The sequence below is a fragment of the Azospirillum sp. Sh1 genome (assembly GCF_008365135.1).
In the GTDB taxonomy this organism is placed as follows: Bacteria; Pseudomonadota; Alphaproteobacteria; order Azospirillales; family Azospirillaceae; genus Azospirillum; species Azospirillum oryzae.
Genome location: NZ_VTTK01000003.1, coordinates 1 through 222,637 on the forward strand (window position 1 = coordinate 1; position 222,637 = coordinate 222,637).

General features: G+C 67.4%; 220 protein-coding genes and 1 pseudogene. 125 read left to right on the forward strand and 96 right to left on the reverse strand.

The annotated features are described in order from the left end of the window. The 24 genes from tuf to FZ029_RS04565 all read left to right on the forward strand — a co-directional run. Window positions 1-879: elongation factor Tu (gene tuf, locus FZ029_RS04450; protein WP_149268177.1), on the forward strand; the 879-nt coding region annotated here is incomplete at its 5' end. A 537-nt stretch (window positions 880-1,416) separates the two neighbouring features. Then, window positions 1,417-1,725: a 30S ribosomal protein S10 gene (gene rpsJ / locus FZ029_RS04455; protein ID WP_012973204.1), complete on the forward strand. Its 309-nt coding sequence runs from the start codon at window positions 1,417-1,419 to the stop codon at window positions 1,723-1,725. Window positions 1,726-1,785: 60 nt separating this feature from the next. Next, the gene (gene rplC, locus FZ029_RS04460) at window positions 1,786-2,496 is read left to right on the forward strand and encodes a 50S ribosomal protein L3 (RefSeq protein ID WP_063633867.1); all 711 of its coding nucleotides are present in this window, start codon (window positions 1,786-1,788) and stop codon (window positions 2,494-2,496) included. A 5-nt stretch (window positions 2,497-2,501) separates the two neighbouring features. After that, the gene (gene rplD / locus FZ029_RS04465) at window positions 2,502-3,122 is read left to right on the forward strand and encodes a 50S ribosomal protein L4 (protein ID WP_044549482.1); all 621 of its coding nucleotides are present in this window, start codon (window positions 2,502-2,504) and stop codon (window positions 3,120-3,122) included. Next, on the forward strand, window positions 3,119-3,436 hold the full coding sequence (locus tag FZ029_RS04470; RefSeq protein WP_012973207.1) for a 50S ribosomal protein L23: 318 nt from the start codon (window positions 3,119-3,121) through the stop codon (window positions 3,434-3,436). Before rplD ends, FZ029_RS04470 begins: the two co-directional genes overlap by 4 nt. A gap of 16 nt (window positions 3,437-3,452) precedes the next feature. Then, window positions 3,453-4,280 carry a 50S ribosomal protein L2 gene (rplB, locus tag FZ029_RS04475; RefSeq protein WP_012973208.1) on the forward strand — a complete coding sequence of 276 codons (828 nt, stop codon included), beginning with the start codon at window positions 3,453-3,455 and terminating at the stop codon, window positions 4,278-4,280. A 12-nt stretch (window positions 4,281-4,292) separates the two neighbouring features. Next, entirely contained in the window at window positions 4,293-4,571 is a 279-nt protein-coding gene (gene rpsS / locus FZ029_RS04480) for a 30S ribosomal protein S19 (RefSeq protein ID WP_012973209.1), read from the forward strand. A gap of 3 nt (window positions 4,572-4,574) precedes the next feature. Beyond that, window positions 4,575-4,970, forward strand: coding sequence for a 50S ribosomal protein L22 (rplV, locus tag FZ029_RS04485; protein ID WP_014246892.1), 396 nt, complete (start codon window positions 4,575-4,577; stop codon window positions 4,968-4,970). Beyond that, a complete protein-coding gene (gene rpsC / locus FZ029_RS04490; RefSeq protein WP_085088119.1) occupies window positions 4,970-5,719 on the forward strand; it encodes a 30S ribosomal protein S3 in 750 nt (249 codons plus the stop codon). The genes rplV and rpsC overlap by 1 nt, the downstream gene beginning before the upstream one ends. Window positions 5,720-5,731: 12 nt before the next feature. Next, window positions 5,732-6,163, forward strand: coding sequence for a 50S ribosomal protein L16 (rplP, locus tag FZ029_RS04495; protein WP_014246894.1), 432 nt, complete (start codon window positions 5,732-5,734; stop codon window positions 6,161-6,163). Continuing rightward, window positions 6,160-6,366: a 50S ribosomal protein L29 gene (gene rpmC / locus FZ029_RS04500; protein ID WP_012973213.1), complete on the forward strand. Its 207-nt coding sequence runs from the start codon at window positions 6,160-6,162 to the stop codon at window positions 6,364-6,366. The genes rplP and rpmC overlap by 4 nt, the downstream gene beginning before the upstream one ends. A gap of 12 nt (window positions 6,367-6,378) precedes the next feature. Then, the gene (rpsQ, locus tag FZ029_RS04505) at window positions 6,379-6,633 is read left to right on the forward strand and encodes a 30S ribosomal protein S17 (RefSeq protein ID WP_014246895.1); all 255 of its coding nucleotides are present in this window, start codon (window positions 6,379-6,381) and stop codon (window positions 6,631-6,633) included. Between the two features lie 19 nt (window positions 6,634-6,652). Then, window positions 6,653-7,021, forward strand: a complete 369-nt coding sequence (rplN, locus tag FZ029_RS04510; protein ID WP_012973215.1) for a 50S ribosomal protein L14 — start codon at window positions 6,653-6,655, stop codon at window positions 7,019-7,021. Beyond that, window positions 7,021-7,338, forward strand: a complete 318-nt coding sequence (gene rplX / locus FZ029_RS04515; RefSeq protein ID WP_014246896.1) for a 50S ribosomal protein L24 — start codon at window positions 7,021-7,023, stop codon at window positions 7,336-7,338. The genes rplN and rplX overlap by 1 nt, the downstream gene beginning before the upstream one ends. Before the next feature lie 10 nt (window positions 7,339-7,348). Continuing rightward, a complete protein-coding gene (gene rplE, locus FZ029_RS04520; RefSeq protein WP_012973217.1) occupies window positions 7,349-7,891 on the forward strand; it encodes a 50S ribosomal protein L5 in 543 nt (180 codons plus the stop codon). 15 nt (window positions 7,892-7,906) lie between these two features. Then, the gene (gene rpsN / locus FZ029_RS04525; RefSeq protein WP_149197556.1) at window positions 7,907-8,212 is read left to right on the forward strand and encodes a 30S ribosomal protein S14; all 306 of its coding nucleotides are present in this window, start codon (window positions 7,907-7,909) and stop codon (window positions 8,210-8,212) included. A 13-nt stretch (window positions 8,213-8,225) separates the two neighbouring features. Continuing rightward, the gene (rpsH, locus tag FZ029_RS04530; RefSeq protein WP_085088120.1) at window positions 8,226-8,624 is read left to right on the forward strand and encodes a 30S ribosomal protein S8; all 399 of its coding nucleotides are present in this window, start codon (window positions 8,226-8,228) and stop codon (window positions 8,622-8,624) included. A gap of 13 nt (window positions 8,625-8,637) precedes the next feature. Continuing rightward, window positions 8,638-9,171: a 50S ribosomal protein L6 gene (gene rplF, locus FZ029_RS04535; RefSeq protein WP_149268178.1), complete on the forward strand. Its 534-nt coding sequence runs from the start codon at window positions 8,638-8,640 to the stop codon at window positions 9,169-9,171. Window positions 9,172-9,176: 5 nt separating this feature from the next. After that, the gene (gene rplR / locus FZ029_RS04540) at window positions 9,177-9,539 is read left to right on the forward strand and encodes a 50S ribosomal protein L18 (protein WP_014246901.1); all 363 of its coding nucleotides are present in this window, start codon (window positions 9,177-9,179) and stop codon (window positions 9,537-9,539) included. A gap of 12 nt (window positions 9,540-9,551) precedes the next feature. After that, entirely contained in the window at window positions 9,552-10,121 is a 570-nt protein-coding gene (rpsE, locus tag FZ029_RS04545) for a 30S ribosomal protein S5 (protein ID WP_014246902.1), read from the forward strand. A 2-nt stretch (window positions 10,122-10,123) separates the two neighbouring features. Further along, window positions 10,124-10,315 carry a 50S ribosomal protein L30 gene (gene rpmD, locus FZ029_RS04550; RefSeq protein WP_014246903.1) on the forward strand — a complete coding sequence of 64 codons (192 nt, stop codon included), beginning with the start codon at window positions 10,124-10,126 and terminating at the stop codon, window positions 10,313-10,315. A gap of 4 nt (window positions 10,316-10,319) precedes the next feature. Further along, complete coding sequence (rplO, locus tag FZ029_RS04555) at window positions 10,320-10,805, forward strand: 50S ribosomal protein L15 (RefSeq protein WP_149197554.1); 486 nt, start codon at window positions 10,320-10,322, stop codon at window positions 10,803-10,805. A 123-nt stretch (window positions 10,806-10,928) separates the two neighbouring features. Beyond that, window positions 10,929-12,269, forward strand: a complete 1,341-nt coding sequence (gene secY, locus FZ029_RS04560) for a preprotein translocase subunit SecY (protein WP_136705169.1) — start codon at window positions 10,929-10,931, stop codon at window positions 12,267-12,269. Beyond that, window positions 12,269-12,916 carry an adenylate kinase gene (locus tag FZ029_RS04565; protein ID WP_149268179.1) on the forward strand — a complete coding sequence of 216 codons (648 nt, stop codon included), beginning with the start codon at window positions 12,269-12,271 and terminating at the stop codon, window positions 12,914-12,916. Before secY ends, FZ029_RS04565 begins: the two co-directional genes overlap by 1 nt. A gap of 86 nt (window positions 12,917-13,002) precedes the next feature. On the opposite strand, the gene FZ029_RS04570 is transcribed toward FZ029_RS04565, so the two are convergent. The 3 genes from FZ029_RS04570 to FZ029_RS04580 form a co-directional block, all read right to left on the reverse strand. After that, complete coding sequence (locus tag FZ029_RS04570; protein ID WP_149268180.1) at window positions 13,003-13,770, reverse strand: FadR/GntR family transcriptional regulator; 768 nt, start codon at window positions 13,768-13,770, stop codon at window positions 13,003-13,005. 151 nt (window positions 13,771-13,921) lie between these two features. Further along, window positions 13,922-14,839: a DMT family transporter gene (locus FZ029_RS04575; protein WP_149268181.1), complete on the reverse strand. Its 918-nt coding sequence runs from the start codon at window positions 14,837-14,839 to the stop codon at window positions 13,922-13,924. A gap of 129 nt (window positions 14,840-14,968) precedes the next feature. Next, window positions 14,969-15,658: a hypothetical protein gene (locus tag FZ029_RS04580; RefSeq protein ID WP_149268182.1), complete on the reverse strand. Its 690-nt coding sequence runs from the start codon at window positions 15,656-15,658 to the stop codon at window positions 14,969-14,971. Window positions 15,659-15,777: 119 nt separating this feature from the next. On the opposite strand from FZ029_RS04580, the gene FZ029_RS04585 reads away from it, so the two are divergent. The 7 genes from FZ029_RS04585 (at window position 15,778) to FZ029_RS04615 (ending at window position 23,407) form a co-directional block, all read left to right on the forward strand. Then, window positions 15,778-16,635 (forward strand): N-formylglutamate amidohydrolase, encoded by an 858-nt coding sequence (locus FZ029_RS04585; protein WP_247892145.1) that lies wholly within the window; start codon window positions 15,778-15,780, stop codon window positions 16,633-16,635. 25 nt (window positions 16,636-16,660) lie between these two features. Beyond that, the gene (locus FZ029_RS04590; RefSeq protein WP_149268184.1) at window positions 16,661-17,809 is read left to right on the forward strand and encodes a carboxylate-amine ligase; all 1,149 of its coding nucleotides are present in this window, start codon (window positions 16,661-16,663) and stop codon (window positions 17,807-17,809) included. Between the two features lie 211 nt (window positions 17,810-18,020). Beyond that, on the forward strand, window positions 18,021-19,343 hold the full coding sequence (locus FZ029_RS04595; RefSeq protein WP_149268185.1) for an O-acetylhomoserine aminocarboxypropyltransferase: 1,323 nt from the start codon (window positions 18,021-18,023) through the stop codon (window positions 19,341-19,343). A 10-nt stretch (window positions 19,344-19,353) separates the two neighbouring features. Then, complete coding sequence (locus FZ029_RS04600) at window positions 19,354-20,181, forward strand: alpha/beta hydrolase (RefSeq protein WP_149268186.1); 828 nt, start codon at window positions 19,354-19,356, stop codon at window positions 20,179-20,181. 145 nt (window positions 20,182-20,326) lie between these two features. Then, window positions 20,327-22,249 (forward strand): PAS domain S-box protein, encoded by a 1,923-nt coding sequence (locus FZ029_RS04605; RefSeq protein ID WP_247892146.1) that lies wholly within the window; start codon window positions 20,327-20,329, stop codon window positions 22,247-22,249. Between the two features lie 85 nt (window positions 22,250-22,334). Next, complete coding sequence (queC, locus tag FZ029_RS04610) at window positions 22,335-23,063, forward strand: 7-cyano-7-deazaguanine synthase QueC (RefSeq protein ID WP_149268187.1); 729 nt, start codon at window positions 22,335-22,337, stop codon at window positions 23,061-23,063. A gap of 110 nt (window positions 23,064-23,173) precedes the next feature. Then, on the forward strand, window positions 23,174-23,407 hold the full coding sequence (locus FZ029_RS04615; protein ID WP_149268188.1) for a hypothetical protein: 234 nt from the start codon (window positions 23,174-23,176) through the stop codon (window positions 23,405-23,407). A gap of 23 nt (window positions 23,408-23,430) precedes the next feature. On the opposite strand, the gene FZ029_RS04620 is transcribed toward FZ029_RS04615, so the two are convergent. Both FZ029_RS04620 and FZ029_RS04625 read right to left on the reverse strand, forming a co-directional pair. Continuing rightward, complete coding sequence (locus FZ029_RS04620) at window positions 23,431-23,781, reverse strand: cupin domain-containing protein (RefSeq protein ID WP_149268189.1); 351 nt, start codon at window positions 23,779-23,781, stop codon at window positions 23,431-23,433. A gap of 12 nt (window positions 23,782-23,793) precedes the next feature. Continuing rightward, a complete protein-coding gene (locus tag FZ029_RS04625; RefSeq protein WP_149268190.1) occupies window positions 23,794-24,507 on the reverse strand; it encodes an HAD family hydrolase in 714 nt (237 codons plus the stop codon). Between the two features lie 313 nt (window positions 24,508-24,820). Between FZ029_RS04625 and FZ029_RS04630 the strand changes: the two genes are divergently transcribed. Further along, window positions 24,821-25,033 (forward strand): DUF1127 domain-containing protein, encoded by a 213-nt coding sequence (locus tag FZ029_RS04630; RefSeq protein ID WP_136705180.1) that lies wholly within the window; start codon window positions 24,821-24,823, stop codon window positions 25,031-25,033. 215 nt (window positions 25,034-25,248) lie between these two features. On the opposite strand, the gene FZ029_RS04635 is transcribed toward FZ029_RS04630, so the two are convergent. Further along, the gene (locus FZ029_RS04635) at window positions 25,249-26,385 is read right to left on the reverse strand and encodes a type III PLP-dependent enzyme (protein WP_109076327.1); all 1,137 of its coding nucleotides are present in this window, start codon (window positions 26,383-26,385) and stop codon (window positions 25,249-25,251) included. 438 nt (window positions 26,386-26,823) lie between these two features. Between FZ029_RS04635 and FZ029_RS04640 the strand changes: the two genes are divergently transcribed. Further along, complete coding sequence (locus tag FZ029_RS04640; RefSeq protein WP_149268191.1) at window positions 26,824-27,396, forward strand: MgtC/SapB family protein; 573 nt, start codon at window positions 26,824-26,826, stop codon at window positions 27,394-27,396. Here the strand turns inward: FZ029_RS04640 and FZ029_RS04645 are convergent. The 5 genes from FZ029_RS04645 to FZ029_RS04660 form a co-directional block, all read right to left on the reverse strand. Continuing rightward, window positions 27,362-28,564 (reverse strand): multidrug effflux MFS transporter, encoded by a 1,203-nt coding sequence (locus tag FZ029_RS04645; protein ID WP_149268192.1) that lies wholly within the window; start codon window positions 28,562-28,564, stop codon window positions 27,362-27,364. The genes FZ029_RS04640 and FZ029_RS04645 overlap by 35 nt on opposite strands. 85 nt (window positions 28,565-28,649) lie before the next feature. Further along, complete coding sequence (locus tag FZ029_RS32885; RefSeq protein ID WP_174757336.1) at window positions 28,650-28,826, reverse strand: hypothetical protein; 177 nt, start codon at window positions 28,824-28,826, stop codon at window positions 28,650-28,652. 14 nt (window positions 28,827-28,840) lie between these two features. Beyond that, window positions 28,841-29,782 carry a bifunctional riboflavin kinase/FAD synthetase gene (locus tag FZ029_RS04650; RefSeq protein WP_149197539.1) on the reverse strand — a complete coding sequence of 314 codons (942 nt, stop codon included), beginning with the start codon at window positions 29,780-29,782 and terminating at the stop codon, window positions 28,841-28,843. A 144-nt stretch (window positions 29,783-29,926) separates the two neighbouring features. Next, window positions 29,927-30,376, reverse strand: a complete 450-nt coding sequence (locus tag FZ029_RS04655; RefSeq protein WP_109076331.1) for a MaoC family dehydratase — start codon at window positions 30,374-30,376, stop codon at window positions 29,927-29,929. 465 nt (window positions 30,377-30,841) lie between these two features. Beyond that, on the reverse strand, window positions 30,842-31,417 hold the full coding sequence (locus FZ029_RS04660; protein WP_149268193.1) for a septal ring lytic transglycosylase RlpA family protein: 576 nt from the start codon (window positions 31,415-31,417) through the stop codon (window positions 30,842-30,844). 169 nt (window positions 31,418-31,586) lie between these two features. Between FZ029_RS04660 and FZ029_RS04665 the strand changes: the two genes are divergently transcribed. Further along, complete coding sequence (locus tag FZ029_RS04665) at window positions 31,587-32,621, forward strand: alpha/beta hydrolase (RefSeq protein ID WP_247892147.1); 1,035 nt, start codon at window positions 31,587-31,589, stop codon at window positions 32,619-32,621. A 30-nt stretch (window positions 32,622-32,651) separates the two neighbouring features. After that, on the forward strand, window positions 32,652-33,665 hold the full coding sequence (locus FZ029_RS04670; RefSeq protein ID WP_149268194.1) for a DUF6352 family protein: 1,014 nt from the start codon (window positions 32,652-32,654) through the stop codon (window positions 33,663-33,665). Between the two features lie 144 nt (window positions 33,666-33,809). Here FZ029_RS04670 and FZ029_RS04675 read toward each other — a convergent pair whose 3' ends face one another. Continuing rightward, the gene (locus tag FZ029_RS04675; RefSeq protein WP_149197536.1) at window positions 33,810-34,955 is read right to left on the reverse strand and encodes an AI-2E family transporter; all 1,146 of its coding nucleotides are present in this window, start codon (window positions 34,953-34,955) and stop codon (window positions 33,810-33,812) included. Between the two features lie 124 nt (window positions 34,956-35,079). On the opposite strand from FZ029_RS04675, the gene FZ029_RS04680 reads away from it, so the two are divergent. Further along, window positions 35,080-35,604 (forward strand): CreA family protein, encoded by a 525-nt coding sequence (locus FZ029_RS04680; RefSeq protein ID WP_149268195.1) that lies wholly within the window; start codon window positions 35,080-35,082, stop codon window positions 35,602-35,604. 49 nt (window positions 35,605-35,653) lie between these two features. Here the strand turns inward: FZ029_RS04680 and FZ029_RS04685 are convergent, their stop codons facing one another. After that, the gene (locus tag FZ029_RS04685) at window positions 35,654-36,607 is read right to left on the reverse strand and encodes a succinylglutamate desuccinylase/aspartoacylase family protein (RefSeq protein ID WP_149268196.1); all 954 of its coding nucleotides are present in this window, start codon (window positions 36,605-36,607) and stop codon (window positions 35,654-35,656) included. A gap of 283 nt (window positions 36,608-36,890) precedes the next feature. Here FZ029_RS04685 and FZ029_RS04690 point away from each other — a divergent pair, with 283 nt between their 5' ends. After that, complete coding sequence (locus tag FZ029_RS04690) at window positions 36,891-37,757, forward strand: N-formylglutamate amidohydrolase (protein WP_149268197.1); 867 nt, start codon at window positions 36,891-36,893, stop codon at window positions 37,755-37,757. Window positions 37,758-37,822: 65 nt separating this feature from the next. Here the strand turns inward: FZ029_RS04690 and FZ029_RS04695 are convergent, their stop codons facing one another. Next, the gene (locus FZ029_RS04695; RefSeq protein ID WP_149197532.1) at window positions 37,823-38,143 is read right to left on the reverse strand and encodes a DUF1476 domain-containing protein; all 321 of its coding nucleotides are present in this window, start codon (window positions 38,141-38,143) and stop codon (window positions 37,823-37,825) included. Window positions 38,144-38,303: 160 nt separating this feature from the next. Between FZ029_RS04695 and FZ029_RS04700 the strand changes: the two genes are divergently transcribed. From FZ029_RS04700 to FZ029_RS04715, 4 genes are all read left to right on the forward strand, one after another. Further along, window positions 38,304-39,077 (forward strand): NRDE family protein, encoded by a 774-nt coding sequence (locus FZ029_RS04700; RefSeq protein WP_149197531.1) that lies wholly within the window; start codon window positions 38,304-38,306, stop codon window positions 39,075-39,077. A gap of 133 nt (window positions 39,078-39,210) precedes the next feature. Beyond that, entirely contained in the window at window positions 39,211-39,975 is a 765-nt protein-coding gene (purC, locus tag FZ029_RS04705; RefSeq protein WP_149268198.1) for a phosphoribosylaminoimidazolesuccinocarboxamide synthase, read from the forward strand. Window positions 39,976-40,030: 55 nt separating this feature from the next. Then, window positions 40,031-40,273 (forward strand): phosphoribosylformylglycinamidine synthase subunit PurS, encoded by a 243-nt coding sequence (gene purS / locus FZ029_RS04710; RefSeq protein WP_014246942.1) that lies wholly within the window; start codon window positions 40,031-40,033, stop codon window positions 40,271-40,273. Window positions 40,274-40,320: 47 nt separating this feature from the next. Then, entirely contained in the window at window positions 40,321-40,971 is a 651-nt protein-coding gene (locus FZ029_RS04715) for a DNA-3-methyladenine glycosylase (RefSeq protein ID WP_149268199.1), read from the forward strand. Between the two features lie 155 nt (window positions 40,972-41,126). Here the strand turns inward: FZ029_RS04715 and FZ029_RS04720 are convergent, their stop codons facing one another. Continuing rightward, the gene (locus FZ029_RS04720; protein ID WP_149268200.1) at window positions 41,127-42,110 is read right to left on the reverse strand and encodes a diacylglycerol kinase family protein; all 984 of its coding nucleotides are present in this window, start codon (window positions 42,108-42,110) and stop codon (window positions 41,127-41,129) included. A 220-nt stretch (window positions 42,111-42,330) separates the two neighbouring features. Here FZ029_RS04720 and FZ029_RS04725 point away from each other — a divergent pair, with 220 nt between their 5' ends. From FZ029_RS04725 to FZ029_RS04765, 9 genes are all read left to right on the forward strand, one after another. Then, window positions 42,331-43,152: a UDP-2,3-diacylglucosamine diphosphatase gene (locus FZ029_RS04725; RefSeq protein ID WP_149197528.1), complete on the forward strand. Its 822-nt coding sequence runs from the start codon at window positions 42,331-42,333 to the stop codon at window positions 43,150-43,152. Then, the gene (locus tag FZ029_RS04730) at window positions 43,149-44,147 is read left to right on the forward strand and encodes a glycosyltransferase family 1 protein (protein WP_149197527.1); all 999 of its coding nucleotides are present in this window, start codon (window positions 43,149-43,151) and stop codon (window positions 44,145-44,147) included. Before FZ029_RS04725 ends, FZ029_RS04730 begins: the two co-directional genes overlap by 4 nt. A 96-nt stretch (window positions 44,148-44,243) precedes the next feature. After that, a complete protein-coding gene (locus FZ029_RS04735) occupies window positions 44,244-44,867 on the forward strand; it encodes a LysE family translocator (RefSeq protein ID WP_149268201.1) in 624 nt (207 codons plus the stop codon). A gap of 67 nt (window positions 44,868-44,934) precedes the next feature. Continuing rightward, window positions 44,935-45,177, forward strand: a complete 243-nt coding sequence (locus tag FZ029_RS04740) for a type II toxin-antitoxin system prevent-host-death family antitoxin (protein WP_149268202.1) — start codon at window positions 44,935-44,937, stop codon at window positions 45,175-45,177. Beyond that, window positions 45,174-45,599 carry a type II toxin-antitoxin system VapC family toxin gene (locus tag FZ029_RS04745; protein WP_149268203.1) on the forward strand — a complete coding sequence of 142 codons (426 nt, stop codon included), beginning with the start codon at window positions 45,174-45,176 and terminating at the stop codon, window positions 45,597-45,599. The genes FZ029_RS04740 and FZ029_RS04745 overlap by 4 nt, the downstream gene beginning before the upstream one ends. A 168-nt stretch (window positions 45,600-45,767) precedes the next feature. Next, a complete protein-coding gene (locus FZ029_RS04750) occupies window positions 45,768-47,054 on the forward strand; it encodes a 3-deoxy-D-manno-octulosonic acid transferase (protein ID WP_149268385.1) in 1,287 nt (428 codons plus the stop codon). A gap of 14 nt (window positions 47,055-47,068) precedes the next feature. Beyond that, window positions 47,069-48,067: a tetraacyldisaccharide 4'-kinase gene (gene lpxK, locus FZ029_RS04755; RefSeq protein WP_149268204.1), complete on the forward strand. Its 999-nt coding sequence runs from the start codon at window positions 47,069-47,071 to the stop codon at window positions 48,065-48,067. Beyond that, on the forward strand, window positions 48,051-48,947 hold the full coding sequence (locus FZ029_RS04760) for a lauroyl acyltransferase (protein ID WP_149268205.1): 897 nt from the start codon (window positions 48,051-48,053) through the stop codon (window positions 48,945-48,947). The genes lpxK and FZ029_RS04760 overlap by 17 nt, the downstream gene beginning before the upstream one ends. Window positions 48,948-48,981: 34 nt before the next feature. Next, window positions 48,982-49,644, forward strand: coding sequence for a LysE family translocator (locus FZ029_RS04765; protein WP_149268206.1), 663 nt, complete (start codon window positions 48,982-48,984; stop codon window positions 49,642-49,644). Window positions 49,645-49,668: 24 nt separating this feature from the next. Here the strand turns inward: FZ029_RS04765 and FZ029_RS04770 are convergent, their stop codons facing one another. Then, entirely contained in the window at window positions 49,669-50,514 is an 846-nt protein-coding gene (locus tag FZ029_RS04770) for a BglII/BstYI family type II restriction endonuclease (RefSeq protein ID WP_149197522.1), read from the reverse strand. 189 nt (window positions 50,515-50,703) lie between these two features. On the opposite strand from FZ029_RS04770, the gene FZ029_RS04775 reads away from it, so the two are divergent. From FZ029_RS04775 to FZ029_RS04800, 5 genes are all read left to right on the forward strand, one after another. Further along, on the forward strand, window positions 50,704-53,784 hold the full coding sequence (locus FZ029_RS04775) for a DUF3369 domain-containing protein (protein WP_149268207.1): 3,081 nt from the start codon (window positions 50,704-50,706) through the stop codon (window positions 53,782-53,784). 422 nt (window positions 53,785-54,206) lie between these two features. Next, window positions 54,207-55,058: an electron transfer flavoprotein subunit beta/FixA family protein gene (locus FZ029_RS04785; protein ID WP_149268209.1), complete on the forward strand. Its 852-nt coding sequence runs from the start codon at window positions 54,207-54,209 to the stop codon at window positions 55,056-55,058. Window positions 55,059-55,083: 25 nt separating this feature from the next. Next, window positions 55,084-56,163, forward strand: coding sequence for an electron transfer flavoprotein subunit alpha/FixB family protein (locus FZ029_RS04790; protein WP_149197519.1), 1,080 nt, complete (start codon window positions 55,084-55,086; stop codon window positions 56,161-56,163). Window positions 56,164-56,191: 28 nt separating this feature from the next. Beyond that, on the forward strand, window positions 56,192-57,493 hold the full coding sequence (locus FZ029_RS04795) for an FAD-dependent monooxygenase (protein WP_149268210.1): 1,302 nt from the start codon (window positions 56,192-56,194) through the stop codon (window positions 57,491-57,493). Further along, window positions 57,490-57,783, forward strand: a complete 294-nt coding sequence (locus FZ029_RS04800) for a ferredoxin family protein (protein ID WP_149268211.1) — start codon at window positions 57,490-57,492, stop codon at window positions 57,781-57,783. Before FZ029_RS04795 ends, FZ029_RS04800 begins: the two co-directional genes overlap by 4 nt. Before the next feature lie 84 nt (window positions 57,784-57,867). Here the strand turns inward: FZ029_RS04800 and FZ029_RS04805 are convergent, their stop codons facing one another. Continuing rightward, window positions 57,868-58,272, reverse strand: coding sequence for a response regulator (locus FZ029_RS04805; protein ID WP_149268212.1), 405 nt, complete (start codon window positions 58,270-58,272; stop codon window positions 57,868-57,870). Between the two features lie 272 nt (window positions 58,273-58,544). Here FZ029_RS04805 and FZ029_RS04810 point away from each other — a divergent pair, with 272 nt between their 5' ends. Beyond that, entirely contained in the window at window positions 58,545-58,847 is a 303-nt protein-coding gene (locus FZ029_RS04810) for a hypothetical protein (protein ID WP_149268213.1), read from the forward strand. 55 nt (window positions 58,848-58,902) lie between these two features. On the opposite strand, the gene FZ029_RS04815 is transcribed toward FZ029_RS04810, so the two are convergent. The 6 genes from FZ029_RS04815 to FZ029_RS04840 form a co-directional block, all read right to left on the reverse strand. After that, a complete protein-coding gene (locus FZ029_RS04815) occupies window positions 58,903-59,238 on the reverse strand; it encodes a nitrogenase-stabilizing/protective protein NifW (protein WP_085088230.1) in 336 nt (111 codons plus the stop codon). A 13-nt stretch (window positions 59,239-59,251) separates the two neighbouring features. Beyond that, window positions 59,252-60,076, reverse strand: a complete 825-nt coding sequence (cysE, locus tag FZ029_RS04820; RefSeq protein ID WP_348771128.1) for a serine O-acetyltransferase — start codon at window positions 60,074-60,076, stop codon at window positions 59,252-59,254. A 23-nt stretch (window positions 60,077-60,099) separates the two neighbouring features. Continuing rightward, on the reverse strand, window positions 60,100-61,221 hold the full coding sequence (nifV, locus tag FZ029_RS04825) for a homocitrate synthase (RefSeq protein WP_149268215.1): 1,122 nt from the start codon (window positions 61,219-61,221) through the stop codon (window positions 60,100-60,102). Window positions 61,222-61,355: 134 nt separating this feature from the next. Next, on the reverse strand, window positions 61,356-62,561 hold the full coding sequence (gene nifS / locus FZ029_RS04830) for a cysteine desulfurase NifS (protein ID WP_149197512.1): 1,206 nt from the start codon (window positions 62,559-62,561) through the stop codon (window positions 61,356-61,358). Window positions 62,562-62,565: 4 nt separating this feature from the next. Then, window positions 62,566-63,486, reverse strand: coding sequence for a Fe-S cluster assembly protein NifU (gene nifU, locus FZ029_RS04835; RefSeq protein WP_149268216.1), 921 nt, complete (start codon window positions 63,484-63,486; stop codon window positions 62,566-62,568). Window positions 63,487-63,556: 70 nt separating this feature from the next. Continuing rightward, window positions 63,557-63,952 carry an iron-sulfur cluster assembly accessory protein gene (locus FZ029_RS04840; protein ID WP_149197510.1) on the reverse strand — a complete coding sequence of 132 codons (396 nt, stop codon included), beginning with the start codon at window positions 63,950-63,952 and terminating at the stop codon, window positions 63,557-63,559. A gap of 311 nt (window positions 63,953-64,263) precedes the next feature. On the opposite strand from FZ029_RS04840, the gene FZ029_RS04845 reads away from it, so the two are divergent. Then, the gene (locus FZ029_RS04845; RefSeq protein ID WP_149268217.1) at window positions 64,264-64,788 is read left to right on the forward strand and encodes a hypothetical protein; all 525 of its coding nucleotides are present in this window, start codon (window positions 64,264-64,266) and stop codon (window positions 64,786-64,788) included. Window positions 64,789-64,949: 161 nt separating this feature from the next. On the opposite strand, the gene FZ029_RS04850 is transcribed toward FZ029_RS04845, so the two are convergent. Beyond that, window positions 64,950-66,065 carry an alkene reductase gene (locus tag FZ029_RS04850; RefSeq protein WP_149268218.1) on the reverse strand — a complete coding sequence of 372 codons (1,116 nt, stop codon included), beginning with the start codon at window positions 66,063-66,065 and terminating at the stop codon, window positions 64,950-64,952. A gap of 146 nt (window positions 66,066-66,211) precedes the next feature. Between FZ029_RS04850 and FZ029_RS04855 the strand changes: the two genes are divergently transcribed. Beyond that, the gene (locus FZ029_RS04855) at window positions 66,212-66,874 is read left to right on the forward strand and encodes a TetR/AcrR family transcriptional regulator (protein WP_149268219.1); all 663 of its coding nucleotides are present in this window, start codon (window positions 66,212-66,214) and stop codon (window positions 66,872-66,874) included. A gap of 7 nt (window positions 66,875-66,881) precedes the next feature. Here FZ029_RS04855 and rarD read toward each other — a convergent pair whose 3' ends face one another. From rarD to purB, 4 genes are all read right to left on the reverse strand, one after another. Then, window positions 66,882-67,805, reverse strand: coding sequence for an EamA family transporter RarD (rarD, locus tag FZ029_RS04860; RefSeq protein ID WP_149268220.1), 924 nt, complete (start codon window positions 67,803-67,805; stop codon window positions 66,882-66,884). A 160-nt stretch (window positions 67,806-67,965) separates the two neighbouring features. Beyond that, complete coding sequence (gene grxD, locus FZ029_RS04865; RefSeq protein ID WP_085088255.1) at window positions 67,966-68,301, reverse strand: Grx4 family monothiol glutaredoxin; 336 nt, start codon at window positions 68,299-68,301, stop codon at window positions 67,966-67,968. Between the two features lie 62 nt (window positions 68,302-68,363). Beyond that, window positions 68,364-68,603 (reverse strand): BolA family transcriptional regulator, encoded by a 240-nt coding sequence (locus FZ029_RS04870; protein WP_012973287.1) that lies wholly within the window; start codon window positions 68,601-68,603, stop codon window positions 68,364-68,366. 146 nt (window positions 68,604-68,749) lie between these two features. Continuing rightward, the gene (gene purB, locus FZ029_RS04875; protein WP_149268221.1) at window positions 68,750-70,045 is read right to left on the reverse strand and encodes an adenylosuccinate lyase; all 1,296 of its coding nucleotides are present in this window, start codon (window positions 70,043-70,045) and stop codon (window positions 68,750-68,752) included. A 450-nt stretch (window positions 70,046-70,495) separates the two neighbouring features. Between purB and FZ029_RS04880 the strand changes: the two genes are divergently transcribed. Beyond that, complete coding sequence (locus tag FZ029_RS04880) at window positions 70,496-73,768, forward strand: EAL domain-containing protein (RefSeq protein WP_149268222.1); 3,273 nt, start codon at window positions 70,496-70,498, stop codon at window positions 73,766-73,768. A gap of 25 nt (window positions 73,769-73,793) precedes the next feature. Here FZ029_RS04880 and FZ029_RS04885 read toward each other — a convergent pair whose 3' ends face one another. Next, window positions 73,794-74,552 (reverse strand): SprT family zinc-dependent metalloprotease, encoded by a 759-nt coding sequence (locus FZ029_RS04885; protein ID WP_149268223.1) that lies wholly within the window; start codon window positions 74,550-74,552, stop codon window positions 73,794-73,796. Between the two features lie 270 nt (window positions 74,553-74,822). Between FZ029_RS04885 and FZ029_RS04890 the strand changes: the two genes are divergently transcribed. The 5 genes from FZ029_RS04890 to FZ029_RS04910 all read left to right on the forward strand — a co-directional run bounded on the left by FZ029_RS04890 (window position 74,823) and on the right by FZ029_RS04910 (window position 81,132). Then, window positions 74,823-76,469, forward strand: a complete 1,647-nt coding sequence (locus FZ029_RS04890; protein WP_149268224.1) for an ATP-binding protein — start codon at window positions 74,823-74,825, stop codon at window positions 76,467-76,469. Window positions 76,470-76,753: 284 nt separating this feature from the next. Then, window positions 76,754-78,109, forward strand: coding sequence for a sn-glycerol-3-phosphate ABC transporter substrate-binding protein UgpB (gene ugpB / locus FZ029_RS04895; protein ID WP_149268225.1), 1,356 nt, complete (start codon window positions 76,754-76,756; stop codon window positions 78,107-78,109). 189 nt (window positions 78,110-78,298) lie between these two features. Further along, entirely contained in the window at window positions 78,299-79,183 is an 885-nt protein-coding gene (ugpA, locus tag FZ029_RS04900) for a sn-glycerol-3-phosphate ABC transporter permease UgpA (protein WP_149268226.1), read from the forward strand. Further along, complete coding sequence (gene ugpE, locus FZ029_RS04905) at window positions 79,180-80,028, forward strand: sn-glycerol-3-phosphate ABC transporter permease UgpE (protein ID WP_149268227.1); 849 nt, start codon at window positions 79,180-79,182, stop codon at window positions 80,026-80,028. The genes ugpA and ugpE overlap by 4 nt, the downstream gene beginning before the upstream one ends. Before the next feature lie 39 nt (window positions 80,029-80,067). Further along, the gene (locus FZ029_RS04910) at window positions 80,068-81,132 is read left to right on the forward strand and encodes a sn-glycerol-3-phosphate import ATP-binding protein UgpC (RefSeq protein ID WP_149268228.1); all 1,065 of its coding nucleotides are present in this window, start codon (window positions 80,068-80,070) and stop codon (window positions 81,130-81,132) included. 9 nt (window positions 81,133-81,141) lie between these two features. Here FZ029_RS04910 and FZ029_RS04915 read toward each other — a convergent pair whose 3' ends face one another. After that, on the reverse strand, window positions 81,142-81,330 hold the full coding sequence (locus tag FZ029_RS04915) for a succinate dehydrogenase assembly factor 4 (RefSeq protein ID WP_149268229.1): 189 nt from the start codon (window positions 81,328-81,330) through the stop codon (window positions 81,142-81,144). Between the two features lie 93 nt (window positions 81,331-81,423). Between FZ029_RS04915 and htpX the strand changes: the two genes are divergently transcribed. From htpX to FZ029_RS04930, 3 genes are all read left to right on the forward strand, one after another. Beyond that, entirely contained in the window at window positions 81,424-82,428 is a 1,005-nt protein-coding gene (gene htpX, locus FZ029_RS04920; protein WP_149268230.1) for a zinc metalloprotease HtpX, read from the forward strand. A 111-nt stretch (window positions 82,429-82,539) separates the two neighbouring features. Then, window positions 82,540-83,472: an exopolyphosphatase gene (locus FZ029_RS04925; RefSeq protein ID WP_149268231.1), complete on the forward strand. Its 933-nt coding sequence runs from the start codon at window positions 82,540-82,542 to the stop codon at window positions 83,470-83,472. Window positions 83,473-83,498: 26 nt separating this feature from the next. Beyond that, entirely contained in the window at window positions 83,499-84,221 is a 723-nt protein-coding gene (locus FZ029_RS04930; RefSeq protein WP_149268232.1) for a hypothetical protein, read from the forward strand. An 8-nt stretch (window positions 84,222-84,229) separates the two neighbouring features. Here the strand turns inward: FZ029_RS04930 and FZ029_RS04935 are convergent, their stop codons facing one another. Further along, window positions 84,230-85,213, reverse strand: coding sequence for a CobD/CbiB family cobalamin biosynthesis protein (locus FZ029_RS04935; RefSeq protein ID WP_149268233.1), 984 nt, complete (start codon window positions 85,211-85,213; stop codon window positions 84,230-84,232). 42 nt (window positions 85,214-85,255) lie between these two features. Then, window positions 85,256-85,819 carry an ankyrin repeat domain-containing protein gene (locus FZ029_RS04940; RefSeq protein WP_136705234.1) on the reverse strand — a complete coding sequence of 188 codons (564 nt, stop codon included), beginning with the start codon at window positions 85,817-85,819 and terminating at the stop codon, window positions 85,256-85,258. A 110-nt stretch (window positions 85,820-85,929) separates the two neighbouring features. Here FZ029_RS04940 and FZ029_RS32890 point away from each other — a divergent pair, with 110 nt between their 5' ends. Continuing rightward, complete coding sequence (locus FZ029_RS32890) at window positions 85,930-86,076, forward strand: hypothetical protein (RefSeq protein WP_188051818.1); 147 nt, start codon at window positions 85,930-85,932, stop codon at window positions 86,074-86,076. 72 nt (window positions 86,077-86,148) lie between these two features. Continuing rightward, window positions 86,149-86,775, forward strand: coding sequence for a general stress protein (locus FZ029_RS04945; protein WP_149268234.1), 627 nt, complete (start codon window positions 86,149-86,151; stop codon window positions 86,773-86,775). Between the two features lie 30 nt (window positions 86,776-86,805). Here the strand turns inward: FZ029_RS04945 and FZ029_RS04950 are convergent, their stop codons facing one another. Genes FZ029_RS04950 through FZ029_RS04960 form a run of 3 tightly spaced genes read right to left on the reverse strand, consistent with a single transcriptional unit; the run spans window position 86,806 to window position 93,355 of the window. Continuing rightward, window positions 86,806-88,203, reverse strand: coding sequence for a DUF1329 domain-containing protein (locus FZ029_RS04950; RefSeq protein WP_149268235.1), 1,398 nt, complete (start codon window positions 88,201-88,203; stop codon window positions 86,806-86,808). Then, on the reverse strand, window positions 88,200-90,926 hold the full coding sequence (locus tag FZ029_RS04955) for an ATP-binding protein (RefSeq protein WP_149268236.1): 2,727 nt from the start codon (window positions 90,924-90,926) through the stop codon (window positions 88,200-88,202). The genes FZ029_RS04950 and FZ029_RS04955 overlap by 4 nt, the downstream gene beginning before the upstream one ends. Then, entirely contained in the window at window positions 90,923-93,355 is a 2,433-nt protein-coding gene (locus tag FZ029_RS04960) for an ATP-binding protein (RefSeq protein ID WP_149268237.1), read from the reverse strand. Before FZ029_RS04960 ends, FZ029_RS04955 begins: the two co-directional genes overlap by 4 nt. A gap of 355 nt (window positions 93,356-93,710) precedes the next feature. Here FZ029_RS04960 and FZ029_RS04965 point away from each other — a divergent pair, with 355 nt between their 5' ends. The 3 genes from FZ029_RS04965 (at window position 93,711) to FZ029_RS04975 (ending at window position 96,141) form a co-directional block, all read left to right on the forward strand. Beyond that, window positions 93,711-94,025: an STAS domain-containing protein gene (locus FZ029_RS04965; protein WP_149197487.1), complete on the forward strand. Its 315-nt coding sequence runs from the start codon at window positions 93,711-93,713 to the stop codon at window positions 94,023-94,025. A 78-nt stretch (window positions 94,026-94,103) separates the two neighbouring features. Beyond that, the gene (locus FZ029_RS04970; RefSeq protein WP_247892148.1) at window positions 94,104-94,943 is read left to right on the forward strand and encodes an ATP-binding protein; all 840 of its coding nucleotides are present in this window, start codon (window positions 94,104-94,106) and stop codon (window positions 94,941-94,943) included. A gap of 10 nt (window positions 94,944-94,953) precedes the next feature. Beyond that, on the forward strand, window positions 94,954-96,141 hold the full coding sequence (locus FZ029_RS04975; RefSeq protein WP_149268239.1) for a fused response regulator/phosphatase: 1,188 nt from the start codon (window positions 94,954-94,956) through the stop codon (window positions 96,139-96,141). Window positions 96,142-96,160: 19 nt separating this feature from the next. Here FZ029_RS04975 and FZ029_RS04980 read toward each other — a convergent pair whose 3' ends face one another. The 6 genes from FZ029_RS04980 to phaP form a co-directional block, all read right to left on the reverse strand. After that, window positions 96,161-96,949, reverse strand: a complete 789-nt coding sequence (locus FZ029_RS04980) for an NAD kinase (protein ID WP_149197703.1) — start codon at window positions 96,947-96,949, stop codon at window positions 96,161-96,163. 221 nt (window positions 96,950-97,170) lie between these two features. Continuing rightward, window positions 97,171-99,486 (reverse strand): ATP-dependent Clp protease ATP-binding subunit ClpA, encoded by a 2,316-nt coding sequence (gene clpA, locus FZ029_RS04985; RefSeq protein WP_109075459.1) that lies wholly within the window; start codon window positions 99,484-99,486, stop codon window positions 97,171-97,173. An 8-nt stretch (window positions 99,487-99,494) separates the two neighbouring features. Then, entirely contained in the window at window positions 99,495-99,821 is a 327-nt protein-coding gene (gene clpS / locus FZ029_RS04990; protein WP_063633957.1) for an ATP-dependent Clp protease adapter ClpS, read from the reverse strand. A gap of 319 nt (window positions 99,822-100,140) precedes the next feature. After that, a complete protein-coding gene (locus tag FZ029_RS32895; RefSeq protein ID WP_188051819.1) occupies window positions 100,141-101,163 on the reverse strand; it encodes a tectonin domain-containing protein in 1,023 nt (340 codons plus the stop codon). A gap of 501 nt (window positions 101,164-101,664) precedes the next feature. Then, window positions 101,665-102,144, reverse strand: coding sequence for a phasin family protein (locus tag FZ029_RS05000; protein WP_149268240.1), 480 nt, complete (start codon window positions 102,142-102,144; stop codon window positions 101,665-101,667). A 315-nt stretch (window positions 102,145-102,459) separates the two neighbouring features. Next, window positions 102,460-102,972, reverse strand: coding sequence for a TIGR01841 family phasin (phaP, locus tag FZ029_RS05005; protein ID WP_149197483.1), 513 nt, complete (start codon window positions 102,970-102,972; stop codon window positions 102,460-102,462). Between the two features lie 497 nt (window positions 102,973-103,469). Here phaP and FZ029_RS05010 point away from each other — a divergent pair, with 497 nt between their 5' ends. Continuing rightward, the gene (locus FZ029_RS05010; protein ID WP_149197482.1) at window positions 103,470-104,231 is read left to right on the forward strand and encodes a peptidase; all 762 of its coding nucleotides are present in this window, start codon (window positions 103,470-103,472) and stop codon (window positions 104,229-104,231) included. Between the two features lie 22 nt (window positions 104,232-104,253). Here the strand turns inward: FZ029_RS05010 and FZ029_RS05015 are convergent, their stop codons facing one another. Beyond that, complete coding sequence (locus FZ029_RS05015; protein ID WP_149268241.1) at window positions 104,254-104,961, reverse strand: hypothetical protein; 708 nt, start codon at window positions 104,959-104,961, stop codon at window positions 104,254-104,256. A gap of 478 nt (window positions 104,962-105,439) precedes the next feature. Between FZ029_RS05015 and FZ029_RS05020 the strand changes: the two genes are divergently transcribed. Further along, window positions 105,440-106,690 (forward strand): D-alanyl-D-alanine carboxypeptidase family protein, encoded by a 1,251-nt coding sequence (locus tag FZ029_RS05020; RefSeq protein WP_149268242.1) that lies wholly within the window; start codon window positions 105,440-105,442, stop codon window positions 106,688-106,690. Window positions 106,691-106,715: 25 nt separating this feature from the next. Here the strand turns inward: FZ029_RS05020 and FZ029_RS05025 are convergent, their stop codons facing one another. The 3 genes from FZ029_RS05025 to FZ029_RS05035 form a co-directional block, all read right to left on the reverse strand. Next, window positions 106,716-107,471: a response regulator gene (locus FZ029_RS05025; RefSeq protein ID WP_149268243.1), complete on the reverse strand. Its 756-nt coding sequence runs from the start codon at window positions 107,469-107,471 to the stop codon at window positions 106,716-106,718. Window positions 107,472-107,558: 87 nt separating this feature from the next. Further along, window positions 107,559-108,050 (reverse strand): MmcB family DNA repair protein, encoded by a 492-nt coding sequence (locus FZ029_RS05030; protein ID WP_149268244.1) that lies wholly within the window; start codon window positions 108,048-108,050, stop codon window positions 107,559-107,561. 143 nt (window positions 108,051-108,193) lie between these two features. Next, on the reverse strand, window positions 108,194-109,804 hold the full coding sequence (locus FZ029_RS05035; protein WP_247892149.1) for a PAS domain-containing sensor histidine kinase: 1,611 nt from the start codon (window positions 109,802-109,804) through the stop codon (window positions 108,194-108,196). A gap of 260 nt (window positions 109,805-110,064) precedes the next feature. Here FZ029_RS05035 and FZ029_RS05040 point away from each other — a divergent pair, with 260 nt between their 5' ends. The 5 genes from FZ029_RS05040 to FZ029_RS05060 all read left to right on the forward strand — a co-directional run bounded on the left by FZ029_RS05040 (window position 110,065) and on the right by FZ029_RS05060 (window position 118,241). Further along, window positions 110,065-111,519, forward strand: a complete 1,455-nt coding sequence (locus FZ029_RS05040) for a hybrid sensor histidine kinase/response regulator (protein WP_149268245.1) — start codon at window positions 110,065-110,067, stop codon at window positions 111,517-111,519. A 304-nt stretch (window positions 111,520-111,823) separates the two neighbouring features. Continuing rightward, a complete protein-coding gene (locus FZ029_RS05045; RefSeq protein WP_149268246.1) occupies window positions 111,824-114,082 on the forward strand; it encodes an ATP-binding protein in 2,259 nt (752 codons plus the stop codon). A gap of 574 nt (window positions 114,083-114,656) precedes the next feature. Then, a complete protein-coding gene (locus FZ029_RS05050; RefSeq protein WP_149197700.1) occupies window positions 114,657-116,045 on the forward strand; it encodes a bifunctional enoyl-CoA hydratase/phosphate acetyltransferase in 1,389 nt (462 codons plus the stop codon). A 14-nt stretch (window positions 116,046-116,059) separates the two neighbouring features. After that, complete coding sequence (locus FZ029_RS05055; protein ID WP_149268247.1) at window positions 116,060-117,244, forward strand: acetate/propionate family kinase; 1,185 nt, start codon at window positions 116,060-116,062, stop codon at window positions 117,242-117,244. Window positions 117,245-117,350: 106 nt separating this feature from the next. Beyond that, window positions 117,351-118,241: a LysR family transcriptional regulator gene (locus FZ029_RS05060; RefSeq protein ID WP_149268248.1), complete on the forward strand. Its 891-nt coding sequence runs from the start codon at window positions 117,351-117,353 to the stop codon at window positions 118,239-118,241. Between the two features lie 60 nt (window positions 118,242-118,301). On the opposite strand, the gene FZ029_RS05065 is transcribed toward FZ029_RS05060, so the two are convergent. The 3 genes from FZ029_RS05065 to pgi all read right to left on the reverse strand — a co-directional run bounded on the left by FZ029_RS05065 (window position 118,302) and on the right by pgi (window position 121,477). Next, entirely contained in the window at window positions 118,302-119,120 is an 819-nt protein-coding gene (locus FZ029_RS05065) for a hypothetical protein (protein WP_149268249.1), read from the reverse strand. A 298-nt stretch (window positions 119,121-119,418) separates the two neighbouring features. Further along, window positions 119,419-119,673: a hypothetical protein gene (locus FZ029_RS05070; protein WP_109073404.1), complete on the reverse strand. Its 255-nt coding sequence runs from the start codon at window positions 119,671-119,673 to the stop codon at window positions 119,419-119,421. A gap of 151 nt (window positions 119,674-119,824) precedes the next feature. After that, window positions 119,825-121,477 (reverse strand): glucose-6-phosphate isomerase, encoded by a 1,653-nt coding sequence (pgi, locus tag FZ029_RS05075; RefSeq protein WP_149268250.1) that lies wholly within the window; start codon window positions 121,475-121,477, stop codon window positions 119,825-119,827. Window positions 121,478-121,681: 204 nt separating this feature from the next. Between pgi and FZ029_RS32900 the strand changes: the two genes are divergently transcribed. Then, window positions 121,682-121,849 (forward strand): hypothetical protein, encoded by a 168-nt coding sequence (locus tag FZ029_RS32900; protein ID WP_188051820.1) that lies wholly within the window; start codon window positions 121,682-121,684, stop codon window positions 121,847-121,849. A 158-nt stretch (window positions 121,850-122,007) separates the two neighbouring features. Here the strand turns inward: FZ029_RS32900 and FZ029_RS05080 are convergent, their stop codons facing one another. The 5 genes from FZ029_RS05080 to ileS all read right to left on the reverse strand — a co-directional run bounded on the left by FZ029_RS05080 (window position 122,008) and on the right by ileS (window position 129,106). Beyond that, window positions 122,008-123,375: a pitrilysin family protein gene (locus tag FZ029_RS05080; RefSeq protein WP_149268251.1), complete on the reverse strand. Its 1,368-nt coding sequence runs from the start codon at window positions 123,373-123,375 to the stop codon at window positions 122,008-122,010. A 2-nt stretch (window positions 123,376-123,377) separates the two neighbouring features. Beyond that, a complete protein-coding gene (locus FZ029_RS05085) occupies window positions 123,378-124,775 on the reverse strand; it encodes a pitrilysin family protein (RefSeq protein ID WP_149268252.1) in 1,398 nt (465 codons plus the stop codon). Window positions 124,776-124,898: 123 nt separating this feature from the next. Next, window positions 124,899-125,504: a DUF3035 domain-containing protein gene (locus FZ029_RS05090; RefSeq protein ID WP_136705252.1), complete on the reverse strand. Its 606-nt coding sequence runs from the start codon at window positions 125,502-125,504 to the stop codon at window positions 124,899-124,901. A 106-nt stretch (window positions 125,505-125,610) separates the two neighbouring features. Next, the gene (gene lspA, locus FZ029_RS05095; RefSeq protein ID WP_149268253.1) at window positions 125,611-126,114 is read right to left on the reverse strand and encodes a signal peptidase II; all 504 of its coding nucleotides are present in this window, start codon (window positions 126,112-126,114) and stop codon (window positions 125,611-125,613) included. 148 nt (window positions 126,115-126,262) lie between these two features. Beyond that, window positions 126,263-129,106: an isoleucine--tRNA ligase gene (gene ileS, locus FZ029_RS05100; protein WP_149268254.1), complete on the reverse strand. Its 2,844-nt coding sequence runs from the start codon at window positions 129,104-129,106 to the stop codon at window positions 126,263-126,265. A gap of 375 nt (window positions 129,107-129,481) precedes the next feature. Between ileS and FZ029_RS05105 the strand changes: the two genes are divergently transcribed. From FZ029_RS05105 to FZ029_RS05125, 5 genes are all read left to right on the forward strand, one after another. Further along, window positions 129,482-130,459: a glycosyltransferase family 10 gene (locus FZ029_RS05105; RefSeq protein ID WP_149268255.1), complete on the forward strand. Its 978-nt coding sequence runs from the start codon at window positions 129,482-129,484 to the stop codon at window positions 130,457-130,459. Window positions 130,460-130,477: 18 nt separating this feature from the next. Continuing rightward, window positions 130,478-131,200, forward strand: coding sequence for a hypothetical protein (locus FZ029_RS05110; protein ID WP_149268256.1), 723 nt, complete (start codon window positions 130,478-130,480; stop codon window positions 131,198-131,200). An 8-nt stretch (window positions 131,201-131,208) separates the two neighbouring features. Next, entirely contained in the window at window positions 131,209-133,863 is a 2,655-nt protein-coding gene (locus FZ029_RS05115; RefSeq protein WP_149268257.1) for a tetratricopeptide repeat protein, read from the forward strand. Next, window positions 133,856-134,659 carry a galactosyltransferase-related protein gene (locus tag FZ029_RS05120; RefSeq protein ID WP_247892150.1) on the forward strand — a complete coding sequence of 268 codons (804 nt, stop codon included), beginning with the start codon at window positions 133,856-133,858 and terminating at the stop codon, window positions 134,657-134,659. Before FZ029_RS05115 ends, FZ029_RS05120 begins: the two co-directional genes overlap by 8 nt. 134 nt (window positions 134,660-134,793) lie before the next feature. Next, window positions 134,794-135,897, forward strand: a complete 1,104-nt coding sequence (locus tag FZ029_RS05125; RefSeq protein WP_149268258.1) for an FkbM family methyltransferase — start codon at window positions 134,794-134,796, stop codon at window positions 135,895-135,897. Between the two features lie 44 nt (window positions 135,898-135,941). Here the strand turns inward: FZ029_RS05125 and FZ029_RS05130 are convergent, their stop codons facing one another. The 3 genes from FZ029_RS05130 to FZ029_RS05140 form a co-directional block, all read right to left on the reverse strand. Further along, complete coding sequence (locus FZ029_RS05130; RefSeq protein WP_014247028.1) at window positions 135,942-136,625, reverse strand: orotate phosphoribosyltransferase; 684 nt, start codon at window positions 136,623-136,625, stop codon at window positions 135,942-135,944. A gap of 111 nt (window positions 136,626-136,736) precedes the next feature. Then, window positions 136,737-137,270 (reverse strand): hemerythrin family protein, encoded by a 534-nt coding sequence (locus tag FZ029_RS05135; protein ID WP_149268259.1) that lies wholly within the window; start codon window positions 137,268-137,270, stop codon window positions 136,737-136,739. Between the two features lie 174 nt (window positions 137,271-137,444). Next, a complete protein-coding gene (locus tag FZ029_RS05140; protein WP_149268260.1) occupies window positions 137,445-139,151 on the reverse strand; it encodes a methyl-accepting chemotaxis protein in 1,707 nt (568 codons plus the stop codon). 246 nt (window positions 139,152-139,397) lie between these two features. On the opposite strand from FZ029_RS05140, the gene FZ029_RS05145 reads away from it, so the two are divergent. Beyond that, window positions 139,398-141,035, forward strand: a complete 1,638-nt coding sequence (locus tag FZ029_RS05145; RefSeq protein ID WP_149268261.1) for a septum formation initiator — start codon at window positions 139,398-139,400, stop codon at window positions 141,033-141,035. A 104-nt stretch (window positions 141,036-141,139) separates the two neighbouring features. Here the strand turns inward: FZ029_RS05145 and FZ029_RS05150 are convergent, their stop codons facing one another. After that, a complete protein-coding gene (locus FZ029_RS05150; RefSeq protein WP_149268262.1) occupies window positions 141,140-143,002 on the reverse strand; it encodes a flagellin in 1,863 nt (620 codons plus the stop codon). A 366-nt stretch (window positions 143,003-143,368) separates the two neighbouring features. Between FZ029_RS05150 and FZ029_RS05155 the strand changes: the two genes are divergently transcribed. After that, window positions 143,369-143,836: a RidA family protein gene (locus tag FZ029_RS05155; RefSeq protein WP_085088381.1), complete on the forward strand. Its 468-nt coding sequence runs from the start codon at window positions 143,369-143,371 to the stop codon at window positions 143,834-143,836. Window positions 143,837-143,930: 94 nt separating this feature from the next. Beyond that, window positions 143,931-145,094 (forward strand): GNAT family N-acetyltransferase, encoded by a 1,164-nt coding sequence (locus tag FZ029_RS05160; protein WP_149268263.1) that lies wholly within the window; start codon window positions 143,931-143,933, stop codon window positions 145,092-145,094. A 3-nt stretch (window positions 145,095-145,097) separates the two neighbouring features. Here the strand turns inward: FZ029_RS05160 and FZ029_RS05165 are convergent, their stop codons facing one another. The 3 genes from FZ029_RS05165 to FZ029_RS05175 form a co-directional block, all read right to left on the reverse strand. Beyond that, window positions 145,098-146,210, reverse strand: a complete 1,113-nt coding sequence (locus tag FZ029_RS05165) for a CoA transferase (protein WP_149268264.1) — start codon at window positions 146,208-146,210, stop codon at window positions 145,098-145,100. 205 nt (window positions 146,211-146,415) lie between these two features. After that, window positions 146,416-147,456, reverse strand: coding sequence for a GTP 3',8-cyclase MoaA (moaA, locus tag FZ029_RS05170; RefSeq protein ID WP_149268265.1), 1,041 nt, complete (start codon window positions 147,454-147,456; stop codon window positions 146,416-146,418). Between the two features lie 148 nt (window positions 147,457-147,604). After that, window positions 147,605-149,674 carry a 4Fe-4S dicluster domain-containing protein gene (locus FZ029_RS05175; protein WP_149268266.1) on the reverse strand — a complete coding sequence of 690 codons (2,070 nt, stop codon included), beginning with the start codon at window positions 149,672-149,674 and terminating at the stop codon, window positions 147,605-147,607. A 160-nt stretch (window positions 149,675-149,834) separates the two neighbouring features. Between FZ029_RS05175 and FZ029_RS05180 the strand changes: the two genes are divergently transcribed. Both FZ029_RS05180 and FZ029_RS05185 read left to right on the forward strand, forming a co-directional pair. Then, window positions 149,835-150,116 (forward strand): type II toxin-antitoxin system ParD family antitoxin, encoded by a 282-nt coding sequence (locus FZ029_RS05180; protein WP_149268267.1) that lies wholly within the window; start codon window positions 149,835-149,837, stop codon window positions 150,114-150,116. Beyond that, window positions 150,113-150,433: a type II toxin-antitoxin system RelE/ParE family toxin gene (locus FZ029_RS05185; protein ID WP_149268268.1), complete on the forward strand. Its 321-nt coding sequence runs from the start codon at window positions 150,113-150,115 to the stop codon at window positions 150,431-150,433. Before FZ029_RS05180 ends, FZ029_RS05185 begins: the two co-directional genes overlap by 4 nt. 22 nt (window positions 150,434-150,455) lie before the next feature. On the opposite strand, the gene FZ029_RS05190 is transcribed toward FZ029_RS05185, so the two are convergent. Together FZ029_RS05190 and FZ029_RS05195 are read right to left on the reverse strand one after the other, a co-directional pair. Then, window positions 150,456-151,307, reverse strand: coding sequence for a substrate-binding domain-containing protein (locus FZ029_RS05190; RefSeq protein ID WP_149268269.1), 852 nt, complete (start codon window positions 151,305-151,307; stop codon window positions 150,456-150,458). Between the two features lie 106 nt (window positions 151,308-151,413). Further along, a complete protein-coding gene (locus tag FZ029_RS05195) occupies window positions 151,414-152,115 on the reverse strand; it encodes an ABC transporter permease (protein WP_149268270.1) in 702 nt (233 codons plus the stop codon). Between the two features lie 86 nt (window positions 152,116-152,201). On the opposite strand from FZ029_RS05195, the gene fdhD reads away from it, so the two are divergent. The 11 genes from fdhD to FZ029_RS05250 all read left to right on the forward strand — a co-directional run bounded on the left by fdhD (window position 152,202) and on the right by FZ029_RS05250 (window position 161,698). Then, on the forward strand, window positions 152,202-153,083 hold the full coding sequence (fdhD, locus tag FZ029_RS05200) for a formate dehydrogenase accessory sulfurtransferase FdhD (RefSeq protein ID WP_149268271.1): 882 nt from the start codon (window positions 152,202-152,204) through the stop codon (window positions 153,081-153,083). Then, window positions 153,073-153,726 (forward strand): molybdenum cofactor guanylyltransferase MobA, encoded by a 654-nt coding sequence (mobA, locus tag FZ029_RS05205; protein ID WP_149268272.1) that lies wholly within the window; start codon window positions 153,073-153,075, stop codon window positions 153,724-153,726. The genes fdhD and mobA overlap by 11 nt, the downstream gene beginning before the upstream one ends. Beyond that, the gene (locus FZ029_RS05210; RefSeq protein WP_149268273.1) at window positions 153,723-154,244 is read left to right on the forward strand and encodes a DUF3305 domain-containing protein; all 522 of its coding nucleotides are present in this window, start codon (window positions 153,723-153,725) and stop codon (window positions 154,242-154,244) included. The genes mobA and FZ029_RS05210 overlap by 4 nt, the downstream gene beginning before the upstream one ends. Continuing rightward, a complete protein-coding gene (locus FZ029_RS05215) occupies window positions 154,241-154,762 on the forward strand; it encodes a DUF3306 domain-containing protein (protein WP_149268274.1) in 522 nt (173 codons plus the stop codon). The genes FZ029_RS05210 and FZ029_RS05215 overlap by 4 nt, the downstream gene beginning before the upstream one ends. A 397-nt stretch (window positions 154,763-155,159) precedes the next feature. After that, window positions 155,160-155,786, forward strand: a complete 627-nt coding sequence (locus FZ029_RS05220; RefSeq protein ID WP_149268275.1) for a molecular chaperone TorD family protein — start codon at window positions 155,160-155,162, stop codon at window positions 155,784-155,786. A 17-nt stretch (window positions 155,787-155,803) separates the two neighbouring features. After that, window positions 155,804-156,055, forward strand: coding sequence for a formate dehydrogenase (locus FZ029_RS05225; RefSeq protein WP_247892151.1), 252 nt, complete (start codon window positions 155,804-155,806; stop codon window positions 156,053-156,055). Window positions 156,056-156,068: 13 nt separating this feature from the next. Then, window positions 156,069-158,969: a formate dehydrogenase subunit alpha gene (locus tag FZ029_RS05230; protein WP_149268276.1), complete on the forward strand. Its 2,901-nt coding sequence runs from the start codon at window positions 156,069-156,071 to the stop codon at window positions 158,967-158,969. Window positions 158,970-158,987: 18 nt separating this feature from the next. Continuing rightward, window positions 158,988-159,665: a formate dehydrogenase FDH3 subunit beta gene (gene fdh3B / locus FZ029_RS05235; RefSeq protein WP_149268277.1), complete on the forward strand. Its 678-nt coding sequence runs from the start codon at window positions 158,988-158,990 to the stop codon at window positions 159,663-159,665. A gap of 2 nt (window positions 159,666-159,667) precedes the next feature. Next, window positions 159,668-159,850, forward strand: a complete 183-nt coding sequence (locus FZ029_RS05240) for a hypothetical protein (RefSeq protein WP_149268278.1) — start codon at window positions 159,668-159,670, stop codon at window positions 159,848-159,850. A 25-nt stretch (window positions 159,851-159,875) separates the two neighbouring features. Then, the gene (locus FZ029_RS05245; RefSeq protein ID WP_247892152.1) at window positions 159,876-160,916 is read left to right on the forward strand and encodes a formate dehydrogenase subunit gamma; all 1,041 of its coding nucleotides are present in this window, start codon (window positions 159,876-159,878) and stop codon (window positions 160,914-160,916) included. Between the two features lie 92 nt (window positions 160,917-161,008). After that, window positions 161,009-161,698, forward strand: a complete 690-nt coding sequence (locus tag FZ029_RS05250; RefSeq protein WP_149268280.1) for a class II aldolase/adducin family protein — start codon at window positions 161,009-161,011, stop codon at window positions 161,696-161,698. A gap of 10 nt (window positions 161,699-161,708) precedes the next feature. On the opposite strand, the gene FZ029_RS05255 is transcribed toward FZ029_RS05250, so the two are convergent. From FZ029_RS05255 to FZ029_RS05305, 10 genes are all read right to left on the reverse strand, one after another. Then, window positions 161,709-163,712: a HAMP domain-containing sensor histidine kinase gene (locus tag FZ029_RS05255; protein ID WP_247892153.1), complete on the reverse strand. Its 2,004-nt coding sequence runs from the start codon at window positions 163,710-163,712 to the stop codon at window positions 161,709-161,711. A 199-nt stretch (window positions 163,713-163,911) separates the two neighbouring features. Then, window positions 163,912-164,733 carry a class III extradiol ring-cleavage dioxygenase gene (locus FZ029_RS05260; protein ID WP_149268282.1) on the reverse strand — a complete coding sequence of 274 codons (822 nt, stop codon included), beginning with the start codon at window positions 164,731-164,733 and terminating at the stop codon, window positions 163,912-163,914. A 169-nt stretch (window positions 164,734-164,902) separates the two neighbouring features. Next, window positions 164,903-165,382 carry a F0F1 ATP synthase subunit B gene (locus FZ029_RS05265; RefSeq protein ID WP_149197441.1) on the reverse strand — a complete coding sequence of 160 codons (480 nt, stop codon included), beginning with the start codon at window positions 165,380-165,382 and terminating at the stop codon, window positions 164,903-164,905. Next, entirely contained in the window at window positions 165,379-166,029 is a 651-nt protein-coding gene (locus FZ029_RS05270; RefSeq protein WP_109156034.1) for an ATPase, read from the reverse strand. The genes FZ029_RS05265 and FZ029_RS05270 overlap by 4 nt, the downstream gene beginning before the upstream one ends. Window positions 166,030-166,123: 94 nt before the next feature. Further along, window positions 166,124-166,348 carry an ATP synthase subunit C family protein gene (locus FZ029_RS05275; RefSeq protein ID WP_012973363.1) on the reverse strand — a complete coding sequence of 75 codons (225 nt, stop codon included), beginning with the start codon at window positions 166,346-166,348 and terminating at the stop codon, window positions 166,124-166,126. Between the two features lie 78 nt (window positions 166,349-166,426). Beyond that, window positions 166,427-167,170: a F0F1 ATP synthase subunit A gene (locus FZ029_RS05280; protein WP_109154072.1), complete on the reverse strand. Its 744-nt coding sequence runs from the start codon at window positions 167,168-167,170 to the stop codon at window positions 166,427-166,429. A gap of 12 nt (window positions 167,171-167,182) precedes the next feature. Then, window positions 167,183-167,551: an AtpZ/AtpI family protein gene (locus FZ029_RS05285; RefSeq protein ID WP_109154071.1), complete on the reverse strand. Its 369-nt coding sequence runs from the start codon at window positions 167,549-167,551 to the stop codon at window positions 167,183-167,185. A gap of 252 nt (window positions 167,552-167,803) precedes the next feature. Next, window positions 167,804-168,418, reverse strand: a complete 615-nt coding sequence (locus tag FZ029_RS05295; protein ID WP_149197440.1) for an SCO family protein — start codon at window positions 168,416-168,418, stop codon at window positions 167,804-167,806. Between the two features lie 99 nt (window positions 168,419-168,517). Beyond that, window positions 168,518-170,731, reverse strand: coding sequence for a bacteriohemerythrin (locus FZ029_RS05300; RefSeq protein ID WP_149268284.1), 2,214 nt, complete (start codon window positions 170,729-170,731; stop codon window positions 168,518-168,520). A gap of 228 nt (window positions 170,732-170,959) precedes the next feature. After that, complete coding sequence (locus tag FZ029_RS05305; protein ID WP_149197438.1) at window positions 170,960-171,715, reverse strand: PhoH family protein; 756 nt, start codon at window positions 171,713-171,715, stop codon at window positions 170,960-170,962. Window positions 171,716-172,480: 765 nt separating this feature from the next. Between FZ029_RS05305 and minC the strand changes: the two genes are divergently transcribed. From minC to dgcA, 8 genes and pseudogenes are all read left to right on the forward strand, one after another. Further along, window positions 172,481-173,260, forward strand: coding sequence for a septum site-determining protein MinC (minC, locus tag FZ029_RS05310; protein WP_149268285.1), 780 nt, complete (start codon window positions 172,481-172,483; stop codon window positions 173,258-173,260). Between the two features lie 94 nt (window positions 173,261-173,354). Continuing rightward, window positions 173,355-174,170, forward strand: coding sequence for a septum site-determining protein MinD (gene minD, locus FZ029_RS05315; protein WP_085088446.1), 816 nt, complete (start codon window positions 173,355-173,357; stop codon window positions 174,168-174,170). Beyond that, a pseudogene (minE, locus tag FZ029_RS05320) lies at window positions 174,167-174,415 on the forward strand (cell division topological specificity factor MinE); the annotation flags it as partial. The gene minD and the pseudogene minE, both read left to right, overlap by 4 nt. A 379-nt stretch (window positions 174,416-174,794) precedes the next feature. Further along, a complete protein-coding gene (locus tag FZ029_RS05325; protein ID WP_149268287.1) occupies window positions 174,795-176,180 on the forward strand; it encodes a CRTAC1 family protein in 1,386 nt (461 codons plus the stop codon). A 232-nt stretch (window positions 176,181-176,412) separates the two neighbouring features. After that, window positions 176,413-176,937 (forward strand): PAS domain-containing protein, encoded by a 525-nt coding sequence (locus FZ029_RS05330; protein WP_149197434.1) that lies wholly within the window; start codon window positions 176,413-176,415, stop codon window positions 176,935-176,937. Further along, the gene (locus tag FZ029_RS33895; protein ID WP_149268288.1) at window positions 176,912-178,255 is read left to right on the forward strand and encodes a methyl-accepting chemotaxis protein; all 1,344 of its coding nucleotides are present in this window, start codon (window positions 176,912-176,914) and stop codon (window positions 178,253-178,255) included. The genes FZ029_RS05330 and FZ029_RS33895 overlap by 26 nt, the downstream gene beginning before the upstream one ends. 391 nt (window positions 178,256-178,646) lie before the next feature. After that, the gene (locus tag FZ029_RS05340; protein ID WP_149197432.1) at window positions 178,647-179,693 is read left to right on the forward strand and encodes a methyl-accepting chemotaxis protein; all 1,047 of its coding nucleotides are present in this window, start codon (window positions 178,647-178,649) and stop codon (window positions 179,691-179,693) included. Between the two features lie 79 nt (window positions 179,694-179,772). Next, complete coding sequence (gene dgcA / locus FZ029_RS05345; protein ID WP_149268289.1) at window positions 179,773-180,765, forward strand: N-acetyl-D-Glu racemase DgcA; 993 nt, start codon at window positions 179,773-179,775, stop codon at window positions 180,763-180,765. A 156-nt stretch (window positions 180,766-180,921) separates the two neighbouring features. Here dgcA and FZ029_RS05355 read toward each other — a convergent pair whose 3' ends face one another. Continuing rightward, window positions 180,922-181,332, reverse strand: a complete 411-nt coding sequence (locus FZ029_RS05355) for a 4a-hydroxytetrahydrobiopterin dehydratase (protein ID WP_149268291.1) — start codon at window positions 181,330-181,332, stop codon at window positions 180,922-180,924. Window positions 181,333-181,482: 150 nt separating this feature from the next. Here FZ029_RS05355 and FZ029_RS05360 point away from each other — a divergent pair, with 150 nt between their 5' ends. Continuing rightward, on the forward strand, window positions 181,483-182,088 hold the full coding sequence (locus FZ029_RS05360) for a uracil-DNA glycosylase (protein WP_149268292.1): 606 nt from the start codon (window positions 181,483-181,485) through the stop codon (window positions 182,086-182,088). On the opposite strand, the gene FZ029_RS05365 is transcribed toward FZ029_RS05360, so the two are convergent. Beyond that, window positions 182,078-182,737, reverse strand: coding sequence for a 50S ribosomal protein L11 methyltransferase (locus tag FZ029_RS05365; protein ID WP_149268293.1), 660 nt, complete (start codon window positions 182,735-182,737; stop codon window positions 182,078-182,080). The genes FZ029_RS05360 and FZ029_RS05365 overlap by 11 nt on opposite strands. A gap of 241 nt (window positions 182,738-182,978) precedes the next feature. On the opposite strand from FZ029_RS05365, the gene FZ029_RS05370 reads away from it, so the two are divergent. Continuing rightward, complete coding sequence (locus FZ029_RS05370; protein WP_247892154.1) at window positions 182,979-183,713, forward strand: CHAP domain-containing protein; 735 nt, start codon at window positions 182,979-182,981, stop codon at window positions 183,711-183,713. Window positions 183,714-183,992: 279 nt separating this feature from the next. Here the strand turns inward: FZ029_RS05370 and ubiA are convergent, their stop codons facing one another. After that, entirely contained in the window at window positions 183,993-184,940 is a 948-nt protein-coding gene (gene ubiA, locus FZ029_RS05375; protein ID WP_149268295.1) for a 4-hydroxybenzoate octaprenyltransferase, read from the reverse strand. Window positions 184,941-185,183: 243 nt separating this feature from the next. Here ubiA and FZ029_RS05380 point away from each other — a divergent pair, with 243 nt between their 5' ends. From FZ029_RS05380 to FZ029_RS05390, 3 genes are all read left to right on the forward strand, one after another. Beyond that, a complete protein-coding gene (locus tag FZ029_RS05380; RefSeq protein WP_246457516.1) occupies window positions 185,184-185,567 on the forward strand; it encodes a response regulator in 384 nt (127 codons plus the stop codon). A 108-nt stretch (window positions 185,568-185,675) separates the two neighbouring features. After that, window positions 185,676-186,455 (forward strand): 16S rRNA (uracil(1498)-N(3))-methyltransferase, encoded by a 780-nt coding sequence (locus FZ029_RS05385; RefSeq protein WP_149197424.1) that lies wholly within the window; start codon window positions 185,676-185,678, stop codon window positions 186,453-186,455. A 48-nt stretch (window positions 186,456-186,503) separates the two neighbouring features. After that, a complete protein-coding gene (locus FZ029_RS05390) occupies window positions 186,504-187,868 on the forward strand; it encodes a glutamate--cysteine ligase (RefSeq protein ID WP_149197423.1) in 1,365 nt (454 codons plus the stop codon). A 221-nt stretch (window positions 187,869-188,089) separates the two neighbouring features. On the opposite strand, the gene fdxB is transcribed toward FZ029_RS05390, so the two are convergent. The 6 genes from fdxB to nifE are packed head-to-tail and all read right to left on the reverse strand — an operon-like array spanning window position 188,090 to window position 192,380. Further along, window positions 188,090-188,383 (reverse strand): ferredoxin III, nif-specific, encoded by a 294-nt coding sequence (gene fdxB / locus FZ029_RS05395; protein WP_012973385.1) that lies wholly within the window; start codon window positions 188,381-188,383, stop codon window positions 188,090-188,092. A 57-nt stretch (window positions 188,384-188,440) separates the two neighbouring features. After that, window positions 188,441-188,641: a CCE_0567 family metalloprotein gene (locus FZ029_RS05400; protein ID WP_149197422.1), complete on the reverse strand. Its 201-nt coding sequence runs from the start codon at window positions 188,639-188,641 to the stop codon at window positions 188,441-188,443. Between the two features lie 19 nt (window positions 188,642-188,660). Next, window positions 188,661-189,128: a NifX-associated nitrogen fixation protein gene (locus FZ029_RS05405; protein WP_149268296.1), complete on the reverse strand. Its 468-nt coding sequence runs from the start codon at window positions 189,126-189,128 to the stop codon at window positions 188,661-188,663. A 2-nt stretch (window positions 189,129-189,130) separates the two neighbouring features. After that, complete coding sequence (nifX, locus tag FZ029_RS05410) at window positions 189,131-189,529, reverse strand: nitrogen fixation protein NifX (RefSeq protein ID WP_149268297.1); 399 nt, start codon at window positions 189,527-189,529, stop codon at window positions 189,131-189,133. Between the two features lie 50 nt (window positions 189,530-189,579). Continuing rightward, window positions 189,580-190,968, reverse strand: a complete 1,389-nt coding sequence (gene nifN / locus FZ029_RS05415) for a nitrogenase iron-molybdenum cofactor biosynthesis protein NifN (RefSeq protein ID WP_149268298.1) — start codon at window positions 190,966-190,968, stop codon at window positions 189,580-189,582. A 5-nt stretch (window positions 190,969-190,973) separates the two neighbouring features. Further along, window positions 190,974-192,380 carry a nitrogenase iron-molybdenum cofactor biosynthesis protein NifE gene (nifE, locus tag FZ029_RS05420; protein ID WP_149268299.1) on the reverse strand — a complete coding sequence of 469 codons (1,407 nt, stop codon included), beginning with the start codon at window positions 192,378-192,380 and terminating at the stop codon, window positions 190,974-190,976. Between the two features lie 237 nt (window positions 192,381-192,617). On the opposite strand from nifE, the gene FZ029_RS05425 reads away from it, so the two are divergent. Next, window positions 192,618-193,157: a hypothetical protein gene (locus FZ029_RS05425; RefSeq protein ID WP_149268300.1), complete on the forward strand. Its 540-nt coding sequence runs from the start codon at window positions 192,618-192,620 to the stop codon at window positions 193,155-193,157. Between the two features lie 30 nt (window positions 193,158-193,187). Here the strand turns inward: FZ029_RS05425 and FZ029_RS05430 are convergent, their stop codons facing one another. The 5 genes from FZ029_RS05430 to FZ029_RS05450 form a co-directional block, all read right to left on the reverse strand. Beyond that, a complete protein-coding gene (locus tag FZ029_RS05430) occupies window positions 193,188-194,678 on the reverse strand; it encodes a PAS domain-containing methyl-accepting chemotaxis protein (RefSeq protein ID WP_149268301.1) in 1,491 nt (496 codons plus the stop codon). A gap of 496 nt (window positions 194,679-195,174) precedes the next feature. Continuing rightward, window positions 195,175-196,734, reverse strand: a complete 1,560-nt coding sequence (gene nifK, locus FZ029_RS05435; protein WP_149268302.1) for a nitrogenase molybdenum-iron protein subunit beta — start codon at window positions 196,732-196,734, stop codon at window positions 195,175-195,177. Window positions 196,735-196,765: 31 nt separating this feature from the next. Further along, a complete protein-coding gene (nifD, locus tag FZ029_RS05440) occupies window positions 196,766-198,205 on the reverse strand; it encodes a nitrogenase molybdenum-iron protein alpha chain (RefSeq protein ID WP_149197414.1) in 1,440 nt (479 codons plus the stop codon). Between the two features lie 201 nt (window positions 198,206-198,406). Further along, window positions 198,407-199,303, reverse strand: coding sequence for a nitrogenase iron protein (gene nifH, locus FZ029_RS05445; protein WP_098740339.1), 897 nt, complete (start codon window positions 199,301-199,303; stop codon window positions 198,407-198,409). Window positions 199,304-199,698: 395 nt separating this feature from the next. Beyond that, window positions 199,699-201,009 carry a hypothetical protein gene (locus FZ029_RS05450; protein WP_149268303.1) on the reverse strand — a complete coding sequence of 437 codons (1,311 nt, stop codon included), beginning with the start codon at window positions 201,007-201,009 and terminating at the stop codon, window positions 199,699-199,701. Between the two features lie 203 nt (window positions 201,010-201,212). Here FZ029_RS05450 and FZ029_RS05455 point away from each other — a divergent pair, with 203 nt between their 5' ends. The 5 genes from FZ029_RS05455 (at window position 201,213) to FZ029_RS05475 (ending at window position 205,174) form a co-directional block, all read left to right on the forward strand. After that, on the forward strand, window positions 201,213-202,085 hold the full coding sequence (locus FZ029_RS05455) for an NAD(+)--dinitrogen-reductase ADP-D-ribosyltransferase (protein ID WP_247892155.1): 873 nt from the start codon (window positions 201,213-201,215) through the stop codon (window positions 202,083-202,085). A gap of 75 nt (window positions 202,086-202,160) precedes the next feature. Next, entirely contained in the window at window positions 202,161-203,099 is a 939-nt protein-coding gene (draG, locus tag FZ029_RS05460) for an ADP-ribosyl-[dinitrogen reductase] hydrolase (protein ID WP_149268305.1), read from the forward strand. 2 nt (window positions 203,100-203,101) lie between these two features. Further along, window positions 203,102-203,524 (forward strand): ArsC/Spx/MgsR family protein, encoded by a 423-nt coding sequence (locus FZ029_RS05465; protein WP_149268306.1) that lies wholly within the window; start codon window positions 203,102-203,104, stop codon window positions 203,522-203,524. Window positions 203,525-203,633: 109 nt separating this feature from the next. Further along, window positions 203,634-204,404, forward strand: a complete 771-nt coding sequence (locus tag FZ029_RS05470) for a class II glutamine amidotransferase (protein WP_149268307.1) — start codon at window positions 203,634-203,636, stop codon at window positions 204,402-204,404. Window positions 204,405-204,550: 146 nt separating this feature from the next. After that, window positions 204,551-205,174: an FMN-dependent NADH-azoreductase gene (locus tag FZ029_RS05475; RefSeq protein WP_149268308.1), complete on the forward strand. Its 624-nt coding sequence runs from the start codon at window positions 204,551-204,553 to the stop codon at window positions 205,172-205,174. A gap of 169 nt (window positions 205,175-205,343) precedes the next feature. Here the strand turns inward: FZ029_RS05475 and FZ029_RS05480 are convergent, their stop codons facing one another. The 7 genes from FZ029_RS05480 to FZ029_RS05510 all read right to left on the reverse strand — a co-directional run bounded on the left by FZ029_RS05480 (window position 205,344) and on the right by FZ029_RS05510 (window position 213,745). Then, entirely contained in the window at window positions 205,344-206,852 is a 1,509-nt protein-coding gene (locus tag FZ029_RS05480) for an AMP nucleosidase (RefSeq protein ID WP_149197407.1), read from the reverse strand. Between the two features lie 111 nt (window positions 206,853-206,963). Continuing rightward, on the reverse strand, window positions 206,964-208,295 hold the full coding sequence (gene ftsY / locus FZ029_RS05485; protein ID WP_149268309.1) for a signal recognition particle-docking protein FtsY: 1,332 nt from the start codon (window positions 208,293-208,295) through the stop codon (window positions 206,964-206,966). 22 nt (window positions 208,296-208,317) lie between these two features. Next, window positions 208,318-209,589 carry a tRNA (N(6)-L-threonylcarbamoyladenosine(37)-C(2))-methylthiotransferase MtaB gene (mtaB, locus tag FZ029_RS05490; RefSeq protein ID WP_149268310.1) on the reverse strand — a complete coding sequence of 424 codons (1,272 nt, stop codon included), beginning with the start codon at window positions 209,587-209,589 and terminating at the stop codon, window positions 208,318-208,320. Further along, window positions 209,586-210,437, reverse strand: a complete 852-nt coding sequence (gene dapF / locus FZ029_RS05495) for a diaminopimelate epimerase (RefSeq protein ID WP_149268311.1) — start codon at window positions 210,435-210,437, stop codon at window positions 209,586-209,588. The genes mtaB and dapF overlap by 4 nt, the downstream gene beginning before the upstream one ends. A 68-nt stretch (window positions 210,438-210,505) precedes the next feature. Further along, on the reverse strand, window positions 210,506-210,934 hold the full coding sequence (locus FZ029_RS05500; protein ID WP_149268312.1) for a GtrA family protein: 429 nt from the start codon (window positions 210,932-210,934) through the stop codon (window positions 210,506-210,508). Further along, window positions 210,934-211,992: a glycosyltransferase family 2 protein gene (locus FZ029_RS05505; protein WP_149268313.1), complete on the reverse strand. Its 1,059-nt coding sequence runs from the start codon at window positions 211,990-211,992 to the stop codon at window positions 210,934-210,936. The genes FZ029_RS05500 and FZ029_RS05505 overlap by 1 nt, the downstream gene beginning before the upstream one ends. 70 nt (window positions 211,993-212,062) lie before the next feature. Then, the gene (locus FZ029_RS05510) at window positions 212,063-213,745 is read right to left on the reverse strand and encodes a hypothetical protein (protein WP_247892156.1); all 1,683 of its coding nucleotides are present in this window, start codon (window positions 213,743-213,745) and stop codon (window positions 212,063-212,065) included. Window positions 213,746-214,040: 295 nt separating this feature from the next. Between FZ029_RS05510 and leuD the strand changes: the two genes are divergently transcribed. Continuing rightward, entirely contained in the window at window positions 214,041-214,652 is a 612-nt protein-coding gene (gene leuD / locus FZ029_RS05515; protein WP_109075248.1) for a 3-isopropylmalate dehydratase small subunit, read from the forward strand. A gap of 71 nt (window positions 214,653-214,723) precedes the next feature. After that, complete coding sequence (leuB, locus tag FZ029_RS05520) at window positions 214,724-215,839, forward strand: 3-isopropylmalate dehydrogenase (protein ID WP_149268314.1); 1,116 nt, start codon at window positions 214,724-214,726, stop codon at window positions 215,837-215,839. A 105-nt stretch (window positions 215,840-215,944) separates the two neighbouring features. Here the strand turns inward: leuB and FZ029_RS05525 are convergent, their stop codons facing one another. Beyond that, the gene (locus FZ029_RS05525; RefSeq protein ID WP_149268315.1) at window positions 215,945-216,235 is read right to left on the reverse strand and encodes a KGG domain-containing protein; all 291 of its coding nucleotides are present in this window, start codon (window positions 216,233-216,235) and stop codon (window positions 215,945-215,947) included. Window positions 216,236-216,492: 257 nt separating this feature from the next. Beyond that, the gene (locus tag FZ029_RS05530) at window positions 216,493-217,365 is read right to left on the reverse strand and encodes a CoA ester lyase (RefSeq protein ID WP_149268316.1); all 873 of its coding nucleotides are present in this window, start codon (window positions 217,363-217,365) and stop codon (window positions 216,493-216,495) included. Between the two features lie 203 nt (window positions 217,366-217,568). Here FZ029_RS05530 and pdxY point away from each other — a divergent pair, with 203 nt between their 5' ends. Continuing rightward, a complete protein-coding gene (gene pdxY / locus FZ029_RS05535) occupies window positions 217,569-218,429 on the forward strand; it encodes a pyridoxal kinase PdxY (protein ID WP_149268317.1) in 861 nt (286 codons plus the stop codon). 81 nt (window positions 218,430-218,510) lie between these two features. On the opposite strand, the gene FZ029_RS05540 is transcribed toward pdxY, so the two are convergent. Beyond that, the gene (locus tag FZ029_RS05540; protein ID WP_149268318.1) at window positions 218,511-220,718 is read right to left on the reverse strand and encodes an ATP-binding protein; all 2,208 of its coding nucleotides are present in this window, start codon (window positions 220,716-220,718) and stop codon (window positions 218,511-218,513) included. 279 nt (window positions 220,719-220,997) lie between these two features. On the opposite strand from FZ029_RS05540, the gene zapE reads away from it, so the two are divergent. Together zapE and FZ029_RS32905 are read left to right on the forward strand one after the other, a co-directional pair. Further along, window positions 220,998-222,170, forward strand: a complete 1,173-nt coding sequence (gene zapE / locus FZ029_RS05545; RefSeq protein WP_149268319.1) for a cell division protein ZapE — start codon at window positions 220,998-221,000, stop codon at window positions 222,168-222,170. Between the two features lie 304 nt (window positions 222,171-222,474). Further along, window positions 222,475-222,627 carry a hypothetical protein gene (locus tag FZ029_RS32905; protein ID WP_188051821.1) on the forward strand — a complete coding sequence of 51 codons (153 nt, stop codon included), beginning with the start codon at window positions 222,475-222,477 and terminating at the stop codon, window positions 222,625-222,627. Window positions 222,628-222,637 lie beyond the last annotated feature (10 nt).

Consider the following 222,637-nt stretch of genomic DNA (forward strand, 5'->3'; position numbering starts at 1 on the left):
GTCGTGTCGGCCGCCGACGGCCCGATGCCGCAGACCCGCGAGCACATCCTGCTGGCCCGCCAGGTTGGCGTTCCGGCGCTGGTCGTGTTCCTGAACAAGGTCGACATGGTCGACGATCCGGAACTGCTGGAGCTGGTCGAGTTGGAAGTTCGCGAGCTGCTGTCCTCCTACCAGTTCCCGGGCGACGACATTCCGATCACCAAGGGCTCGGCTCTGTGCGCCCTGGAAGACCGTCAGCCGGAGATCGGCCGTGACGCCGTTCTGGCTCTGATGAAGACGGTGGACGAGTACATCCCGCAGCCGGAGCGTCCGAAGGACCGTCCGTTCCTGATGCCGATCGAAGACGTGTTCTCGATCTCGGGTCGCGGCACCGTTGTGACCGGCCGTGTCGAGCGCGGCATCGTGAAGGTCGGTGACGAAGTCGAGATCGTCGGCCTGAAGGCGACGGTGAAGACCACGGTGACCGGCGTCGAGATGTTCCGCAAGCTGCTCGATTCGGGTGAGGCCGGCGACAACATCGGCGCGCTGCTGCGCGGCACCAAGCGCGAGGACGTCGAGCGCGGCCAGGTTCTGGCCAAGCCGGGTTCGATCACCCCGCACACCAAGTTCAAGGCCGAAGCCTACATCCTGACGAAGGAAGAGGGCGGCCGTCACACCCCGTTCTTCACCAACTACCGTCCGCAGTTCTACTTCCGTACGACGGACGTGACGGGCATGGTCTCGCTGCCGGAAGGCGTCGAGATGGTGATGCCGGGCGACAACGTCGCCATGGACGTGGCTCTGATCGCCCCGATCGCCATGGACGAAGGCCTGCGCTTCGCCATCCGCGAGGGCGGCCGCACCGTCGGCGCCGGCGTCGTTGCCAAGATCGTCGAGTGATGACCGTCCGGCGTCCACCGCAACGTGGTCGCCGGAGGGAAGGGTAGGGCGACGGGAGACAATCCCGCCGCCGGTTGTAAGAGACGGGCCGTCTTCTCCGCGCAAGCAGGGTGGGCGGTCCGCCCGGTTCTAGCCATCGGGCGTCGGCATTCGGGTCCGTCCGCCTGTCGATCCAGCTTCCTCCGACTGGGGGGAGATTCAGGATTGACACGCGGGCGCTGAACGCCTAGAGATTACGCCCTCTGGATTTTGGGTTGGTGGTAGGCAGCTTCGGCCTAGACGCAGCCCGAGACGAACGGCACGGCGCGCCTCCACGGAGGCGCGCCGTCTGCTGAACGGAACATCCCCTTCGCGCATCCGCCGCGGGGGATGTTCTTTTTTCGTATCGGCCCGTCGCATCGGTCACAGTGTCGCCCGTCGACCCCGCTTCGGTGGTTCGGCGCGCGGCCTTGCGCTGTCGGCGAAGCCCCAAAGCAGCTCGTGGAGTTCCGGTGACGCGTCCGCGTCATCGCTAGAAGGTGCAAGGGACGTTTGGACATGGACAGCCAGAACATCCGCATCCGTCTGAAGGCGTTCGATCATCGCGTGCTCGACCAGTCGACCAGCGAGATCGTCAACACCGCCAAGCGGACCGGCGCGCGCGTGCGGGGCCCGATCCCCCTGCCGACGCACATCGAAAAGTTCACCGTGAACCGCTCGCCGCACATCGACAAGAAGTCGCGCGAGCAGTTCGAGATCCGCACCCACAAGCGCCTGCTCGACATCGTCGATCCGACGCCGCAGACCGTGGATGCTCTGATGAAGCTCGACCTCGCCGCCGGCGTCGACGTCGAGATCAAGCTCTGATTTTGGTTGGTAAGGGACCTCTCCGGTAAGCGGATGTCCCTGGTCAGGAGATAAAGAACAATGCGATCCGGTTTGATCGCGCAGAAGGTCGGCATGACCCGCGTCTTCACGGACGACGGCCAGCATGTTCCGGTCACTGTGCTGAAAGTCGACAGCTGCCAGGTCGTCGCCGTTCGCACCGAGGACAAGGATGGCTACACCGCCGTCCAGCTCGGCGCGGGCGCCATCAAGGTCAAGAACGTCAACAAGCCTGAGCGCGGGCATTTCGCCAAGGCGCGCGTGGAGCCGAAGCGCAAGCTGGTCGAGTTCCGCGTCGATGCCGATGCCCTGATCGAGGTTGGTGCCGAGCTTTCGGCCGCCCACTTCGTCGCCGGCCAGTACGTCGACGTCACCGGCACCTCCATCGGCAAGGGCTTTGCCGGTGCGATGAAGCGCTGGAACTTCGGTGGTCTGCGCGCCACGCACGGCGTGTCGGTGTCGCACCGTTCGCACGGTTCGACGGGTAACCGTCAGGACCCCGGCAAGGTCTTCAAGAACAAGAAGATGGCCGGTCATCTCGGTGACGAGCGGGTCACGGTTCTGAACCTGCAGGTCGTCGCCGTCGACGAAGCCCGTGGTCTGATCATGCTCAAGGGTGCCGTCCCCGGCGCCGAGGGCGGTTGGCTGCGCATCCGTGACGCCGTCAAGAAGAAGGCTCCGGAAGGCCTGCCCTTCCCGGCCGGCATCAAGTCTGCTCCGGCGGCGGAAGCCCCGGCCGAGACGCAGGAGTGAGCGCCATGAAGGCCACGATCAAGAACCTGAACAACGAAGCCGTCGGCGAGATCGAGCTGTCGGACGCCGTGTTCGGCCTGCCGACCCGCACCGACCTGCTGGCCCGCATGGTGAACTGGCAGCTGGCCAAGCGCCGCTCCGGTAACCACAAGACCAAGGGCATCAGCGAGATCAGCGGCACGACCAAGAAGCCCTACTCGCAGAAGGGCACCGGTCGCGCTCGTCAGGGCTCCATCCGTTCGCCGCAGTTCCGCGGCGGTGCGACCATCTTCGGGCCGGTGGTGCGTTCGCACGCCCACGACCTGACGAAGAAGGTCCGCAAGCTGGCGCTCAAGACCGCCCTGTCGGCCAAGGCCGCCGAGGGCAAGCTGATCGTCCTGGAGGCTGCGGCCGCCGAGACGCACAAGACCAAGGAACTGGCGGCTCGTCTCGCCACCCTCGGCCTGACTTCGGCGCTGATCATCGATGGCTCGAACCTGGACGAGAACTTCGCCAAGGCTTCGCGCAACATCCCGCTGATCGACGTGCTGCCGGAGCAGGGTGCGAACGTCTACGACATTCTCCGCCGCGATACGCTGGTCCTGACCCGCAACGCGGTCGAGCAACTGGAGGCTCGCCTGAAATGAGCAAGCAGTCGAAACCTGCGGTGAGCCAGGAGCGGATGTACGACCTGATCCTCGCTCCCGTCATCACCGAGAAGTCGACGTTGGTGTCGGAGCATAACCAGGTCACGTTCCGCGTGCCGCTCACGGCCTCCAAGCCGGAGATCAAGGCCGCCGTTGAAGGTCTCTTCAACGTCAAGGTGACCGCGGTCAACACCCTGGTTTCCAAGGGCAAGACCAAGCGGTTCCGCGGCACCATCGGCCGTCGCTCGGACTTCAAGAAGGCCGTCGTCACCCTCGCCGAGGGTAACAAGATCGACGTGACCACGGGCATCTGAGCGGGAGTGTGATCCGATGGCTCTGAAGCAATACCGCCCGATTACGCCGTCGCTCCGCCAGCTGGTCATCGTTGACCGCTCGGAGCTGTGGAAGGGCAAGCCGGTCAAGACCCTCACCGAGGGTCTGACCAAGTCTGGTGGACGCAACAACACCGGCCGCATCACCGCGCGCCGGATGGGTGGCGGTCACAAGCGCACCTACCGTCTGGTGGACTTCAAGCGTCGCAAGTTCGACGTTCCGGCCACCGTCGAGCGGCTGGAATATGATCCGAACCGCACGGCGTTCATCGCGCTGATCAAGTACCAGGATGGGACCCTGTCCTACATCCTGGCGCCGCAGCGCCTGAAGGTCGGCGACACGGTCATCTCGGGCGAACGCGTCGACGTGAAGCCCGGCAACGCCATGCCGCTGAAGAACATCCCCGTCGGTTCGATCGTGCACAACGTCGAGCTGAAGGCCGGCAAGGGTGGTCAGGTGGCTCGTTCCGCCGGCACCTACCTGCAGCTGGTCGGCCGCGACGGCGGCTACGCCCAGCTGAAGCTGCCGTCCGGCGAGCTGCGCATGGTTCGTGGCGAGTGCATGGCCACCCTGGGTGCCGTGTCCAACCCGGACCAGATGAACACCAACCTGGGCAAGGCCGGTCGCAACCGCTGGCTGGGCAAGCGTCCGTCGGTCCGTGGCGTCGCCATGAACCCGATCGACCACCCGCACGGTGGTGGTGAGGGTCGCACCTCGGGCGGCCGTCATCCGGTCACGCCGTGGGGCAAGCCGACCAAGGGCAAGAAGACTCGTCACAACAAGAAGACGGATGGCCTGATCCTGCGCCGCCGTCATTCGAAGTAAGGAGGTCGAACGATGGCACGCTCCGTTTGGAAGGGCCCGTTCGTCGACGGCTATCTGCTGAAGAAGGCGGACAAGAGCCGGGCTTCGGGCCGCAACGAGATCATCAAGATCTGGTCGCGTCGTTCGACCATCCTGCCGCAGTTCGTCGGTCTGACGTTCGGCGTCTACAACGGCCACAAGTTCCTGCCGGTTCTGGTTACCGAGCACATGATCGGTCACAAGTTCGGCGAGTTCGCTCCGACGCGGACCTTCTATGGCCACGCGGCGGACAAGAAGGCGAAGAGGAAGTAAGCCATGGGCAAGTCTGCCAATCCCAGCCGGATCGCGGAGAACGAGGCTCTGGCCCGCAATCCGATGATCCGCACCAGCCCGCGGAAGCTCAACCTCGTCGCCCAGCTGATCCGGAACATGGATGCCAGCCGCGCCGTGGCCGAGCTGACCTTCTCCAAGCGCCGCATCGCCGGCGAGGTGAAGAAGGTCCTGCAGGCCGCGATCGCGAACGCCGAGAACAACCACCAGCTCGACGTCGACCGTCTGTACGTGTCGTCGGCGACGGTCGGTCGCGCTCTGGTGATGAAGCGCTTCCACGCCCGTGCCCGCGGTCGCGGCGCCCGGGTCGAGAAGCTGTTCAGCAACCTGACGATCATCGTTCGCGAGCGTGACGCCGCCGTTGCCGAGGGGGCCGAGTAATGGGTCAGAAAATCAATCCGATCGGGCTGCGCCTCGGCATCAACCGGACCTGGGACAGCCGTTGGTTCGCCAAGCGCGACTACGCCAATCTGCTGCACCAGGACCTGAAGCTGCGCGGCTATCTGCAGGGTCGCCTGCAGCAGGCCGGTTGCTCGCGCGTCGTCATCGAACGTCCGGCCAAGAAGGCCCGCATCACCATCCACTCGGCCCGTCCGGGCGTGGTGATCGGCAAGAAGGGCGCGGACATCGAGAAGCTGCGTCTTGAGCTGTCGAAGATGACCGGCAGCGAGGTGAGCCTGAACATCGTCGAAATCCGCAAGCCGGAAATCGACGCCCGCCTCATCGCCGAGAACATCGCCAGCCAGCTCGAGCGCCGTGTGGCATTTCGTCGCGCCATGAAGCGCGCCGTGCAGTCCGCCATGCGTCTGGGCGCCCAGGGCATCCGGATCAACTGCTCCGGCCGTCTCGGCGGTGCGGAAATCGCCCGCATGGAGTGGTACCGCGAGGGCCGCGTTCCGCTGCACACCCTGCGCGCCGACATCGACTACGGTGTGGGCACCGCCAAGACCACCTACGGCACCTGCGGTGTCAAGGTGTGGGTGTTCAAGGGCGAGGTCATGGCTCACGACCCGATGGCGCAGGACAAGCGCATGGGTTCCGAGCCGGTGTCGACCGACGGCGAACCGCGCCGCGATCGGCATGATCGTCGCGACCGTCGCGAGCGCTCCGAGCGCTCCGAACGCGAGTAAAGGGGCCGAGCGATGCTTTCTCCCAAGCGCACGAAATTCCGTAAGGCCCACAAGGGCCGCATCCACGGCAACGCCAAGGGCGGCACCGCCCTGAACTTCGGCTCCTTCGGCCTCAAGGCCCTGGAGCCGGAGCGCATCACCGCCCGGCAGATCGAAGCGGCCCGCCGCGCGATCACCCGTGCGATGAAGCGACAGGGCCGCGTCTGGATCCGCATTTTCCCGGATCTCCCCGTCTCCACCAAGCCCGCCGAAGTCCGCATGGGTTCCGGTAAGGGTTCGCCGGAGTACTGGGCGGCCCGCGTGAAGCCCGGCCGCATCCTGTTTGAACTGGACGGCGTGCCGGCAGATGTGGCAAAAACCGCCTTCGCTCTGGCGGCCGCGAAGCTGCCGATCAAGGTGAAGCTGGTGACCCGCCTGGGCGGTGTCGAGGAGACCGCGGCATGAAGGCCGTAGACATTCGTACGAAGAGCGCGGATGAGCTGAACGATCAGCTCCTCCAGCTCAAGAAGGAACAGTTCAACCTGCGTTTCCAGAAGGCCTCCGGCCAGCTGGAGAACACCGCGCGGGTGAACACGGTGCGCCGCGACATCGCCCGCATCAAGACCATCCTCGGCGAGCGTGCCCGCTCCGCCGACGCCGGCAAGTAAGGGGGATCATCCATGCCTCGCCGCGTTCTGCAGGGCACGGTGGTCAGCGACAAGTGCGACAAGACCGTTACGGTTCTTGTCGAGCGCCGTGTCATGCACCCCGTGTACAAGAAGTTCATTCGTCAGTCGAAGAAGTACGCCGCCCACGACGAGGGCAACCTGTTCAAGGTCGGCGATACCGTTTCGATCATCGAATGCCGCCCGATCTCGAAGTCCAAGCGTTGGACGGTCGTGACGGAGTCCGCCGCCGACAGCGGCGCCGCGTGATAACGAAAGGTCGTAAACAATGATCCAGATGCAAACCAACCTGGAAGTCGCCGATAACAGCGGGGCGCGCCGGGTGCAGTGCATCAAGGTGCTTGGCGGGTCCAAGCGGAAGGTCGCGACCGTGGGCGACGTCATCGTCGTCTCGGTCAAGGAGGCCATTCCGAAGGGCCGCGTCAAGAAGGGCGACGTGCATCGCGCCGTCATCGTCCGCACCGCGAAGGAACTGCGTCGGGAGGACGGGTCGGCGATCCGTTTCGACCGGAACGCCGCCGTGCTCATCAACAAGCAGGGCGAGCCGATCGGCACCCGTATCTTCGGGCCGGTCACTCGCGAGCTGCGCGGCAAGAAGTTCATGAAGATCATCTCGCTGGCGCCGGAGGTGCTGTAATGGCCGCCAAGATCAAGACCAAGGACAAGGTCGTTGTCCTGACCGGCCGTGACAAGGGCAAGACCGGCGAGGTGTTGAAGGTTTTCCCCAAGGAGAACCGTGCCGTTGTGCAGGGCGTGAACGTGGTGAAGAAGCACCAGCGTGCCAGCGCCCGCTCGCAGGGTGGCATCATCGAGATGGAGGCGCCGATCAACGTCTCCAACCTCGCTCACGTCGATCCCAAGGATGGCAAGCCGACCCGCGTCGGTTTCAAGATCCTTGAGGATGGCCGCAAGGTGCGTGTCGCCAAGCGGTCCGGCGAAGTCATTGACCTGTGAGGACCCGGGCATGACCGCACGTCTGAAAGAAGTTTACGATTCCAAGATCCGCGCCGCTCTGAAGTCGGAATTCGGCTATAAGAACGACCTGGAAGTTCCGCGGATCGAGAAGATCGTGGTCAACATGGGTGTCGGCGAGGCTGTCGCCGACTCCAAGAAGATCCAGCTCGCCGTGGCCGAGATGGCCGCCATCACCGGTCAGAAGCCGGTGGTGACCAAGTCGCGCAAGTCGATCGCCCAGTTTAAGCTGCGCGAAGGCATGGCGATCGGCTGCAAGGTCACGCTCCGTCGCGACCGCATGTACGAGTTCCTGGATCGCCTGGTGACGATTGCGTTGCCGCGCGTCCGTGACTTCCGCGGTATCCCGGGTGACAGCTTTGACGGCCGTGGCAACTACGCCATGGGCGTCAAGGAGCAGATCATTTTCCCGGAGATCGATTACGACAAGATCGATCAGATCCGCGGCATGGACATCATCATCGTCACTTCGGCGAAGACCGACCAGGAAGCCAAGGCTCTCCTGAAGGGCTTCGACATGCCGTTCGTGAGCTGAGGCTGGAGCACGACCATGGCTAAGACCAGTGCCATCGAAAAGAACAAGCGTCGCGCCAAGCTGGCCAAGCAGTACGCGAACAAGCGTGCGCGCCTGAAGGCAATCGCGAACGACAAGACCCTCCCGCCGGAAGAGCAATTCGCTGCCCGCCTCAAGCTGGCCGAACTGCCGCGCAACTCCTCGAAGGTGCGCGTCCGGAACCGCTGCGAAATGACCGGGCGTCCGCGCGCGTTCTATCGCAAGTTCAAGCTGTCCCGCGTCACGCTCCGCGAACTGGCCTCGACCGGCCAGATTCCGGGCATGACGAAGTCGAGCTGGTAAGGAGGGTCCGAGAATGTCTTTGAGCGATCCGCTCGGCGATATGCTGACCCGCATCCGCAACGGTCAGCACGCCCGCATGTCCGTTGTGGTTTCCCCGGCGTCTAAGCTGCGCGTCAACGTCCTGGAAGTTCTGAAGCGTGAAGGCTTCATCCGCGGCTGGTCCGAGGAAGAACTGCGTCCGGGCGTCAAGAACCTGAAGATCGAGCTGAAGTACCACGAAGGCGAGCCTGTCATTAAGCAGATCGCCCGTGTGTCGAAGCCCGGCCGTCGCGTCTACTCGAAGATCGCCGACCTGCCCCGTGTCTACAACGGGCTGGGTCTGTCGATCCTGTCGACCCCGCGCGGCGTGATGTCGGACAACGAGGCCCGCTCCGCCAACGTCGGCGGCGAAGTCCTCTGCCGCGTGTTCTAAGGGGGATTGGCAGATGTCGCGCATTGGCAAGCATCCCGTGCCGGTTCCGGCTGGCGTCGACGTGAAGGTCGACGGTCAGCAGGTCACGGCCAAGGGCAAGCTGGGGCAACTCAGCATGACCCTGATCGACGACATCACCGCCTCGCTGGAAGACGGCAAGGTGGTGGTGAAGCCGGCAAACGACAGCAAGCGCGCCCGCGTCATGTGGGCGACCTCGCGCACCCTGATCAACAACATGGTCACCGGTGTCAGCCAGGGCTTCACGATCAACCTGGAAATCAACGGCGTCGGTTACCGCGCGGCCGTGCAGGGCAAGGAGCTGGTCATGCAGCTCGGCTTCTCGCACGACGTGAAGTACCCGATCCCGGAAGGCATCACGATCAAGTGCGACAAGCCGACGGCCATCTCGGTCAGCGGCTACGACAAGCACATGGTCGGCCAGGTTGCCGCCGAGATCCGCGGTTGGAAGAAGCCGGAGCCCTATAAGGGCAAGGGCATCAAGTACGAGACCGAAACCGTCCTGCGCAAGGAAGGTAAGAAGAAGTAACCGCCATGCTGAAGCCAAAGCAACTCCACGAGCGCCGCAAGCAGCGCGTGCGCGCGCAGATTGCCAAGAAGGCCGGCGGGCGCGTTCGCCTCTCGGTCTTCCGGTCCAATCTGCACATCTACGCCCAGATCATCGACGACGAAAACGGCAAGACGCTCGCGTCCGCCTCGTCGCTCGAGAAGGAGCTGCGCGAGCAGCTCAAGCACGGCGGCAACGTCGATGCTGCCAAGCGCATCGGCGAGCTGATTGCCGAGCGCGCCAAGGCCGCTGGGATTACCGAGGTCGTGTTCGACCGCGGTGGTTACATTTACCATGGCCGGGTCAAGGCCCTGGCCGACGCCGCCCGTGAGGGCGGGCTGTCGTTCTAAGGAGGCCCGGATATGGCACGTGAACGTGGGGAGCGGGACAACCGCGACCGGCAGCCGCGCGAGCGGGAAGAAAGCGAGCTGATCGAAAAGCTCGTCGGCATCAACCGCGTCGCCAAGGTCGTCAAGGGTGGTCGTCGCTTCGGCTTCGCCGCTCTGGTCGTCGTTGGTGACGGCAAGGGTCGCGTCGGCGTCGGCTCGGGCAAGGCCCGTGAGGTCCCGGAAGCCATTCGCAAGGCGACCGATCAGGCCAAGCGCGGCATGATCCGTGTTCCGCTGCGCGAAGGCCGCACGCTGCATCATGACACCAACGGCCACTTCGGTGCCGGCAAGGTCGTGCTGCGGGCCGCTCCGGCCGGTACCGGCATCATCGCCGGTGGTCCGATGCGCGCGATCTTCGAGGCTCTCGGCGTCGCTGACGTCGTGACCAAGTCGATCGGCACGTCGAACCCGCACAACATGATCAAGGCGACCTTCGACGCCCTGACCCAGGTCACCAGCCCGCGGTCCGTCGCGGCGCGTCGCGGTCGTCGCGTGAGCGACATCCTCGGCCGTCGTGAGGCCGGCGCCGGACAGGAGGCCTGATCATGGCGGAGAAGAAGACCGTCGTCGTGACCCAGATCGGCAGCCCGATCGGCCGCAAGCACGACCAGCGCGAGACGCTGGTCGGTCTGGGTCTCAACAAGCTGCACCGGACCCGCGAGCTGGAGGACACTCCGGCCGTGCGGGGCATGATCGCCAAGGTCGCGCACCTGGTCCGCGTCGAGAACGAGGGCTGAGATCATGACCAAGCTTAATGACCTGCGTGACAACGCCGGTGCCCGCAAGGCGCGCATGCGCGTCGGTCGTGGTATCGGTTCGGGCAAGGGCAAGACCGCTGGCCGCGGCGTGAAGGGTCAGACCTCGCGCACCGGCGTGGCGATCAACGGCTTCGAAGGCGGGCAGATGCCTCTGCACCGCCGCCTGCCGAAGCGTGGTTTCCGGAACATCTTCGCCAAGGAATACTCGGTGGTTAACCTGGGCATGATCCAGAAGGCCATCGACCTGGGCAAGCTGAACGCCGCCGAGACCATCGATGCCGCGGCGCTCAACGCCGCCGGTGTCACCGGCAAGCTGAAGAAGGACGGCGTCCGTCTCCTGGCCAAGGGCGAGCTGACCGCGAAGGTTTCCTTCACGGTCGCCGGTGCGTCCAAGTCGGCCATCGAGGCGGTCGAGAAGGCTGGCGGCAGCGTCACGCTGACCGCTCCCGCCGCCGAAGCCGCCGAGTAAAGTTCCGCGACAAGCCCGTGCTTGCGTGCGGGCTTTCGTGGCACTACAAAAAGCGAAGTCGCGAGGGGCGGCCTGCGTCATGCAGTGCCGCCCCGTTCGCGCTTACGGGACAGGGATTGGACCATGGCATCAGCGGCCGAGCAGCTTGCCGCCAACATCAATTTCGGGGCTTTCTCCAAGGCGACCGAGCTGAAAAAGCGGATTTGGTTCACCTTGGCGGCCCTGATCGTCTATCGGTTGGGCACATACATCCCGATTCCGGGCATTGATCCGCACATTCTGCAGGACGTGTTCAAGCAGCAGGGCAGCGGCATCCTGGGCATGTTCGACATGCTGGCCGGCGGCGCGCTGCACCGCATGACCATCTTCGCGCTCAACATCATGCCGTACATCTCGGCGTCCATCATCGTGCAGCTGCTGACCGCCGTGTCGCCGCAGATGGAGGCGATGAAGAAGGAAGGCGAGGCCGGGCGCAAGAAGCTGAACCAGTACACCCGATTCGGCACGGTGGCGCTCGCCACGGTGCAGGCCTACGGCCTTGCGGTCGGTCTCGAGTCGATGCGCGGCTCCACGGGAGCGGCGGTGCTCGATCCGGGCCTGTTCTTCCGCGTCGCCACGGTCATCACGCTGGTCGGCGGCACCATGTTCCTGATGTGGCTGGGTGAGCAGATCACCGCCCGCGGCATCGGCAACGGCACCTCGCTGATCATCTTCGCCGGCATCGTCGCGGAACTGCCGCGCGCGCTGGTCAACACGCTGGAACTCGGCCGTCAGGGCGCTCTGTCCACCGTCTTCATCATCCTGATGCTGCTGATGGCCGTGGGCGTGGTGTTCTTCATCGTCTTCATGGAGCGCGCCCAGCGTCGTCTGCTGGTGCAGTACCCGAAGCGACAGGTCGGCAACCGGGTGTTCGGCGGCGAAGCGTCGCACCTGCCGCTGAAGATGAACACGGCCGGCGTCATTCCGCCGATCTTCGCGTCGTCGCTGCTGCTGCTTCCGCTGACTGCGGTGGGCTTCGCCGGCGGCGAGGGGCCGGAGTGGCTGCAGGCGGTGTCGCGCTACGTCGCGCACGGTACGCCGCTCTATATGCTGCTGTATGCCTCTCTGATCGTGTTCTTCTGCTTCTTCTACACCGCCATCGTCTTCAATCCGACGGAGACGGCCGACAACCTGCGCAAGTATGGCGGCTTCATCCCGGGCATCCGTCCGGGCAAGAACACCGCCGACCACATCGACTATGTGCTGACGCGGCTGACGGTCATCGGCTCCGCCTACCTTGTGGCGGTTTGTCTCCTCCCCGAAATCCTGATATCCCAGCACTCGGTTCCGTTTTATTTTGGCGGCACCAGCCTGCTGATCGTGGTCACCGTCACGATGGACACGGTCGCGCAGATTCATTCCCACCTGCTGGCTCACCAGTATGAGGGATTGATCAAGAAATCTAAGCTTCGGGGGAGAAAGTAATGAACCTCATACTGCTCGGTCCGCCGGGCGCCGGGAAGGGGACCCAGGCGCGCCGTCTGGAAGACACTCGTGGTCTGGTGCAGTTGTCGACCGGCGACATGCTCCGCGCCATGGTGGCGGAAGGTGGGCCGCTCGGGCAGCAGGCGAAGGAGATCATGGCCGCCGGCAAGCTGATGCCGGACGAGCTGATGGTCAGCATGATCGCCGAGCGCATTTCGAAGCCGGACGTGAAGAACGGCTTCATCCTCGACGGCTTCCCGCGCACCGTGGCCCAGGCCGAGGCGCTCGACAAGATGCTCGACGAGAAGGGCCTTAAGCTCGACCATGTGATCGAGATGCGGGTGGTCGACGACGTGCTGGTGGAACGCATCACCGGCCGTTACACCTGCGCCAAGTGTGGCAAGGGCTATCACGACAGCTTCGAGAAGCCGAAGGTCGAGGGCGTCTGCGATGTCTGCGGCAGCACCGAGTTCAAGCGGCGCGCCGACGACAATGCGGAGACGGTGACCACCCGTCTGGCCCAGTACCATCAGCAGACGGCGCCGATCCTGCCCTATTACCAGGGCCGCGGCGTGCTCAAGGTGGTGGACGGCATGGCCGACATCGATGAGGTGACCAAGGAGATCGGGACGATCCTCGCCAGTTGAGGATCGTCGCCGGTCGGTTGTAAAAAGGCCGCAGTCTCCTTCGGGAGGCTGCGGCCTTTTTCGTTATCAGGGGCGGATTTCGGAGATCAGGCGCCGGTGGCGTCGGGGGAGGGCGTGGCGTTCGACCGGACGGCCGGTTCATCGGTCATGGTGCGGTAGCGCGCCAGAATCCAGCCGAGATGGGCGGTGACGGCGTTGGCAGCGCCATCCGGATCGCGCCGGGCGATGGCCTGATGGATGGCACGATGGTGGTCGATCATCAGCGCTTCATGGTTCTCCATGAAGGGTTCGGTGTGTTTCATTTCGACCATGTTGCCGAGGATGTCGCGGATGGTCGACAGCAGGTGGAGATAGACCGGACTGCCGGACGCCTGGGCGACGGCAACGTGGAAATCCATGTCGTCCGCCGCGCGTCCGCCATCGCGGTTGGTCTCGCTCATCGCCGCCAGGATGCGGCCGATGGTGTCGATCTGCTCCTGCGTCGCGCGTTCGGCTGCGCGGCGGGCCGCCCAACTTTCCAGCGCCATGCGGATCTCGACGAGATCGCAAAGGTTCTGATGGGTGCTGCGCACCATGGTGGTCAGGGCGCCGTCCATCACACCGGCCGAGGACACCACGCGCGTGCCGCCGCCCTGGACCGCGGTGAGGAATCCCTGGGTCTTCAACTTTTGCAAGGCGGCGCGGACGGATACCCGGCTGACGTGCAGCTGTTCGGCCAACTGGCGTTCGCCCGGCAGGCGCTCCCCCGGCACCAGCTCGCCACGCGCGATGCGGTCGAGAAGCTGTTGGGCCACCCACTCCGATATGCGTTGCGAGGAGGAGGGGACGTGAGCGCTGTCGTCGGTGCCGGGCACGGTTTGTTCCCCTTTGATCGGAAGGCGGTTCATCGATGGTTGGTCATACCGGTAACGGTCCCTGCGGGCGCGGTCAATGGGGCACAGCCACGCTGCGGCGCCTTGCCCGCGGGACGGAAAAACAGAGCGGCGATCACGCGAAGACGGTGTCTCAGCGGCTGCCGCGGCGAGCCATCAGGATGCCCAACAGGATCACCGCGGCGCCGACCGCCTGCAAGGGTCCCAAAGGTTCGTTCAGCAGGATCCAGGCGAGGATCGCGGCCGCCGCCGGCTGCAGCAGCAGGCTCACCGACGAGAAGGACGCCGGCAGGTGTGCGAGGGCATAGGCGATCAGGCTCTGGCCGCCGGCATGGCTGAACAGGGCGAGGCCGGCCAGAACGGCCCAACCGGCGGCGCTCCCCGGCAGCATCGCCTCGCCGTCGGACAGTCCCAGCGGCAGCAGCACGACAGCGGTGATGGCCCCGCTCCAGGTCATGATGGTCGCGGTGGAGAATTCGGCGCGCAGGCGCCCGACCGACAGGATATAGCCGGCATAGAAGGCGGCGGTCAGCAGGCCCAGCGCGTCGCCGAACAGGTGATCGGCGCCGAGTTGGAAACTCTGGCCCATCAGCACGACGGCGCCGGCCAGCGCCAGCAGCATGCCCAGGACGAACCGGCCGGTGATCCGCTCCTTGAACAGGAACCATGCGGCCGGCGCCACGAACAGCGGGGCGAAGTTCGCGAGCAATGTGGAGTTTGCGACCGAGGTGTAGCGGATCGACGTGTGCCAGATCGCAAGATCGCCGGCGAAGAACAGCCCTGCCAGCGACAGCCTGCCATAGTCGGAGAGTGAGGACGGGCGGCGGCTGGCCCGTCCGCCCCGCTGCCACGATTCGCTGCCCATCCACAGCGCCAGGACCGGGGTCGCCAACGCCGTGCGCCAGAAGCCGGTGGCGACCGGACCGACCTCCGACAGGCGGACGAAGATGGGCGCGAAGGCGATGCCCAAGGCGCCGATCAGCAGCGCGATCAGGGCGATGCGCTGCGTCCGGTACAGATGGTCGGCGGTGAAGGCACTGGCGTCTGGCATGGACCGCTTATATCCGCGGTCCAGCCACCGGGCCAGCGGGATGCAAGTCATGGCTGCCGTGCGCCTCCGCGGTTCCCCCGGAAGCTGCCGGATGGGCGGCCAAGCCGGCCTTTTCGGCCGGGATGCGGATCAGCGCGGCCGGATGCGGCGAAGCGACACCGCCTCGTCGTCTTCGGTGCTGTACTCATCGTAATGCACCGGGCAGCGGCCGTCCTTGCGCGGCTTGTCCTTCACCGTCGCCGGATACCAGTCGCCTTTCCACTGGACCTCCACCCGCATGCCGGGCTGGCACAGCGACGCTCCGGCCTGATAGCCGGCAGCGGGGGCGGTCGCCATCGGGCTTGGGGAAGCGCCCGGCGGGATGGGGCTCAGCATCGGCGCCGCCGCGGGTGCGGGGGCCGGCTTCTCCTGGTCGCAGAAGGCGGTGCAGACGCGCTTGGCGATCACCTGCCCGCCGCAGCTTCCACCGAAACAGTCGCGATAATCGGCCTCGCACCGCGCTTCGCAGCTGCTGTTGCCGCAGGAATAGGAGCGGTCGAAATCGCTCACCGACTTCTTGATCGGCTTCTTCTCCGCCTGCTGGCGGTTGACATAGGACTGATACTCGTAGAGGGCCCGCGACCGCGCCTCGTTCACGCAGGCCTGCTGCGACATGCCGCAATTCTGACGGCAGTAATTGCGGTTCTGCTGGCACTGGTTGACGCAGAGCCGGCCTTCGGCCGAGCTTGGCGGGACGAGGCTGTATTGCGTCTCGTAAACGGGTCCGCAAGCGCTGAGCAGCGCCATCACGGCAAAGCAGAGGGTGAGCAGGCGGAGCATGCGGGGTGTCTTCCGGGTGGGTTCGCGCGGAGAGGGAGTCGGAGCGTATCAGCTTGCCGTTCGGGCTACCACCATCGGCCGCGCTTCCGCCCGGCGCTGCGGTTGCGCTAGTGTGGCATATGGCCTCATCACCTTCCGAACATCGCCAGCCCGTCACCGCTCCCGCACCGGCGCCCCGTGCGGCAACGCCGCTGTTGGGTCCGAACGATCCGCCGCCGACGACCACGCTGAACCCGGATGCCGGCGGGCCGCTGCTGCTGGTGTGCGACCATGCGTCGCGTGCGATTCCCGCCCTTCTCGGCGACCTGGGTTTGCCGGAGGAGCAGCTCTGCCGCCACATCGCCTACGACATCGGGGCGGCGGAGGTGACGCGGCGGCTGGCCGACCGCTTTGGCGCCACCGCGGTGCTGTCCGGTTTCTCCCGTCTGGTGATCGACCCGAATCGCGCGATCGAGGATCCCACGGCGATTCCGGTGGTCAGCGATGACGTGGTGATCCCCGGCAATCGCGCGCTGGATGCCGAGGCCCAGGCCCAGCGGGTGGAGGCGCTGTTCAAGCCCTATCACGCCGCGGTGGCGGCGGCCGTCTCGACGATCCGCGCCCGCGGACAGGTGCCGGTGATGGTGTCGGTCCACAGCTTCACCCCGGCGATGCGCGGTGTGGCGCGGCCCTGGCACATCGGCGTGCTGTGGGACAACGATCCGCGCCTGCCGGTGCCGCTGATCGAGGCGCTGAAGGCCGATGGCCGCTGGTGCGTCGGCGACAACCAGCCCTATTCCGGCCGCGGCACGCTGGGCGGTACGGTGGAGACCCACGCGACGCCCGCCGGATATCCCAACGTCCTGCTGGAGGTTCGGCAGGACCTGATCGCAACGCCCGAGGGTGCCGAACTGTGGGCGCAGGTGATCGGCGATGCGCTGGAACCGCTGCTGTCCCTGCCGTCGCTGGCGACCATCCACCATTATCCGCGGGCCTGAACATCGAATGGAAAGCGCCGTGCCAATGGAAAGCGCCGTAAGCGAACCGTCCTTCACCCTCGGCCTGGAAGAGGAATATCTGCTGGTCGACCGCGGCACGCGCGACATCGTGCCCAGCCCGCCCGACGAGATGCTGGAAGCCTGTCAGGAACAGGCGCCGGGCCGCATCCACCCGGAATTCCTGCGCTGCCAGATCGAGGTGGGGACGCCGGTCTGCAGAACGCTGGACGAGGCGCGGACCGAGTTGGCGGCGTTGCGCGCCACAGTGGCCGGGGTGGCCGACCGCTATGGGCTGGCGCCGATCGCGGCCTCCACCCATCCCTTTGCCGCGTGGGAGCCGCAGAAGCACACCAACCGCGACCGCTACAACATGCTGGCCCGCGATCTGGGCGCGCCGGCCCGCCGGCTGATGATCTGCGGCATGCATGTCCATGTCGGGATCGAGGACGACGACCTGCGCATCGACCTGATGAACCAGGTCCGCTATTTCCTGCCGCATCTGCTGGCGCTGTCGACCTCCTCGCCCTTCTGGCGCGGGCGCGACATGGAGCGCCGGTCCTACCGGCTCAGCGTCTGGCACGAGCTGCCGCGCACCGGCATGCCCGCCGGCTTCCAGAGCTTCGGCGAGTATCAGAGCCACGTCGCCGTGCTGGTGAATGCCGGGGTTATCGAGGACGCCAGCAAGCTGTGGTGGGATATCCGCCCGTCCTCGCGCTTCCCGACGCTGGAGATGCGCATCACCGACATCTGCACCCGGCTGGACGACGCGGTGACGGTGGCGGCGCTGTATCGCTGCCTGCTGCGCATGCTGTGGCGGCTGAAGGCGCGCAACGTCACCTGGCGGCCCTACAAGAACCTGCTGATCGAGGAAAACCGCTGGCGCGCCCAGCGCTATGGGCTGGACAGCGGGCTGGTCGATTTCGGGCAGGGGCGCATCGTGCCCTATGCCGACCTGCTGGACGAGATCATCGACCTGACCCGCGAGGATGCCGAGCATTTCGGCTGCACCGCCGAGGTCGAACGGGCGCGTGAGATCGTCGCCCGCGGCACCAGCGCCCATCGGCAGATCGCGATCTTCCAGGCGGCGCTCGCCGACGGCGCCGACGAGGACGAGGCGCTGCGCCGGGTGGTGGACTGGCTGGCGGAGGAGACGATGGTGGGGGTGGCGCCCTGAGGGATACGCTTCGGCGCAGCGCCTCCCAACCGCCCCCTCCCAACCGCCCCCTCCCAACCGCCTTGACGCGCGCGTCAGGTCTCCATACGCTTCCGCACCGTCGATGCCGCTGGAATGCGGGTTGAACAGGGCTGGCAAATAAAAAGCTGACAAGCAGAGAGGGCCGCTCGTCGTTGGCGGCCCTCTTCCAACATCAAGGGGAGGGAGGAGCATGGCCGGCGCCAAGTTCCTGAAGTTCGATACGCAGAGCCTGCATGCAGGCCAAAGGCCCGATCCGGCGACCGGATCGCGGGCGGTTCCGATCCACCTGACCTCCTCCTACGTCTTCAGCGACGTCGATCAGGCGGCGGCCCTGTTCAATCTGGAACGGCCCGGCCACATCTATTCGCGCATCTCCAACCCCACCGTCGCGGTGCTGGAGGAGCGGCTGGCGACGTTGGAAGGCGGGGTGGGTGCGGTCTGCACCGCCAGCGGACAGGCGGCGCTGACGCTCGCCATCATGACGCTGATGGGGGCGGGCGGGCACATCGTCGCGTCCTCCTCCATCTATGGCGGCAGCCGCAACCTGCTGGCCTATACGCTGCCGCGTTTCGGCATCACCACGACCTTCGTCCATCCGCGCGACCTTGACGGCATCCGCGCGGCGATCCGGCCGGAAACCCGGCTGGTCTTCGGCGAGGTGCTGGGCAATCCGGGGCTGGAGGTGCTGGACGTGCCGAAGGTCGCGGCCATCGCCCATGAGGCCGGCATCCCGCTGCTGATCGACTCGACCTTCACCACGCCCTATCTCTGCCGCCCGTTCGAGCATGGCGCCGATCTGGTCATGCATTCCTGCACCAAGTGGCTGGGCGGGCACGGCACCGCCATCGGCGGCGTGGTGATCGACGGCGGCCGCTTCGACTGGGAGGCGTCCGGCAAGTTCCCGACCCTGACCGAGCCCTATGCCGGCTATCACGGCATCGATTTCGCCGAGGAATACGGCCCGGCCGCCTTCATCGCCCGCGCCCGCGCCGAGGGGCTGCGCGATTTCGGCGCCTGCATGAGCCCGATGAACGCCTTCCAGATCCTGCAGGGGGTGGAAACGCTGCCGCTGCGGATGAAGGCGCACATCCACAACACCCGCAAAGTCATCTGCTTCCTGGAAGGGGAGCTGAATGCGGAGAAGGGCGCCGTCGCCTGGGTCTCCTATCCGGAGCTGGTGGACCATCCCGACCACGCCCTGGCCGCCCGGCTGCTGCCGCACGGCGCCGGCTCCATCATTTCCTTCGGCATCCGGGCCGGTGCGCATGGCGGCCGCGAGGCCGGTCGCCGTTTTATCGAGTTGCTGTCCCTGTTCTCGCACCTCGCCAACGTCGGCGACGCCAAGTCGCTGGTCATCCATCCCGCCAGCACCACCCACGCCCAGCTCGATGCCGAAGCGCTCGCCGCCGCCGGGGTGGGGGAGGACATGATCCGCCTGTCCATCGGGCTGGAGGATTGCGAAGATCTGATCGACGACCTGAAGCAGGCGCTGCGCGCCGCCACCAAGGGCTGAGGGCCGCGCCATGCAGTTGACCGTCAACGGAACCCCCGTCTTCGTCCACACCGGTGGCCGGGACATCGATCCCGCCCGTCCTGCCGTCGTGCTGATCCACGGCGCCGGCATGGACCACAGCGTGTGGAGCCTGCAAAGCCGCTTTCTCGCCCACCATGGCCGCTCGGTGCTGGCGGTCGACCTGCCGGGGCATGGCCGCTCCGGCGGGGAGCCGCTGGGCAGCATCGCCGCCATCGCCGATTGGGTGATCGCCCTGCTGGATGCCGCCGGGCTGGAACGGGCGGCGCTGATCGGCCATTCCATGGGGGCGTTGGTGGCGCTGGACGCCGCCGCCCGCCATGGCGCCCATCATGGTGGGCGGGTGGAGGCAATCGCGCTGCTGGGCATCGCGGAGCGGATGCCGGTCCACCCCGACCTGCTGGCCGCCGCCCATGCCGGCGAGCAGTCGGCCATCGACATGGTGGTCGGCTGGGGCCACGGCCCGCGCGGCCATGGCGGCGCCCAGGGCGGCGGTTGCCCGACGCCGGGGCTGGCGCTGATCCCCGGCGGGCGCCGGCTGATGGCGTCGGTCCGTCCGGGCGTGCTGGGTGTCGATCTGGCAGCATGCAACGATTATGGACAAGGGGCCGATGCCGCGGCGGCGGTCGACTGTCCGGCGCTTTTCCTGCTGGGCACGCTCGACAAGATGACACCGGCGAAGGCCGGGCGATCGCTGGCGGCCCGCGTCAAGACTTCGCAGGTCGTCGTCCTGCCGCAGACCGGACACATGGTGATGACCGAAGCCCCCGACGCAGTGCTGGAGGCGCTGACTTCCTTCCTGTCCTTGCGCCGGGGATAAGGACGGCGGGATAAGTGTTTCAGTGCCGAAATCAATGGCCCGGAGTCGGGTTAGTCCTGACATGAACCATTGATGACCCCTCATTACTCTGCAAGGCGGGATCGAAGCCATCCCGCCGTTCGCAGCAGGTTCGGGGGGTATCATCTTGCAGGATGGCGAGCATCGCGCGACCGCACTGGCTGTCGGTGCCCTGTTCCGCGATTGCCGGGAGGTCGTCGCGCTGTTGTCGGCCGACGGGCGCGTGCTCCGCATCAGCGACGCCGTCGCAGATCTGCTGGGCCACACTTCGGATAGGCTGACCGGCGCGTCGTTCGACGGCCACATCCATCCCGATGATGTGGAGGAGGCGCGGCGCCGGTTCCAACGGCGCGCGGCGGCCCCGGCCGGCAGCAGCGGCCGTATCGTTTTCCGCTTCCGCCATGCCGATGGCGGCTGGCGTTGGCTGGAGGTCACAACCCGCAACGAGCTGGCCGATCCGTCCATCGGCGGACTGGTGCTGACCTTCCGCGACATCAGCGACCACATCGCCCTGTCGGAACGCCTGCGGGCCAGCGAAGCGCGCTACCGCACATTGGCGGAGGCGGTGCCGGTCGGTATCCTGCAGGCAGATGCCGACGGCCAGGTGCTGTTCGCCAATGCCCGGCTTGCCGGCATCACCGGGCTGGAGCCCGACCGGCTGCTCGGCGGCGGCTGGCTCGATGCCGTCCATCCCGACGACCGGGCGCGGGTCGCGGCGGACTGGCGGCTGGACGCGGCCGGCGATCCGGCGCCGACCGATTTCCGCTTCCACGACCCCGACGGGTCCGGCGCCGACCGGCGGGTGCTGTGCCAACGCATGCCCCTGGAGGATGGCGGCACCATCGCCACCATCACCGACGTCAGCGAATATGTGCACACCGCCAATGCCCTGCGCCTGTCGGAGGCGCGCAACAAGGCGATCCTCGACACCGCGGCCGACGCGATCCTGACCATCGACGAGGCCGGTGTGCTGCACAGCTTCAACCGGGCGGCGGAGGCGATGTTCGGCGTTTCCGCCGGGGACCTGCTGTGGCGCCCGCTCGACCGCCTGATCCCGCTGGCGGACCTGCGGGAGGAGGGCGGCGTCCGGCTGGAGTTCGCGCCCGGCCAGACCACGGCGTTGATCGCCCGCGACCGGGGGGCTGAGGCTGAGCGCGCCGACGGTACCCGCTTCCCCGTGGAGCTGTCGGTCGGCGCCAGCGAGGTGGAGGGGCGCAGGCTCTACACCGCCATTCTCCGCGACGTCACCGAACGCCGCCGGGCGGAGGCCGAGTTGCTGGCGGCCAAGGCCGCGGCGGAGGCGGCCGACCGCGCCAAATCCATCTTCATTGCGGCGATGAGCCACGAACTTCGCACCCCGCTGAACGCGGTGATCGGCTTCTCCCAGCTTCTGGAGGTGCAGGCCGGACGAACGGTTGGCGACGCGCAGCGGACCGATCAGATGCGCGATTGCGTCGGCGCGATCCGTCAGGCCGGCGAGCAGCTGTTGGCGATCATCGACGACATCATCGACATGGCGCGCGTCGATGCCGGCGGGCTGTCCTTGACCGAAGGACCCGTCGATTTGTCGGCGGTCGCCGAACGGGCCGTGGCGAACCTGCACTTTCACGCCACCCGCCGGAGTGTGACGGTCGAAGTGACGGCCGATGGCGAACTGCCGCCGATGCGGGGCGACGAACGGCGCCTGGTCCAGGCGCTGGGCAACCTGCTGTCCAACGCCATCAAATTCAGCCATCCGGGGGACGTCGTCACCCTGACGGCGGCATTGGCTGCCGACGGCTGGCTCGCGCTTTCGGTGCGGGACCGTGGCGTCGGCATGCGGACGGAGGACATCGCCAAGGCGATGACCCCCTTCGGCCAGATCGACCAGAGCGCCACCCGCCATCACGAGGGCGTCGGGCTTGGCCTGCCGCTGGCGCTGCGTCTGGCGCAGGCCCATGGCGGCACGCTGACGCTGGACAGTGCACCGGGGCAGGGCTGTACCGCCACCATCCGACTGCCGCCCTCGCGGATCATGACCATCGAAGAGATGTTGGTGACCATGTCCTGATCTGGCCTGCGCCGGCCGGATGTGTCAGAAGCTGTCGCAGAGGGTCCGCCCGGCGGGCGGTCGGCTTTTGAAAGGCAGGTGTGCGATGGCGGCTCGGGACGAGTCCAGGCAGGCGGTGGTTCTGGTCAGCGGCGGTCTCGACTCGACGACGGTGCTCGCCATCGCCAAGGCCGAGGGCTACCGGGTCAACGCCCTGAGCTTCCGCTATGGCCAGCGCCATTCGGTGGAACTGGAGGCGGCACGGCGGGTGGTCGCGGCGATGGGGGTGGAGCGGCATGTGATCGCCGATATCGACCTGCGCGCCTTCGGCGGCTCCGCCCTGACCGATTCCATCGACGTGCCGAAGCACGAAAGCGCCGCCGATCTGGCGGCCGGGCTGGGGGAGGGCATCCCCGTCACCTATGTGCCGGCGCGCAACACCGTCTTCCTGTCCTTCGCGCTGGCCTGGGCGGAGACGCTGGGGGCGTCCGACCTGTTCATCGGCGTCAACGCGCTGGATTATTCCGGTTATCCCGACTGCCGCCCCGAATACATCGCCGCCTTCGAGACGCTGGCGAACCTCGCCACCAAGGCGGGGGTGGAGGGCACCAGCCGGTTCAAGATCCATGCGCCGCTGATGCGGATGGACAAGGCCGCCATCGTCCGCCGCGGGCTCGAGCTGGGGGTCGACTACAGCCTCACCCACTCCTGCTACGACCCGACGCCGGAGGGGCTGTCCTGCGGCGCCTGCGACAGCTGCCTGTTGCGCCTGAAGGGCTTTTCCGAAGCCGGAACGACCGATCCGATCCGTTACGCCAGCGGAATGAACAAGTAATCCCTTACGGCTGCTTCCGGTACGCCGCAGCGGAAATCTCGACTTGCCGAACAAGATAAAATTTTATATAAAAGCGTATCGATTTGTTCGGGAAGCCGAGGGAGCGCATCATGGCTGCCACCTCCTGGATGGGACCGCGCCTGAGCGGCCGGGCAGCGCGGGCGGTGCTGAGCGAGCATCGCCGCGCCAACGCCCGCAAGCGCGGCTGGTCTCGTGACATCGCCCGCTTGATTCTGGTCGCCTCCGTCCTGGTGCTGGGCGTGCTGGCGGTGGAGATCGGCCGCAAGGCGGTCACCATCCTCGGCCACAGCGCCGCCCAGCATTCGATCGAGATCGTCGGCTGAGGGCTTGGGCTGAGGGCTTGGGCTCAGGGCAGGACCACCACATAGCGTTTGGTGGTGGCCACGACCACCGTCCAGCTTCCCGTGAAACCCGGTTCGATCACGAAACGGTCCCCGGCCTTCAAGGTCCAGGAGCGCCCGTCGTCATGGGTGACGACGCTCTCGCCCTCCAGAATCTCGCAATATTCCCACTCGTCATAGACGATGCGCCAGGATCCGGGCGTCGACCGCCAAGTGCCGGCGAACCGCTTGCCGTCATCCGATTCGTAGCCGTTCCAGGTGGTGAAGACCGGTGACCCGGCCAGGATGCGGTCGGCGGCCGGCGCGCCGGTTTCCGGCGTGATGCCGTCGGGAGTGGGCAGCATGGACAGGGTCATCGATGGTCCTTCTCACCAGTCGGCCAGCAGCGCCGGCAGGTCGCGGATCGAGTCCAGCCGGCGGTAGTGATCGTCGGGCACCTCCGCCTCCTCATGCGCCCAGGTGATGGCATAGGGGATGTGGACGGCGTGGGCACCGGTGGCCAGCACCGGCAGGATGTCCGAGCGTACCGAATTGCCGACCATCAGGAAACGGGCCGGATCGATGCCGTGGCGGTCCATCACCCGCCGGTAGGTGGCGGGGTCCTTCTCGCTGACGATCTCCACCGCATGGAACAGCTCCGACAGGCCGGAGCGCGCGATCTTGCTCTCCTGGTCGAACAGGTCGCCCTTGGTGATCAGAACCAGCCGGTGGCGGCCGGCCAGCGTCTCCACCACCTCCGACACGCCGGGCAGCAGTTCCACCGGATGCTCCAGCATCGCCTTGCCGAAGTCGATCAGGCTCTGCAGGTCGCGGGCCGGGACATGGCCGTCGGTGACGGCGATCGCCGTCTCGATCATCGACAGCACGAAGCCCTTGATGCCGTAGCCATAGACGCGGAGGTTCGCCCGTTCCGCCTCCAGCAGGCGGCGGTCGAGGTCGGTGGGATCGGCGGCATGGGCCAGCAGGGCGCGGAAGCGGTCCTGCGTCATCGAAAACAGCGATTCATTGTGCCAGAGCGTATCGTCGCCATCGAAGCCGATGCTGTCGAAGGTCTGGCCGGCGGGGGTGAGGGGGCTGTTCATGAACCTGTCCACTGGTCCGCTGAATTGATCCGTAAGTAAAACAATACATCGCCCAAGTGGGGCGGCCTTGTCCAGGGGCTGTCGTTGCAGGGGTCCATTATTGTCAGTATAGCGAACCGTAAGTATCCGCAATGACGTTTTTGCCACAGACCGGTGACATTCCATGGCGAGTTCTTCGCTGCCTGCAAAGCGGGCATGTTGCCGTCGGGGGTGGCAACATGGCTCGAAGAAGCATAATTATATTTCCACACAAGGAGGACGTGATCGCCGACCGGCGGACCCTCCATAACAAGACATCTCAGGAATCTCCATCATGGCAACCCTTCTTCATTCGGCCGAGACCGGCCACAGCACTTCCACCTTCGCCCATGTCGTCGAAGTCGCGTCGAACCTGCTGGGCCTGTGGCGCCAGCGCATCGTGACCCGCCGCGAACTGGGCTATCTGGACGACCGTATGCTCCAGGACATCGGCTTCAGCCGCCTGGACGCCGAGCGCGAGATGTCGAAGCCGTTCTGGCGCGAATGAGCGCCTGCACGCCGGCCGGCGAACGCACCGGAAAAGGCCGCTTCCGTTGATCGGAGGCGGCCTTTTTCTTTGTCCGATGCTTGGCGTGCCCAAAAGTTAGGCTGCACAGAAATGCGGCAGTCGGAAAAAGAAAAGCCCGCCGCCGGAAGAACCGGCAGGCGGGCTTTTTCTTGGGCGGACCGAGAAGACGGGCAGGACGTCGCCCCACCGCCTCCTCAGATGCAGTAGTGGTGCAGCGGCGCGAAGCCGTTGAAGCAGACGGCCGAGTAGGTCGTGGTGTAGGCGCCGGTGGCATGGATGCGCACGCGGTCGCCGGCCTTCAGACCCATCGGCATCTTGTAGTCGGCACGCTCGTACAGCACGTCGGCGCTGTCGCAGGTCGGGCCGGCCAGGATCACCGCCTCACGGTCGTCTTCCTGCTCGTCGCCCAGCACCTCGATCGGGTACTGGATCGCCTCGTCCATCGTCTCGGCTAGACCGCCGAACTTGCCGATGTCCAGATAGACCCAGCGCTTGGGATCCTCGGCCGACTTGCGCGACACCAGGACCACTTCGCTCTCGATGATGCCGGCGCTGCCGACCATGCCGCGGCCCGGCTCCACGATGGTCTCCGGCAGGTGGTTGCCGAAGTGGGTGCGCAGCGAGTCGAAGATCGCCTGGCCGTAGGCGGTGCATTCCGGCACGTCGGTGCGGTAGCGGGTGGGGAAGCCGCCGCCCAGATTGATCATGCCCAGATCGACGCCCAGCACCTCAAGCTCGCGGAACAGCTGCGCCACCTGGAAGATGGCGTGGTCCCACTGCATCAGGTCCTTCTGCTGCGAGCCGACATGGAAGGACACGCCATAGGGCTGCACGTCCATGTCGCGGGCCTTCAGCAGCAGGTCGCGGGCCATCGGCAGGTCGCAGCCGAACTTGCGCGACAGCGGCCATTCGGCGCCCTCGCCCGAGGTCAGGATGCGGCAGAACACGCGGGCGCCGGGGGCGGCGCGCTCGATCTTCTCCAGTTCCGGCTCGCTGTCGAAGGCGAACAGGCGCACGCCCAGCTCATAGGCGCGGCGGATGTCGCTTTCTTTCTTGATGGTGTTGCCGAAGGAGATGCGCTCCGGGGTGGCGCCGGCGGCCAGCGCCATCTGGATTTCCGGGACGGAGGCGCAGTCGAAGGCGGAGCCGAGACGGGCCAGCAGGCTGAGGATTTCCGCAGCCGGGTTCGCCTTCACCGCATAGAAGATGCGGGCGTCGGGCAGGGCGTCGTGCAGATCGTTGTAGTTCTGCTCGACCACGTCCAGATCGATGACGAGGCAAGGGGTCTGCGGGCGCTGCTCTTCGAAAAAGCGCGCAATCTTCTGGGTCATCTCAGTCTCCTGGGACGCAAGATGATGGAACGGAAAGGGCGAAGTCGGGGGAACGGAGCGGCCGGGCGGGCCGATCAGCAACTGAAAAAGCTGATCAGGCGCTCAGGCCGCCAATACTGGATTGCCCCGTACAGAACCCTGTTCTGTCCGTATGGTCCAGGAGCGGCAAATTTCGGAGACGGGTGAGCACGCGCCCACCCACAACAACATCAACCATCGTAACCTCCAAGTCGCCGCCTTGTTTAAGGGACGGTCGGGGATCACGCGTTACGTCGTTGCATAACCACATCTCGGAGACGCCGAGGGGCGGGCCAGCGGCACGTGCGCTTGCGAGTTCGCGTTACATAGATCCAACGCGATCGAATGCAAAGTGAAAAATGCGGTGCGTCCCAAAAAAGTGGCAGACCGTTTGGCAGGCTGAAAAACCGGAGTGATTTCATGGGCTTGACCGAGGCTCTGACAACGCAGGAGATGGGATTGCGGCTGCTGGCGGCAGCCTTTTGCGGTGCGTTGCTTGGACTCGACCGTGAGATGCGGGGCAAGGCGGCGGGCCTGCGCACGCATACGCTGATCTCCATCAGCTGCGCCCTGACCACCTTGGTCGCGCTGGAGCTGGTCACCGGCCTGCAGACCAGCGGCGACGAGCGGCCGAGCGACCCGGTGCGCGTCATCCAGGGCGTGGCGCAGGCGGTCGGCTTCATCAGCGCCGGCGTGATGTTCCGCTCCGGCGACAGCGTGCGTGGGGCGACGACCGCCGCGATCATCTGGGTGGCGGGCGGGCTGGGCATCGCCTGCGGCGCCGGCTATTACGCGCTTGCCGGCATGACGCTGGCCCTGTGCCTGATGGTGACCATCCTGTTCACCGTCCTGATGGACCGCTTCCCGCAGTTGGAAGCGGCGGAGGCCGGGGCGGACGCGGAGGATGGCGACGGCAAGGCGCGGGAGCGGCGTCGCTCCACCTCCCGTCAGGGCCGGATCAGGCGGATCGCCCGCCACGCGCCGCGGGGATGACCAGCAGCCGGTGCGCCAGCAGCGCGCCCAGCCCGACCAGTCCGATGGCTCCCATCATCGGCAGGGTGGTGCCGTCGTTCAGATGGCCGACGACGATGCCGACGACCGCGGCGATGGCCATCTGCGTGAAGCCCAGCAGCGAGGACGCCAGCCCGGCCATGGTGGGGTAGGGCCCCACCGCGTTGGCGCTGGCGTTCGGCAGGGTCAGCCCGGCGCCCAGGATGAACAGGAAGACCGGCACCACGATGGCCAGCAGGTGCAGCACCCCGGTCAGCGCCAGCACCCCGCCCACCAGCCCGCCGCCCAGCGACAGCAGCGTGCCGATGCGGATCATCCGCGCGCCGCCCAGCCGCGGCGTCAGCCGCCCGGCCAGGAAGGTGCCCAGCATATATCCCAGGACCACGGCGCCGAAGCTGGCGCCATATTGCGCCGGGGTCAGGTGCAATTGCCCGATCAGCACGAAGGACGAGCCGGAGATGAAGGAGAAGATGCCGCTGTAGGAAAAGGCCACCACCAGCACATAGCCGACGAAGCCGCGGTTGCGCATCAGCAGCAGGTAGTTGGCGGCGAGCCGGCCCGGCCGCAACGCCTCCTCGTCGCGATGGGCGTTGGTCTCGCCCAGCATCGACCACACCGCGGCCAGGATGCCGCAGGCGAACAGGGTCAGCAGCATGAAGTTGGCGCGCCAGCCGAACCACTCCGTCAGGACGCCGCCCAGCATCGGCCCCACCGCCGGGGCCAGCGCCATCGCCATCGACATATAGGCCAGCACCGTCGCCGCCCGGTCGCGCCCGAACACGTCGCGCACCACCGCGCGCGCCACCACCGGCCCGCAGCAGGCGCCCAGAGCCTGGAAGAAGCGGGCGGCGATCAGCGCGTCGATGCTGCTGGTCATGGCGCAGACGGCGCTGGCCGCCAGATAGATCGTCACCCCCACCAGCAGGGTCGGGCGCCGGCCGAAGCGGTCGGACATCGGGCCATAGACCAGCTGCGACACCGCGAAGCCGACCAGGAAGATCGACAGCGTCAGCTGCACCGTGGCGACATCGGTGTCGAACACCCGCACCAGCGTCGGCAGCGACGGCAGGTACAGGTCGGTGGACAGCGGGCCGAAGGCGACCAATGCCGTCAGCAGGACGCGGATGGACAGGGAATCGGGACGGGGCATGGAACGGCTTTGACGCGAAGCGGAGACGGGGCGGCACTGTATCAGATGAAACCACCACCGCCAGCGCGGATCGCTTACTACCCTGTCACTTGGCCGGCAGCACCATGCGGATGCAGCGCGCCAGCACGGTGTTGCCGGTCATCTCGCGGTAATTCTGGATGATGATCGGCTCGGCCGCCTTGCATTGCTCCAGGCTGGCGAACTCCAGCGTGGTCGGGCCGCCCTGGTTCAGCATGAACAGCAGCATCAACACCCGTTCCATTCCAGCCCCTCCGGTCAGCCGGCCGCCAGCACGGCGCGGGCGGCGGCGGCGTCCTTCACGATCTGGTCCTTCAGCACGTCGAAGCTGGGGAACTTCATCTCCGGCCGCAGGAAGTCGATCATCTGGACCCGCAGATGCAGATCGTACAGATCAAGGTCGACGTCGAACAGGTGGGCCTCAAGCCGGGCGACCGTGCCGTCGACGGTGGGGCGGGCGCCCAGATTGGCCACGCCGGGCAGCCAGACGGTCTCGCCGGCGCGGTCGATGCCGGCGCGCACCGCATAGACGCCGAAGGCCGGGCGCAGATACTCGCCCAGCTCGATGTTGGCGGTGGGGAAACCGATGGTGCGGCCGCGCTGGTCGCCATGGACGACGCGCCCCTCGATCTCCCACGGATGACCCAGAACGAAGGCGGCCTCGCGCGGCCGGCCGGCGGTCAGCGCATCGCGCACGCGGGTGGAGGAGTAGACGCCGCCCTGTTCGTCGGACACCGGCCCGACCTCCGTCACGCCGAAGCCCTGGGCCCGGCCGGCCTTCAGCAGAAAGGCGGGATCGCCCGACCGCTTGTGTCCGAACAGGAAGTCATAGCCGCAGACGACGTGCCGCACGCCCAGCCCGGCGACCAGAATTTCGTCGACGAAGGCCTGCGCCGTCTTGTGGCGGAAGCTGTCGTCGAAATGGCAGACGATCAGCTGATCGACGCCCAGCGCCTCGATATGGCGGGTCTTGACGCGAAAGGGCGTCAGGCGGAAGGGCGGGTCGTCGGGGCGGAAGACGCTGCGCGGATGCGGTTCGAAGGTGACGACGGCCGACGGCACGCCCATTTCCGCCGCAAGGCGCTGGGCGGTGCCGATGACAGTCTGATGTCCGCGGTGCACGCCGTCGAAATTGCCGAGCGCAACGACGGCGCCCCGCTCTTCGGCCGGCAGGTCGGCGGTGTGTCTGTACAGTCGCATGCGCGCCCCGGTGCTGTGGGCGGACCCTGGCGGGTCCGCTTGCTCGGGCGTCTATATAGACCGACGCCGGCGCGGGGTAAACGCGCCGGCGTGTTTTACGCTCGCAAGCAGGCCGATCGACCGCGGCCAATCAACCGCGGCCATTCAACCGCGAGAGGGGACCATCAGCAGCGCCTCGCCCTCGACCACCACGGTCTCGCCGACGGTGCAGACCGTCTTGATGACGCAGCGGCGCTTTTCCGGGATCAGTTCGGTGATGGTGGCGCGGGCGGTGACGGTGTCGCCGGCGCGGACCGGCGCCTTGAACTTCAGCGTCTGGCTCATGTAGATGCAGCCCGGCCCCGGCAGCTTGGTGCCCAGCACGGCGGAAATGAAGCCGACCGTCAGCATGCCGTGGGCGATGCGGCCCTGGAACATGGTGGTGGCGGCGTATTCCTGGTTGATGTGGACCGGGTTGGTGTCGCCGGAAATGCCTGCGAACAGGACGATGTCGGCTTCCGTCACCGTCTTGGCGAAGCTGGCCGTCATGCCGACGGACAGGTCTTCGATGCAGTAGCCTTCGATATCCTTGCGGACCTGACGCACGTCGTCCATCGCAGCAATTCCTCTTTCTCTCGGTGCCTGTTCCGGCGTCTGACGCCTGGGCGCCGCGCCGTTCGCTGCAATGCGTCGTGTGCGCCGCAGCGATGGGAATGGCACCACGTCTCCTCCAAAAATGCAAAAAAATCTCTAACGTTCCGAACAAGTCCGCAGGAAAGACGGCTGTCCCCTTCGGCAGGCTACGGCGCAATGGAAGCCGTTGTGGTGCCGGTGGATTACTTCGGTCCGAAGGTATAGCGATGGGAATGGTGCCGGATCAGTGGCTTAACGGTAAAAGTCACGGCCCTGGGCCGGCTGCGGCGGCGTTGGTGCGACTTTGGCGTCGCCCTGTCGTGTCCTGCCGGCAAAGTCCGTTTCTTTTCAGAGGCCTGACCATACGGTGACTGTTGGTTGGGCGATTGAACGGAAATCCGGCGGCGGATGCGGCGAATCGGAAGCCGTCTTCGCCGCATCGCAGCATTACTTGCCGGACCCGGAGTGCGACATTGTGTCGCTTTTGCCTCCCCCGCTGCTGCCGTTTCGCCGGGTGTCCCCCTGGGCGACCTGGCTGTCGGGGGTAAGCTGGTCCACCTTGTCCTCCACCTTTTCGCGCGCGGCCTCGGACGGCTGCTCCGACGGCTTGACCTCAACCGTCACCGGCGCGGTGCCGTCGTCGATCATGTCCAGCTTCTTGGCGGCAGACCGCGACAGGTCGATTACGCGACCATCGACATAAGGACCGCGGTCGTTGACGATGACGTCGACGCTCTTGCCGTTCTCCTCATTCGTGACGGTCGCCTTGGCGCCCAGCGGCAGGGTGCGCGAGGCGGCGGTCGCCTTGTTCTGGTTCATCGTTTCGCCGCTCGCTGTGGTGCGGCCATGGAATTTCTGGCTGTAGAAGGACGCTTCCCCCTTGTGGACGAGGATCTCCTCGCCATCCTCATGCTCGACATGCACGGGCGGAACCTTGGCCTTTCCATTCGCCAGCGCGGGGACGGCAGTCCCACTCAGGGTAGCGGCGGCAAGCGCCAGGACGATCATGCGTGTTGTCTTCATCGGTTCACCTCCAACGGCGGACCAACGGTATTCAAGGAAAAGAGTTCCCTCTCGCGGCCGATGCAAGATGTCGTTACTATTTCTGGTTTCCAATATCTTGACGAATTCGAAGTGGGTGGCACCTCCGGGCGCGCTTCCAGTCTGCAACACAACGGTCAGGGGAGAAAGCATGGCCGACGATGCCGCTTGGACTGCATCCGAGTACGCGGCGAATCCTGCCAGTGAAACCGCGGCCGGCCCGGCCACCGGTTCGGTGGAGATGCGCTTCGTCGCGATGCCCGACGGGGCCAGGCTGCGCGTCGCCGTCTGGCCGGTGCCGGAGCAGGTTCGCGGCACGGCGCTGGTGCTGACCGGCCGGGCGGAGTTCATCGAGAAATATGCCGAAACAGCGGAGGCGCTGGCCGCCCGCGGCTTCCGCGTGGTGGCGCTCGACTGGCGCAACCAGGGACTGTCCGACCGGCCCTTGCCCAACCGGCAGATCCATCATCTGGCCGACTTCGCGACGCTGGTGGACGATCTCGACGAGATTCATCGGCAGGTGGTGGCGCCGGTCGCCGCGGAGACGGGCGGGCCGGTGATCCTGCTGGCCCACTCCATGGGCGGGCTGGTGGCGACGCTGGCGCTGGCACGCCATGCCGACGATGATCCCGACCGCTATGCCGCCGTCCTGCTGTCGGCGCCGATGTACGCCATCCACAGCGGGCCGCTGCCACGCTGGCTGGTGCGGGGGCTGGCCGGTCTCGGGCTCGCCTGCGGATTGGATGCCCGCTATGCGCTGGGGCAGGGCGACTACGACCCGGCGGAGGGGCGCTTCAGCCTGGACAACAAGATCACCGCCGATCCCAAACGCTACGCCGCCTTCCACACCCCCTATGCCGAGCGGCCGGAATTGCGCGTCGGCGGCGTCAGCTTCGCCTGGGTCGCCGCCGCCCTGGATGCGGAGGATGCGCTGCGCCACACCCTGCCGCTGGAGCGGGTGCGGACGCCGGTGCTGCTCTTGAGCGCGCCGGACGACCGGGTGGTGCGTGCGGCGGCGCATCGCGCGGTGGTTGCCCGCCTCGGCAACGCCCGGCTTGTCGACTATTCCGGGGCACGGCACGAACTGCTGATGGAATGCGACGCCATCCGCGACCGGGTGTGGGCGGACATCGACGCCTTTCTCGACAAGACTCTTGCGCCGGGCGGCGGCTCTGTCGTCGGATAGGCGCCTTCAGGACCAAAGGTGCCCAGCAGCATGACCGATTTCTGGACGGCGTCCGGTTTCCACCTGTTGACCCGCGATGCCGACAACCATCTGGCGGTGACGCCCGATTTCCTGCGCGCCTACCTTCTCCGGCCCGAAATGCGCCCGCCGGAAGAGGCCTGCGATGCCGAGCGCATGCTGCACGCGGCGTTGCTGGACGATCCGGCGCGGACGGTGCCCGCACCGCTGCTCGACGCCATCGCCGACCCGGATGCGCGGGAGAATTTCCAGGTCTGGCTGGCCTTCCGCGACCGTCTGCTCGCGGCCGGAACACTGGAAGGCTGCTACATCCGCCTGTTCCGCGAGGGTGCCCGCGGGGTGCCCGCCCTGTTCATCGACCAGTTGGTCCACGCCATCCTGCGCGGCATCCTGGATGAGACACCGTCCGGCCTGCGCGCGCGGGCGGGGGAGCTGTTCTTCCGTGAACAGACGGTGTCGGTGGAGGAGGGCCGCGTCCGCGTCGCCGATGCCGAGACGGTGGAGACGATGGCGGCGTCGGGCGGCTTCGGTTCGCTCGGACGACTGGTGGTGGAGGCCGGCACCGCGCCCCGCAGCGTCGAGCTGGACATCCTCGACGAGACCAACCATCCGCTCTATTGGGGCCGTGACGCCCGGCACGACACCGTGCTGGACATCACCTTCGCCGCCGCCGGTCTGGACGCGCTGGCGCGCGTGCTGGAGGCCTGGGTCGGGCATTTCCTGGGCGTGACGGTCAACATCCAGCCGGTGCAGAACATCCGCGACGACCGTTGGGTCTGGCATGTCGGGCTCGACAGCGCAGCATCCGCGATCCTCAACGACCTGTATAACGGCGTGGAGGTGGGGGAGGACCGGCTGGCCCGCATCCTCGCCCTGTTCCGCTTGGACTTCGCCGACTCCGCCGCCATGCGTCCCGACCTCGCCGGCCGGCCGGTTTATCTGGGGCTGGCGATGACGGAAGGGCGGCGGCTGAAGCTGAAGCCGCAGAACCTGCTGGTCAATCTGCCGCTGGCTTCGGTGGCGTGAGGGTGTTGCTGCGGGCGCCCCCTCCCTAACCCTCCCCCTCTTCGAGGGAGAGGGGACTGCCGCCGCTTTGCAAACTCACCCTCTCCCGCCGAAGGCGGGGGAGGGAGGGACCCGCGAAGCGGGAGGGAGGGGGCAATCTCACCCTCAATCCCCCAGCAGCGCCCCCACCGGCTTCAGCGGCTCGTGCGCGTCGAACAGGATCTTCAGGATCGCCAGGATCGGCACGGCCAGCAGCGCGCCGGGAATGCCCCACAGCCAGCCCCAGAACAGGATCGACACGAACACCGCGATGGGGTTCAGCGACAGCCGGCGGCCGACGATCATGGGGGTGAGGAAATTGCCCTCGATCGTCGTCAGCGCCACGAAGGACAGGGGCGGCAGGATGATGGTGCCGAGGCTGTCGAAGGTCAGGACCGACACCAGGAAGAACACGCCGGTCATCACCGCCGGGCCGATGAAGGGGATGTAGTTGGCCAGCGCCACCATCACTCCCCACAGCGCCGGGTTCGGCAGCCCCCACATCCACATCACCAGCCCGGTCGCCAGCCCCAGCACCGCGTTGATGACGGTGATGGTCAGCAGATAGGCGGCGATGTTCTGCTGAAGCGTCGCCGCGACCATGGCGTAATGCACGCGGTCATCGACGTTGCGCATGGTGCCGATCAGCGCCTCCAGCGAATGGCGGCCACGGGCGAGGAAGAAATAGAGCAGCACCAGCAGGATCACGACGTTGGCGAGAACCGATTCGACCTGGCTGACCGCCTGTTCCATCAGGGTCGGACCGCGCACCACCACTTCGCGCACCGGCCCGTCGCTGCCGGTCTCCTTGGTGATCTGCTCGATCTGTCGGGAGGCTTCGCGGGCGCGGTCGATGCCGGCGCGGATGTCGCCCAGCTTGAACTCCAGCTCATGCAGGACCCGCGGCATGCGGTTCACCCACTCCGCCGCCGGGGCGGACAGGGTATAGACCGCCAGCAGCACGCCGCCGAACAGCATGACGACCATGACGGCGGCGCCGATCCCCTCGGGCATACCGACGCGATAGAGCGCGCGGACCAGCGGGCGCAGCAGGAAGCTCAGGATCAGCGCCAGCATGATCGGCAGCAGGACGTCGCGCCCGAAATAGAGCGTGAACAGCACGGCGATGACGAACAGGCCGACGGCGGCGATGGTCAGCGGATCGCGGCGGTGGCCGGGTCCGGGCAACGGTTCGGTCGCCGGTTCCGGCGTGCCGGCAAGCGGGGCCTCGGGGGCGGGGGGAAGCGAGGCGAGCGGGCTGCGGTCTGTCATCGCGGTGGCCGGACCTCCGGAGGGAGGCGCTTGACGGCGGCGCCCGACCCTCCGATCTAGGGGAGTGTCTTTCGGGCCGCGCATCCTGCGGTCCCCGCCCGTCCTTGCCGGAGACCCGATCGAGATGCGCAGCCCGTTTCCCCTGATGAACGCTTCCGCCGGCCTTTTGGTTCTGGGCCTGGTGACCGCCGCGCTCCCGCTGCGCACGGCTGCGGCCGACGAGGTGGTCGGCCGCTTCTCCAACGACTGGACCGGCAACGGGTTGGAGATCCAGGCGATCGAGGATCCCAAGGTGAAGGGTATCACCTGCCATCTGGTCGATTTCGACCGCAGCCTGATCGACCGGCTGAGCAAGGGCAACTGGTTCGAGGACCCGTCCAACGCCTCCATCGCCTGCCGTCAGACCGGCCCGGTGACCGTCGGCGACATCGAGTTGTCGCAGAAGGGGGAGGAGGTCTTCTCCGAACGGAAGAGCCTGATTTTCAAGTCGATCGCCATTCGCCGCATCTACGACCGGCCGAACGACACGCTGGTTTATGTGGTGTACAGCCGACAGGTGAAGGACGCCTCGGCCAAGACCTCGATCTCCACCGTGCCGCTGTTCAGCGCGAATGCGACCTGGACGAAGGGCAAGCCGGCAACGAAGTGAGGGCGCGGGCGCTCACCCCGTCCGCACTCCCATTCGTTAGCCACACCGCTTAGCCGACGATCCGCCCCAGCCGCACCGCCGTCTGGCCGGCTTTCACCCGCCGGGCGGGCATGATGAGGACGCAGTCGTCATGGGGCGTCAGGATCGCGCGCCCGTCGTCCCAGCCGATGACGGTGCCGGCGCGGCCGATCACCTCCATGCCGACGAAGGGGGCGGTGAAGCGGAACCGCTCGCTGGACGCGGTGACGGCGTCGGTGACCTCGACCACCCGCTGCGGATCGGCGCGCGGGCGCAGGCGGGGGCCGTTCAGTGGCGGATCGATCATCTCCAGGCCGAGAAGCAGGCGCAGGCAGCTTTCCAGCGCGACCGTCGCGGTCTCGGTCCGCCAATGCTGGCCGCATTCGACCAGGATGGCGGTGTGCGACCCCTCCGGCTCGGCGAAATTGCCGTAATCGATCAGCCGCTTGCCCCCGGCATGGCCGCCGTCCGCCACCACCCAGGCCGGATAGCCGAGGCCGAGCGCAAGGTCGCGCCCGCGCGTGGTCCGGCCGCACAGGGTCAGCGGCGCGGTGTCCGCCGTCATCGAATGCAGGTCGAGCAGCAGGTCCGCCGACTCGTAGACCGGTCGCAGGACACGGGCGCGCCGCAGTTCCACGCTGTCGCGCCGGCCGTCCAGATGCTCCGGCGACCACAACCGGTTGAAATCCTCGTCCAGATAGCGCGAGGCATAGGGGTTCTGGCGGTCGAAGGTGGCGTAGGCGGCGGTGTTGGCGAAGACGAAGGTCAGCCGTCCGCGCGTCGGCCGCAGACCCATCCGCAGCAGCGCATCCAGGGCGATGGCGCCGCACAGCTCGTTGCCGTGGACGAGCGCGTTCAGCACCACGTGCGGCCCCGGCTCTTCCGCCGACAGGCTGGTGACGTGGTCGATGCCGGTGTTGCCGCGCCGGTGGGGCGCGATGTCCGGCGCGGAGAGTTCGACGGGGGCGAAGAGCGGGTCGGTCAAGCGGCAAGCTCGCCAGCGGTGGGCGCTCCAATCAGTATGACGAACCAAGCGAGTCCGCGCCAGTGCGGGCCAGTTGGGTAGGGCGGTTTTTTTGGCTGATGCGCGTGGTGCGATGTTGCGGCGGCATGGCAGGATCATGACGAATTGCCGTCGACTGAGGCTTGACGCATGGGTTATAGGATTGTCTGGATTGATAAGGTCGGCGGTTGAACTTGCGGCAATTTAACTGGCGGGAATCGAACTTGCCGATGTCTCCATCGGGGCGTCTGGCCGGGGCCGGCCGATGAGCTTCGTGATCGATGACGTTCTTGTCCGCAACGACCCGGTCGGCCGGCGCCTTCCGGTGCTGTTCGATTCGCCGCACAGCGGCAGCGTCTATCCCGCCGATTTCCGGGTGATCTGTCCGCATCCCCTGCTGCGCCAGGGTGAGGACACCCATGTGGAGGAGCTGTTCGCCACGGCGCCCGATCATGGCGCCACCCTGCTGTGCGCGCTGTTTCCCCGCACCTGCATCGACGTGAACCGCGCCGTCGACGACATCGACCCGGCGCTGATCGACGGCGATTGGCCGGCGCCGCTACGGCCGACGCCGCGCAGCACGCTGGGCATGGGGCTGATCCGCAGCATGCTGCGGCCGGGCGTGCCGCTCTATGACGGGAAGCTGCCGGCGTCGGTGGTTGCCGACCGCATCGACCGCTATTATCGGCCCTACCACGCCCAGATGCGGCTCGCGCTGGATGGTCTGGCGGAGCGGTTTGGCGCGGTGTGGCACGTCAACTGCCATTCCATGCCGTCGTCGCTGCGGCCGGACGGGCGCGACCCGCTGGCGGTGGATTTCGTCATCGGCGACCGCGACGGCACCACCAGCGAGCCGGGATTCGTCCGGCTGGTGGCGGAGACCCTGCGCGGCTTCGGCCATCCGGTGGCGATCAACGATCCCTATAAGGGGGTGGAACTGCTGGCGCGCTACGGCGATCCGGCGCGCGGCCGTCATTCGATCCAATTGGAGATCAACCGCCGCCTCTACATGAACGAGGAGACGCTGGAACGCCACGACGGCTTCGCCCGGCTGAAGGGCGAGATCGACACGCTGATCCGCCGCATCGCCGATTATGCCGGCCAGCGTGTCCTGCACCGCGCGGCGGAGTAGGCGGCCCGCCGCAACGGCGTGTGGCGGCGGGTCCGCGAGGACCGCGACAAGGGCGGCCTTGCTATTCAGGCCCGATGGATCTGCTCGCGCGCGACGTCCAGGAAATGCGCCATCTGCTTTTCCACCCGGTGATCGGAGATGTCGACTCCGCGGGCGTGCAGGTCGGAGCACAGCTTGTCCCGGATGTCGTGCGGTCCGAGGGTGGCGATGTCGGTGTCCACGATCTGGCGGGCATAGGCCTCGGCCTCCGCCCCGGACAGCCCCATCAGGTCGGCGGCCCACTCGCCGGCCAGCCGATCGCGCCGGGCGCGGATGCGGAAGAGCAGGTCCTCGTCGTGCTGAAACTTGTTCTCGAAGGCCTTTTCGCGGTCGTCGAAGGTCGTCATGGGGACCCAGGCTCCTTATTGGTTTCGCTCCCGTTTACAATGATTATATAGCCCGGAAGCGGTTGTCGTCACTGCCCCGCCGCATCGCAGCCGCGGATATTCTGCAGAGTTTCCTCGGGCGGCGGGATACCCTTGGGCACCACAAAAGACAAGGCATCGCATGTGCAGCGTGATCCTCCTGCGGCGACCCGACGCAACCTGGCCACTGGTCGTCGCCGGAAACCGTGACGAGATGACGGGACGCCCCTGGCTTCCGCCCGCCCGCCATTGGCCCGATCGGCCGAATGTGGTCGCCGGACTGGACGAGCTGGCCGGCGGATCCTGGATGGGTCTGAACGACGAGGGGGTGGTGGCGGTCATCCTCAACCGCTTCGGCACGCTGGGGCCGGAGGCCGGCAAGCGGTCGCGCGGCGAACTGGTGCTGGACGCGCTGGACCATGCCGACGCCGCCGATGCCGCGCGCAGCTTCGCCGATCTCGACATCCGTGCCTATCGCCCCTTCAATCTGGTGATCGCCGACAACCGCGACGCCTATCTGGTCGTCCATCGCGGCGCCAACCCGCGCCACCGGCCGGAGGTGTCGTCGATCCCCGCCGGCGTCCACATGCTGACCGCCTTCGAACTGGACGACCCGCAGGACCCGCGCACCGCCTTCTACCGCCCGCTGTTCGAGCATGCGGTGCCCCCGACAACCGACACCCCCGACGCGGAGTCCTTCGCCTGGGGCGGCTGGCCGGAGTTGATGGGCAGCCGGATCTGGGAGGGCACGCCGGACGAGCGCGGCGCCATGGACTTCCTGCTGCCAAGCGGCTTCGGCACCTCGTCCAGTTCCCTGCTGGCGGTGCCGCGGGTGGAAAGGCCCGACCTGAACCCGATCTGGCACTTCGCCCCCGGCCGCCCGCATGCGGTGGACTATGCGCCGGTGGAGCTGTGAGGAGGCGAGCGCACAATCCTGCCCTCCCGCCCCCGTCGTTGTGTTCGTGCACCCGGCTTGCTATATCACTCTGGCACATTCCTGGGCCGGCAAGCTCGCTTGACCGGTCCTTACGTATTTGGACGATCACGCGATGACACGACGCCGGCGCATCTACGAAGGCAAGGCCAAGGTACTCTTCGAAGGGCCGGAGCCGGGCACCCTGGTGCAATACTTCAAGGACGACGCCACGGCCTTCAACAACCAGAAGAAGGGCGTCATCACCGGCAAGGGGGTGCTGAACAACCGCATCTCCGAGTATCTGATGAGCCGGCTGTCCGAGATCGGCGTGCCCACGCACTTCATGCGCCGCCTGAACATGCGGGAGCAGCTGGTGCGCGAGGTCGAGATCATCCCGATCGAGGTCGTCGTCCGCAACGTCGCCGCCGGCAGCCTGTCGAGCCGCTTCGGCATTCCCGAAGGCACGCCGCTGCCGCGGTCGATCATCGAATATTACTACAAGTCGGACGAGCTGAACGACCCGATGGTCTCGGAGGAGCACATCACCGCCTTCGGCTGGGCGGCTCCGCAGGATCTCGACGACATGGTCGCGCTGTCCCTCCGCGTGAACGACTATCTGTCCGGCCTCTTCCTCGGCATCGGGCTCAAGCTGGTGGATTTCAAGCTGGAATTCGGCCGGCTGTGGGAGAACGAGGAGATGCGGATCGTCCTGGCGGACGAGATCAGCCCCGACAATTGCCGCCTGTGGGACGTCAAGACCAACGAGAAGCTGGACAAGGACCGGTTCCGTCAGGACCTGGGCCGTGTCGAGGAAGCCTATCAGGAGGTCGCGCGGCGCCTCGGCATCCTGCCGGAAGGCGGGCCGAGCGACGTCAAGGGTCCCAAGACCATCCAGTGACTCCCCTACAGCAACCACCCCCTCCACCCAACACCGTAAAGCGAGCGGACATCCGATGAAGGCCAAGGTTCACGTCACCCTCAAGCGCGGCGTTCTCGACCCCCAGGGCAAGGCCATCGCGCACGCGCTGCACACGCTGGGCTTCGACGGCGTCGAGGACGTCCGCGCCGGCAAGGTGATCGAGCTGCAGCTCAAGAGCACCGACGAGGCGACCGCCCGCAAGGAGGTCGAGGCGATGTGCAGCAAGCTGCTCGCCAACACCGTGATCGAGGACTACGCCATCGAGCTGGTGGCCTGATCCACCGGCAGCCTTGATTGAGCGTTTTCTGGAGTGGAGCGCGGCCGATGAGCGTTGAACATCTGGCTGCGCTCGACCCCATCTTTGCCGAATGCCTGCGCGTCGGCGGCCCGGTGATCCGCGATTTCACCCGGCCGATCGGCTTCGTCGGCCTGCTGCGCATGGTGATGGAGCAGCAGCTCTCCACCAAGGTGGCGCTGGCCTTGTGGGCCAAGCTGCAGGACCGGCTGGGCGGCGAGGTTACGCCCGACACCATCCTGGCGCTGGACGACGAAAGCTTGCGCGCCTGCGGCTTCTCCCGCCAGAAGATCGGCTATGCCCGCGGCCTCGCCGAGGCGGTGGCGAGCGGCCGGCTCGATTTCGACATCATCCATGACCTGCCCGACGAGGAGGCGATTGCCCAGCTCGTCGCGCTGAAGGGCATCGGCCGCTGGAGTGCCGAGGTCTATCTGATGACCACGCTCGACCGGCCGGACATCTGGCCGATCGGCGATCTGGCGATCCAGCTTGGCGTTCAGCGGCTGAAGGGCTGGGCCGACAAGCCGACGGCGAAGCAGCTGATCGAGGTGGCGGAGCCGTGGCGGCCCCACCGCTCGCTGGCGGCGCGGCTGGTCTGGCACCATTACGTCGCGTTGCAGGAGCAGGCGAGGGCGGCGAAGTTGTCGAAGAATGCCCCCTCCCTAACCCTCCCCCGCTAACGCGGGAGAGGGAACTGCCGCGGCACTCCCGCAAAGCTCCCGCCCCCTCCACCGCGAAGCTCTCGCACAAAGCTCCGCTTTGTGCTGACGCGGCAGGCGGACCCTAGGTCCGCTGAGAGCGGGGAGGGATGGGGAGGGGCGCCCGAAGCAACCACTCACCCCGCCAGCACCGGCAACCGCCACCCCGCCAGCGTGATCTCGACAGGCAGCCGCGCCAGCACGTCGCCGTCGCCCTGCACCGCGTCGGCGAACAGCCCGTCGCCCGCCGGTCCTTCGATCCGCACCCGCTTCGCCGTCACCACGCGATACTCCGGAAAACTGGCCAGCCGTCCGGCGGTGACGCCCCAGACATAGCGCAGCGCGTTCAGCCGCCCGCCGCGCGGGAACAGGCAGACATGCAGTTCCGGGTCCGTCAGCCGCGCATCCGGCGCGCAGATGAACCGGCCGCCGTAGAAATGCCCCTTGGCGACGATCACAGACGCCACCTCCTGCGGATCGCCCCAGCCGTCGCCCTCGTCCAGCGTCACGCGATAGCGGTGGTCCGGCCGCGTCGCCAGCTGCACCAGCGTTTCCGCCACATAGGCGCCTTTGCCGATCAGCCGCTTCACCCGTGGGTCGACCCGCTCCACCACCCGCGCGTCCAGCCCGACCCCGGCCATCAGCGAGAACACCCGCCCGTTCGCCAGCGCCGGCCAGATCATCGTCCGCCGCCCGCCGGCGATCGCCGCGGCGATGCGCTCCGGGTCCATGGTCAGGCCCAACTCGGCGGCCAGCACGTTGGCGGTGCCCATCGGCACGATGCCGAGCGGGAGCGGCCGGCCCGCGTCGGCATGGACCGCCAGCCCGTTGATGACCTCGTTGATGGTGCCGTCGCCGCCGGCCGCCACCACCGCATCGATGTCGGCGGGATCGGCCTCGCGGGCGAAGGCCTCGGCATCGCCGCGCTTGCCCGTCGGCCTGACGGCGACGCTCACCCCGCGCGCCTCCAGCCGGGCGACCACCGCGCGCAGCCGCCGCGCCCGCCGCCCGCCGGCCGTCGGGTTGTGGATCACCAGCAGCCGCCGCATCTCGATCGCCGCGCCCTCGCCATCGCCGGCGCCAGCCGCCAGGCTCTCGTCCATCAGCACCGTGTCGCGCACCGATTCGCTCTCCTTGACCGGCGCGTGAGGCGCCTTCTGTTGCAGAACCGTGAAGAACTCACGGCGGTTCCGTTTCAGTAAAAATGCAAAATGATGACGGCAGGAAAAATATCTGTGACGAATAGGTGCGGGTGTTCCAAATCATTGTCAAGGTATGCTGCTTTCCTTTATACGGCAGTTGTCTTGATGGCCACCGGCCATGGCGACGACGGAGCGGAAGATGGACGCCGTCCCAGCGGTCAAGCGCTACCGCAGCATTTGGATATCCGACGTTCACCTTGGAACGCGCGGCTGTCAGGCGGAGCTGCTTCTCGATTTCCTGAAACACACCGAATCGGATCACCTGTTCCTGGTCGGCGACATCGTCGACGGTTGGCGGCTGAAGAAAAGCTGGTACTGGCCGCAGGCGCACAATGACGTGGTGCAGAAGATCATGCGCCGCGCCCGCAAGGGTGTGGAGGTCTATTACATCCCCGGCAACCATGACGAGGCGGCGCGCGACTATGTCGGGCTGCAGTTCGGCGGGGTGCATGTAGTGGACGAATGGGTCCACACCACCGCCGACGGCCGGCGACTGCTGATCACCCACGGCGACAAGTTCGACGCGGTGGTGCGCTACGCCAAGTGGCTGGCCCTGCTGGGCGACCACGCCTATGTCACGCTGCTGCACGTCAACACGCTGTTCAACTGGGTCCGGCGCAAGCTGGGCTTCAGCTACTGGTCGCTGTCGGCCTATCTGAAGCACAAGGCCAAGACCGCGGTCGAGTTCATCGGCAAATACGAAGAGGCCCTGGGCGAGGAAGCCCGCCGCCGCAAGGTCGACGGGGTCGTCTGCGGCCACATCCACACCGCCGAGATGCGCGATATCGAAGGAATCCTCTATTGCAACGACGGCGATTGGGTCGAGTCCTGTACCGCCTTGGTCGAGCACGACAGCGGCGCGCTGGAGATCATCCACTGGACGGAGGTCATGGCGCAGCGGCTGCCGGCCCCTGGTCCCAGTGCGGGCAAGGTCACGGCGAAGGAACGGGAAGCGGCGTGAACATCCTGATCGTCAGCGACGCCTGGCACCCGCAGGTGAACGGCGTCGTGCGCACCATCGGCACCGTGCGCGATGAGCTGGAGGCGATGGGGCACAGCGTCGAGGTGATCGGCCCCGACCGTTTCCGCACCCTGCCGATGCCGACCTACCCGGAAATCCGGCTGGCGTTGGGGGCGAAGCGGCGGCTGTGGGCGATGATCGAGGGCATGCGGCCCGACTGCATCCACATCGCCACCGAAGGGCCGCTGGGCTTCGCCGCGCGGTCCTATTGCCTGAAGCATGGCAAGCCCTTCACCACCGCCTACCACACGCGCTTTCCCGAATATGTGCGCGACCGCGCGCCGATCCCGCTGGCCTTGTCCTATGCGGTGGTCCGCCGCTTCCACAAGCCGTCCTCGGCGGTGATGGTGGCAACCCAGACCATCGAGGACGCGCTGACGCACCGCGGCTTCGCCAACATCCGCCGCTGGACCCGCGGAGTCGATACCGAGCTGTTCCGGCCCCGCGACAAGGGCTTCCTCGATCTGCCGCGCCCGGTGTCGATGTATGTCGGCCGCGTCGCGGTGGAAAAGAACCTGGAGGATTTCCTGCGCCTTGACCTGCCCGGCACCAAGGTGGTGGTCGGCGACGGCCCGGCGCGGGAGGAGTTGCAGCGCAAATACCCCGGCGTCCACTGGGTCGGCGCCAAGCATGGCGAGGATCTGGCCAAGCATTACGCGGCGGCCGACGTCTTCGTCTTCCCGTCGCGCACCGACACCTTCGGTCTTGTTCTGCTGGAGGCGCTGGCCTCCGGCGTGCCGGTGGCGGCCTATCCGGTGCCGGGACCGCTGGACGTGGTCGACGGCTCCGGCGCCGGCTGCCTGGACGAAGATCTGAAGCGGGCGGTGGAAGGGGCGCTGGCGATCCCGGCGCAGACCTGCCGGGACTATGCGCTGGGCTATTCCTGGCGCCGGTCGGCCGAACAGTTTTTGTCGAACCTGCGGCCGTTTACGTAAAGGGGGGCGGCACTCACTTACTCATTCCGCTTGGCGAAGGACGGGTGCCATGGTTCCATTTCGCCGGATCGCCACTCCGACGCGAGGTTCCCGGCCATGACTCCCGAATTCCTCATCACCTCCCTGATCGTCGTCGCCTCGCCCGGAACCGGCGTGCTGCTCACGCTGGCGGCGGGGTTGTCACAGGGGGCGCGGGCCAGCGCGGTGACGGCCTTCGGCTGCACGTTGGGGATCGTACCGCACATGGCGGCGGCGGTGCTGGGGTTGGCCGCCCTGCTGCACACCAGCGCGGTGGCGTTCCAGGGGCTGAAGATCCTGGGCGTGCTCTATCTGCTCTACATGGCCTGGGCGACGCTGAAGGAGCAAGGGGCGCTGAGCGTCGAGACGGACGGGACGGCGGACAGGACGCAGCGTTCGGCCGGGCGGATGATCCTGCGGGCGGTGCTGGTCAATGTGCTGAACCCGAAGCTGTCGATCTTCTTCCTGGCCTTCCTGCCGCAGTTCGTCAGCGACGCCGACCCGCAGCCGCTCGCCCGCATGCTGGAACTCAGCGGCGTGTTCATGGCGCTGACCTTCGCGGTCTTCGTCGTCTACGGCCTGTTCGCCGCCGCGGTGCGCGATCAGGTGGTCTCCCGCCCGCGGGTGATGGCCTGGATGCGCCGCAGCTTCGCCGCCGCCTTCGCGGCGCTGGGCGCCAAGCTGGCGCTGGCGGAGCGGTGAGACGGGGTTTGGCGAAAAGGACAGGGCGGATTATATCTGACCAATCATCTGGTCAGGATGCTCCGACATGAACATGATCCCCCTTGCCGATGCGAAGGCCCATCTCAGCGAACTGGTTGCGCAGGCGGAAGCGGGAGAGACCGTCTGCATCACGAAACGGGGCAAGCCGGTCGCGCAACTGACCGCCGTGCAGTCCGGCCGCCGCCCGATATCCCTGGCTGAACTTCAGGCGGTGACCAACGCCATGCCGATGCAGTCGGAGAGCGCCGAGGAGCTTATCCGCAACATGCGCGATGGCGAGCGTTATTGAGCCGCTATCTCGACACGTCGCTGGTGGTTGCCGCACTGACGAACGAGGCGTCGACCGTGCGCGTGCAATCCTGGCTGCATCGTCAGGAACCCGCCGACCTTCTGATCAGCCCATGGGTGGTGACGGAAGTCTCGTCGGCCCTGGCGATCAAGTTGCGGACGGGGCAACTCGCCCCCTCCCATCGCGCGGCGGCGCTGGCGCTCTTCACCCGCCTCTGCGCGGAAACCTTCACGACGCTTGCCGTCGATGCGGCGCATTTCCGAACGGCGGCGCGGTTTGCCGACCAGCACATGCTTGGCCTGCGCGCCGGGGATGCCCTGCATCTCGCCATCGCCGCGGAAGCCGGAGCGTGCCTTTGCACTCTGGATCGCCGTTTGGCGGAAGCTGGACTTGCGTTGGGGATCGAGACCTTCCTGCCTTGAGGGCTGACTGTCCGCACAGGGCAGTGGGCCACGCGTCTCTCCACCGCACCGGCCCCTGTTACGGAACGGTTGCCGCGTGCTAAGGTGCCGCCGGGCGCGTCGCCGGTGTTCCGTATCAGGGGGACCGGCAACGCGCCCGTTGTCGTACGTCTCCTGTTCCGGGCCTTGATGCTGCAATCCCTCTACCGTGGCCTGACGACCGTCGCCGGGCCGGCGGTGCGCCTCTATCTCGACCGCCGCCGCGCTGCCGGCAAGGAGGACCCCGCCCGTCAGGCGGAGCGGTTCGGCATGGCCTCGCGCGCCCGGCCGGCCGGTCCGCTGGTCTGGATCCACGCGGCCAGCGTGGGGGAGGCGAATTCGGTCCTGGTGCTGGTCGGCCGGCTGCTGGACAGCGCGCCCGACCTGACCGTGCTGATGACCACCGGCACCGTCACCTCGGCCGAGCTGATGGGGCGGCGGCTGCCGGAGCGCGCCATCCACCAATATGTGCCGGTCGATCTGCCAGGCGCGGTCGACAGCTTCCTCGACCATTGGCGGCCCGACGCGGTGCTGTGGACGGAATCGGAGATCTGGCCGAACCTGCTGGCCGGCATCCGTGCCCGCTCGATCCCGGCCGCGCTGGTCAACGCCCGTATGTCCGAACGCAGCTTCTCGCGCTGGCGCAACGCCCCCGGCCTGATCGGCGGCCTGCTGTCCACCTTCCAGGTCACGCTGGCACAGACGGAGGGCGATGCGGAGCGGCTGCGCCGGCTGGGGGCCTCCGGCGTCGCCAGCGTCGGCAACCTGAAATTCTCCGCCGAGCCGCCTCCCGCCGCGTCCGACGCGATGGAGCCGCTGCGGGCATCCCTGGCCGGCCGCCCCGTCTGGCTGCTCGCCAGCTCCCACCCGGGGGAGGACGAGATCGCCGCGGCGGTCCATGCCGCGCTGGCGCCGGCTCTGCCTGGCCTGCTGACCGTCATCGCGCCGCGCCATGCCCATCGCGGCGACGCCATCGCCGAGCTGATGCGGGCGCGCGGATTGGCGGTTCTGCAGCGCACGGCCGGGCATCGGCTGCCGGGACCGGAGCATGCCGTCTACATCGCCGACACCATGGGCGAATTGGGGCTGTTCTACCGTGCCGCGCCGGTGGTGTGCATGGGCGGCTCCTTCATTCCCCATGGCGGGCAGAACCCGGTGGAGCCGGCGCAGCTGGGCTGCGCGGTGCTCTACGGCCCGCACATGTTCAATTTCGGCGAGATCACCCACATGCTGGAGGCCGCCGGCGGCGCCCTGCCGGTCGCGGACGGCGATGCGCTGACCCGCGAGACCCGGCGGCTGCTGACCGACGACCGGGCGCGCGAACGCATCGTCGCGGGGGCAGCGCGGGTGACGGCGGACAACCGGCGGATCATCGACCGGGCGTTGGGGGCGCTGTCCCCGGTGTTGGGCGCCGCCGGCATCCGGACGGCGGCCTGAAGGGACGCGGAGCCGTGAAGACCCCCGCCTTCTGGTATCGGCCGCCCGGCCTTGCCTCCACCCTGCTGGCGCCGCTGGGGGCGCTCTATGGGATGGCCGGCCGGCGGCGCATCGCCGGAACGGTTCCGCGCCGGGTCGGCGTACCGGTGGCCTGTGTCGGCAATCTGGTGGCGGGCGGCGCCGGCAAGACGCCGGTCGGGCTGGCGCTGATCACGGCGCTGCAGGCCCGGGGGATCGCCGTCCATGCGCTGACCCGCGGCCATGGCGGGCGGGAGGCCGGTCCGCTGGCGGTCGACCCCGGCCGCCACGGTGCCGCCGATGTCGGCGACGAGGCTCTGCTGCTGGCGGGGGCAGCGCCCTGCTGGGTGGCGCGCGACCGGCTGGCGGGGGCGGAGTGCGCGGTCGCTGCCGGGGCAGGGGCCATCGTCATGGATGACGGGTTCCAGAACCCGGCCCTGCACAAGGATCTGGCTCTGATCGTCGCCGACGGCGCGGTCGGATTCGGCAACGGCCGGCTGGTGCCGGCCGGTCCGCTGCGCGAGCGGGTGGCCGATGGCCTCGCCCGCGCCGACGCGCTGGTGATCCTGGGCGAGGACCGCCACGGTCTGGCGGCGCTGGCCGGCGGGCGGCCGGTGCTGGCGGCGCGGCTGGAGCCCGAACCCGAGGCCGCCGCCCGGCTGGCCGGACGCGACGTCCTGGCCTTCGCCGGCATCGGCCGGCCGGAGAAGTTCTTCGCCACGCTGGAGGCGCTCGGCGCCCGCGTGGTCGGGCGGGTGTCCTTCGCCGACCACCACCCCTACCGTCCGGCCGAGGTGGCGGCCCTGATCGACCGCGCCGCGGCGCTGGGCGCCTTGCCCGTCACCACCGCCAAGGATGCCGTGCGCCTGCCGCAGGAATTGCGGGCGAAGGTCGCCGTCCTGCCGGTTTCGGTGCGCTGGGCGGACGAGCGGGCGCTCTCCACGCTGCTGACGCATCTGTTGCAGAAAGGAAGCCCCGATGGCCAAGCCGCGTAGCCCATTGCAGCGATGGCTGACGCGCCGCATCGGCTATCCGCTGGAGGCGGTGCTGGTCTACGGCGTCTGCGGGCTGTTCCGCGCGCTGTCGCTGGACCGCGCGTCGGCGCTCGGCGGCTGGATCGGGCGGACGGTGGGCCCGTGGCTGCCCAACAGCGCCCGCGCGCGGCGCAACCTGACGCGGGCCTTCCCGGACAAGGGCAGGGCGGAAATCGACGCGATCCTGCGCGGCATGTGGGACAATCTGGGACGCACCATCGCCGAATACCCGCATCTGGAACAGATCGGCCGCGAGCGGGTGGAACTGGTCGGGATCGAGCATGTCGTCGCGCTGCGCGAGGACGGCAAGGCCGGCATCCTGGTCTCCGGCCATCTGGCGAACTGGGAGGTGCAGTCGGTCGTTGCCCGGCTGCTCGGGCTGGAGGTGGGCGTGGTCTATCGTGCGCCCAACAACCCGATCGTCGGCGACCTGCTGGTGAAGTTGCGCGGGGCGGCGACCGGCATGCAGATCCCCAAGGGGCCGGACGGTGCCAGGATCCTGCTGCGTCACCTGACCAAGGGCGGCCATGTCGGCATGCTGATCGACCAGAAGATGAATGACGGCATTCCCGTCCCCTTCTTCGGCCGCGACGCCATGACCGCGCCGGCCGCCGCCGTGCTGGGCATGAAGATGCAGTTGCCGCTGTGCCCGGCACGGACGGAACGGCTGGAGGGCGCGCATTTCCGCGTCACCGTCCTGCCACCGGAGGAATACCCGACCAGCGGCGATCGCAATGCGGATGCGCGAATTCTGATGGAACGGCTGAACCGTCTGTTGGAGGATTGGATCCGCGACAAGCCGGCGCAATGGCTGTGGATCCACCGCCGCTGGCCGGATTGAACGCCCGCTCCACGTCCTTCAAGGTTCGCCCGCGATGGCCCTGCCGCTCGACCTCCATCTGCTGCAACTCTATATGGTCGCCGTCTGCGTCCTGGTTCTGGCGCCGGGACCGGATTCGCTTCTGGTGCTGACCCGCAGCATCGCCGACGGCCGGCAGGCCGGGGTGGTGGCGACGGTGGGCATCTGCGTCGGCAACACCGTCCATTCGCTGCTGGCCGCCGCCGGGATCTCCGCCCTCATCGCGGCGTCGGCATCGCTGTTCGACCTGTTGCGCTATGCCGGCGGTGCCTATCTGGCCTGGATTGGCTTGCGGTCGCTGTGGAGCGTCTGGACCAGCCGCGGCGCCGAGCCCGCGGTCGTGGTCGAGGCTCCGGCCCCGGCGCCTGCGGCCCGCGTCTTCGTCCAGGCGTTGCTGACCAACCTGCTGAACCCGAAGATCATCCTGTTCCAACTGGCCTTCGTGCCGCAGTTCATCGCCCCGCACTTGGGCCATGTGGCGCTGCAGACCTTCATCCTCGGCAACATCATCTCGGTGCTGGGCGGCGCCTATCTGGTCGGCATCGCCGCACTCAGCGCCGGGGCCGCGCGGCGGGTGCTGTCCAGCCCGCGGGTGCGGACGGTGATGGACGGCATCGCCGGCGTGCTGTTCCTCGGCTTCGCGGTGCGCCTGCTGCTGACCGACCGGAAGTTCGCCTGAGGGGTGAGGGCAGCCGCAGCGCCCTCACCACAGATCGTCCTCGTCCTCCGCCCCGGTGTCGACGTCGAAGGTGGCCGTCTGGCGGACGACCGGGTGACTGTCCTTCCAGTCCTCGAAATCCGACACCACCGCCGGGCGGATGCCGAGCGCCAGCACCGGGCAGCCGCCGCCGCGGCCGGCGTCCAGACGGTAGAGCAGCTTCTTCATCCAGGTGGTGCTGGCGCCGTATTTGTTCTGGAAGTTCTTCATCTCCACCCGCCGCGCCACCTCGGTGAACAGTGGGATCAGCTCGGCGCTGCGGGTCAGCAGCACGCCGGCATTGATGATGCCGCATTCATAGAAGGTGCGGGCGGCGTAGAGGTCGCGGTCGAAGGTCTGGTCCTTGCTGTTCCATTCCAGGTCGAAGGACACGCGCTCCTTCACGAAGTCGATCTTGTGCCCGTCGATGAAGCCGTTGACCTTGTACAGCTCCTCGCGCTGGCGCTGTTCGGTCACCGTCTGGCCGCGGTTCTTGCCGGCGACGCGGCGTTTCTCCTCGTGCGTCACGATCATCTTGGTGATGAACAGGTCGCCACGGATGCGCGTCTCGTTCCAGCCCAGCGGGTTCAGCATCCGCTCCATCGTCTTGGCGATCTGCGACTTGTTGCCGCCCGACGCCACGATGTCCTCGGTGCGGATGCGGAACTCCATCAGCCGTTCGGTGATCTCGCGGAACTCGGCCGTGCAGGCATGGGCGAGGATGCGCGCCGCATTGCGGTAGCTGTGCACCTCGTACAGGTCGAGGAAGCCCGGCGGGAACAGGTCGCCCAGGTCGGGATCCCGCGCTTCGATCAGCGGGGCCTTGTCGTGGATGCAGGCAAGCAGGTTCATGACGGCACATGCGCGATGGAAAACGGCGCCACCATGGCGGCTGCCGCCCGGCAAATCCACCCTTTCCACCTGTAGGCATCACCTGATGGTGCCTGCCGGGGGCCGAACTGGCGGCCATTCCCCGACATATGGTAAGGTCGCCCGCGCGCCGGGGTGGAAAAAGCGCGGTTGTTTCGCCGGGGGACCGTGATGAGCGACGAATTCCTGTTCGCGGAGGAGGAACCCGCCGTCGAGACGGCGGCCGAGGCTGCCGAACCGGTCGAACCCTGGCTGATCCTGATCGTCGACGACGACCCCGCCATCCACGCCACCACCAAGATGGTGCTGCGCGGCTTCGCCTTCGAAGGACGCCCTGCGCAGTTCCTGTCGGCCGCCACCGCGGCGGAGGCGCGCGGGGTTCTGCGCGACAACCCGGCCATCGCGGTGATCCTGCTGGACGTCGTGATGGAATCCGACGACGCCGGCCTGCGCCTGGTCCGCTACATCCGCAATGAACTGAGCAACCGCCGTGTGCGCATCATCCTGCGCACCGGCCAGCCGGGGCAGGCGCCGGAACGCGACGTCATCCTCAGCTACGACATCAACGACTACAAATCGAAGACGGAGCTGACGGCGCAGAAGCTGTTCACCTCCGTCGTCGCCGCGCTCCGCGGCTACCAGGACATCACCGCCATCGAGGACCACCGAGAGGGGCTGGAGCGCATCCTCGATTCCTCGTCCACCCTGCTGGGCAAGCGGACGATGGCGGAGTTCGTGCGCCATGCCGTGGCGCAAATCGTCGGCGTCTGCCCGCCCGGCGATGGTGTGGCCCTGGTCAGCCGCCTGACCGACGGGCCGCGGCCGGCGGAGCCGCTGGTGCTCGGCGGCGCCGGCTGCCATGTCGGGATGGAGGGGACGCCGCTGTTCCTCGCCCTGCCGCCCGACGCGGTGCAGGCGGTGACGGCGGCGCTGGCCGACGGACGCAACCGGTACGAACGCGGCCACAGCGTTCTGGTCTTCCGCTCCGCCACCCGGCACCACGACACCGCGGTCTATCTCGGCCATGGGCGGGCGCTGACGGCGGACGAGCGCAGGTTGCTGGAGGTGTTCTGCGCCAAGGTCGCCATCGGCTTCGACAACGTCCACCTGTACGAGGAACTGACCGAGCTGAACCGCAGCCTGGAACGGCAGGTGGCGGAACGCACGCGCGACCTCGTGGCGGCACGCGAGGCGGCGGAGGCGGCGCGGTCGGAGGCGGAGGCGGCAAACCAGGCGAAGTCGCTGTTCCTGGCGACGATGAGCCACGAGATCCGCACGCCGATGAACGGCATCCAGGGCATGCTCGAACTGCTGGAACACACCAGCCTGACTGGCGACCAGCGCGAACTGGTCAGCGTGGTGCGGGAATCGGCCGGCGCGCTGCTGACCATCATCAACGACATCCTCGACTTCTCGAAGATCGAGGCCGGGCGGCTCGACCTGGAGCGGGTGCCGGTCTCCCTCGCCAATGTGGTGGAGGGGGTGGCGGAAACGCTGGCGCCGGGCGCACGGGGCAAGGGGCTGTCGCTGGTCACCTACATCGACCCCGATCTGCCGGGGGAGGTCGTCGGCGATCCGGTCCGCATCCGGCAGGTGCTGTTCAACATCGCCGGCAACGCGGTGAAGTTCACCCAGTCCGGTTCGGTGACCATGCGGGTGGAACTGGCGCAATTCGACGGCGACCGCGTCACCATCCGCGTCGCGGTGACCGATACCGGCATCGGCATCTCCAAGGAAAATCAGGTGCGCCTGTTCCGCCCCTTCACCCAGGCGGAGGCATCGACCACCCGGCGTTTCGGCGGCACCGGGCTGGGGCTGTCGATCTGCCGGCGTCTGGCCGAACTGATGGGCGGTGACATCGGCGTCACCAGCGAGGTCAATGTCGGTTCCACCTTCTGGTTCACCTTCGCCGCCGATCTGGTCCCGGCGGCCGTCGAGCCCGCCGTGATGCAGCGGGCGCCGCTGCAGGGGGTGACCGTGCTGCTTCTGGCGGCGGATGCGCAGGAGCGCGGCTTCCTCGCCCGTTATCTGAACGCCGACGGGGCCCAGTTGGTGGAGGCGGCCGACGCCGATGCGGCCTTGCGCACCCTGCTGCCGACCGCCGCCTGCGACGTGCTGGTCTCCACGCTGGGCACCGACATTGCTGCGCTGGACAATGACCCACGCGGCCGGGTGCGCGGGCGGGTGCTGATCGGCGGCGACGCGCTGACCGCGGGCGACGCGGCGGAACTGGGCGCGTCCGGCGCCGGGACCGTGGTTCTCGGCCGGCCGGTGCGGCGGGTCGGGCTGGTCCGTGCCATCCTGGCCGCCGCCGGTCGGATGGCGGCGGGGGAGGGCGGCCGTACCGATCGCGATCGCGAACCGGAACCCGCCACCCTGGCGGCCGACCGGCGCCGCCTGCCGACGGTGGAAGAGGCGCGGGCGCAGGGCCGGCTGATCCTGGTGGCGGAGGATCATCCGACCAACCGTCAGGTCATCCAGCGTCAACTGACCCTTCTCGGCCATGTGATGGAGACCGCGGAGGATGGTGTCCAGGCGCTGGCCATGTGGCGGGCCGGTGGCCATGGCCTGCTGCTGACCGACTGCCAGATGCCGGAGATGGACGGCATGGAACTGGCCCGCAGCATCCGCGCCGCCGAGTCGGCGACCGGAACCCGCCTGCCCATCGTCGCCATCACCGCCAACGCGACGGAGAACGAGGCGCAGTTGTGTTTGGCGTCGGGCATGGACGACACGCTGGCCAAACCGGTCAGCCTCGCCGACCTGCGCCGGGTGGTCGACCATTTCCTGCCCCCGACGGATGGCGAAGTCCGGGAGGGGGAGGAGCCGTGCAAACCTTCGGAAAGCACGGAAACGGTGACCGCCGAGTTGCAGCAACCCGACCCTCGGCCGGCATCTCCGCCACCCCCCGCGGTCGCCGACCTGCCGCCGCTCGACCTGGAGGCGCTGACCGCGCTGTTCGACGGCGACGGCGAGTTCGTCCGGCATCTGCTCGGCGAGTTCGTCACCTCCAACACCGCCTCGCACCGCTGGCTGATGGACGCGCTGGCCGGCGAGATCTGGGACGAGGTGCGGCAGGCCGCCCACAAGCTGGCGGGGTCCTCGCGCACCGTCGGCGCCCGCGACCTCGCCGCCGCCGCCGATGCGGTGGAACTGGCGGTGATCGACCACCGGCTGGAGGGCATCGCCTCCCTGGTCGCCCGCGTCGGCATCGAACTTGACCGCGTCGTCGCCCATATCGAGGCGGTCTGATTTCCTGCCGACCGTCCCCGGATGCGGCTTAAGGTGCCGGGATGAACGGAAGTCGGCGTCATCCCCGCGAAGGCGGGGATCCAGGCTTCCGAAGCGAGACCTTGAAACGGCTGGATTCCCGCATTCGCGGGAATGACGGCCGAGAGATGATTGTGTCCCTCTGGAGCATTGCGGTACAGCCAAATGCGCGGGCTTTGCAGCTTCCCGCGTCGGCTGTAGCGAAACCGACATGAGCGTCCCCTTGTCGCCTTTGCGACAAGTGTGCGACGCATCACGACCTTCAGAAAAATCCTTTATTTCCCGTGGCTTGGCCGGCATTCGCCGGCTGGCACGCCGCTTGCTGTTCTGGGTGTATCCCGGCCCGGTGCCGGCCCCAAACCCACATGCGCGTCACAGCGAGAGCGGAAGCCAAGGAGAACGGGATGCACATCGTCGTCTGTATCAAACAGGTGCCCGACAGCGCCCAGATCCGCATCCATCCCGTCACCAACACCATCATGCGGCAGGGTGTGCCCGCCATCATCAACCCTTTCGACCTGTTCTCGCTGGAAGAGGCGCTGCGGCTGAAGGACAAGGTGGGCGCCCGCGTCACCGTGCTGACCATGGGGCCGCCGATGGCGGAGACCTCGCTGCGCAAGGCGCTGTCGCTGGGGGCCGACGACGCGGTGCTGCTGACCGACCGCAAGTTCGCCGGCTCCGACACGCTGGCGACCTCCTACGCCCTGACCTCGGCCATCCAGAAGCTGGCGGAGGAGGAGCCGGTCGACATCGTCTTCTGCGGCAAGCAGACGGTCGACGGCGACACCGCCCAGGTCGGTCCCGGCATCGCCACCCGCCTGGGTTTCGAGCAGCTGACCTACATCACCAAGATCGAGGACCTGAACACGGCGTCCAAGGAGATCGTGGTGCAGCGCCGTTCCGAGGGCGGCGTGCAGGTGCTGAAGACCAAGCTGCCCTGCATGATCACCATGCTGGAGGGCACCAACACCATCCGCTTCGGCAAGATGGACGACCTGTTCCGCGCCGCCCGCTACGACCTGAAGACCTGGAGCCGCGACTTCACCGGCGCCGAGGAGGGCCGCGTCGGCCTGAAGGGCTCGCCGACCGTGGTGTCGAAGGTGTTCGTGCCGAAGCCGCGGGCGGAGAAGGCCAAGATGATCGTGGCCGCATCCGACACCCCCGACGCGATGGCCGCCGCCGCCATCGACGCCATCTTCGCCGCCCAGCCCAAGCTGGCCGACGATCTGCTCGCCCGCGCCGCGGCCGGGCTTTGACGATCCATCCGCGGGAGACCCGACGATGAGCGAACCGAGCAAGCCCCAGGGCCGCAAGTTCCAGCTTCCCGAACACCTGAAGGTTTACAAGAACGTCTGGGTGATCGTGGAGCAGGAGCGCGGCATCGTCCACTCCGTGTCGCTGGAACTGCTGGGCGAAGCCCGCAAGCTGGCCGACAAGCTGGGTGTGGAGGTGGGTGCCGTGGTGCTGGGCGCCGAAAGCCCCGACCTGAACCGCATCTGCGGCGACGCCATCAGCTATGGCGCCGACATCGTCTACAAGGTGACGGACCCGGCGCTGGCCGACTACCGCACCGACCCCTATTGCCGCGTCATGACCGAGGTGGTGAACACCCACAAGCCGGAGATCGTGCTGCTGGGCGCCACCACGCTGGGCCGCGATCTGGCGGGCGCCATCGCCACCACGCTGGCGACCGGCCTGACCGCCGACTGCACCGAACTGGACATCTACGCCGACAACCGCTCGCTGGCCGCCACCCGGCCGACCTTCGGCGGCACGCTGCTCTGCACCATCCAGACGCTGGCCTACCGGCCGCAGATGGCGACGGTGCGACCGCGCGTGATGGCGATGCCGGAGCGTGACGACGCCCGCACCGGCCGCGTCGTCGAAATCCAGCCGGACCTCCGCGAAGAGGACATTGTCACCAAGGTCCTGAACTTCATCGCCGACCGCGAGCAGAACGAGGCGCAACTGGCCTTCGCCGACATCATCGTGTCGGCCGGCAAGGGGCTGGGCAAGGTCGAGAACATGAAGCTGGTCTTCGACCTCGCCCGGGTCCTGGGCGCCGAGGTCGGGGTGACCCGTCCGCTGGTCCAGGCCGGCTGGGCCACCAACGACCGTCAGGTCGGTCAGACCGGCAAGACGGTGCGGCCGAAGCTCTACATCGCCGCCGGCATCTCCGGCGCCATCCAGCATCGGGTCGGCATGGAGAAGTCCGACCTGATCCTGGCGATCAACACCGATCCGAACGCGACGATCTTCGACTTCGCCCATCTCGGGCTGGTCGGCGACGCGCTGAAGATCCTGCCGGCGCTGACCGACGCCTTCGGCCGCCGCCTGTCCGTCAACCGCATGGCCGGCTGACCGCCGGACGAGAAAGGAGCCTGTCGACATGGTCGAAAAGTTCGACGCCATCGTCATCGGTGCCGGCCCGTCCGGCAACGCCGCGACCTACACGCTGGCCAAGCAGGGACTGAAGGTCCTGCAGCTTGAGCGCGGCGAATATCCCGGCGCCAAGAATGTTCAGGGCGGCATCATGTATTCGCATGAGCTGGAAAAGATCATCCCGGATTTCCGCGATGACTGCCCGACCGAGCGCCACATCATCGAACAGCGCGTCTGGCTGCTGGGCGACGACAGCTATGTCGGCACCAACTACCGCTCGGAAGCCTTCAACAGCGACAAGCCGAACCGCTATACCATCATCCGCGCCAACATCGACAAATGGTGGGGCGAGCAGATCCGCAAGGTCGGCGGCCTGCAGATCTGCGAGACCACGGTGACGGAGCTGATCCGCGACCCGTCGGGCAAGGTGATCGGCGTGCGCACCGACCGCGAGGGCGGGGAAATCCACGCCGACGTCGTCATCATGGCCGACGGCGTCAACGCCCTGCTGGCCAAGCGCTCCGGTCTTCAGGTGGAGGCGGCGCCGGAGAACGTGGCGCTGGCGGTGAAGGAAATCCTCTTCATCGATCCGGAGCTGATCCAGCAGCGCTTCGGCATCAAGGAGGACGAAGGCGTCGTCATCGAGATCATGGGCAAGGTGACCAAGGGGATGGTCGGCACCGCCTTCCTCTACACCAACAAGGAATCGCTGACGATCGGCATCGGCTGCCTGATCTCCGACTTCAAGAACGGCGACTGCCCGCCCTACAAGATGCTGGAGGATCTGAAGAACCATCCCGTCATCAAGCCGCTGATCGAAGGGGCGGAGATGAAGGAATATGCCGCCCACATGATCCCGGAAGGCGGCTACAAGGCGGTTCCGCAGCTCTATGGCGACGGCTGGATGGTGGTCGGCGATGCCGCCCACTTCAACAACGCCGCCCACCGCGAAGGCTCCAACCTCGCCATGGCGTCCGGCCGGATGGCGGCGGAGACGGTGGTCGAGCTGAAGGCCGCCGGCAAGGGCTATAGCGCGTCGAACCTGGCCGCCTACAAGAAGAAGCTGGATGACAGCTTCATCATGAAAGACCTGAAGAAATATCGCGAGCTGCCCGGCATCATGCACGGCAACAAGCAGTTCTTCGGCGCCTATCCCGACGAAATCACCGCGGCGGCCCACAACTGGTTCACCGTGGACAGCATCGACAAGAAGTCGAAGGAAAAGCAGATCATGAAGTCCTTCATCAAGCGCCGCTCGGTGATGGGACTGGTCGGTGACGCAATCAAGCTGGTGAGGGCCGTGCGATGAGCATCATGGTCAAGGTCGAAGAGAAGCTTTATCAGAACCGCTACATCGTCGATGAAAGCCGCCCGCACATCCAGATCAAGAGCGAGGAGGCCTGCCAGAGCTGCGAACGCCAGGCCTGCACCTTCTGCTGCCCGGCGGCCTGCTACAGCAAGAACGAGACGGGCGGCGTGACGCTGGTGACCGACGGCTGCCTGGAATGCGGCACCTGCCGCGTCGTCTGCCAGGACAAGGGCAACATCGCCTGGGACTATCCGCGCGGCGGCTACGGCATCAGCTACAAGTTCGGCTGATCTGGTCTGTTCGGTGTCTTCCCCCGGAACTCGATGGCCTCCGCGCAATCTTGCGCGGGGGCCGACTTGTTTGGTGGGGGCAGGTCAGCGTCCCCTCAACGCTTCCGCCGCCTGTCCAAGCGCCCGCTGCAGTTCTGCCGGGAAGTAAGGCTTGCGGACGAAGCCGAACGGCTGGCACTCCGCGGCGCGGTGGCGGGTCTCGGGGTCGCCGAAGGCGGAGGTGAAGATGCAGCGGATGCCGGTCCGCGCGCGGATCGCCGCCGCCGCCTCGATCCCGTCGCGCGGACCGAGCAGGCGGATGTCCATCATCACGACGTCCGGCCGCAGCCGTTCGGCCGCCTCGACCGCGTCATCGGCATTGTCCTCGATCCCGACGACGGCGAATCCCAGCATCCCGAGAATCTCCTCCAATGCCATCGCGGCGAGGCTCTCGTCTTCAATGATGAGGATGCGCAGGGGAGCGTCGGAGGCAGGCGTGAGATCTGTCATCGTGATCGCATGGAGGCTGTCACAGCGATTTTACAGGAGCCGAGTGATCGGCAAACCAAAAAGCGCAGGATTATGACCAATGGCGCAGCCTGCGCCGGATGCATGGGTGACGGGGCGGAAGCGTCGCAGGATGTCGCCGCACCCTTGTTTTTTACCTGTGGGACGCACCATCTCTGTCCAAGGGCTGTTTTCACCAGCGAGCATTGCGGACCCGTGCCTGTCCATTACGGATGGTCGGCGGGGCCGCTCCCTTTTCCATGAGGAGACCGGCGATGGACCTGCGAGTCTGTTTCGAAAACATGGAAAGCGTCAACGTCAACGACGCGGCGATGATGAAGCATTACACCAAGAGCTATCTCGCGGATTTCGACCCGGAATGGGCCGGCTTCATCATGCTGCCGCATGACGAGACGGAGCGCGCGACGATGGAGCCCGCCTGGCAGGTGCTGATCCGCGACGCCACGCCACGGACGGAGCAGGAACTGCTGCGCTACATCGACGAGAACCCGATGGCGGCCTATCACGTCCATGTCTATCGGCGCGACGGCGGCCGGAACGAGAGCAAGATCCACTGACGGCAAAGGGGGCGCCGCAAGACGCCCCCTCCGTCAAAGCGCTGGCACCGGCGGTTCAGCCGACCGGCGATCCCAGCAGGCTGTCCAGCGGGACGAAGCGGTCGGCCATCTTGCGCGCCTCCTCCTTGTGGACCTTGAAGGTCTTTTCCGCGATGGCGTTGGACACCACGAAATCCTGATAGGCGCGTTCCAGATGGAAGCGGTAGCGCGACGACATGCCGTCGTCGTCCAGCCCCTCCATCCCATTGTCCGCCGACAGGTAATCGTGGAAGCGCTGCAGGATGTGCAGGCGGTTCACGTTGACCACGCGCTGGTCGTAGGTGACGTGGAAGAAGCGCAGGAAGTCTTCCGCGGTTTCCAGATCGTCGAGGTCGTCGGTGAAATCGCTCATCGTCGAAGGCTCCTCACGCATGCTGCTGGGTGGAAGGGGAGGGGCCGCAGCCCTCCTGGTCGCAGATGTTGCCACAGGCGCTGCAGGCGACGCCGTCCAGACGGACATCGCTATGCAGATCGCCCAGCCGAATTTCCGACAGGCGGATGTTCTTATCAGGAATCTGTGACGGTACGGTTGCGGTGTGAGCATCCAGCCGCGCTTCGATGCGGTTGATGTGCTCGATCAGGCAGGCGATGGCCTTGCCGACCGGGTCCGGCATCAGATGATGTTCCAGGTCGATGCCATGTCCCGAAAGACTGCGGCCGGACAGTTGCTGCTGCGTTTCCGGCCGCACCACCCGGCCGGGAATGCCGACCACGGTCATGCCATCCGGCACCGGCTTGGTCACCACCGAATTGGCGCCGACCCGCGCATTGGCGCCGACGGTGATCGGCCCCAGGATCTTGGCGCCGGCGCCGACCAGCACGCCGTCCATCAGCGTCGGATGCCGCTTGCCCTTGGTCCAGGAGGTGCCGCCCAGCGTCACCCCATGGTAGAGCGTCACGTCGTCGCCGATCTCCGCCGTCTCGCCGATCACCACGCCGGCGCCATGGTCGATGAAGAATCGGCGGCCGATGCTGGCGCCGGGATGGATGTCGATGTTTGTCACCGCGCGGGCGACATAGGACAGGAAGCGCGCCGGCCAGCGCAATTTCCGCCGCCAGGCTGCATTGGCGAAGCGGTGCATCACCAGCGCGTGGATGCCGGGATAGCAGGTCAGCACGTCGAAGACGTTGCGCGCTGCCGGGTCGCGGTCGAACACGCAGGCGACGTCCTCGCGCAGCAGGGCCAGAATGCCCGGAGAGCTTTTGGGTCGGGTCATGTCGCCGCCTCCAGGAAGGCGTGCAGCTCCTCGGGCGTCGGCGGCCGCTTGGCGCGGGTCGCCAGCGCGCGGACACGCGGCAGCACCGCTTGGGCCGTGGCGTCGTCACAGGCGATGCCGAGCCGCTCATAGGCCAGCTTCACCGCCGCGGTGCCGGAATGCTTGCCCAGCACGATGCGGTGTTCGCGCCCGACCTCGGCCGGGTCGAAATTCTGGTAGGTGGCGCGGTCGCGCAGCAGCCCGTCGACATGGATGCCGGCCTCGTGGGTGAAGACGGCGGAACCGACGATCGACTTGTTGACCGCCACCGGCCGGTTGGAGGCCCGCTCCACCAGATCGCTGATGGCACCGAGCGACCGCGTCTCCACGCCGCTGTCGATGTGGTAGAGGTGTTTCAGCGACACCACCACCTCCTCCAGCGGGGCGTTGCCGGCGCGCTCGCCCAGTCCGTTCACCGTGGTGTTGACGTGGGTGGCGCCGCCCAGCACCGCCGCCAGTGAATTGGCGTTGGCGAGGCCCAGATCATCATGGGCGTGGATCTCGATCTCCAGGTCGGTGGCCCGGCGCAGCCGTTCGATGCAGGCGCGCGTCTGGAAGGGGTCGAGCACGCCCAGCGTGTCGGCGAAGCGGAAGCGTCGGGCGCCCGCCTGTTGCGCCACCGTGGCGGCGGCGATCAGGAAATCCATGTCGGCGCGCGACGAATCCTCGCCGCCGACGCTGACCTCCAGCCCATGGTCACGCGCCTGTTTCACCCGGCGCTCGATCTCGGCCAGCGCCCAGGCGCGGCTGCGCTTCAGCTTCTTCGTGATGTGGATGTCGGACACCGGCATCGACAGGTTGACGAAGCCGACATTGCAGGACAGCGCCGCCTTCAAGTCGGTGTCGTGCATGCGGCACCACACCATCAGCCGTCCGTTCAACCCCAGCGACGCCACGGCGCGGATGCCCTCGCGCTCCTCCTCGCCCATGGCGGGGATGCCGATCTCCTGCTCCGGCACGCCGGCGGCGTCGAGTGCCTTGGCGATGGCGATCTTCTCGTCGAGCGTGAAGGCGACGCCGGCGGTCTGCTCGCCGTCGCGCAGCGTGGTGTCGTTGATGGTGGCGAAGGTGGTGGGCATGGGGGCACCTCGCGCGCGGGGGCAAGCATTGCCCCCTTCAGAAGTGTCGCAGGCCGGGCCGGGGACCCGCCCCGACGGGGTGTCGTCGGGCGGGGTGCCGGGACGGGCCATCGACCCGGCCTGCGATTCCGGTGTTACGAATAAACGGGTGCGAATTCCTTGGGCTTGCCGGCTTCCTGCTGCCAGTAGGGCGACAGGCTGCGCAGCTTGGCGATGATGCCCGGCACCACGGCGATGACCCGGTCGATTTCCTCCTCCGTCGTGTCGCGCGACAGGGAGAAGCGGGTGGCGCCATGGGCGGCGGTGTAGGGCACGCCCATGGCGCGCATGACGTGGCTCGGCTCCAGCGAGCCCGACGTGCAGGCGGAGCCGGAGGATGCGGCGATGCCGGCCTCGTTCAGCAGCAGCAGGATCGCCTCGCCCTCGATATATTCGAAGGCGATGTTGCAGGTGTTGGGCAGGCGGTTGTCCGGGTTGCCGGTGACGAAGCAGCTCGGCACCGCCGCCAGGATCGCCTGTTCCAGCTTGTCGCGCAGCGCCTTCACCCGCGTGTTCTCGTCGCCCATATGGACCAGCGCCAGTTGGGCGGCGGCGCCCAGCCCGACGATGCCCGGCGCATTCTCCGTCCCGGCGCGGCGGGAGCGTTCCTGATGGCCGCCGCGCAGCATCGGGCGGTAGCGCAGGCCGCGCTTGACGTAGAGCGCGCCGATGCCCTTGGGGGCGTGCAGCTTGTGGCCGGACAGCGACAGCATGTCGATGGCGCTGTCCGCCAGCTTCATCGGGATCTTGCCGACCGACTGCACCGCGTCGGTGTGGAAGAGGGCGCCGGCCTCCTTGGCCATGCGCGCCAGCTCCTCCACCGGGAAGATCGTCCCGGTCTCGTTGTTGGCCCACATGATGGAGACGATGGCGACCTGATCGGACAGCGCGGCGCGGTAGGCCTCCATGTCGAGGTTGCCGCGCTTGTCCACCGGGATGCGGTGGACCTTGCAGCCGCGCTTCTTCTCCAGATACTCGCAGAGCGCCAGCACGCCGGGATGTTCGACCACGCTGGTGACGATCTCGCGCTTCTTCGGATAGGCCTCCAGCGCCGACAGGATGGCGGTGTTGTCGCTTTCCGTCCCGCCGGAGGTGAAGACGATCTCGCTGTCATGGGCGGCGCCCAGCAGGGCCTGGACCTGCTTGCGCGCCCATTCGATCTTGCCGCCCACCGCGGCGCCGAAGCCGTGCATGGAGGACGGGTTGCCGAAATGCTCGGTGAAGAGCGGCAGCATCTCCTGCAGCACTTCCGGATCGACGCGGGTGGTGGCGTTGTTGTCGAGATAGATTCCCTGGCTCATGGCTTTATGCTCCGACAGGCATCAGGGACGCGGGCTTGACCCGCACGAACTCGCCGAGCTTCTCGACCAGCTTCATCTGCACGCCCATCATCGTGCCGGCCGACTGCGAACAGCCGGAGCAGGCGCCGGAGAGCCGCACATAGATGTCCTTGCCGTCGATGTCGACCAGCTCCACGTCGCCGCCGTCGCGCTGGATCTGCGGGCGCATCTCCTCGATGGCGCCCATGATGACCTGCATGCGCTGGACATTGGTCAGCTTGGGCGCCGCGGCCGGTTCGGCCTTCGGCTCCAGCGGCTTGATGGCGTCCAGCCCGACGGTGCCGGGGGCGTGCTTCTTGGCGGGCTTCAGGGCGCCGGTCTTCGCCAGCACCTCTTCCAGCACCTCCTCGATTTTCTCATGGCAGGTCTGGCAGGAGCCGCCGGCCTTGGTGTAGTGGGTGACCTCCTCCAGCGTGGTCAGGCCGTTCACGGTCACCGCGCGCTCGATCATGGCGGCGTCGATGCCGAAGCACTTGCAGACCAGCTCGCCTTCCTCATGGTCGTCTTCCCACGCCTCGCCCTTGTAGTTGGCGATGGCGGCGCGCAGTGCCTCGGCACCCATGACGGAGCAGTGCATCTTTTCCGGCGGCAGGCCGCCCAGATATTCGGCGATGTCGCGGTTGGTCAGGGTCAGCGCCTCGTCCACCGTTTTGCCGATGATCATCTCCGTCAGCGCGGAGGAAGAGGCGATGGCCGAGCCGCAGCCGAAGGTCTGGAACTTCGCGTCCTGGATGATCTGGGTGTCGGGATCGACCTTCAGCATCAGACGCAGCGCGTCGCCGCAGGTGATGGAGCCGACCTCGCCGACCGCGTTGGCGCTGTCCAGGACACCGGAGTTCTTCGGGTTGAAGAAGTGCTCCTTGACCTTGTCGGTGTAGTTCCACATGTCGCTGCTGCCTTTCCGTGGGGTGCGCGCCTAGGGGAAGAGTGTCCGGGGGCGGTGTCAGTGGCCCCAATTAATGGGTGGAGTAGGGGGCCGACGATCCGCAGCTGGAGGAGGAGGTCGAGCAGGAGCCGCCACCCCCTTCACCGGCCGAGAAGGACTTGCCGCAGCCGCAGCTGCTGGTCGCGTTCGGGTTGTCGAACTTGAAGCCGGAGCCTTCGATGCCCTCGACGAAATCGACCACCACGCCGCTCAGGAAGGGCTGGCTGTTGGCGTCGACGAAGATGGTGACCGGGCCGAAGCTGAGCACCGCATCGTCGTCGCCGGCCGCCGCCTCCAGGCCCATCTGGTATTTCAGGCCGGCGCAGCCGCCGTCGGTCACGGCGATCCGCAAGCCGGCGGCCGCACCGCCCGACTTCGCCAGGACCTGTTCCAGGGTGGAAACCGCCGCATCCGTCAGAGTCACCATGTCCCGCCTCCTCAAGCCGCGTTGCCGGGGATGCCGGCCGATCTGACGGGAAGTAGAGCAAGGACCGTGCCAAGACGGTAAATAGTTGATTTTCATGGATTGTGAGGCCGAAATGGCGTGGCGAGAGTCCGACAATGTTTCGTCTTCCAACGTTTTTGTCGGGTTTGGTGCGTGTCGCCTTTGCGACAGCCGCGACACTTCGCCGCACAAAAATAATATGGTCTTTCCCCGCGCCTGCGCGCGTACCATGGGACGTCGTCGGTGCGTCGGATGATTGATTGCGTCAGCAGGAAATACAGGCGAGGGAAGCGATGAGCGACGAACCGATCGAACTCAGGATGTCGAACGGCCGCATGGCATTCGGCGATGTGCCGGAACTGATCGACGAACTGCTGCGGGAAGCGGTGAAGGCCCGCGACGTGCCCGACACCTGCGAGGCGTTGTTGTGGGAGGCTCACCGCAAGGGGCCGCGGGTGCTGCCGGTCTTCTACGCGCTCTACAAATTCTACTTCAACCGCAAGAAACTGGGGGAGGCGGAGCGGGTGGCCCGCATCGGGCTGGATGCCGCCGCACTCCAGGGCGGCTTTCCCGCCGACTGGTCGCAGCTGACCGCCGGTTCCACCGACTGGACGGCGGCCGGGCCGGCGCGCTTCTTCCTGTTCACCATGAAGGCGCTGGCCTTCATCGAACTGCGCCGCCACAACCGCGACAGGGCGCTGGCGATCCTCGCCAAGATGGCGGAGATCGACCCGGCCGACCAGGTCGGCTACGGCACCATCGCGGCACTGGCACGCGGACTGGACAATGGGATGGATGGAGAGGGCGGGGTGGCATAGCCACCCGGTCCGATAAGGCTGCTCCCAAAAAAAAGCCCCCCGGCCCAGGGGGGAACCGGGCCGGGGGCAGCGGGGATTTGCGTCTCACGACGCACTCACGACGCGCTCTCACGTCGAGAGGAATTGCGGCCCCAATTGGGGAATTCGGGGCCGCAAACTCGTCAGGCGGCGACGGATTCCAGCGCCGGGTAATCGGTGTAGCCCTTGGCGTCGCCGCCGTAATAGGTGGTGCGGTCCGGCTCGGCCAGCGACGCACCGGCACGGAAGCGCACGGGCAGGTCCGGGTTGGAGATGAAGGCCTCGCCGAAGCTGACCGCATCGGCCTCGCCGTTGGCGAGTGCGGCATCGGCGTCACCGCGGCTGTAGCCGCCGTTCAGGATCAACGGACCCTTGAAGGCGGCGCGCAGGGCGGATGCCACATGCGGCGCGCCCTCCGGCGGGGCCATATGGTGGCCGGGCCGGCCCTCGATCACATGCAGATAGGCGAGGTTGAAGGGGTTCAGCGCCTTGGTGATCGCCAGGAAATGCGGCAGCGGTTCGCTGTCCGTCATGTCGTTGAACACGCCGGTCGGCGACAGGCGGACACCGATGCGGTCGGCGCCGACGGCATGGGCCGTGGCCTCCAGAATTTCCAGCAGGAAGCGGCAGCGGTTCTCCACCGTCCCGCCATACTGGTCGGTGCGGGTGTTGGTGCCGTCGCGCAGGAACTGGTCGATCAGATAGCCGTTGGCCGCGTGGATCTCGACGCCGTCCAGGCCGGCATCGAACACCGCGCGCTTCGCCGCATCGGCGAAGTGGCGGACCAGAGCGGGGATCTCGGCGGTTTCCAGGGCGCGCGGCACCGGGAAGGGCTCCATGCCGGCGCCGGTGTAGAGCTGGCCCTTCGCCGCGATGGCCGACGGGGCGACCGGGGCGGCGCCGTTCGGCTGGAAGCGCGGGTGGGAGATGCGGCCGACATGCCAGAGCTGGGTGACGATCCGCCCGCCGGCGTCATGCACGGCGTCCGCGACCGCGCGCCAGGCCAGCGTCTGGGCGTCGGTGTGGATGCCCGGCGTGTTGGGATAGCCCTGGGCGGTGTCGCAGACCTGCGTCGCCTCGGTGATGATCAGGCCGGCCGAGGCGCGCTGCGCATAATATTCGGCGGTGAGCGCGGTCGGGCAGTTGCCTTCGCCGGCGCGGCTGCGGGTCATCGGCGCCATGACGACGCGGTTCGGCAGCTCGATGGCGCCAAGGCGCAGCGGGGTGAACAGGTCAGGCTTTGCAGTGCTTTGCGGCATGGCGGGACTACTCCCTATTGGCCCCTGTTGGGCAAATCGGCTTGTATGTATGTGAGTACATACTTGAACCGGCGCCCGCCGCTTGTCAAGTATGTATCTGCATACTTATTATGAAGCTGACGGGACGCACGGGAGAGGGACGGGCTTTGGACGCAAGCAAGGACGATGACGGCTGTTGCCCCGGCAACGGCACCGAGGGAGCCTGCGAGGGCGGGGGGCGCAAGCGCGACCGCGCCGCGACCGAGGGCGCGCTGCTCGATGCTGCCAAGCTGGTGTTCGCGGAGCGTGGATTCGATGCGGCGACGACGCGCGAGATCGCCGGGAGGGCCGGTGTCAACGAACAGCTGATCCAGCGCTATTTCTCAGGAAAAAGCGGGCTGTTGCTGGCGGTGGTGGAGCGCTATTGGCGCGAGGAATCGGGCGGCTGCGATCTGCCGCCGCCGCACGAGGATCTGGAGACCGACCTCGCCCGCTTCCTGCATGCCCAGTTGAAGCACAGCTGGGCATGCCGCGACTTCACCCGCGTGGTGTTGGCCCGCGCCCTGGTCGATCAGGCGGTGGCGGACGAGATGGCCCGCACCCTGTCGCAGAGCCGCATCCCCTGCCTGCTGAGACGGCTGGAAGGCTTCCGTGCGCGGGGCGCCATCGCCGCAGACGCCGACCTCGCCAATGTGGCGGCCGGCATCGCGACGCTCAGCTTCGGGCTGGGCTTCCTCGATCAGGTGGTGTTTGGCCGCGACGATGCCGGCATCTGCGCGATGGTCGGCACGCTGGCCCACACCATCGCCCATGGCCTGACGCCGCGGTAAGCCGTGGTCACTCCGCGGCGGCGGCGCGGGTGCTGCTGCGGTGGCTGTGGACCGCGTCGGCGGTGAAGACGGCCAGCGCCACCCAGATGCAGGCGAAGGTGATGGCGTGGCTGCGGGTGAAAGCCTCGCCATAGACCAGCACGCCCAGCAGAAGCTGTCCGGTCGGCCCGACATATTGCAGCAGCCCGAGCGTGGTCATGGTCAGCCTCGTCGCGCCGATCATGAAGAGAACCAGCGGCACCGCCGTCATCGGCCCGGCCAGCACCAGCAGCGTGCTCTCGCCCCAGCCATGCCCGAAGGCGCCGTCGCCGCCCAGCCACAGCAGATAGCCGAGCGCGGCCGGCAGCAGCAGGGCGGTTTCCACCAGAAGCCCGATCACCGGGTCGATCGCCGCCTTCTTGCGCACCAGGGCGTAGAAGCCGAAGGACAGCGCCAGCGACAGGGCCACCCAGGGCACGGCGCCATAGCTGACGACGAGGCTGCCGACGCCGGCCGCGGCGATGGCGACCGCCAGCATCCGGCCGCGGCTGAGCCGTTCGTTCAGGAACAGCACACCCAGCAGCACATTGACCAGCGGGTTGATGAAATAGCCCAGGCTGGCCTCGACCAGCCGGCTGTTCACCACCGCCCAGATGAAGACGGTCCAATTGACGGTGACCAGCAGGGTGGTGACCACCAGGATGCCCAGCCGGCGCCAGTTGCCCACCGCGGCGACGACGGCCGCCGGCCCGCGGGTCGCCAGCACGCCGATGCCGACCAGCACCACCGTCCACACGACGCGGTGCGCAACGATCTCCACCGCCCCGACATCACCCAGCGATTTGAAGAAGACCGGGTTGACCAGCCCCCAGATCAGGTATGAGGCCAGCGCCGCGACGAACGCCGCGGTTGTGGAGGTCGGGGCCTTGGCGGGCGGCGGGGTCTGAACCATACCGTCCGTTTAGCACATTGTTTGTGCAATCCGGCAGCGGGTGGACGAACATGGCCGGGCTGCGCAACCGGCATCACTCCCGCCTCTCGCCCCTTTTGCGCAACAAAAAACCCCGCCGGAGCGGGGTTTCTCGTTTCGGTCCCTAAGGGCCGCAGCCAGATCAGGCGGCGGTAGCGACACCCTTGTCGGCCATCAGGGTCTGCAGTTCGCCCGACTCGTACATCTCGCGGACGATGTCGCAGCCGCCGACCAGCTCGCCCTTGACGTAGAGCTGCGGGAAGGTCGGCCAGTTCGAGTATTCCTTCAGACCCTGGCGCAGGCCCGGATCCTCCAGGATGTTGACGCCCTTGAACTTGACGCCGGTGTGGCTCAGCACCTGGACGACGGCGGCGGAGAAGCCGCACTGCGGGAACACCGGGGTGCCCTTCATGTAGAGCACGACATCGTTGTTCTTGATGTCCTGCTCGATGCGCTCGACGACGTTCTGATCGACCATGGCTCGATAACCCTTCCGATTCGGCCCGGCTGTGCCGGGACCCAGTCCAATGTGAGGTATAGTCAGGCGCCTTCCGGCACCGCGGTGGTCAGCGCCAGGGCGTGCAGTTCGCCGCCCATCTTGCCCTGCAGGGACGCGTAGACCATCTGGTGCTGCTGCACCCGGCTCTTGCCCTTGAAGGCGGCGGAGGTGACGAGCGCGGCATAGTGGTCGCCATCGCCCCGCAGGTCGGCGATCTCCACGACCGCGTCGGGGATGCCTTCCTTGATGAGCTTTTCGATCGTGGCGGCTTCCATCGCCATGGGTCCAGTCCTCGCTCTGTTCAGGATTGCCCCGCCCGGGCACGTGCTTCTCGAGATAGATTAGGTGCGGCCGGGCCGTTTGTCATCCACCGGCAAGTATTTGCCGCCCTGCGGAAGACGCGATAACGGCCCGGATCCTCAGCAGGTCACTCGCCGAACACGCGCTTGAACACGGTGTCGACATGCTTGGTGTGGTAGGACATGTCGAACATCGGCTCCAGCTTGTCGCGGCCGATGTGCTTGGCGATGTCGGGGTCGTTCGACAGCAGGTCCAGATAGTTGCCGCCCTTCTCCCACACCTGCATGGCGTTACGCTGCACCGCCTTGTAGCTGTCCTCGCGGCTCATGCCGGCCTGGGTCAGCGCCAGCAGGACGCGCTGCGAGAAGACCAGACCGCCCAGGTCGTCCAGGTTCTTCTGCATGCGCTCCGGATAGACCACCAGCTTTTCCATCATGCTGGTCAGGCGCACCAGGGCGAAGTCCAGCGTGACGGTGGCGTCGGGGCCGATCATCCGCTCGACCGAGCTGTGGGAGATGTCGCGTTCGTGCCACAGCGCGACGTTCTCCAGCGCCGGGACCACGGCGGAGCGCACGATGCGGGCCAGACCGGTCAGGTTTTCCGACAGGACCGGGTTGCGCTTGTGCGGCATCGCCGACGAGCCCTTCTGGCCGGGGTGGAAATACTCCTCCGCCTCGCGGACCTCGGTGCGCTGCAGGTGGCGGATTTCCGTCGCCAGATTCTCGATGCTCGACGCGATCACGCCCAGCACGGAGAAGTAGAAGGCGTGGCGGTCGCGCGGGATGACCTGGGTCGAAACCGGTTCCACCGACAGGCCCAGCTTGGCGGCGACATGCTCCTCCACCCGCGGGTCGATGTTGGCGAAGGTACCGACCGCGCCGGAGATGGCGCAGGTGGCGATGTCCTTGCGCGCCTGGACCAGACGCTCGCGCCCGCGGACGAAGGCGGCGTAATGGCCGGCCAGCTTCAGGCCGAAGGTCGTCGGCTCGGCATGGATGCCGTGGCTGCGGCCGATGGTGACGGTGTTCTTGTGCTCGTACGCCCGGCGCTTCAGCGCGGCCAGCAGGGCGTCCATGTCGGCCAGCAGCAGGTCGGCGGCCTGGGTCATCTGCACGGCGAGGCAGGTGTCCAGCACGTCCGACGAGGTCATGCCCTGGTGGACGAAGCGGGCCTCGGGGCCGACATATTCGGCGAGGTTGGTCAGGAAGGCGATGACGTCGTGCCGGGTCTCGCGCTCGATCTCGTCGATGCGGTCGATCTCCCACTTGCCGCGCTCCCACACCGCCTTGGCCGCGTCCTTCGGGATCACGCCCAGCTCGGCCTGCGCGTCGCAGGCGTGCGCCTCGATCTCGAACCAGATGCGGAAGCGGTTTTCCGGCTCCCAGATGCGGGCCATTTCGGGGCGGGTATAGCGGGGGATCATCGGCACTCTCCGGAAGATGCGGGCGCTGGGTCTCGGGCGCTGGGTCGGGGGTGGCTTGCGGGTCTCAAAGCCACGCGCGCGCGACCATAGCCGTGCCGGGGGGCGTTTTAAAGCCTCACGATGCGCCGTGCCCGACCCGGCCCCGACTTGGCCCCGGCGGCGGCCCCAAGGGCATCCGGCGGCGTCATTAATCTTCGCGGTCGAATCGTTGCCGGCCGAAGGGAATCCGCGCCTAAGGTTCAGTGGACCGACTTTCCGCCAATTCCCTGTCGGTTCGCCGAAGCGCCACCCCGTGGCGATCCAGGGGAGAGGAAAACAGTCAAAGAGTCGCGCCGCAGTGGATTTGATTCGCTTGCAGTTGAATCGGTGCGAGCATTAAGCAACACTTGCACAGCGCATCGGGGCCGGCCCAAGCCCGCATCCGGAAAGCCCATCCGAAGGGAGCCCTTCTTGTCCGACCCCGTCGTCGAACTGGTCCGTGCGCCGTCGCGCTCGTCCGACGAGGCCCGGCTCTACCGCCTGCAGTTCCTCGCGTCGATGGCGCTGGTGTCGGCGCTCGTCCTCGGGCTTGGCTTCTATTTCGTCTGGCAGCATTGGGCGGACCTGGAGCACGACCTGCGCCAGAGCGAGGCGCGCTATCTCCAGGAGCAGCGTCAGACCCTGGTGCAGGAGGTGGAGAACGCGCAGTCCTATCTGGCCTACATGCGCTCGCGCGTCGAGCCGCTGCTGAAGGACCATCTGCGCACCCAGGTGAACGAGGCCTATGCCATCGCCCGCAGCGTCCATGACCGCGAACGGAACATCCTGCCCGAAGCGGCGGTGAAGGAATCGATCAAGCAGACCCTGCGGCCGCTGCGCTTTTCCGGTGGACGCGGCTACTACTTCATCCACGACATGAACGGCAGTTCGGTGCTGATGCCGGTTGACCCGTCGAGGGAGGGGGCGCCAAAGGACGGGACGTCGCCCTCCGCCGCGCCCGACACGACGGAGGATTCGGTCGTGGGCGAGCTGATGCGGGCGGCCCATGATCCCAACCGGCGCGGCTTCGCCCGCTATCGCGTGAGCCAGTCCGACGATCAGACGCAGACCGTCGACAAGTTGGCCTTCGTCCGCCTGTTCGAACCCTATGACTGGCTGATCGGAGCCAGCGATTCGCTGAGCGCCGTGGAGACGCGGCTGCAGCATGAATCGCTGGATCGCCTGCGCTCCTTCCGGTTCGGCGAGACCGGCTTCATCGGCGTGCTGCGCCAGGACGGGCAAGTGCTGCTGTCGCCCACCGCCCCGGCGTCGGAGGGAATGAGCGCCCGCGACCTGCCGTGGAAGACGGAGCGCGACATCGTCACCCGCATGCTGGACCTCGGGCGTCAGGGCGGCGGCGAGCTGCGCTACGACTGGATCCATCCGGTCTCGGCGCGGCCGACGCCGAAGATGGCCTATGTCTCCGCCCCCAACGTCTGGGGGTGGATCCTGGTCGCCGGCTCCTACATCGACGATGTCGGCCGGGAGATGGAGGCCCGCCGGGCGGAGATCAGCCGCGGCGTCAACCAGCGGGTCTGGACCACGGTCGCCGTCCTGGGCGTGGCGCTGGCGGCATCGGTGGGCGTGTCGTGGCTGGTCACCGGCTGGATCCGGCGAATCGTCGGCAGCTACCAGCTGCGGGTCCGGCACAGCGACAGCATGCTGCGCGAACGGGCGCGCCAGCTCTATCTCGCCAACTTCTTCATCGACCATGTGTCGGAGATCGTCGTGCTGGCCGACGCCGGCCTGCGCATCGCCTATGTCAATCCCTTCGGCTGCAAGGCGCTGGGCGGCAGGCTGGACGATCTGGTGATGGGGCAGGCCGACCTGCTGAAGCGCTTCGCCGCGGAGGGGGAGGACGCGGCCAGCCATTACGAGACCGCCTATCTCACCGCCGACGGCCGCATGCTGGAGCTTGAGGTCACCGCCAGCCGTATCACCTACGAGGGCGACGTCTATTACTCCGCGATCGCCCGCGACATCAGCGAGCGCAAGCGGGCGGAATGGCAGCTGCGGCTGTCGGCCAAGGTGTTCGACAACGCGGCGGAGGGCATGTTCGTCGCCAACGAACACCGGCAGATCGTCGCCGCCAACGACGCCTTCTCCCGCATCACCGGCTATGGGCGGGACGAGGTGCTGGGCCGCGGCCCGGAATTCCTGCGCTCCGACCGCAACCCGCCGGAATTCTATGACGAGCTTTGGGCGCAGCTGCGCACCGAAGGCCATTGGGCCGGCGAGATCTGGAGCACCCGCAAGAACGGCGAGGTGTTTCCGGAATGGCTGAGCGTCAAGCTGGTGAGGAACGAGGACGGCGCCGTCGCCAACTACATCGCCGCCTTCACCGACATCACCGAGACCCGGGCGCAGGAAGAGCGCATCCGCCATCTGGCCCAGTTCGATTTCCTGACCGACCTGCCCAATCGCTTCCTGCTGCGCGACCGGCTGCAGCGCGCGATCCTCGCCGCCGGGCGCCACGACACGAAGGTGGGGCTGCTGTTCGTCGATCTCGACCGCTTCAAGACCATCAACGACAGCCTGGGCCATCAGGTCGGCGACGGCCTTCTGCGCGAGGTGGCGGTGCGGCTGACCGGCACCGTGCGGGCCAGCGACACGGTCAGCCGGCAGGGCGGCGACGAGTTCATCATCCTCATCAGCGACATGGACAGCCCCGACGCCGCCGACATCGTCGCGCGCAAGGTGCTGCACGCCCTGTCGGAACCCTATCTGATCGACGGACACGAGCTGCAGGTCACGCCGTCCATCGGCATCGCGGTCTATCCCGACGACGGCACCGGCATCGACGCGCTGCTGAAGAGCGCCGACATGGCGATGTACGCCGCCAAGGAAGCCGGGCGCGCGACCTACCGGTTCTTCACGCCGGAGCTGAACCGCCGCGCGTCGGATCGCATGTGGACCGAAAACAACCTGCGCCGCGCCTTGGCCAACAACGAGCTGGAGCTGCATTTCCAGCCGCAGTTCTCGCTGGACGACCGCCGGCTGGTCGGGGCGGAGGCGCTGGTGCGCTGGCGCCAGCCCGACGGCACGCTGATCATGCCCGGCCAGTTCATTCCGGTGGCCGAGGATACCGGCCTGATCCTGCCGCTCGGCGACTGGGTGCTGGGCGAGGCCTGCCGCCGGGTGTCGGAACTGCTGCGCCACCGCGACCTGCTGATCGCCATCAACCTGTCGGCGGTGCAGGTGCGCCGCCCCGGACTGGCGGAGCGGGTGGCGGGCTGGCTGTCGGCCTACGGCATCCCGCCATCGGCGCTGGAGCTGGAGGTGACGGAAAGCGTCCTGATGGACGAGTCCGACGTGGTGTCGGAAACCTTCTCGCAACTGCGCGAGATGGGCGTGCCGCTCGCCATCGACGATTTCGGCACCGGCTATTCCTCGCTGGCCTATCTGAAGCGCTTCCGGGTGGACAAGCTGAAGATCGACCGCAGCTTCGTCAGCGGCCTGCGCGCCGACGACCCGGACAGCGGCGCCATCGCCGAGGCGATCATCGGCATGGCCCGGTCCTTGCGCATGCAGACGCTGGCCGAAGGGGTGGAGACGGAGGAGCAGTACGACTGCCTCGCCGCGATGGGCTGCGACCAGTGCCAGGGCTATCTGCTGGGCCGCCCGATGCCCTACGAGGATTTCCTGGAGTTCGTCCGCCGCGATGTCGCCGCGTCCGAACTGCGGGTGGCGGAGGTGGTGGACTAGAGGGCGGCCTTCACCTGCATTGCCATCACCCGTACCGCAGCAGCCTTGTGCCGTTCGCCTTCAGCCATGCCCGCGGCCACTCCACGCCGGTGCCGTCGGTCAGGCTGGCGCACAGCGCCCAGAAGCGCGGGGAATGGTTCATCTCGCGCAGATGCGCCACCTCATGCCCGACGACATAGTCCAGCACCGGCTCCGGCGTCAGGATCAGGCGCCAGGAGAAGGACAGCCGGCCGGTGGATGAACAGCTGCCCCAGCGGCTCTTGGTGTCGCGGATGGTGACGGCGGCGACGCGGGCGCCGATGGTCTCCGCCTTCAGCCGGGCGCGGGTCGCCAGTTCGCGCTTGGCCTCGGCGGTCAGGAAATCGCGGATGCGGCGGGCGATATGCTCCGGCTGGCCACCGACCAGCAGGGCGCCGTCCTCGATCCTGGTCGCACCGCGCAGGGCAGGGTCGTGCCGGATGACATGCTCGACGCCGAGATAGGGGACGCTGGCGCCGTCGGCGAAGGGCAGGGAGGGCGGCATCGCCGCCAGCCGCGCCCGCAGCCAGCCGTCATGCCGGCCGACGAACTGGCGGGCGTCGGTTTCCGACACGCCGACCGGCACCACCACCTGGACCAGCCCGCGGCCGGGATCGACGCGCAGGGTCATGCGGGTCGCGCGTGCGCTCTCCCGCAGCTCCAGCGGCATCGGCAGGCCGGAAATCTCCAGCGCCCGCGGCGGCTGCGGCGGTCGGGCGGTGGATCGCTTGCGGCGACGGGACGGGGCGGGGCGGCGTTGCACCATGGGCGTCTTATAGCGCGGCCGACGCCGGATGCGGAAGCGTCCTCCGCCCTTTGTCGGAATGGCGCGGCGGCCCGGCTTCTGATCTAAGTCTTAAGGCTTTCGAACGAACTTAGGCCATGGGGTGGACTGAGGTCACATTTGACACGATCGATTGGAGCACAAGATAAAGCAGAGGTAACGCAGTGGTCTGTGGACCTCCCTTTTATCGCCGGTCCTGCCGCCCGTTTTCCTGTTGTTGGTCTTTCCCGTAGCCTTGCCGAGTACATGCCGATGCCTCTCATCCCAGAACAAATGCCGACGCGCGAGGATTGGTTGGACGCCCTGCTGTCGGCCGGCGGATCACCCCAGGCCCTGCTTGGCGAGGATGGGCGTGTGCTGGTGGCGAATCGTGCCTTCACCGACGCTCTCGGCTGCCCGCCGGACGCGGCGGAGGGGAGGACCCTGGCGGAGGCCGGTCTGCCCGCCGGCACCGCGGACGGAATCGAGCGGCTGCGGCGGCAGGTGATGACCACAGGTATGCCGGCCGGCATGGCGGCCGGCGCAGACGGCCCGTTTCCCGGCCTGCCGTCTGCGCTGGCGCTGACCCCGGTGGCGGATGCCGGCGGGCGGATTCGCGCGGTGGCGCTGAGCGCCGATGCCCCTGCTGCCGATGTCATTGCCGCCGCCTTGGCCGAAGCGCGGGCGGAGACCGCGCAGGCGCGTGCCGATGCCGAACGCGCCCGCACCGCCAAGGGCAAGTTCCTGTCCGCGGCCAGCCACGACCTGCGCCAGCCCTTCCAGGCGATGCACCTGTTCCACCATCTGCTGAGCGGCCGGCTGACCGATCCGGCCTCCATCGAGCTGGCGAACAAGCTGGAGCAGGCGATCATCGGCGGCGAGACCCTGCTGCGCGCCCTGCTGGAGGTCTCGGCGCTGGAAGCCGGGCTGGTCACCGCCAATCCGCAGACCTTCCCGGTCGACGAACTGCTCGCCAAGATGCTGGAGGAGTTCGGGCCGGAGGCGGAGGCCAAGGGGCTGCGCTTCAACGTCCACCCGCTCGATGCCCAGGTGACCAGCGATCCGGTGCTGATGGAGCGGCTGCTGCGGCCGATCATGGCCAACGCGCTGCGCTACACCCTGAAGGGCGGCATCCTGCTGGCGGCGCGGCGGCGCGGTGAGAACCTGCGCATCGAGGTGTGGGACACCGGCGTCGGCATCGATCCGTCCAACCAAACAGTGATCTTCGAGGACTTCCACCAGCTCGGCAATCCCGGACGCGACCGCAAGCAGGGGCTGGGCCTTGGTCTTGCCATCGTGCGGCGGCTGGCGCAGGTGTTGGGGCATCCGGTGACGGTGCGCTCCAAGCCCGGCAAAGGCTCCGTCTTCGCGGTGGAGGTCCCGCTGGCCGGCAATGACGGCGACCGGTCGGACGACGGGTCCGCCGACAGCGACGACCCTGACCCGGCGGTCGGCCAGTCCGCTTCCGCCGCCGCTTCCTCGGTCGCCGGCACGGTGCTGGTGATCGAGGACGACGCGATGCAGCTGGAGGGGATCGGGCTGCTGTTGCAGGGCTGGGGCTATGCCGTCATCCCCGCCCGCGGCATCGACGAGGCCTGCGCCGGGCTGGATGGGGGGGCCGCGCCCCCCGATCTCGTGCTGTCGGACCTGCGGCTGTCGGGGCCGGAGACCGGCATCGACGCCATCCAGGCCGTGCGCGCCCGCTGCGGCCGGCGGGTGCCGGGCGTCATCGTCACCGGCGATACCGATCCCGACCGGCTGCGCAGCGTCGACCGCAGCGGCTTTCCCCTGGTCCACAAGCCCTGCGACCCCGCCGCCCTGCGCCGCCTGCTGAGCCACAGCCTGAAGGCCGGACGGGGAGCCCTCCTGACCGGCGGACGGCGAGCCGACACCGCCTGCAACACCGCTTGCCCGCGTTAGGCATTCCGCGCCTGCGCATTTTCGCTCCGCAACATTTCACCGCTTAGGTTTTCACGTCATAAAACTGTAAAGCGGCGTCTTGACAGACCCTGGTATGCGTGCGCAGTGTGACGCTTAGAGCAACCAAACAATTTCGGAAGCGACCATCGGGCAGCCGGTCTTTTTCGCAATCGCACACACGGCCGAATGCGTCTGCCACCAAAACTTCACGAAAGCGTCGCGGGACGGCAACCCGTTGCCCTCATGACAACCGCGCACCATACCGGGATAGGGAGACCCACCGCATGTTGACCCGCCGCAAGCTTGCCCTCCTGACGGGCGCCGCCACCGCCACCGCGCTGCTGTTCGCCGCCGCCCTGCCGGGCACCGCGCTGGCGCAATCCAAGACGGTGATCGATTTCTGGCACGGTCTGCCGCAGCCGCTGGGCGGCCAGTTGGAGCAGATCGTCAAGGACTTCAACGACAGCCAGCAGACGGTCCAGGTCAACGCCTCCTACAAGGGCAGCTATCCGGAGACGATGCAGGCGGCGATCGCCGCCTTCCGCGCCGGCAACGCGCCGCACATCGTGCAGATGTTCGAGGTCGGGACCGCGACCATGATGGCCGCCGGCCCGGCGGTGAAGCCGGTCTATCAGCTGATGCAGGAAACGGGCGCGTCCTTCGACCCCAACGCCTATATCCCGGCGGTCAAGGGCTACTACTCGTCCAAGGACGGGAAGATGATGGCGCTGCCGTTCAACAGCTCCACCGCCATCATGTTCTACAACAAGGACGCCTTCCAGAAGGCCGGCCTCGACCCCGCCAAGCCGCCGGCGACCTGGCCGGAACTGATCGATGCGGCGAAGAAGCTGAAGGCGTCGGGGTCCAGTTGCCCCTTCACCACCTCCTGGCCGACCTGGGTGCAGCTTGAACAGCTGGGCGCAATCCACAACACGCCCTTCGCCACCCAGGCGAACGGTTATGGCGGGCTGAACGCCGAGCTGAAGATCGATGCCCCGCTCTACGTCAAGCATGTCCAGACGCTGATCGACATGCAGAAGGACGGGCTGTTCAAGTACGGCGGCCGTGACAACAAGCCGGACGCGCTGTTCCCGTCGGGCGAGTGCGCGATGATCCAGGGGTCGTCCTCGCTGCGCAGCCGCATCCTGAAGGAGGCGACCTTCGCCTGGGGCGCCGCGCCGCTGCCCTACTGGCCGGAATTCGCCAACAACGACCCGAAGAACGGCATCATCGGCGGCGCCGCCTTCTGGGTGATGACCTCGCCCAAGCGCACCCCGGCCGAATACAAGGCGGTGTCGCAGTTCTTCACCTATCTCGCCAAGCCCGAGGTCGACGCCAAGTGGCACATGGACACCGGCTATGTCCCGGTGACGCTGAAGGGTATCGAGATCGCCAAGGCGCAGGGCTATTACGAAAAGAACCCCGGTGCCGACGTGCCGGCCGCGCAGCTGACCCGCACGCCCACCACCGAGAACAGCATGGGCCTGCGTCTGGGCAACCTGCCGGAAATCCGCAACATCATCCAGGAAGAGCTTGAGAAGGCCTTCCAGGGCCAGCAGGACGCCCGCCAAGCATTGGACGCCTCGATCAAGCGCGGCAACACCGTGCTCCGCAACTTCGAGCGGGCCAACAAGGGCTGATTTCGGCTGAACGTAAATTTCCCTCTCCCGACCCGGGAGAGGGAAGGGGCCCGCGAAGCGGGAAGGGTGAGGGTTGAGGCAAGGATCAAGAATCCATGTCTGGAATGCCCCTCACCCTCCCCACCGCTTCGCGGTGGGTCCCCTCCCTCTCCCGGGGCGGGAGAGGGCATAAAATAGAAAGACCATCCTTTGCAGCGTCGCGTCACCTTCGACAGCCGGCTGTTGCCCTATCTGCTGCTTGCGCCGCAGGTGGCGGTGACGCTGGTGTTCTTCATCTGGCCGGCAGCCAATGCGATCTGGCAGTCGGTGCATCTGCAGGACGCCTTCGGCATCCGCAGCGAGTTCGTCTGGTTCGAGAATTTCACCCATGTGCTGGGCGATCCGAACTATCTCGACACGCTGAAGACCACGGTGATCTTCAGCGTCGCGGTGACGGTGCTGGCGATGGGCGTGGCGCTGCTGCTGGCGGTGCTGGCCGACTCGAAGATCAAGGGCGCCAGCGCCTACAAGACGCTGCTGATCTGGCCCTATGCGCTGGCTCCGGCAGTCGCGGCGGTGCTGTGGATGTTCATCTTCAATCCCGACATCGGGTCCTTCGGCCGTGCGCTTCGGTCGCTCGGCTATGACTGGGATTACCGGCTGAACGGCGGGCAGGCGCTGGTGATGGTGATCATGGCCGCCAGTTGGAAGCAGGTGTCCTACAACTTCATCTTCTTCCTGGCCGGGCTGCAGGCGATCCCGCGCTCGGTGATGGAGGCGGCCAGCATCGATGGCGCCGGGCCGGTGCGGCGCTTCTGGACGATCACCTTCCCGCTGCTGTCGCCGACCACCTTCTTCCTGCTGGTGGTCGACATGGTCTACGCCTTCTTCGAGACCTTCGGCACCATCCACGCCCTGACCCAGGGCGGGCCGGGCAAGGCGACGGAGACGCTGATCTTCCGTGTCTATCAGGACGGCGTGGTCAACAACGACCTCGGCGGGTCGTCGGCCCAGTCGGTGATCCTGATGGTGATCGTCATCGCGCTGACCGCGGTGCAGTTCCGCTTCGTCGAGCGCAAGGTCCATTACTCATGAAGCAGACCCGTTTCATCGATCTGGTGCCGCACATCGTCCTGATCGCCGGCGTGCTGATCTTCGCCTATCCGATCTACGTGACGCTGATCGGTTCCACCTGGGACGCCGGCACCATCGGGCGCGGCGGGCTGCCGCTGTGGCCGGGCGGGGAGGGGGCGGCCAACTACGCCCAGGCCTGGGTCGGCGAGGCGGGCGAGCGCGCCATGTACACGCCCGTCCGCAAGATGATGCTGAACAGCCTGGTGATGGCGCTGTCCATCGCGCTGGGCAAGATCGCCATTTCCATCCTGTCGGCCTATGCGGTCGCCTTTTTCCGCTTTCCGCTGCGCATGGCCTTCTTCTGGCTGATCTTCATCACGCTGATGCTGCCGGTGGAGGTGCGGATCATCCCGACCTACAAGGTCGTCGCCGATCTGGGCCTGATCAACACCTATGCCGGGCTGGCCATCCCGCTGATCGCCTCGGCCACCGCGACGCTGCTGTTCCGCCAGTTCTTCCTGACCATCCCGGACGAGTTGCTGGAAGCGGCGAAGATCGACGGCGCCGGGCCGGTGCGCTTCTTCATCGACGTTGTGCTGCCGCTGTCGCGCACCAACATCGCGGCACTGTTCGTCATCCTCTTCATCTATGGCTGGAACCAGTATCTTTGGCCGCTTCTGGTCACCAGCAGCGGCGACATGGAAACCATCGTGACCGGCATCACCAAGATGATCGGCACCGGCGAATCGGCCAACGACTGGCACATCATCATGGCGACCACGGTGCTGGCGATGCTGCCGCCGGTGGCGGTGGTGGTGTTCATGCAGCGCTGGTTCGTCAAAGGCCTAGTTGATAGTGAAAAATAATGGACAGCGAAAAGTAAGCGCGGGCGAAGGGAAAGAACAATGGCAACCGTTGAAATCCGCAACGTCCGCAAGTCCTACGGCCCGGTCGAAGCGATCAAGGGCATCGACATCGCGATCCAGGACGGCGAATTCCTCGTCCTGCTCGGCCCGTCCGGCTGCGGCAAGTCCACCCTGCTGCGCATGGTCGCCGGGCTGGAAGGCATCACCGGCGGCGAGATCGCCATCGGCGGGCGCGTGGTCAATCACCTGGACCCCAAGGACCGCGACATCGCGATGGTGTTCCAGAACTACGCGCTCTATCCGCACATGACGGTCTTCGACAACATGGCCTACGGCCTGAAGATCCGCGGCATTCCGAAGGCGGAGATCCGCGCCCGCGTCGACAAGGCGGCGAACATCCTCGAACTCGCCCGCTTCCTCGACCGCCGGCCGAGCCAGCTGTCGGGCGGCCAGCGCCAGCGCGTCGCCATGGGTCGCGCCATCGTCCGCGAACCCGCCGCCTTCCTGTTCGACGAGCCGCTGTCGAACCTGGACGCCAAGCTGCGCACCCAGATGCGGGTGGAGATCAAGCGGCTTCAGGACCGGCTCGGCATCACCAGCCTCTACGTCACCCACGATCAGGTGGAGGCGATGACTCTGGCCGACCGCATCCTGGTGATGAACCATGGCGTGGCCGAGCAGATCGGCACGCCGCTGGAGGTCTACCAGCGCCCGGCCAGCCTGTTCGTCGCAGGATTCATCGGCTCGCCGCCGATGAATGTGCTGGACGGCCGCATCGACGACCGCGGCGAGGCGGTGCTGCTGCCGGGTGGCCAGCGTCTGCCCCTGCCGCAGCCGCGCGCGACCGACGCCGGCCGTCCGGTGAAGCTCGGCATCCGGCCGGAGCATATGGCCGTCGCCGCGGAAGGCTTTTCCATCGAGATCGAGCTGGTGGAGGCGCTGGGGGCCGACACCGTGGTCTATGGCCGCCTGCCGGACGGCGAGAGCCTGCTGGTCCGCATGGCCGGCATCCCCACCGTGCGCGAGCGCGACCGTCTGACGGTCGCCCCGCAGGACGGCGCCCTGCACCTGTTCGACGCGGTGACCGGGCGCCGGATGGAGTGATGCCTCCGATCAGAAGTCCGAACAGCGTCCCTTGAACTCCCAGTCGCCGTAGCGGGTCGGTTCCGGCCCCTTCGGGCCGCCAATCTCGCCGGGCTTCTGTTCGGGACCCTTGGTCTCCGTAATCTCCGTGGTTTCGGTGGCGGTCACCGCCTCGGCGGCGTCCTGCTGCGGCTTGGTCGGTTCGGTCATCATATCCATCGCACTGCTGCGGGCATCTTGAACGGGGGCGCGGATCGGGCCCATATCTCGGATCAGGGCGGGTTACCCCGCCTCGGCTTATCCTGAACCGATATGGCGATCATGACCAGCTATCTGAAGACCACCATTCTCCTTGCCGGCCTGACGGCGATCTTCATGGCGGTCGGCTTCCTGCTGGGCGGCAAGACCGGCCTGATCATCGCCTTCGTCTTCGCGCTGGGCATGAACCTGTTCAGCTATTGGAATTCCGGCGACATGGTGCTGTCGATGTACGGCGCCCGCGAGGTCGATGGCTACTCGGCCCCCGAATTCCACGGCATCGTCGCCCGGCTGGCGGAGCGCGCCGGCCTGCCGATGCCGCGCGTCTACATCATCGAGAACGACCAGCCCAACGCCTTCGCCACCGGCCGCGATCCGGAGCATGCGGCGGTCGCCGCCACCACCGGCCTGCTGCAGCGCCTGACGCCGGAGGAGATCGCCGGCGTGATGGCGCATGAACTGGCCCATGTGAAGAACCGCGATACCCTGATCATGACCATCACCGCCACCATCGCCGGTGCGGTGTCGATGCTCGCCAACTTCGGCCTGTTCTTCGGCGGCTCCAGCAATGACGAGCGCGGCGGCAACCCGCTGGGCATGGTCGGGGCGATCCTGGCCGCCATCCTCGCCCCAATCGCGGCGACGCTGGTGCAGATGGCGATCAGCCGCACCCGCGAGTTCGAGGCCGACCGCATCGGCGCCGAGATCTGCGGCCGTCCCAACTGGCTGGCCGATGCGCTGACCAACATCCACAACAGCGCCAACCACATCCCCAATTACCAGGCGGAGGCGCATCCGGCGACCGCCCACCTGTTCATCGCCAACCCGCTCAGCGGCGCCAGCATGGCCAGCCTGTTTTCCACCCACCCCGACATGGGCGAGCGGGTGGCGCGGCTGCGCGCCATGGCGCCCCAGACCGGAGGCTTTACCGGCGGCTTCGGTGGCGGCCACACCCCGCCGCGCGACGGCCGCTCGCCCTGGGGGGCTCCGCCGCAGGGCGGCAGCCAAGGTGGGCAGGGCGGCTTCATGCCGCAGAACCACCGCGGCCCGTGGGGCTGATCCGGGGCTGATCTCGGCCCTGCGCCTCTGGTAAAGCATTGCGCGCCGAAGGGGTAGGCGACTACCCTTCCGGCACGCGCTCAACCATGACGGTCGCCAGGGGAAGTTTGCATGTCCGACGCCGCGAAATACCGCCTCGTTACCCGGTCCGACTTCGACGGGCTCGTCTGCGCCGTCCTGCTGAAGGAGTTGGGCATCCTCGACGAGATCAAGTTCGTCCATCCCAAGGACATGCAGGACGGCAAGATCGAGATCACCGGCCGCGACATCACCACCAACCTGCCTTATGTCGAAGGCGCCCATCTGGTGTTCGACCATCACCTGTCGGAGACCATGCGCGTCGGCGAGAAGCCCAACCACATCATCGACCCCAAGGCACCGTCGGCCGCCCGCGTCGTCTTTGATTACTATGGCGGGAAGGAGCGTTTCCCCACCATCTCCGACGAGATGATGCTGGCGGTCGATCAGGCCGACTCGGCGCAGTACCTGCGCGACGACATCCTGAACCCCACCGGCTGGACCCTGCTGAACTTCATCATGGACGCGCGCACCGGCCTGGGCCGTTTCCGCGAGTTCCGGGTGTCGAACTACCAGCTGATGATGGACCTGATCGACTACTGCCGCAGCCACTCCATCGCGCAGATCCTGGAACTGCCCGACGTGAAGGAGCGGGTGGAGCTTTACACCCAGCATGCCGAACTGTTCGTCGACCAGCTGAAGCGCTGCGCCACCGTGCGCGGCAACGTCGTCGTGCTCGACCTCCGCAAGGAGGAGACGATCTATGCCGGCAACCGCTTCATGATCTACGCGCTGTTCCCTGACACCAACGTGTCGATCCATGTGCTTTGGGGCCTGAAGCAGCAGAACACCGTGCTGGCCTGCGGCAAGTCGATCCTGAACCGCAGTTCGAAGTCGGACATCGGCCCGCTGATGCTGCAATATGGCGGCGGCGGCCATCAGGCAGCCGGCACCTGCCAGGTCGACAACGACCGGGCCGAAGAGGTATTGGAGGCCATCGTCGCCCGCATGCGCGCGGACGGCTGACAGGCCAACGATCGGATCCTGAGCGATTGAGCGCCTTTCCTCCCTTCCCCGACGGCACCCTGTTCGACGCCGGCTGGCTGTCCGCCCTGTCGGACGAGGTGCCGAGGGCGGAGGCGCTCGACCGCGCCCGCCCGGTGGTGGCCGACGCCATCGCCCGCACCGATGCGGCCGGCGCGGCGGCGCTGGCCCGCATCGACGCGCTGGTGAGGGAAGCGGCGCTCGACGCCATCCCGGCCCTGCTGGCGGCGGAAACGGTGGAGTTGCCCGACGCCGCCGCGACCGCCGAACGCTCGATCCACGACCTGATGAGCCGCGTCGCCTACAAGCGGCGCGAGTTGATGCCGCTGTTCCCCGACCTGATCGAGCGTGTCGCCGCCGTCCATGCCGCGGCGGTGCTGGCCTGCGGCACGGCGCGCTGGCAGCTGATGGCGGCGCGGGCGCGGCTGCAGCCGGGCCGGCCGTCCAGCCCGATCCAGGGCGCCGGCACCCGCTATGTGAAGAGCGACCGCTTCGACGCCCGCGCCGTCGAGAGCCTGCCCGCCATCGACCGCACCCGCGCCGACCGCATCCTGAAGCGGCTGGGCGAAGCGCCGGTGCCGGACGAGCTGGAGCTTCGTCCGCTGGATGAGGGCGACGATCTCTGGACCATCAAGGCCGGCGGGATCAGCCGCTTCATCCTGCGGGTCGAACGCGACCGGCGGGGGCCCTTCTATATGGTGGAGGATGTCGGGCCGCAGGCGGCCGGCTGACTCCGTTCCTAAATCCCCGCCACGCCCCACAGCAGCAGCGCCACCAATCCGACCAGCAGCAATGCTGCGACGGCCGATAGAGCGAGCGCTCGCCCGATGTCGGCGGGGGTGGCGCGGGCGCGGCCGTCGCCGATCCAGTTCTCGGTGATGACCACGCCGCCGTCGCGGTGCGGCCCGCCCAGGGCCAGACCCAGCGCGCCCGCCATTGCGGCGATGGGCCAGCCCATGTTCAGCGACGGATGCTTGCGGGCATCGCGGCCGAGCGCACGCAGGGCGGCGCCGGCCTTGGCGGTGCCGATGAAGGGCGCGGCCAGCGCCAGCAGCAGCCCGGCCAGCCGGGCGGGCAGGGCGTTCAGCGCGTCGTCCAGCGTCGCCGCGGTCGATCCGAAGCGGCCATGGCGGACGCCGGGACTGCCCAGCGCGGCGTCGGCGCCGTCCATCACGGTCCAGACGAACAGGCCGGGCACGCCGAGCAGGGCATAGCCGAAGACCGGCGCCACCAGCTTGCGGTCGAAGGCGCGGGCGGCGGCTTCCACCGCCGCGCGGGCGATGCCGTGTTCGTCCAGGCCATAGACATGGCGGCGGGTCAGCGACTGGATCGCCTCCTGGCCGGGCACCAGCCCACCGCTTTCCAGGGCGCGGCGCACCGCGCGGATGCGCGTCCAGGCGGCCCGGCCGCGCAGGCCGCAGAGCAGGGCCAGCAGTTCCACCATCCAGCCGCGGCCGATAGAGCCGATCCACTCGACCAGCAGCCCGGCCGCCACCGCGATCAGCACCAGCGCCAGCACCACCAGCGCCCCGCGGATCACCTGGGCCGACTTGCCCCGCTCCGCCCGGTTCAGCCGGGCGTCGGCGGCGTTGCAGAATCGCCGCGCCAACCCCGCCGGATCGGGCAGGATGCGGTCCAGCCAGTCGCCGAACAGCGCGTCGATCCCCAGTGCCAGCAGCAGGAGCAGCAGCGGGCCGGGACCGCCGAAGGCCGAACCGAACATGAGGTCTCCGCGAAGTAGGGTCCGACCGCCAGCGGACGGGAATCAGCGCGCGCCGGCTTGGCGCAGCAGGGTGCCGACGCGGGCGTTGCGGCTGTCCTGCGCCCAGTTCAGCGCGGTCCGGCCGGTGAAGTCGGAACGGTCGACCTGCGCCCCGGCCTTCAGCAGCCGGTCCACCACGTCGGCCCGGCCGCTGCGGGCGGCGACCATCAGCGGGGTCATGCCCTCGCGGTTCTCCATGTCGACCTTGGCGCCCTTCTTCAGCAGCAGGTCGATCAGTTCCGGATTGCCGTTCTCCGCCGCAGCCAGCAGCGGGGTGTTGCCGGCCTTGTCGGCGCGGTTGACGTTGGCGCCGCCCTCCAGCAGCAGCTTGGCGATGGCCGGGCTGGAGCGGTCGACGGCGGCCAGCAGGGCGGTCTTGCCGTGGATGTCGGCCTGATTGGGGTTCTCGCCCCGCAACAGGGCGCCCTTCGTCTTGGCGACGTCGCCGTCATTGACCGCCTGCATCAGCCCGGTGTCCTGAAACAGGCTGATCTGGGCGAGGGCCGGGGCGGCGGAACCGGCCGACAGGCCGGCGGCGAACAGGGTGGCGAGCAGGAGCCGCTTCATGGCGGGTATCCTTCCTTGACAGCAGGGGTGCCGGATACTAGCCAAAAGACAGGTGCTTTTGCCAGATCGGCATTCATCGCCGTGCCTGCTGCGTCGACAGGTTGAAGCTCATGCTCCGCAATCCGCTGGCCCGCCACATCGCGCTGTTCCTGCTGGTGAAGGCCGTGCTGATCGGGTTGGGCCTCTGGTGGTTCCTGGGCGCCATGCCGGAGCCGCGCGGCATGATGCCGCCGCCGGTCACATCGTCGCGCCCCTGAGCGGAACCTTGCGCCCGAATTCCGGTTGGATCCGGATTGTTCGGACTTCCTGCGAAGCGAAGGGGTGGAGGCATGATCGAGAGCCGCGACCAGAACCCGACCACGATCGATTCCAGTGCCTGGACGGGAGACACCGGAAGCACCGATGCCGCGGTGCGCGAGGCCGTGGCGGTCTTCGACAGCCGCGAGGCCCTGCAGAGCGCCATCGACGACCTGAGCCTGGCCGGATTCCAGCGCCACGAGTTGAGCGTGCTGGCCAATGACGAGACGATCCGCGAGCGTCTGGGCGGCGTGCCCGGCGATGTCGGCAGCCTCGCCCATGATCCCAACGCCCCGCGCCAAGCCTATATTTCGCCGGAGGATGTCGGCAGCGGCAAGGGCGCCGCGGTCGGCTTCCCCGCCTATGTCGGTGCGATCATCGCCACCGGCGCGGTGCTGGCCACCGGCGGCACGGCGCTCGCCGCCGCCGCGGCTGCCGCGGCCGCCGGGGTGGGCAGCGGCGCGGCCGGGTCCTTCCTGTCGCAATGGATCACCGACAAGCGCAACGAGCCGATGCTGCAGCAGCTCGACAAGGGCGGCATCCTGCTCTGGGTCAATGTCGGCGACGCGGCGCGCGAACGCATCGCGCTGGAGGTCCTGAACCGCCACGCCGCCCATCCGGCCGAGGTCCATCAGGTCCGCCAGACCGGATCCGAGTGATCGCTCCGCAGTGATCGCGCCGGGGATCCGTCAACCCCGCCGGCCGCGGCGGACCAGGGCGTCGGGGGTGAAATCCTGCGGCGTCAGCGGCGCGCCGAATATCGGCGGGGGCAGGCCGTTGTCCAAGCCACGGGCGGTGTAGCGGTCGGCGGTCAGATCGAAGGCGAACTCCACCGCCGGCACCAGGGCGGGGACCTGCCAATGCTGCACCGGGTGCGCCTCGGCGTAGCGCAGCAGGTTGCCCTTGCCGTCGTAATGCTCCGACGCCAGGATCTGCCAGCTGTCCTCGTCCAGGTAATAGGTGCGGTCGGGCAGGGTGTGCTGGAAATTCGACTTCAGCCGCGCATCGACCACCCAGACCCGGTGCATCTCATAGCGCAGGAACTGCGGGTTGGGATGCCCCGGCCACAGGATGTCCCGCAACGTCAGGCCGGGGTTGGACAGCCGGTAGGCGTTGTAGGGCATGTACATCTCGCGCCGCGTCACCAACGTGTAGTCGAAGCGGTCGAGCGCGCCGCTGAACATGTCCAGCATGTCGGCGGTGCAGATGCCGCCCGTCACCGGGTCCGGCGTGTCATACGCGAAGTCCGGCGCCCTCACCACGCGGCCACGCTCCCCCTCCCGCGCCCAGGCATGGGTGCGCGCGGCGATGGGGTCGAGGGTCCCCTGCAGGATCAGGCTGCTGCCGGACTGCTCCTTCGGTTCCAGGATGGTGCGGCGATAGAGCAGCGGCGGTGCCGCCATGTCGCCGTCGGCATAGGGGGAGACGAACTCCTCCCGCAGCTTCGTCATCGAACGGCTGCCGTCGCCGGACTGGACCACGGTCAGGCTGGTGCGCGACACGCTGCCGCCGCGCCAGCGCAGCTTGTGGTTCCACATCGCCTGCACGCCGTTGGCGGGGATGGGGAAGGGCACGCCGACCGACGCATCGCGCAACGCCAGCCCGTTTCCCTCCAATCCGGCGCGGTCGGCGTTCGCAAGCGTGGCGTCATAGATCCGTTGCGGTGCGGCGGCGCTGCGGTGGCAGGGGAACAGCGCCAGTTCGAAGCTTTCCGGATATTTCGTCAGCAGCGCCTGCTGGCCGGCGGTCAGCCGGACCTTGTAGCGCTCGACGTCGGCGGCGCCGACGGTGAACCAGCGGACATCCTCGATGTAGGGATCGGGCGGCGGGCGGCCGGGCACATAGCCGCGCGGCGCCCCGGTCAGGCCGCCGGTCCAGGGCGGGATCGCCCGCGTGCGGTTGCCGGCCCGCACCGCGCCGAAGGGCGTCAACTCCTCGCCCAGCCGCGGCACGCCGACATCGGGCGGAGCGACATCGGGCGGAGCGCCCTGGGCGAAGGCGCGTGGCGCGGCGGCCGTGGCGGCGGTCCCCAGCAGCAGGCCGAGGGCCTCCCGCCGGCCGGGTCGGAAATCCGTCGGATCGCTCATGCCGTCGACTGCTCCGTTCCGGCAAGTTCCTGTTCGATGGCGTCGCAGGTCGCGGCGAAGCTGTCGCGAAGCCGGTCGGCCGCCTCCGTCAGCCGGTCGGGCGGGGCGCCTTCGGTGGCGGCCTGTTCCAGAAGCCGGGCCGCCTCCGCCAGCGGCTTGGCGCCGGCGTTGCGGGAGGAGCCCTTCAGATTGTGGGCGCAGGCCCGCACCCAGTCACGGTCGCCGTTGCCGAGCGCCGTCCCCAGGTCGGCAAGCACGCCCCGGCCGATGGTGACGAAATCGTTCAGCAACTCCGCCAGCATCGCCTCATCGCCGCCGCACAGCGCGCGCAGATTGCCGAGATCGACCAAAGCGCCGCTGCCGGCCGCGGTGGCGGCGGTGGATACAGGTGGCGTCATGGCGGCGTCGGGCTTGGCGGCATCGGGCATGTCTGCATCGGCGGGGGCCGGCGGCATCCAGCGGGCGAGCGTCACCGCCAGTTGCGACAGTTCGAGCGGCTTGCTCAGCACATCGTCCATTCCGGCTGCGCGGTAGCTCTCGATGTCGGCCGGTGCGGCGTTGGCGGTGATGGCGACGATGGGCAGGCGGTTGCCCGCGCCGGCCGACACCTCGTCGCTGCGGACCTGACGGGTCAGTTCGAACCCGTCGATCTCCGGCATCTGGACGTCGGTCAGCAGCATGGCGTAGCGGCGCCGGCCCTGCCGCATGGCGTCCAGCGCCGCCAGCGCCTCCGCCCCGCCCGGCGCCATCTCCGCGGCATAGCCCAGTGCCTGCAGCTGCATCTGCAGGACCTTGCGGTTCACCGGATTGTCTTCCGCCACCAGGATCAGCCGCCCCTGGGCCATCGCCTCCTCGACGCCGGGTGCAGCCGGGCCGTTGGCGGAGCCGGCTTGGCCGCGCCCGGCTCTGTTCGAGGACTGTGCCGTCGCGGGACGGTGGGAACTGGTTTGGGCCGCCGGCTGGGAAGGGCACAGACGCCCCGCGGCGACGGCCACCGCGCGCAGCAGCACCAGCCGGCGCAGCGGCCGGCTCAGCACCATCGTGCCCGGCTCCGCTCCCCGCGTGCCGGGGAGGGAATCGGGACCGGCCTTTCCGCCGGTTTCGTGGCAGAGCAGGACCACCGGCGGCCGGGCCTCGCCGATGCGGCGGCCCAGCTCCTCCGGTGCGCAGGCGGCGGCGGGGATGTGCAGAGCCTCGTCGATGGCGACCACGCCGACGGCGCAGCCGGCCTCGCGCGCGATGCGGGCCTGGGCCGCCAGTTCGGGCGGCGAGGCGGCGGGCAGCACGCGGGCGCCGGCCTGCTCCAGATAGCGGGCGAGGAAGCCGCGCTCCATGTCGTCGGGCACGCCCAGCAGGACCGTCAGCCCGTCCAGCCCGATGGCGTCCTGGCCGTCCTCCGCCGACGCCGGACCGGCGGCGCGGTCCAACGGCAGGCGCAGCCAGAAGGTGGAGCCTTCGCCGGGCTTGCTCTCCACCCCGATCTCGCCGCCCATCAGCGCCGCCAGCCGGCGGCTGATCGACAGCCCCAGTCCGGTGCCGCCGAAACGCCGGGTGGTGGAGCTTTCGGCCTGGGTGAAGGGCTGGAACAGGCGCTGGCACGAGGCCTCGGCGATGCCGATGCCGGTGTCGGACACGGCGATGCGCAGCAGCGGCTCGGCCTCGCCCGCGTCGTTCTGGGCGCCGGCCGGCTCCAGCTCGGCACGCAGCACGACGCGGCCCGCCTCGGTGAACTTGATGGCGTTGCCGGCCAGATTGAACAGGATCTGGCGCAGCCGCACCGGATCGCCCAGCACCGACTGCGGAATTGCCGCGTCCACATAAGTCAGCAGTGTCAGTCCTTTGGCCCCGGCGGCCGGCGCCAGCGTTTCCGCCACCCCTTCGACCAGGGCCGGCACCGACAGCGCCACCCGCTCCAGATCCATCTTCCCGGCTTCGATCTTCGAGAAGTCCAGGATGTCGTCGATGATGCGCAGCAGGGCGTTGGCCGATTCGCGCATGGTGCCGACGGTATCGCGCTGCTGCTCGTCCAGGTCGGTCCGTTCCAGCAGGCCCAGCATCCCCAGCACCCCGTTCATCGGCGTGCGGATCTCGTGGCTCATCGTGGCGAGAAAGGCGGATTTGGCCCTGGTCGCCTCTTCCGCCTGTTCGCGGCTCTCGCGCAGCTCGCGCGTGCGCTCCGCCACCCGGGTTTCGATCGACTGGATCTGGTCGAAGGCGCGCAAGGCCGCGATCACCGCGGTGAACAGGCTTTCGGCCGACAGATCGGCCTTCGGCTTGTAGTCATTGATGTCGTAATCGACGATCACGTCGCGCTGCGGCGCCTGTCCCGGCTGGCCGGTGCGCAGAATGATGCGGATGTCGCGGTTGCCCAGCTCGTCACGGATCCAGCGCACCAGCTTCAGGCCGGAATCGTCCTCCTCCATCACCACGTCCAGCAGGATCACGGCGATGTCGCGCCGGTGTTCCAGCACGTTGCGGGCGTCCGCCGCGGTGAAGCTGCTGATCAGGTCCAGCCGCCGCCGCTGGAAGGAGACGTCGGCCAGCAGCAGTCCGGTCATGGAATGCACGTCCGACTCGTCGTCGACCACCAGGATCGGCCAGGGCGGTGCCGCCGGGTCGAAGATGGCCGCGCGCGCCGCCACCGCGTCATGCCCGGCCGCGGCGCCGTCCGCCTCTTCGTCGGCGAACAGAATCTCGTCGTCGTCGTAGGCGCCGCTGCTCATGCGGGTTCCTTCTCCAGCGATACGGGCGTCGTCATGGCGGTGGCGGTGGCGGTGGGGGCCGAGGCGGTGGGGGGCGCTGTGGTCGAGGCGGTTGCTGCGGTCTTCGGGATGCGCAGGGTGAAGGTAGTTCCATCGCCGGGAACGCTGTCAACCGAGATCCGCCCGCCCAGCGACTGCGTCACCAGATTGAAGACGATGTGCAACCCCAGCCCGCTGCCGCCCGACCCGCGCCGCGTGGTGAAGAAGGGCTCGAACACCTTCGGCAGGTTCTCCGCGGGGATGCCGACGCCGTCGTCGGCGAAGCGGACCTCCACCTCGCCGTCCGCCGTCTCGTCCACGTCGATGACCATGTGTCCCTTGCAGTCGGCCGGGAAGGCGTGGGTCAGCGCGTTCATCACCAGATTGGTCACCACCTGGCTCAGCGCACCGGGAAAGCTGTCCATCACGATGCCGGGCGAACAGGCGATGGCGACCCGGTGGCGGCTCTTGCGCAGGGTGGGGCCGAGCGAGGTCACCACCTCCTCCAGATAGGCCAGCAGGTCGAAGCGGCGCCGCTCCTCGCTGGTCTGATCGACGGCGACGCGCTTGAAGCTCTGGATCAGCTCGGCCGCGCGGGTCAGGTTCTGTTCGATCAGGCGGGAGGATTCGCCGGCGGTGGCGACATAGGCGGCGAGTTCGGACTTCCTCATCGTGCCGCTTTCGAACGCCTCGGCCAGCGTCGAGGTCCGCCCCGACAGGTGGGTGGCGCAGCCGAAGGCGATGCCGATGGGGGTGTTGATCTCGTGCGCGACGCCGGCGACCAGCAGGGCAAGCGAGGCCATCTTCTCCGCCTGGACCAGACTGGCCTGGGTCTCCTTCAGGTCGGCATAGGCGCGTTCCAGTTCCTGCATCGCATTGAAGATCTCCTCGGCCGAGCGCGCCTCCACCGTCACGTCGGTCAGGGTGCGGACGAAGCCGCCCTCCGGCAGCGGGTTGGTGCGCACCTCGACGATGCGGCCGTCGGGGCGGCGGCGCTTGAAGGTGAAGGGCTGGTCGATCATCCCCGCCGGCTCGCCCAGCGGGATCCCGAACTCATCGTCGGGACCCGCTCCGGCGGCGGCCATGCCGGCGCCCCCCGGGCCGGTTCCGAAACTCAGATACAGGTCGGGATCGTCGCCCATCTCGCCGAATTCGCCCTGGCGGCGCTGGATCGCCACGATGTCGGCGAAGCGCGGATTGCCGGACAGCACCTCCGGCAAGATGTTCAGCAGTTCCGCGGCCCGGCGGTTCGCCGTGACCACCCGCCCGTCGCCGTCGACCTTGATGATCCCCTGGTCGGTGTTGTCCAGCGTCACCTGCAGCACGTTGCGTTCATGCGCCAGATCCAGTTCCGCCCGCACCCGTTCGGTGACGTCGGACATGGTTCCGGTCAGGCGCAGCGCGCGGCCGTCGGCGTCGCGCTGGGCGGTGGCGCGGTCCTCGATCCAGGCCCATTGCCCGCCGCGCCGCCGCATGCGGTAGACGGCGGTGTAGGCCATGGCGTAATCGCGCAGGCGCCGCCGCGATTCGGCCATCACGCGCTCCGCCTCGTCCGGGTGCAGCAGCGAAGACCAGGTCTCCGCCGTCATCGACAATTCGTTGGAGCCATAGCCGAGCAGGGCGGGAAACTCCTTCGACCACCAATAATGCCCGGTGTGCAGGTCATAGTCCCAGACCGAGGACCGGGTCGCGGTGATCGCCAGCGCCAGCCGCTGCTCGCTCTTGCGCAGGGCGGCCTCCTCCTGTCCCAGCCGGGTGAGCATCGCGTTGTAGGCCTGGATCACCCGGCCCAGCTCGTCGGCGGCACCCCAGTCCACCTGCTTGTGGCCGCCGCCGCGCTCCGCTTCCAGGATGGAGGCGATCAGCCGCCCCAGCGGCCGCCCGACCGTCAGCCGCAACGCCGCCAGCGCCGCCGCGATGGTGCCGGCCAGCATCAGCAGAAGCAGCGCCGCTGTGTTCACCACCTCCTGCCGCAGCTGTTCGCGCACGACGTCCTGGCTGTAATGCAGCGTGAGGGTGCCGACCTGGAGGTTCTGCACCCGGATCACACGGCGCTCGACATGGGAGTCGTCGACGGACGGGCAGCTCGATCCCGGCCAGACGAACCACCCCTCCGCCAGATCGTCGCTGACCTCGACGCAGACCAGTTCGCGGTTGGCGCCGATGGCCTGGATGACGTTGCGGATCGCCGGGACGTCGAAGGTCCACAGGCTGTTGGTCAGCGCCGCCGCGTTGACGTCGGCGATGGCCGCCACCTTTTCCCGCAGCCCTGCCTGAAGATCCTTGTAGCGGTCGTAATAGAACAGGGCGGAGCACAGCGAGACGGCGACCACCAGACTCGGCACGAGGATCAGAAGGAACTTGGCCGATACCGTCGGGACACGACGCCACGCCTCAGCGATCCTGGTCATGCGTTGCCGTTCCGGAGGTTCTGGGTAAGGGCGGTTGGACGGGACGTGCGGAATGGGCGGGGCCCGGCGGTGGATGTCCGCGACCGGTGCCCATCGAGCCGGCGCCGCCGGTTCGACACGCGGCGCGCGTGCCTTCCCGGATATGTTCTACTCCGTTGCGTGCAACCCGTCCATGGGGGTGAATCCCGAGGCCGATCATGGAAGCAGCGTTGCAGTTCCGGGAAATACTGCGTAGCTGCAGCATCGGCACTTGAGACAAGGCGACGGAATGCACTACTGTGCATAAGCAATATGCCTGGGTTTCGCGCGCATTCGTATGGATGCGACCAAGGCTGCGGACCGGTTGAGAGGATTTATGGATTTCAAGACGACCAATACAGGCGATGCGACCGAGGTCAGGCTGGCCGGCCGCCTGGAGTTCACCGACCACGACAAGATACCCGGCATCATCGAGATGCTGGACCCGATGGCGCAGACCGGCAGGCGTCGCTTGGTCCTCGACATGTCGGCGCTGGAGTTCATCGACTCCGCCGGTCTCGGCATGCTGCTGATCCTCCAGGAAGAGGCCGAGAACCACGAGATCAAGATGGTGGTTCGCGGCCCGGCGGGAGACGTCAGGCGGTCGATCGAACTCGCGCGGCTGAGCGAGATCATCACCATCGAGCCCTGAACGGCCGAATTCGAACCGCGGGACCGGCCGGGCCGATCCCGCCCGCCTGCCGGTTTCCGTCCGATGGGAGTTTGCCGCATGGACGCCGCTCACCACGACCGCAGGGCCGAGCCTCCGGCCGAAGCGGCTTTGCGTGGCTTCAGCCTGCTGCGCGACCGGGTGCCCGCCGATATGGCCGCCCGCGTCCTTGCGCGCTTCTGTGGAACGGACCAGCAGCCGGGCGACGGTCCCGCGTCCCCGGACGCGCGGCCAAGCGGACGGCCGGGGGAACGGCCGGGGGAACGTGTGGTGGAAACGCTGCTGATGGAGCGGGCGGACCGCGACCGGCTGCGCGCCGCCTTCGACCGCGGTCCGTTCCTGACGGTGGAGCTGGGTGAGGGCGCCGACGAGGCAGCGGCCCTGCTGGACGACTGGTCGGGCGCACCGGCGGCGGACAATCCGGACCTGCCCGGATTCTATCTGTCGCTGACCACCGGCACCGCCTATGGCCTGCAATGCCCGGTGCTGGTCTGCGACGAACTGGCGCGGCGCGGCGCGCTCGACCCGCAACGCCGCTCCAATGTTGAACTCTGCCTGCACGAGGCGGTCGCCAACGCCATCGTCCACGGCAACCTCGGCCTTTCCAGTGCGGTGAAGGGGGAGCCCGGCGGCCACCGCCGCTTCAGCGAGATGATGCGCGACCGGCTGGGCGATCCCGCCGTGGTGCGGCGCCGGCTGGACATCTTCTGCCGCTGGAACGAGCAGGGCATCGCCATCGCGGTGGTGGACCAGGGCGGCGGCTTCGACACCGAACTGGCTCCGGCCATCAGCGGCAACAAGGCGCGTTCGGGCCGCGGCTTCGTCTTCATGCGCACGCTGGCCTCGCGGGTGACGGTGACCGATGGCGGGCGCTGCACCGTCCTGCAGTTCGACCGCTGACGGAGCGTCCATGGCCGGGCCCGCCCTGTCGTTGTCGGACTGCCGTGTCCTGATCGTCGACGACAACGAATTCAACCGCAAATCCCTTGCCCTGGTGATCCGCCGCGCCGGCATCACCGACATCGCCTTTGCCGAGAATGGCCGGGAAGGGCTGGCGGCCGTCGACCGCTTCCGTCCCGACCTCGTCCTGCTCGACGTCGACATGCCGGTGATGAACGGCTGGGAGATGTGCGAGGCGCTGCGCCGCAACGCCACCCACGAGGAGCTTCCGGTCCTGTTCCAGACCGCGCTCGACAGCGACGAGGAGCAGGTGCGCTGTTTCGAGGCCGGCGGCAGCGACTTCATCTCCAAGCCGATCAAGCCGGGCGAATGCGTGGCCCGCGTCCGCCACCAGTTGGAGAAGCGCAAGCTGTTCGGCGACCTTGCCGCCTTCCGCGAGCGGGTCCAGCGCGAGCTGTCGCATGCCCGCGCCATGCAGACCTCGCTTCTGCCGGAGAACCGCCGGCTGGCCGAGGTCGCCGACCGCTACGGCCTGACGCTGGATGCGCATTTCGAGACCTCGTCGGAACTGGGCGGCGATTTCTGGGGCCTCTATCCGCTGGGCGACCGGCGGCTGGGGCTGCTGATGGTCGATTTCGCCGGGCACGGCATCACCGCGGCGATCAACACCTTCCGCCTGCACACGCTGATCGACCGTTTCCCGATGCAGCACATGGCGCCGTCGCAATGGCTGGTGCAGTTGAACTCCGCCCTGAAGGACGTGCTGCCGACCGGTCAGTTCGCCACCGCCTTCTTCGGCATCCTCGACCTCGCCATCGACACGCTGACCTTCGCCGCGGCGGGTTCGCCCAACCCGGTTCTGGGAATGCCGTCCGCCACAAGGGGGAACGCGCCGGATATCCGCCTGCTCGATTCGGCGGGGCTCGTCCTGGGCGCCTCGCGCCGGGCGCAGTATGTCGACCAGAGCCATCGCCTGCCGCGCGGCGGCTTCCTGTTCCTCTACAGCGACGCCCTGATCGAATGCGGTGGCGAGGAGTGCGGCCCGCTGGGGCAGGACGCGGTGCCCGACTTCGTCCGCGACGGGCTGGCCCGCGACCGCCAGCATCCGCTGCGCCCGATGATGGACAGCTTCTATGCCCGCACCAACCTGCCGCTGCGCGACGACCTGACCGCCGTCTGGGTCGCCAGACGCGCGTAAGGACCGGGCGTCGGCCGCCTCAGGGCGCGAACTGCTCCTTCAGGATGCGTTCCTCGAAATTCAACTCGGGATCGAACAGCAGGGTCAGGCCGACATCGCGGCATTCCTGCACCTCGACCCGCAGGACCTCGCGCACCTCGGTGAAGTCGGCGACGGCGCTGACCGGGCGCTTGGTCTCCTCCAGCACGTCGAAGCAGATGCGGGCGGCATGGGGAAGCAGGGCGCCGCGCCAGCGCCGCGGGCGGAAGGCGCTGATCGGGGTCAGGGCCAGCACGCCGGCGTTCAGCGGCACGATCGGGCCATGGGCCGACAGATTGTAGGCGGTGCTGCCGGCCGGCGTCGCCACCAGCGCGCCGTCGCAGATCAGCTCCGGCAGCCGGACCACACCGTCGATGGTGATGCGCAGCTTTGCCGCCTGCCGCGTCTCACGCAGAAGCGACACCTCGTTGATGCCCAGCGCTTCCACCCGTTCGCCGTTGACCCGTGTGGCCACCATGCGCAGCGGGTGCAGGCGGACATGCTGGGACGCGACGATGCGCTCTGCCAGATCCTCCTCGCGGTAGACATTCAGCAGGAAGCCGACCGACCCGCGGTTCATGCCGTAGACCGGCGTCGGCCGTTGGCGGTCGCGGGTCAGCGCCCGGTGCAGCGTTTCCAGCAGGAAGCCGTCGCCGCCCAGCGCGACGATCACATCGGCCTCGTCCGCGGTGGCGTTGCCATAGCGATGGACCAGCCGGGTGCGGGCTGCCCGCGCCTCCTCCGTGTCGGCACAGGCGAAGGCGATGCGCAGCGCGTCGGGCGCGGGCATCAGGGGCGCCTGCGCGTCGGCGGAGTGGGGAAGGGCGGGCGCAGCGGAGGGCTGCATGGCGACGGGATCGGTCATGCCGCGACCATAGCGCAGTCCGGCAGTCGCGCAAAAGTTTCGCGCGGTGACGAAGCGATGCAAAAGAGCGCATCCGCCTGCCGCACAACGAAAAAGGAGGCCGCGGACGGCCTCCTTTTTTACGATATGGAACGGATCGGCCGAGGTTACTCGACCATCTCCGACACCATCTCCTCGTCATCGTCGCCGGAGGTACGCTTCGGCCGGTTGCCTTCGGCATAGTCGAAGGCCGGCTTGTCGTCCTTGACGGTGACCTTGACCAGACCGCCCTTGCTGAGCTTGCCGAACAGCAGCTCTTCCGCCAGCGGCTTCTTGATGTACTCCTGGATCACGCGGCCAAGCGGGCGGGCGCCATAGAGCGGGTCGTAGCCCTTCTTGCCCAGCCACTCGCGCGCCTCTTCGTTCAGCTCGATGGACACGCCGCGGTCTTCCAACTGCGCTTCCATCTGCATGATGAACTTGTCGACGACGCGGTTGATCACCTCCTGGGTCAGCGGCGCGAAGGGGATGATCGCGTCGAGACGGTTGCGGAACTCCGGCGTGAACATCTTCTCGACCGCTTCGATGTCCTCGCCGACCCGGCGGTCACGCTCGAAACCGATGGCGGGCTTGGCCATGTCGGCGGCCCCGGCGTTCGAGGTCATGATCAGGATGACGTTGCGGAAATCGACGATCTTGCCGTTGTGATCGGTCAGCTTGCCGTGGTCCATGATCTGCAACAGGATGTTGAACAGATCCGGGTGGGCCTTCTCGATTTCGTCCAGCAGCAGGACGCAGTGCGGGTGCTGGTCGATGGCGTCCGTCAGCATGCCGCCCTGGTCGAAGCCGACATAGCCCGGCGGGGCGCCGATCAGGCGCGACACCGTGTGCCGCTCCATGTACTCGGACATGTCGAAGCGGGTCAGCTCGATGCCCAACGTCATGGCGAGCTGGCGGGCCACCTCGGTCTTGCCGACACCGGTCGGGCCGGTGAACAGGTAGTTGCCGATGGGCTTCTCCGGCTCGCGCAGGCCGGCACGGGCCAGCTTGATCGCGGAGACCAGCGCGTCGATCGCCTTGTTCTGGCCGAAGACCATGGTCTTCAGGTCGCGCTCGAGGTTCAGCAGCGTTTCCTTGTCGTCGCGGCTGACCGACTTCGGCGGGATGCGCGCGATCTTGGCGACCACCGCCTCCACGTCCTTCACGCCGATCTTCTTGCGGCGCTTGTTCTCCGGCAGCAGCATCTGCGCCGCACCGACCTCGTCGATAATGTCGATGGCTTTGTCGGGCAGCTTGCGGTCGCCGATATACTTGGCCGACAGCTCCACCGCGACGCGGATGGCGTCGTTGGTGTAGGTGACCTTGTGATGCTTCTCGTAATAGGGCTTCAGGCCCTGGAGAATCTTGATCGCATCCTCGACCGACGGCTCGTTGACGTCGATCTTCTGGAAGCGGCGGACCAGCGCCCGGTCCTTCTCGAAATAGCTGCGGTATTCCTTGTAGGTGGTCGACCCGATGCAGCGCAGCGAACCGGAGGCCAGGGCCGGCTTCAGCAGGTTCGAGGCGTCCATCGCCCCGCCCGAGGTGGCGCCGGCGCCGATCACCGTGTGGATCTCGTCGATGAAGAGGATGGCCCCCTCCGTCGCCTCAAGCTCCGACACGACGGCCTTCAGCCGCTCCTCGAAATCGCCGCGGTAGCGGGTGCCGGCCAGCAGCGAGCCCATGTCGAGCGCGAAGATGGTGGCGTTGCGCAGCACCTCCGGCACTTCCTGCTGGACGATGCGGCGGGCGAGCCCCTCGGCGATGGCAGTCTTGCCGACACCGGGGTCGCCGACGTACAGCGGATTGTTCTTCGACCGCCGGCACAGGATCTGGATGGTCCGTTCGACCTCCTGCTCCCGGCCGATCAGCGGATCGATCTTCCCGCCGGACGCCTTCTTGTTCAGGTTGACACAATACGCCTCTAGCGCTTCGCTGCCTTTTTTCACGACCTTCTCCGCCGCCGCCTCGTCGTCAGCGCCCGAGACCCGCTTGGTTTCCGAGCGGCCCGGAGCCTTCGCGATTCCGTGAGAGATGTAGTTGACCGCATCGAACCGGGTCATCTCCTGCTCCTGCAGGAAATAGACCGCGTGGCTCTCGCGTTCAGAGAACAAGGCAACGAGCACATTTGCTCCCGTCACCTCCTCACGTCCCGACGACTGGACGTGGATGGCCGCACGCTGCAGAACCCGTTGGAAGCCAGCCGTCGGCTTGGCATCATCAGGCCTGTTCGTGATAAGGTTCGCCAGTTCGTTGTCGAGGTAATCCGACAGTTCCGCGCGCAGACGGTCGAGGTCGATCCCGCAAGCGCGCAAGACGGCAGTAGCATCGGAGTCTTCGGTCAACGCGAGCAGAAGATGTTCGAGCGTCGCGTATTCATGCCTGCGCTCGTTCGCGTGGGCCAGGGCTCGGTGCAGCGTCTGTTCCAGGTTACGCGACAGCATGTGTGGGTCTAATCCTTTTCTAACGTGCATTGCAGCGGATGCTGGTGCTGGCGCGCAAAGTCCATCACCTGCGTGACTTTCGTCTCCGCCACCTCGTAGGTGAACACGCCGCACAACCCCACACCCCGCCGGTGCACATGCAGCATGATCTGGGTCGCTTCCTCCCGCGATTTGCTGAAGAAGCGTTCGAGAACGAGAACGACGAACTCCATCGGAGTATAATCGTCGTTCAACATCAAGACCTTATACATCGACGGCTTTTTTGTCTTTGGCTTGGCCTTTACGACCACGCCGCTGTTCGTGCCGTCGTTGCCCTGCTTGTCAGAGTCGGCCATGGTCCCAGTCGAATGTCATCGCGATGCACTGTCACTGTGAATGATATGGTCATTTCGGGCGCGGTGGGAAGGGGCCGTTTTCGGTCTCCCTCCATTTGGCAGACCCTCCTTTGGTCCGGTCGGCCTTCCGATACCCCTAAATAGGAGACACCTCTTGCCTTTGGGCCGCAATCGGCGGGAATCCCTATGCAGGGTTTCGGCGGTTCGGCGCGACATGGTGCCCACAAACGAACGCGGGGACCGTTTCCGGTCCCCGCGCTGTCGCATTGCCGTCACCCTTCCCGCCGGCGCCTGCCGGGGGGCCGGATCGTAGACTGGATCAATCCTCTTCGACCTGGAAATTCATCCAGCCGCCGGTCGAGTTGACGTTGATGGTGTTGTCGCTGGAGGTCAGCGTATAGGTCCCGTTCACCCCGTAGAAGGCGTAGGGGCCGACCGTCGCGCCGTTGGTCGTGATCGTGAACTTCAGCGTGGCGGATGCGCCGGGAGCCAGGCTGGGCACGGTGAGCGGAATGCCGCTGACGGCGATCTTGTTGGCGTCGAAGAGCTTCTTGTCATAAACGGGCGTGAGCGAGATGTTTGTCGCGGTCACACCCGACGCGACATTGGTCACTGTGAAGCCATAGTCCGCCGTTTCCGTCGGCTCCAGCTTCTTTTCCAACAGGGCCGGGTTCGAGATCAGAAGCGGTTCGTCGGGCAGGAAATAGAAGATGTTGCCGGCGCTGTTGACGCCCCAGACGGTCCCGTCGGCAGCAGCCGAAATGTTGGCAAGCGTGCCGGACACCACATCCCACGTGCTGCCCGTCCAGCGAAAGATGTTGCCGGCATTGTTGACGCCCCAGATGATCGACGCCGAGCCGCAGGAGACCTGTGTCAGGGTGCCGGGCACCTGCACCCATTTGCTCCCGTCCCAGCGAAAGATGTTGCCGGAGGCGTCAACCCCCCAAACCGTCCCGTCGCTCGCAACGGACACGTTCGCCAAGCTGCCGGGGACCGGCGTCCAGCCGTTGTTGACCCATTTGAAGATGTTGCGGGCGGAGTTGACGCCCCACACATTCGTTGCCGAACCGCAGGAAATCTGGCTCAGGACACCGGGGATCTGGGTCCAGCTGCTCCCGTCCCGACGATAGATTTTGCCGGTGCTGTCGACGCCCCAGACGGTTCCGTCGGCGCCGACGGAAACGCAGGACAGCGCTCCCGCAACGTTGCTCCAGTAAGCGATGCCGCCGACAGCGTCGAAAATCTGGCTCGACCCATTGACGCCCCAGATGTACTGCCGAGAGCCGACGGAGACTTGTTTCAGTCCACCCGGGACCAGGATCCATTTGCCTTGGGTAGCCATAGATTTATCCAATCCAGTGTCAGTTATTGAAAGAACATATTCTGTCTCAGTCTTTGCTCGCTAAGAGTCAAACGGAATCTTTATAACAAACTAGCAAATTTATATAAGAATACATACGCAACATTTGGAGATAAGTACTAATGATGGTCGTTGTTGATAACAAACATCCAGAGAAATAAAATAAATACATATGAGTTCGCTATGGAAATACGGATGATTTTGTCTTTTTTGCATAGGAATGCGTGTGTAGCGACGCGGTAGTTTTGGCGTCATCATCTGGGCGGCTTGGAGTGATCGGGAAACAGGACGGAAGCCGGAGCGCCGCCGCCACTGAGGGGGGCGGTGGGAGCGTTGGCTGGGCCGGTCGCGAATCGTGAGCTCGCCGTGGCACACGTATGCCTTACGCGCGACCTTCGGCATGGCCGTACCGGCAGGCAAAAAAAATCCGGCGCCCCATAAAGGGACGCCGGACTGTTCCGGACGAAGCGTCTGTAAGTATGGTCAGGCGGCGATCGGCTTCTTCGACAGGACCTCGACCGTGGCGTTGACACGGGCGCTCAGCGGAGCCAGCGCCTCGTTGGCGACCTTGACGGTCAGTTCCTGCAGCTTGGTGCTCTCGGACATCAGGGCGTCGAGGCTGGCCTTGGTGTAGGCCTTCTGCAGCTCGACCAGCTCCTGGATCGTCTTCACCGCCAGCATGGACTTGGCGTTCGACACGCCCTTCTCCAGCGAGGACTGGGTGAAGGCGGCGACCTGCTTGCCGGCCTCTTCCGCGCCCTTGGCGACGACGGTGCCGGACTGCACGAACGCGTCGACATTCCCCTTGGTGAGGGCGGTCAGCTCCTCATAGCCCTTCATCACCTGGGCGGAGGCCTTTTCCATCTGCTCCTGCTGGGCCTTCACGAGGCCTTCCAGGTTCTGCTTGGCGGTGGCGATGGCGTCTTCGACGGACTTGGTGACGGCGGCGATCTGGTCGGACATGGCTATGCTCCTCGCGCTCTCAGGGGTCAACCGCGCGGCCCCGACGATGCGGCGACCGGGCGCGGAGTGGGTTGAAACCCTCGGACCCCGAAGAACCGGGCGCCCGAGATATGCTGCACTGCAACATGAGCAGAATGTAAGGAAATCCGGGCGCGGAGTCAATGGATATTGTGCACTGCACAAAAGTCGGCGGCGGGCAGGTGCGGAGCCCGGAACGCAAAACGGCCCGGCAACCGCGTGGAGGTTGCCGGGCCGTCTGCGGGGCCGGGGTACAGGGCTGAACCCCGGCCGTCAGGTCTCGTCCAATCGGGCCGATCAGGCGGCGATCGGCTTGGAGAAGGTCTCCACCGTCGCGGTGACGCGGGCGTTCAGCGGGGCCAGCGCCTCGTTGGTGACCTTGCTGGTCAGCTCCTGCAGGCGGCTGGTCTCGGCCAGCATCGCGTCGAAGCTCGACTTCAGGAAATCGTTCTGCAGCTCCACCACTTCCTGCAGGGTCTTGGCGGCCAGCAGGGCCTTGCCGGTGGTGATGGACTTGTCCAGCGCCGACTGGCCATAGGCGACGACCTCGCGGCCCAGATCCTCGGCGCCCTTGGCGGCGATGGTGCTGCTGGCGATCAGCGCCTCGACATTGGCCTTGCCGGTGGCCTGCAGGTCCTCATAGCTCTTCAGCAGCTGGGCGGCAGTCTTCTCGAACTGCTCCTTGGCGGCGGTCGCGGTCTGCTCGAACTGCTTGACCGTCTGCTCCTGGCCGGCCTTCACCAGACCCTCGTACTGCTCCTTGGCCTGGGCGGCGACGGTCTCGAGCGACTTCGGCGTAAACTGGTTCATGACGCGCGTTCCTTCCTGGCTGATGCCGGCGTATGGAGAGTGGACCCAGCCGCCGCAAAGCGTGGCACGGGGCCGGCCGGCAGCGGTGTATGTTGCGTTTTTACGTTGTGCAGCCGTTGTCACGGTTTTCCCGGCGGCCGTTGACCGACCCCGAAAAATGCTGCACTGCAATATAAGGGTTTTATGGGCTAAGCACTGCGCGGTGTCAACAGTCCGTTCGGCGGGTATGCGGCTTACTCCCTTGTGCCGAACGGTACCCCGAAAGCGTGAATTTCCTGTGACGTCATGGCCGCCTTCGTTGCGGTCGGGGCGGCGGCCGCGGAAGCGGCGGCAAGTCTCCGATGGAGACTGTCCTTAACGAAGACTTTACCGGCGCTGGGACAAGTGTAGCGTGGCCGTGGAGGGGATTCGCCTCGGCCATTGGTCAGGTGCGGCGCTTGGACGCGGCGCGCCGGGCCATCCCTTCATCAGGCCGCATCTTCGGGACCATTTCGACCATGACCTATTGCCTTGGCATCAAGACCCGCGACGGCCTGATCGGTCTGTCGGACGGCCGAATCACCAGCGGATCGCAACTGTCGTCGGCCCGCAAGGTGACGATGATGGGCAGCGGCGGCGACCGCTTCTTCATCATGAACTCCGGCCTGCGCAGCGTCCGCGACAAGACGCTGGCCTATCTGCGCCGCGACATGCAGAAGCGCCGGGGCGAGGCCTATGCCACCATGCTGGACGCGGTGTCGGCCTTCACCACCTGCCTGCGGCAAGTCGCCGCGGAGGACCGGGAGTCGCTGGAGGCGTCCAAGCTGCACTTCAACCTGCACGCCATCATCGGCGGCCAATTGGCCGAGGACCGCGAACCCTACATGTTCCTGGTCTATCCGGAGGGCAACTGGATCGAGGTGGACGAACGCACGCCCTACCTGTCGATCGGCGCCACCGCCTACGGCAAGCCGATCCTGGACCGCGCGCTGACCTACGGCACCGACATGCAGACGGCGCTGAAGCTGGCCTATCTGTCCTTCGACAGCACCCGCTTCTCCACCAACGACGTCGGCTTCCCGATCGACATGGTGTCCTACCATGCGGAGTCGCGCAGCTGGCGCCAGTCGAACTACGACTATGACGATCTCAGCGAACAGCGCCAGTGGTGGAACCGCAACCTGACGGAGCTGGCCCGCCGCATGCCGGACGGTCCCTGGGTCGAGACGCTGGTCCCGGAAGAGATGCGTCCGCGCCAACCCGCCGAAGAGGCGGTCTGAAAGGACGCGGCCCGGCCGGCGATCAGTTCCCCGGAAGGGCGCTCAGCAGCAGCGCCCCGAAGGGGGCGGTCGGGCCTACCAACCCATCCCGACCGACCTGAATCTCGAAGAACACCCCGCCGTCGGCCAGCTGGCCGGAAGAGGGCAGGCTGCGCGGCGCGTCGTCGGGTTCCGGCAGGCCGGGGAAGGCGACGCCGGTCGGGTCGAGGCCGCGCAGAAGCTCCGGGAAACGGGCGTCGGTGAAGCGGCTGGACGGGTAGGGAAAGGCGGTGAAGAACCACTGCCCGGCGCGGCAGCCGTTGATCAGCCAATAGAAGCCATTGGACGGCAGCCGCAGCCCCTGGGGCGGCGGGTCGAACGCCCCGTCGTCGCGCAGGCGGCCGATGAAGCGGTCATACTGCGCCGCGGTCAGTTGCAGGGTCGCCGTGCGGCCGCGCGCCGCGGAGAAGGGGTCGGTCAGCGTCATGCGGGCGAGGTCCGTCGCCTCGATCACATGCGCCTCCACCGCCGCGCCGCCGCGGTCGGGGTCGCCGACGACGTCATAGGTGCGCACGTGCCGATTGTAATCGGCGTTGAAGATCAGGCGGAAGCGGTCGGCGCCGTCCTTGCCGCAGCGCGACCGCAGATCGTCGCCGTTGAGATAGCTGAACCAGGTCAGCTTGCGCGCCAGCGGATTGTCGGTCGGCCCCACCGAGCCGCAGCCGGCGAGCGCCAGCAGGGAGACGGCCATGGCCGCCGACTTCGCCCCCCGGGCAAAACGCCGGGCCAGGCCATGGCGGAAAAGGGTGGCCGGAACGGTTCTTTGATGACCACGACTCATTGTCGCTTGCCTCGCGTCTGCGGCCCCTGGTAGGTGGAGAAGAAAGGGCGCTGCGGCAAGCCCCGGATGGCGGGCTTCGGCCTGTCGGATGGCGCCGGTAACCCGTCTGCCCCCTGCCGTAACCCTTCCGCCGTGCCCTTGTCCGCCGTCCTTTCCCTCGTCATGCAGGACCCGCAATTTTGGCCACAGAAACTGCGAAAAGCCAAAGCAGTAAATTAACGAATTCATGCTAGACACTGATTTCGCACGAATTTACCATTGAACCAAGCACCAGTATCTAGCGGTTGGCGGGGCCATCATGAGTGTAACGCGCAACACCGTTCGTAACGGATTGTTTCCGTTCGCCTTTCGCGCGGCGGATACGAACGGGGGGCGGAGTTCGGCGGGTGTGGGTCGCAATTTGTTCGCGGCTGCCGCGCTGCTGGGAATGGTGGCGGCCGGATCCGGCCTGTCCGCGGCCGAGGCGCTGGCGGCAAAGGCCGCGGCCATCGTCGTCGATGCCCGGACCGGGCAGGTGCTGATCGACCAGGACGCCGACGCGATCACCCATCCGGCGTCCCTGACCAAGATGATGACCCTGTACCTGACCTTCGACGCGCTGGACGACGGTCGCCTGACCCTCGACCAGCAGTTGCCGGTCTCGTCCTGGGCGGAGAGCATGTCGCCGACCAAGCTGGGCCTGCGCGCCGGCCAGACCCTGAAGGTGGAGACGGCGATCCTCGGCCTCGTCACCAAGTCGGCCAACGACGCCGCGGTGGTGCTGGCGGAGGCGCTGGGCGGCACCGAGTCGCGCTTTGCCGAGATGATGACGCGCAAGGCCCGCGAAATCGGCATGCGCCACACCGTCTACCGCAACGCCTCCGGCCTGCCGAACATGGAGCAGGTGACGACCGCCCGCGATTACGCGATGCTGTCCCGCGCGCTGATGCGCGACCACGCCAAGTATTACCCCTATTTCAGCCGCCGCAACTTCGTCTATGGCGGCCGTACGCTGGCCAACCACAATCACCTGATGTCCCGCTACGAGGGCATGGACGGCATCAAGACCGGCTATACCGTCGCGTCCGGCTTCAATCTCGCCGCCTCGGCGGTTCGGGATGGCCGTCGTCTGGTCGGCGTGGTGATGGGCGGAAAGTCGGCCGTGTCGCGCGACAACAAGATGGCGGCCCTGCTCGATCAGGCCTTCGGCCGGCCCGGCCGGGGTCACGAGGACGGGCCGGTTATGGCGAGCCTCGACACCACGCGCTCCGACGCTGTCGACGGCGAGGGGGACGACGATGAGGAACCGGTGGTGAAGGCGAAGCCGGTCCGTGCGTCGCTGCAGACGGCGGCGATCCCGGTCGCGCCCGCGAAAGAGGAGAAGGCGAGTCGAGGCAGTGCCTCTTCGCATTGGGGCGTCCAGGTCGGCGCCTTCTCCAGCAAGGCGGCCGGCAACAAGGCGGTGAGCCAGGCGGTCAAGCAGGCGCCTTTCCTGCTGCGGACGGCCAAGCCCAGCGTCGTGCAGGCGAAGGCCGGCAAGGAAACCGTCTATCGTGCCCGCCTGATCGGGTTGGACGAAAAGGACGCCCGCAAGGCCTGCGCCGTTCTGAGCAAGCACGGCCACCATTGCGTCGCCGTCTCGCCGGGCGAGCGGGGCTGACGACGGCAGACGCCGGCGGCCGGGCTCATTCCCGCGCCGCGGCAGCGCTCCGCTTCAGGAAATCCAGGGCCGGCGCCAGCGTGCCGGCCAATTCGACGGTCAGCTGCCCCTGATCGGCGCCCGGCTGCTCCAGGCCCGCCTCCAAAGCACGGGCCGCCCGGCGCACGGCCAGACAGCCATATTGGCCCGACACGCCGGCGATCTTGTGGGCCAGCGCCCCGGCCGTCTCCCGGTCCCCAGCCTTCAGCGCGGCGGCCAGCGCCTGCCCATGCTGATCCAGCACCGCGGCCGTCCGGTCGAGAAGTTCGGCGGCGCGGGCGGCGGGCAGCATTTCCCGCATCGTCCGGAGGGCCCCCTCGTCGAAGGCCGGCCCGGTTGACGACGGTGCGGCTGCCGGTCCGCCACCGGGTGTGGAGGACAGGGCGTCCAGCCGCAGCGGCTTGGTCAGCATGCCGTCGGCGCCGCAGCCGGTGCAGCGGGCGTGCCCTTGCGCGGTGGCGCTGGCGGTCAGCATGAGAATGCGCGGGGCGGCGCCGTTCGGCTGCCGGCGGATGGCGCGCACCGCCTCGTCGCCGGGCAGGCCGGGCAGGTCCAGATCCATCAGGATCAGGTCGAAGCCGCCCTGCGCAGCCGCCGCGACGGCGGCCGGTCCATCCTCCACCGCCACCACCCGATGGCCGGCACGTTCCAGCAGGGCGCGGGCGGCCAGGCGGGTGACCGTCTCGTCCTCCGCCAGCAGGATGTGCAAGGGGTTTGCTCCGCCCGTCCGGTCCGCGGTCATGCCGGTCCGCTCTCCCTGGTTGATATGGTTGCCCAGTCTACCCGGTTCCGCGTCGTCGCGCACCGGAAAGGTCGGGGGGCGGCGGGATCAGACCGTTGGCGACGCCTGGGTGAACATCGGATCCTCGATCCGATGCAGGCGTCCGGCGCCGGTCATCGCGGCGCGCAGCAGCAGGGTCTTGCGGCGGGCGGCGGCCAGCTTGGCGACCGGCGCCTCGCGCAGGACCTCCGCGCCATAGGCGTCGGCGACCATCAGCCCGCAATCCTCCGGGATCAGTTCGGTCGGGAACCCGTCGTCGACCGCAAAATAGAAGGCGTCGCACCAGTCGCGATACTCCTGCCATTTCTGGTCGGAGCGGAAGTCGGGAACGCCGCTCTTCACCTCGACGATCAGGATGCTGCCGGCCTCGTCGATGGCCAGAACGTCGGCCCGCCGGCCGCTCGCCAGCCGGAATTCGGTCAGGGTCGCAAAGCCGCGCAGAGCAAGCGCCCGCCGCACGCCACGGAAGATCGGCGGCGCACCCCCGGCCGGAAGACCGGAATCGCAGTCGGAAACCGGAACGGCAATATCGTCGCTCATGGCGCGGTGCCACCATCGAAACGGGAACGGGTAGGGAACATGGCCTCACAATGACCGGTCGGCGCGTTGCCGCCAAGGGACAAAAGCCCGCCAATTGGCAAAAAATCGGTCGCGATCAGGCCGTCCGGGTCAGTCCGCCCCAATCAGCTTGGCAGAATGACCGGTGGCAGGGCGGCGGGACGGCAGCGGTCGCGCGGAAGGCTGCGATCGGCGGGGAAGACCAGCACCACCGCGGTGCCGACCCCCGGTTGGCTGGTCAGCTCCAGCCGCCCGCCATGCATCTCCACCAGCCGCTTGACGATCGGCAGACCCAGCCCGGTCCCGCGGGAGTTGCGGGCGATGGTGGAGTCCGATGGATCGAAGGGGTGGAGGATGCGGGGAAGGTCGGCGGTCGGGATGCCGACGCCGGTGTCGGCCACCATCAGCCCAAGCCCGCCGTCGGGCATCAGATTCACGGTCAGCACCACCTCGCCGCCGGGACGGGTGTGGGTGACGGCGTTCGACAGCAGGTTGGTCAGCATCTGGGTCAGCGCCTGGGCGTCGCCCTGCAGCAGCGGCAGGTCGGCCGGCACCTCCCGGCGCATGCGCACGGCGCCTTCCGCCGCCACCTCATTCAGGGCGGTGACGACCCGCAGCGACAGCGTGTCCAGATCCACCCCTTCCTCCGCCAGCGGCATGCCGCCGCTGTCCAGGCGCGACAGCTCCAGAATGTCGTCGATCAGCGCCAGCAGGTGGGTGCCGGCATCACGGATGTCGGTGGCATAGCTGCGGTAGCGCGGATTGCCCAGCGGCCCGAACGGCTCCGTCAGCAGCATTTCCGAGAAGCCCAGAACCGCGTTCAGCGGCGTGCGCAGTTCGTGGCTCATCTGGGCCAGGAAGGCACTCTTGGCGCGGCTGGCGCTTTCCGCTTCCGCGCGGGCGGCGCGTGCCTCCGTCTCACGGATGCGCAGCCGCTCCTCGTTCAGCTTCAGCGTGGTGACGTCGGTGTAATGGACCAGCACGCCGCCCGGCACTGCATGCTCGCGGCTGAGCAGCCAGCGCCCGTCGGCCAGCGGCACCACCACCGGCGGCTCCAGGCGGCGATGGCGCTCCAGCCGCGCCGTCATCCAGGCCGCACGCTCCTCCTCGGTGGTCAGGCGCGGATCGGACGAGGCGAAGCCACGGGCCAGCTCCTCGAACGGCACGCCGGGAACCAGCCGGTCGGCCAGCGCGGGCAGGTCCCTCTTCAGCCGGCTGTTGGCATGGACCAGCCGGTCCGCGTGATCGAACAGGGCGAAGCTCTCGGCGCTGTGTTCCAGCGCCGCGGTCAGGCTTTCAGCCAGCGCCTCGGCCACGGACGGGTTCTCGGGACCGAGATCGGTCAGGATGGCGCACAGCCCGCCGGGGACCGGTCCGGCCGCAACCCGCCAGCGCACCGGCGTCGTCCCGCGCCGGGCGGCGACGGTGCGCTCCACCGGACCATGCAGGGCGTCCGCCAACGCGGCGAACAGTCCGGGGCAGGCGGCATCGGTGCCACCCCCGCGCAGCCGCCTGCCGGTCAGCGGGGCGACGCCCAGCAGCCGTTCCGCCACCGGGTTCGCCAACAGCCATTCCAGGTCCGTCAGCGCGCCGGTGCAATCAGTGTGCGGTTTGAAGAGCGCAACGGCGTCCGGTAGTTGCAGCATGGCGAACAGCAGCGGATCGACTGACGGGAATTTCCCGGCCTCGGCCCTGTCGTGCCCATCGTCGGCACAAGTCTGCGCATCGCAATCCATTCCGCCATCATTGCGGGCCATTCCTAAAAAACACTGAAGGCCAGGCTTGGAGGGTCATCGAATATTTGTCGAATTGTAACAGGGCGGGTTGACTGCTCGAGCATTGCTGTGGATTTGCCGAAAAAGCAACGAAAGGTTTGATTGAGAATATCGCTATGATCTTCGCGTGTAGTCTGCCGAATGGCGGGCTTTGCAACGGGCCGCGCCTTCCATAGTGTTGAGTCCTATCGGAACATGAGGCATGAGATGCAGGTGTGACCGTGAACGGCAGCCAAGATGACGCCGACGGTACTGTGCCGGCCATTCTGGTGTTCGGTGCCAACGGACTGCTGGCCGACTGGACGCCCGCGGCAGCTGACCTGCCGGCGCTCGCCGGCCGCCTGATCGCCGGTCTGTCGGCAGACGATCTGTGCGCCCACCTCTCCGCCGGTGCAGATACCGGCGTGATGCCAACCGGCATGATGCCGGAGCACACGGTCCTGCCGCTTGCCGGCGGCGGCATGGTGTGGCGGTTCGACGGATCGCCTCCGTCATCGAATTCCCGCAAGACTGCGGCCACGCCGATGGGCGATCCCGCAGGGCGCCTGTTCGCCGCCGCGAGCCATGACCTGCGCCAGCCATTGGCGGCGCTGTCCCTGCTGATCGGCACGCTCGATGGCAGGCTGGGCGGCAGGCTGGGTGGCAGGCTTGATGACCGGCCGGATCGCGACCTGCTGCGCTCGATGGCCCAGGCGGTGGAATCGATGCGCAGCATGGTCGACGGCCATTTCGACCTTGTCCGTCTGGAGAGTGGCCTGACCGAACCGGACATCCGCACCCACGCGGTCAACGGCGTGCTGATGCGTCTTGCGATGGAGGTGGCGCCGCGCTTCGCCGACCGTGGGTTGCGCTTCACCGTGATGCCCTGTTCCGCCATCGTGCGGACCGATTCGGCGCTGCTCGAACGTCTGCTACGTGGCCTGATTGCCAACACCCTGCGCGGCATGGTCCGGGGCCGCGTCCTGCTGGGCTGCCGCGCGCGCGGCGATCATCTGCGCATCGAACTGTGGGACAGCGGCCGCGGCCTGTCGCCGCAACGTCTGGCTTCCCTGCGGGCGGAACTGGCGAAGCCGGCCGGGGAAGGGGCGGGGTCGCTGGGGCTGGACCTGACCCTGGTGCGCGGCCTCGCGCGGAAGCTCGGCCTTGGGCTGGAAGTCTGCGCCGAGGAGGGGCGGGGCACCGTCATCGCGGTCGTGGTTCCCCTCTCTGTCGATACGGGCGCCGACGCGACCGATGCCTCCGGCCGGGAGGAGGCCGTCACGGCCCCGGCGCCGGACAGCAGCACCACCGACATCAGCCGCACCCGCATCCTGGTGATCGAGGACGATCCCATGGTGCTGGCCGCCCTGGAGGCGCTGTTGGGGCAATGGGGGTGCAGCGTCGTCGGGGCGGAGTCCTACGACATGGCCGTCGAACGGCTCGGTCCCGCTCCGGAGCCTTGCGACCTCATCATTTCCGATCTGCGGCTGAAGGGTGCAGCCAACGGCATCGTCGCGATCCGGCAGATCGCCAAGCTGTTCGAGCGCCCCGTGCCCGGGATGATCCTGACCGGCGATACCGACCCCAAGCGCCTGCGCGAGGCACGATTGTCCGGGTACCCTCTGCTGCACAAGCCGGTCGCGCCGCTCGCCCTGCGTGCCGCGGTCGTCCGCCTGCTCGGACATGATCCCCTTTGATAACAAAGATTAAGTTCGGACATCGGGTCTTCGTGAAGATGCGTGCCCAATATATAGAGTCGCATCTTTCGGCCCCTGCTGCAGTGCAGTGACAACTCTGAAACAGAGGCGGGATGGATGCGGCAAAATGCAACAAGGTTGCGACGTTTATTCGCAAGGCAAGCTCATTTCTCTCCTCCTATCGGTGGAGTGAACTCTTCCTTTGGTTTGATGGTAAACTTAAACATACCCATTTATGCTTTTCCTTCGTTATGATCCGGTTTGAACAGCGACTGTTCGAACGGGTTGGGTGGAGGGCGTTCGGATGAATCGGCGATATCGGGCGGGGGGAAGGACGGCGGCGCTGCCGGTGATCGTCATCGCCGGGCTGTTTCTATCGCTTTCGGCCTTTCTGCTGATCCGCAGCGCGACAAGCCAAGCCGAACACGCCCTGGCCGACCGACAGGCGATCCAACTCCACGACGAACTGAAGGCGGGACTGGAACGCCAGAGCATGCTGCTGCGTGCGCTCAGCGGTCCGCTGGCCGGCCCCGCCCCGGTGACGGAGGCGAGCTTCGCATCGGCGGCCGAACCGCTGCTGCCGCTCTATCCCAATCTGCGGGCGGTCGCCTGGGCGCGGCGGATTTCCGAACGGAACGCGCCGCTGCTGGAGCGGGCGATGCACTCGGCGGGCTACACCTCGTTCGCGGTTCGCGATGCCGGTGAGGGAGGCGTCCGGGAACACGGCACCGCCGGGATGGCAGCCGACCGGTTCGTAAACGTGCTGGCCGAACCACAGTCCGCTGCCGGGCTGATCGGCCTCGACATGGGCAGTCTTGCCGGCCAGCGCGACGTGCTGGTGCGGTCCTGCGCCTCCAATCGTTTGGTCGCGGCCGAAGGCGAGCCGTTGCGGGCGGAGCTGGGCGAGAACTCCGTGCTGCTCTACCTGCCGGTCTATACCCGCGAAGTCGAAGATGATCCGGGCCGGCTCATCGAGCCCATCGTCTGCGATCTGCTCACCGGTTTCCTGTGGACCAGTTTCGATATCGGGCAGTTGCTGCGGGATGCGGTGCGCCGGGTCAGCCTTTCCATCGGCGACGTCTATCTGCTGGAGCCGCCGGTCCGGCCGGATATGGGCGCGCCACGGATGCTGGCCGCGGAAGGGATGATCGGCCGTCCCGGGGAACTGCCCCATCCGCCGGTCAACCCCCTCACCGTCGAGCAGTTGACGGGCGCCATGGCGCCGCACGCCATCGTCCGCGACATCGCCTTCGCCGGGCGGGTGTGGCGGCTCTATGTGCTGCCGGACGCGGCGCGTCTGTTCAGCGCGGACGACCGGTTGGCCTGGACCATGCTGATCGGCGGGATTCTCCTGACCGCGGGCGTCGCGGCCTATGTCCTGCGGGAAGCGCGCACCAAGCGTCTGCTGCGGACCGAGGCGCGTGCCCGTGCCGCCATGGCCCGCGCCCTGCGCGAGAGCGAGGAACGCTTCCGGCTGGCGTTGCGCTATTCCAAGGTCACGCTGTTCAGCCAGGACCGCAACCTGCGGCATCTGTGGATTTATTGCCCACGCACCGACCTGCATCCGGAGCGGATGATCGGCCGGACCGATGCCGAGCTGTTTCCGGCGGACGAGGCGGCGCGGATGTCGGCCATCAAGCGGTCCGTGATCGAAAGCGGCACCGGCACCCGGTGCGAACTGGAAGTGACCTATGGCGGCAGCCGGCGGGTGCTCGACCTGTCGGTGGAGCCGATGCGCGACGAAACCGGGGCGGTGGCCGGCATCGTCTGTGCCGCCATCGACATGACGGAATCGGTCGAGATCCGGGAGGCGCTGTCCCGCGCCCATGCCGAGGCGGAGCGGGCGAACCAGGCGAAGAGCCGATTCCTGGCCGCCGCCAGCCACGACCTCCGCCAGCCCTTCCAGGCGATGAGCCTGTTCCACCACATCCTGATGAGCAAGCTGGACGATCCCCAGCAGGTGGAGGTGGCGAACAAGCTGGGGGAGGCGCTGACCGCCGGCAACACGCTGCTGTCCACCCTGCTCGACACCTCCGCGCTGGAGGTTGGCAACGTCAAGCCGCGGGTTGCGGAATTCGACGTCCAGGACATCCTCGCCCGGCTGTCGCTGGAGATCGGCGATCAGGCGATCGACCGCGGTCTGCAACTGCGGACCGTTTACTGTTCCGCCCGGGTGCAGAGCGATCCGATCCTGCTGGAGCGGATGGTCCGCAACCTGCTGGTCAACGCCCTGCGCTACACCACCGAGGGACGGATCCTGCTGGGCTGCCGGCGCCGGTCCGACGCCGATGGCGGGTTCCGCCTGTCCATCGAGGTGTGGGACACCGGCCCCGGCATCGCCAAGGCGGAAATGACGGCGATCTTCGAGGATTTCTACCGCTGCGGCACCGACCAGCGCGACAGCGGCCGGGGGCTGGGGCTGGGGCTGTCCATCGTGCGCCGCATGTCCCAGATGCTCGACCATCCCGTCACCGTGCGGTCACAGGTGGGGCGCGGCACCGTCTTCGCCGTCAGCGTGCCGCTGGTCGAGCAGCATTGCCCCTGCAGTGCCGCGGCGGAGTGAGCCGCTGTCCCCCGTCTCCTGTCCCGGTTCCCCCCATGCCGCAGCGCGCAATGGTGGCAGTCCTGCCGGCGGGTCCGCTTTTCCCGTCCGCGTCCGCGCAAGTTTCGGTTATGCTGCGGCTGCTCACTGCACCGAAACGATCCCAGTAACCCAGCTGCAACAATAGCTTGGCGACTTTATTGATGTAGGTCATTGGGGCCCCTCGCCATAGGGGCTATTGCTTTCGCACAAGCACACTCCTTGGATAATCCTTGGAGAGCGAAGGTTCCGCTTCGAAGGAACCCAACAAGACGGAGTCCGGCCCGTCGCCATGGCATGCCCCGGAGGGCGCCGACGGCAACGGGAACCGGGCTTGGGAGGATACGGCCTGCCGCCGCGACGGATGCTTCGGCCCAACGGGGCATCCGTTCCGGTCACCGGCATTCGGGCTTCCGCCGCCTTGAGGCGGGGTCCGTTGGTCGGGCGCCGCGATCCTTTTCAGGAGCATTCTAGTATGGACACCGCCATCGCCGCCCTCTCCGCCGCCCCGGCGGGTCGCAGCGGCCTCGTTCCGACCGGCAAGAACGGCAGCCCCATGATCGAAAACGTCACGTTCGAGGAAATCCACATCGGTCAGCAGGCGAGCCTGTCGCGCCGCCTGACCATGTCCGACATCGAGCTGTTCGCGACGGTGTCCGGCGACCTCAACCCGTCCCATGTCGACGAGGATTACGCCGTCGACCACAAGGTGGTCGGGCATGGCATGTGGTCGGGCTCGCTGATCTCCGCCGTTCTCGGCACCCTGCTGCCCGGCCCCGGCACCGTCTATGTCGGCCAGGATCTGCGGTTCGAGCGTCCGGTCCTGCTGGGCGACATCGTCACCGTGACGGTCACCGCCAAGTCCAAGGATGCGGCGCGCAAGACGGTCGTCTTCGACTGCCTCGCCGCCAACCAGGACGGCAAGACCGTGGCGACCGGCATCGCCGAGGTGATCGCCCCGACCGAGAAGGTCCGCCGCGCCGCGGCGGAACTGCCGCAGGTGCAGGTGATCCGCCATGACGGCCACGAACTGATGCTGAAGAAGTGCGAGTCGCTGCCGCCGGTGCCGACCGCCGTCGTCCATCCCTGCGATGAAAGCTCGCTGCGCGGCGCCGTCGAAGCGGCGGAGGCCAACCTGATCGACCCGGTTCTGGTCGGTCCGGAAGCCAAGATCCGCTCCGTCGCCGAGACCTTCGGCCTGGACATCTCCCGTTACCGCATCGTCGACGTCGCCCACAGCCATGCCTCCGCCGAGACCGGCGTGCGTCTCGCCCGCATCGGCGAGTGCGAGGCGGTGATGAAGGGCAGCCTGCACACCGACGAGCTGATGGGCGAGGTCGTGCGGAAGGAGACGGGCCTGCGCACCGGCCGCCGCCTCAGCCACGTCTTCGTCATGAACGTCCCGACCTACCCGCGTCCGCTGCTGATCACCGATGCGGCGATCAACATCTACCCGACGCTGGAGGACAAGGTCAGCATCGTGCAGAACGCCATCGACCTCGCCAAGGTGCTGGGGGTCGAGGTGCCGCGCGTCGCAATTCTGTCGGCGGTCGAGACCATCAACACCAAGATCCCCTCGACGCTCGAAGCCGCCGCGCTGTGCAAGATGGCCGACCGCGGCCAGATCACCGGCGGCATCCTCGACGGCCCGCTGGCCTTCGACAACGCCATCAGCCGCGAGGCCGCCATCACCAAGGGCATCAAGTCCGAAGTCGCCGGTCAGGCCGACATCCTGCTGGTCCCCGACCTCGAAGCCGGCAACATGCTGGCCAAGCAGCTGTCCTTCCTGGCCCATGCGGACGCCGCCGGCATCGTGCTGGGCGCCCGCGTGCCGATCATCCTGACCAGCCGCGCCGACAATGTGCGCACCCGTCTGGCGTCCTGCGCCGTGGCCGTCCTGTCGGCCGCCGCCCGCCGCCGTGGCGCCGCCGCCGCGGCCGAGTGAGAAAGCCCGACGCCATGTCCAACGCGATCCTCGTCATCAATGCCGGCTCCTCCAGCCTGAAATTCTCGGTGTTCCGGGATCATGGCGGCGGGGATCCGGTGGTCACCGTCAACGGCCAGATCTCGGGCATCGGCACCCAGCCGGTGTTCGAGGCCAAGGATGCCCAGCGCCGCCCGCTCGCCGAGAAGAGCTGGGGCGCTGGTGAACCCAGCGACCGCACGGCGTTGCTGTCCTACCTGCTCGACTGGATCGAGGAGCGGCTGGAGGGGGCGACGCTGATCGCCGCCGGCCACCGCGTGGTGCATGGCGGCGTCCGCCACGCCGTCCCGGTGCTGCTGACCTCCGCCGTGCTGGACGAGTTGGACGGTCTGGTCCCGCTCGCCCCGCTGCATCAGCCGCACAACCTCGCCGCCATCCGCGCGCTGGCGGAGGCGCATCCGGAGCTGCCGCAGGTCGCCTGCTTCGACACCGCCTTCCACCGCAACCAGCCCTGGCAGGCACAAACCTTCGCCATCCCGCGGGAGCTGACGGAGGAGGGCGTGCGCCGCTACGGCTTCCACGGCCTGTCTTACGAGTACATCTCCCGCCGTCTGCCGGAAATCGCGCCGGAACTGGGCGACTCGCGGGTGGTCGTCGCCCATCTCGGCAGCGGCGCCAGCATGTGCGCCATCCATGGCGGGCGCAGCGTCGACAGCACCATGGGCTTCACCGCCCTGGACGGCCTGCCGATGGGCACCCGCTGCGGCACCATCGACCCCGGCGTGCTGATCTACTTGATGCGCAAGGGCATGGACGCCGGTGCCATCGAAAAGCTGCTCTACAACAAGTCCGGCCTGCTCGGCGTGTCCGGCATCTCCAACGACATGCGCGCCCTGCTCGACAGCAGCGACCCGCATGCGCAGGAGGCCGTGGAACTGTTCTGCTTCCGCATCGCCAAGGAGACCGGCGCGCTGGCCGCGTCGATGGGCGGGGTGGATGCCGTGGTGTTCACCGCCGGCATCGGCGAACGCTCCGCCCCGGTGCGGGCGCGGGTCGGCGACAAGCTGGCCTGGATGGGCGTGGAGATCGACGCGGCGGCCAACGAGGCGAACGCGACGAAGATCTCGGCCCCCGCCAGCCGCCTGCCGGTCTACGTCATCCCGACCGACGAGGAACGGATGATCGCGCTGCACACGCGCAAGGTGCTGACGGGGCGGTGAGTGTTTCGTGGGGGTGTCGGCTGACGATTCCCCCACATCCCCCTGGAGCCCGCCCCCCATTCGGTGCTAGCTCACCCCCGACAGCCAGCATCCGTCCGGGGAACCCGTGGTCCGCCCCTATCTTCCGCTGAACGCCCTGCGCGCCTTCGAGGCGTCGGCGCGGCATCTCAGCTTCACCCGCGCCGCCATCGAGCTGTGCGTGACCCAGGCCGCCGTCAGCCATCAGGTCAAGCTGCTGGAGGAGCGGCTGGGCGCCAGCCTGTTCCACCGCCTGCCGCGCGGCCTTGCCCTGACCGACGAGGGACGGGCGCTGCTGCCGACGCTGGAGGAGGCGTTCGACCGCATCGGCGGCTTGCTCGACCAATTCGAGGGCGGGCGGTTCCGCGAGGTGCTGACGGTCGGCGCCGTCGGCACTTTCGCCGTCGGCTGGCTGCTGCCGAGGCTGTCTCGCTTCCGTGAGGCGCATCCCTTCGTCGATCTGCGCCTGTCCACCAACAACAACCGCGTCGACATCGCGGCGGAGGGGCTGGACTACGCCATCCGCTTTGGCGACGGCGCGTGGCACGGCACCGATGCGGTCCGCCTGTTCGACGCGCCTCTGTCGGTCCTGTGCGCGCCGGAGATCGCCCGGCGGCTGCGCGAACCGGCCGATGTCGGGCGCGAGACCCTGCTGCGTTCCTACCGGTCGGACGAGTGGCCGGGCTGGTTCGCCGCCGCCGGGGTCGAGCCGTCGGCGATGCCGCCGGTCAAGGGACCGGTCTTCGACTCCTCCTCGCTGATGGTGGAGGTGGCGATCCAGGGGGCGGGGGTGGCGCTGGCCCCGGTGTCGATGTTCCGCCGGCCGCTGGCGCTGGGCCTGATCGAGCAGCCTTTCGCCGTCACCGTCTGCAAGGGCGCCTATTGGCTGACCTCACTGAAGTCGCGGCCGGAGACGCCGACCATGCGCGTCTTCCGCGACTGGCTGTTCGCCATGGTCGCGGAAGATGCGGCAGCTTGAGAGGGCAGGGTGAAAGCACGACGTCGGACTACAGCCGACGTCGCTCCCAGCCGCCCTGCTTTATTGGCTACCTGTGCCGCTCTCGGCCAAGCCGGGCAAGTAGCGGCCGACCGCCTTGACGATTGCCAGCGCTGAAGTCGCGAAATCGTCCATACCGACGGAACGGATCGCGGCGGCGACTCTCGCGTTCTGCCCTGCGCCGCCATCGGTGACCGCGAACATGCTGGCATCATCTCCGCCGTTGGGCGACAGCAGCTTGGCCAGCGCGCCGCCATTCCGCGGATCATCCAACCGTACCAGCGTCATGGACTCCGGTGCGATTCCGGTGGAACGGTTGAACGCGACATCCAGCTTTTGGCCAAACCGTGGATCCTGCCGGTCGGTGATGCTCAACCCGATGAAGCCTGTATCAGCCTTGCGGTCCTCTGCAGTTGCTCCCGCCTCGCTCTCGCCGGCCTCTGCCAGCACGGACGGCAGTTTGGGCTTGGCGATTCCCCGGCTGGTGGCGACGGCGTCCATCATGGCCGTCCCTGCCCCGACGGAGGTGATCGAGATGCTGTCGGATAAGCCGAAGGCGGCGCGAAATGCGTCGGCGGCCTTTCCCATATAGTCGCTTGTCGCACTGGCCCAATCCGACATTGCCGGAATTGCGCTGCCGACGCGTCGGATCTCCTGATCACGTTCCGCCGATAGGGCTGTCGGTTGTTCACGCCCCATTGTTCGGCGCGCAGCATCGGACAGATCCACGATATCCATAAGGGGCGGGCGCGGGGGAGCCTGAGAAGCGACGGTGGACGAAGCGCGCGCAGGTAACCCGGTGGGCTTGACCATGCCGGTGGTTGCGTCGAGCAGAATCTGCGACCCAATGATCTTCGTCATCTCACAGCCCCTCGGTGCATTCTTCTGATGTTAAGCACGAGAGACTGGCGCATCAAGAATTCTGAGCATGATTATGACGACTTATTTTTAATAAGTTACCTTTCTAAGTTTATGACCTGACTGAATGTGTCTTTAAGAGATTAAGTATTTTCTTATCCATCAGTTATTTGAGAATCTGTGCGGCGTCTCCGCTCCTCACACATGGTCAGGCATCACGCGCGATGCGCGCCAGCCACCACGCCGTTCTTCCGCGACTGGCTGTTCGCCATGGTCGCGGAAGACGCGGCAGGCTGAGCGGTCAGGACAGCGTGACCCGGCGCGGCGCCTGCTGCCGCTCTTCCCGACGCTGCCAGAAACGCAGGCGCAGCCGCGGCGCCATGAACCAGGCGATGGGGGCGGCAAGCACGATGCTGAGGATCACCACGGTGGGCATCAGCGTCATCGCCTGCTCGGAAAAGCTGGGGACCGCCAGGACCAGGACGGTGCCGATGCCGAAGACCACACCCTGGATCATGCCGTAGATCAGGATGGCGAGGCGCAAGCGTGTGGACATTGGATCGCTCCGATGGAGAGGGGTGGTGCAAAGACCGTTTCCCTCTTCAACCGGAACGCAACCGCAATGTTCCGAACGCCATCGGGGGAAGGTTGTCCCGCCCGATTGCGTTCGCACACATACAAATATTTGGCGTAAGCCGGGCCGTTCCTTACCGGTGCGCCCGCCACCATGCCATCAGCCCGGTGGTGGAGCTGTCATGCGCCCCCTCGGCCGGGCCGGTCTCCATCTCCGGCAGGATGGTGTTGGCCAGCTGCTTGCCCAGCTCGACGCCCCACTGGTCGAAGCTGTTGATGTCCCAGACGATGCCCTGGACGAAGACCTTGTGCTCGTACAGCGCGATCAGGGCGCCCAGCGTCGCCGGGGTCAGGCTCTCGATCATGATGGTGTTGGACGGGCGGTTGCCGGGGAAGACACGGTGGGGGACCAGCGCCTCCACCTCATCCGCCGGCTTGCCGGCCTTGGTCATCTCCGCCCGCACCTCGTCGGCGGTCTTGCCGCGCATCAGCGCTTCGGCCTGGGCGAAGACGTTGGACAGCAGGATGCGGTGATGGGCACCGGCCTCCGCCCCGATCGGGTTGTGGGTGGTCGCCGCCGCGATGAAGTCGCAGGGGATCAGCGAGGTGCCCTGGTGGATCAGCTGGTAGAAGGCGTGCTGGCCGTTGGTGCCCGGTTCGCCGAACAGCGCCGGGCCGGTCTGGTAGTCCACCGGCTCGCCGCCGCGGGTCACCGACTTGCCGTTGCTCTCCATGTCCAGCTGCTGGAGATAGGCCGGGAAGCGGTGCAGATACTGGTCGTAGGGCAGCACCGCGTAGGAGGAGGCGTCCCAGAAATTGCGGTACCAGACGCCGAGCAGGCCGAGCAGCACCGGCATGTTGCGCTCCAGCGGCGCGGTGCGGAAATGCTCGTCCATCGCATGGGCGCCGGCCAGCAGCTCGGCGAAGCGCTCCGGCCCGATGGCGATCATGATCGGCAGGCCGATGGCCGACCACAGGGAATAGCGTCCGCCGACCCAGTCCCAGAAGCCGAACATGTTGGCCGGGTCGATGCCGAACTTGCGCACCTCCGCCTCGTTGGTCGAGACGGCGACGAAGTGTTTGGCGACATGCGCCTCATCCTGCGCGGATTCCAGGAACCAGCGGCGGGCGGAATGGGCGTTGGTCAGCGTCTCCTGCGTCGTGAAGGTCTTGGACGCGATGACGAACAGGGTGGTCTCCGGATCCAGCCACTTCAGCTGCTCGGCCAGATGGGTGCCGTCGACGTTGGAGACGAAATGCAGCGCCACATGGGCATGGGCGAAGGGCTTCAGCGCCTCCGTCGCCATCACAGGCCCGAGGTCGGAACCGCCGATGCCGATGTTCACCACGTCGGTGATCGGCTGGCCGGTGTAGCCGCGCCACTCGCCGTCGCGCACCGAAGTGGCGAAGGCGTCCATCCGCTCCAGCACGGCGCGGACGGCCGGCATCACGTCGCGGCCATCGACAGTCACGGCATGGTCGGAGCGGTTGCGCAGCGCGGTGTGCAGGACCGCGCGCTTTTCCGTCAGGTTGATCGGCTCGCCGCCGAACATGCGGGCGCGGGCGCCCTCCACATCCTGCTGGCGGGCAAGGTCGAGCAGCAGGCCGACCGTGTCCTGGGTGATGCGGTTCTTCGAATAGTCGAGGAACAGGCCCGCGGCCTCCATCGAGAAGGCCTTGAACCGGCCGGGATCGGCGGCGAACAGGTCGCGCATGTGCGTGCCGGCCATATCCTGGCGGTGGCGGGCGAGAGCGGCCCAGGCGGGGGAACGGGTCAGCGCGGTCATGATGCTTTGGACTCCTTGACGTCAGCGGTCCTTTGACGCGGCCCATCTGCGGGGCGTGGGGAGCCTAACACCGACCGTCGGTGACGGCCACGGGCCAAAATGCGGCGGTTGGTGCAGCTTATCGGCCTATGCGGGGCAGCCAGAGGTGCAACCGGACGGCGGACGGATTGTTGTGGGTCAGAGGGTTCGCAACAGGAGGAAACCATGTCCGACAAGCCCGCCACCCCACCGTCGGAAGAGCGCGAGGAACAGAACGACCGCGACGATGCAGCGCGGCCCGATCAGATCGGCATCATTCCCGGCAAGGTGCCGGGGCATCCGGTCGATCCGAGCGATCCGTGCTTTCCGGGGAGCCAGCCCGATTTGGCGTGAGGGGGGCGCTAACCGGTGCCCCCTCCCTAACCCTCCCCCGCTAACGCGGGAGAGGGGACTGCCGCCGCTTTGGCATTTACGTTACGCCGCCAAACATCCTGCCCCCTCCACCGCCGAATGCGGGGGAGGGATGGGGAGGGGGCACTCGAAGCCTACACTCAACTCCCGCCGTCGATCGTCCGCGTCGGCGAGACGCCGTCCGGCTTGCCGACCAGCACGGTCAGCAGCTTGGCCGGATCGAGCAGGCGCTGGGCGACGCGCTTGATGTCGGCCTGGGTCACCGCGTTGATGTAGCGGTCGCGCTGGTTCAGGTAATCGATGCCCAGATTGTCGCGCTTCACCTGCAGCAGGATGCGGGCGATGGCCTGGGTCGAGCCGAGTTGCAGCGGGAAGGAGCCGGTCAGGTAGGTCTTGGCGTCGGCCATCTCCTGGTCGGTCAGCCCGTCCTTCGCCATGCGCGCCCATTCCTGCCGCATGATGTCCAGCGCCTGACCCGCCTTGGCGTTCACGGTGGAGCCGCTGGCCATCACCAGCGCCGCATGGTCCATCGGGATCAGATAGCTGTAGACGCCATAGCTGAGGCCGCGCTTCTCCCGCACCTCTTCCATCAGGCGGGACCCGAAGCCGCCGCCGCCCAGCACGTAATTCATCACCGTGGCGGCGTACCAGTCGGGATCGTCGCGCTTCACCCCCGGCTGGCCCATCAGCATCACCGTCTGGGCGGTCGGTCGCGGCAGCAGGATGGTCTGGCCCAGACCGGACATCGTCACGTCGGGAATGGGCGGCACCTCGGCCTTCGCCGGCAGGCCGCCGAACACCTTGTCGAGCGCCTTGCCGAGATCCTCCGGCGAGATGTCGCCGGTGGCGGCCACCACCAGCCGGTCGCGGCCGAACTGCCCCTTCACGAAGCGGCGCAGGTCGTCCGGCGTGATGGTCGGCAAGCTGTCCAGCGTGCCGCGGATCTCGTCGCCATAGGGATGGTTGGGGAAGGCGGTGGCGTAGAACTGGCGCCGTGCGACGTAGTTGGGGTCGGCGAGATCGCGCCTCAGGCTGGCGGTGATCGAGGCACGCATGCGGTCCAGGGACTCGGGCGCGAAATGCGGGTCGGTCAGGGACAGGCGGGTCAGTTCCAGCGCCTCGTCGCGGTGCTCGGTCAGGGTGCGCATCGAACCGCTGAAGCCGTCGCGCCCGGCATCGAAGCCAAGCGCGATGGCCTTGTCCTGCAGCCGCGCCTGGAACGCCTGCGAGTCGTATGGTCCAGCACCCTCGTCCAGCATTGTGGAGGTCAGGTTCGCCAGCCCCTCCTTGCCCTTGGGGTCGGTGCCGCCGGCGCCTTCGAAGGCCCATTCCAGCGCCAGAACCGGAACCTTGTGGTCCTCGACCAGCCACGCCTCGATCCCGCCGGGGCTGACCACACGCTTGATGTCCATCGCGTGGGCGGGCAGGGCGCCAGGGAGGGCGACGGCAACAACGGCGAGGAAGAACGCGGCGATGCCCGACCGCATGGAAATGTGACGCGCGCTCATCCTCAACTGTCCTTTCCGGTCGGGGGCAGCAGCAGGCCGGTGACGTGGTTGGTCTGGCTCAGCACGGCGCGGGCGGCGGCGTTGACCTGATCGGCGGTGACGGCGTCGATGCGCACCGGCCAGCTTTCCACGTCGTCGATGCTCTGGCCGGTGGCGAGCGCCGCGCCCAGCGTCTGGGCCGGGCCGGTCAGGCTGTCGCGGGCATAGGCCGCGGCGGCCAGCATGCGCTTGCGGGCGGTGGCGACCTCCTCCTCCGTCACGCCGGACTTCATCAGCTTGTCGATTTCCGCCCACAGCGCCGATTCGAGCTTCTCCATCGGCACCCCGGCGGCCGGGCTGGCGCCGACGCTGAGCGTCGCCATGTCCCAGGCGGTCGGGCCGTAGCCGAGCCAGGCCGAGGTGGCGAGCTTCTGGTCCACCACCAGACTGCGGTAGAGGCGCGACGTGGTGCCGCCGCTCATGATCTCGGACAGCACCTGCAGCGCGTAAGCCTGATGGTCGGGATCGAGGCGGTAGGACGGCGCGGTCCAGATGCGGCGGACCGACGGCTGCCGCACCTCCTCGTCACGCAGAACCACCTGCCGGGAGGAGGTGAGCGGCGGCTCGGTCACGCGCTTGCGCTCCGGCACCGGGCGGGCGGGGATGGCGCCGTAATAGCGTTCCGCCAGCGGCTTCAGCTCCGCCGCCGTGACGTCGCCGGACACCACCAGGATGGCGTTGTTGGGCGTGTACCACGTCTTGTAGAACTGCTCCGCCATCTCCCGCGTCAGGGTCGACATCTCCTGCGGCCAGCCGATCACCGGGGTGCCGTAGGGGTGATGGACGAACATGGTGGCGTTGATCTGCTCGCCGATCCGGTCGGCCGGTTCGTTCTCGATGCGCTGGCGCCGCTCTTCGATGATGACGTCGCGTTCGGGATAGACCACCGCGTCGGTCAGCTTCAGGTTGGCCATGCGGTCGGCCTCCATCCGCATCACCATCTCCAGCCGGTCGCGGGCGACGTTCTGGTAATAGGCGGTGTAGTCGTAGCTGGTGAAGGCGTTGTCGCGCCCGCCATTCTTGGCGACGATCCGGCTGAACTCGCCGGGCGGGATGACGTCCGTTCCCTTGAACATCAGGTGTTCCAGGAAGTGCGCGATGCCGGACTGGCCGCGTTCCTCGTCGGCGGCGCCCACCTTGTACCAGACCATGTGGGTCACGACCGGCACACGATGGTTGGGGATCACCACCACCTGCATGCCGTTCGACAGGCTGAAGCTCTCGGGGAAGAACACCCCCTTTTCCGCCGCATGGGCGGACGGTGCGGCGAGTGGCGTCGGCGCCAGGGGGGCCGCGACGGTCATCGTCAGGGCCAGGAGACCGGCCGCGGCGAGGCGGCGGGCGGATAGGACGGCAGGCATGAGGGCTCCCGGATCAGGAGGTCCGAATCGAAAGGGCGCCCTTCGTTGGGAAGGGCGCCCCCGGAAACTGGTGTGATGTCGTGCCTTGGACAAGGCTGAAACGGCGGTCCGAATGGCCGTCGCTTAGAACAGGCCTTCCAGCGGCGCCTTGCGCTTGCGCTCGATCGTCGGGGTGGCGGCACCGTCCAGCGACTTGCCCTGGGCCTGGGCCTCGCGCAGGCGCTGCTGCTCCTTGGCCGGGTCGACCAGCGAGTAGGGCTGTTCCTGCTTCTGCCAGAACAGCAACGAATCGATCCAGCTCTTGTCGGCGACGATCAGCTGGGTGGTTTCCTGATCGACCTTGGCGCGGATGTTCGGGTCGATGCCGTCGCGGGACGAGGCCTGGGCGACCAGCGAGCGTTCGCCGGTCGATTCGCCGGCCGCCTTGCCGGTGCGGCGCGCGCCGCCACCGAACACGGCGCCGGCCGCCGTCTGGGTCGGCGTGCTGTCCTGCGGGCGGGCGGCGCCGGGGCGCGGCTTCGGCAGGTCCTGCATGCTGGGCGGCAAGGTCAGCGGAGCGCGGGAAACGACGGCGAATTCGTCGGGGCTCTGGCGGTCGAGACCGATGGACCGGCGCACATCCGAGCAGCCGGAGAGGGCCATCGCCGCAAGCGCCAGCCCGATGAGCGGAAGCCGCACCACGGGAAGCCGATTCCGGGTGGAGGAGAGGGCGGAGGAGATGCTGGTCACGTTCGGAAGATCCCGTCGTCTGTCACGTCGTAGCGACCCGGCCCGAAGGTCGGGACCGCATGGTCAGCGCTCGTCGGCGGTTATAACGCCACCGGCGACGGAACTCTTACGACTTTTCGCGGCCCGCGAACAGTCCGTCGATCAACAGCAGCACCACGCCGACGCTGATTCCGCTGTCGGCCACGTTGAAGGCCCAGAAATGCCAGCCGGCGAGATGGAAATCGAGGAAGTCGACCACCGCGCCGTGCATCAGCCGGTCGACGACATTGCCCACCGCCCCGCCGATGATGAAGCCGAGCGCCAGCGCGATCAGCCGCCGTTCGGCCTGCCGCAGCCAGAAGATCAGGCAGACGGCGATCACCGCAGCGATGGCGCTGAGGATATAGGGCATCAGCGCCCCGCCGCCGGCGAAGGTGCCGAAGCTGACGCCGTAGTTCCACACCAGCACGAGGTTGAAGAAGGACGTGACCTCGACGACATGCGGCACCGGCTGCATGACCTGTTCGAGGATCCACCATTTGCTGGCCTGGTCGAGCACGACCACCACCACGGCGACGATCAGCCCGAACAGCCAGTAGGAGCGGGATTGGTTGGCGACGAAGGCGTTCATGCTGCCACGGATCCTCCCTCTCCCCCCCGGGGAGAGGGTCGGGGTGAGGGGGATGCGCGGCGAGGAGCGTCCGGCAGGCCGAACCCCCTCACCCTAACCCTCTCCCCGGGGGGGAGAGGGGATAGGACCGCGGTTGTGGCGACTGGCCTCATGCCACCGCGTCGGAGCAGCGGACGCACAGAGTCGGATGATCGGCGACCGTGCCGACCTCCTCCAGGACCTTCCAGCAGCGCTCGCACTTCTCGCCTTCGGCCAGGGCCGGGGCGACGGCGATGCCGGGGACGTCGGGCAGGGTGAAGGCCCCCTCCGGCGCCGCGGCGTCCGTCACCTCGATGGCGGAGGTGATGCAGACGTCCTGGAAATCGACGTCGGCCAGCAGGGCCTTGGTCGCCGAGTCGACATAGACTGTCGGGTCGGCCTGCAGCGACGAGCCGATGGTTTTGTTGGCGCGCTCCAGTTCCAGCGCGCCGGTGACGACGCGGCGGACGTTGCGCACCGACTCCCACTTCGCGGCGAGAGCGTCGTTGCGCCAGTCCGCCGGCACCTCCGGGAAGCCGCGCAGATGCACGCTCTCCTCGGTCCAGCCGCCCCCCTCCTTGAGGCCATCCGGACGCGCCAGCCACGCCTCTTCCGCGGTGAAGCAGAGGATGGGCGCGAGCCAGGCGGTCAGGGTGGAGAACAGATGCTCCATCACCGTCCGCACCGACCGGCGGCGCACCGAATCGACCGGGTCGCAATAGAGGCTGTCCTTGCGGACGTCGAAATAGAAGGCCGACAGCTCCACCGCGCAGAAGTTGTGCAGGGCCACGAACAGGGCGTGGAAGTCATAGGCCTCGATCTTCTCGCGGACCAACGCGTCCAACTCCGACAGGCGGTGCAGGACCCAGCGCTCCAGCTCCGGCATCTGGGCGGCGTCGATCCGCTCGGCCGGGGTGTAGTCGGCGAGCGCGCCCAGCAGGTAACGCAGCGTGTTGCGCAGGCGGCGGTACAGGTCGGCCTGGGTCTTGATGATCTCCTTGCCGATGCGGAGATCCTCCGAATAGTCGGAGTTGATGATCCACAGGCGCAGGATGTCGGCGCCATACTGGTCGCAGACCTCCTGCGGGGCCACCACGTTGCCCAGCGACTTGGACATCTTGCGGCCCTGCTCGTCCAGCACGAAGCCGTGGGTCAGCACCGCGTTGTAGGGCGCCCGGCCGCGTGTGCCGCAGCTTTCCAGCAGCGAGGAATGGAACCAGCCGCGATGCTGGTCGGAGCCTTCCAGATAGAGGTCGGCCGGCCAGGCCAGCTCCTCCAGCCGCTGCTCCAGCACGAAGGCGTGCGAGGAGCCCGACTCGAACCAGACGTCGACGATGTCCCGGACCTGTTCGAACTCCTCGGCGGAATAGGCGTTGCCGAGGAAGTCCTGCGGGTCGCGGGCGAACCAGGCGTCGGCACCCTCCTGCTGGAAGATGTCGGCGATGCGGGCGAACACCGCCTCGTCGCGCAGGATCTCGCCGGTCGACTTGCGGACGAACAGCGCGATCGGCACGCCCCAGGCGCGCTGGCGGCTGATGCACCAGTCGGGACGGCTCTCGATCATCGAGCGGATGCGGTTCTCGCCCTGCGTCGGGACCCAGCGGGTGTCGGAGATCGCCTGCAGCGCCACCTTGCGCAGATCGTTCGTCTCCATCGAGATGAACCACTGCGGCGTGGTGCGGAAGATCAGCGGCGCCTTGGAGCGCCAGCTGTGCGGATAGCTGTGCTTGATGCGGTTGGTGGCGAGCAGCGACCCGGCTTCCTCGAACGCTTCCAGCACCGCCTTGTTGGCCGGTCCGGGCTTGCCCTGGTCGGTGTAGACCGCCAGCCCGGCGAACAGCGGCACATGGGCGTAATAGCGCCCGTCCTCGCCCACCGTCTGCGGCACTTCGATGCCGTTGGCCTGACCCAGGCGGAAGTCGTCCTCGCCATGGCCGGGGGCGATGTGGACGAAGCCCGAACCGGCGTCGGTGGTGACGAAGTCGCCGGCCAGCAGCGGCACCTTGAAGTCGTAGCCCTTGCCGTTCAGCGGATGGCGGCAATAGGTGCCGGCAAGGCGGGAGCCGGGGAAGCGGTGCAACTGCTTCCACTCGGTGACGCCGGCCTCCTTCAGCACGCCCTCGGCCACGCCGGTGGCGAGCACCAGACGCTCGCCGACCACGGCCTTGCTGCCTTCGGCGACGGCGGTCACCTTGAAGGTCGCGTATTCGATCTCGTCGCCATAGGCGATGGCGCGGTTGGCCGGCAGGGTCCAGGGGGTGGTCGTCCAGATGACGATGCTGGCCTCGTCCACCTCCGGCGCCGACGACCCCCAGACGGGGAAGCGGGCGAAGACGGTGGTGGAGGTGTGGTCGTGGTATTCCACCTCGGCGTCGGCCAGCGCGGTCTTCTCGACCACCGACCACATCACCGGCTTGAAGCCCTTGTAGAGGCCGCCGTTCACCGCGAACTTGTGGATCTCGCGGACGATCTGCGCCTCGGCCGGGAAGGTCATGGTGGCGTAGGGGTGCTTCCAGTCGCCTTCCACGCCCAGACGGCGGAACTCGGCGGCCTGGATGCCGACCCATTCCTCGGCGAACTGGCGGCATTCGGCGCGGAACTGGATGAGCGGTACGTCATCCTTGTTCTTGCCGGCCTTGCGGTACTTCTCCTCGATCTTCCACTCGATGGGCAGGCCGTGGCAATCCCAGCCGGGGACATAGTCGGCGTCGAAGCCCTGCATCTGGCGGAAGCGGACGATCACGTCCTTCAGGATCTTGTTGACGGCGTGGCCGATGTGGATGTTGCCGTTGGCATAGGGCGGGCCGTCGTGCAGCACGAACTTCTTCCGGCCCTTGGCGGCGGTGCGGAGCTTGCCGAACAGGTCCATCTCGGCCCAGCGCTTCAGCAGCTCGGGCTCCTTGGTCGGCAGGCCGCCGCGCATGGGGAAGTCGGTGCGCGGCAGGAAGACGGTCGATTTGTAATCGCGGGTCATATTCGGATCCCTGGGGGAAGGCGTCACCATCGGGCGGCTGGTTCCTGCCACCCGACGCACATAAGGTCTCGATCCCGGCCCTCCTCAGAGAGCCGGGCCGGTAATTCGCGCGCGATGCGCCGGTGCGCGCATCATCATCGGGATCCGTACAGAGACGTCCATGGCGCGGGATATTAGCGGCGCGGGCCGTGCGGTCAAGGACCGCTCACATGCGCCCTGTGCAACTGCGAAACCGCTTCGCCGGTCAAATGCCGCACGATGGTTCCGAAAATAGCGCTGGCAAGCGGGCGGCGGCAAACCTACGGTGTGGCCGCCGAGCTTGTCCGAGGCAAGGGGCCGCTCGCGGCAATCAGTGCGTGCGGGAGCGTCCTGGGCATGATCGATCAGCGGACCAGCGATTTCCTTTTGGAATTTCTGGCTTCATCCCATCAGGATCCGGCGCGTCTCGACCGCTTTCTGCTGCATGGGCCGGACCGCGGCGGGCGCGGATCGAGGCCGCGGCTGAAGATCGCCTTCTTCGATTTCTGGCCGGAGTTCGATCCGGCTGCGAACTTCTTCGTGGATATCCTGTCCGCCCGCTTCGACGTATCGGTCGTCGACAACGACTGCGATCTCGCCATCGTGTCGGTGTTCGGCACCCGGCACCGCGAGGCGCGGACGGCCCGGTCGATGTTCTTCACCGGCGAGAATGTGCGGCCGCCGCTCGACGGCGTCGACATGTCGGTGTCGTTCGACCGCATCGACGACCCCCGGCATTACCGCCTGCCGCTCTACGTCATGCACGCCTGGGACCACAGGCGCGAGGGGGCGACGCCGCATTTCTGCCATCCCGTCCTGCCGCCGGCGCCGCCGACGCGGGAGGAGGCGGCCAAGCGGAAGTTCTGCGCCTTCCTCTACAAGAACCCCAACTGCGCCCGGCGCAACGACTTCTTCCAGATGCTCTGCGCCCGGCGCCATGTGGAGTCGGTCGGCTGGCTGCTGAACAACACCGGCAGCGTGGTGAAGATGGGCTGGCTGCCGAAGATCCGCGTCTTCTCGCGCTACCGCTTCGCCTTCGCCTTCGAGAATGCGAGCCATCCCGGCTATCTGACGGAGAAGATCCTGGACGCCTTCCAGGCGGGCGCCGTGCCGCTTTACTGGGGCGATCCGGGGGTCCTGCGGGATGTCGCCGCCGGCAGCTTCATCGACGTGTCGCGCTATGCGTCCGACGAGGAGGCCGTCGATGCCATCCTGGCAGCCGATGACGACTACGACATTTACCGCCGCTATCGCAGCACGCCGCCCTTCCTCGGCGCGGAGGATTTCTATTTCGACGCATTCCGTCTGGCCGAATGGATCGAAAGCCGACTTTGAGCGGCGGGAGGACGGACGATGAAACGGGTGCTGCTGAACTATGCCGACGGGGCCTTCACCACGGCGCAGAAACACAATGCGCAGACCGGCCTTGCCGTCGGCGGCTTCGACGGCGTTGCCATGATGGGGCGGCAGCACATCGACGCCACCTTCGTCGCACGGAACCGGCATATCCTGGATCAGCCGCGCGGGGCCGGTTATTGGCTGTGGAAGCCCTACTTCATCGATCTCATGCTGCGGGAGCATCTGCAGGATGGCGACATGCTGTTCTATTGCGACAGCGGCGCCCATTTCGTCCACAGCGTCGATCCGGTCATCGAACTCTGCCGCCGGCGGCGCGACCTGCCGGTGCTGCTGTTCACGCTGGAGGATCGGCACAGCAACCGCGTCTGGACGAAGCGCGACTGTTTCCATTTCATGGGGCTTGACCGGCCTCCCTTCATCGACGCGCCGCAGATCCTCGCCAGCTTCATCGTCTGCGAGCGCGGGCCGGAAAGCAGGGACTTCATGTCCCGATGGCTGCGCTATGCCCAGGATGCCCGGCTGATCACCGACGCCCCCAACGAATGCGGCCTGCCGAATTATCCGGAGTTCCGCGACCATCGCCACGACCAGAGCATCCTCAGCCTGCTCGGCCGCCGCTATGGCGTGACCACGATGCCCGACATTTCCAACTGGGGTGATGCCAGACGTCCGGCCGGGATCCCCCGCATCCTGGAACACACGCGCTGGCGCGACTGAGGGTGGCTATGGCAGACAAAAGTCCATCGGCCAGCTTCATCCGCGCCATGGCGGCGGAAAAGGCCGGCAAACCGGAGGAGGCGAGGGCCCGTTACCTCGAAGCCCTGCAGGCCGAGCCGCAGAACCCGAAGACCCTGCACCGGCTTGGCGTCGTCGAGTTGCGGCTGGGCCGGGCGCGCGAGGCGGTCGTTCTGTTCCAGAAGTCGTTGGCCATCGCCAAGGATCCGGAAGTCTATCTCGATTTCGGTGCGGCGATGGCCGGCATGGCCCGTTGGGACGCGGCGGCGACGGTCTATGCGGCGGCGCTGCGGGTCGCGGCCGATTCGGTCGACGCCCATTACGGGCTGGCGCTGGCCCTGCACAGCCAGGGACGGCCGCAGGACGCGGAGCCCCACTACCGCAAAGTTCTGGCGACCCATTCCCATCTGGGAGAGGTCCACAACAATCTCGGCGTCGCCCTGCAGGATCTCGGACGCTTCGCTGAGGCGGTGGCCGCGCACCGGGAGGCGGCGCGGCTCTCCCCCGCCGACGCCTCGGCACTGTCCAGGCTGGGCGTGGCGCTCCATCACCTTGGCCATGATGCGGAGGCGGAAGCGGCTTTCCGCAAGGCCATCGGGCTGGCGCCCCTCGATGCGAACATCAGGCACGACCTGACCTGCCTGCTCCATGCCGTCGGCCGACCCGCCGACGCGGTCGCCGCCGGTCGTCCCGCGGTCGCGCTCGATCCGTCGAGTGCGCGGAACTGGCTGGCTTTGGGCAATGCGGCCCATGCGATGCGCCTCCGTGAGGACGCTTGGCGCGCCGCCGCCGCCGCGGTCCGGTTGGAGCCGTCCGATCCGGCCGCGCACAACAATCTCGCCAACGCCCTGCGGGAACTCGGCCGCCTGCGCGAGGCCGTCGCCGGGTATCGCGCGGCATTGGACCTGCAGCCCGATTTCCCGACGGCGGAGATCAATCTGGCGCAGATCCTGTCGATCCTGCGCGAGTCCAACGGCGCGCTGGCGATCCTGAGAAACCTGCTCGCCCGGCAGCCGCTGAACGCCGAGGCATGGCGGCGGCTGGCCGGTATTCTGGCGGAGGCCTTCCGCCCCGATCTTGCGGTCGCTGCCCTGCGCAATGCCGTCGCCGTGGCTCCCGACGACGCGGATGCCTGTGCCGATCTGGCGATGGCCGCCGCGATGAGCGGCTGGAGCGCGGTGTCGGCGGAGGCCTGCCGGCGGGTGCTACGGCTGGTTCCCGGCCATGGCGCGGCCCTGGGCCAACTGGTTCACCAGCAGAGGCTGCTTTGCGACTGGCGTGACCTGGACGGTCTGGAGGCGCTGCTTCTCCGCCGGGTGCGGGAGGGGGTGGAGGGCGTATCCCCGTTCGACGTCCTGTCCTGCGCCTCGACCCTTGCCGACCAGCAATCGGCCGCGACCCGCTGGGCGGCGGCGAAGGCCCGCGGCGTGAGTCCCGTCTCCCGGCCCCCCCATCGGCCCGCCGCTCTTCCGCGGGATGGCCGTCTGCGGATCGGCTATCTGTCGTCGGATTTCCGGGAGCATGCGATGGGCCACCTGATGGTGGATGCCCTGGAAACGCATGACCGGTCGCGTTTCGCCGTCACCGCCTATTCGACCGGCGCCGACGACGGCAGCCCGCTGCGCCGTCGGTTCGAGCAGGGACTTGAACGGTTCGTCGACCTGTACCGCCATGGCGACGCCGATGCGGCACAGGTCATCGCGGCGGACGGTATCGACATTCTGGTCGATCTGACAGGCTTCACCACCTTCTCGCGGACATCCATCCTGGCTGCCCGTCCGGCTCCGCTGCAGGTCAACTGGTTGGGTTATCCGGGCACGCTGGGGGCCGGCTATGTCGATTACATCCTCGCCGACCCCGATGTGATCGCGGAGGGCGAGGAGGCATTCTTCACCGAGCGGGTGGTGCGGCTGCCGGATTGCTACCAGCCCAACGACCGCCGCCGTGCCATCGCCGCCGCCACTCCGGAGCGCGCGGATTGCGGGCTGCCGGCCGATGGGTTCGTCTTCTGCTGCTTCAACAGCGCCTACAAGGTGACTCCCGCCCTGTTCGACGGCTGGGCGCGGATCCTTGCGGCGGTGCCGGGCAGCGTTCTGTGGCTCTATGCCGGCAATCCGCAGGTGGCGGCCAACCTTCGCCGCGAGGGCGAGGCCCGCGGCCTCGATCCCGGCCGTCTCGTCTTCGCCGGCCCGATACCCCATGCCGAGCATCTGGCGCGCCACCGGCTGGCGGACCTGTTTCTCGATACGCTTCCCTACAACGCCCACACCACGGCCAGCGACGCGCTGTGGGCGGGATTGCCGGTACTGACGCGGCGGGGCACGACCTTTGCCGGGCGCGTGGCGGCCAGCCTGCTGCGGGCCGCCGGGCTGCCCGAACTGATCGTCGACGGCCAGGAGGCGTATGAGGCGGCGGCGGTCGATCTCGCCCGCTCGCCCCAACGGCTCCGCGGCCTGCGGGAGCGGCTGGTGCGCAATCGGCTGACCTGCCCGCTGTTCGATACCCCGCGGTTCACCCGGCATCTGGAGGCGGCTTATCGGGCGATGTGGGACATTCATCTTGCGGGCGGACAGCCGCGCGCGATCGCCATCGCGGCCGAGGGAGGCAGCGGTTTGCCATCCGCCGCACAGGAAGGGAATGACTGACATGACGACCGGCGACAGCGCGGACGCGCGGCTCCACATCGTCGTCCCCTACCGGGATCGGGAGGACCATCTGCGGCAATTCGTTCCGTGGGTGAGCGCCTATTTCGACCGGCTCGTGCCGAGGATCGACTATCGCGTCACCATCGTGGAGCAGGAGGCCGCCCTTCCCTTCAACCGGGGGGCGTTGAAGAATGCGGGCTTCCTGCTGGGCGAAGGGCAAAGCGACTACACCTGTCTGCACGACGTCGATTACCTGCCGGTCGATGCCGACTATTCCTGGGCCGATTGCCCCACCCCCATCCTCTGGTTCGGGGCGGAGCAGCGGCCGGTGGCGCCGGGACGCTCGGATCGCACGGTGACCACCAATCTGGAAAGCACGATGGGCGGCGCGTTGCTGATGCCGAACGGCGTCATGCGGCAGGTCGACGGCTATTCCAACCAGTTCTGGGGCTGGGGATACGAGGACTTCGACTTCTCGCTGCGCATCCGGGCGCGCCGCATCCCGACCGGCCGGCGCAAGGGCCGATTCCAGCCGCTCGACCATGACAATGACGGTTTCACGCCGGATGCGGCGCCGTCGCCGATCTCGCTGGTCAACCGCCGCGTCTTTCAGGAGCTTTGGTCCACCGGGAAAATCCCGGCCGGCGACGGGCTGTCGACGCTTTCCTTCGACGTGCTGGACCGCCGCCCCTGCGACGGCGGTATCCCTGGGGCGCATGGGCGGTGGGAAATCGTCCGCGTGCGCTTCAACCACCGACCCCGGCCGGACCAGGAAGCCGCCACCGCTGCGCACTGAAACTCCGGTGGGAGGCTGTGGGCAGCATGCGAGGCCGCTTGTCATTTTCGCCGACAGCGGACCTTATGATCGTTCCCGTGTCCGGCCGACCATGACTTCGGCAAGAAGACCGATGATTTGGAGATGAGACGAGCATGAGCGCTGCGCCGGTGAACACTCTGCTGGAGAATTTCCTGACGGGGCGCGTCACGCTGCTCGCCGCCGGGCAGGGGGCGGAGGAGTGGTCCGACGGACTGAAGTCGGAAGACCGGATCGTCATCGCCGGGGATGCACCCGGTCCGGTGGACAACTGGTGCGCCGCGCTTGGCCTGCGGCATGTCGATTGGCTGATGCTGCATCGCGTGGGCGGTGCGCTGCCGGTGTTGGAAAGCGCCGGAGAGATGCTGCGGCTTCGCCGCATCGATTTTGTTCAGTTCGACGGGGACGGTGATGGGGCGGCCGGCGACCTGTCGGCGCTCTATGCCCTGTTGCAGCGCCATCGCTATACGATGTTCCGTTTCGACGGCCGGACCTTGCAGCACTGCACGCAACCGTCGGCGGAAGACGACGCCTGCACCCATCTGGCGGTCGCGCCGCGCCATGTGCAGCGGCTTTTCACCCGCGACCGGACGATGTTCCGCTATTCCGACCTGTTTCCGCGGTATGGCGTCGTCCCGCGCGGAATCGTCCATGTCGGCGCGCACGAGGGCGAGGAGTATGCCCAGTATGTCGAAGCCGGCTGCCGCCGGATCCTGTTCGTCGAGGCTGATCCGGACACCTATGGCCGCTTGGCCCCCCGCTTCGTCGGCAATCCGGATGTCGTCTGCATCAATCGCGCGGTGTCGGACCGGGTCGGACGGCTCCCCTTTTCCCGAATGAGCGGCAGCCAGTCCAGTTCTCTGCTGCCGCCGAAGGAGCATCTGGACGTCTATCCCGGCATCACCCTGACCGGAACCATCGAGGTCGACGCGGCCCCGCTCCCCCACATACTGGCGGAGTTCGGCATCGATGCCGACGGCTACAATGTGCTTGCCATCGATACCCAGGGCGCGGAGCGGATGATCCTGGCCGGCTGCGGGCCGCTGCTGGGGCGTTTCGACGCCGTGGCGGTGGAGGTGAATTATGCCGAGCTTTACCAGGGCTGCGGCCGGATCGCCGACATCGACGATCTGCTGTTCCCCCACGGCTTCGAGCGGGTCGAGGAAATCAGCCCCTTCCATCACAGCTGGGGCGACGCCTTCTACGTGCGCCGCGGCTGAGGGAACGGCGTCAAGGGGGCGGCACGCACCGCCCCCATTCGGCATCACATGCTCGACTTGCCGCCATGGGCCGACGACCAGCCGACCGGGTCGTTCAGGAACTTCTCGACCTCCGACAGGGTGTTCTCGTCGAAATAGCGGTTGTCGCGGGCGACCTTCAGCACGTCCCACCAGGTGCACAGCGCGTGCAGACGGACGCCGATGGCGTCCATGTTGACCTTCGACTGCGGGAAGATGCCGTAGTGGAAGATCACGAAGGTGTCGGTCACCTGCGCGCCGCCGTTGCGCAGCGCGGTGACGAAGTTCTCCTTGCTCTTGCCGTCGGTCGCCAGATCCTCGACCAGCAGGACGCGCTGCCCCTCGGTCAGCAGGCCTTCGATCTGGGCATTGCGGCCGAAGCCCTTCGGCTTCTTGCGCACATACTGCATCGGCAGTTCCAGCCGGTCGGCGATCCAGGCGGCGAAGGGGATGCCGGCGGTCTCGCCGCCCGCAACCGCGTCGATGGCCTCATAGCCGATCTCGCGCTCGATGGTGGCGACGGCGAAATCCATCAGCGCCTTGCGGGCGCGCGGGAAGGAGACGATGCGGCGGCAGTCGGTGTAGACCGGGCTCGCCCAGCCCGAGGTGAAGATGAAGGGCGTCTCGGCGTTGAAGTGCAGCGCCTTGATCTCCAGCAGGATCTTGGCCGCGGTGGCGGCGATGGTAGCCTGATCGGGCAGGGTCGACATGGAAGAACGCTCCGGAAAACGGGATGGCTCGCGCGGATGCCCCCTGTGTAGCGGCGGTTCCGGCGAATCGCAACGGCAGGCGGTCCGGATCCAGCCCATGCGGGGCGGGAATCAGACGGGAATGTCGCCGAACACCCGGCCGTCGGGTCCGGTCGGGTCCCCATGGGCAGTGCCGGACGCGGTGCCGTGGGCGGTGCCGGGAGCCATGGTGCCCTTCAGCCAGCGGGCGAATTGGCGGTCGGCGGTGTTGATGTGCAGCATCAGCCACTGCGGCAGGAATTCGGCCAGGCTCCGCCGCATCTCCTCTTCGGTCAATTCACCGGCCCCCTCACCGGAGGCGAAGGCATGCACCCGGTCCCAGGCGAGCTGGTGCTGGCCGATATGGTCGTCGAGGAAGGGATAGCCCGCCTCTTCCATCACCTGCTGCTCGTCGGCGAAATGCGACTCGGTGTAGGCGACGGCGGCGGCCAGGGTGCTGCGCATCTCCTCGGCCGGCCGCCCTTCGGTGACGGCGCTTTCGAAGGCCTGGACCAGCGCGATCCATTCGCGATGCTGCTCGTCGATGGAGTTGACGCCCAGGACCAGATCGTCGCTCCAGACGAGGCGGCCGTAATCGACGGTGTCGTTGCTCTCGCTGTCGATCATGACGGGCCCAGTAGCGGTCAAGGGGGGCGGCGGTCGAAGGGTGCATCCGGCCGATGGCACACGCAGAACCTGCGGCGACCGGAGATTTCCTAGTATCCCCGGCCGCAACCGGCAAGCGTAGGCTTTGCTACCTTTTGCCCCACCCCCTCCTGGACGCTTCAGACCGCGCCGGCCTCAGACCTTGCCGCGCACGCTGCCGAGGAAGCGGTCGACCTGCGCGTGCAGCAGTTCGGCCTGCTTCGACAGCTCCCCGGACGAGGAGAGCAGGCGGCTGGCGCCGCTTCCGGTCTCCGACGCCGCCTGCAGGACGCCGCCGATCGAGGAGGAGACCTCGTTGGTGCCGGCCGCCGCCTGCTGGACGTTGCGGGCGATCTCCATCGTGGCGGCGTTCTGGCCATCGACCGCCTGGGCGATGGTGCCGACGATGACGTTCACCTCGCCGATGGTGGCGGCGATGCTCTGGATCGCCTGGACCGCGTCGGCCGTCGCCGTCTGGATCTCGGCGATCTGCTGCGAGATGTCGCCGGTCGCCTTGGCGGTCTGGTTGGCCAGGCTCTTCACCTCGCTGGCGACCACCGCGAAGCCCTTGCCCGCCTCGCCGGCCCGCGCCGCCTCGATGGTGGCGTTCAGCGCCAGCAGGTTGGTCTGCCCGGCGATGGAGCTGATGAGGTTCACCACGTCGCCGATCTGGTTCGCCTTGGACGACAGGCCGTCGACGATGCGGTTGGTGCCATCGGCCTGATCGGCGGCCTGCTTGGCCTTGCGGCTGCTCTCGCCGATCTGTCGGCCGATCTCGGCGATGGAGGCGGCCAGTTCCTCGGCGGCGGCGGCCACGGTCTGGACATTGACCGACGCCTGTTCCGATGCGGCGGCGACGGTGGTCGCCTGCGTTTCGGTATGGTCGGCGGTCGTCGCCAGCGACTGCGCCAGCGACCGCACCTCGGTGGAGGAGGAGGCGACGCTGTCGACCACGCCCTTCACCTCGCTTTCGAACCGGTCGGCCAGCGCCGCCATCTCGGCATGCTTGCGCTCCTCGGCGACGCGTTCGGCCTCGGCCTGACGGCGGCGGAAGGCGTCGGCCTCCACGGCGTTGGCCTTGAACACCTCGACGGCGCCGGTGATCTGCCCGATCTCGTCCTTGGCCTCGGACGGCGGCACGGCGACGCTCAGGTCGCCCTTGGCCAGCATCAGCATCGCGTCGGTCAGCCGGCGCAGCGGGCGCAGGGCCGCCACCGTCCACAGGCCGAAGGCGCCGGACAGCAGCACGGCGGCGGCGCACAGCGACAACATCAGCGTCTGGAAACCGCTGGCGACGGTGCGGGCGCGGGCGGCGATCTGCTGGTTCTTGTGTTCCTGCAGGTCGATGAACGCATTGATGCGCTTCAGCCATTCGGTGAAGGCGGGACGGGCGTCCTGCATCAGGGCCTTCTGCGCCGCCGCCATGTCACCAGCCTTGCGCGCGGCGATGACCGACTTGAGCGCCGGCAGGGTCTTCGCCTCGATCTCCTTGATGCCGGCGAGCATTGCCCGCTCTTCCGGCTCGATGTCGGTCATGGTCGCGAACATGGCGTCGAGCGGCTTGGCGGCCTGGTCATAGAAGGCGGCCAACCGGTCGATGTCGGCCAGGACGGCGGACAGGGTCGTCGCATCGCTCGTCAGCACCACGTCGCGGAGCGCGATCGCGCGGTCGTGCACGCTGCCGCGGAAATTGATGGCATAGCGCTGCTTGACGCTGTTCACGTCGTTGATCCGGGTGAGATCGGCATCGATCTTCCTCACCTCGCGGACCCCGATGACGGTCAGGCTGATCAGAAGCACAAGCACCGCGCCGAAGCCGAGGAACAGCCGTGCGCGTATGGTGGCATGCCGTGGTAGGAGCATGTCGGCGGGATCCCGTCAAAGTTGGCCCGGATGGGCAATGAAAGAACTCTAACCCGGAAGATGTTACCTTTTCGGGTTAATCAGTTTGTATCACGCAGCGCAACCGGCAAGTCCGGCGCCGCGCCGGCGCCGGAAAAAATATGTCCTGAAAATGGCACGGGAATCGGGGCCGGTTGCGGATCGCGGGCGGGACCGCAATATGCGGTGGCTGGAGACCGCCCCGCAGAAACTGTCTTGGATTCCCAGATGCCGCTCCTGTCCGCGCCTTCCCGCTCCCGCAGCCTGTCACGTCTGTTGGCGATGGCCCTGCTTCCAGCCCTGCTGATGCAGCCGCTGCTCCCCGGTGCCGCCGCTGCGGCGGACCGGCCGGAAGGCGGCACGACCGAAGCGGAAAAGGCGGATGCTGCGAAGCCGGCCGACCACAATTCGGAGGGCCATAATTCCGAAGGCCGCAAAGCCGACAGCCCCCAGGGTTTCGACCCCCAGCGCAGCGTCACCCGGCACAGCCTGCCGCTGCCGGGCGGAGCGCTGGCCTATAGCGCGACGGCCGAGTTCCTGCCGCTTCGCGACGGCGCTAAGGAGGAATTGGCGGCCCGCATTTTCACGGTGTCCTACACCGTCGAACCGGCGGAACCGAAGAAACCGTCCGAGGACCCACGTCCGGTCACCTTCGTCTTCAACGGCGGACCGGGGGCGGCATCCGCCTATATGCATCTGGGCGCCGCCGGTCCGAAGGTCGTCGCCTTCGGGCCGGACGGAACCCTGCCGCGTCCGCCGGCATCGCTGGTCGACAATCCCGACAGCTGGCTGGCCTTCACCGATCTGGTCTTCATCGATCCGGTCGGCACCGGCTTCAGCCGCGCGGTGAAACCCGACGAGACGGAAAAGCGCTTCTGGTCGGTGGAGGGCGATGCGCGGTCGATGGCGGAGATCGTCCGTCTGTGGCTGACCCGCAATGGCCGCTGGTCGTCGCCGACCTTCCTGGCGGGCGAAAGCTATGGCGGCTTCCGCATCGCCAAAATGGCGGACGAGCTGATCGAGCGGGTCGGGCTTGCGGTCAACGGCCTGATACTGGTTTCGCCGGTCGTCGATTTCGCCGCCATCGACGAGGACGGCATCCTCGGCCCGGCCCTGAAGCTGCCGTCGATGGCCGCCTCCGCCGCGGCGCTGGGGCGCACGGCCGGCACGCCGGAACAAGCGGCCGAGACGGCGGAACGCTTCGCGCTCGGCCCTTACCTGAGCGGACTGGCCCGGCTCGACTACGGTCGGCTCGACGCGGAAAAGGACGTCTTCACCGAGGTTGCGCGCATCACCGGCCTGCCGGTGGAAACCGTGCGGCGTCAGCGCGGACGCGTTCCGATGGGCGTCTTCACGCGCGAGCTTCTGCGCGACCGGGAACGGATCCTCAGCATCTATGACGGGACCTTCACCGCGCCCGACCCCGATCCGGGAGCGCCGCGCGTGCCGTTCGACCCCTTCCTGAAGGGCACGATCCCGACCTACACCACGGCCTTCGCCGCCTATGTCCACGACGCGCTCGGGGTGCGGACGGACGAGCCTTACCGGCTGCTCAGCGACCGGGTGAACCGGAACTGGGAATGGCCGCGCATGACGGTGCCGAGCGCCGTCGACGCGCTGCAGACGGCATTGACCCTGCAGCCGGCGCTGCGGGTGCTGATCGTCCATGGCCGCACCGACCTGATCACGCCCTACATGGCATCGCGCTGGGTCGCGTCCAGGCTGGAATTGCCGGAGGGGGAACGCGGCCGGGTTTCGGTGACGGTGCATCCCGGCGGCCACATGATGTACACGCGGGGCGACGGCCGGGCCGCGCTGGCCGACGACGCCCGGGCGTTGATCGCGGAGGCCCTGCGGCGGCGCTGACCAGCGCCAAGCCGATTGGGGCCAAGCCGATTGGAGAAGTCCACAAACGAAAAGGGGCGCCCCGGCGGGACGCCCCTTTTTGTGTGCCTGATTGCCGTTCCGGATCAGAACAGGCGCAGGATCGACTGCTGCGACTGGTTGGCCAGCGAGAGGGCGATGGTGCCCAGCTGCTGCCGGGTCTGCAGCATCAGCAGGCTCGCGCCTTCCTCGTTCTGGTCGGCCAGCGTCAGCTTGCTGGCGCCTTCCGTCAGCACGTCGCTGAACTCCTTGGTGAAGCTCTCGCGGGTCGTGATGATGTTCAGGTTGGTCGACAGGTTCTGCGAGGCGGAGCGGATCGTCGCCTTGGCATGATCCAGGCCGGCGACCGCCTTGTCGATGTCGGCGCGGTCCATCCAGCCGTTCTGCGCCGCATCCATCTGCAGGCCCTGGCCGCTGGTCGACAGGTTGACCGCGTTGACCGTGATCGAGTTGGTATTGCGTTCGTTCAGCTGGACGGTGATGTCGTTCGACGTGTTGGCGTCGGAGATCTGCTTGGTGACGATGTTGGCCGAGCAGTTCGCCGAGGCGGCCTGCTTGATGGTCTTGGCGTCGACGTTCAGGCGCACCGTGCCGCTGTCGAAGGTGAAGGACTGCTCGCCGTTGTCCAGCTTGCCGTCGCCGCGGCCGTTCATGCCATCGCGGGTGACCTGGGCGCCGTTGGAGTTGGTGACCTGGATTTGCAGGTCGACCTTCTTCTCGATGGTCGAGATGCCGTTGCCCTGGTTGTTCGCCGCTTCCAGCAGGCGGCGGTCGACCGTGAAGGACACGATCGTGCCCGACGCGAAGCTTTCGGAGATCTTCTTGGTCAGCGCGTTGGTGGCGCTGGTCGTCACCGTCATTTCGCGCACCACGCCGGCCGTGGTGTTGCCGGTCAGGGTGATGGTGCCGCTGGAGCCGACGGAGGCGGTGGCGACATCCTTGCCTGCCAGACGGCCGCCGGTGGCGATGGCGTTGGTGATCGAGGCCTGCAGCCGGGTCGCCACGTTGGCGGCGGCGTTCTGGCCGACGGAGACGTCGCCGCTGGTGGCGGTGTAGCTGAAGGACTGGCCTTCCACCGTGATGGTGAAGATGTCGCCTTCCTCGATGGTGCCGCTGACGTTCACCGTCGACACCTGCGCCTGCGTCGAGGTCGCCGCCGTCTGCAGTTTGGCTTCGATCGTCTGGGTGTTGTCGAAGTAGGAGATCGTGCGGCTCTCGTCGCCGTCCTTGACGATGAAGTCACGGGTGCGGCCGTTGGCGCCGCGCACTTCGATCTGGACGTCGGAGAAGCTGCCCAGCGTGCTGGACATCGTGCCCGACAGCTTCAGCCCGACGAGGCCATGCGCGTTCTCCGCGGTGGAGATGTCGGCGGTCTTGCCTTCGACCGAGCCGTCGCCCTTGATGCGGATCGCATAGGTGTCGGCGGAGATGACGTTGGTGACGCGGGCGTTGTCGACGCCGACGATGGTGTTGACGGCGGCACGGGACGCGCTGGTGCTGTCCATGCTCATGCCGTTGCCGTTGATCAGGTTCTTGCCCTGATAGCCGCTGTCGGCGGCCAGCTTGTCGATCTGGTCCTTCAGGGTGTTGAACTGCGCGGCCAGCGACTTGCGGGTGGCGATGGAGGCGGCGTCGTTGCCGAGCGCCGCATAGGCGGCGGTGGTCAGGCCCTTGGCCTGGTCGACCATGGAGTCGATCGAGGTCAGGCCCTTGTCGGCCGCCTGGATCGTGCTGATCGACTGACCCATCGCGTCCTTCAGCGACGTCAGGTCGCCGGCGCGCTGGTTCAGACCCTTGGCGGCGAAGAAGGAGGTGGGACCATCGAGAGCCGAATTGATCTTGTTACCCGTCGACAGGATGTTCTGCTTCTTGTCGATCTGCGACTGCGTGCTCTGCAGCTGCAGCAGGTTGGTGCGCATCGAGGCGGTCAGGGTCACATTTCCGGCCATGGTCCTAGTCTCCTTCTGAGGCTGTCCCCGCCCCTGGTCATTTGACCGGCGAGGCAACGTGCGTTTTCCTGACACCACTATTTCAAGCGCCGTGCCAACTGCGCAGGAATGCCATAAGTGATTGATTTTGCTGTGAAATAAAAATAGGTCGGCAAAAAGGGCAGGGTTGGGCCGAAGCATTCCGGCCCGCCGTCCGTAATAGTTTCCCGGAATCTTTTGCCGGTGATGGACGGTTCTGCCGATGCCGGGGGCGGCAAGAATCTTCCCACCGGCCGACATGGGCGGCTATGGTCGGGCTCCAAACCACGTCCCAAACATCGAACGCATGGCCCCGACGCGGGCCAAAGCAGGGAAGGGAGAAGCATCATGACCGGTCGGATCGACGCACGCCTGGCGGAGCTGGGCATCGAGTTGCCGCAGGCTGCCGCCCCGGTGGCCGCCTATGTGCCCTACACCCGTTCGGGCAACACCCTCTACATCTCGGGCCAGGTGACGGTCTGGAACGGCGAGCGCAAGTTCGTCGGCAAGGTCGGCCAGGACTTCACGGTCGAGCAGGGCAAGGAAGCCGCACGCTTGTGCGCGCTGAACATTCTGGCCCAGGCCAAGGCCGCGCTGGGCGGCGACCTGGACCGCGTCACCCGCGTGCTGCGGCTGGGCGGCTTCGTCAACTCCGGTGCCGACTTCCACGACCACCCGCTGGTCATCAACGGCGCGTCGGAGCTGATGCGCGACGTCTTCGGCGAGGCCGGCCAGCACGCCCGCGCCGCCGTCGGCGCCCCGTCGCTGCCCGGCAACGTCGCGGTCGAGGTCGACGCGATTCTGGAAGTGGCCTGAGGGAAGTGCCCCGATGGATTTACGGCGGTGACGGCGTCTTGCTGTAGTGCGGCATGAGGCCTACCTCCTTGCCAGTGTTCAAGGAGACGCATGCATGCCCGACGGCAACGATGCCATCACCGTCAAGGTTCTGACCGGGATCGGCGAGGCGGACCAGCAGGGCTGGGATGCCTGTGCCGGTCCCGGCAACCCCTTCCTCTCCCACGCCTTTCTCCTGGCGCTGGAGGAGTCGGGATCGGCGGGCCGCAAGTCCGGCTGGCAGCCCAGCCATCTTGCCGCCTATGACGGCTCCGGCCGCATGGTGGGCGCGGTGCCGGCCTATCTGAAAAGCCATTCCTACGGCGAGTATGTCTTCGACCATGCCTGGGCCAACGCCTATGAGCGGGCGGGCGGCAGCTATTACCCCAAGCTTCAGGTGGCGGTGCCCTTCACGCCGGTGCCGGGGCCGCGGCTGCTGGTGGCGCCCGGTCCGCGGGCCGATGCCGTCGCCGATGCGCTGATCTCGGCGCTGGAGCAGGTGGCGGAGCGTTACGGCGTCTCCTCCGCCCACGTCACCTTTCCGGAGCGCGGGGAGTGGGACCGGTTGGGCGAAGCCGGCTGGCTGAAGCGGCTGGGCGTGCAGTACCATTGGCACAACCGCGGTTACGGCAGCTTCGACGAGTTCCTGGAGGCGCTGAACTCCCGCAAGCGCAAGGCGATCCGCAAGGAGCGGCGCGAGGTCGCGGAGAGCAGCGTGCGCCTGCACACCCTGACCGGCGACGAGCTGAAGCCGGAGCATTGGGACGCCTTCCACCGCTTCTACCTGGACACCGCCGACCGCAAATGGGGCGGCGGCTATCTCAACCGCCACTTCTTCGACCTGCTGGGCCGGACCATGGCCGACCGGGTGGTTCTGGTGATGTGCGAGGATGGCGGGGAATGGGTGGCCGGCGCGCTGAACCTGCTGGGCGACGACGCGCTGTACGGCCGCAACTGGGGCTCGGACGGGCGCTACCGCTTCCTGCATTTCGAGGCGTGCTATTACCGCGCGCTGGACTTCGCCATCGAACGTGGGCTGGCGCGCGTCGAGGCCGGCGCCCAGGGAGAGCACAAGATCCAGCGCGGCTATCTGCCGGTGCCGACCTACAGCGCCCATTGGATCGTCGACCCCGGCTTCCGCCGCGCGGTGGAGCGTTACCTTCAGCAGGAACGCCCCGCCGTGGAAGCGGAGATCGAGGCGCTGGACGAGGAACTGTCGCCCTACCGGCGGGAGGGCTGAGGCTTACTCCCAGCCGGACAGAACCTCGGCGGCGTCGCATTCCCGCAGGGGTGCGCGAGCCGGCGGCGGGGCGCCGTCGACGCGCAGGCCCATCAGCGTCTCCACCAGCGGCTCCGGGCCGGCTGAGACGCGGACCTGCCCGCGGGCGGCGATGTGCGGATGGTCCGACACCTCCGTCAGTTCGGGCAACGCCTCGAAACAGCAATCGACCGGATCGAGCAGGGTTTTCCACTCCGCCAGCGTCCGGGTGGCGAACAGGGCGTCCAGTTCTGCCGTCAGGTCGGCCTGGGGCAGGGGGTCCTCCTGCCGGGCGATCCAGTCGGGACGGCCGACGGCCTCGCAGAAGCCGGCCCAGAACTTGGCCTCCAGCGCCGACAGGGTGACGAAGCGGCCGTCCGCGGTGCGATAGATGCGGTAGCAGGCGGCCCCGCCCGACAGAAGCGCCTCGCCGCGATTGGGCATGGTGCCGCGCGCCGCCGCGGTCAGGGTCATGCCCTGCCAGCCCAGCACCGATTCCATGATCGACAGGTCGAGGAAGCAGCCCTCTCCCGTCCGTTCGCGCCCCAGCAGCGCGCCCGCCACCGCCAGCGCCGTCTGCTGGGCCGAGGCGAAATCGGCCACCGGCAGATAGCTGATGACCGGCCGGTCCGGCAGCCCGGAGGCATCCAGCCCGCCGCCGACCGCCATGTAGTTCAGGTCGTGCCCGGCCCGCGTCGCATAGGGGCCGTCATAGCCCCAGCCGGACAGGCTGGCATGGACCAGCCGCGGGTTGATCTCCCGCAGCCGCTCGCGCCCCAGCCCCAGCTTGTCCATCACGCCGGGGCGGTAGCTTTCGATCAGCGCGTCGGCCTTCGCCAGCAACCCCTCCAGCGCCGCGCGCCCGTCGGCCGATTTCAGGTCGATGCGGATCACGGTCTTGCCGGCGTTCAGCAGCTTGTAGGCGGCGGTGGTGCCGTCGCTGTCGACGGGACCCAGCCGGCGCAACGGATCGCCGCCCGGCGGCTCCACCTTCACCACCGTGGCGCCGAGGTCGCCCAGCAACTGTGCCGCATAGGGGCCGGGCAGATACTGCCCAAGGTCGACGATGCGCAATCCGGACAGGAAGGGGAGGGGCATGGCGGTGCTCGCTCTTGGTTGGTTGTGGGGGGATGAAGTTCTCGCGGGTGATGCCCCCTCCCCATCCCTCCCCCGCTTCGCGGTGGAGGGGGCAGGAGCTTTGCGAAAGTTCAGCAAAGGACGGCGGCAGTCCCCTCTCCCACCGAAGGTGGGGGAGGGTTAGGGAGGGGGCATCGAAGCCAGCGACCTCACGCTGCCCGAACCCTCACCCCCCCGTCACGCTCATATGCCGACCGACGGCCGGACCCTGGTGGCGGCGGTCGATGATGAAGTCGTGGCCCTTGGGCTTGCGGGTGATCGCCTCGCGCACCGCGTCGACCAGCGGGCCGTCCTCGTCGCTGACGCGCAGCGGCGTGCGCAGGTCGGCGGCGTCCTCCTGGCCCAGGCACATGTAGAGCGTGCCGGTGCAGGTCAGCCGCACGCGGTTGCAGCTTTCGCAGAAATTGTGGGTCAGCGGCGTGATGAAGCCGACGCGCTGGCCGGTCTCCTCCACCCGGACATAGCGGGCCGGGCCGCCGGTGCGGTGGTCGCTCTCGGTCAGGGTCCAGCGCTTCTGCAGCTCGGCCTTCAGCATGGTCAGCGGCCAATACTGGTCGAGCCGGGCGCCTTCGCCGATGTCGCCCATCGGCATCACCTCGATGAAGGTCAGGTCGAAGCCTTCCTCGCCGCACCACGCCACCATGCGGTGGATTTCGTCGTCGTTGACGCCCTTCAGCGCCACCGTGTTGATCTTGATCTTCAGCCCGGCGTCCTTGGCCGCCTGGATGCCGCCCAGGATCTTGTCCAGCTTGCCCCAGCGGGTGATCGCCTGGAACTTGTGCGGGTCGAGCGTGTCCAGCGAGACATTGATCCGCCGCACCCCGGCATCAAACAGCCCGGCGGCGTGCTTGAACAGCATGGTGCCGTTGGTGGTCAGCGTCAGCTCGTCCAGGTCGCCCGATTCGATGTGGCGGCCCAGCGAGCGGATCAGCCGCATCACGTCGCGCCGCACCAGCGGCTCGCCGCCGGTCAGCCGCAGCTTGCGCGTGCCCAGCTTCACGAAGGCGCTGCACAGCCGGTCCAGTTCCTCCAGCGTCAGTACCTCCGCCTTCGGCAGGAAGCTCATGTCCTCCGCCATGCAGTAGACGCAGCGAAGGTCGCAGCGGTCGGTCACCGACACGCGCAGATACTCCACCTTGCGGCCGAACGGGTCGACGAGCGGGGCGAGGCTGGCTGGCGACCGGGCTTCGGACACGGGATCGATCATCGCTGTACTCCACGGGCGGCCCCAAATGGACCGCCGTATTACGGGCCACCGCATTATATGTTCGTCACACGTACGATGTGCAACGATCGCGGAAGCGTATTCCACATCACGGTATGCCGACTTTGACTGCGATCAAGAGGGACCGGCGTCAGATCAGCTTTTGTCGCGCCTCCGCCAGCCGGGCTTCCCGTTCGGCTTCCTCGCGTTCGCGCAGGTCGTCGTCGGTGGTGCGCGGCACCGGCGGGCGGCCCAGGGAGAAGGGTTCGTTCCCACGCTCGAACTGGTCGCGCACGCGGCAGTCCTCGCACATGCGGATGCGGTTGGCGGCCTCCGGCGTCGCGAACATCCAGTGCTTGCCCGCCAACGTGGTCACGATCTTCTCGATCGAGGATTTCGTGGCGAAGGGCTTGCCGCAGGACACGCAGCAGAAGGGCTCCTCCTCCTTCACCACCGTGGCACCGCGCGCCTGATCGCGGAAGTCGATCTCCGGCACCAGCGAGATGACCTTCTCCGGGCAGGTGGTCTTGCACAGGCCGCACTGCACGCAGGCGTCCTGGGCGAAGGACAGCATCGGCTTGTCGGCATTGTCCAGCAGCGCGCCGGTCGGGCAGGCGCCGACGCAGGACAGGCAGAGCGTACAGCCTTCCACCTCCACCGCCACCCGGCCGAAGGGCGCGCCCGGCGGCAGCGGCAGGACCTCCACCGGGGCCGTCTGCTCCAACCTGGGGGCCACCTTGTGCAGGTGGCGCAGCGCCAGCATGGTCACCGTGCGCTTCGGCCCCATCGGCAGGAACATTCCCGCTTCGACCGCATCGGCAGGCAGGCTCCAAAGCTCGTCGGCCACCGCGTCGGGATCGGCGGCGTCGATCACCGCCACCCGGCCGGAGCCGTAGCCGAGCCCGCTGAAGGCGGCCTCCGCCAGCCCGATCTGATTGGCGAGGCCGGCGGTTTCCCCCTCGTTCTCCGGCCCGGTCAGGACGCGGACATGGGTACAGCCATAGGCCAGCGCCAGCGCGAACAGGTCGAAGCCGACCTGCGTCACCTCGTTCAGCGCGAAGGGCAGCACGCGGGCCGGCAGGCCGCGGCCATGCCGAGCCATCATGCCGACCAGCGCGTCGCCGTGGCGCGGGTCGTGGATCAGCAGGGCGGGGGCGCCGCCGCCGGCCTTCCGGTAGGTGCCCAGCAGCGTGCGCAGCCGCTCATAGACGGTGGCGGCCGGCGGCAGGGCATAGGTCGCGGCCCCGGTCGGGCAGACTGCGGCGCAGGACCCGCAGCCGGCGCAGACATGCGGATCGATGGCGACATGGTCGCCGTTCGGCGTGATCGCCCCGGTCGGGCAGACGTCCAGGCAGCGGGTGCAGCCGGTCTTGCGGCTGCGCGAATGGGCGCAGAGATCGGCCTTGAAGTCGACGAAGCGCGGCTTCTCGAACTCGCCGACCAGATCGGTGATTTCCAGCAGCGCCTTGGCCACCTGGGCCGGGCTGTTGGGGTCGGGGCGCAGGTAGCCGTCGCGGCGCTTGTGATCGGGAAACAGCGGCGTGCCGCCGGTCAGGTCGAGGATCAGGTCGCAGCGGGCCGACGCCCCCTGCCGCGCCGGCTCGAACCCCAGCGACCCGCGCGAGGAGGGCAGGGCGGGAGCGTAATCGTCGACCACGATCTCGAAGGCGCCGACCCAGCCGCGGGCGGCGCGGATGCGGCCGCGGAAGATCGCCACGTCCATCACCGGCGGCGGCGCGATGTCCTTCGCGCTGGTCAGCAGGACCGTGACGTCCAGGTGCTTGGCCAATTCCCGCCCGGCTTCGATGGCGCGTTCGTCGTTGCCATAGACCAGACAGGTGCCCTGAGAGGTCAGGGTCAGGGCGCCGGTCGGCGGCATCGGCAGGGCGGCCTCGGCCAGCAATGCCGCGATCTTCGGCAGCGCCAGTTCGCCCTCGTCCGACCAGCCGGCGCGCTCGCGGATGTTGGTGAAGGTCAGGGACATATCGGGCGCCAGCTCCGCCGCGACTTCGCTGAAAAGCGGCGCTTCCTGGGTGCAGGCGACCAGCAGCGGCTGCCCGGCGGCGACCGCCGCCTCGAATCGGTCGAGCTGCGCCCGGCACAGCTGGGTATGCACGATGGGAACGCTGCCGTCGCCGCATGCCTTGCCGAGCGCCGCCCCGTCCAGCGCGATGCTGTGCGCACAATCGCAGACGAGCACCGTCCGATCGCCGATCTTCATCGTCCCCAAAACTCCTGTCGCTTGGGGCTGACGCCCCTGGCCTGAGGACACTCATATGGGGGAATGCGGCGCGATGGGAACGGGAATCTTATTGGGGCCGGGTTGTCACTGATTGCCACGATAACAAGCTTTGCTATAGTTGGTTATCCGGAGGCGGACGATGAATGTATCCCTTACCCCCGAACTGGAACGGCGCATTGAAGAGCGCGTGGCAAGCGGGCTGTATGGTTCGGCCAGCGAGGTGATGCGCGAGGCGCTGCGTCTGTATTTCCGCATCGACGACGCCAACGACCGTGCGCTGGAGCGGCTGAACCGTGATATCGGCGACGCCATCGGCCAGTTGGACCGGGGAGAGGGGATACCCGCGGATGAGGCCCGGCGCCTGTCGAAGGAGCGGGTTGCCGCTCGCCGTCAGGCAAAGGGTGGTTCGGACAAGCTGTGAGCGGCCTTTACACCCTGGCACCATTGGCCGTCGACGATCTCGATGCGATCCATGTCTTCATTGAAGGCGCAGAAGGCGCCGATGCGGCTGACGGGCTTCTAGACTTACTCTACGACTCCTTCGAAAAGATTGCCGCCAGCCCCGGCCTGGGACATCGCCGTCCTGATCTAACCGGCTACGACGTCTTTTTTTGGACGGCCTTACGCTGGTACGCGGTGATCTATCAGAAAGCGCCGGCAATCGAGATCGTTCGGGTCATCCCTTGGCGCCGCATGGAACCCATACTGCTGATACCTGCCGGCGGCCTGTGGATGTGACCGCCGGCAGTGTATACGCTCCTTACGCCCCCGGCTCGTTGGCGTTGGGGAAGAACAGCTGTTCGCCATTGATCTTGTAGTCGGCGATGGCCTTCTGGCCCTCGGCGGAGACCAGCCAGTCGACGAAGGCTTGGCCGTCGGCCGCCTTGACGTGGGGGAACTTGGCCGGGTTGACCAGCATCACGCCATACTGGTTGAACAGGCGCTTGTCGCCCTCCACCAGAACCGTCAGCGGGCCGCGGTTCTTGAAGTTCAGCCAGGTGCCGCGGTCGGTCAGGGTATAGCCGTTCATCGCGGCGGCGGTGTTCAGCGTCGGACCCATGCCCTGGCCGATGGAGCGGTACCAGCCGCCATCCGCCTTGGCGGGGTCGAGCTTGGCGATCTTCCACAGCGCGAGTTCGGCCTTGTTCGTGCCGCTGTCGTCGCCGCGCGACACGAATGGGGCCTTGGCCTCGGCGATCTTCGACAGGGAGGCGGCGACGTCCTTGCTGCCCTTGACGCCGGCCGGGTCGCTGGCGGGGCCGACGACGACGAAATCATTGTACATCACCGGCTTGCGCATGGTGGCGAAGCCTTCGGCGACGAACTTGTCCTCCGACGGCTTGTGGTGGACGAACAGCACGTCGGCGTCACCGCGCTTGGCGAGGTCGATGGCCTGACCGGTGCCCTTGGCGACCACCCGCACCTCGATCCCCGTCTTAGCGCTGAATTTCGGCAGGATGGAGCCGAACAGGCCCGAATCCTCGGTCGAAGTGGTGGAAGCCACCGTGATGAAGCGGTCGGCGGCCAGTGCCGGCGACAGGCCGGCGGTCTGGACCAGACCGGCCAGCGCCGCGGCGGCGGCACAGCCCAGCACGAATGAACGGCGCAGCATCACTCGACTCCTCCCACATGCGTTGTTGCCTCGCTGGCATAGCGCATCGCGACGCCATTGCAAATGGCCTGGGCAGGTTTTTCCATTTCGGGGTCAGGCGTCCGGATCAGGCCGGCCTGTGTCCCGCCTCCTTCAGCAGCGACGCGGCAAGGTTGACCGCCAGCGACAGGGTCATCAGCACCATGCCCAGCCCCAGCGCCATCGGCAGGTCGCCCTTGCTGGTCTCCAGCGCGATGGCGGTGGTCATGACGCGGGTGACATGCTCGATGTTGCCGCCGACGATCATCACCGCCCCGACCTCCGCCGACGCACGCCCGAATCCGGCCAGCACGGTGGTGACGAGGCTCCAGCGCGCTTCCGACAGCAGGGTGGCCAGCCGGCGGATCGGCCCGGCGCCGGTGACGCGCAGCAGGTCGTCATACTCGACCAGCAGATCCTCCACCGTCTGGCGGGCGAGCGAGGCGACGATTGGCACGATCATCGCGGTCTGGGCGACGATCATCGCCGCCGGGGTGAACAGCAGCCCCAGCACCCCGAAGGGGCCGGAGCGCGACAGCAACAGATAGACCACCAGCCCGACCACCACCGGCGGCAGCCCCATCATCGTGTTCAAGGTGATGGCGACGGCGCGCCGGCCGGGAAAGCGCAACGCGGCGACGGCGGCGCCCAGCGGCAGGCCGACCAGCGTGGCGATGGCGACGGCGGACAGGCTGACCCGCAGCGACAGGCCGATGATCCGCATCAGCCCGTCGTCCATCGATACGATCATGGAAAAAGCGACGGCGAGGGCTTGGGAAAAATCCTGCATTCAGTCCAAATCACTTTTCAAATCATTCCGGCGAGGGCTTGTCCGATGGACGCCGCTCGCCCACACTCGCGCGCATGAGCCCGACCATGAGCCTGAAGACCTTCACCATAGCGCCGGATCCGGCGAACCCCAAGCTGACCGAGCGCGTCCGCGGCCTCGACCAGGATGGCCGCGAGATCGAGACCTCCGTCACGGTCGAACGGCCGCTGACCCTGTACCTGAACGGGCAGGAGATCGTCACCATGATGACGATCGGCGATTATCCGGACTGTCTGGCCGTCGGCTATCTGCTGAACCAGAACATGCTGCGGCGCGACGACCGCATCACCGGCATCGACGTGGACGAGGAGACGGACACCGTCGTCGTCCGCACGGAGCGCGCGACCGATTATGAATCCAAGCTGAAGAAGAAGACGCTGACCTCCGGCTGCGCCCAGGGCACCGCCTTCGGCGACGTTATGGAGACCTTCGAGTCCGTCAAGCTCCCGGCCGACGTCCGGCTCCACACCTCGTGGATCTACGCGCTGTCCAAGCAGATCAACCTGCAGCCCAGCCTGTATCTGGAGGCCGGGGCCATCCACGGCAGCGTGCTGTGCCAGGGCGACCGGCCGCTGGTCTATATGGAGGATGTCGGCCGCCACAACGCGGTGGACAAGGTCGCCGGCTACATGCACCTGAACGGCATTTCAGCGTCGGACAAGATTTTCTACACCACCGGCCGCCTGACATCCGAGATGGTCATCAAGACGGTGCAGATGGGCATTCCGATCCTGGTCTCGCGCTCCGGCTTCACCGCCTGGGGCGTGCATCTGGCGCGGCAGGCCAACCTGACGCTGGTCGGCCGGGCCAAGGGCAAGCGCTTCATCGCGCTGGCCGGCACCGACCGGCTGGTCTTCGACACCGATGCCGCGGGAGCCGACGACGAGGATCGTCGGCATGGACGCAAGGGAAGCCGCGATGACGACTAATTCAGTCAAAGGCGAGATTGGCCATCCCGACATCGGCGGCGTGCTGCTGGCCGGCGGGCTGTCGCGCCGGATGGGCGGCGGCGACAAGTGCCTGCGCCCGCTGGGCGACCGAAGCATCCTGGAACGCATCGTCGCCACCGTCCGGCCGCAGGTCGGGCCGCTGGTGCTGAACGCCAACGGCGATCCGGCCCGCTTCGCCGATCTCCACCTGCCGGTGGCGGCGGATGTGGTGGAGGGCTATGCCGGCCCGCTCGCCGGCGTGCTGACCGGCATGGAGTGGATGCGCGGCACGGCCCCCGGCATCGGCTGGGTCGCCAGCTTCGCCACCGACGCGCCCTTCATCCCGCGCGACCTCGTCACCCGCATGGTGGCGGCGCTGGAACATGAGGGCGCCGACCTCGCCTGTGCCCGCTCGGGCGGGCAGGAGCATCCGGTCTTCGGCCTGTGGCCGATCCGTCTGGCCGGCGACCTGCGCCGCGCCATGGTGGAGGAGGGCGTCCGCAAGGTCGATGCCTGGACCGCCCGCTACCGGCTGGCCGTCGCCGACTTCGCCGTCGATCCAGTCGATCCCTTCTTCAACACCAACCGGCCTGAGGATCTGGCCGAGGCGGAACGCCTGCTGGCCGCGGGACATGCGTCATGACGGACAAGCCCGTTACCCAATCCCTTGAGCGCATCGAGACCATGCCGCTGGGCATCGTGGTGGAGCGCCGCCGCGGCGTCACCGCCTGGGCCGACTGGAGCTGGCGTCCGGTGTCGGTCATCCCCGGCGCCGGCCCGGTCGACCCGCCCGGCCGGGTGCTGATGGAGGGGGAGGGCTGGACGCACAGCCACGCCGCCACCCTGACGCTGGAACTGTTCCGCACCGACACCGAAGGTTACCGCCTGAACCTGTCGCAGGATCCGCCGTGCCTGTGGGTGGTGATGCGCCCCGGTGCCGGCCCCGGCACGGATGGCGAGGAACTGGTGCCCTTTACCGTCACCGCATCCGCCCATGAGGGAGAGGGCTATCAGGTCGGCGCCGATGTGGTGGAGACGGTGCCGATGCCGGCGGAGGTGATCGCGCTGGTCCGTGATTTCGTCGAGCAGCATCATGTCGACGTCCCTTTCCACAAGCGCGAGCGCAAGCGCCATTTCGAGAAAGAGGACCGGCAACGGTGAGTGACGAAGCCTTCCTGTCGCGCTGGTCGCGTCTGAAACGCACGGCGGTCAAGCCGGAGCCGGCGCCAGTCGAGGTGCCGCCGGTCGAAGAGGCGGCGGAGCTTCCCGTCGCCGTTGCCAACGATATGCCGGTCGATTCCGCCCAGCCGGATGCGGAACCCGAAGACCCGTTGAAGGACCTCCCGCCGATCGAGGAACTGACCGGCGAGTCGGACTTCACCCCCTTCCTGCGTGCCGAGGTGCCTGAGGACCTGCACCGCCAGGCGCTGCGCAAGCTGTGGGCTTCCGACCCGATCTATGCCAACGACGACGGTCTGAAGGACTACGCCGACGACTACGCCAGCCTGTTCACCGGCGGGGTGCCGGTGAAGACGCTCTACCGCGTCGGCAAGGGCTTCCTCGACACGTTGGACGAGGTGGCGGGGGAGGCGGAGCAGCCCTCTCCCGTCCCGGGAGAGGGAGGGGACCCGCAAAGCGGGGAGGGTGAGGGGCAGTCCAAGAGTCCTGAACCTGCCTGATCCTTGCGCCACCCTCACCCTTCCCACCGCTTCGCGGCGGGTCCCTTCCCTCTCCCGGGGCGGGAGAGGGACCTTTCCCCCTCGCAAAACGACTTTCAAATTGCGACGGATCGTCGCGCCAGTTCGGACCCCTTCAAAGCACAGGGGCGCTCTGCCAGCGCGAACATAGCGCCAAGATAAAGTTTCATTTGTCCCCACTTTCGGGCGCGTCCTTGGTTGACAAAAGAACAGGTTCAGTCCTTCTATTATCCATCTGCTGAACGCTAAGCCACTGTAAGGCAACGGCTTTTCGCAGGTGCATCAAAAGGGGGTGCAGGACCTTGGGTCCAAGGACGGCGCGCGGCGGGACCGTGAACGCCGATGCACCCGTCTTGTGTCCGGGAGGAGTTTGCGGCGCGTGTCCAAGGCCGTCGATCACACCGTTTCTCCCGCGGTCGCGGAGGAGGAACTGCTTCGCGCGCAGGTCTATGCCCTGCTGGCGCGCCTTCTCGCGCGCGCGCCCGATGCGGCATTTTTGGCGGCGCTGAGTGAGCTGGCCGGGGAGGGCGGCGACTTCGGCGCCGCGCTCGACCAATTGGCCGGCGCGGCGAGCGGCAGCGACCCGGCGGCGGTGGAGGAGGAGTTCACCACCCTCTTCATCGGCGTCGGCGGCAGCGAGCGCACCCCCTACGGCTCCTTCTACCTGACCGGCTTCCTGAACGAGAAGCCGCTGGCGGAGCTGCGCGTCGACATGGCGCGGCTGGGCATCGCCCGTGCCGACGGCGTGACGGAGCCGGAGGACCACATCGCCGCCCTGTGCGAGATGATGGCCGGCCTGATCGCCGGTGAGTTCGCGCCGGAGGATGGCGGGACCGCCGGCCTCGATGCGCAGCGGGCTTTTTTCGACCGCCACATCGGCTCCTGGGCCGGGCGGTTCTTCGCGGATTTGGAGACCTCGCCGTCGGCCCGCTTCTACCGGGCGGTCGGTGCGGTCGGACGGAGTTTTCTGGCGGTCGAGGCGCGCGCCTTCGACCTTGCGGCGTAAAGGTGAGGAGCGAAGCCATGACGCGGAACGCGGTCAAAGCCACTGACGAAGCAGCAAAGCAGAACACGGACATTCAGGGCTCGGAAAAGGGTCTCGCCCGGCGCGACCTGTTCCGCGTCGCCGGCCTCGGCGTCGGCGCGCTGGGTGCCGTCGCGGCCGGCGTGACCGCCACGAGCGGAACCGCCGAGGCCGCCCCGGCCGAGACGACCTCCACGGGCTACCGCGAGACCGACCATGTCCGGAAGGTCTACGAAGTCAGCCGCTTCTAAGAGGAACGCCCCGATGCTCATCAAGAAAAGCTCGGCCACCTCCGGCGGCCGCCATCTCGCCCGCACCTTGACCCAGACGCTGGCGACCGCCACCGGCGTTACGGTCGACCGCCGCGCCTTCCTGCGCACCTCCGGCATCGCCGCCGGCGGTGCCGCGCTGGCATCGGCCATGCCCTTCGGGATGGTGAAGAAGGCCGACGCCGCCACGGCCGCCGCCGTCGCCGGGGCACCGGTGAAGCAGGTCAAAACGGTCTGCACCCATTGCTCGGTCGGCTGCACCGTGGTCGCCGAGGTGCAGAACGGTGTCTGGATCGGCCAGGAGCCCGGTTTCGACAGCCCGATCAACCTCGGTTCGCACTGCGCCAAGGGCGCGTCGGTGCGCGAGCACGCCCATGGCGAGCGCCGCCTGCGCTATCCGATGAAAATGGTCGACGGCAAGTGGACCCGCATCAGCTGGGACCAGGCGATCGAGGAGGTCGGCTCCAAGCTGCTGTCGATCCGCGAGCAGTCCGGCCCGGATTCGGTGTTCTGGCTCGGCTCTGCCAAGCACAGCAACGAGCAGGCTTATCTGTTCCGCAAGTTCGCGGCGCTGTGGGGCACCAACAACGTCGACCATCAGGCGCGAATCTGCCACTCCACCACGGTGGCCGGCGTGGCGAACGTCTGGGGCTACGGCGCCATGACGAACAGCTACAACGACATCCAGAAGTCGCGCGCGCTGTTCTTCATCGGCTCCAACGCCGCCGAGGCGCATCCCGTCGCCATGATGCATGTGCTGAAGGCGAAGGAGCAGAACGCCGCCCCGCTGATCGTCGCCGATCCGCGCTTCACCCGCACCGCCGCCCACGCCAACGAATACATCCGCTTCCGTCCCGGCACCGACGTGGCGCTGATCTGGGGCATCCTCTGGCACGTTCTGCAGAACGGCTGGGAGGACAAGGACTACATCGCCAAGCGCGTCTACGGCTTCGACGACATCCGCGCCGAGGTCGCCAAGTGGACGCCGGAAGAGGTGGAGCGCGTCACCGGCGTTCCGGGCTCGCAGCTGCACCGCGTCGCCCGCACGCTGGCCTCCAACCGTCCGGGCACGCTGGTCTGGTGCATGGGCGGGACCCAGCACCACATCGGCAACAACAACACCCGTGCCTATTGCGTGCTGCAGCTGGCGCTGGGCAATGTCGGCGTGTCGGGTGGCGGCACCAACATCTTCCGTGGCCACGACAACGTCCAGGGGGCGACCGATTTCGGCGTCACCTCGGACAGCCTGCCCGGCTATTACGGCCTTGCCGAGGGCGCGTGGCGCCACTGGGCGCGCGTCTGGGATCTCCCCTATGACGACATCCAGAAGCGCTTTGGTTCCAAGGCGCTGATGGAGAGCACCGGCATCCCGGTGTCGCGCTGGTTCGACGGCGTGCTGGAAGCCAAGGAGAACCTGGACCAGCCGAACCCGGTCAAGGGCATGGTCTTCTGGGGCCACGCGCCGAACAGCCAGGTCCGTCTGCCCGACATGAAGAAGGCGATGGAGAAGCTGGAGCTGCTGGTCGTCGTCGATCCCTATCCGACGATGACCGCGGTGCTGCCCGACCGCAAGAACGACTTCTACCTGCTGCCGGCCGCGACCCAGTTCGAGACCTCCGGCTCCGCCACCGCGTCCAACCGCTCGGTGCAGTGGCGCGACAAGATCGTCGAGCCGCTGTTCGAGGCCAAGACCGACCACGAGATCATGTATCTCTTCGCCAAGAAGTTCGGCTTCGCGGCGGATCTCTGCAAGAACATCAAGGTCAACGGCAACGAGCCGCTGGTCGAGGACATCACCCGCGAGTGGAACCGCGGCATGTGGTCGGTCGGCTATACCGGCCAGTCGCCGGAGCGGCTGAAGCTGCACATGCAGCATCAGGGCACCTTCGACAAGACGACGCTGCGCGCCGTCGGCGGTCCGTGCGACGGCGATTACTTCGGCCTGCCCTGGCCGTGCTGGGGCACGCCGGAGATGAAGCATCCCGGTTCCGCCAACCTTTACGACACCTCGCTGCCGGTGGCCGAGGGCGGTGGCGCCTTCCGCGCCCGCTTCGGCGTCGAGCGCAACGGCGTGACGTTGCTGGCCGAGGGCTCCTATCCGGAAGGGTCGGAGATCAAGGACGGCTATCCGGAAGTCACCATGGCGATGCTCCAGAAGCTGGGCTTCGACAAGGACCTGACGGCGGAGGAGCTGGCGGTCATCCAGAAGATCGGCGGCGAAAAGATCGGTGCCGTGTCCTGGACCACCGACCTGTCCGGCGGCATCCAGCGCGTCGCGATCAAGCATGGCCTGAACCCGCCCGGCAATGCCAAGGCGCGCTGCGTCGCCTGGAACTTCCCGGACCCGGTTCCGATCCACCGCGAGCCGCTCTACACCCCGCGCCGCGATCTGGTCGCCAGCTATCCGACCTACAAGGACACCAAGTCCTGGCGCGTGCCGACGCTCTACAAGTCCATCCAGGACCGCGACGTGTCGAAGGAATATCCGATCATCCTCACCTCCGGCCGTCTGGTCGAGTATGAGGGCGGCGGCGACGAGACGCGCTCCAACCCCTGGCTGGCCGAGCTGCAGCAGGACATGTTCGTCGAGATCAACCCGTTCGACGCCAACAATGCCGGCGTCAAGGACGGCCAGCTGGTCTGGGTCGAAGGCCCGGAGAAGGGCAAGGTGAAGGTCAAGGCCATGGTGACCGAACGGGTCGGCCGCGGCGTCGCCTTCATGCCCTTCCATTTCGGCGGCGTGTATCAGGGGCAGGATCTGCGCTCCAAATACCCGGCCGGGGCCGACCCGATCGTGCTGGGCGAGGCGGCCAACACGGCGACCACCTACGGCTACGATTCGGTGACCCAGATGCAGGAAACCAAGACCACCCTTTGCCGCATCCAGGCGGCCTGACGCGCGGGAGTTTGAACCATGGCCCGGATGAAATTCCTGTGCGACGCCGAGCGCTGCATCGAGTGCAACGCCTGCGTCACCGCCTGCAAGAACGAGAACGAGGTGCCCTGGGGCATCAACCGCCGCCGCGTCGTGACCATCAACGACGGCCGGCCGGGGGAGCGGACCATCTCGGTCGCCTGCATGCATTGCTCCGACGCGCCCTGCAAGGCGGTCTGTCCGGTCGACTGCTTCTATCAGACCGACGAAGGCGTGGTCCTGCACAACAAGGACCTGTGCATCGGCTGCGGCTATTGCTTCTACGCCTGCCCGTTCGGCGCGCCGCAGTACCCGCAGGCCGGCAATTTCGGCACCCGCGGCAAGATGGACAAGTGCACCTTCTGCTCCGGTGGTCCGGAGGCCGACAATTCGGAGGCGGAGTTCAAGAAGTACGGCCGCAACCGTCTGGCCGAAGGCAAGCTGCCGCTCTGCGCCGAGATGTGCTCGACCAAGGCGCTGCTGGCCGGTGACGCCGACAAGGTGTCGGATATCTACCGTGAGCGCGTGGCCGCCCGCGGCTTCGGTTCCGGTGCCTGGGGCTGGGGCACCGCCTACCAGACCAAGTCGGGTCAGGAGCGCGGCCAGCCCGGCGGCTCCCTGTTCCAGGGCACCGGCGGTCCGACCGGCGGCCTGCCTGTGCAGAAGCAGGGGCTGTGACGGTGACGCGCCTCGTCCTGCTGGCGTTCGGCGCCGCTGTCCTGCTGGCCGGTTGCCAGGAGGACGGGGCGCCGCGCCCGGTCCATCTCGACAAGGGCGTCTACCAGGGTGCGGCCGACACGCCGTTGACCGCCGAGCAGGTGCGGGCGCTGCAACAGCGCGCCGCCTATCAGGCTGTGCGATAGGGAGCGTCCGATGGAAGGTCATCGCATGAAGTCGGCTGTTGCTGCTCTGCTGCTCGGGATCGGTTTCGCCGGCGGCGTCACGCTGCCGGCAGCCGCCCAGTCCAGCGTCCGCGTCGGCGGGCCGGTGGCGGAGCAGCAGATCGACCGCGACGCTCCGCCGGTGCCGACCCAGATCCCGGGGCAGAGCCGTGCCGACACCTGGCACGGCATCCGCCTGGGGGAGCAGGGCACCGTCTCGATCCCCAACAAGCAGGCCGGCGTCCTGATCCAGTCTGAAGGCGAGGCGTGGCGCGCCGTGCGCAACGGCCCGCTCAGCCAGTATGGTTCCTGGGTGCTCGGTGGCATCCTGGCCCTGCTGGGGCTGTTCTTCCTGGTCCGCGGGCGCATCCGCATCGACGGTCAGAAGACCGGCCGCACCATCCAGCGCTTCAACGCCTTCGAGCGTGGTGTGCATTGGATGACCGCCGGCAGCTTCGTCGTGCTCGCCATTTCCGGCCTGAATGTGCTGTACGGCCGGTACACGCTGCTGCCGCTGATCGGGCCCGAGCCATTCGCTGCCCTGTCCCACTACGGCAAGCTGGCGCACAATTTCCTCGGCTTCGCCTTCATCCTGGGCGTGGCGCTGATCTTCGTGATGTGGGTCGGGCACAACATCCCGTCGCGCCATGACCTGACCTGGTTCCTGAAGGCGGGCGGCCTGTTCTCCAAGGGCGTCCACCCGCCGGCACACAAGTTCAACGGCGGCCAGAAGGTCATCTTCTGGGCCACCGTGGTCGGCGGTGCTGCGCTCGGCTTCACCGGCGTTCAGCTGGTCTTCCCCTTCAGCTTCGCCACGCTGGAGGAACTACAGCTCTACCAACTGGCCCACGCCGCCATTGCCGTCATCATGATCGCCATCATCCTGGCGCACATCTACATCGGCTCCATCGGCATGGAGGGTGCCTTCGCCGCCATGGGCGACGGTCAGGTCGAACTGCAATGGGCGCGCGAGCACCACTCGCTGTGGGTCGAGGAGGTCACCGGCGAGAAGGTGCGGCACGGGCATCACGGGTCGCCGGCGGAGTAGGGAAGGCGTTCCTTCAACAGCATTTCTCCCCTCCCCCGCCCAGCGGGGGAGGGTTAGGGTGGGGGTTAGCCACCACCCCGGATGCGCCCGCCATGACCAGCCACCTTGCCGAACGTCAGGCCGTGATCGACGGTTGCCTCGCCATGAACCGGCTGGGCGTCAATCAGGGCATGTCGGGGAACCTGTCGCACCGGATCGACCGCGGCTTTCTCGTCACGCCGACCAGCATGGCCTATGACGCCATGACTCCGGCTGACATCGTCGAGATGGGCTTCGACGGCACCTATCTCGGCAACCGCCGTCCCTCGTCGGAATGGCGCATCCACCGCGACATCCTGCGGGCGCGGCCGGACGTGACGGTCGTCCTTCACGCCCACCCGACCTTCGCCACCGCGCTGGCTGTGCATGGCCGCGGCATCCCGTCCTTCCATTACATGGTGGCGCTGGCCGGCGGGGATTCGATCCGCTGTGCCCCCTACGCCACCTTCGGCACGCAGGAGCTGTCCGATCACGCCCTCGCGGCACTGGAGGGGCGGCTGGCCTGTCTGCTGGCCAATCACGGCATGATCGTGCTGGGCACCACTGTACAGTCCGCCCTGTCGCTGGCGGTCGAGGTGGAGACCCTGGCCCGCCAGTATCTCTACGCCCAGCAGTTCGGTGAACCGGTGGTCCTGCCGGCCGACGAGATCGCGCGGGTGGCGGAAAAGATGCGTCGGATGAAATACGGCCAGCCGATCGACGACGGCGACGCGCCGGAAGACACCGCACGCCCGCGCTATTGACCGGCAGGCGTTACGGCCCGATCTGCGTCATCGAGGTGCTGGTGGCGAGATGACCGGCCGGCTTGAGGCTGGCGACGCGCAGCAGCGGCTTGGCGTTGCCGACCGCCTCCACCTGCAGGGGGCGCTCTTCCGCCGGCGGTTCATAGACGGCGGGCAGGGCGATGGTGATGCGGGTGCCCTGGCCGGGCTCGCTCGCCACCTCGATGTCGCCGCCCAGCATGGCGGTGTAGTGCCCGACCAGCGTCAGCCCCAGCCCGGCGCCGCGCGGCTTGCCCTGGCCGCGGGTCGCCACCGCACCGTTGCCGGCGCCCTGGACGAAGGGCTGGAACAGCCGTCCGGTCTGGGCGGTGGGGAAGCCGCGTCCGGTATCGGCGACCGTGAAGCGGTACCAGCGGGCGCCGTCGCGCTCCACCTTCTCCGCCGCCAGGGTCACCGTCCCGTCCTGGGTGAACTTGCAGGCATTGTCCAGCAGGTTCAGCAGGGTCTGCCGCACCTTGGTGAAGTCGGAATGCATCTGGCCCAGCCCGGCCGGCGCCGACAGGTCCAGCGCGTTGCCGTAGAGGTCGGCGGCGGGCATGGAGCGCTCGCGCGCCTCGGTCAGCAGCCGGTTGATGTCGAAATCCTGCAGGCAGACGTCCATCGCCCCGGCCTCGACCTTGGCGTAATCCAGGATGGCGTCGACAAGGGTGGTCAGCTGCTCGCCGGTCCACTGGATATGCTCGACGTCGGTCGCCAGTTCGTCGACACCCAGCCGGTGCAGGTCGGTCATCAGCGTCTGGCTGGCATTGACGATCTCGGTCAGCGGCCCGTGCAGTTCGTGGCCCATATTGACAAGGAAGTCGCTCTTGGCCCGGCTGGCGGCCTCGGCCATCGCCTTTTCGCGCAGCAGGCGGGTGTGTTCGACCTCCGCCTCGCGACGCTCGCGATCGGTGTCCTCGGCGTTGCCGCGCAGCGCTTCCACCGCGCGGGCCATGGCGGCGATCTCGTCCTGGCCGGTCAGCGCCGGCAGGGTGATGTCGGTGCGGCCGGCGGCCAGCGCCGTCACCGCGTTCGCCATCGTCCTCACCGGAACCGCGACGCTGCGCTGGACCAGCCACAGCGCGACGAGCCCAGCGAGCAGGATCAGGCCGCCGATCCACAGCGCGACGTTGGTGTAGCCGGACAGGCCGTTGCCCAGCGTGCCGCGCAGGGCCTGGGTCCCAGCCTCCGCCCGCCGCCGGATCTCGCCCAGGTTGGCGGCGATGCCGGCGGCGTTGGCGGCCATCGCCTCGGCGCGCAGATTGTCCTCCTCGACCACCGACGATTCGATCGCCGTCAGCACGCCACCCGCCTTCGCCAGCAGGGCGGTCACCTCGTCGATGGCCTGCTTGGTGCCGGGAACCCACAAATAGCGGTTCATCTCGGCCAGACGGTCGCGGGCGACGGCCAGCTGGGCGCGCATCGCCTCGGCGTCCTGCGGATCGCGACGGTCGATATAGCGAGTCAGATGTTCCTGCATCAGCAGGGTGGCGATGGCGGCGTCGCTGGCGAGCGCAGTCGAATCGACACCGCCGGCATTCTTGAGTTGGTTCAGCTTCTGGCGGGTCTCGGCGACCAGAGGCTCCAGCACGCCGGTCATCTGGCCGTTGCGCTCGCCGCGCAGGGCGATCAGCTTCTGCACCGCCGCCCAATAATCCTCCAGCGATGCATGGGCCTTGTCCACCGCCTGCCGGTCGGCCGTCTCCACCACGCCCTTGGCCAGCGCATCGAGCCGCTCGCGCAGCGTGTCGTGCCGCCAGGAGGCGTCGAGGAGGCTCTGGTCGTCGCCATAGGTCAGATGGTCGCGCACCGCGACCTCCAGGTCGCGCAGGCTGACGTCGGCGTCGGCCGCCACCTGGGACAGGTCGGCGCGGCCGGAGAAGGCGCCGATGTCGCGCGACACCGCGTAGAACCAGCCGAGCCCGACCAGGGCCAGCAGGACCACCAGCCCAAGCGCGATGCCGAAGCCCGCGCCCACCCGCGCCGACACGGTCATGTCGCGGAATCGGGTCCGGCGGCCGCTCCGGGACAGAATGCCGTTCCGCTTCACACCGACTCCCGCTCGCGCTGTGCCTGACGATTCCCGCGTCCGACCGGCCACAACCAATGAGCGGCCGGTCGCCGCGCGGCGCGGATTGTAGCTTGGCTATCCCCTCAGGCAAACAGACAAGTGTGCGACGGAGTACCGCCAAAGATCAGGTGGAACCGGCGTCCCTGGCGGCATCCGTGTCGGCGGCGGTGAACGCATAGGCGTGCATGCCCAGGCTGCCATGTTCGAAGCCGGCATGCAGCCGCTCGGTCCTCGGCCGAGGACCGGCGGCGCCGAGCGCCACCGGCAGCGGCAGGAAATGCTCGTCCGTCGGGTGGGCGCGGCGGGCGTCCGGGCAGGCGTCGAGCCAGTTGCCGAGCGCATCGGCATCGCCGGCCTCCAGCGTCCGGTCCAGCCAGCCGGCGAAGCCGGTCGCCCAGGGGGCGGCGCTGGTGCCGCCGAAGCGGAACTCCCGCAGGTTGTGCACGGCGCCGCCGCTGGCGAGGATCAGCACGCCGTCCCGCCGCAGGGGTTCGAGCGCCCGGCCGAGCGCGATGTGATCGGCGGCGCTGCGGCCGGGCATCACCGACAGCTGCGCCACCGGGATGTCGGCCTCCGGATACATCAGCATCAGCGGGACCCAGGCGCCGTGATCCAGCCCCTGCGACGGATCGACGACGGCTCCGGCCAGGTCCGCCACCCGCCCCGCCAGCGCCGGAGCGCCCGGTGCCGGGTAGCGCATGCGGTAGAGCGCATCGGGAAAACCGTAGAAGTCATGGATGGTTTCCGGCGCCGCCGCTCCGCTGACCGCCGGCACCTCAGTGGTCCAATGGGCCGAAACCGCGAGGATCGCGCTCGGCCGTCCAAGCCTGCGGCCCAGCCCGGCAAGGAAGTCGCGCCCGGCGCTGGTCTCCAGGATCAGCGTGGGGGCGCCGTGGGAGACGAATACGGAAGGGAGCGGGGCAGGGAGCGGGGTGATTTCGGACATCGGTGAACGGAACTCCGGCCGGGCGATAGGGGAGGGCAGAGGAAGGCTGGCGACCTTTCCATTCCAGCAAAGGAAAACCCCGGCGCATAGGCCGGGGTTTTTCCAAAGTCCGTTGTTCACGCCGCAACAATCATCGCCGCGGAACCCGGCTGATCGATCGGGGGAACGATCAGTGCAGATGCTTCGGCAGTTCGCTGATCGACTGCTCGATCAGCTTGTCGGCCTGGGCGGCGGGCAGGCCGCCGGACAGGACGCGCTTGCTGGCGCCGATGGCGATGTCGACCGTCAGGTTGCGGACCTCGGCCAGCGCCGCGGCTTCCGCCTGGGCGATGCGGTCCATGGCCTGCGCCTCGCGACGCTTCAGCGACGCTTCGAGGTCGCTGCCGGCCTGGCTGCGCAGGCGGGCGGCTTCCTCGCGGGCGTGGGCCAGAACGGCCTCCGCTTCCTTCTGGGCGTCGGCCAGACGGCTCTGGTAGCCGTTCAGCAGGGCCTGTGCGTCCTTGTGGAGACGCTCGGCCTCGTCCAGCTCGGAGCGGATGCGCTCGGCGCGGCCATCCAGCATGGTGCCGATGGCGGCCGACGCCTTCTTCCAGACCAGGGCCACGAAGATGACGAAGGCGACGAAGACCCAAAATTCAGGTGCGTTCATCCCCGGCGCTCCTCAAGCACGGCCGCGACGGCGGCATCCGCCTGGGCCTGATCGACCTCGACGCCGGCCAGACGGCCGGTGATGTCCTGGACGATGCCGGTCGACTCGGCGCGGATGTTGGCCAGAGCCTGTTCCTTCGCCGCGGCGATGGAGGCTTCGGCATTGCGCAGGCGTTCGGAGATATCGGCGTTCAGCTGGGCCTGACGGGCCTGGTTGTTCGCCTCGATCTCGGCGCTGGCCTCGGCGATGACGCCTTGGGCCTGGCTGCGGGCGCCGGCGAGGGACTTCTCGACCTGGGCCAGGATGGCCTCGGCCTCTTCCTTCAGCTGGGCGGCCTTGGCGAGGTCGCGCGAGATGCGCTCCTGCCGCGCTTCCAGTACCTCGGCCACGCGCGGAAGCGCCTTCTTGGACATGAGGTAGTAGAGAACGCCGAAGGTCAGAGCCAGCCAGAAGATCTGGGTCGGGAAATTGGCGGGATTGAGCTGCGGCAGGCCGCCGGAAGCGTGCTCGCCGCCGTGCGCCGCGTCCGGAGCGTGCTCCGCCGCGGCCGCCAGGACGGTGCCGGCCATCGTGGTGAGGGTAGCGAGCGAAGCGCCCGCCACTCCCGACCAGCGGGCCAGCCGGCCTTTGGCCAACAGGTTCGGCATGATCGGTCCCCCTAGGCAAAGGAGCGGCGCCGAAACTCCGATCAGGAAGCCCGGCGCCGCGTCAGAGCTGTTTTTTTGAAAAGCCGCTCTGGCCTTAGGCGAACAGGATCAGGAAGGCGATCAGCAGGGCGAACAGCGCGACGGCTTCCGTCAGCGCGAAGCCCAGAATGCCGATCGGGAAGACCTTCGGCTGGACGGCCGGGTTGCGGGCGATCGAGCCGATCAGCGTCGAGAAGATGTTGCCGATACCCAGGCCGACACCGGCGAGGGCGATAACGGCAAGACCGGCACCGATGAACTTGGCGGCTTGAGGATCCATAGTACTCTCTTCCTCTAGGTAAGGGTGAACTTGTTGGAACTGTTGGTGAACTAGGGTCCGGCGATCGTCAGGCGCTGCTTAGTGCAGTTCCAGGGCGTCGCGGATGTACAGGCAGGTCAGGATCGAGAAGACGTAGGCTTGCAGGAAAGCCACCAGGAACTCGAAGCCGGTCAGGGCGACGTTGATCGCCAGCGGGACGAGGCCGGTGACGAAGCCCAGCGCGCCCATGCCGCTGATCATCATGACCGTGAAGCCGGCAAAGACCTTCAGCATCGTGTGACCCGCCATCATGTTGGCGAAAAGTCGGATCGAGAGGCTGACGGGGCGCATCACGTAGGAGATCACTTCGATCGGGATGAGGATCGGAGCGAGCGCGATCGGAGCGCCATGCGGCATGAAGAAGGAGAAGAAGTGCAGGCCGTGCTTCATCAGGGCCAGGATGGTCACGAACACGAACACCGTTGCCGCCAGCGCGAACGTCACGATGATGTGGCTGGTGAAGGTGAAGGTGTACGGGATCATGCCGATCATGTTGCCGATCAGCACGAACATGAAGATCGAGAACACGAACGGGAAATAGGGGCGGGCGTCGTGGCCGGCGTTGTCGCGCACCAGGTTCGCGACGAACTCGTAGAACATCTCGGCCAGCGACTGCAGGCGGCCCGGAACCATCGACTTGTTCGCCACGCCCATGACCAGCAGGGCGTAGATCGCCGCCACGGCCACGACCATGAAGAAGGCCGAGTTCGTGAAGGACACGTCGTAGCCGCCGAGCACGATCTGGAACAACGGGTTGATTTGGAACTGGTGCAGCGGATCCAAGGTCGTCCTCGCTCAGTGTGCGTCGCCGTCTTGGCGCTCGTTGTCGTCCCCAGTGGGCCGGCGGTAGCCGGCGGCGATGCCGAAGCCTGTGACGGCCCGGTAGACGTTCAGGACTCCCGCCGCAGCCCCCAGGAAGAACATGACGATCAGTCCCCAGGGCGCGGTGCCGAGCCAGCGATCGAGCAGAAGCCCGCCGCCGACGCCGACGATCATGGCGGCGACCAGTTCGGTCCCGATGCGCCAGGCGGTGGCGAGAGCGCCCTGCGGCGGACGGTGGTATTTGCTACCGGGTCCGCCCGACCAGCCGCGTTGTCCCTCACGCGCCTTGCGCAACCGGGCTTCGAGGTCATCCAAGGGATCGGGGGGCGATTTGTTGTTCATTCCGCCTCTCAATCACTCTTGGCTCGCAGCCATGCGAAAGCGGCGAGACCATACGGGCGGGGCGTTACCCTGTCAAGTCGCAAAACCTGTGGTGTAAGCCTTTGAAAAATAAAGAAAAGAGCCGAAAACTCGCGGATTTTGCCGCGCTGCGGCGCGTTGTCCCGCTCCAGCATGCGAAAAAACCCGGTGGTATGACCGCTTTTCAGGGCTTTTTCGCCGCTTTTCACCCGGTCCGGGGCCGGTCCGCCCCACTCAGCCCGCAATACGGGGCGACAGATCCTGTGCGATCTTGTCGGCGGTGGTGCCGCCGGGATACACCCCGACGAACTTCCCATCCGGCCCCATCAGGTAAATAAAGCTGGAGTGATCCATCAGGTAGTCATCGGCTTTTCCATCCTTTTGCGGTGCTTTGGCATAATAGACGCGATAGGCGCGCGCCGCCTCCCGCACCTGCTCCGGCGTGCCGGTCAGGCCGACCAGCCGGGGGTGGAACAGGCTCACATAGTCCTTCATGTGCGCCACAGTGTCGCGGTCCGGGTCGATCGTGATGAAAATCGGCTGGACCTGCTCCGATTTCGGCCCCAACTGGTCGAGCGCCTGGGTCATCACCCCAAGTTCGGTCGGGCAGACGTCCGGGCAATAGGTATAGCCGAAATAGATCAGCATATACTTGCCGCGGAAATCGGCGTCGGTGATCGACTTGCCGGTTTGATCGGTCAGCGTGAAGGGACCGCCGATCGGCACTGCGGACTTCGTTCCGCTTTCCACCGTGGTGGCGGCGTTGCGCACCTGCCACCAGGCGATACCGGCGGACACGGCGATGGCGAGGACGGAGGCGGCGGCGATGCGCAGGAGACGTGTCTTCATGGTCCGTCAGGAATGGGGCCGTCCGCGACCCAGGTCAAGGGGCGAGGTCAAGGGGCGAGGTCAAGGGGGCGCGGCGCCATTGCGCAGCCGATGCTCCGGTCAGGCCGCCTTCGCCGCCACCGCCGTCGCCGCCTTCGCCTCCATGCCGCGGCCGGTTGCCGCCAGATGCTCGCCGATCCGCTTGTCGGCGCGCTGGATATGTTCGAACAGCCATTCGCGCAGCAGCGCCAGCAGTTCGTCCGCCACGGAGTCGCCGGCATCCAGACGGCGGCGCAATTCGCCGGCACGGGTGCGCAGCGCCTCGTGCTGGGCCTTGTGGGCCGTGGTGCCGGGATAGCCGCACTGGTCCATCAGTCGTTCCTCCTGCTCGAAATGCAGGACGGTGTAGGCCAGCAGCCGGCCGACGGCGTCGCCCAATGCCCGGCGATTGCCGCCCTCCCGCCCCGCCGGTCCGGCCTTGGCCTGCTGTGCGAGAGCGGCCGCCTCGTTCATCAGCGCGATCAGGATCATGTGGTCCGTGTCGATCGCCTCCTCACCCACCGCAAGGCCTTCCGTCCAGGGCATGAACAGCTCCGACCCTTCCGAAGGCGCGTCATGCAGGGCGGTGAGCGGCGCGGAGTTGATCGCCCCGACATTGACCAGGAAGGCATCGACCATGCCGCGCAGCCCCTGTGCCTGCCGTGACAGACCACCGGCGGCCTCCAGCAGGGCGTCGGCCGACCGTTCGGTCTCCAGGGCCGCGTCGGACACCGCGTCGATGCTGGTGGAGACCTGCCGGGTGCCCTCCGCCGCCTCGCCGGCGCTGCGGGCGATCTCGCCGGTGGCGGCGCCCTGCTGCTGGACCGCGGTGGCGATGGAGGTGCCGATCTCGTCGCTGCGGGCGACGATGGCGCCGATCTCGTGGATCGCGACGACGGCGGCACGCGTCGCCTCCTGCACGTCGCCGATATGGCGTGCAATCTCCTCGGTGGCCTTGGCGGTCTGGTTGGCCAGCGTCTTCACCTCGCCGGCGACCACGGCGAAGCCCTTGCCCATCTCGCCCGCTCGCGCCGCCTCGATGGTGGCGTTCAGGGCCAGCAGGTTGGTCTGCCCGGCGATTCCGGCGATCAGGTCGGCGACCTCGCCGATCTTGCGGGCGGCCTGACCCAGCCCGTCGATCCGCTCGCCCGCCTTCTGCGACGCCTCCACCGCCTGGGTGGAGATGGCCGAGGAGGTCACCACCTGCTCGCCGATCACGGCGATGGAGCCGGTCAGCTGCTCCGCCGCCGACGCGACGGTCTGCACGCTGCTGGAGGCCTGCTGCGAGGCGCTGGCGACGGAGGTCGCCTCGCGCCGGTTGCGGTCGGCGGTGGCCGACAGGGCGCGGGCGGTGGTCTCCAGCGTGCCGACGGCGCTGCCGACGGTGCGGATCGTCTCGGCGATGGTGGCGTCGAAGCGGTCGGTCAGCCGTTTCAGCGCTTGGGCGCGCTGATCGGTCACGCGATGCTCGATCTTCTGCCGGTCCCAATGGCGGGCGAGGTCGATCTGTTGGACGCGGAAGACCTCGACCGTGCGGGCCATCGCGCCGATCTCGTCGCCGCGGTCCAGGCCGGGCACGGCGACCGCGCTGTTGCCGCCGGCCAGATCCTGCATGACGCGGCCCAGCCCGTCCAGCGGCCGGACGATTGCGCGGCTGACCAGCAGGGCGAGCAGCACGGCGGCAAGCGCGATCAGCAGCCCCGTCCCGGCCAGCCGCAGCGCGGCCTGGCGGAAGGCGACGTCGACGTCGTCGATGTAGATGCCCGACCCGATCAGCCAGCCCCAGGGGGTGAAACCCTTGACATAGGACAGCTTCGCCACCGGCTGCGCCGATCCCGGCTTGGGCCAGAGATAGTCGACGAAGCCGGCGCCGTCGGCCTTCACAACCCGGACGAACTCCTGGAACAGCAGCTTGCCGTTGGGATCGGCGTTGCGCGACACGTCGGTGCCGTCCAGCTCCGGCTTGATCGGATGCATGATCATGCGCGGGGCGAGGTCGGTGATGAAGAAATACTCGTCGCCATCGTGGCGCAGAGCCTTGAGAGCGATTTTCGCCTGTGCCTGAGCCGCGGCACGGGGGAGGGTGCCGGCGCGTTCCTGCGCCTCGAAATGGGCGATCAGGCTGTGGGCGACCTCGACGACGTTGCGGGTCTTGTCCTGGCGATCGGCCATCATCTCGGCGCGCAGGCCCATCAGGCTGACCGCGGCGATCAGAACCAGCCCGAGGCCGGCCGCGGCCAGGATCAGTGCGATCTTGCCCTTGATGCTGATGCGTTCGAACAAGGCAACGGTCACGGCGGCAACCCCTTCGGCAACGAAACGGCGATGTCCATAAAATTTTCGGGACTTTTTGCCGGATCGGGGCTGCTCGTCAAGCGCTAATGTTCGTATATCTTACGTTTCGTTCAACGGAATGTCATTATTGCAACCATAGTGGGGTGTGCCCGGCGAAGGCCGGCTTGCAGGCTGCCGGGAGATGCGGCGACCGCAGCTCCCGCGCAACCACAGGACGATCCCGGAGGATCAGAGGACCGTCAGCATGCTGGCGACCAACGGGTGGCGGACGATGTCCTTTTCCGTCAGGCGGGCGACGGCGATTCCCTCCACCGCCTCCAGCCGGCGGGCGATGTCGGCCAGCCCGGACAGGTTGTCCAGCAGGTCGGTCTGGTCGGGGTCGCCGGTCAGCACCATGGTGGAATGCCAGCCCAGCCGGGTCAGCAGCATCTTGATCTGGGCATAGGTGCAGTTCTGCGCCTCGTCGATCACCACGAAGGCATTGTTCAGGGTGCGGCCGCGCATGAAGCCGACCGGGGCGATCTCGATGGTGCCGTCGGCCATCATGGTGCGCAGCCGCTTGGACCCCAGCCGGTCGGTCAACGCGTCGTAGAGCGGGCGCAGGAAGGGCGCCATCTTCTCATGCATGTCGCCGGGCAGATAGCCGATGCTCTCTCCCGCCTCGATGGCCGGGCGGGACAGGACGATGCGGTCGACGCTGCCCGATTCCAGAGCCTCCACCGCCGACGAGATGGCGATGTAGGTCTTGCCGGTGCCCGCCGGACCCAGCGCCACCACCAGATTGTGCGTCTTGATGGCGTCCATCAGAAGCTTCTGGTTGGGGTTCTGCGGCTTCACCTTGCGGAGATAGCTCTGGTCGCGGCGATCCTCGTTCCCACCGAGCGGGTCCCAGCCGAAAGCGGCGGGGGCGTTCATACCGGGGAAAAGCGGGTGGACGGTGGAGTCGTCCGCCGCAGCGATGCCTTTGCTCGAACGCTTGGCCATGTCGCATCTCCTCGAATGGTGGGGGGGGAGCCAAACCCTGGAACAGGGTTTCCGGGCACAAAAAAGCCTCCCGCAGGGGGGAGGCTCGATCGGTCGCATGGATGCGCGGTGATGGGTGCTTCGCCGGGCACTGCGGCCGGATGGCGTGCCGGGTCCGGACATGCCGGTGCGGGCCGACGGGGGAGGTGCTCTATGGGCGAAACAAGGTGCAAGAGAACCTCGTCGTCGGTGAAAGCCACGCAACCTGACTGTACCGGTCATAACGCGCGGCGTCAGGCAAAATTGCGGCCGACGCAAAATATTCATACCAGATGTGGTGTGGGTGCCGCAGGAAAGCCGTCAGAGCGGGCTTGGTAACCCTTTCCGCCGAGCCGGACCGGCCGCGGGATAGCCTTCCGGCGGAGGCGGCCGAAAGGCTTTGCCGCTGTCGCGGGCTTTCATTACTATGGTCGGTCACGGGGGAAATCGAAAGTCATGTTGCAACCCTGGCCTGTCCACCGCGGTGGCGGGCTGCGATTCCGGATCGTCGCTTCGGGCGACGGCCGGGGAGGGTGGTCGTTTGTCCCGCGGCAGGCGGCGGCGCGGCTTTCGATTGTCATCCCGGCGGACGGGGAAACTCTTGAATCCGACCGGTGTGGACGGCTAGAAGGCGCTGATTGGCTGGCTCGATGCCGGTGCTGCGCGACGGCGGCTCTGGGGCGGTTGCGGGCTACGGGTGAACCGGAAGCACGGCACGAGGCGGCAGGAACGAACGGGAAGGCTACGGTGAGCAGCGCCAGTCAGGTCGCCGAACGGGATGCGCCGTTCCAGTTGCGTGGCAACTCCTTCACCATGATGGTGCTGAAGGTTTTCGCCCCGACATCGCCGGATTTCTTCACCCAGCTGAACGTCAAGGTGCGGCAGGCACCCAACTTCTTCCGCAATGCGCCGGTCGTGCTGGATTTCGACGACCTGCCGGAAAGCATCGTCTTCGATCTGGGCGCCTTCGTGTCGCAGGTGCAGGCGCTGCAACTGTTGCCGGTCGGCTTCCAGGGCGGGCCGCAGCCGGTGCGCGAGGCGGCGATGACCGTCGGGCTGACGCCGATGCCGTCGGGCCGCGCCGCCAAGCTGGAAGAGGTGGTGAAGGCCCCCGATCCGCGGCAGCAGGATCCGCACCAGCAGGGGCAGACGCCGATCCCGGCGCCGCAGGTGCTGATCGAGGTCGTCCACCGCCCGACCGTGGTGGTGACCGAGCCGGTGCGCTCCGGCATGCGCGTCTATGCCGAGAAGACCGACCTGATCGTTACCAGCTCCGTCTCTCCGGGGGCGGAGCTGCTGGCCGACGGAAACATCCATGTCTACGGCGCGTTGCGCGGCCGGGCGCTGGCCGGATTCTCCGGCGACGGCAACGCCCGCATCTTCTGCCACAGTCTGGAGGCGGAGGTGCTATCGGTCGCAGGCAATTATCGTGTCAGCGAAGACATCGGCAGTGACTTTTACAAGAAAGCCGTGCAGGTTTTCCTGCGCGACGGCGTCCTCAGCATGGACCTGCTGAAGACCGCCTGAAAGCTGAAGCGACGGAATCTTGTCCGGAGAGGACAATCTTCGGACGGTGTTTGGTATCGGTGACGGCAACTTTGGGATTATGGGAGAGGCTCCGTTGAGCAAGATCATCGTCATGACCTCCGGCAAGGGCGGTGTCGGCAAGACGACCTCGTCCGCGGCCTTTGCGACCGGGCTGGCGCTTCGCGGCTTCAAGACGGTCGTCATCGACTTCGACGTTGGCCTGCGCAACCTTGACCTGGTGATGGGTTGCGAGCGCCGGGTGGTCTTCGACTTCATCAACGTCATCAACGGCGAAGCGAAGCTGAACCAGGCGCTGATCAAGGACAAGCGGATCGAGAACCTGTACATCCTCCCGACCTCGCAGACGCGCGACAAGGACGCGCTGACCCGCGAGGGGGTGGAGAAGGTGCTGAACGAGCTGTCGAAGGAATTCGACTACATCCTGTGCGACAGCCCGGCCGGCATCGAGCGCGGCGCCCTGATGTCGCTCTATTTCGCCGACCACGCGATCATCGTCACCAACCCGGAAGTATCGTCGGTGCGCGACAGCGACCGCATCCTGGGCGTGCTGAACTCGCGGTCCCGCCGGGCGGAACAGGGGCTGGAGCCGGTGACGCAGCAGCTGCTGCTGACCCGCTACGACCCGGAGCGCGTCGAGCGTGGCGAGATGCTGAAGGTCGACGACGTGCTGGAAATCCTGGCGATCCCGCTGCTCGGCGTCATTCCGGAAAGCCAGGCGGTGCTGCGCGCCTCCAACGTCGGCATGCCGGTGATCCTGGACGAGGTCTCCAACGCCGGGCTCGCCTATTCGGATGCGGTCGGCCGCTTCCTGGGCGAGGACATCGAGCATCGCTTCGTCACCCCCCAGAAGAAGGGCCTGTTCAGCCGGCTCCTGCGGAGGAGCGCATGAGCATCTTCAACTTCTTCCGCGCGGCCCCGCGCGCGTCGGCCGTCCAGGCCAAGGAGCGTCTGCAGATCGTCATGGCGCACGAGCGCGCCGGGCGCAGCGGACCCGACTATCTGCCGATGCTCCAGCAGGAACTGCTGGCGGTCATCGCCAAATACGTCAACATCGACGAGAACAAGGTCGAGGTGAAGCTCGACCGCGGCGGCGACTGCTCGACGCTGGAGGTCAACATCGAGTTGCCGGCCCGCGAACAGGCCAAGGCCGCGGCGGCCGCCAAGCCGGCGGAAAAGCCGGCCGGCAACGACGATGCGGCGGGCAAGCGTGCGGCCGGCAATGCCGGCGCGAAGAAGCGCATTTGAGCGGACCCGGCGTTCGTCTCCCTGAAATTTCCTTGGCGAAATCCCTCCGGCGTCACCGCGCCGGGGGGATTTTGCTTTCCGGGGAGACGATGGTGCGGCGCGGAGTCGCGATGCGGCATCGGGCATAGGCCGTCCCTGATCCTCCGTCCGGGTTTACGGCCGGGCGAGGACGGGGTATCAACAGGGATACACCGCTCGAAAGCCCAATGGCTCCAAAGGCCTGTTGCGGGCGGCGAGGGTGGACCGACCACGGGACAAGAGGGTGCATATGTTCCTCGATTGCTCGTCGCTGCTCGCCGAGAACCCGCCGCGGCCGTCGAACGGGATTGCGGTCACGGACATCGACGGCGACGGCGCCTTCGAGCTGGTCGTGGCCGGCTACCACGCTGCCAACCTCGTCCTGAAATGGGTCGACGGCCGTCTGGTCGACATCGCCACCCCGCTGATCGCCGATCCCTCCAGTCCCGCCATGGGGCTGGCCGCCGCCGACATCGACGGCGACGGGCGGGAGGAGCTTTACGTCGTCAACTGCGACCGCGTTACCGGTGCCAAGGACATGGCCGACCGGCTGTTCGCCTGTTTCGGTAAGCATTGGCTCGACCTGTTCGCCCAGGCGGAGAATGCCGGGGCGGCCAACCACACGGCCGCCGGCGCGGTGGCTGCGCTCGACCGCTGGGGGCATGGCCGCTACGGCTTTCTGGTGGCGACCGACGGCGGGCCGTTGCGCCTCTATGAGCTGACCCGGCGCGGCCGGCTGGAGGATGGGGCGGAGGAGGCCGGTCTGGACTCCATCGGGGCGGCCCGCGGCGTCACCACCCTGCCCATCGTCTCAGACCATATGGACGTGGTGACGGTCAACGACGGCGGACCCAACCAGCTGTTCCGCAATTTGGGCGACGGCAATTTCGAGGAGATCGCCGAGGAGCGCGGCATCGTCGATTCGCGCCCCTCCGGACGCGCGGTCGTGGCGCTGGACGTCGACGGCGACGGGCTGTTCGATCTGGCGGTCGGCACCTGGGACGGGGCGCAACGCCTGTTCCATCAGCGCATGGGCGGCGCCTTTGTCGAAGCGGCCGGCGCCGATCTGTCGATGCCCGGCCGCATCTTCACCGTCGTCGCCGCCGATTTCGACAATGACGGCTATGAGGAGCTGTTCTTCCACGCCCATGGCGAGCCCAACCGCCTGTTCGGCTGGCGCAACGACCAGTGGCAGGAGCTGGAGTTGGGCGACGCGGCGGAGCCGAAGGGGCTGGGCACCGGCGCGGTCGCGGCCGACATCGACGGCGACGGCCGGCTGGAGCTGGTGCTGGCGCACGGTACCGCCCATGGCGGGCCCGATGCCGTGGCGCAACCGCTGTCCATCTACCGCCCGGCCGCCTCGCACAATGGCTGGCTGCGCGTGCAGCCGCTGACCCCCTACGGCGCACCGGCCCGCGGCGCCGTGGTCAGTCTGACCGCCGGCGGGCGCCGGCAGCGCCGGGTCGTCAGCGCCGGGTCCGGCTATCTCTGCCAGGGCGAGCCGGTCGCGCATTTCGGGCTGGGCGCGCTGCATGAGGTGGAGCAGGTCGAGGTGCGCTGGCCCGACGGCACGGTGGTCACGGTGGACAACCCGCCCGCCGGCCGGCTGCTGACCATCCCCTATCCGCCGGAGTAGGCGGATTTCATCCTACCGGATGATGGTCACCCAAATATTTCGGCACCGCAATGGGTAGGGTCTTTCCTGATAGCTTCCGTCACATTAAAGTGCAATTCGTTGCGGTACTCGCAGTGCGGGAGATCGCGCGGCATGTCGATCCGGAAATAATCCGGTTCTGCCGCCCGGTCCGCGCCGCAAGCGGACGCATGCAGGACCGCGCGGGTCCGGGAAGCGGGAGACCGGAAGGCACATGGCACGACGCGACGTCCCCCTGACGGGGGTGGAACGCTTCTTCGACCCGGATGAAGTCATCGTTTCCAAGACCGATCTGAAGGGGCGGATCACCTACGCGAATCGGGTTTTCCAGCGGGTCGCCGGCTATGAGGAGGCCGACCTGATGGGCGCCCCCCATTCCATCGTCCGCCATCCCGACATGCCGCGCTGCGTGTTCAAGCTGCTGTGGGACACGCTGGCGGCGGGGAAGGAGATCTTCGCCTATGTGGTCAACCGGGCCCGCAACGGCGACCATTACTGGGTCTTCGCCCATGTCACGCCCAGCTTCGACGCCGAAGGTCGGGTGATCGGCTATCACTCCTCCCGCCGGGTGCCGGAACGGTCGGCGCTGGACAAGGTGATCCCGCTCTACCGCCAGCTTCTGGACATCGAGAACAGCCATGCCGACCGCAAGAAGGGGATGGAGGCGGGCTTCGCCGCCGTCCTCGCCCTGCTGGCGGAGAAGGGGATCGGGTATGACGAATTCGTCTTCTCCCTCTAAGTCGTCCTCCCCCAAGGCGTCTTCGCTGACGCGGGCCGGCGGCCTTGCGGTGCTGGGCGGGGTGGCGCTGGCGGCGTTGCTGACGGTCGACCTGCTGGGTATCGGCGGGCTTGCCCTGCGCGCCGGGCTTGCCCTGGCCGGGCTGGCGGCGCTGGGCGGGGCGTTGCTGTTCCTGCGCCGCGCCTGTGCGGTGGTGGAGCAGCTGACCCGGGTGAACCGCGCGATCTCCGCCGGCGATTTCGAGGCGCGGGTGATCGGCATCCGCGAGGGCGGGGCGCTGGGCGAGCTGATGCATGCCACCAACGACGCCATCGACCGCACCGACGCCTTCGTGCGCGAGGCGACCGCCTCCATGCACGCGGTGTCCGAACACAAATATTTCCGCCGGATCGTTTTCCGCGGCATGCAGGGCGGCTTCCTGCACGCCAGCCGCACGATCAACGCGGCGACGGAGAGCATCTCGCAGAAGGTGGCGGGCTTCGCCGGCGTGACCCAGCGCTTCGAAGGCCAGATCCAGAGCGTGTGCAGCGAGGTGGCCGACACCGCCCACCAGCTGGAGGTCTCCGCCCGCACCATGGAGACGGACGCGACCCAGGCCACCGGCAAGGCGTCGTCGGTCGCGGCGTCCGCCGCCCAGACCGGCAGCAATGTCGGCAGCGTCGCCGCCGCGACGGAGGAACTGTCCGCCTCCATCGCCGAGATCGCGCGCCAGATCGGCGAGGTCGCCCAGGTCGCGGAAAACGCGGCGGGCGAGGCCGAGCGCTCCAACGCGCTGGTCGGCAACCTGTCCGGCGCCGCGCGGACGGTGGGCGACGTCATCACCCTCATCAACGACATCGCCAGCCAGACCAATCTTCTGGCGTTGAACGCCACCATCGAGGCGGCCCGCGCCGGCGAGGCGGGGAAGGGATTCGCCGTCGTGGCGCAGGAGGTGAAGCGGCTGGCCGACCAGACCGCCAAGGCCACCGGCGACATCGCCGCCCAGATCGCCGGCATCCAGTCCTCCACCGACGAGGCGGTGGGCGCCATCGTCGGCATCGGCCGCACCATCCAGTCGATCAACCAGATCGCCGCCGGCATCAGCGCCGGGATCGAGCAGCAGGGCTCCGCCGTGCGCGAGATCGTCGTCAACATGGAACAGGCCGCCGCCGGCACCCGTGCGGTGTCCGACGATATCCGCGAGGTCACCGACGCCGCCGGCCGCACCAGCGGCACCGCGCACGAGGTGTTCGCCGCGTCCGAACGCATGGCCGCCGAGGCCGACCGCCTGACCCGAGAGGTCCAGCGTTTCCTGGATGAAATGCACCGCGTGGCCTGACGGCTTTTCCGCAGTGCATTTCCCGTGGTGCAGTGATGCGCTCCGCATCAACTGCCCGGCGAATGTGCACAGCATGTGCACGGGATTTTGCAATGCGGAATTGATCTGGCGTGTTCCTGCTCAGATAAGAATTTTTATTGCGAATTTGCGGAGAATTCGTGTTACGTGTCCGCAACATGGATGCCGCGCCCATGGCAAGTTCGCAACCTGTTGAGCAACCCGTCGCCAGCATGCCTGCTGTTTCAGCAGCTTAACCGTACAACTCCCCCGAAATGCCGGATGGCGTCATGCCCTCTGCGGCCAAGCGCCGCGGAAACCGGGAGGGTGGGCCGTTCACGGGGCGCCGGCGACCGTTGGCACGGCTTTTGATTTGGAGGATGCAGGGACGGTCATGACGGGGGACAAGACGATGAGCATGGCGGGCACCGATCTTTTCGAGCTGTCGCGGGGCGTGCTGGATGTTGCGTCGAAGAAGGTGTCCTTGATCGAGGACATCACCCGGCGCACCAAGATGCTGGCCATGAACGCCCTGATCGAGGCGGCGCGGGCCGGCGACGCCGGACGCGGCTTCGCCGTCGTCGCCAACGAGGTGTCGGAGATCTCGACCCAGGTCAACAGCATCACCAAGGAGCTGCGGTCGGAGATCGTCGCCCGCGTCGACCATCTGACCACCACCGGCAGCGCCATGGTGCAGGAGATGCACGGCAAGCGGCTGGCCGACCTGTCGCTCAACATGATCGAGATCATCGACCGCAACCTGTATGAGCGGTCCTGCGACGTGCGCTGGTGGGCGACCGACAGCGCGGTGGTCGATTGCGCCGCCGACCCGACGGAGGAGGCGCGCCGCCATGCCTCGCGCCGGCTGGGCGTGATCCTGGAATCCTACACCGTCTATCTCGACCTCTGGATCGCCGACCGCAACGGCAACGTCATCGCCAACGGCCGGCCGGACCGCTATCCCGGTGCGCGCGGCGCCAACGTGTCGGACGAGCCGTGGTTCCGGCAGGCGCTGGCCACCCGCAACGGCGGCGAGTTCACCGTCGGCGACGTCGCCCGCAACCGCAGCCTGGACGACCGCGTCGTCGCCACCTATGCGACCGCGATCCGCCGCGACGGCGAGGCGGACGGCGACGCCATCGGCGTGCTCGGCATCTTCTTCGACTGGGAACCCCAGGCTGCCGCGGTGGTCGAGGGCGTGCGGCTGGAAGCCGGGGAGCGCGAGAAGTCGCGGTGCCTGCTGCTCGACGCCCGCCATCGGGTGATCGCCTCGTCCGACGGCCGCGGCCTGCTGACCGAGACCGTGCCGCTGCGCCGCAGTGCCTCCACCATGGGCCACTACATCGACGACAAGAACCGGCTGGTCGGCTATGCGCTGACTCCCGGCTACGAAACCTACAAGGGGCTCGGCTGGTACGGCGTCATCATTCAGGACCGGTGATCCTGCCGACTTGACTGTCGCCTTCGGGAACGGGGCCGGGATACACTCCCGGCCCTGTTCCGTTTCGGGGTTCGCGATCATGTCCGCCCAGCAACTGACCGTCCGTCGGGAGACCTTTCCCATCCGCGGCGCCTTCCGCATCTCGCGCGGGGCCAAGACCGAAGCCGCGGTGGTGGTGGCGGAGGTGACCGACGGCCCCCACCGCGGCCGCGGCGAATGCGTGCCCTATGCCCGCTATGGCGAGAGCGTCGAGGGGGTCGTCGCCGCGCTGGAGGCGATGGCCGACGCGGTGGCCGGCGGGCTGGACCGCGACTCGCTGGCCCGGCAGATGCCGCCGGGCGCCGCCCGCAATGCGCTGGACTGCGCCCTGTGGGACCTGGAGGCCAAGCGCAGCGGCGTGCCGGCCTGGAAGCTCGCCGGGCTGACCGAACCGCCGGGACCGCTGGTCACCTGCTACACGCTGAGCGTGGACGAACCCGAGGCGATGGCTGCCGCGGCCCGCGAGCGGGCGCCGCGCCATCCGCTGCTGAAGATGAAGCTGACGGGGGAGGGCGATCTCGACCGCGTCCGCGCCGTCCGCGCTGCCGCCCCCGCCGCCCGGCTCGTTGTCGACGCCAACGAGGGCTGGACGCTGGACCAACTGCACCAGTTCGCCCCGGTGCTCGCCGGGCTGGGCGTCGAGATGATCGAGCAGCCGCTGCCGGCCGGCCAGGACGAGGCGTTGCGCGGTGTCGACTGCCTGGTGCCGCTGGGTGCCGACGAGTCCTGCCACGGGCTGGAGTCGCTGGAACGTCTGCGCGGGCTCTACCGGGTGGTGAACGTCAAGCTCGACAAGACCGGCGGCCTGACCGAGGCGCTGGCGATGACCCGCGCCGCCCACGCCATGGGCTTCGGGGTGATGGTCGGCTGCATGGTGGCGACCTCGCTCGCCATGGCGCCGGCGATGCTGGTGGGGCAGGGCGCGCGCTACGTCGACCTGGACGGCCCGCTGCTGCTGGCCCGCGACCGCGAGCCGGGGCTGGTCTATGACGGTGCGGTGGTCCAGCCGCCGGTCGCGGAACTGTGGGGGTAGGTCTCGGCTGGCGATGCCCCCTCCCTAACCCTCCCCCTCTTCGAGGGAGAGGGGACTGCCGCCGCTTTTACAAATTGACCCTCTCCCGCTGGAAGCGGGGGAGGGAGGGACCCGCGGCGAAGCCGTGGGAGGGAGGGGGCACCCGAAGATTCCCCCTCACGCCCCCTGCACATAAGGCGGCGGCGGGGTGCCCACCGACGCCGGCACATAGGGCGCATCGGCCATCCCATTCACCTTCGCGGCCATGACGAAGTCGTTCTCGTGCAGGCCCCTGATCTTGTGGGTCCAGAAGGCGACCGAGCAATGGCCCCAGCCGTAGCGGATTTCGGCATGATGGCCTTCCGCTTCGCAGAGGTCGCCGACCTGGACGGCGAAGGCCTGGGCCTGGGCGAAGTCCGGAAACTTGAAGTCGCGTTCGATGCGGTCGGGATCCTCCTTCAGGACCCAGCCCGGCACCTGCACCAGATAGGAGGCGGCCATCGCCCGGTCCATCGGCGGTATCCCGCCGCGGCAGGGCTCGCAGGTCTTGCCCGCCAGTTCCTGCGTCGTCGGTGCTTGCGGTGTCATCCCGATCTCTCCCTTGTTGGTAGGCTGTTGTTGGTGGGCTGGACGGTCTGGGCTAGAACCTCACCGCCTACAAGCTTGGGGTCGGGCCGATGCTACGGCAAGCCCGGCTCCCCGACTGCACCCATCGCCGGAAATTTGGGAAGCGATCCGATGACAGAGCTGCGCACCGACATGCCCTTCGCCGACTATCAGTATCCGACCAAGCCGGTGGACGGACCACGGCTCGCCATCGTCGGCGAGGCGCCGGGGGCGGAGGAGGCGCGGCAGGGCACCCCCTTCGTCGGCCGCAGCGGCAAGCTGCTGGACGAATCGCTGGCCGCCGTCGGCATCGAGCGGGCGGAATGCCTCGTCGCCAACGTCTTCCGCTACCAGCCGCCGGGCAACAAGGTCGGGCATTTCTTTTCCTCGCGCGCCCGCGCCCGCAAGGAGGGTCGGGAGATCGACGAGAGCTGGGGCGCCTTCGGCACATCCGACCGGCTGCTCGCCGAATTCGCCGGCGAGATCGAACATCTGCGCGCCACCCTGGCCGACTACCGCCCGTCGGTGATCGTGGCGCTCGGCCGCACCCCGACCTGGGCGCTGACCGGCGAGAACGGCATCCTGCAGCTGCGCGGCAAGGTGCTGCCCTGCCGCCTGCTGGAGGGGGTGGAGGTGGTGCCGACCTTCCACCCCAGCTATCTGCTGCGCGGCCAGCTGGTGGAGCAGCCGACCTTCCTGGCCGATCTGCGGCTGGCCGTCTCGCGGCTCACTCGTTAGGAAGCAGCCGCCAGATCGTCGTTTCGCGCGCTTCCCGGTCCTCCAGCTCCAGCGAGGTCGGGACGGTGTAGGTCGCCACCTTCTCGATCCCGCCGGCGGGGGCATAGGCGCGGCCGGGATCGCCCAACAGCACCAGCGTGCCGGTCGCGGCGACCTCGCGCAGCCATGCCGTGACCCGCTCCGCCATCGGCTTCTCGTAGCAGACGTCGCCGGCCAGAACCACGTCGATGCCCGGCAGGGGGCGGCCGACCAGATCGGCGCTGACCGGCTTGACCTCCACCCCGTTGGCCTCGGCGTTCAGCGCGATGGCGGCGAGCGAGAAGCGGTCGATGTCGCAGGACTGCACCCGCGCCGCCCCAGCCTTCATGGCGGCGATGCCGACCAGCCCGGTGCCTGCGGCAAAATCGAGCACGGACTTGCCGGCCACCAGCTCCGGCCGGTCGAGCAACAGCCGCGCCACAGCTTGCCCCCCCGGCCAAGCGAAAGCCCAGTACGGCGGTGGCAAATTCGTGGCGGCCAAGGTCTCCTCGGTCGCCTCCCAGAGTGGCGTGACCTCGGTGGCAAGATGAAGCTTGATTTCCGGCAACAGCGGAGTGGTCGTCAGCGTCGTGTTGTCGCGGACGAAATCTGGCGGGGATGCATTGTTCATACGAGGATTCCCAAGGGACTCCGCTGTTGGGGGGAGGGCGGTCGATGGCTTTTGAATGTTACATAATTCAAACGGTGTAGACACAGCTGCGAACCCGTGTTACCCGTTCTGCCAAGGGGAAAACAGAGGGATTGGGGGAGTCATGCGGCAGAGGGGAACCGCCATCGGCCTTTCGTTTGCGGCTTTGATCGCGCTCAGCCCCCTTACCGTGTCGACGGCTGCCGCACAAGACGGCGATTGCGTGCGCACGGTCCGCTCCATCTCCGATTTCACCATTCGCGGCGACGCCTGGACCTGGTGGGACCATGCCGCCGGCCAGTATGACCGCGAACACCGCCCCGCCGTCGGCTCCGTCCTCGTCTTCAAGCGCACCGGCCACATGCGCCGCGGCCACGTCTCGCTGGTCAGCGCGGTGATCGACCGCCGCACCATCGAGGTCGACCACAGCTGGCTGGATGGCGATGGACTTCGCCGCGGCATGCGGGTGGTCGATGTGTCCCGCAACAACGACTGGTCCGCCGTCCGCGTCTGGCACGAGCCGACCGACCAGCTCGGCCTGCGCGTCTATGCCGCCTACGGCTTCATCATGCCGGAAGGCGAGGACGCACCGCGCGGCGGCCGGATGCTGGATGCCGGCGACCGCGGCATGGACCAGGGCTTCGCCAGCAGCCCGCGCGGCCGCGGCAAGGCCACCGGCCCGCGCATGCTGGAAGCGTCGCTGCACCCGCAGAAGGGCCATGTGGTCTCGGTTCCCGGCCGCAAGCCGCAGAGCCTGCCGGCCACCGCCGTCGCTTCCCTCACCCCGCAGAAGCCGCAGCGCATGGATGTCGCCGTCCTGCCGTCCCGCAAGCCGGCCAGCGCGCATGCCGTTCCGGCCCCGGTGACGGTCGCCGAGGTTCCCCGCACCGTCGCCCCCGGCCGCAAGCCGGGTTCCGGCAACTCCGTTGCCCAGTTGGCCGACACCAGCGGACGCTGATCGGGGCGGATTTCAGGTTTGCAGGGAGGGCGGGGCTTGGCTCCGCTCTTTTTGTTTGTGCGGGAGGAGCGGATTTTAGAGTCTGTTTGAAAAGCCCGTCGGCCAACAATCGACGCCTTTCCATCGTCATTCCCGCGAAGGCGGGAATCCAGCTATTCCACGCTGTTCCCTAGGGGGAAGCCTGGATCCCCGCCTTCGCGGGGATGACGGATCGGGAAAGGGCGGAAGATGATGGACGTTTTCAAACAGGCTTTTACGCCACCTTCCTGATCCGGGTCTCTATATCTTCCCGGCCAGGATCGCCGCCAGCACCAGCCAGCCGAACCAGCGGTTGGACTTGAACTTGTCCAGGCAGTCGCCCTGGTCGTCTGGCCGCCATGTCGCGACCTGCCAGGCCAGTTGCAGGGCGGCAAGCGACAGCACCGGCAGGAACAGCCCGCCCAGCCCGGCCAGACGGCCGGCGACGCCGATGCCGACATAGGTCAGGGTGTAGAAGCCGTAGATCCAGATCTTGCTCTGGTCGCCCAGGCGCAGCGCGGTGGACTTCACGCCGATACGGGCGTCGTCCTCCTTGTCCTGATGGGCGTAGATGGTGTCATAGCCCAGCGTCCAGGCGATGCCCGTCACATAGAGCGCCACCGCCGGCCAGCCGACATCGTTCTGCACCGCCGCCCAGCCCATCAGCGCGCCCCAGTTGAAGGTCAGCCCGAGAAAGGCCTGCGGCCACCATGTGATCCGCTTCATCAGCGGGTAGGTGAAGACCAGCAGCAGCGACAGCACGCCCAGCCCGATGGCGGTCGTCCCCAACTGCACCAGAATCAGCAGCGACACCAGAAGCTGGGCCACCAGGAAGGCCAGCGCCTGACGCACCGACACCTGTCCCGACGGGATCGGGCGGGAGCGGGTGCGCTCCACCATCGCGTCGAACTTGCGGTCCAGGATGTCGTTGACGGTGCAGCCCGCGCCACGCATCAGCACCGCGCCGATCCCGAACAGCGCCATCAGCCAGAGCAGCGAGGGCCAGTCCCGGAAGGGCTGCGGCATGGCCAGCGCCACGCTCCACCAGCAGGGGAACAGCAGCAGCCATGTCCCGATCGGGCGGTCGAGTCGCGCCAGCGTGACATAAGGGCGCAGCCGGGCGGGAATCCGGCGGGTGACCCAGCCATCCCGACGGATGTCGGTGAAACCGGAGTCGGGAAGAGTCGGGCCGGTGGAAGCAGTGGGCATGACGGCGGTGTTTCCGCTGTGCTATGGAGATGTCTGAACAGCAATCATGGCGAAGGTATCGGGCTGCCGCCCGTGCGGCAAGTGCGGCGCACCGCTTGTGACCGGAGTGAAGTCCGGAACCGATGCGGCCAAACACCCGGGCTCAAGCTATGAAAAATTGCAGTTCCAGGACTTGCGCGCGCCAAAATCGCACCAATACTGTTTCTTTATCAAAACTTCAGCGGCCTGCAATCGCAAATGGACATGAGCACAAAACCGGACCGTTTCGCCGTCGTCATCGATGACGAGTCGATCATCTTGGCCGGGATGGAGATCATGCTGGACACCTGGGGCTATCAGGTGCTTGCCGCAGAGGATGTGGAAACCGTCCTGGCGAAGCTGCCCGGCTGTCCGGCGCCGGACGTGATCCTGTCCGATTACCGGCTGCGCGACGGCTGGTCCGGCATCACCGCGGTGAGGGCGGTGCGCGAGGCCTGCGGAGCCGCCGTGCCCGCCATCATCCTGACCGGCGACACCGGGGCCGAACTGATGGCCGCCGCCAAGGCGGATCAGATCCGCATCCTGCACAAGCCTGTCCAGCCCAACGATCTGCGCCGCCAAATCGACGCCCTGATCTCGACGCCCTGATCTCGACTCCATGATCTCTGCCGCCGATCCGCATGTCCGGCGTCTGATCTGCTGACTTGCATCCCCGCGGCCGGCTATAGTCGGCGCCGCCCCGCGGAGACGAAAATCATGGCCGACCCGATCAAGACCCGCCTGTTTGTGGACAGCCCGCTGGCCGAAGGCCAGTCGGTCGGGCTGGATCATGAGCGCGCCCATTTCCTGCGCCATGTCCTGCGGCTGGACCGTGGCGACCCGGTTGCCGTCTTCAACGGCCGCGATGGCGAATGGCGGGCGGTGATCGACGGCTTCGGCAAGGGCTGGTGTTCGCTGACCGTGGCGGAGCAGCGGCGGGAGCAGGACACGACTCCCGACCTTTGGCTTCTCTTCGCCCCGTTGAAGAAGGGCCGCATCGATTTCGTCGCCGAGAAGGCGACCGAGATGGGCGTTTCGCGGCTGTGGCCGGTCTTCACCCGCCGCACCGACCCCAATCGCGTCAACCTCGACCGGTTGCGCGCCAACGCGGTCGAGGCTGCCGAGCAGTGCGAGCGCCTGAGCGTGCCGGAGATGGGCGAGGCGTTGCCGCTGGATCGCGCGCTGGCCGGCTGGCCGGCCGACCGCCGGCTTTACCTGTGTGCCGAGGCCGGTTCCGCCCGCCCAATCGCCGAGGTGCTGCGCGATGCCCCTGCGGGGCCTGCAGCCCTGCTCATCGGGCCGGAGGGGGGCTTCGACCAGTCGGAACTTGACGAACTCGCCAAACTTCCCTTTGTTGTTCCGGTGGGATTGGGTCCGCGCATTCTGCGGGCCGACACGGCGGTGGTGGCGGCGCTGGCTTGCTGGCAGTCCTTGACCGGGGACTGGACTGCCGGGGGAAGCGACCGGCGTCCGCCTTTCCGCGCGCCGATCCCGTAACCGGCCGTCACCCGGCCGATCCTCCGTCCACTTCCCGCGAGAGACTTCATGTCCGCACCCCCGACCACGCGCGGCGAACCCATCACCGACCGCCGCCAGCTTGCGGCCTATCTCGAATCCGGCTGCAAGCCGGCGCCGGACTGGCGCATCGGAACCGAGCACGAGAAATTCGCCTACCGCACCTCCGACCTGCGGCCGCTGCCCTATGACGGGCCGGACGGCATCCGCGAGCTGCTGACCCGCATGACCCGCTTCGGCTGGCAGCCGGTGGAGGAGAAGGGCAACATCATCGCGTTGGTCCAGGACATGGCCAACATCACGCTGGAGCCCGGCGGGCAGGTCGAACTGTCCGGCGCCCCGCTGGAGACCCTGCACCAGACCTGCGCCGAGGTGCACCGCCACCTGCGCCAGGTGAAGGAGGTCGGGGCCGAACTGGGCATCGCCATGATGGGGCTGGGCTTCCAGCCGAAATGGAAGCGCGACGACATCCCCTGGATGCCGAAGGGCCGCTACAAGATCATGCGCGACTACATGCCGAAGGTCGGCTCGCTCGGCCTCGACATGATGACGCGGACCTGCACCGTTCAGGTGAACCTGGATTTCGCGTCCGAAGCCGACATGGTGAAGAAGTTCCGCGTGTCGCTGGCCTTGCAGCCGATCGCGACTGCGCTGTTCGCCATGTCTCCCTTCACGGAAGGCAAGCCGAACGGCTTCCAGAGCTTCCGCAGCCATATCTGGACCGACACCGATCCGGACCGCACCGGCGACATCCCCTTCGTGTTCGAGGACGGCTTCGGCTTTGAACGCTATGTCGACTATCTGCTCGACACGCCGATGTACTTCGTCTACCGCGACGGCGCTTACATCGACGCGGCAGGCCAGTCCTTCCGTGACTTCCTGGAGGGCAGGCTGCCGGCGCTGCCGGGCGAACTGCCGCTGATCACCGACTGGGCCGATCACACCACCACGGCCTTCCCGGAAGCGCGTCTGAAGAAGTATCTGGAGATGCGCGGCGCCGATGGCGGCCCGTGGCGCAGCCTGTGCGCCCTGCCGGCCCTGTGGGTCGGGCTGCTCTACGATCAGGTGGCGCTGGATGCGGCGTGGGATCTGGTGAAGGACTGGACGACGGCCGAACGCGGACATCTGCGTTCCGATGTGCCGCGCTCGGGCCTGCGCACCAGCTTCCGCAGCGGCAATGTCCGTGATGTTGCGCTGGAGATGCTGGCGATCGCCCGCGACGGTCTGGCCCGCCGCGCCCGCAACGACAATTGGGGCGACGACGAGACCCACTTCCTCGACACGCTGCAGGTCATCGCGGAGACCGGCCGCAGCCCCGCCGACGAACTTCTGGAAAAGTTCAACGGCCCCTGGGGCGGCAGCGTCGATCCGGTGTTCAAGGAATACGCGTACTGAGTAAGGGGTGGATGGCTTTGCCGAGGTAAGGCCCCCTCCCTAACCCTCCCCCTCTTCGAGGGAGAGGGGACTGCCGCCGCTCTGCAAATCCACCCTCTCCCGCGAAGCTCTCGCACAAAGCTATGCTTTGTGCTGACGCGACAGGCGGACCATAGGTCCGCTGAGAGCGGGGGAGGGAGGGACCCGCGAAGCGGGAGGGAGGGGGCACACTCAGTGAAAACTCACGCCGCAACCGGCGCATGGGTGATGCAGCTCTTCGAGCACACCTTGGAGCAGCTTTCGCAGCCGATGCAGTTGGCCGCTTCCTTGACCGTCATGATCTTCTTCTCGGCCTCGTCGTCGAAGGCGTCGACGATGTCGCCGTCCTCGGTCAGGCCGATCATGTCGAGCACGCCGCGCCCGCACACCTTGAAGCAGCGGCCGCAGCCGATGCACTGCTTCTGGTCGATGGATTGGACGAATTTCGGGGTCCAGCTCTGACCACCGCGGGTGGTGCCGGTCAGGAACTCAGCCATGGGAATGCTCCTCTCGGGAAAGGGTGCGCCTAAGCCATTCTTGAGAAAATGGAGGGGTTATGCCGTCTCCAGCGCCTTCAGCGCCGCCCGCTTCTCGGTCAGGATCTTGAAGGCGTCATAGGTTTCCTGCGCCACCGTCAGGATGGTCTGCCAATTCTGCGGAAGCTCTTCCGACAAATCGTGCAGATCCATCTTCTTCTGGGTGGCGCGGGCGTTCAGCTTCTTGATTTCGTCCTTCAGGGCGTCGATGTCGCTCATGGTCGTGCTCTCCGGAGGCTCAGAGGTTCGCGACGTCGGGGTATTCCCGGATCAGCGCCACCGCATCCTCGACCAGCTTGGCGCCGTCGGCGGCCAGCTTCTCCAGGCTGGGGAAGCCGAAGCGGTGGACGTCGCGCAAAGTCTTCGACACCACCACCAGCCGGCCGGTGGTCAGGATCATGCGGCCGAAGCCCTCGTGGCTCATTTTCATCATCGGCGAGGCCATCATGCCGGTCTGCTTTTCGACCGTGACGCCGACCGCCTTGTAGAACAGCTCCAGCCGCCACAGCGTGTCGGGGTCGGGATCGCCGATGATCGGGATGGCGGCGCGGGCTTCCTTGTCCAGGATGAAGGGGGCGAGCAGAGCCTCGTCCGGCTTGCCTTCCCAGGCGCCATAGCTGTCCTCGGCACGGAACAGCAGGACCAGCGTCTTCACGAACTGGTCGGCGACGGACACTTCAGCCACATCAGCGCTCTCTGCAGCCATACTCAGACCTCCTCCTCGTCGAAATGGAATTGCGGCGTCTCGCCCATGGCCTTGCGCAGCCAGGGCGGCGGATTGCCGTTCAGCGTCTGGACCAGCTTGTCGAGCAGGGCCGGGATGGTTTCGGTTGCCTCGACCTTCACCGGATGGATCTTCTTCGCCACCACGCGGGCCGCGGCCGAGGCGCCGATGGCCGACAGGTAGACGATGGCGACGTCGGCCAGCGCCTCCAGCTTGGGCACCAGCTTGTCCTCGTTGCCGTCCTCGAACATCGAGCCGCCGAACTGGAAGGTTTCCAGAAAGGCATGGCCCTGGCGGTCGACCTGATAGACGGCGATGTTCTTGGCCCAGCCGAAATGCGCATCGACGTGCTGCATGTCCTGGGTGCAGAAAGCGACCTTCATCGATCCTCCTCGTGTCGCATCGTGTGTCGGGCGAGGGGCCTGCACCACGCTCAGACGGCGTTGCATCCGCATGATCCGCCTCCGCAGCCGTGCGAGTCCGCCGCTTCTCCCTGATGCCCGCCATCGTGGTGGGCATGGTCCATCTCGCGGGCGAGGAACAGGTTGCCGATGTCGCACAGCAGCTCGCGCGTGCCGCGGTAGCCGACCTGGACGCGCAGTCCCGCCCCCAGCCGATCGAACATCGGCAGGCCCATGCGGTGCAGCGGCACACCGATCCGTGCCGCCCCCTGCCTCCCGTGCGAGTTGGAGACGATCAGGTCGGCGTCGCGGGCCAGCGTCTCCACGTCGGAATGGTCGCCGACCATGATGGTGGCGGCCTTCAGCCGCTCCAGAACCGGGCTTTGCGTCGGCGACACCGCGGCAACCACCTCGGCTCCCATGTCGGTCAGGAAGCCGGTGACGGCGTAGAGCAGGTCGGGTTCCAGCGCCACGGCGATGCGCTTGCGGCTGTAGAAGAAATGCCCGTCGAGCATGGCATCGACCAGGGCTTCGCGCTGGCGCCGCAGCCGGGCCGGCGCCGGCTTGCCCGACAGCTCCATCAGAAGGCGAACCAGCTTGTCCGTCGCCTCCAGCCCGGTCAGGCGGCTGAAGAAATGGCTGGGAACGTCGGTCTTCAATTCCAGCGCGTTGCCAGCGACCCGCATATGCTCGCCGACCACGATGGTCGCGGCCGAGGCGCCCATGGCACGGATCTGCTCCACCGTCACGCCGCCCAGCGAGGTGGCGGTGAAGTCGGTCGGCTGGCGGCCGGACATCGACAGCGACAGGTCGGGCAGCATGATCGGCGACAGGCCGAAGCCCTCGATGATGTCGCGCAACTCCTCCACGTCACCGGGCGACAGGTGGCTGCCGGCCAGCACATTGACCTGGGTCGGGATGCGCACCGGCGACGGTTCGACCAGCCGCTCGACGATCCCGGTGACGGCGGCGGCGAAACCGTCCTCGAAGCCGCCGGCGAAGTCGGGGGTGCTGGCGAAGACCAGCGCGGTGCCGGCCATGTCGGGGTTGCGCTGGCGGAACAGCGTGTACTGGCCGCCCATGTCCTCGCCCTTGGTCTCGGTGACGCCGGTGGTGGCGACGCCGATCATGGCGGGCTTGTTGCGCTCGACGATGGTGCGGATCGCCTGTTCCAGATTGTCGTAGCCGCCGAGGATGGTGGAGACCTGATCCATCGCCGTGGTCTGCAGCGGAATCGCCTCGCGGAAATGGCGCACCAGCAGGACCAGCCCGAAGGCGGTGCAGCCCTGCGACCCATGGAACAGCGGCAGGCAGCGGTCGACGCCGAGATAGGCGAGCGCGGCGCCCAGCGGCTGGCTCATCTTCAGCGGGTTGGTGGAGGCGGCCTTGGCGGCGGAGGGGAAGCGCTGGATGTGGGACATCGGCCTCACTCCGCAGCCAGGAGCGTGGAGGACGGGCCGCTTTCCCACGGCGCCGGCCGGCGGACTTGGCCCCAGATCGGATTCGACAGCGTCTTGTCGATCTCCTCGCAGAGATTGACGATGCCGTCATAGCCGGCATAGGCGTGGTGGCGCTCCTGGTTGATGTCGAGCCAGGGAACCTTGGCCTTCAGGGAGATGAACTGCGACCGGCCGCCGGACATCATGATGTCGGCCTGGTTGTCGGCCAGCATCTTGTAGATGTCGCGCGGCTTCAGGTCGTCCCACTGGTGGAACTCTTCGCCCTTCATCTTCTTGATGCGCTCCTTGTCCTCCTTGGTCGACTTCTTGGTGGAGGTGCCAAGGATGGTCAGCCCGGCGCCTTCCAGCGCGCTGACCATCGACCAGCTCTTGACCCCGCCGGTGAAAAGAAGGACGCGCTTGCCGTCGAAGCGCGGCTTGTAGGGCTCCAGACGACGCCAGACCCGGCTTTCCTCCCGCGCGATGACGCCCTCAGCCCGGTCGATCAGCGCCTTGTCGGCGCCGCGCTCCACCAGCATGCGGGCCATGGTGCGCAGCGTGTCCGACATGTCGGAGACGCCGTAGAAGGAGCCCTCGAAATAAGGGATGCCGTAGCGTTCCTGCATCTTGCGGCCGACATTCACCAGCGCCTGGCTGCACACCATCATGGTGACGCGGGCGCGGTGGGCCTGGGCGACCTCGTTGTAGCGGCCGTCGCCAGAGATGCAGGACAGGAGGCGGATGCCGATTTCGTCCAGCAGCGGCTTGACCAGCCACAACTCGCCGGCGAGGTTGTATTCGCCGATGATGCAGACGTCGGTGGGGGTGGTGTACTCGGGTTCGACCGTGCCGATGACATGCTCCAGCAGGGCCTCGCCGGCCAGCTTGTTGCCGAGGTTCTTCGATCCGACGAAGCCCGGCGCCTCCACCGGGATCACCGGCTTGCCCAGCTTCTGCGTCGCGAACTTGCAGACGGCGGCGATGTCGTCGCCGGTCATGGCGGGCACGCAGGTCTGATAGACGAAGACGGCCGGCGGGTCGTATTGCTGAACGATCTCCTTGATGGCGCGGTACAGCTTCTTTTCGCCGCCGCCGATGACGTCCAGTTCCGACAGATCGGTGGTGAAGCCGGTGCGGTAGAGCTGCGGACCGGAGGATTGCGAGCCGCGATTGTCCCACGAGTTGCCGAGGCAGGCGATGGGACCATGGACCAGATGGGCGGCGTCGGCGATCGGCTGCAGCACGATCATCGCACCGTCATAGGCGCAGCCGCCGGCCGCGGCCCCCGGCTTCAGCGACTTGGTGCAGCCCTTCTTCTTCTCCTTGGCCGACTTGGCCTGGTTGGTCGCGCAGCCCGGTTCGTTGAAGACGTCCTGGATCTTGTCCTGGAGCATGCCCGCTCTCCCATCCTGGCGCCGGAAATGGCTCTGCAGTGATGTGATGCAGGGGGCGTGCCAGCGTATAAGCTATTGAAAAATAAAGATTGTCATCTTTCCCGTCGCTGTCCGATAGCTGACAATCGCCCATTGCCGGCCACGCCTTGTCGGGTGTCGCACAGCACTCGGCGGGCGGTACGCGCAGGGACGCGATGGGGACGGCCGTATCAGGACGGTTCGCGGGAGTGGAATGTCATGATGGTACGGTTCGAGCGGTGCGGCGGCCGAGGGATGATGAGCGGCTTGCTGCTGGCGCTCACGGCATTGCCGACCATGGCCGCGCAGAATGCCGCGGTGATCCAATTGGCGACGGAGCCGGGGCATGAGATCGGCATCGCCTGTCGTTTCCTCGACCCCGACCAGCGCCCGGTCCCGCCGGAGGCCGAGACATTGTGCGCAGCCGCCGCCGATCTCGTCGCAGGCAAGGCCGCCGGCCATGGCAAGGCGGTGGTGCGTCTCGGCCTGCGTGCCGTGGCGCCTGACGACGGGGAGGCGGAGGAGACGCCGCCCGCGGTCGATGGCCCGATCCTGCTGCTGGTCCTGGAAGGTCGTCAGGATTGGAGCGGCACCGCCCATCCCCGCTTGCTTCTGCGCGCCCGTCCAGTCCGCGACGGCATGGCCGCCCCGTCGGTCGGTCTGCCGCCGGTCTCGGTCGAACTGGGGGGAGAGAACTGGCGGGCGGCTGCCGGCCTTGCGCTGGAGCGGGTGGTCGGCTTTGCCATTCGGGGCAGTTGAGGCGGGTTGGCCGAAGTCCGCCGGGCCCGGTCAGCGGGCGAGCACTTGCGCCGCTTCCTTGGTCGAGGCGATGGCGGTTCCGACCTGCGCGAAGGCGGTGGAAATCGCCGTGATGTTCCGGTCCACCACGGCCACCGAGGTCGATGCTCCCTGCATGTTGGCGGAGATGCTGGCGGTGACGGTGGTCTGTTCCTCGACCGCGCCGGCGGACATGACGACGAATTCGCGCAGATTGGTCATGGCCGTGCGAATCGCCGACAGGGAGGATACGACATCGCTGGAAACGGATCGCATTCCCTCGATTTCGTGGGAAATCTGGGCGGTCGCGTTCGCCGACTGGTTCGCCAGATTCTTGACTTCGTTGGCAACCACGGCGAATCCCCTGCCGGCTTCGCCCGCCCGCGCCGCCTCGATGGTCGCGTTCAGGGCCAGCATGTTGATCTGTCCGGCGATGGAGCGGATCAGTTCGACGATGCCACCCATCGCTTTCGCCACCTCCGACAAACGGGTCGCAGCGCGGTCGGCATTGTCGGCCTCGCTCACGGCGGCGTCCGCCGCCTGCTGCGAGCGCGACATGCTGTCGGCGATCTCACGGGCGGCGGCGGCCAGTTCCTCCGCCCCGGCCGCGATGGTCTGCACCGTTCCTCTGGTCTCCGACGATGCGGCGGCGGCGGTGTCGGCCTGCTGGTGGGCGCCGCTCATCGCCTGTTCGATCTCGGTGAAGTTGGTATCGATCAGGGACTTCAGGCGGTCCAGCAGGTTGATCTGCTCGGTGATGTCGGTCGCGAACTTCACGACCTTGCACAGGCGGCCGGCACCATCGAAAACCGGGTTGTAGGAGGCCTGGATCCAGACGACGCGACCGCCTTTGCCGATGCGCCGGTATTGGGCGGCTTCGAACTGGCCCTTGTTCAGCCGGTGCCAGAAATCGCGATAGGCCGACCCCTCGCGCTCCTGCGGATCGACGAACATGCTGTGATGGCGTCCGCGTATCTCGTCCAGACTGTAGCCGAGCACCTTGAGGAAATTCTCGTTGGCGGTGATGACGGTGCCGTCCGGATTGAATTCGATCACGGCCTGCGAACGCGAAATCGCATCGACCTTGCCCCGCAAGTCGGCGTTGACGGCCTGTCTTTCCGTGACGTCGGTGGCGATCTTGACGACTTTGCAAGGACGGCCGGCGGCGTCGAGGATGGGATTGTATGTGGCCTCGATCCAGACCTCGCGGCCGTTCTTACCAATGCGCCGATACAGCGCCCGCTGGAATTCGCCGCGCTTCAGGCCATCCCAGAATTCCCGATAGGCCGGACTGGCATGTTCGGCCGGGTCGATGAACATCCTGTGATGCTGTCCAACGATTTCCGGCAACGAATAGCCCATCACCGCCAGGAAATTTGCGTTGGCGGTCAGGATCGTCCCGTCCAGAGAAAATTCGATCATCGCCAGGGAGCGGTCCAGCGCGGACAGCACGGAGTGGCCTTCAGCGCCCTTCCCATAGATCGACTGAATGAACCCGAACATCTCCGTCCTCCCGACTTGCGCTATGCCTGAATGTTTGCCGATTATGCATTATCAGAGCGCAAGAGATGACGGTAGTCAATAAGTGTAAATCCTAAGGCGTTTGGCGTGTAATTCAGAATAGCAGAACGGGTTGACGCATTTTCGGAACAAAAATTCGCATTTTGCAATTCGTGTTTAAACATTCTATCAACGATATTGCTATAGCCATTTTTACAATATGGGATTGAGGCCCGAGCCCCTTGCAATAGTTCTCTGACTTAAGCAAAAGAACCGACACCGGTCCGCCCTGTCTTTATCGATCCGATGTGATCCCCGGCATTCGCGCAAACAAAAATACCCGGAGCGTGCCGTCGCCGGCGCTCTCCGGGTTGGGGAGGTTGCCGCCGGGCCGGGGGGATGGAAACCCCGGCCCGTCGGGTAGGCTGGAACCGATGCCTGGAACCGATGCCTGGAACCGATGCCTGGATCGCCGCCGGCCTGCCTGCCGGCGCACCGATCAGCGGATCAGGTCGAACGAGTAATCGGTCTGGCCGACGATGTTGGTGTTGGCGTCGATGTCCTCGAAGATCCGGTCCAGGATCCGCACCAGCACGTTCAGCGCGCCCTGGTAGCCCCAGGTCGGATAGCGGTGGTGGTGGTGGCGGTCGAAGATCGGGTAGGTCAGGCGGATCAGCGGAACCTTGGTGTCGCGCTCCAGATACTTGCCGTAGCTGTTGCCGATGATGTAGTCCACCTTGTCGGTGAAGATCAGCGAGCGCAGGTGCCACAGGTCCTTGCCGCCGTAGGCCGCGCCGGACTTGCCGAAGGGCGAGCCGTCCAGCACCTTCTGGACCTGCTTCTCCCACTTCTTGGAGCCGGAGGTCGACAGGATGTGCACCGGCTCCGCACCCAGCTCCAGCAGGAACTTGGTCATGCCCAGGCAGAAGTCCGGGTCGCCATAGACCGCGAAGCGCTTGCCGTGCATGTGGGTGTGGCTGTCGGCGATGGCGTCGACCAGACGGCCGCGCTCCAGCTTCAGGCTGGCCGGCACCGGCTTGCCCGACAGTTCCGCCAGCTTCAGCAGCAGTTCGTCGGTGGCGGTGACGCCCATCGGGTAGTTGAACTTGGCGACCTCCTGGCCCTTCTCCTTGCAGAACTGCAGGGTCTGGGTCGTGTTGTACTCCTGCATGGAGATGGTGGCCTTGGCGTGCAGGGCCTCCTTGGTCTCCTCGATGGTGGTGCCGCCGTCATACATGCGGTACTCGCCATCCATCGGCGTGTCGAAATTGTCGGACACGTCGGACAGGATCTGCAGCTTCAGGCCGAATTCGCCGGCGATGCGCTTCAGTTCGCGGTTGTTGCCGACGGCGAAGCCGTCGAAGCCCGGGATCAGGTTGATCTGCTCGGTCTTGGGCGTGTCGAAATTCTCCGACGTGCCCCAGAAGTTGCTCAGGATCCCCTTGATCATGTTGTCGTAGCCGACGATGTGGCTGCCGACGAAGGCCGGGGTGTGGGCGTAGGGGACCGGGAAGTCCGCCGGAACGCTTTCCTTGTTCTTCGCGTTGGCGATGAAGCCCTGCAGGTCGTCGCCGATGACTTCGGCCATGCAGGTGGTCATCACCGCGATCATCTTCGGCTTGTAGAGCGCATAGGCGTTCGCCAGGCCGTCGATCATGTTGTTCAGGCCGCCGAACACCGCCGCGTCTTCCGTCATCGACGAGGAGACCGCGCTGTTCGGCTCCTTGAAGTGGCGGGTCAGATGGGTGCGGTAATAGGCGACGCAGCCCTGGGAGCCGTGGACGAAGGGCAGGGTGCCTTCGAAGCCCTGGGCGGCGAACATCGCGCCGATCGGCTGGCAGGCCTTGGTCGGGTTGATGACGACCGCTTCACGGGCGAAGTTCTTCGCCTTGTATTCCTCGGACTTGGTCCATTCGGACACACGGGCGACTTCCTCGTCCGAATGGCCGTACTCGAACTCGGTCTTCTTCTTCTCGAACATCGCCGCGTATTCGGGCTGCCGGAAGAGGGTGTAGTGGTCGAGGACCTTGTCGGCGCTCTGCGAAAGCTTGTCGGTCATTCTCAAATTCTCCTGTTCCAGAGGCCGATGGTCAGAACGGGGCCTTCATCACGCCCCAGACGGGGTTGTTGATGGCCAGGTCCATATCGCGGGCGAAGATCGCGAAGCCGTCATAGCCGTGGTACGGGCCGGAATAATCCCAGCTGTGCATCTGGCGGAACGGCAGGCCCATCTTCTGGAACACGTACTTTTCCTTGATGCCCGACGCGACGAGGTCGGGACGCATCGCCTCGACGAACTTCTCCAGTTCGAACGCGGTGACGTCGTCGTAGATCAGCGTGCCTTCCTTCACGTAGTGGGGCGTGCGCTGATAGTCGTCGTTGTGGGCGAACTCGTAACCGGTGCCGATGATCTCCATGCCCAGGTCGTGATAGGCATCGACGACGTGGCGGGGACGCAGGCCGCCGACGTAGATCATGACCTTCTTGCCGTCCAGCCGCGGCTTGTACTTGGCGATGACCGCATCGACCATCGGCTGGTAGCGGGCGATGACCTTCTCGGCGTTCTCCTTGATCTTGTCGTCGAACAGAGCGGCGATCTTGCGCAGGGATTCGGCGATCTGGCTCGGACCGAAGAAGTTGTATTCCATCCACGGAATATTGAACTTCTCTTCCATGTGGCGCGCGATGTAGTTCATCGAGCGGTAGCAGTGGATCAGGTTGACCTTGGCCTTCGGCGTGTTCTCCAGCTCGGCCATGGTGCCGTCGCCCGACCACTGGGCGATCACGCGCAGGCCGATCTCCTCCAGCAGGATGCGGGACGACCAGGCGTCGCCGCCGATGTTGTAGTCGCCGATGATGGTGACGTCATAGGGGGTGGAGACGAAGCCGGCCTTGGGTTCCGTCTTCTCGAACACCCAGTCGCGGATGGCGTCGTTGGCGATGTGGTGGCCCAGCGACTGGGACACGCCGCGGAAGCCTTCGCAGCGCACGGGGATGACCGGCTTGCCGATTTCCGCCGACTTGGCGCGGGCGACCGCCTCGATGTCGTCGCCGATCAGGCCGATCGGGCATTCCGACTGGATCGAGATGCCGTTCACCAGCGGGAACAGCTCGTTGATTTCCTCGATGACCTTGTGCAGCTTCTTGTCGCCGCCGAAGACGATGTCCTTCTCCTGGAAGTCGGAGGTGAAGTGCATCGTGCCCCAGCTGTCCACGCCGGTGTCGCCGATGTAGTAGTTGCGGCGGCCGGACCAGGAGTAATAGCCGCAGCCGACCGGCCCGTGGGAGATGTGGATCATGTCCTTGATCGGACCCCACACCACGCCCTTGGAACCGGCATAGGCGCAGCCGCGGATCGTCATGACGCCGGGGATGGACTTGACGTTCGACTTGACGCCGCAGTCCTTGGCCTCGGCCTCCAGCACGTTCAGGTGCTTGGCGCGGCGCTTGCGGGACTTTTCGGGATAGGCTTCGAGGACTTCGTTGACGAGGTTCTTGACGTCGACCGTGGTGTTCTCGGACAGGCTCATAGCCGGCCTCCTGCTTGAATATTCCGCGCCACTGCAGCGCGTGACCGAGCCCCTCCCTCCCACGCCGACGTCGCCCGGCCGGAACCGATGGGCAGTCGTTGGGTCGACGTCGTGCGGGGCTGGGGAAAAGGGCCAGTGTTCAGGCGGTCCCCCCTGCGCGGGGGCAGGGGGGCCGGTAGGCAACCGTCGCTACGCCCGGGATCAGGCGCCGGCCTTCGCCGCTTCCTTGGCAGCCAGCTCGGCGAGCTGCTGCTCCTCGGTCTTCATGATGCCGAAGTCCATCAGCATCTCTTCCAGCTCTTCCATGGTGATCGGGGTCGGGATGCAACCCTGGCCCGAATTCGCGTGGATCTTGTTGGCGAGCGCGCGGTATTCGCCGGCCTGCTTGCTGTCCGGAGCGTATTCGATGACCGTCATGCGGCGCAGCTCGGCGTGCTGCACGATGTTGTCGCGCGGCACGAAGTGGATCAGCTTGGAACCGAGGCGCTTGGCCAGCGCGTCGGCCAGATCCCATTCCTTGTCCGTCTGACGCTCGTTGCAGATCAGGCCGCCGAGGCGGACGCCGCCGCTGTGCGCGTACTTCAGGATGCCCTTGGCGATGTTGTTGGCGGCGTACAGCGCCATCATCTCGCCGGACATGACGATGTAGATTTCCTGGGCCTTGTTCTCGCGGATCGGCATGGCGAAGCCGCCGCAGACCACGTCGCCCAGCACGTCGTAGGACACATAGTCCACGTCGTCGTAGGCGCCGTTCTCTTCCAGGAAGTTGATCGAGGTGATGACGCCGCGGCCGGCGCAGCCGACGCCCGGCTCCGGACCGCCGGACTCGACGCACTTGATGTTCTTGTAGCCGATCTTGAGGACGTCCTCGAGTTCCAGATCCTCGACCGAACCGGCCTCGGCGGCCAGATGCAGGACGGTGTCCTGGGCCTTTGCATGCAGGATCAGGCGGGTCGAGTCGGCCTTCGGGTCGCAGCCGACGATCAGGATCTTCTGATCCAGCTCGACCAGAGCGGCCAGCGTGTTCTGAGAGGTGGTGGACTTACCGATACCGCCCTTGCCGTAAAAGGCGATCTGACGCAGAGGCGCTTTGGCCATGTGGGTCGCTCCTGTGCTTGGGTCGTGGGACTGTGCTTCGATCCGGTGCGGCCGGTTCGTGGCCGCTTCGGATTTCATGGATTGCACGACCCGTGCCAGAGCGGAAAAAATCAGCAAGTAATTGATAATGAATGACTATTCATGGTGGCGGTGCGTGCAGTCTCTTTGTCGGGGTCCCGACACACACGACAAAGCCCGACATTTTGTCGGGTCTTTTGCGGGGGTGGTGACTTAGGGAGGTGTCGGCTTCGAATGCCCCCTCCCTAACCCTCCCCCGCTTTGCGGGAGAGGGGACTGCCGCCGCTTCGACATTTACGTTACGCCGACAAGAGTCCGATCCCCTCTCCCGCGTGAGCGGGGGAGGGATAGGGAGGGGGCAACCCCACTGCCGAACCCTACCGCCCTTCGCCCAGCGCTTCCGCCGCGACGACGATGCGCAGCGCCAGCTCCTCCACCGCCTCGTCGCGGTTCATGTCGTAGAGAAGCTGCGCCAGCAGACGGCCGCGAGCCATCAGGCGGCGGGCGAGCGCCGGATCGGCGGGTTTGGCCAGCAGCGCCTCGACCAACCGTTCCCCGGTGAGGCGGGCCAGCGCGTCGCAGCGGTCGACCAGCCGCTGCTTCAGCGTGTCCACGGCGGCCGGGCGGCCGGCATGGCTGAGGTCGGCGCAGAAGTGGTGCAGGCTGCGCAGCTGCCGCAGCAGGGCGGCGAACAGCAGGTCGTCCAACTCGCCGCCGGCTGCCGCCTTGCCGATCAGATCGAACAAAGTGTCGGAAAGCCGCCATGCCGCCGACAGCCAGTCGTTCATCGCCTTGCGGTCGGCCGGCTCGACGAAGGGGCCGGATTCCTCCTTCGTCTCCTCCTGGTCGTCCAGGTTGCGCAGCGCGATGACGATCAGCCCGTCGGCCTGGGCCAACGTGGCGAGGCTGGCGTGCAGCGTCTTCAGTCCGCGGTCGGCGACGAAGCCCTCGATCGCCTCCGTCGCCCGGCGCAACGAATAACGGGCGAGCCGACGTGCTTGATAGACGACGTCCTGCAACGCGCTGCCGCCGCCCAATGCCTCCAGCACCATTCGCCGCACCTCGAAGCGCAGCAGGGCGCGGGCCAGCTGGTCTATGCCACCGACGTCGACGGGGCGGGTGTCCTTGGTCAGCCTGTCGGCGGTGGTGCGGGCATCGGCCTCGATGGCGGCGATCACCGCCTGGAGATGGCCCTTGCCGCCGCCGCGCATCCTGCTGACCAGCGTCCGCATCGCCTCGGCAAGGTCGACGGCGCCCGGCAGGCTTGCCTCATGGTCGGTGCGGCCGGTCACCAGCCGGTCGATCAGATGGTCGCGCACTCCCGGCAGCAGCACGTCCGTGATGATCTGCCCGATCGGCCGCAGCAGCGCTTCCATCAAGCGGCCGGGCGGCTGCCCGACCAGTCCCGGCAGCGGGTTGATCGGCTTGGGCACCAGCCGCGGCCGGTGCGGCTCCAGCAATTCCAGCACGGCGTCGCCGCGCAGGGGCGTGATCGACCCGCGCAGGAGCTGGGCGAGCCGCAGGGTGGTGCGCGCCTCCGCCATGCCGCGCGGCGGGCGGCTGTCGGGGGCGCCGGGCGCGGGAGCCGCCGGGTCGGCGGAAGGCGAGGGCCGGACAGGCGTCTGCGCGGGCACGGGCGGAGTGCGCCGGCGCCGGCTGTCGTCGTACTTGGTCGGCCAGAAGGCCATGCGGGTGCCGCCGGATCGTAAGCGTCGCTGTACTGAGTATGGGTACGGACCGTTCGGCTTCAAATGGACAATATTGCGACATGCGGCGACACGCCTCCGCCGGTTGCGGCGGGGAAGGCTTGGCACGCGCCGGCTTATGCAATATCCATATGAGAAGTAATGACATTCGGACGGAGCGGCTTGGCGTGACGGATGGGGCTCTGATGCGCGATGCGAATGGACGGACGGTGGAGGCCGACCCGCCGCCCGATTCTCCGCTGGCGTTGCGCGCCCACCGCACCAATCTCGTCAATGTCCCGGCCGCCGCGCTGTGCAGCGAAGCCTACAATGACGAGCCGCGGCGCCTGCGCATCGGCGCCACCCGCAGCGAACACGCCGCATTGTTCGAGGCGCTGGACGAAAGTTCCGACGCGCTGACCGCCTCCGATGTCTTCCAGCGCCATATGGCCGAGGTGTTCGGGGTCAATCCCGACTTCTCCGGGGCGGAGGGGCCGGACGGCAAGCGCCGTTTCCGCGCCAGCTACCTGCGCCTGCTGAAGGGCTGGATGTTCGACAGCAACCGCGCGGAAGGGGCGGTGCTGAAGGGCTGGGTGGAGAGCCGTTTCGGTTTGCTGCCGACCTTCCATGGCGAACCGATCCACCGCTTCGCCTCCGACGCCTGGGCGGCCTATGGCGAGCAGAAGCAGTCGACCCGCTTCCACAACAACAACATCCACCTGCAGCTCGACCTTCTGTACGAGTTCTGCCAGTGGACGATCCGCCGCGGCTGGCCCGACGCGCCGATGCCCAACTGGGCCTCGCACATCCGGCTGTACCGCGGCGTCAACGATTTCGAGGAACACCACATCGTCGCCCGGCCGGACAAGCGCACGGCGGTGCTGCGGCTGAACAACCTGTGTTCCTTTTCCATCAACCGCGACATCGCCGGCCAGTTCGGCGACTACATCCTCGATGCCTGGGTGCCGCTGTCCAAGGTGGTCTTCTTCCGCGACATTCTGCCGCGCTACCCGTTCCAGGGCGAAGGAGAATATCTGGTGATCGGCGGGGACTATCGGGTGGGTGTGTCGCTTCTCTGACAACCTCACGCCGGGCGTCGGCTTGTGGCCGTTTGCCGGGCGCACCAGGAAGGGGCGGGCGCTTTGCCCGATGGCATGACCGATCCGACGATTTTGACACCCGAGATCCGATCCCCTGAAATCCGATCCCCTGAAATCCGATCAAGGGCGCTCGGCGCCTATCTCGGCCTCGCCTGCGGCGATGCGCTGGGGGCGACGGTGGAGTTCCTGACCAAGGGCGAGATCGCCCACCAATATGGTGTCCACAAGCACATCAAGGGCGGCGGCTGGCTGAAGCTTCCGGCGGGGCAGGTGACCGACGACACCGAGATGTCGCTGCATCTCGGCCGCGCCATCCTGTCGGGTCCGGAATGGGAGGCCCGCCGCGCCGCCGAGGAGTTCGCGATCTGGCTGAAGTCGGTACCGGTCGATGTCGGCGACACGACACGGCGCGGCATCCGCCGCTTCATCATGCACGGCACGCTGGAGGAACCGGAGTCGGAATACCACGCCGGCAACGGCGCGGCGATGCGCAACCTGCCGGTGGCACTGGCGACGCTGGGCGACGACGCGGCGTTCGAACGCTGGTCGGTGGAGCAGTCGCACATCACCCATTGCAACCAGCTGTCCGATTCCGCGGTGATCGCGCTGGGTCGGATGGTGCGGCGGCTGGTTCTGGGCGGCGGCATCGTCGCCGCGCGGGAGGAGGCGAACGCCCTGATCGCCAGACACCGCCAGTTCAAGTTCGAACCCTACCGCGGCCTGTCCACCGCCTTCATCGTCGATACGGTGCAGACCGTCTTCCACTATTACTTCCAGACCGATTCGGTCGAATCCTGCGTGGTGGAGACGGTGAACCAGGGCGGCGACGCCGACACCACCGGCGCCATCGCCGGCATGCTGGCCGGCGCCACCTATGGCGTCGAGTCGATCCCGCCGCGCTGGCTGCGCAAGCTGGACCGCAAAGTTTACGACGAGATTTGTCAGCAAACCGACGCGCTGCTGGCCCGCGCGCCGCTGTTCCGGGAGAAATGACGATGACTGACGTGATTTTCTTCGAAAAGCCCGGCTGCGGCGGCAATGCCCGGCAGAAAGCCCTGCTGGAGCAGGCCGGTCACCGGGTGATCGCCCGCGACCTGCTCGCCGAGCCCTGGACGGCGGCGACGCTCCGTCCCTTCTTCGGCGACCGGCCGGTGGCGGACTGGTTCAACCGCGCTGCCCCGGCGGTGAAGAGCGGCGAGGTGGTGCCGGAGGCGATGGACGAGGCCGCGGCGCTCGCCGCGATGGTCGAACGGCCCTTACTGATCCGCCGCCCGCTGATGCAGGTCGGCGATCGCCGCGACTGCGGGTTCGAGACCGACCGGGTGGACGCCTGGATCGGGCTGGGCGGTGCTGTGCCGACGGCAGGGAAGATGGAGGGGTGCCTGCGGCCGGACATGCCGCCCTGTCCCAAACCATGAGGGCCGAAACCATGAAGCCCTAAACCATGAACGTCAGCGCGTGACCTTGCGCACCGCCTGTCGTAGCTTGTCGCCTCCGAGGCGACGACCAGCGGCAGACGAGGACACCATGTGCGAACTCCTGGGCATGAGCGCCAACGTGCCCACGGACATCTGTTTCAGCTTTGCCGGCCTGATGCGCCGCGGCGGGCAGACCGGTCCGCACCGCGACGGCTGGGGAATCGCCTTTTACGAGGGGAAGGGCTGCCGCACCTTCCACGACCCGTCGCCCAGTGCCGAGTCGGAGATCGCCCGGCTGGTCAGCCAATATTCGATCAAGTCCTGCACGGTGATCTCGCACATCCGCCGCGCCAACCGCGGCCGGGTGTCGCTGGAGAACACCCATCCCTTCACCCGCGAGCTGTGGGGCCGGGTGTGGACCTTCGCCCATAACGGCCAGTTGAAGGGCATCAAGGACCGCATCCTGACCTTCTACGAGCCGGTCGGCAGCACCGACAGCGAGCATGCCTTCTGCTGGCTGCTCGACCAGATCCGCATGCAGTATCCGGAGCCGCCGAAGACCACCTCCGGCCTGATGAAGCTGATCCGCCATCTTGCCGCCGATCTGGGGACGCTCGGCGTCTTCAACATGCTGCTCAGCGACGGGCGGTATCTGTGGTGCCATTGCGCCACCAACCTCGCCTGGCTGACCCGCAAGGCTCCCTTCGGCGCCGCGACCCTGCTCGATGCCGACATGAGCGTCGATTTCTCCAAGGAGACGACGCCCAACGACGTGGTCACCGTCGTCGCCACCCGGCCGCTGACCAGGGACGAGGCTTGGACGGTGATGCAGCCGGGCCAGATGGCGGTCTTCCGCAATGGGGCGCTGGTGACGCGCTGACCGGCTCCGTCCGGGCTGATTGTTGCTTCTCCAGAGACGATCTTTCGCGCACAACCCGGCTTAACCGCTGGAAAACAAAGGGGCATCTTGGCTGTCAGAAACCGGCCGCACATGACGGCCGCAACAACCAAGAGGCTCCTTCCGCCATGACCACGATCCTGCATGTCGACTCCAGCCCGCTCGGCACCGCCTCCGTCACCCGCCAGCTGACCGCCTCCATCGTCGAGGCCCTGGTGAAGGCCGAACCGTCGGCGACCGTCGTCGCCCGCGACGTCGCCGCCAATCCGCCGGACCACCTGACCGGCGAGCTGATGCAGGTCGTGAAGTTCCGCAACCTGGAAGGCCTCAGCGAGCGTCAGCGCGAAGAACTGGCCCTGACCGACGCCCTGGTCGACGAGTTCCTCGCCGCCGACGTCGTCGTGATCGGCGCCCCGATGTACAACTTCTCCATTCCGACCCAGCTGAAGGCCTGGATCGACCGCCTCGCCCAAGCCGGCCGCACCTTCCGCTACACCGAGAAGGGCCCCGAGGGTCTGGCCGGCGGCAAGCGCGTGATCGTCGCCTCGGGCCGCGGCGGCGTCTATTCGACCAACCCGGCGCTGGCCGGCCTGGATCACCAGGAAGCCTATCTGCGCACGGTCCTGGGCTTCTTCGGTATCACCGACGTGACCTTCATCCGCGCCGAGGGCATCGGCATGGGTCCGGAGGCCAAGGAGAAGGCGCTGGCCGGCGCTGCGAAGGAGATCGAAGGGCTGCTGGTGGCGGCTTGAGTTTTTGAGGGGGCGGATAACGCACGTGCCCCCTCCCTAACCCTCCCCCACCTTCGGTGGGAGAGGGGACTGCTGCCGTTCCTTTGCATGGCCCCCGCAAGCGTTCTACCCCCTCTCCCGCCGAAGGCGGGGGAGGGATGGGGAGGGGGCAACCACGGCCGACACCCCCCTACTGGAACGCCACTTCCGCCAGGCTGCGCAGCTTGCGGGAGTGGAGCGTCTCCATCCCGTGCCCGCGCAGCAGTTCCATCGCCAGCACGCCGATCTTCAGATGCTGGTCGACCCGCTCGCGATAGAAGCGGTCGGCCATGCCCGGCAGCTTCAACTGCCCGTGCATCGGCTTGTCCGACACGCACAGCAACGTCCCGTACGGCACGCGGAAGCGGAAGCCGTTGGCGGCGATCGTCGCGCTTTCCATGTCCAACGCGATGGCGCGGCTCTGGCTGAAGCGCATCAGCGGCTCGCGGTGATCGCGCAGCTCCCAGTTCCGGTTGTCGATGGTCGCCACCGTGCCGGTGCGCATGATGCCCTTCAGGTCGAAGCCCGACAGCCCGGTCACCCGCTCCACCGCCGTCTCCAGCGCCCGCTGAACCTCGGCCAGCGCCGGTACCGGCACCCACAGCGGGAGGTCGGCGTCCAGCACATGGTCCTCGCGGACATAGCCGTGGGCCAGCACATAGTCGCCCAGCCGCTGGGTCTGGCGCAGCCCCGCGCAATGGCCCAGCATCAGCCACGCATGCGGGCGCAGCACCGCGATATGGTCGGTGATCGTCTTGGCGTTGGACGGACCGACGCCGATGTTCACCAGCGTGATGCCGTTGCCGTCCGGCCGTTTCAGGTGATAGGCCGGCATCTGCGGCATTCGCATCAGCTTGGCCGAAGCGCCATCCAATGTGCCGCCGAGATTCTGGTTGGTGGTGACGATGTCGCCCGGCTCGACGAAGCTGTCATATTGGCAGCGGTAGGCGGCCAGTTCGGCATCACCGGTCGGCTCCATGATCTCGCGCGACAGGCGGATGAACTCGTCGACATAGAACTGGTAGTTGGTGAACAGGACGAAGTTCTGGAAATGCTCCGGCGCAGTGGCCGTGTAGTGGCGCAGCCGGTGCAGCGAGAAATCCACCCGGGGGGCGGTGAACAGGGCCAGCGGCTTCACCGCGTCCGGCCCGGTATCGCAGGTGCCGTTGACGATGGTGTCGTCCATCCGCGCCAGATCGGGCAGATCGAACAGATCCGGCAGCTTGGTCAGGCGGTCCGGCGGCAGATCGCCTTCCACATACATGCCGTTGGGAAAGGCGAAATGGATCGGGATCGCTTCTTCGCTGACACCGACCTCCAGCGGGACGCCGTGGTTGCGCAGCAGAAGCGTGAACTGTTCCAGCAGATAGCGTTCGAACAGGTCGGGCCGCGTCACCGTGGTGGCATGGACGCCGACCCCCTCGACGAAGCCGTAGGACAGCCGGGTGTCGACCGCGGCCCCCGACACGGCAGTCAGCCGCACATAGGGGTAATAGGCCCGGTTTCGTCCGCCTTCCTCTTCTCCCTGGGTATAGGCGGCGAAGCGGTCGCGCAGATATGCGGTGTTGCGGTCATAAATATCCCGCACGCAGGCCAGTGCGGCTTTGGCATCGGTGAAACGCCCGGCCGACCCGGGCTGGAGCGGGGCTTTGTCGTTCATGTCGTCAAAGATGGGGTACGAACGACCGGCTGGGAAGGCCGAATTTCGGCCATCCTCCGGTGCGTACCCATTCGGCGATGACGATCCGGCCCCTGCTTCCGCCCCTGCCGCTCAGTCGGCGTTCAGCCCCATCAGCGACTTGGCGAAGGCATCCGCATCGAACGGGCGCAGGTCATAGACGCCCTCGCCGACGCCGATGGCATGGACGGGGATCTTGAACTTCTCCGCCAGCGAGACCAGAACGCCGCCGCGGGCGGAGCCGTCCAGCTTGGTCAGGATCAGGCCGTTGACGTTGACCATGTCGCGGAAGATCTCGACCTGGCTGTGTGCATTCTGGCCGGTGGTGGCGTCCAGCGTCAGCAGGGTGGTGTGCGGCGCCGTCTCGTCCAGCTTCTTGATGACGCGGACGATCTTGCGCAGCTCCTCCATCAGGCCGGTCTTGTTCTGCAGACGGCCGGCGGTGTCGATCAGCAGCACGTCGACCTTCTCGGCCCGTGCCCGCTCCAGCGCGTCATAGGCCAGCCCGGCGGCATCCGCGCCGGTGTCGCGGGCGACGACCGGGCAGCCGGTACGCTCGCCCCAGATCTTCAGCTGGCTGACCGCGGCGGCGCGGAAGGTGTCGCCGGCGGCCAGCATCACGCTCTTGCCCTCCGCCTTGAACTGGCGGGCGAGCTTGCCGATGGTGGTGGTCTTGCCGGTGCCGTTGACGCCGACGACCAGGATGACATGCGGCTTCAGCGCCGGGTCCAGCACCAGCGGCTTGGCGACCGGCGTGACGATCTTCGACACCTCGGCCGCCAGCGTCGACTTGACCTCCTCCGGCGAGACCTCCTTGCCGAACCGGGTGCGTGCCAGTTCCGCCGTGACCTTCGCCGCGGTGGCCGGGCCGAGGTCGGCGGTGATCAGCAGCTCTTCCAGCTCTTCCAGCGCCTCGTCGTCCAGCTTGCGCTTGGTGAAGATGCCGGTGATGCCGTCGGTCAGCTTGGACGAGGACTTGGACAGCCCTTCCTTCAGCTTGGCGAACCAGCCCTTCTTGGTCGGCGGCGCCTCTTCGGCAGCGGCAGCGACGGGTGCCGGGGCTGGAGCCGGCGGCAGTTCCGGAACGGGCTCCGGCTCCGGCATCGGGGCAGGAGCCGCCGGGTTAGGAGCGGGCGGAGGCTCGACCGGTACGGCTGCGGGGGGAGGGGCGACCGGAGTCTGCGCGACGGGAGCCGGCGGCACGGGGCGCGGCGGTTCGGCGCTCGGCGGGGCGGGCGCCAACTCCGGCACCGGCTCGGCTTCCTGCTTGGGCACAGGCGGAGCGGCAGGCGGCGCCGGTGTCTTTTCCGGCTCCGGTTCCGGCGCGGGGGTAGTGGACTCCAGGGTGACCGATTCGTTCTTCGCCGCCTCGTCCTTGGGCGCGGTCTCTTCGGGCTTCTTGCGGCCGAACCAGCGGAAAATCATGGAGTGTCCACTATGAAAGGGGTCAGAGCGGGGTGCCGGTCAGCACGCCGTCCTTGATGCCGGTGATGGCGGCGGGCACCAGCGAGCCGGGCGAAAAAATCTGGCCCAGGCGGATCGCGGCGAAATGCTCGGTGCGGCCCAAATCGTCCTTCTCCACCAGCACGGTGGCGGTGCGGCCGACGAGGCTCGCCAGCGTGCGGGCCTCCGCCGCTTCGCCGACGGCGCGCAGGCGGGCGGCGCGTTCCTTGCGGACGGCACCGTCGACCTGCGGCATGCGGGCGGCCGGCGTGCCGGGGCGCGGGCTGTAGGGGAAGACATGCAGCCAGGTCAGGCCGCACTCCTCCACCAGCTTCATGGTGTTCTGGAACATCTCCTCGGTCTCCGTCGGGAAACCGGCGATGAAATCGGCGCCGAAGACCACATCGGGCCGGATCGAGCGCACCCGCTCGCAGAAGGCGATGGAGTCGGCGCGGCCGTGACGGCGCTTCATCCGCTTCAGCACCATGTCGTCACCGGCCTGCAGCGACAGGTGCAGGTGCGGCATCAGGCGCGGCTCGTTCTCGATCAGGCGCCAGAGGTCGTCGTCCATCTCGATGCAGTCGATGGAGGACAGGCGCAGCCGCGGCAGTTCCGGCACCAGCGCCAGCAGCCGGCGCACCATCTGTCCCAGCGACGGCGAGCCCGGCAGGTCGGGGCCGTAGCTGGTGATGTCGACGCCTGACAGCACCACCTCGTTGTAGCCGGCCTTCACCAGCGCCTGGACCTGCTCGACGATGCCGCCGATGGGGACGGAGCGCGACGGCCCGCGGCCATAGGGGATGATGCAGAAGGTGCAGCGGTGGTCGCAGCCCTGCTGGACCTGGACGAAGGCGCGGGCGCGGTCCTCGAATCCGCCGATCAGGTGACCGGCGGTCTCCTTCACAGACATGATGTCGTTGACCAGCACCTTCTCGGTCGGCGGCAGGCCCCAGCTTTCCGGCTGCAGCTTTTCCTGGTTGCCCAGGACCTGATCGACCTCCGGCATCGCCGCGAAGCGCTGCGGGTCGATCTGCGCGGCGCAGCCGGTGACGACGATGCGGGCGTCCGGCCGCTCGCGCCTCAGCTTGCGGATGGTCTGACGCGCCTGCCGTTCGGCTTCCGACGTCACGGCGCAGGTGTTGACGATCACCACGTCGTCCAGCCCGGCGCTGCGCGCATGGTTGCGCATCACCTCGGACTCGTAGGTGTTCAGGCGGCAGCCGAAGGTGACGATCTCGGGGCCGGTCTGCGTCGTGCTGTCGGTGCTGTCGCTCATTCCGAAACCAACTGGGCTGAAACCAGTTCAGCCGACAGCCGGCCGCTGAAGCTCAGCGCCACCGGGCCGGTCATCAGGACGCGGCCGTCCTCTGTCCATTCGATGGTCAGGGTGCCGCCGTCCAGGATGATGTCGGCCTTGCGGTCGGTCAGGCCGCGGCGGACGGCGGCCACCAGCGTGGCGCAGGACCCCGAACCGCAGGCCTGGGTGATGCCGGCCCCGCGCTCCCACACCCGCATGCGGATGGCGGTGGGCGACAGCACCTGGGCGAATTCGATGTTGGCGCGCTCGGGGAAGGACGGGTGGTTCTCGAAAACCGGGCCGACCTCGTCCAATGGCACCGCCTCGGCATCGTCGACGAAGAAGACCGCGTGCGGGTTGCCCATGTTCACCGCGACCGGAGCGGCGAACCCGCCATGCTCGACCGACTCGACCCGCAGCGTGTCGGCCGGGGCGGCCAGCGGAATCGCCGCCCAATCGAGGCGGGGGGCGCCCATGTCAACGGTGATGCGGCCGTTGTCGGCGCGATAGGCGTGCAGCAGACCTGCGGCGGTCTGGAAGCTGGCACGGTCACGCCCGCTCTCTTCCATCAGCAGCCAGCCGACGCAGCGCGACGCATTGCCGCAGGCCGCTGCTTCGCTGCCATCGGCGTTGCGGATGCGCATGAAGGCGTCGGCGCCCGGCGCGTCGGTCTGCTCCAGCACGATGAACTGGTCGCATCCGACGCCCATCCGGCGGTCGGCGATGGCGCGCACCTCCGCGCCCGAGGGGCGGTAGGTTTCGGAACGGGCGTCGATCACGACGAAGTCGTTGCCGAGGCCGTGCATCTTCAGGAATTCGCGGGTCATGGCCGCCGTTATATGGCGAGCCGCGGGCATAAGTCCATAAGGCGCCGCGCAACGCAGAATCGCGGCGGTTATGCCCCCTTGAACACCAGATGCTTCGATGCCGCGAAGTTGAAGAACATGCCGGCGATCGACCCGGCGGCCACCGCCAGGAAGGGATGCTCGGCCACCATCTGCACGCTCGATTCCAGCGCCACCGACACGCCGTAATTCACCACGCCGCCGATGGCGTTGGCGGCGATGAACTTGGCCCACTGGCGGTGCAGAGGCTCGCTCGCCGCGCCACGGAAGGTGAAGGCGCGGTTCAGCGCCCAGGTGGCGGTCGCCGCCGCGAAGAAGGACGGCACGCGGGCGGCGAAGAACTGCAGCCCCAGCGCCAGGCCGGCGTAGAGCACGACCGTGTCCACCACCAGCCCGATGACGCCGACGACGCCGAACTTGGCGAACTGCACCCCCAGCCGGCCAAGCCGGCTGTCCAGAAGGCTTGCGACCGATGCCATCACCGGCGCTCGTCCCCGCGTGCGCCGGCCAGCGGCGGGTGGTTGCCCGGCGCGCGCAGCGACAGGTAGCTCATGCGCTTGGCCTCGCGGCGGCCATGGGTGACGGTGTCCAGGATCAGGCCGCAGGTCAGGCTGAGGAAGGCCAGCAGCATCAGTCCGGTGGCGAGCAGGGCGGTGGGGAAACGCGGCACCAGCCCGGTCTCGAAATAGGTCGCGATCACCGGCACGCCCAGGATCATCGACAGCAGGGCCAGCAGCCCGAAGGCGGCGGAGAAGAAGGGCAGCGGCCGCTCCTCCTTCACCAGGATGATGATGGTGCGCAGGATGCGGATGCCGTCGCGGATGGTGTTCAGCTTGCTGTGCGATCCGGGCGGACGGTCCTTGTAGGGGGTCTTCACCTCGGCGATCGGCATGCGCAGCTCCAGCGCATGGACGGTCAGTTCCGTTTCGGTTTCGAAACCGCTGGCCAGCGCCGGGAAGGACTTCACGAAGCGGCGGGAGAAGACGCGGTATCCCGACAGCATGTCGCCGATGCGGCTGCCGAAGATCTTGGCGACCATGCCGGTCAGCACGAGGTTGCCGAAGCGGTGGCCGGGGCGATAGGCGGCGACGATCTCCGTCACCCGCGCGCCGTTGACCATGTCCAGCTGCTCGTCCCACAGGCGCCTGACCAGTTCCGGGGCGCTCGGGGCGTGATAGGTGTCGTCGCCGTCGACCAGCACATAGACGTCCGCCTCGATGTCGGCGAACATGCGGCGCATGACGTTGCCCTTGCCCTGCAGCGGCTCGCGCCGGACGACGGCGCCAGCGGCGCGCGCGACCTCCACCGTCCGGTCCTTCGAGTTGTTGTCGTAGACATAGACGATGGCGTCGGGCAGGGCCGCGCGGAAGTCCTGCACCACCTTGCCGATCGCCGCCTCCTCGTTGTAGCAGGGGATCAGCACCGCGACGGTGGGGGCCGGGCCTGCCTGCACAGCCGCCGCCGGCGTTCCGGAAGCGTCGGCGGCCGGGGTGGGGGCGGGGCGGTCGGCAGGGCGGTCGAGGGTCGATACGGTCATGGCGCTGGCTTCTGGCTGGGGACGGGACAGGCACGGCTGTCAGCGGCGATAAACAGCACAAACCCGCCGATTATTCCACTGTCTCCCGATTTCCGCCCACCCGGTCAACGGCGCAGAGGTTCAGCGTCTCGCCCAGATTGTTGGGAATCGGTCGGCAGCGTTGCGGGTCGAGCCGCAGGCCGAGCAGCTCCGCCGCCTTCGCCGCGCCGGCCGTGTCGGGGATGGTGCTCAGCATCAGGAAGGGGCCGCGGTGGGACGCCACCTTGTCCTTCATGATCGCGAGATAGCCGTTGCCGACCGAATCCGGCTGCAGGAAGTTCGATTGGATGCGCACGAAGGTGACACGCGGCGGGAAGGACGGGATGACGTGCGAGATGGCCCAATAGCCGGCCATCAGCACCATGGTATTGTCCGCATCCTCGATGGGCGGCACCTCCGCCTTGACCCATTTGTCCGCCCAGGCGACCCGCCCCCAATCGGCCGGCTGCACGGTCAACTGGACAACCGCCAGCAGCGCCACCGCAAGCCCGATGCGCAGCCGGCGCGCCAGCGGCAGCAGCCCGACCGCCATCACCAACCCCAGCGGCGCCAGCATCTCCAGCGGCACCAGATAGCGGTAGATGCAGAACATCACCACCCACAGCGCGTAGGTGACGCTCAGTGCCGTCAGCAGGAACCGCGTCGCCGGGGCCTCGGTCAGCCAATCGTTCCGCCTCCCCATCGACCGGCCGGCAACCGCGCAGACGAACCCGACCGGGACCAGAACGAACAGCGCCAGCACCCGCAGGTCGAACCACGGCACCTCGCCCACCGTCAGGGGGTGGACGGTGAAGACGAAGGGGAAGAACAGCCGCTGCCACAGGCCGGGCGGGAAGAAGCTGACATTGACGTAGTCGGAGATGGCGGCGAAGGGTGACTTGAAGATGTGGTTCATGTGCGGGAAGACCGGGTTCCCGTAATCGTGCCACAGATGCGCCATCCACACGCCGCCGCCCAGCGCCAGCCCCACCAGCACGCCGATGCCGAAGAAGAAGGCGAGCCACAGCCGCCGCCACGGCCGGGCGGGCAGGGCCAGGAAGCCCAGGCACAGCCCGACCGCATAGATCACCGTCGGATTCTTCAGCCCCATCGCCGCGCCGGCCAACAGACCGGCCGCCGCGACCCGTGCGAAGCTGGGCAGCGGTCGTCCCTCCAGGATGCCGGGCAGGCTGCCGGCGACCACCGCCGCCGCCCCCAGAACGCCCAGGCTGACCACATTGTCCTGAAAGGTGGTGCCGATCAGCCCCAGCGTCCCGCCGCCAAGACCGCCCATCACCGCCAGCGCAACAGCAACCAACGTCCGTTTCATGTCCGGAACGTTCCGCAGGCAAAATGATGCCAGCAGATAAAGCAGCGACAGGTTGATCCCCTGCAGCGTCCCCCACAGGAAGCCGGCCGCCCGCGCCGGCAGGTGGGTTGCCAGCCAATAGAAGGGCACGTCGAGGAAGGGGCTGTAGAAGCTCGGCATCTGCGCCACGAGCAGATCGCGTCCGATCCGCCCGGTCAGCATCGCATAGCCGTTGTACCAATGGTAATTCCGCAGGTCCCAGTTCGCGTCCATACCGAAGGCCAGCGTCAGCAGCCCATAGACCGGCGGGGCCAGCAGAAGGAAGGCGATGCCGATCAGGCGGGCACGGCGATCCGGTGGGCCATCCGACGAGCCATCCGATGGGCGGTCTGACGGGCGGTCTTCGCGGGAGGCGGCTATCGGCATCGGAACGGGACAACCTTGCTGTTGCGCGGTATTGTCCTTAGGTGGCGGTCGCGCTCTCCGCAAGGGGAATGCCGGTTCCGGTGCTGCGTTTCGGGGCCGGCAATCGGGCCGGACCGGGACGATCCCCAGCCATTCGCGCAACAAAGATGCGCAACAGTGCATTCCCGCATGCCTGTTCGCTCATTGCGTGCCGGGAAAAGGGCAAGCTTCCTCTGGCAATGGCTTGTTCGGTCTGCTATTCACCACGCTCTGCATGCGCACGCTTGCGCCTTCTTGCGCGACAGGATTTCTGGCGATGGAAAAGTTCACGGTTCTCACCGGCGTTGCGGCGCCGCTGCCGATGATCAATGTCGATACCGATATGATCATCCCGAAGCAGTTCCTGAAGACCATCAAGCGGACGGGGCTTGGCAAGCATCTGTTCGACGAGATGCGTTACACCCCCGACGGGCAGGAGATCCCGGACTTCGTCCTGAACAAGCCGGCCTACCGCAAGGCCAGCATCCTGGTTTCCGGCGACAATTTCGGCTGCGGCTCCTCGCGTGAGCATGCGCCGTGGGCGCTGGCCGACTTCGGCATCCGCTGCATCATCGCCCCCAGCTTCGCCGACATCTTCTACAACAACTGTTTCAAGAACGGCATCCTGCCGATCAAGTTGCCGAAGGAGCAGGTGGACCTGCTGCTCGACGACGCGTCGCGCGGGTCCAACGCCGTCATCTCGGTCGACCTTGAGAAGCAGACCATCACCGGCCCGGACGGCGGCACCATCTCCTTCGAGCTGGACCCGTTCCGCAAGCATTGCCTGCTGAACGGCCTGGACGATATCGGCCTGACGCTGCAGCAGGCGGCCCATATCGACGGGTACGAGGGCAAGCAGCGCGCCGGCCAGCCGTGGATGTGGGGCTGACCGCCCCCATCCTCCCCCGATCTCCTCAACTTCTGTCTTCTTGACGTCTGATATTTGGGAGTGCGCCCGCCATGGCCGCCAATAAGAAGCTTCTGTTCCTCCCCGGTGACGGTATCGGCCCGGAGGTGATGCGCCAGGTTCGCCGGGTCATCGACTGGATGGACCGCAAGCGCAAGATCACCTTCGACGTGTCCGAAGGTCTGGTCGGCGGCGCGGCCATCGAGGCCCACGGCGTTCCGCTGTCCGACGCCACGCTGGCCGAGGCGCTGGCGGTTGACGCGGTGATGCTGGGCGCCGTCGGCGGCCCGAAGTGGGACAACCCCAGCGACTACACCAAGCGTCCGGAAGCCGGCCTGCTGACCCTGCGCAAGGAACTGGGCCTGTTCGCCAACCTGCGCCCGGCGGTGGTGTTCGACGCGCTGGTCGACGCCTCGACCCTGAAGGCCGACGTCATCCGCGGGCTGGACATCCTGATCGTCCGCGAGCTGACCGGCGGCGTCTATTTCGGTGAGCCGCGCGGCATCACCGACATCGGCAACGGCGAGCGTCGCGGCGTCAACACCCAGGTCTACACCACGTCGGAAATCCGCCGCGTCGCCCGCGTCGCGTTCGAGCTGGCCCGTAAGCGCGGCAACAAGCTCTGCTCGATGGAAAAGGCGAACGTCATGGAATCCGGCCTGCTGTGGCGGCAGGAAGTGACCAAGCTGCACCAGGAAGAGTTCCAGGACGTCGAGCTGAGCCACATGTACGCCGACAACGGCGCCATGCAGCTGCTGAAGAACCCCAAGCAGTTCGACGTCATCGTCACCGACAACCTGTTCGGCGACATCCTGTCGGACGAGGCGGCGATGATGACCGGCTCGCTCGGCATGCTGCCGTCGGCCTCGCTGGGCGCTCCGGATGCCAACGGCCACCGCAAGGCCCTGTACGAGCCGGTGCACGGCTCCGCCCCGGACATCGCCGGCCGCGATCTCGCCAACCCCTGCGCGACGCTGCTGTCCTTCGCGATGTGCCTGCGCTACTCGTTCAACCTGGACGAGGACGCCAAGCTGATCGAACGGTCCATCCAGAACGTGCTGGGCGGCGGCATGCGCACGGCCGACATCATGGCCCCGGGCATGGCGCGCTGCTCCACCACCGTCATGGGCGATTCGATCCTGCGCGAGTTGGACAAGCTGGCGTCCTGATCGCCCAATCGGCAGTGCCTTGGTAAAAAGCCCCCGTCCGCAAGGACGGGGGCTTTTTCGTCTGCACGATCCATAGCGTTTCAATCGCCCCGGTCGGTCGCCGCGTCAGTCGCCGCCTGCCGGCCGGTCGGGAGACCGTCCGCCATGGCTCGCCTGTCCACCCTTGCGGCCGGCTTCCGCCGCCAGCGAGGGGTTCTTGGAGAAGCTGCGCGAGGAGGCGGGCACGCTACGCCCGCCCTTGCGCCCGGCTTCCGCCGCGAGTTCCGGGTTCTTTGAAAAGCTGCGTTTGTCGGCCGGTACGCTTTCGCCACCCTTGCTGGCAATTTGGCGTTGCCGATCAGGGTCCATCGACGCGAAGCCGCGGCCCGACGTACGATTGCTCTCTTTCGAGGCCATAACCAACCTCCGACTGTGCCTTGTTGATTCGACAACCGGACAGCCGGGGGGTTGGTTCCAAATCACCGATAAATTCTGCAACTGGAATTGTCGGTACGGCCAGCAATGTGGGGGCGGTTGCGCGGGGTGCCCCCTCCCTAACCCTCCCCCGCGTTCCGCGGGAGAGGGGACTGCCGCTGCACTCCCGCAAAGCTCCTGCCCCCTCTCCCGCGCCAGCGGGGGAGGGATGGGGAGGGGGCAAGCGCAGTCAGCACCACTCACCCCAACCGCGCGATCGCCTCCGCCAGGGTCACCAGCCGGCGGGCGTTCTCGACATGCAGGTTCTCCACCAGTTTGCCGTCGACCAGCACCACGCCCTTGCCGGCCGCGGCTGCCTCCGCATGGGCGGCGATGATGCGGTGGGCCTGGGCGATCTCCTCGGCGTCCGGCGCGAAGGCCGCATTGCAGGCGGCGATCGTCTTGGGATGGATCAGCGTCTTGCCGTCGAAGCCCAATTCGCGCCCCTGCCGGCAGGAGGCGGCGAAGCCCTCGTCGTCGTTCAGGTCCAGATGCACGCCGTCCAGCACCGCCAGCCCATAGGCCCGTGCCGCCAGCAGGCAGAGCCCCAGGCTGGTGATCATCGGCAGCCGCTGCGCCGTGTGGGCGGCGTGCAGGTCCTTGGCAAGGTCGGAGGTCCCGAGCACCAGCGCGCCGACGGCGGGGGAAGCCCCGGCGATCTCCTTGGCGTTCAGGATGCCCAGCGGCGTCTCCATCATGCACCAGATCGTCTGGCCGGCCGGCGCGCCGGCGGTGCGAAGCACCGCTTCAGCTTGCCGCACCGCGTCGGCGCTCTCCACCTTCGGTAGCAGCACGGCATCGGCGCCGCTGGTCGCGGCCATGCGCAGATCGTCATAGCCCCAGGGGGTGTTCAGCCCGTTGACGCGGACGATCAGCTCCCGCCCGCCATAGCCGCCGGCCGACAGCGCGGTCGCGATGGTGTCGCGCGCCATCGCCTTGGCGTCGGGGGCGACCGCATCCTCCAGGTCGAGGATCAACCCATCGGCGGGCAGGCTGCGCCCCTTCTCCAGGGCGCGGGCGTTCGAACCCGGCATGTAGAGCACGCTGCGGCGGGGGCGGACGGTCGTGGCCATGGCGGTTTCCCGGAAATGCGGATGGTTGGAGACGGCAGCTTTAGCCGCGGGGCGCCGCCCTGTCCATGGGCCAGGCCGTCACAGTGGCGCGTCCGAGCGGACCGGTGCAAGGGCAGGCGCATGGCAGCCATGCCGCAAGTCCCGGCCGTCGTCCCGGAGTCGGCGGCTTTACGCCCGGCGGACCGTCGCTTAGGCTTACCCTCATGAAAAGCGTCCTCACCATCCAATCGCACGTCGCCTATGGCTATGTCGGCAACCGGGCCGCGGTGTTTCCGCTGCAGCGGCTGGGGATCGACGCCACGGCGGTGAACACCGTCCAGTTCTCCAACCACACCGGCTATGGCGCCTGGACCGGGCAGGTCTTCGCGGCGGAGCATATCGCCGACATCGTCGACGGCATCGCCGCCCGCGGCGTGCTGCCGGCTCAGGACGCGGTGCTGTCCGGCTATATGGGCGCTGTCGAACTGGGGCAGGTGATCGTGGAGACCGCGGCGCGGGTGAAGGGCGCCAATCCGAATGCGATCTATTGCTGCGACCCGGTGATGGGCGATGTCGGGCGCGGCTTCTTCGTGCGGCCCGGACTGCCGGAATTCATCCGCGACCATGCGGTGCCCGCCGCTGACCTGATGACGCCGAACCAGTTCGAATTGGAATATCTGACCGACCGCAAGGTGGAGACGCTGGACGACGCGCTGGCCGCCACCGCTGCGCTGCGCGCGCGCGGGCCGCGGCTGGTCCTGGTCACCAGCCTGACCCGCAGCGACGCCGATCCCGACAGCATCGAAATGCTGGCGGACGGCGCCGACGGTTCCTGGCTGGTATCCACGCCGCGCCTGACCTTCGATCCGCCGCCCAACGGGTCGGGCGACGCGGTGGCGGCGCTGTTCCTCGGCCATTACCTGACCGCCTTCGACCCGGCCGACGCGCTGGAAAAGGCGGCGGCGGCGATCTTCGCCATCTTCGAGACGACCAAGCGCATCGGCACGCGGGAGCTTCAGCTGATCGCCGCCCAGGACGATTTCGTCAACCCGCCCCGCCGTTTCACCGCGACGCGTATTCGCTGATCCGCCTCTGTCGCACTTGCTGAGAGCGGCCTCCGGCCGCGTGCGTCCAGGCGGCCGGAGGCCGCGTGAGTCCAAGTGGTCTCAGGCCGCAGGCGCGGCGTGGCTGTCCATCTTGATCGAGCGATCGATCACCCGTTCCGCCGGCAGCCAAACCGTCATCGCGGTCCCGGCCCCCGGCGCGCTGCGGCAGGTCAGCGTTCCGCCATGCAGGTCGATGAAGTTCTTCGAGATCGACAGGCCCAGCCCGGTGCCCTCGTACCGGCGGTTCGCGGCATTCTCCGCCTGACGGAAGGGCTGGAACAGGTCGGCCATGAAGTCGTGCGGGATGCCGATCCCGGTGTCGGCCACCGTCAACGCGAAGCCGCCGTCCCCGTCCAGACCGGCGGTGATGGTGATGCTTCCGCCGCCGGGCGTGAACTTCACGGCGTTGGACAGCAGGTTCAGGATCACCTGCTTGAAGGCCCGGCGGTCGACCCACAGGGTTGCGACGGCTGCCGTCGCCTCGTTGTGGATGGCGACCCCGCCGGCGGCGGCGCGGTCGCGCACCATCATCAGGCATTGCCCGACCGCCTCATGCGCCTCGACCGCCTCTTCGCACAGCTCGAACTGGCCGGATTCCAGCTTCGACATGTCCAGCACGGCGTTGACGATGTCGAGCAGATGCCGGCCGCTGTCGTGGATGTCGGCGATGCAGGACTTCTGCCGCTCGTTGACCGCGCCGAAGAACTCGCTGTCCAATACCTCGGCGAAGCCGATGATGGCGTTCAGCGGGGTGCGCAGCTCGTGGCTCATGTTGGCGAGGAACTCGCTCTTCGCCCGGTTTCCCAGTTCCGCCTGCGTCTTCGAGGCGATCAGTTCCGCCTCCTGCTGTTTGCGGCGGGTCATGTCGCGGATGACGCCGACATAGATGCGCGGTTCGTCCGGACGCAGCGCGCCGACGGAGGCCGGGTAGGAGGCCGCGGCGCAGGGGCTGCCGCCCAACCGCAAATCGCTGACGGTGAAGCCGACCGGAAAGGCATGGCCGTCGCGGCGCAGCGCGGTCAGGTCGCGGTCGTTGGCGCCGCCGCGGGCGTCGGGGATCAGCGCCTCGATCGGCTGGCCGATCATCTCGCGCTCCGGCACGCCGAACATCATCTCGGCCGCCCGGTTGAAGGTGACGATGCGCCCGGCGCTGTCGAAGGTCACCACCGCATCCAGCATGGAATCGAGGATGCCGCGGATCCGGCGCGAGGCGCGGGCCAGCCGGGCCTGATCCTCCTCTCGCCGGGCATGCTGGCGGACGACGAAGGCGGTCAGCAGGGCGATGGCGATGGTCATGACCGTGCCGATGGCGGTCCAGGCCGCCGTGTCGCGCCGCCATTCGGCCAGCGCCGACCCCACCGGCAACGTCGCCACGATGACGAAGGGATAACCCTGCACCCGCCGCACGCTGACCAGGCTGTCGACCCCCGGCTGCGAACCGGCGGGGTTTGAACCGGGCATGGCGTCGCGGATGGTGGCCTCGTCTTGCGCCGCCAATGCCTGCCAGACGGCCGGCCAGTCGGTCAGCCGGGCCGGCGCATTGTGGCCCGGCGGCCGGTCCAGCAGGACCGTGCCGTCCGCCAGCGCCAGGATCACGCTGCCCTTGCGGTCGATGTCCCGCGATTCCAGCGTCGCCGCCAGCCGGTTCGGGTCGACCATGGCGACCAGTGCGCCGCGGAAGCCGCCGTTGCGATCCGTCCAGCGCCGGCTGAAGGGGATGATCCGCGTTCCGGTCCTCACCCGGCTGGCGATGGGGGCGCCGACATGCAGCCCCTGTCCGGCGCCGTCGCGCGGCCCGGCGAAATAGGCGCGGTCCGACAGTGTGACCGTCGGCAAAGGCGCCTCGGCCGAATGGTGCAGGGCAAGGCCGTCGGCGCCGACCACCACCAGATCGGCCAGTTCCGCGAAGGAATCGCGCCGCTCGCGCAGATGGTCGTGGATGGCCGGGCTGCCGCGCCGGGTGCCGTCCGGAAGCGTATCGAGCGCGAAGGCGAGATCGCGCAGAAGTTGGTCGACCGAAAAGGCGGTGCGCAGTGTCTGCGATTCCAGCATGCGGGCAAGATCGCGGGTGGCGCGTTCCCCCGCATCCAGCGCCTCGCGCCGGCCCAGCAACATGCCATAGCCGATCAGCGCGTCGACCACGAGGATGAAGGCGAGGCCGGAGGCGGTCATCAGGAAGCGCACCGACCCCAAACGGCCACGCAGCGCCTGCGCCAGACCGGCGGTGGAGCGGGGCAGCGGCGGAGAGGCGGACCCGGGGACGGGCATCGGCGTTGCGGCTTCCAGTGGGGGCTTGCGGCCGGACGGCCCATGTTGACTAAATGAACCGTTACCCTAAAGAAAGTGTAATTGGACTGAAACATGGGGATTGCCGATGCGCGCAGATGCCGCGCCGCCGCGTTCCCGCCCCGGGGGCCGTCTCAGTGGCTTTCACGGCGCCCTGCGCCACCCTGCCATTCCCCTCCCGCCATCCTGTCGGCGGTTGCCGGGAACGGCTCCATCCGCTAGGTAAGGGACCATCTTGGCAGCCGGATCGCCCATATTCCCATGACCGACGGACCGCTTTCGCTCTACCGCGCCCGCCGCGGCAGCGGCACGCTTCGCCCCGATCCCGACCAGGAACTGGCGGCGGAGAAGTTCCAAAGCCTGTATCAGGCGCTGAAGGGCTATCAGCCGCAGCCCGCCGGCGACGACAAGCCCTCCGGGGGAGGGTGGCTGGAACGGTTCGGTCTGGGTCGCCGCCGCGCCACGCCGCCGCCGCCGGACATCGCCTCCACCGCGCCGCAGGGGCTGTACATCTACGGCAGCGTCGGGCGCGGCAAGTCGATGCTGATGGACCTGTTCTATGAGACCGCCCCGGTCGACAAGAAGCGGCGCGTCCATTTCCACGAGTTCATGCTGGAGATCCACCAGCGCATCCACGACCATCGCCAATCCGGCAAGGGGAAGGGTGACGGCCCGGACGAGGCACTGCCCGAACTGGCCCGGGCGCTGGCCGACGAGGCGTGGCTGCTCTGCTTCGACGAGTTCCACGTCACCAACATCGTCGACGCGATGATTCTCGGCCGGCTGTTCACCAACCTGTTCGACCTGGGCGTGGTGGTGGTGGCGACCTCCAACTGGCCGCCGGACATGCTGTACAAGGACGGGCTCCAGCGCGAGCTGTTCCTGCCCTTCATCGCGCTTCTGAAGGAGAAGCTGGACATCCTGTCGCTGGACGGCCCTACCGACTACCGGCTGGACCGTCTGAAGGGCGTGCCGATCTACCACCACCCGCTGGGCGCGGCGTCGGACGCGGCGCTTGCCAAGGCCTTCTCAGACCTGACCGGCGGCGCGGCGGGCGAGCCCTGCAGCCTGACGGTGCAGGGTCGCCGCGTCGAGATCGACCGTGCCGCCAAATGCGTCGCCTGGGTCGATTTCTGGGACCTGTGCGGCAAGCCGCTGGGGGCGGCCGACTATCTGGCCATCGCCACCCATTTCCACACGGTCCTGATCGACCATGTCCCGACGATGAAGGACGAACTGCGGAACGAGGCCAAGCGCTTCATGACGCTGATCGACGCGCTGTACGAGCACAAGGTCAACGTCGTCATCGCCGCCGAAGGCCCGCCGGAACGCCTCTACCCGGAAGGCACCCACGCCTTCGAGTTCGAGCGCACGGTGAGCCGGCTGATGGAGATGCAGAGCGAGGACTATCTGCAGAGGCAGCATCTGACGTGATTATTTTCTGAGCGCCTTCCGGTCGGTGCCATATGTGTCTCTCCTGCTGGTCTCGGCATACAGGAGAGCGTCGCATCCGCCGGCCGATGCTCCACGCTCCGGCGCCACCCGCTGTGCCCTCTCCTTGCGAGGTCCTGTCTGGCCTGCGCCGGTGGTCGCCTGCAGCTAGCCTATGCGCCGTCACGGGCAGGAATGCCCGATGGAAGAGGGGACGAGAATATGTTCGTGATCCCGCCGAACAGGAGAATGCCGAGGATCGTGAGGTCGTGTCCGGTTCGGGAGGATGCACTCCGGAGGCGCAGGCTTGGACGACTCCAGCGGAAACGGCGGCTTTCGTGACTGTCCAGCAAGGCGTCAGGAAAGAAAGAGGCTGTCGGGCTTGCTGCAATGGCGCCGTATCGGCTCCTTCCTCCGCTCGAAGCTGATCGCCCTTGCGGCCGAATGGTTCGCCTGCTGAAACCGTTGTG

Coding starts and splice junctions, on each gene's coding strand:
- rpsJ (WP_012973204.1), top strand. CDS start 1,417: ATGGACAGCCAGAACATCCGCATCCGTCTGAAGGCGTTCGATCATCGC.
- rplC (WP_063633867.1), top strand. CDS start 1,786: ATGCGATCCGGTTTGATCGCGCAGAAGGTCGGCATGACCCGCGTCTTC.
- rplD (WP_044549482.1), top strand. CDS start 2,502: ATGAAGGCCACGATCAAGAACCTGAACAACGAAGCCGTCGGCGAGATC.
- FZ029_RS04470 (WP_012973207.1), top strand. CDS start 3,119: ATGAGCAAGCAGTCGAAACCTGCGGTGAGCCAGGAGCGGATGTACGAC.
- rplB (WP_012973208.1), top strand. CDS start 3,453: ATGGCTCTGAAGCAATACCGCCCGATTACGCCGTCGCTCCGCCAGCTG.
- rpsS (WP_012973209.1), top strand. CDS start 4,293: ATGGCACGCTCCGTTTGGAAGGGCCCGTTCGTCGACGGCTATCTGCTG.
- rplV (WP_014246892.1), top strand. CDS start 4,575: ATGGGCAAGTCTGCCAATCCCAGCCGGATCGCGGAGAACGAGGCTCTG.
- rpsC (WP_085088119.1), top strand. CDS start 4,970: ATGGGTCAGAAAATCAATCCGATCGGGCTGCGCCTCGGCATCAACCGG.
- rplP (WP_014246894.1), top strand. CDS start 5,732: ATGCTTTCTCCCAAGCGCACGAAATTCCGTAAGGCCCACAAGGGCCGC.
- rpmC (WP_012973213.1), top strand. CDS start 6,160: ATGAAGGCCGTAGACATTCGTACGAAGAGCGCGGATGAGCTGAACGAT.
- rpsQ (WP_014246895.1), top strand. CDS start 6,379: ATGCCTCGCCGCGTTCTGCAGGGCACGGTGGTCAGCGACAAGTGCGAC.
- rplN (WP_012973215.1), top strand. CDS start 6,653: ATGATCCAGATGCAAACCAACCTGGAAGTCGCCGATAACAGCGGGGCG.
- rplX (WP_014246896.1), top strand. CDS start 7,021: ATGGCCGCCAAGATCAAGACCAAGGACAAGGTCGTTGTCCTGACCGGC.
- rplE (WP_012973217.1), top strand. CDS start 7,349: ATGACCGCACGTCTGAAAGAAGTTTACGATTCCAAGATCCGCGCCGCT.
- rpsN (WP_149197556.1), top strand. CDS start 7,907: ATGGCTAAGACCAGTGCCATCGAAAAGAACAAGCGTCGCGCCAAGCTG.
- rpsH (WP_085088120.1), top strand. CDS start 8,226: ATGTCTTTGAGCGATCCGCTCGGCGATATGCTGACCCGCATCCGCAAC.
- rplF (WP_149268178.1), top strand. CDS start 8,638: ATGTCGCGCATTGGCAAGCATCCCGTGCCGGTTCCGGCTGGCGTCGAC.
- rplR (WP_014246901.1), top strand. CDS start 9,177: ATGCTGAAGCCAAAGCAACTCCACGAGCGCCGCAAGCAGCGCGTGCGC.
- rpsE (WP_014246902.1), top strand. CDS start 9,552: ATGGCACGTGAACGTGGGGAGCGGGACAACCGCGACCGGCAGCCGCGC.
- rpmD (WP_014246903.1), top strand. CDS start 10,124: ATGGCGGAGAAGAAGACCGTCGTCGTGACCCAGATCGGCAGCCCGATC.
- rplO (WP_149197554.1), top strand. CDS start 10,320: ATGACCAAGCTTAATGACCTGCGTGACAACGCCGGTGCCCGCAAGGCG.
- secY (WP_136705169.1), top strand. CDS start 10,929: ATGGCATCAGCGGCCGAGCAGCTTGCCGCCAACATCAATTTCGGGGCT.
- FZ029_RS04565 (WP_149268179.1), top strand. CDS start 12,269: ATGAACCTCATACTGCTCGGTCCGCCGGGCGCCGGGAAGGGGACCCAG.
- FZ029_RS04575 (WP_149268181.1), bottom strand. CDS start 14,839: ATGCCAGACGCCAGTGCCTTCACCGCCGACCATCTGTACCGGACGCAG.
- FZ029_RS04580 (WP_149268182.1), bottom strand. CDS start 15,658: ATGCTCCGCCTGCTCACCCTCTGCTTTGCCGTGATGGCGCTGCTCAGC.
- FZ029_RS04585 (WP_247892145.1), top strand. CDS start 15,778: ATGGCCTCATCACCTTCCGAACATCGCCAGCCCGTCACCGCTCCCGCA.
- FZ029_RS04590 (WP_149268184.1), top strand. CDS start 16,661: ATGGAAAGCGCCGTAAGCGAACCGTCCTTCACCCTCGGCCTGGAAGAG.
- FZ029_RS04595 (WP_149268185.1), top strand. CDS start 18,021: ATGGCCGGCGCCAAGTTCCTGAAGTTCGATACGCAGAGCCTGCATGCA.
- FZ029_RS04600 (WP_149268186.1), top strand. CDS start 19,354: ATGCAGTTGACCGTCAACGGAACCCCCGTCTTCGTCCACACCGGTGGC.
- queC (WP_149268187.1), top strand. CDS start 22,335: ATGGCGGCTCGGGACGAGTCCAGGCAGGCGGTGGTTCTGGTCAGCGGC.
- FZ029_RS04615 (WP_149268188.1), top strand. CDS start 23,174: ATGGCTGCCACCTCCTGGATGGGACCGCGCCTGAGCGGCCGGGCAGCG.
- FZ029_RS04620 (WP_149268189.1), bottom strand. CDS start 23,781: ATGACCCTGTCCATGCTGCCCACTCCCGACGGCATCACGCCGGAAACC.
- FZ029_RS04625 (WP_149268190.1), bottom strand. CDS start 24,507: ATGAACAGCCCCCTCACCCCCGCCGGCCAGACCTTCGACAGCATCGGC.
- FZ029_RS04630 (WP_136705180.1), top strand. CDS start 24,821: ATGGCAACCCTTCTTCATTCGGCCGAGACCGGCCACAGCACTTCCACC.
- FZ029_RS04635 (WP_109076327.1), bottom strand. CDS start 26,385: ATGACCCAGAAGATTGCGCGCTTTTTCGAAGAGCAGCGCCCGCAGACC.
- FZ029_RS04640 (WP_149268191.1), top strand. CDS start 26,824: ATGGGCTTGACCGAGGCTCTGACAACGCAGGAGATGGGATTGCGGCTG.
- FZ029_RS04645 (WP_149268192.1), bottom strand. CDS start 28,564: ATGCCCCGTCCCGATTCCCTGTCCATCCGCGTCCTGCTGACGGCATTG.
- FZ029_RS32885 (WP_174757336.1), bottom strand. CDS start 28,826: ATGGAACGGGTGTTGATGCTGCTGTTCATGCTGAACCAGGGCGGCCCG.
- FZ029_RS04650 (WP_149197539.1), bottom strand. CDS start 29,782: ATGCGACTGTACAGACACACCGCCGACCTGCCGGCCGAAGAGCGGGGC.
- FZ029_RS04655 (WP_109076331.1), bottom strand. CDS start 30,376: ATGGACGACGTGCGTCAGGTCCGCAAGGATATCGAAGGCTACTGCATC.
- FZ029_RS04660 (WP_149268193.1), bottom strand. CDS start 31,417: ATGAAGACAACACGCATGATCGTCCTGGCGCTTGCCGCCGCTACCCTG.
- FZ029_RS04665 (WP_247892147.1), top strand. CDS start 31,587: ATGGCCGACGATGCCGCTTGGACTGCATCCGAGTACGCGGCGAATCCT.
- FZ029_RS04670 (WP_149268194.1), top strand. CDS start 32,652: ATGACCGATTTCTGGACGGCGTCCGGTTTCCACCTGTTGACCCGCGAT.
- FZ029_RS04675 (WP_149197536.1), bottom strand. CDS start 34,955: ATGACAGACCGCAGCCCGCTCGCCTCGCTTCCCCCCGCCCCCGAGGCC.
- FZ029_RS04680 (WP_149268195.1), top strand. CDS start 35,080: ATGCGCAGCCCGTTTCCCCTGATGAACGCTTCCGCCGGCCTTTTGGTT.
- FZ029_RS04690 (WP_149268197.1), top strand. CDS start 36,891: ATGAGCTTCGTGATCGATGACGTTCTTGTCCGCAACGACCCGGTCGGC.
- FZ029_RS04695 (WP_149197532.1), bottom strand. CDS start 38,143: ATGACGACCTTCGACGACCGCGAAAAGGCCTTCGAGAACAAGTTTCAG.
- FZ029_RS04700 (WP_149197531.1), top strand. CDS start 38,304: ATGTGCAGCGTGATCCTCCTGCGGCGACCCGACGCAACCTGGCCACTG.
- purC (WP_149268198.1), top strand. CDS start 39,211: ATGACACGACGCCGGCGCATCTACGAAGGCAAGGCCAAGGTACTCTTC.
- purS (WP_014246942.1), top strand. CDS start 40,031: ATGAAGGCCAAGGTTCACGTCACCCTCAAGCGCGGCGTTCTCGACCCC.
- FZ029_RS04715 (WP_149268199.1), top strand. CDS start 40,321: ATGAGCGTTGAACATCTGGCTGCGCTCGACCCCATCTTTGCCGAATGC.
- FZ029_RS04725 (WP_149197528.1), top strand. CDS start 42,331: ATGGACGCCGTCCCAGCGGTCAAGCGCTACCGCAGCATTTGGATATCC.
- FZ029_RS04735 (WP_149268201.1), top strand. CDS start 44,244: ATGACTCCCGAATTCCTCATCACCTCCCTGATCGTCGTCGCCTCGCCC.
- FZ029_RS04740 (WP_149268202.1), top strand. CDS start 44,935: ATGAACATGATCCCCCTTGCCGATGCGAAGGCCCATCTCAGCGAACTG.
- FZ029_RS04750 (WP_149268385.1), top strand. CDS start 45,768: ATGCTGCAATCCCTCTACCGTGGCCTGACGACCGTCGCCGGGCCGGCG.
- FZ029_RS04760 (WP_149268205.1), top strand. CDS start 48,051: ATGGCCAAGCCGCGTAGCCCATTGCAGCGATGGCTGACGCGCCGCATC.
- FZ029_RS04765 (WP_149268206.1), top strand. CDS start 48,982: ATGGCCCTGCCGCTCGACCTCCATCTGCTGCAACTCTATATGGTCGCC.
- FZ029_RS04770 (WP_149197522.1), bottom strand. CDS start 50,514: ATGAACCTGCTTGCCTGCATCCACGACAAGGCCCCGCTGATCGAAGCG.
- FZ029_RS04775 (WP_149268207.1), top strand. CDS start 50,704: ATGAGCGACGAATTCCTGTTCGCGGAGGAGGAACCCGCCGTCGAGACG.
- FZ029_RS04785 (WP_149268209.1), top strand. CDS start 54,207: ATGCACATCGTCGTCTGTATCAAACAGGTGCCCGACAGCGCCCAGATC.
- FZ029_RS04790 (WP_149197519.1), top strand. CDS start 55,084: ATGAGCGAACCGAGCAAGCCCCAGGGCCGCAAGTTCCAGCTTCCCGAA.
- FZ029_RS04795 (WP_149268210.1), top strand. CDS start 56,192: ATGGTCGAAAAGTTCGACGCCATCGTCATCGGTGCCGGCCCGTCCGGC.
- FZ029_RS04800 (WP_149268211.1), top strand. CDS start 57,490: ATGAGCATCATGGTCAAGGTCGAAGAGAAGCTTTATCAGAACCGCTAC.
- FZ029_RS04805 (WP_149268212.1), bottom strand. CDS start 58,272: ATGACAGATCTCACGCCTGCCTCCGACGCTCCCCTGCGCATCCTCATC.
- FZ029_RS04810 (WP_149268213.1), top strand. CDS start 58,545: ATGGACCTGCGAGTCTGTTTCGAAAACATGGAAAGCGTCAACGTCAAC.
- FZ029_RS04815 (WP_085088230.1), bottom strand. CDS start 59,238: ATGAGCGATTTCACCGACGACCTCGACGATCTGGAAACCGCGGAAGAC.
- nifV (WP_149268215.1), bottom strand. CDS start 61,221: ATGCCCACCACCTTCGCCACCATCAACGACACCACGCTGCGCGACGGC.
- nifS (WP_149197512.1), bottom strand. CDS start 62,561: ATGAGCCAGGGAATCTATCTCGACAACAACGCCACCACCCGCGTCGAT.
- nifU (WP_149268216.1), bottom strand. CDS start 63,486: ATGTGGAACTACACCGACAAGGTCAAGGAGCACTTCTTCAACCCGAAG.
- FZ029_RS04840 (WP_149197510.1), bottom strand. CDS start 63,952: ATGGTGACTCTGACGGATGCGGCGGTTTCCACCCTGGAACAGGTCCTG.
- FZ029_RS04845 (WP_149268217.1), top strand. CDS start 64,264: ATGAGCGACGAACCGATCGAACTCAGGATGTCGAACGGCCGCATGGCA.
- FZ029_RS04850 (WP_149268218.1), bottom strand. CDS start 66,065: ATGCCGCAAAGCACTGCAAAGCCTGACCTGTTCACCCCGCTGCGCCTT.
- rarD (WP_149268220.1), bottom strand. CDS start 67,805: ATGGTTCAGACCCCGCCGCCCGCCAAGGCCCCGACCTCCACAACCGCG.
- grxD (WP_085088255.1), bottom strand. CDS start 68,301: ATGGTCGATCAGAACGTCGTCGAGCGCATCGAGCAGGACATCAAGAAC.
- FZ029_RS04870 (WP_012973287.1), bottom strand. CDS start 68,603: ATGGCGATGGAAGCCGCCACGATCGAAAAGCTCATCAAGGAAGGCATC.
- purB (WP_149268221.1), bottom strand. CDS start 70,045: ATGATCCCCCGCTATACCCGCCCCGAAATGGCCCGCATCTGGGAGCCG.
- FZ029_RS04885 (WP_149268223.1), bottom strand. CDS start 74,552: ATGGTGCAACGCCGCCCCGCCCCGTCCCGTCGCCGCAAGCGATCCACC.
- FZ029_RS04890 (WP_149268224.1), top strand. CDS start 74,823: ATGCCTCTCATCCCAGAACAAATGCCGACGCGCGAGGATTGGTTGGAC.
- ugpB (WP_149268225.1), top strand. CDS start 76,754: ATGTTGACCCGCCGCAAGCTTGCCCTCCTGACGGGCGCCGCCACCGCC.
- ugpE (WP_149268227.1), top strand. CDS start 79,180: ATGAAGCAGACCCGTTTCATCGATCTGGTGCCGCACATCGTCCTGATC.
- FZ029_RS04910 (WP_149268228.1), top strand. CDS start 80,068: ATGGCAACCGTTGAAATCCGCAACGTCCGCAAGTCCTACGGCCCGGTC.
- FZ029_RS04915 (WP_149268229.1), bottom strand. CDS start 81,330: ATGGATATGATGACCGAACCGACCAAGCCGCAGCAGGACGCCGCCGAG.
- htpX (WP_149268230.1), top strand. CDS start 81,424: ATGGCGATCATGACCAGCTATCTGAAGACCACCATTCTCCTTGCCGGC.
- FZ029_RS04925 (WP_149268231.1), top strand. CDS start 82,540: ATGTCCGACGCCGCGAAATACCGCCTCGTTACCCGGTCCGACTTCGAC.
- FZ029_RS04935 (WP_149268233.1), bottom strand. CDS start 85,213: ATGTTCGGTTCGGCCTTCGGCGGTCCCGGCCCGCTGCTGCTCCTGCTG.
- FZ029_RS04940 (WP_136705234.1), bottom strand. CDS start 85,819: ATGAAGCGGCTCCTGCTCGCCACCCTGTTCGCCGCCGGCCTGTCGGCC.
- FZ029_RS32890 (WP_188051818.1), top strand. CDS start 85,930: ATGCTCCGCAATCCGCTGGCCCGCCACATCGCGCTGTTCCTGCTGGTG.
- FZ029_RS04945 (WP_149268234.1), top strand. CDS start 86,149: ATGATCGAGAGCCGCGACCAGAACCCGACCACGATCGATTCCAGTGCC.
- FZ029_RS04950 (WP_149268235.1), bottom strand. CDS start 88,203: ATGAGCGATCCGACGGATTTCCGACCCGGCCGGCGGGAGGCCCTCGGC.
- FZ029_RS04955 (WP_149268236.1), bottom strand. CDS start 90,926: ATGAGCAGCGGCGCCTACGACGACGACGAGATTCTGTTCGCCGACGAA.
- FZ029_RS04960 (WP_149268237.1), bottom strand. CDS start 93,355: ATGACCAGGATCGCTGAGGCGTGGCGTCGTGTCCCGACGGTATCGGCC.
- FZ029_RS04965 (WP_149197487.1), top strand. CDS start 93,711: ATGGATTTCAAGACGACCAATACAGGCGATGCGACCGAGGTCAGGCTG.
- FZ029_RS04970 (WP_247892148.1), top strand. CDS start 94,104: ATGGACGCCGCTCACCACGACCGCAGGGCCGAGCCTCCGGCCGAAGCG.
- FZ029_RS04975 (WP_149268239.1), top strand. CDS start 94,954: ATGGCCGGGCCCGCCCTGTCGTTGTCGGACTGCCGTGTCCTGATCGTC.
- FZ029_RS04980 (WP_149197703.1), bottom strand. CDS start 96,949: ATGCCCGCGCCCGACGCGCTGCGCATCGCCTTCGCCTGTGCCGACACG.
- clpA (WP_109075459.1), bottom strand. CDS start 99,486: ATGCTGTCGCGTAACCTGGAACAGACGCTGCACCGAGCCCTGGCCCAC.
- clpS (WP_063633957.1), bottom strand. CDS start 99,821: ATGGCCGACTCTGACAAGCAGGGCAACGACGGCACGAACAGCGGCGTG.
- FZ029_RS32895 (WP_188051819.1), bottom strand. CDS start 101,163: ATGGCTACCCAAGGCAAATGGATCCTGGTCCCGGGTGGACTGAAACAA.
- FZ029_RS05000 (WP_149268240.1), bottom strand. CDS start 102,144: ATGTCCGACCAGATCGCCGCCGTCACCAAGTCCGTCGAAGACGCCATC.
- phaP (WP_149197483.1), bottom strand. CDS start 102,972: ATGAACCAGTTTACGCCGAAGTCGCTCGAGACCGTCGCCGCCCAGGCC.
- FZ029_RS05010 (WP_149197482.1), top strand. CDS start 103,470: ATGACCTATTGCCTTGGCATCAAGACCCGCGACGGCCTGATCGGTCTG.
- FZ029_RS05015 (WP_149268241.1), bottom strand. CDS start 104,961: ATGGCCGTCTCCCTGCTGGCGCTCGCCGGCTGCGGCTCGGTGGGGCCG.
- FZ029_RS05025 (WP_149268243.1), bottom strand. CDS start 107,471: ATGACCGCGGACCGGACGGGCGGAGCAAACCCCTTGCACATCCTGCTG.
- FZ029_RS05030 (WP_149268244.1), bottom strand. CDS start 108,050: ATGAGCGACGATATTGCCGTTCCGGTTTCCGACTGCGATTCCGGTCTT.
- FZ029_RS05035 (WP_247892149.1), bottom strand. CDS start 109,804: ATGGATTGCGATGCGCAGACTTGTGCCGACGATGGGCACGACAGGGCC.
- FZ029_RS05045 (WP_149268246.1), top strand. CDS start 111,824: ATGAATCGGCGATATCGGGCGGGGGGAAGGACGGCGGCGCTGCCGGTG.
- FZ029_RS05050 (WP_149197700.1), top strand. CDS start 114,657: ATGATCGAAAACGTCACGTTCGAGGAAATCCACATCGGTCAGCAGGCG.
- FZ029_RS05055 (WP_149268247.1), top strand. CDS start 116,060: ATGTCCAACGCGATCCTCGTCATCAATGCCGGCTCCTCCAGCCTGAAA.
- FZ029_RS05065 (WP_149268249.1), bottom strand. CDS start 119,120: ATGACGAAGATCATTGGGTCGCAGATTCTGCTCGACGCAACCACCGGC.
- FZ029_RS05070 (WP_109073404.1), bottom strand. CDS start 119,673: ATGTCCACACGCTTGCGCCTCGCCATCCTGATCTACGGCATGATCCAG.
- pgi (WP_149268250.1), bottom strand. CDS start 121,477: ATGACCGCGCTGACCCGTTCCCCCGCCTGGGCCGCTCTCGCCCGCCAC.
- FZ029_RS32900 (WP_188051820.1), top strand. CDS start 121,682: ATGTCCGACAAGCCCGCCACCCCACCGTCGGAAGAGCGCGAGGAACAG.
- FZ029_RS05080 (WP_149268251.1), bottom strand. CDS start 123,375: ATGAGCGCGCGTCACATTTCCATGCGGTCGGGCATCGCCGCGTTCTTC.
- FZ029_RS05085 (WP_149268252.1), bottom strand. CDS start 124,775: ATGCCTGCCGTCCTATCCGCCCGCCGCCTCGCCGCGGCCGGTCTCCTG.
- lspA (WP_149268253.1), bottom strand. CDS start 126,114: ATGAACGCCTTCGTCGCCAACCAATCCCGCTCCTACTGGCTGTTCGGG.
- ileS (WP_149268254.1), bottom strand. CDS start 129,106: ATGACCCGCGATTACAAATCGACCGTCTTCCTGCCGCGCACCGACTTC.
- FZ029_RS05105 (WP_149268255.1), top strand. CDS start 129,482: ATGATCGATCAGCGGACCAGCGATTTCCTTTTGGAATTTCTGGCTTCA.
- FZ029_RS05110 (WP_149268256.1), top strand. CDS start 130,478: ATGAAACGGGTGCTGCTGAACTATGCCGACGGGGCCTTCACCACGGCG.
- FZ029_RS05115 (WP_149268257.1), top strand. CDS start 131,209: ATGGCAGACAAAAGTCCATCGGCCAGCTTCATCCGCGCCATGGCGGCG.
- FZ029_RS05120 (WP_247892150.1), top strand. CDS start 133,856: ATGACTGACATGACGACCGGCGACAGCGCGGACGCGCGGCTCCACATC.
- FZ029_RS05125 (WP_149268258.1), top strand. CDS start 134,794: ATGAGCGCTGCGCCGGTGAACACTCTGCTGGAGAATTTCCTGACGGGG.
- FZ029_RS05130 (WP_014247028.1), bottom strand. CDS start 136,625: ATGTCGACCCTGCCCGATCAGGCTACCATCGCCGCCACCGCGGCCAAG.
- FZ029_RS05135 (WP_149268259.1), bottom strand. CDS start 137,270: ATGATCGACAGCGAGAGCAACGACACCGTCGATTACGGCCGCCTCGTC.
- FZ029_RS05140 (WP_149268260.1), bottom strand. CDS start 139,151: ATGCTCCTACCACGGCATGCCACCATACGCGCACGGCTGTTCCTCGGC.
- FZ029_RS05145 (WP_149268261.1), top strand. CDS start 139,398: ATGCCGCTCCTGTCCGCGCCTTCCCGCTCCCGCAGCCTGTCACGTCTG.
- FZ029_RS05150 (WP_149268262.1), bottom strand. CDS start 143,002: ATGGCCGGAAATGTGACCCTGACCGCCTCGATGCGCACCAACCTGCTG.
- FZ029_RS05155 (WP_085088381.1), top strand. CDS start 143,369: ATGACCGGTCGGATCGACGCACGCCTGGCGGAGCTGGGCATCGAGTTG.
- FZ029_RS05160 (WP_149268263.1), top strand. CDS start 143,931: ATGCCCGACGGCAACGATGCCATCACCGTCAAGGTTCTGACCGGGATC.
- FZ029_RS05165 (WP_149268264.1), bottom strand. CDS start 146,210: ATGCCCCTCCCCTTCCTGTCCGGATTGCGCATCGTCGACCTTGGGCAG.
- moaA (WP_149268265.1), bottom strand. CDS start 147,456: ATGATCGATCCCGTGTCCGAAGCCCGGTCGCCAGCCAGCCTCGCCCCG.
- FZ029_RS05175 (WP_149268266.1), bottom strand. CDS start 149,674: ATGAAGATCGGCGATCGGACGGTGCTCGTCTGCGATTGTGCGCACAGC.
- FZ029_RS05180 (WP_149268267.1), top strand. CDS start 149,835: ATGAATGTATCCCTTACCCCCGAACTGGAACGGCGCATTGAAGAGCGC.
- FZ029_RS05190 (WP_149268269.1), bottom strand. CDS start 151,307: ATGCTGCGCCGTTCATTCGTGCTGGGCTGTGCCGCCGCCGCGGCGCTG.
- FZ029_RS05195 (WP_149268270.1), bottom strand. CDS start 152,115: ATGCAGGATTTTTCCCAAGCCCTCGCCGTCGCTTTTTCCATGATCGTA.
- fdhD (WP_149268271.1), top strand. CDS start 152,202: ATGAGCCTGAAGACCTTCACCATAGCGCCGGATCCGGCGAACCCCAAG.
- mobA (WP_149268272.1), top strand. CDS start 153,073: ATGACGACTAATTCAGTCAAAGGCGAGATTGGCCATCCCGACATCGGC.
- FZ029_RS05210 (WP_149268273.1), top strand. CDS start 153,723: ATGACGGACAAGCCCGTTACCCAATCCCTTGAGCGCATCGAGACCATG.
- FZ029_RS05225 (WP_247892151.1), top strand. CDS start 155,804: ATGACGCGGAACGCGGTCAAAGCCACTGACGAAGCAGCAAAGCAGAAC.
- FZ029_RS05230 (WP_149268276.1), top strand. CDS start 156,069: ATGCTCATCAAGAAAAGCTCGGCCACCTCCGGCGGCCGCCATCTCGCC.
- fdh3B (WP_149268277.1), top strand. CDS start 158,988: ATGGCCCGGATGAAATTCCTGTGCGACGCCGAGCGCTGCATCGAGTGC.
- FZ029_RS05245 (WP_247892152.1), top strand. CDS start 159,876: ATGAAGTCGGCTGTTGCTGCTCTGCTGCTCGGGATCGGTTTCGCCGGC.
- FZ029_RS05250 (WP_149268280.1), top strand. CDS start 161,009: ATGACCAGCCACCTTGCCGAACGTCAGGCCGTGATCGACGGTTGCCTC.
- FZ029_RS05255 (WP_247892153.1), bottom strand. CDS start 163,712: ATGACCGTGTCGGCGCGGGTGGGCGCGGGCTTCGGCATCGCGCTTGGG.
- FZ029_RS05260 (WP_149268282.1), bottom strand. CDS start 164,733: ATGTCCGAAATCACCCCGCTCCCTGCCCCGCTCCCTTCCGTATTCGTC.
- FZ029_RS05265 (WP_149197441.1), bottom strand. CDS start 165,382: ATGAACGCACCTGAATTTTGGGTCTTCGTCGCCTTCGTCATCTTCGTG.
- FZ029_RS05270 (WP_109156034.1), bottom strand. CDS start 166,029: ATGCCGAACCTGTTGGCCAAAGGCCGGCTGGCCCGCTGGTCGGGAGTG.
- FZ029_RS05275 (WP_012973363.1), bottom strand. CDS start 166,348: ATGGATCCTCAAGCCGCCAAGTTCATCGGTGCCGGTCTTGCCGTTATC.
- FZ029_RS05285 (WP_109154071.1), bottom strand. CDS start 167,551: ATGAACAACAAATCGCCCCCCGATCCCTTGGATGACCTCGAAGCCCGG.
- FZ029_RS05295 (WP_149197440.1), bottom strand. CDS start 168,418: ATGAAGACACGTCTCCTGCGCATCGCCGCCGCCTCCGTCCTCGCCATC.
- FZ029_RS05305 (WP_149197438.1), bottom strand. CDS start 171,715: ATGGCCAAGCGTTCGAGCAAAGGCATCGCTGCGGCGGACGACTCCACC.
- FZ029_RS05325 (WP_149268287.1), top strand. CDS start 174,795: ATGTTCCTCGATTGCTCGTCGCTGCTCGCCGAGAACCCGCCGCGGCCG.
- FZ029_RS05330 (WP_149197434.1), top strand. CDS start 176,413: ATGGCACGACGCGACGTCCCCCTGACGGGGGTGGAACGCTTCTTCGAC.
- FZ029_RS33895 (WP_149268288.1), top strand. CDS start 176,912: ATGACGAATTCGTCTTCTCCCTCTAAGTCGTCCTCCCCCAAGGCGTCT.
- FZ029_RS05340 (WP_149197432.1), top strand. CDS start 178,647: ATGACGGGGGACAAGACGATGAGCATGGCGGGCACCGATCTTTTCGAG.
- dgcA (WP_149268289.1), top strand. CDS start 179,773: ATGTCCGCCCAGCAACTGACCGTCCGTCGGGAGACCTTTCCCATCCGC.
- FZ029_RS05355 (WP_149268291.1), bottom strand. CDS start 181,332: ATGACACCGCAAGCACCGACGACGCAGGAACTGGCGGGCAAGACCTGC.
- FZ029_RS05360 (WP_149268292.1), top strand. CDS start 181,483: ATGACAGAGCTGCGCACCGACATGCCCTTCGCCGACTATCAGTATCCG.
- FZ029_RS05365 (WP_149268293.1), bottom strand. CDS start 182,737: ATGAACAATGCATCCCCGCCAGATTTCGTCCGCGACAACACGACGCTG.
- ubiA (WP_149268295.1), bottom strand. CDS start 184,940: ATGCCCACTGCTTCCACCGGCCCGACTCTTCCCGACTCCGGTTTCACC.
- FZ029_RS05380 (WP_246457516.1), top strand. CDS start 185,184: ATGAGCACAAAACCGGACCGTTTCGCCGTCGTCATCGATGACGAGTCG.
- FZ029_RS05385 (WP_149197424.1), top strand. CDS start 185,676: ATGGCCGACCCGATCAAGACCCGCCTGTTTGTGGACAGCCCGCTGGCC.
- FZ029_RS05390 (WP_149197423.1), top strand. CDS start 186,504: ATGTCCGCACCCCCGACCACGCGCGGCGAACCCATCACCGACCGCCGC.
- fdxB (WP_012973385.1), bottom strand. CDS start 188,383: ATGGCTGAGTTCCTGACCGGCACCACCCGCGGTGGTCAGAGCTGGACC.
- FZ029_RS05400 (WP_149197422.1), bottom strand. CDS start 188,641: ATGAGCGACATCGACGCCCTGAAGGACGAAATCAAGAAGCTGAACGCC.
- FZ029_RS05405 (WP_149268296.1), bottom strand. CDS start 189,128: ATGGCTGCAGAGAGCGCTGATGTGGCTGAAGTGTCCGTCGCCGACCAG.
- nifX (WP_149268297.1), bottom strand. CDS start 189,529: ATGAAGGTCGCTTTCTGCACCCAGGACATGCAGCACGTCGATGCGCAT.
- nifN (WP_149268298.1), bottom strand. CDS start 190,968: ATGTCCCACATCCAGCGCTTCCCCTCCGCCGCCAAGGCCGCCTCCACC.
- nifE (WP_149268299.1), bottom strand. CDS start 192,380: ATGCTCCAGGACAAGATCCAGGACGTCTTCAACGAACCGGGCTGCGCG.
- FZ029_RS05425 (WP_149268300.1), top strand. CDS start 192,618: ATGATGGTACGGTTCGAGCGGTGCGGCGGCCGAGGGATGATGAGCGGC.
- FZ029_RS05430 (WP_149268301.1), bottom strand. CDS start 194,678: ATGTTCGGGTTCATTCAGTCGATCTATGGGAAGGGCGCTGAAGGCCAC.
- nifK (WP_149268302.1), bottom strand. CDS start 196,734: ATGACCGACAAGCTTTCGCAGAGCGCCGACAAGGTCCTCGACCACTAC.
- nifD (WP_149197414.1), bottom strand. CDS start 198,205: ATGAGCCTGTCCGAGAACACCACGGTCGACGTCAAGAACCTCGTCAAC.
- nifH (WP_098740339.1), bottom strand. CDS start 199,303: ATGGCCAAAGCGCCTCTGCGTCAGATCGCCTTTTACGGCAAGGGCGGT.
- FZ029_RS05450 (WP_149268303.1), bottom strand. CDS start 201,009: ATGGCCTTCTGGCCGACCAAGTACGACGACAGCCGGCGCCGGCGCACT.
- FZ029_RS05455 (WP_247892155.1), top strand. CDS start 201,213: ATGCGCGATGCGAATGGACGGACGGTGGAGGCCGACCCGCCGCCCGAT.
- draG (WP_149268305.1), top strand. CDS start 202,161: ATGACCGATCCGACGATTTTGACACCCGAGATCCGATCCCCTGAAATC.
- FZ029_RS05465 (WP_149268306.1), top strand. CDS start 203,102: ATGACTGACGTGATTTTCTTCGAAAAGCCCGGCTGCGGCGGCAATGCC.
- FZ029_RS05470 (WP_149268307.1), top strand. CDS start 203,634: ATGTGCGAACTCCTGGGCATGAGCGCCAACGTGCCCACGGACATCTGT.
- FZ029_RS05475 (WP_149268308.1), top strand. CDS start 204,551: ATGACCACGATCCTGCATGTCGACTCCAGCCCGCTCGGCACCGCCTCC.
- FZ029_RS05480 (WP_149197407.1), bottom strand. CDS start 206,852: ATGAACGACAAAGCCCCGCTCCAGCCCGGGTCGGCCGGGCGTTTCACC.
- ftsY (WP_149268309.1), bottom strand. CDS start 208,295: ATGATTTTCCGCTGGTTCGGCCGCAAGAAGCCCGAAGAGACCGCGCCC.
- mtaB (WP_149268310.1), bottom strand. CDS start 209,589: ATGAGCGACAGCACCGACAGCACGACGCAGACCGGCCCCGAGATCGTC.
- dapF (WP_149268311.1), bottom strand. CDS start 210,437: ATGACCCGCGAATTCCTGAAGATGCACGGCCTCGGCAACGACTTCGTC.
- FZ029_RS05500 (WP_149268312.1), bottom strand. CDS start 210,934: ATGGCATCGGTCGCAAGCCTTCTGGACAGCCGGCTTGGCCGGCTGGGG.
- FZ029_RS05505 (WP_149268313.1), bottom strand. CDS start 211,992: ATGACCGTATCGACCCTCGACCGCCCTGCCGACCGCCCCGCCCCCACC.
- FZ029_RS05510 (WP_247892156.1), bottom strand. CDS start 213,745: ATGCCGATAGCCGCCTCCCGCGAAGACCGCCCGTCAGACCGCCCATCG.
- leuD (WP_109075248.1), top strand. CDS start 214,041: ATGGAAAAGTTCACGGTTCTCACCGGCGTTGCGGCGCCGCTGCCGATG.
- leuB (WP_149268314.1), top strand. CDS start 214,724: ATGGCCGCCAATAAGAAGCTTCTGTTCCTCCCCGGTGACGGTATCGGC.
- FZ029_RS05525 (WP_149268315.1), bottom strand. CDS start 216,235: ATGGCCTCGAAAGAGAGCAATCGTACGTCGGGCCGCGGCTTCGCGTCG.
- FZ029_RS05530 (WP_149268316.1), bottom strand. CDS start 217,365: ATGGCCACGACCGTCCGCCCCCGCCGCAGCGTGCTCTACATGCCGGGT.
- pdxY (WP_149268317.1), top strand. CDS start 217,569: ATGAAAAGCGTCCTCACCATCCAATCGCACGTCGCCTATGGCTATGTC.
- FZ029_RS05540 (WP_149268318.1), bottom strand. CDS start 220,718: ATGCCCGTCCCCGGGTCCGCCTCTCCGCCGCTGCCCCGCTCCACCGCC.
- zapE (WP_149268319.1), top strand. CDS start 220,998: ATGACCGACGGACCGCTTTCGCTCTACCGCGCCCGCCGCGGCAGCGGC.